217 protein-coding genes, 1 tRNA gene, 1 other RNA gene and 1 pseudogene (2 of these 220 running past the window's edge) are annotated in these 226,339 nt (G+C 63.6%); 82 read left to right on the top strand and 138 right to left on the bottom strand.

What is annotated here, in order from left to right; genetic code table 11:
• From BXA07_RS09480 to BXA07_RS09315, 34 genes are all read right to left on the bottom strand, one after another.
• A protein-coding gene (locus BXA07_RS09480; RefSeq protein ID WP_076567558.1) for a glycosyltransferase family 4 protein crosses the window boundary here: on the bottom strand, positions 1–355 show its 5' portion. The gene continues 698 nt to the left of window position 1, outside the view; 355 of the gene's 1,053 nt are visible here — the first part of the coding sequence; it begins with the start codon at positions 353–355; its stop codon lies beyond the left edge, outside the window.
• A 507-nt stretch (positions 356–862) separates the two neighbouring features.
• Positions 863–3,109: a heparinase II/III domain-containing protein gene (locus BXA07_RS09475; RefSeq protein WP_139335505.1), complete on the bottom strand. Its 2,247-nt coding sequence runs from the start codon at positions 3,107–3,109 to the stop codon at positions 863–865.
• A 179-nt stretch (positions 3,110–3,288) separates the two neighbouring features.
• A complete protein-coding gene (locus BXA07_RS09470; RefSeq protein ID WP_076567557.1) occupies positions 3,289–4,629 on the bottom strand; it encodes a phenylacetate--CoA ligase family protein in 1,341 nt (446 codons plus the stop codon).
• Positions 4,630–4,652: 23 nt separating this feature from the next.
• A complete protein-coding gene (locus BXA07_RS09465; RefSeq protein WP_076567555.1) occupies positions 4,653–5,669 on the bottom strand; it encodes a glycosyltransferase family 2 protein in 1,017 nt (338 codons plus the stop codon).
• A gap of 116 nt (positions 5,670–5,785) precedes the next feature.
• Entirely contained in the window at positions 5,786–7,285 is a 1,500-nt protein-coding gene (locus tag BXA07_RS09460) for an O-antigen ligase family protein (protein ID WP_076567553.1), read from the bottom strand.
• 44 nt (positions 7,286–7,329) lie between these two features.
• Positions 7,330–8,790: an oligosaccharide flippase family protein gene (locus tag BXA07_RS09455; RefSeq protein ID WP_083708125.1), complete on the bottom strand. Its 1,461-nt coding sequence runs from the start codon at positions 8,788–8,790 to the stop codon at positions 7,330–7,332.
• Between the two features lie 49 nt (positions 8,791–8,839).
• A complete protein-coding gene (gene epsI, locus BXA07_RS09450) occupies positions 8,840–9,526 on the bottom strand; it encodes an exosortase-associated protein EpsI, B-type (RefSeq protein ID WP_076567550.1) in 687 nt (228 codons plus the stop codon).
• The gene (gene xrtB, locus BXA07_RS09445) at positions 9,523–10,422 is read right to left on the bottom strand and encodes an exosortase B (protein ID WP_076567549.1); all 900 of its coding nucleotides are present in this window, start codon (positions 10,420–10,422) and stop codon (positions 9,523–9,525) included. Before xrtB ends, epsI begins: the two co-directional genes overlap by 4 nt.
• A 1-nt stretch (position 10,423) precedes the next feature.
• Positions 10,424–11,299: a chain length determinant protein tyrosine kinase EpsG gene (gene epsG, locus BXA07_RS09440; RefSeq protein ID WP_076567711.1), complete on the bottom strand. Its 876-nt coding sequence runs from the start codon at positions 11,297–11,299 to the stop codon at positions 10,424–10,426.
• 15 nt (positions 11,300–11,314) lie between these two features.
• Positions 11,315–12,724: a chain length determinant protein EpsF gene (epsF, locus tag BXA07_RS09435; RefSeq protein WP_076567547.1), complete on the bottom strand. Its 1,410-nt coding sequence runs from the start codon at positions 12,722–12,724 to the stop codon at positions 11,315–11,317.
• Positions 12,725–12,778: 54 nt separating this feature from the next.
• On the bottom strand, positions 12,779–13,567 hold the full coding sequence (epsE, locus tag BXA07_RS09430) for a polysaccharide export protein EpsE (protein WP_076567545.1): 789 nt from the start codon (positions 13,565–13,567) through the stop codon (positions 12,779–12,781).
• Between the two features lie 46 nt (positions 13,568–13,613).
• The gene (locus BXA07_RS09425) at positions 13,614–14,579 is read right to left on the bottom strand and encodes an EpsD family peptidyl-prolyl cis-trans isomerase (protein ID WP_076567709.1); all 966 of its coding nucleotides are present in this window, start codon (positions 14,577–14,579) and stop codon (positions 13,614–13,616) included.
• Positions 14,580–15,296: 717 nt separating this feature from the next.
• The gene (locus BXA07_RS09420; RefSeq protein ID WP_076567544.1) at positions 15,297–16,679 is read right to left on the bottom strand and encodes an undecaprenyl-phosphate glucose phosphotransferase; all 1,383 of its coding nucleotides are present in this window, start codon (positions 16,677–16,679) and stop codon (positions 15,297–15,299) included.
• 7 nt (positions 16,680–16,686) lie between these two features.
• The gene (gene epsL, locus BXA07_RS09415; protein ID WP_076567542.1) at positions 16,687–17,955 is read right to left on the bottom strand and encodes an XrtB/PEP-CTERM-associated polysaccharide biosynthesis outer membrane protein EpsL; all 1,269 of its coding nucleotides are present in this window, start codon (positions 17,953–17,955) and stop codon (positions 16,687–16,689) included.
• 40 nt (positions 17,956–17,995) lie between these two features.
• Positions 17,996–18,658 carry a CAAX prenyl protease-related protein gene (locus BXA07_RS09410; RefSeq protein ID WP_076567541.1) on the bottom strand — a complete coding sequence of 221 codons (663 nt, stop codon included), beginning with the start codon at positions 18,656–18,658 and terminating at the stop codon, positions 17,996–17,998.
• 178 nt (positions 18,659–18,836) lie between these two features.
• Positions 18,837–20,729, bottom strand: coding sequence for an ATP-binding cassette domain-containing protein (locus BXA07_RS09405; protein ID WP_076567539.1), 1,893 nt, complete (start codon positions 20,727–20,729; stop codon positions 18,837–18,839).
• A 160-nt stretch (positions 20,730–20,889) separates the two neighbouring features.
• Positions 20,890–20,964: transfer RNA gene (locus BXA07_RS09400), tRNA-Arg, on the bottom strand.
• 65 nt (positions 20,965–21,029) lie between these two features.
• Positions 21,030–21,764, bottom strand: coding sequence for a PEP_CTERM-anchored TLD domain-containing protein (locus BXA07_RS09395; RefSeq protein ID WP_076567538.1), 735 nt, complete (start codon positions 21,762–21,764; stop codon positions 21,030–21,032).
• A gap of 122 nt (positions 21,765–21,886) precedes the next feature.
• Complete coding sequence (locus tag BXA07_RS09390) at positions 21,887–22,279, bottom strand: RidA family protein (RefSeq protein ID WP_076567707.1); 393 nt, start codon at positions 22,277–22,279, stop codon at positions 21,887–21,889.
• Positions 22,280–22,305: 26 nt separating this feature from the next.
• Positions 22,306–23,466, bottom strand: coding sequence for an acyl-CoA dehydrogenase family protein (locus tag BXA07_RS09385; RefSeq protein ID WP_076567536.1), 1,161 nt, complete (start codon positions 23,464–23,466; stop codon positions 22,306–22,308).
• 1 nt (position 23,467) lies between these two features.
• Entirely contained in the window at positions 23,468–24,322 is an 855-nt protein-coding gene (locus BXA07_RS09380; protein WP_076567535.1) for an enoyl-CoA hydratase family protein, read from the bottom strand.
• 2 nt (positions 24,323–24,324) lie between these two features.
• Entirely contained in the window at positions 24,325–24,837 is a 513-nt protein-coding gene (locus BXA07_RS09375; RefSeq protein ID WP_083708135.1) for a MarR family winged helix-turn-helix transcriptional regulator, read from the bottom strand.
• A 13-nt stretch (positions 24,838–24,850) separates the two neighbouring features.
• On the bottom strand, positions 24,851–25,651 hold the full coding sequence (locus tag BXA07_RS09370; protein WP_076567532.1) for an SDR family NAD(P)-dependent oxidoreductase: 801 nt from the start codon (positions 25,649–25,651) through the stop codon (positions 24,851–24,853).
• 1 nt (position 25,652) lies between these two features.
• A complete protein-coding gene (locus BXA07_RS09365; RefSeq protein ID WP_076567530.1) occupies positions 25,653–28,028 on the bottom strand; it encodes a bifunctional salicylyl-CoA 5-hydroxylase/oxidoreductase in 2,376 nt (791 codons plus the stop codon).
• Positions 28,025–29,644 carry an AMP-binding protein gene (locus BXA07_RS09360; RefSeq protein WP_076567529.1) on the bottom strand — a complete coding sequence of 540 codons (1,620 nt, stop codon included), beginning with the start codon at positions 29,642–29,644 and terminating at the stop codon, positions 28,025–28,027. The genes BXA07_RS09365 and BXA07_RS09360 overlap by 4 nt, the downstream gene beginning before the upstream one ends.
• A gap of 99 nt (positions 29,645–29,743) precedes the next feature.
• Entirely contained in the window at positions 29,744–30,454 is a 711-nt protein-coding gene (locus BXA07_RS09355; RefSeq protein WP_076567527.1) for a response regulator, read from the bottom strand.
• 87 nt (positions 30,455–30,541) lie between these two features.
• Complete coding sequence (locus BXA07_RS09350) at positions 30,542–34,789, bottom strand: hybrid sensor histidine kinase/response regulator (protein WP_244556232.1); 4,248 nt, start codon at positions 34,787–34,789, stop codon at positions 30,542–30,544.
• 54 nt (positions 34,790–34,843) lie between these two features.
• On the bottom strand, positions 34,844–36,013 hold the full coding sequence (locus BXA07_RS09345) for a patatin-like phospholipase family protein (protein ID WP_076567526.1): 1,170 nt from the start codon (positions 36,011–36,013) through the stop codon (positions 34,844–34,846).
• A gap of 238 nt (positions 36,014–36,251) precedes the next feature.
• Complete coding sequence (ggt, locus tag BXA07_RS09340) at positions 36,252–38,027, bottom strand: gamma-glutamyltransferase (RefSeq protein ID WP_076567524.1); 1,776 nt, start codon at positions 38,025–38,027, stop codon at positions 36,252–36,254.
• 210 nt (positions 38,028–38,237) lie between these two features.
• Positions 38,238–38,996 carry a 3-hydroxyacyl-CoA dehydrogenase gene (locus tag BXA07_RS09335; protein WP_076567523.1) on the bottom strand — a complete coding sequence of 253 codons (759 nt, stop codon included), beginning with the start codon at positions 38,994–38,996 and terminating at the stop codon, positions 38,238–38,240.
• Between the two features lie 160 nt (positions 38,997–39,156).
• Positions 39,157–39,507 (bottom strand): SMR family transporter, encoded by a 351-nt coding sequence (locus tag BXA07_RS09330; RefSeq protein WP_083708121.1) that lies wholly within the window; start codon positions 39,505–39,507, stop codon positions 39,157–39,159.
• A 31-nt stretch (positions 39,508–39,538) separates the two neighbouring features.
• Positions 39,539–40,972, bottom strand: a complete 1,434-nt coding sequence (locus BXA07_RS09325; RefSeq protein WP_083708120.1) for a UbiA family prenyltransferase — start codon at positions 40,970–40,972, stop codon at positions 39,539–39,541.
• A complete protein-coding gene (locus BXA07_RS09320; protein ID WP_139335503.1) occupies positions 40,965–42,221 on the bottom strand; it encodes a hypothetical protein in 1,257 nt (418 codons plus the stop codon). The genes BXA07_RS09325 and BXA07_RS09320 overlap by 8 nt, the downstream gene beginning before the upstream one ends.
• A 192-nt stretch (positions 42,222–42,413) precedes the next feature.
• Positions 42,414–42,821: a hypothetical protein gene (locus BXA07_RS09315; RefSeq protein ID WP_076567517.1), complete on the bottom strand. Its 408-nt coding sequence runs from the start codon at positions 42,819–42,821 to the stop codon at positions 42,414–42,416.
• A 323-nt stretch (positions 42,822–43,144) separates the two neighbouring features.
• On the opposite strand from BXA07_RS09315, the gene BXA07_RS09310 reads away from it, so the two are divergent.
• Positions 43,145–45,211, top strand: a complete 2,067-nt coding sequence (locus BXA07_RS09310; protein WP_083708119.1) for a TonB-dependent receptor domain-containing protein — start codon at positions 43,145–43,147, stop codon at positions 45,209–45,211.
• A 4-nt stretch (positions 45,212–45,215) separates the two neighbouring features.
• On the opposite strand, the gene BXA07_RS09305 is transcribed toward BXA07_RS09310, so the two are convergent.
• The 9 genes from BXA07_RS09305 to BXA07_RS09265 form a co-directional block, all read right to left on the bottom strand.
• Positions 45,216–45,716 carry a glycine zipper family protein gene (locus BXA07_RS09305; RefSeq protein WP_076567515.1) on the bottom strand — a complete coding sequence of 167 codons (501 nt, stop codon included), beginning with the start codon at positions 45,714–45,716 and terminating at the stop codon, positions 45,216–45,218.
• A 13-nt stretch (positions 45,717–45,729) separates the two neighbouring features.
• On the bottom strand, positions 45,730–46,116 hold the full coding sequence (locus tag BXA07_RS09300; protein ID WP_076567514.1) for a hypothetical protein: 387 nt from the start codon (positions 46,114–46,116) through the stop codon (positions 45,730–45,732).
• Between the two features lie 200 nt (positions 46,117–46,316).
• Positions 46,317–48,440, bottom strand: coding sequence for a sodium-translocating pyrophosphatase (locus BXA07_RS09295; protein WP_076567512.1), 2,124 nt, complete (start codon positions 48,438–48,440; stop codon positions 46,317–46,319).
• A gap of 194 nt (positions 48,441–48,634) precedes the next feature.
• Entirely contained in the window at positions 48,635–49,291 is a 657-nt protein-coding gene (gene adk, locus BXA07_RS09290) for an adenylate kinase (RefSeq protein ID WP_076567510.1), read from the bottom strand.
• 274 nt (positions 49,292–49,565) lie between these two features.
• Positions 49,566–50,324 carry a 3-deoxy-manno-octulosonate cytidylyltransferase gene (gene kdsB / locus BXA07_RS09285; protein ID WP_076567508.1) on the bottom strand — a complete coding sequence of 253 codons (759 nt, stop codon included), beginning with the start codon at positions 50,322–50,324 and terminating at the stop codon, positions 49,566–49,568.
• Between the two features lie 2 nt (positions 50,325–50,326).
• A complete protein-coding gene (locus tag BXA07_RS09280; protein ID WP_010395789.1) occupies positions 50,327–50,503 on the bottom strand; it encodes a Trm112 family protein in 177 nt (58 codons plus the stop codon).
• Entirely contained in the window at positions 50,484–51,539 is a 1,056-nt protein-coding gene (lpxK, locus tag BXA07_RS09275) for a tetraacyldisaccharide 4'-kinase (protein ID WP_076567507.1), read from the bottom strand. Before lpxK ends, BXA07_RS09280 begins: the two co-directional genes overlap by 20 nt.
• A gap of 113 nt (positions 51,540–51,652) precedes the next feature.
• Positions 51,653–52,096 (bottom strand): ExbD/TolR family protein, encoded by a 444-nt coding sequence (locus BXA07_RS09270; protein WP_076567505.1) that lies wholly within the window; start codon positions 52,094–52,096, stop codon positions 51,653–51,655.
• Positions 52,093–52,698, bottom strand: coding sequence for a MotA/TolQ/ExbB proton channel family protein (locus tag BXA07_RS09265; RefSeq protein WP_076567504.1), 606 nt, complete (start codon positions 52,696–52,698; stop codon positions 52,093–52,095). Before BXA07_RS09265 ends, BXA07_RS09270 begins: the two co-directional genes overlap by 4 nt.
• A gap of 890 nt (positions 52,699–53,588) precedes the next feature.
• Between BXA07_RS09265 and BXA07_RS31595 the strand changes: the two genes are divergently transcribed.
• From BXA07_RS31595 to BXA07_RS09255, 3 genes are all read left to right on the top strand, one after another.
• A complete protein-coding gene (locus tag BXA07_RS31595) occupies positions 53,589–53,720 on the top strand; it encodes a hypothetical protein (protein ID WP_280175048.1) in 132 nt (43 codons plus the stop codon).
• Positions 53,721–54,035: 315 nt separating this feature from the next.
• Complete coding sequence (gene xseA, locus BXA07_RS09260) at positions 54,036–55,397, top strand: exodeoxyribonuclease VII large subunit (protein ID WP_076567502.1); 1,362 nt, start codon at positions 54,036–54,038, stop codon at positions 55,395–55,397.
• Between the two features lie 156 nt (positions 55,398–55,553).
• A complete protein-coding gene (locus BXA07_RS09255) occupies positions 55,554–56,132 on the top strand; it encodes a superoxide dismutase (protein WP_076567501.1) in 579 nt (192 codons plus the stop codon).
• 39 nt (positions 56,133–56,171) lie between these two features.
• On the opposite strand, the gene BXA07_RS30765 is transcribed toward BXA07_RS09255, so the two are convergent.
• A complete protein-coding gene (locus BXA07_RS30765) occupies positions 56,172–56,375 on the bottom strand; it encodes a hypothetical protein (RefSeq protein WP_170909626.1) in 204 nt (67 codons plus the stop codon).
• Between BXA07_RS30765 and BXA07_RS09250 the strand changes: the two genes are divergently transcribed.
• Both BXA07_RS09250 and BXA07_RS09245 read left to right on the top strand, forming a co-directional pair.
• Complete coding sequence (locus BXA07_RS09250) at positions 56,374–56,733, top strand: lysozyme inhibitor LprI family protein (protein ID WP_244556231.1); 360 nt, start codon at positions 56,374–56,376, stop codon at positions 56,731–56,733. The two genes, BXA07_RS30765 and BXA07_RS09250, sit on opposite strands and share 2 nt — an antisense overlap.
• Before the next feature lie 80 nt (positions 56,734–56,813).
• Positions 56,814–57,692 (top strand): Kdo hydroxylase KdoO, encoded by an 879-nt coding sequence (locus BXA07_RS09245; protein WP_083708118.1) that lies wholly within the window; start codon positions 56,814–56,816, stop codon positions 57,690–57,692.
• Between the two features lie 18 nt (positions 57,693–57,710).
• Here the strand turns inward: BXA07_RS09245 and BXA07_RS09240 are convergent, their stop codons facing one another.
• Positions 57,711–59,273, bottom strand: coding sequence for a CYTH and CHAD domain-containing protein (locus BXA07_RS09240; RefSeq protein ID WP_076567496.1), 1,563 nt, complete (start codon positions 59,271–59,273; stop codon positions 57,711–57,713).
• A gap of 120 nt (positions 59,274–59,393) precedes the next feature.
• Between BXA07_RS09240 and mgrA the strand changes: the two genes are divergently transcribed.
• Both mgrA and BXA07_RS09230 read left to right on the top strand, forming a co-directional pair.
• Entirely contained in the window at positions 59,394–60,434 is a 1,041-nt protein-coding gene (gene mgrA, locus BXA07_RS09235) for an L-glyceraldehyde 3-phosphate reductase (RefSeq protein ID WP_076567494.1), read from the top strand.
• Between the two features lie 73 nt (positions 60,435–60,507).
• Positions 60,508–60,993: a hypothetical protein gene (locus tag BXA07_RS09230; RefSeq protein WP_139335502.1), complete on the top strand. Its 486-nt coding sequence runs from the start codon at positions 60,508–60,510 to the stop codon at positions 60,991–60,993.
• A gap of 13 nt (positions 60,994–61,006) precedes the next feature.
• On the opposite strand, the gene BXA07_RS09225 is transcribed toward BXA07_RS09230, so the two are convergent.
• The 3 genes from BXA07_RS09225 to BXA07_RS09215 form a co-directional block, all read right to left on the bottom strand.
• Entirely contained in the window at positions 61,007–61,471 is a 465-nt protein-coding gene (locus BXA07_RS09225; protein WP_076567491.1) for a DUF2244 domain-containing protein, read from the bottom strand.
• 86 nt (positions 61,472–61,557) lie between these two features.
• Complete coding sequence (locus BXA07_RS09220; RefSeq protein WP_244556230.1) at positions 61,558–61,863, bottom strand: hypothetical protein; 306 nt, start codon at positions 61,861–61,863, stop codon at positions 61,558–61,560.
• Between the two features lie 125 nt (positions 61,864–61,988).
• Positions 61,989–62,318 carry a hypothetical protein gene (locus BXA07_RS09215; protein ID WP_076567488.1) on the bottom strand — a complete coding sequence of 110 codons (330 nt, stop codon included), beginning with the start codon at positions 62,316–62,318 and terminating at the stop codon, positions 61,989–61,991.
• 284 nt (positions 62,319–62,602) lie between these two features.
• Between BXA07_RS09215 and BXA07_RS09210 the strand changes: the two genes are divergently transcribed.
• From BXA07_RS09210 to BXA07_RS09180, 7 genes are all read left to right on the top strand, one after another.
• Positions 62,603–62,920, top strand: a complete 318-nt coding sequence (locus BXA07_RS09210; protein ID WP_076567486.1) for a DUF4148 domain-containing protein — start codon at positions 62,603–62,605, stop codon at positions 62,918–62,920.
• A 131-nt stretch (positions 62,921–63,051) separates the two neighbouring features.
• On the top strand, positions 63,052–64,464 hold the full coding sequence (locus tag BXA07_RS09205; protein ID WP_076567484.1) for an efflux transporter outer membrane subunit: 1,413 nt from the start codon (positions 63,052–63,054) through the stop codon (positions 64,462–64,464).
• 63 nt (positions 64,465–64,527) lie between these two features.
• Positions 64,528–65,034 carry a MarR family winged helix-turn-helix transcriptional regulator gene (locus BXA07_RS09200; protein WP_076567483.1) on the top strand — a complete coding sequence of 169 codons (507 nt, stop codon included), beginning with the start codon at positions 64,528–64,530 and terminating at the stop codon, positions 65,032–65,034.
• A 10-nt stretch (positions 65,035–65,044) separates the two neighbouring features.
• The gene (locus BXA07_RS09195) at positions 65,045–67,186 is read left to right on the top strand and encodes an FUSC family protein (RefSeq protein ID WP_076567481.1); all 2,142 of its coding nucleotides are present in this window, start codon (positions 65,045–65,047) and stop codon (positions 67,184–67,186) included.
• Complete coding sequence (locus BXA07_RS09190; protein ID WP_071324889.1) at positions 67,176–67,376, top strand: DUF1656 domain-containing protein; 201 nt, start codon at positions 67,176–67,178, stop codon at positions 67,374–67,376. The genes BXA07_RS09195 and BXA07_RS09190 overlap by 11 nt, the downstream gene beginning before the upstream one ends.
• Positions 67,377–67,414: 38 nt before the next feature.
• Positions 67,415–68,311 carry an efflux RND transporter periplasmic adaptor subunit gene (locus tag BXA07_RS09185; protein WP_076567480.1) on the top strand — a complete coding sequence of 299 codons (897 nt, stop codon included), beginning with the start codon at positions 67,415–67,417 and terminating at the stop codon, positions 68,309–68,311.
• Positions 68,308–69,219 carry a LysR family transcriptional regulator gene (locus tag BXA07_RS09180; RefSeq protein WP_244556229.1) on the top strand — a complete coding sequence of 304 codons (912 nt, stop codon included), beginning with the start codon at positions 68,308–68,310 and terminating at the stop codon, positions 69,217–69,219. Before BXA07_RS09185 ends, BXA07_RS09180 begins: the two co-directional genes overlap by 4 nt.
• 9 nt (positions 69,220–69,228) lie before the next feature.
• Here the strand turns inward: BXA07_RS09180 and BXA07_RS09175 are convergent, their stop codons facing one another.
• The 6 genes from BXA07_RS09175 to BXA07_RS09150 form a co-directional block, all read right to left on the bottom strand.
• The gene (locus BXA07_RS09175) at positions 69,229–69,765 is read right to left on the bottom strand and encodes an ester cyclase (RefSeq protein WP_244556228.1); all 537 of its coding nucleotides are present in this window, start codon (positions 69,763–69,765) and stop codon (positions 69,229–69,231) included.
• A 125-nt stretch (positions 69,766–69,890) separates the two neighbouring features.
• Positions 69,891–70,637: an SDR family oxidoreductase gene (locus BXA07_RS09170; RefSeq protein ID WP_076567477.1), complete on the bottom strand. Its 747-nt coding sequence runs from the start codon at positions 70,635–70,637 to the stop codon at positions 69,891–69,893.
• A gap of 172 nt (positions 70,638–70,809) precedes the next feature.
• Complete coding sequence (locus BXA07_RS09165; RefSeq protein ID WP_076567475.1) at positions 70,810–71,034, bottom strand: hypothetical protein; 225 nt, start codon at positions 71,032–71,034, stop codon at positions 70,810–70,812.
• Between the two features lie 14 nt (positions 71,035–71,048).
• The gene (locus BXA07_RS09160) at positions 71,049–71,720 is read right to left on the bottom strand and encodes a thiol:disulfide interchange protein DsbA/DsbL (protein WP_076567474.1); all 672 of its coding nucleotides are present in this window, start codon (positions 71,718–71,720) and stop codon (positions 71,049–71,051) included.
• Between the two features lie 146 nt (positions 71,721–71,866).
• Positions 71,867–73,417: a TonB-dependent receptor gene (locus BXA07_RS09155; protein ID WP_076567472.1), complete on the bottom strand. Its 1,551-nt coding sequence runs from the start codon at positions 73,415–73,417 to the stop codon at positions 71,867–71,869.
• A 98-nt stretch (positions 73,418–73,515) separates the two neighbouring features.
• Positions 73,516–74,406 carry a LysR family transcriptional regulator gene (locus tag BXA07_RS09150; protein WP_076567699.1) on the bottom strand — a complete coding sequence of 297 codons (891 nt, stop codon included), beginning with the start codon at positions 74,404–74,406 and terminating at the stop codon, positions 73,516–73,518.
• A 114-nt stretch (positions 74,407–74,520) separates the two neighbouring features.
• Between BXA07_RS09150 and BXA07_RS09145 the strand changes: the two genes are divergently transcribed.
• Complete coding sequence (locus BXA07_RS09145) at positions 74,521–75,324, top strand: DODA-type extradiol aromatic ring-opening family dioxygenase (RefSeq protein WP_076567471.1); 804 nt, start codon at positions 74,521–74,523, stop codon at positions 75,322–75,324.
• A gap of 69 nt (positions 75,325–75,393) precedes the next feature.
• On the opposite strand, the gene ylqF is transcribed toward BXA07_RS09145, so the two are convergent.
• Complete coding sequence (ylqF, locus tag BXA07_RS09140) at positions 75,394–76,341, bottom strand: ribosome biogenesis GTPase YlqF (protein ID WP_076567469.1); 948 nt, start codon at positions 76,339–76,341, stop codon at positions 75,394–75,396.
• A gap of 203 nt (positions 76,342–76,544) precedes the next feature.
• Here ylqF and BXA07_RS09135 point away from each other — a divergent pair, with 203 nt between their 5' ends.
• Positions 76,545–77,339: a hypothetical protein gene (locus BXA07_RS09135; RefSeq protein ID WP_076567468.1), complete on the top strand. Its 795-nt coding sequence runs from the start codon at positions 76,545–76,547 to the stop codon at positions 77,337–77,339.
• Between the two features lie 153 nt (positions 77,340–77,492).
• The gene (locus tag BXA07_RS09130) at positions 77,493–77,903 is read left to right on the top strand and encodes a hypothetical protein (RefSeq protein ID WP_076567466.1); all 411 of its coding nucleotides are present in this window, start codon (positions 77,493–77,495) and stop codon (positions 77,901–77,903) included.
• Here the strand turns inward: BXA07_RS09130 and BXA07_RS09125 are convergent, their stop codons facing one another.
• Positions 77,904–78,830, bottom strand: coding sequence for a histone deacetylase family protein (locus BXA07_RS09125; RefSeq protein ID WP_076567465.1), 927 nt, complete (start codon positions 78,828–78,830; stop codon positions 77,904–77,906).
• A 244-nt stretch (positions 78,831–79,074) separates the two neighbouring features.
• Here BXA07_RS09125 and BXA07_RS09120 point away from each other — a divergent pair, with 244 nt between their 5' ends.
• From BXA07_RS09120 to BXA07_RS09100, 5 genes are all read left to right on the top strand, one after another.
• Entirely contained in the window at positions 79,075–79,983 is a 909-nt protein-coding gene (locus BXA07_RS09120; protein ID WP_076567463.1) for an AAA family ATPase, read from the top strand.
• A 5-nt stretch (positions 79,984–79,988) separates the two neighbouring features.
• Positions 79,989–80,963 (top strand): DUF58 domain-containing protein, encoded by a 975-nt coding sequence (locus BXA07_RS09115; RefSeq protein ID WP_076567462.1) that lies wholly within the window; start codon positions 79,989–79,991, stop codon positions 80,961–80,963.
• Positions 80,960–82,975: a transglutaminase TgpA family protein gene (locus BXA07_RS09110; protein ID WP_076567460.1), complete on the top strand. Its 2,016-nt coding sequence runs from the start codon at positions 80,960–80,962 to the stop codon at positions 82,973–82,975. The genes BXA07_RS09115 and BXA07_RS09110 overlap by 4 nt, the downstream gene beginning before the upstream one ends.
• A gap of 8 nt (positions 82,976–82,983) precedes the next feature.
• Positions 82,984–84,123: a lytic murein transglycosylase B gene (gene mltB / locus BXA07_RS09105; protein ID WP_083708117.1), complete on the top strand. Its 1,140-nt coding sequence runs from the start codon at positions 82,984–82,986 to the stop codon at positions 84,121–84,123.
• A gap of 439 nt (positions 84,124–84,562) precedes the next feature.
• Positions 84,563–84,895, top strand: coding sequence for a hypothetical protein (locus BXA07_RS09100; RefSeq protein WP_034751784.1), 333 nt, complete (start codon positions 84,563–84,565; stop codon positions 84,893–84,895).
• A gap of 101 nt (positions 84,896–84,996) precedes the next feature.
• Here the strand turns inward: BXA07_RS09100 and cysM are convergent, their stop codons facing one another.
• On the bottom strand, positions 84,997–85,899 hold the full coding sequence (gene cysM, locus BXA07_RS09095; RefSeq protein WP_076567457.1) for a cysteine synthase CysM: 903 nt from the start codon (positions 85,897–85,899) through the stop codon (positions 84,997–84,999).
• A gap of 248 nt (positions 85,900–86,147) precedes the next feature.
• Here cysM and BXA07_RS09090 point away from each other — a divergent pair, with 248 nt between their 5' ends.
• Positions 86,148–87,917 carry an FAD-dependent oxidoreductase gene (locus BXA07_RS09090; protein WP_076567456.1) on the top strand — a complete coding sequence of 590 codons (1,770 nt, stop codon included), beginning with the start codon at positions 86,148–86,150 and terminating at the stop codon, positions 87,915–87,917.
• Here the strand turns inward: BXA07_RS09090 and BXA07_RS09085 are convergent.
• Entirely contained in the window at positions 87,914–89,266 is a 1,353-nt protein-coding gene (locus BXA07_RS09085) for a M28 family peptidase (protein ID WP_076567454.1), read from the bottom strand. The two genes, BXA07_RS09090 and BXA07_RS09085, sit on opposite strands and share 4 nt — an antisense overlap.
• Before the next feature lie 203 nt (positions 89,267–89,469).
• Between BXA07_RS09085 and BXA07_RS09080 the strand changes: the two genes are divergently transcribed.
• On the top strand, positions 89,470–91,035 hold the full coding sequence (locus BXA07_RS09080; protein ID WP_076567453.1) for a phospholipase D family protein: 1,566 nt from the start codon (positions 89,470–89,472) through the stop codon (positions 91,033–91,035).
• A gap of 51 nt (positions 91,036–91,086) precedes the next feature.
• Here BXA07_RS09080 and BXA07_RS09075 read toward each other — a convergent pair whose 3' ends face one another.
• From BXA07_RS09075 to gyrA, 16 genes are all read right to left on the bottom strand, one after another.
• Positions 91,087–92,055, bottom strand: coding sequence for an IS1595 family transposase (locus BXA07_RS09075; protein WP_076567451.1), 969 nt, complete (start codon positions 92,053–92,055; stop codon positions 91,087–91,089).
• 177 nt (positions 92,056–92,232) lie between these two features.
• The gene (locus BXA07_RS09070; protein ID WP_076567447.1) at positions 92,233–92,892 is read right to left on the bottom strand and encodes a ComEA family DNA-binding protein; all 660 of its coding nucleotides are present in this window, start codon (positions 92,890–92,892) and stop codon (positions 92,233–92,235) included.
• A 165-nt stretch (positions 92,893–93,057) separates the two neighbouring features.
• Positions 93,058–94,002 (bottom strand): D-glycero-beta-D-manno-heptose-7-phosphate kinase, encoded by a 945-nt coding sequence (gene rfaE1, locus BXA07_RS09065; RefSeq protein ID WP_076567446.1) that lies wholly within the window; start codon positions 94,000–94,002, stop codon positions 93,058–93,060.
• Positions 93,999–95,366 (bottom strand): UDP-glucose dehydrogenase family protein, encoded by a 1,368-nt coding sequence (locus BXA07_RS09060; RefSeq protein WP_076567444.1) that lies wholly within the window; start codon positions 95,364–95,366, stop codon positions 93,999–94,001. The genes rfaE1 and BXA07_RS09060 overlap by 4 nt, the downstream gene beginning before the upstream one ends.
• Before the next feature lie 79 nt (positions 95,367–95,445).
• On the bottom strand, positions 95,446–96,621 hold the full coding sequence (gene lapB, locus BXA07_RS09055; protein ID WP_076567443.1) for a lipopolysaccharide assembly protein LapB: 1,176 nt from the start codon (positions 96,619–96,621) through the stop codon (positions 95,446–95,448).
• Positions 96,622–96,667: 46 nt separating this feature from the next.
• A complete protein-coding gene (locus tag BXA07_RS09050) occupies positions 96,668–96,970 on the bottom strand; it encodes a LapA family protein (RefSeq protein ID WP_076567441.1) in 303 nt (100 codons plus the stop codon).
• A 242-nt stretch (positions 96,971–97,212) separates the two neighbouring features.
• The gene (locus BXA07_RS09045; protein ID WP_008446215.1) at positions 97,213–97,518 is read right to left on the bottom strand and encodes an integration host factor subunit beta; all 306 of its coding nucleotides are present in this window, start codon (positions 97,516–97,518) and stop codon (positions 97,213–97,215) included.
• Positions 97,519–97,538: 20 nt separating this feature from the next.
• Positions 97,539–99,251, bottom strand: a complete 1,713-nt coding sequence (rpsA, locus tag BXA07_RS09040) for a 30S ribosomal protein S1 (protein ID WP_071650172.1) — start codon at positions 99,249–99,251, stop codon at positions 97,539–97,541.
• Positions 99,252–99,369: 118 nt separating this feature from the next.
• On the bottom strand, positions 99,370–100,038 hold the full coding sequence (gene cmk / locus BXA07_RS09035) for a (d)CMP kinase (protein ID WP_076567439.1): 669 nt from the start codon (positions 100,036–100,038) through the stop codon (positions 99,370–99,372).
• 16 nt (positions 100,039–100,054) lie between these two features.
• Entirely contained in the window at positions 100,055–101,410 is a 1,356-nt protein-coding gene (gene aroA / locus BXA07_RS09030; RefSeq protein WP_076567438.1) for a 3-phosphoshikimate 1-carboxyvinyltransferase, read from the bottom strand.
• A 14-nt stretch (positions 101,411–101,424) separates the two neighbouring features.
• On the bottom strand, positions 101,425–102,330 hold the full coding sequence (locus BXA07_RS09025) for a prephenate dehydrogenase (protein ID WP_170909631.1): 906 nt from the start codon (positions 102,328–102,330) through the stop codon (positions 101,425–101,427).
• 4 nt (positions 102,331–102,334) lie between these two features.
• A complete protein-coding gene (gene hisC / locus BXA07_RS09020) occupies positions 102,335–103,441 on the bottom strand; it encodes a histidinol-phosphate transaminase (protein ID WP_076567436.1) in 1,107 nt (368 codons plus the stop codon).
• Between the two features lie 44 nt (positions 103,442–103,485).
• Positions 103,486–104,556: a prephenate dehydratase gene (gene pheA, locus BXA07_RS09015; RefSeq protein ID WP_076567435.1), complete on the bottom strand. Its 1,071-nt coding sequence runs from the start codon at positions 104,554–104,556 to the stop codon at positions 103,486–103,488.
• Positions 104,557–104,736: 180 nt separating this feature from the next.
• A complete protein-coding gene (gene serC, locus BXA07_RS09010) occupies positions 104,737–105,828 on the bottom strand; it encodes a 3-phosphoserine/phosphohydroxythreonine transaminase (protein ID WP_076567432.1) in 1,092 nt (363 codons plus the stop codon).
• A 26-nt stretch (positions 105,829–105,854) separates the two neighbouring features.
• Complete coding sequence (locus tag BXA07_RS09005; RefSeq protein ID WP_076567695.1) at positions 105,855–106,439, bottom strand: DUF2059 domain-containing protein; 585 nt, start codon at positions 106,437–106,439, stop codon at positions 105,855–105,857.
• A 154-nt stretch (positions 106,440–106,593) separates the two neighbouring features.
• Positions 106,594–109,269: a DNA gyrase subunit A gene (gene gyrA / locus BXA07_RS09000; RefSeq protein WP_076567430.1), complete on the bottom strand. Its 2,676-nt coding sequence runs from the start codon at positions 109,267–109,269 to the stop codon at positions 106,594–106,596.
• Positions 109,270–109,880: 611 nt separating this feature from the next.
• On the opposite strand from gyrA, the gene ompA reads away from it, so the two are divergent.
• The 5 genes from ompA to BXA07_RS08975 all read left to right on the top strand — a co-directional run bounded on the left by ompA (position 109,881) and on the right by BXA07_RS08975 (position 114,135).
• Positions 109,881–110,591: an outer membrane protein OmpA gene (gene ompA / locus BXA07_RS08995; RefSeq protein ID WP_076567428.1), complete on the top strand. Its 711-nt coding sequence runs from the start codon at positions 109,881–109,883 to the stop codon at positions 110,589–110,591.
• Between the two features lie 127 nt (positions 110,592–110,718).
• Positions 110,719–111,414 (top strand): bifunctional 2-polyprenyl-6-hydroxyphenol methylase/3-demethylubiquinol 3-O-methyltransferase UbiG, encoded by a 696-nt coding sequence (gene ubiG, locus BXA07_RS08990; protein ID WP_076567426.1) that lies wholly within the window; start codon positions 110,719–110,721, stop codon positions 111,412–111,414.
• 66 nt (positions 111,415–111,480) lie between these two features.
• A complete protein-coding gene (locus BXA07_RS08985) occupies positions 111,481–112,185 on the top strand; it encodes an HAD family hydrolase (protein ID WP_076567424.1) in 705 nt (234 codons plus the stop codon).
• Positions 112,186–112,276: 91 nt separating this feature from the next.
• Positions 112,277–112,637, top strand: a transfer-messenger RNA (tmRNA) gene (gene ssrA, locus BXA07_RS08980).
• A 295-nt stretch (positions 112,638–112,932) separates the two neighbouring features.
• On the top strand, positions 112,933–114,135 hold the full coding sequence (locus BXA07_RS08975; RefSeq protein ID WP_076567422.1) for a tyrosine-type recombinase/integrase: 1,203 nt from the start codon (positions 112,933–112,935) through the stop codon (positions 114,133–114,135).
• 17 nt (positions 114,136–114,152) lie between these two features.
• Here the strand turns inward: BXA07_RS08975 and BXA07_RS08970 are convergent, their stop codons facing one another.
• Entirely contained in the window at positions 114,153–115,196 is a 1,044-nt protein-coding gene (locus BXA07_RS08970) for a nucleotidyl transferase AbiEii/AbiGii toxin family protein (protein WP_170909630.1), read from the bottom strand.
• Positions 115,197–115,198: 2 nt separating this feature from the next.
• On the bottom strand, positions 115,199–115,924 hold the full coding sequence (locus BXA07_RS08965; RefSeq protein ID WP_212592281.1) for a DUF6088 family protein: 726 nt from the start codon (positions 115,922–115,924) through the stop codon (positions 115,199–115,201).
• Between the two features lie 666 nt (positions 115,925–116,590).
• Between BXA07_RS08965 and BXA07_RS08960 the strand changes: the two genes are divergently transcribed.
• On the top strand, positions 116,591–116,893 hold the full coding sequence (locus BXA07_RS08960) for an HNH endonuclease (RefSeq protein WP_076567420.1): 303 nt from the start codon (positions 116,591–116,593) through the stop codon (positions 116,891–116,893).
• A 391-nt stretch (positions 116,894–117,284) separates the two neighbouring features.
• Here BXA07_RS08960 and BXA07_RS08955 read toward each other — a convergent pair whose 3' ends face one another.
• Complete coding sequence (locus tag BXA07_RS08955) at positions 117,285–118,886, bottom strand: sensor domain-containing diguanylate cyclase (protein WP_076567418.1); 1,602 nt, start codon at positions 118,884–118,886, stop codon at positions 117,285–117,287.
• 238 nt (positions 118,887–119,124) lie between these two features.
• Here BXA07_RS08955 and BXA07_RS08950 point away from each other — a divergent pair, with 238 nt between their 5' ends.
• Complete coding sequence (locus BXA07_RS08950) at positions 119,125–119,589, top strand: hypothetical protein (protein WP_139335500.1); 465 nt, start codon at positions 119,125–119,127, stop codon at positions 119,587–119,589.
• 1 nt (position 119,590) lies between these two features.
• Positions 119,591–119,959 carry a hypothetical protein gene (locus BXA07_RS08945; protein ID WP_076567415.1) on the top strand — a complete coding sequence of 123 codons (369 nt, stop codon included), beginning with the start codon at positions 119,591–119,593 and terminating at the stop codon, positions 119,957–119,959.
• Positions 119,960–120,005: 46 nt separating this feature from the next.
• Here the strand turns inward: BXA07_RS08945 and BXA07_RS08940 are convergent, their stop codons facing one another.
• The gene (locus tag BXA07_RS08940; RefSeq protein WP_076567414.1) at positions 120,006–120,248 is read right to left on the bottom strand and encodes a hypothetical protein; all 243 of its coding nucleotides are present in this window, start codon (positions 120,246–120,248) and stop codon (positions 120,006–120,008) included.
• Between the two features lie 250 nt (positions 120,249–120,498).
• On the opposite strand from BXA07_RS08940, the gene BXA07_RS08935 reads away from it, so the two are divergent.
• The 3 genes from BXA07_RS08935 (at position 120,499) to BXA07_RS08925 (ending at position 122,570) form a co-directional block, all read left to right on the top strand.
• A complete protein-coding gene (locus BXA07_RS08935; RefSeq protein WP_076567412.1) occupies positions 120,499–121,257 on the top strand; it encodes a hypothetical protein in 759 nt (252 codons plus the stop codon).
• The gene (locus tag BXA07_RS08930) at positions 121,254–121,496 is read left to right on the top strand and encodes an Imm32 family immunity protein (protein WP_076567411.1); all 243 of its coding nucleotides are present in this window, start codon (positions 121,254–121,256) and stop codon (positions 121,494–121,496) included. Before BXA07_RS08935 ends, BXA07_RS08930 begins: the two co-directional genes overlap by 4 nt.
• Before the next feature lie 63 nt (positions 121,497–121,559).
• Positions 121,560–122,570, top strand: a complete 1,011-nt coding sequence (locus BXA07_RS08925) for an SMP-30/gluconolactonase/LRE family protein (protein WP_244556227.1) — start codon at positions 121,560–121,562, stop codon at positions 122,568–122,570.
• Here the strand turns inward: BXA07_RS08925 and BXA07_RS08920 are convergent.
• Entirely contained in the window at positions 122,557–123,624 is a 1,068-nt protein-coding gene (locus BXA07_RS08920) for an SDR family oxidoreductase (protein ID WP_076567409.1), read from the bottom strand. The genes BXA07_RS08925 and BXA07_RS08920 overlap by 14 nt on opposite strands.
• A 97-nt stretch (positions 123,625–123,721) precedes the next feature.
• On the opposite strand from BXA07_RS08920, the gene BXA07_RS08915 reads away from it, so the two are divergent.
• The 3 genes from BXA07_RS08915 to BXA07_RS08905 all read left to right on the top strand — a co-directional run bounded on the left by BXA07_RS08915 (position 123,722) and on the right by BXA07_RS08905 (position 126,886).
• A complete protein-coding gene (locus BXA07_RS08915) occupies positions 123,722–124,636 on the top strand; it encodes a LysR family transcriptional regulator (protein WP_076567408.1) in 915 nt (304 codons plus the stop codon).
• Between the two features lie 69 nt (positions 124,637–124,705).
• Positions 124,706–125,737, top strand: coding sequence for a MerR family transcriptional regulator (locus BXA07_RS08910; RefSeq protein ID WP_076567406.1), 1,032 nt, complete (start codon positions 124,706–124,708; stop codon positions 125,735–125,737).
• 69 nt (positions 125,738–125,806) lie between these two features.
• A complete protein-coding gene (locus BXA07_RS08905; protein ID WP_076567405.1) occupies positions 125,807–126,886 on the top strand; it encodes a hypothetical protein in 1,080 nt (359 codons plus the stop codon).
• Here BXA07_RS08905 and BXA07_RS08900 read toward each other — a convergent pair.
• Both BXA07_RS08900 and BXA07_RS08895 read right to left on the bottom strand, forming a co-directional pair.
• A complete protein-coding gene (locus BXA07_RS08900; protein WP_076567403.1) occupies positions 126,861–128,081 on the bottom strand; it encodes a D-amino acid dehydrogenase in 1,221 nt (406 codons plus the stop codon). The two genes, BXA07_RS08905 and BXA07_RS08900, sit on opposite strands and share 26 nt — an antisense overlap.
• A complete protein-coding gene (locus BXA07_RS08895) occupies positions 128,078–128,533 on the bottom strand; it encodes a winged helix-turn-helix transcriptional regulator (RefSeq protein ID WP_076567402.1) in 456 nt (151 codons plus the stop codon). Before BXA07_RS08895 ends, BXA07_RS08900 begins: the two co-directional genes overlap by 4 nt.
• Before the next feature lie 91 nt (positions 128,534–128,624).
• On the opposite strand from BXA07_RS08895, the gene BXA07_RS08890 reads away from it, so the two are divergent.
• Positions 128,625–129,824, top strand: a complete 1,200-nt coding sequence (locus tag BXA07_RS08890) for an MFS transporter (RefSeq protein ID WP_076567400.1) — start codon at positions 128,625–128,627, stop codon at positions 129,822–129,824.
• Here the strand turns inward: BXA07_RS08890 and BXA07_RS08885 are convergent.
• The 4 genes from BXA07_RS08885 to BXA07_RS08870 all read right to left on the bottom strand — a co-directional run bounded on the left by BXA07_RS08885 (position 129,821) and on the right by BXA07_RS08870 (position 133,248).
• A complete protein-coding gene (locus BXA07_RS08885) occupies positions 129,821–130,516 on the bottom strand; it encodes a Crp/Fnr family transcriptional regulator (RefSeq protein ID WP_070221800.1) in 696 nt (231 codons plus the stop codon). The genes BXA07_RS08890 and BXA07_RS08885 overlap by 4 nt on opposite strands.
• Positions 130,517–130,682: 166 nt before the next feature.
• Positions 130,683–131,330 (bottom strand): response regulator, encoded by a 648-nt coding sequence (locus BXA07_RS08880; protein WP_170909629.1) that lies wholly within the window; start codon positions 131,328–131,330, stop codon positions 130,683–130,685.
• Between the two features lie 39 nt (positions 131,331–131,369).
• Positions 131,370–132,602, bottom strand: coding sequence for a GAF domain-containing sensor histidine kinase (locus BXA07_RS08875; protein ID WP_076567397.1), 1,233 nt, complete (start codon positions 132,600–132,602; stop codon positions 131,370–131,372).
• A gap of 64 nt (positions 132,603–132,666) precedes the next feature.
• On the bottom strand, positions 132,667–133,248 hold the full coding sequence (locus tag BXA07_RS08870) for a DJ-1/PfpI family protein (RefSeq protein WP_076567395.1): 582 nt from the start codon (positions 133,246–133,248) through the stop codon (positions 132,667–132,669).
• A 195-nt stretch (positions 133,249–133,443) separates the two neighbouring features.
• Between BXA07_RS08870 and BXA07_RS08865 the strand changes: the two genes are divergently transcribed.
• Entirely contained in the window at positions 133,444–133,785 is a 342-nt protein-coding gene (locus BXA07_RS08865; RefSeq protein ID WP_076567394.1) for a hypothetical protein, read from the top strand.
• A 66-nt stretch (positions 133,786–133,851) separates the two neighbouring features.
• Positions 133,852–134,151 (top strand): antibiotic biosynthesis monooxygenase family protein, encoded by a 300-nt coding sequence (locus BXA07_RS08860; RefSeq protein WP_076567392.1) that lies wholly within the window; start codon positions 133,852–133,854, stop codon positions 134,149–134,151.
• Between the two features lie 25 nt (positions 134,152–134,176).
• Here BXA07_RS08860 and pncB read toward each other — a convergent pair whose 3' ends face one another.
• Positions 134,177–135,367: a nicotinate phosphoribosyltransferase gene (gene pncB, locus BXA07_RS08855; protein WP_076567391.1), complete on the bottom strand. Its 1,191-nt coding sequence runs from the start codon at positions 135,365–135,367 to the stop codon at positions 134,177–134,179.
• A 77-nt stretch (positions 135,368–135,444) separates the two neighbouring features.
• Positions 135,445–136,320, bottom strand: coding sequence for a cysteine hydrolase family protein (locus tag BXA07_RS08850; RefSeq protein ID WP_076567389.1), 876 nt, complete (start codon positions 136,318–136,320; stop codon positions 135,445–135,447).
• Between the two features lie 71 nt (positions 136,321–136,391).
• Between BXA07_RS08850 and BXA07_RS08845 the strand changes: the two genes are divergently transcribed.
• Positions 136,392–136,631, top strand: a complete 240-nt coding sequence (locus BXA07_RS08845) for a TIGR02450 family Trp-rich protein (RefSeq protein WP_076567388.1) — start codon at positions 136,392–136,394, stop codon at positions 136,629–136,631.
• Here the strand turns inward: BXA07_RS08845 and BXA07_RS08840 are convergent.
• The 3 genes from BXA07_RS08840 to BXA07_RS08830 form a co-directional block, all read right to left on the bottom strand.
• Positions 136,613–136,867 carry a hypothetical protein gene (locus BXA07_RS08840; RefSeq protein ID WP_076567689.1) on the bottom strand — a complete coding sequence of 85 codons (255 nt, stop codon included), beginning with the start codon at positions 136,865–136,867 and terminating at the stop codon, positions 136,613–136,615. The genes BXA07_RS08845 and BXA07_RS08840 overlap by 19 nt on opposite strands.
• A 313-nt stretch (positions 136,868–137,180) precedes the next feature.
• Positions 137,181–137,735 carry a nuclear transport factor 2 family protein gene (locus BXA07_RS08835; protein WP_076567386.1) on the bottom strand — a complete coding sequence of 185 codons (555 nt, stop codon included), beginning with the start codon at positions 137,733–137,735 and terminating at the stop codon, positions 137,181–137,183.
• 114 nt (positions 137,736–137,849) lie between these two features.
• Positions 137,850–138,455, bottom strand: a complete 606-nt coding sequence (locus BXA07_RS08830) for an FMN-dependent NADH-azoreductase (protein ID WP_076567385.1) — start codon at positions 138,453–138,455, stop codon at positions 137,850–137,852.
• Between the two features lie 134 nt (positions 138,456–138,589).
• Here BXA07_RS08830 and BXA07_RS08825 point away from each other — a divergent pair, with 134 nt between their 5' ends.
• Together BXA07_RS08825 and BXA07_RS08820 are read left to right on the top strand one after the other, a co-directional pair.
• The gene (locus tag BXA07_RS08825) at positions 138,590–139,504 is read left to right on the top strand and encodes a LysR family transcriptional regulator (RefSeq protein ID WP_076567383.1); all 915 of its coding nucleotides are present in this window, start codon (positions 138,590–138,592) and stop codon (positions 139,502–139,504) included.
• Between the two features lie 59 nt (positions 139,505–139,563).
• Complete coding sequence (locus tag BXA07_RS08820; protein WP_076567381.1) at positions 139,564–139,791, top strand: hypothetical protein; 228 nt, start codon at positions 139,564–139,566, stop codon at positions 139,789–139,791.
• 3 nt (positions 139,792–139,794) lie between these two features.
• On the opposite strand, the gene BXA07_RS08815 is transcribed toward BXA07_RS08820, so the two are convergent.
• The 5 genes from BXA07_RS08815 to BXA07_RS08795 all read right to left on the bottom strand — a co-directional run bounded on the left by BXA07_RS08815 (position 139,795) and on the right by BXA07_RS08795 (position 143,870).
• On the bottom strand, positions 139,795–140,106 hold the full coding sequence (locus BXA07_RS08815) for a MerR family transcriptional regulator (RefSeq protein WP_076567380.1): 312 nt from the start codon (positions 140,104–140,106) through the stop codon (positions 139,795–139,797).
• A gap of 3 nt (positions 140,107–140,109) precedes the next feature.
• On the bottom strand, positions 140,110–141,036 hold the full coding sequence (locus tag BXA07_RS08810) for a DnaJ C-terminal domain-containing protein (protein ID WP_076567378.1): 927 nt from the start codon (positions 141,034–141,036) through the stop codon (positions 140,110–140,112).
• A 96-nt stretch (positions 141,037–141,132) separates the two neighbouring features.
• The gene (locus BXA07_RS08805; protein WP_076567376.1) at positions 141,133–141,798 is read right to left on the bottom strand and encodes a beta/gamma crystallin-related protein; all 666 of its coding nucleotides are present in this window, start codon (positions 141,796–141,798) and stop codon (positions 141,133–141,135) included.
• A gap of 157 nt (positions 141,799–141,955) precedes the next feature.
• On the bottom strand, positions 141,956–142,945 hold the full coding sequence (locus BXA07_RS08800) for a beta/gamma crystallin family protein (protein WP_076567375.1): 990 nt from the start codon (positions 142,943–142,945) through the stop codon (positions 141,956–141,958).
• Positions 142,946–143,192: 247 nt separating this feature from the next.
• The gene (locus tag BXA07_RS08795; RefSeq protein ID WP_083708113.1) at positions 143,193–143,870 is read right to left on the bottom strand and encodes a beta/gamma-crystallin; all 678 of its coding nucleotides are present in this window, start codon (positions 143,868–143,870) and stop codon (positions 143,193–143,195) included.
• Between the two features lie 190 nt (positions 143,871–144,060).
• Between BXA07_RS08795 and BXA07_RS08790 the strand changes: the two genes are divergently transcribed.
• The 3 genes from BXA07_RS08790 (at position 144,061) to BXA07_RS08780 (ending at position 148,708) form a co-directional block, all read left to right on the top strand.
• Positions 144,061–145,452, top strand: coding sequence for an MATE family efflux transporter (locus BXA07_RS08790; protein ID WP_076567684.1), 1,392 nt, complete (start codon positions 144,061–144,063; stop codon positions 145,450–145,452).
• Between the two features lie 15 nt (positions 145,453–145,467).
• Positions 145,468–146,307 (top strand): PhzF family phenazine biosynthesis protein, encoded by an 840-nt coding sequence (locus tag BXA07_RS08785; RefSeq protein WP_076567373.1) that lies wholly within the window; start codon positions 145,468–145,470, stop codon positions 146,305–146,307.
• A 190-nt stretch (positions 146,308–146,497) separates the two neighbouring features.
• On the top strand, positions 146,498–148,708 hold the full coding sequence (locus tag BXA07_RS08780; RefSeq protein ID WP_076567372.1) for a S9 family peptidase: 2,211 nt from the start codon (positions 146,498–146,500) through the stop codon (positions 148,706–148,708).
• A gap of 74 nt (positions 148,709–148,782) precedes the next feature.
• Here BXA07_RS08780 and BXA07_RS08775 read toward each other — a convergent pair whose 3' ends face one another.
• The 3 genes from BXA07_RS08775 to BXA07_RS08765 all read right to left on the bottom strand — a co-directional run bounded on the left by BXA07_RS08775 (position 148,783) and on the right by BXA07_RS08765 (position 151,899).
• Positions 148,783–148,968: a CsbD family protein gene (locus tag BXA07_RS08775; protein ID WP_034759763.1), complete on the bottom strand. Its 186-nt coding sequence runs from the start codon at positions 148,966–148,968 to the stop codon at positions 148,783–148,785.
• A gap of 154 nt (positions 148,969–149,122) precedes the next feature.
• Positions 149,123–149,761, bottom strand: coding sequence for a class I SAM-dependent methyltransferase (locus tag BXA07_RS08770; protein WP_076567681.1), 639 nt, complete (start codon positions 149,759–149,761; stop codon positions 149,123–149,125).
• A 68-nt stretch (positions 149,762–149,829) separates the two neighbouring features.
• The gene (locus tag BXA07_RS08765; protein ID WP_076567370.1) at positions 149,830–151,899 is read right to left on the bottom strand and encodes a M13 family metallopeptidase; all 2,070 of its coding nucleotides are present in this window, start codon (positions 151,897–151,899) and stop codon (positions 149,830–149,832) included.
• 158 nt (positions 151,900–152,057) lie between these two features.
• On the opposite strand from BXA07_RS08765, the gene BXA07_RS08760 reads away from it, so the two are divergent.
• Together BXA07_RS08760 and BXA07_RS08755 are read left to right on the top strand one after the other, a co-directional pair.
• On the top strand, positions 152,058–152,885 hold the full coding sequence (locus tag BXA07_RS08760) for an HDOD domain-containing protein (protein WP_076567369.1): 828 nt from the start codon (positions 152,058–152,060) through the stop codon (positions 152,883–152,885).
• 237 nt (positions 152,886–153,122) lie between these two features.
• A complete protein-coding gene (locus tag BXA07_RS08755) occupies positions 153,123–153,374 on the top strand; it encodes a flagellar protein FliT (RefSeq protein WP_348532956.1) in 252 nt (83 codons plus the stop codon).
• Positions 153,375–153,808: 434 nt separating this feature from the next.
• Here BXA07_RS08755 and BXA07_RS08750 read toward each other — a convergent pair whose 3' ends face one another.
• Entirely contained in the window at positions 153,809–154,939 is a 1,131-nt protein-coding gene (locus BXA07_RS08750) for a type IV pilus assembly protein FimV (RefSeq protein ID WP_076567365.1), read from the bottom strand.
• A gap of 172 nt (positions 154,940–155,111) precedes the next feature.
• On the opposite strand from BXA07_RS08750, the gene fumC reads away from it, so the two are divergent.
• From fumC to BXA07_RS08735, 3 genes are all read left to right on the top strand, one after another.
• Entirely contained in the window at positions 155,112–156,506 is a 1,395-nt protein-coding gene (gene fumC, locus BXA07_RS08745) for a class II fumarate hydratase (RefSeq protein WP_076567363.1), read from the top strand.
• A 95-nt stretch (positions 156,507–156,601) separates the two neighbouring features.
• Positions 156,602–156,823 (top strand): RNA-binding S4 domain-containing protein, encoded by a 222-nt coding sequence (locus BXA07_RS08740; protein WP_076567361.1) that lies wholly within the window; start codon positions 156,602–156,604, stop codon positions 156,821–156,823.
• Positions 156,824–156,946: 123 nt separating this feature from the next.
• Entirely contained in the window at positions 156,947–157,231 is a 285-nt protein-coding gene (locus BXA07_RS08735) for a DUF883 family protein (RefSeq protein WP_076567359.1), read from the top strand.
• Here the strand turns inward: BXA07_RS08735 and BXA07_RS08730 are convergent.
• The 8 genes from BXA07_RS08730 to BXA07_RS08695 all read right to left on the bottom strand — a co-directional run bounded on the left by BXA07_RS08730 (position 157,228) and on the right by BXA07_RS08695 (position 164,973).
• The gene (locus BXA07_RS08730) at positions 157,228–158,880 is read right to left on the bottom strand and encodes an MNIO family bufferin maturase (RefSeq protein ID WP_244556226.1); all 1,653 of its coding nucleotides are present in this window, start codon (positions 158,878–158,880) and stop codon (positions 157,228–157,230) included. The genes BXA07_RS08735 and BXA07_RS08730 overlap by 4 nt on opposite strands.
• A 20-nt stretch (positions 158,881–158,900) precedes the next feature.
• The gene (locus tag BXA07_RS08725; RefSeq protein WP_076567357.1) at positions 158,901–159,203 is read right to left on the bottom strand and encodes a BufA1 family periplasmic bufferin-type metallophore; all 303 of its coding nucleotides are present in this window, start codon (positions 159,201–159,203) and stop codon (positions 158,901–158,903) included.
• A gap of 256 nt (positions 159,204–159,459) precedes the next feature.
• Positions 159,460–159,660 carry a YjfB family protein gene (locus BXA07_RS08720; protein WP_076567355.1) on the bottom strand — a complete coding sequence of 67 codons (201 nt, stop codon included), beginning with the start codon at positions 159,658–159,660 and terminating at the stop codon, positions 159,460–159,462.
• Between the two features lie 58 nt (positions 159,661–159,718).
• Positions 159,719–160,243, bottom strand: a complete 525-nt coding sequence (gene mobB / locus BXA07_RS08715; RefSeq protein ID WP_076567353.1) for a molybdopterin-guanine dinucleotide biosynthesis protein B — start codon at positions 160,241–160,243, stop codon at positions 159,719–159,721.
• A gap of 134 nt (positions 160,244–160,377) precedes the next feature.
• Positions 160,378–161,922, bottom strand: a complete 1,545-nt coding sequence (locus BXA07_RS08710) for an alkaline phosphatase family protein (RefSeq protein ID WP_083708111.1) — start codon at positions 161,920–161,922, stop codon at positions 160,378–160,380.
• A 113-nt stretch (positions 161,923–162,035) separates the two neighbouring features.
• Positions 162,036–162,758, bottom strand: coding sequence for a general secretion pathway protein GspB (locus BXA07_RS08705; protein ID WP_076567349.1), 723 nt, complete (start codon positions 162,756–162,758; stop codon positions 162,036–162,038).
• 1 nt (position 162,759) lies between these two features.
• Positions 162,760–164,397, bottom strand: coding sequence for an ExeA family protein (locus BXA07_RS08700; RefSeq protein ID WP_076567347.1), 1,638 nt, complete (start codon positions 164,395–164,397; stop codon positions 162,760–162,762).
• Positions 164,398–164,448: 51 nt separating this feature from the next.
• On the bottom strand, positions 164,449–164,973 hold the full coding sequence (locus BXA07_RS08695; protein ID WP_076567345.1) for a hypothetical protein: 525 nt from the start codon (positions 164,971–164,973) through the stop codon (positions 164,449–164,451).
• A 414-nt stretch (positions 164,974–165,387) separates the two neighbouring features.
• Between BXA07_RS08695 and BXA07_RS08690 the strand changes: the two genes are divergently transcribed.
• Positions 165,388–165,669 carry a hypothetical protein gene (locus tag BXA07_RS08690; RefSeq protein ID WP_139335499.1) on the top strand — a complete coding sequence of 94 codons (282 nt, stop codon included), beginning with the start codon at positions 165,388–165,390 and terminating at the stop codon, positions 165,667–165,669.
• Between the two features lie 51 nt (positions 165,670–165,720).
• Here the strand turns inward: BXA07_RS08690 and BXA07_RS08685 are convergent, their stop codons facing one another.
• On the bottom strand, positions 165,721–166,008 hold the full coding sequence (locus tag BXA07_RS08685) for a hypothetical protein (RefSeq protein WP_076567341.1): 288 nt from the start codon (positions 166,006–166,008) through the stop codon (positions 165,721–165,723).
• A gap of 347 nt (positions 166,009–166,355) precedes the next feature.
• Here BXA07_RS08685 and BXA07_RS08680 point away from each other — a divergent pair, with 347 nt between their 5' ends.
• From BXA07_RS08680 to BXA07_RS08630, 11 genes are all read left to right on the top strand, one after another.
• Positions 166,356–167,228: a glucosamine kinase nucleotide-binding domain-containing protein gene (locus BXA07_RS08680; protein ID WP_076567340.1), complete on the top strand. Its 873-nt coding sequence runs from the start codon at positions 166,356–166,358 to the stop codon at positions 167,226–167,228.
• 2 nt (positions 167,229–167,230) lie between these two features.
• Positions 167,231–167,965, top strand: a complete 735-nt coding sequence (locus BXA07_RS08675; protein ID WP_076567677.1) for a GntR family transcriptional regulator — start codon at positions 167,231–167,233, stop codon at positions 167,963–167,965.
• Positions 167,962–169,074, top strand: coding sequence for an N-acetylglucosamine-6-phosphate deacetylase (nagA, locus tag BXA07_RS08670; protein WP_076567339.1), 1,113 nt, complete (start codon positions 167,962–167,964; stop codon positions 169,072–169,074). The genes BXA07_RS08675 and nagA overlap by 4 nt, the downstream gene beginning before the upstream one ends.
• Positions 169,064–170,077, top strand: coding sequence for an SIS domain-containing protein (locus BXA07_RS08665; RefSeq protein WP_076567337.1), 1,014 nt, complete (start codon positions 169,064–169,066; stop codon positions 170,075–170,077). Before nagA ends, BXA07_RS08665 begins: the two co-directional genes overlap by 11 nt.
• Positions 170,078–170,220: 143 nt before the next feature.
• Complete coding sequence (locus BXA07_RS08660; RefSeq protein ID WP_076567335.1) at positions 170,221–171,480, top strand: ABC transporter substrate-binding protein; 1,260 nt, start codon at positions 170,221–170,223, stop codon at positions 171,478–171,480.
• Positions 171,481–171,487: 7 nt separating this feature from the next.
• A complete protein-coding gene (locus tag BXA07_RS08655; protein ID WP_076567334.1) occupies positions 171,488–172,357 on the top strand; it encodes a carbohydrate ABC transporter permease in 870 nt (289 codons plus the stop codon).
• Positions 172,358–172,370: 13 nt separating this feature from the next.
• Positions 172,371–173,207: a carbohydrate ABC transporter permease gene (locus tag BXA07_RS08650; protein ID WP_076567332.1), complete on the top strand. Its 837-nt coding sequence runs from the start codon at positions 172,371–172,373 to the stop codon at positions 173,205–173,207.
• 26 nt (positions 173,208–173,233) lie between these two features.
• Positions 173,234–174,556: an MFS transporter gene (locus tag BXA07_RS08645; protein ID WP_076567331.1), complete on the top strand. Its 1,323-nt coding sequence runs from the start codon at positions 173,234–173,236 to the stop codon at positions 174,554–174,556.
• A gap of 14 nt (positions 174,557–174,570) precedes the next feature.
• Complete coding sequence (gene ugpC / locus BXA07_RS08640) at positions 174,571–175,716, top strand: ABC transporter ATP-binding protein (RefSeq protein ID WP_076567329.1); 1,146 nt, start codon at positions 174,571–174,573, stop codon at positions 175,714–175,716.
• A gap of 161 nt (positions 175,717–175,877) precedes the next feature.
• Positions 175,878–177,194: a tetratricopeptide repeat protein gene (locus tag BXA07_RS08635; RefSeq protein ID WP_076567328.1), complete on the top strand. Its 1,317-nt coding sequence runs from the start codon at positions 175,878–175,880 to the stop codon at positions 177,192–177,194.
• A gap of 81 nt (positions 177,195–177,275) precedes the next feature.
• Positions 177,276–178,472, top strand: a complete 1,197-nt coding sequence (locus BXA07_RS08630; protein ID WP_083708110.1) for a DUF5009 domain-containing protein — start codon at positions 177,276–177,278, stop codon at positions 178,470–178,472.
• Here BXA07_RS08630 and BXA07_RS08625 read toward each other — a convergent pair.
• The 3 genes from BXA07_RS08625 to BXA07_RS08615 form a co-directional block, all read right to left on the bottom strand.
• Positions 178,469–179,590 (bottom strand): acyltransferase family protein, encoded by a 1,122-nt coding sequence (locus tag BXA07_RS08625; RefSeq protein ID WP_076567325.1) that lies wholly within the window; start codon positions 179,588–179,590, stop codon positions 178,469–178,471. The two genes, BXA07_RS08630 and BXA07_RS08625, sit on opposite strands and share 4 nt — an antisense overlap.
• 111 nt (positions 179,591–179,701) lie before the next feature.
• Positions 179,702–182,401, bottom strand: a complete 2,700-nt coding sequence (locus BXA07_RS08620; RefSeq protein ID WP_076567323.1) for a TonB-dependent receptor — start codon at positions 182,399–182,401, stop codon at positions 179,702–179,704.
• Between the two features lie 204 nt (positions 182,402–182,605).
• Positions 182,606–185,287 (bottom strand): TonB-dependent receptor, encoded by a 2,682-nt coding sequence (locus BXA07_RS08615; RefSeq protein ID WP_076567322.1) that lies wholly within the window; start codon positions 185,285–185,287, stop codon positions 182,606–182,608.
• Between the two features lie 388 nt (positions 185,288–185,675).
• Here BXA07_RS08615 and BXA07_RS08610 point away from each other — a divergent pair, with 388 nt between their 5' ends.
• Positions 185,676–186,416 (top strand): GntR family transcriptional regulator, encoded by a 741-nt coding sequence (locus tag BXA07_RS08610; protein ID WP_034759852.1) that lies wholly within the window; start codon positions 185,676–185,678, stop codon positions 186,414–186,416.
• A gap of 194 nt (positions 186,417–186,610) precedes the next feature.
• Here the strand turns inward: BXA07_RS08610 and BXA07_RS08605 are convergent, their stop codons facing one another.
• From BXA07_RS08605 to rpsP, 10 genes are all read right to left on the bottom strand, one after another.
• Positions 186,611–188,080: a nitrilase-related carbon-nitrogen hydrolase gene (locus tag BXA07_RS08605; protein WP_076567320.1), complete on the bottom strand. Its 1,470-nt coding sequence runs from the start codon at positions 188,078–188,080 to the stop codon at positions 186,611–186,613.
• A gap of 2 nt (positions 188,081–188,082) precedes the next feature.
• Positions 188,083–188,901: an AraC family transcriptional regulator gene (locus BXA07_RS08600; protein ID WP_076567318.1), complete on the bottom strand. Its 819-nt coding sequence runs from the start codon at positions 188,899–188,901 to the stop codon at positions 188,083–188,085.
• A 96-nt stretch (positions 188,902–188,997) separates the two neighbouring features.
• The gene (locus BXA07_RS08595) at positions 188,998–189,447 is read right to left on the bottom strand and encodes a CBS domain-containing protein (protein ID WP_076567317.1); all 450 of its coding nucleotides are present in this window, start codon (positions 189,445–189,447) and stop codon (positions 188,998–189,000) included.
• Positions 189,448–189,531: 84 nt separating this feature from the next.
• Complete coding sequence (locus BXA07_RS08590) at positions 189,532–189,867, bottom strand: DUF3579 domain-containing protein (protein ID WP_029496213.1); 336 nt, start codon at positions 189,865–189,867, stop codon at positions 189,532–189,534.
• 237 nt (positions 189,868–190,104) lie between these two features.
• A complete protein-coding gene (locus tag BXA07_RS08585; protein ID WP_076567315.1) occupies positions 190,105–191,064 on the bottom strand; it encodes a CobD/CbiB family protein in 960 nt (319 codons plus the stop codon).
• 97 nt (positions 191,065–191,161) lie between these two features.
• A complete protein-coding gene (locus BXA07_RS08580; protein WP_076567313.1) occupies positions 191,162–191,821 on the bottom strand; it encodes a CoA pyrophosphatase in 660 nt (219 codons plus the stop codon).
• Between the two features lie 77 nt (positions 191,822–191,898).
• Positions 191,899–192,282, bottom strand: coding sequence for a 50S ribosomal protein L19 (rplS, locus tag BXA07_RS08575; RefSeq protein ID WP_010395528.1), 384 nt, complete (start codon positions 192,280–192,282; stop codon positions 191,899–191,901).
• Positions 192,283–192,412: 130 nt separating this feature from the next.
• Complete coding sequence (gene trmD / locus BXA07_RS08570; protein WP_076567311.1) at positions 192,413–193,159, bottom strand: tRNA (guanosine(37)-N1)-methyltransferase TrmD; 747 nt, start codon at positions 193,157–193,159, stop codon at positions 192,413–192,415.
• 50 nt (positions 193,160–193,209) lie between these two features.
• Entirely contained in the window at positions 193,210–193,767 is a 558-nt protein-coding gene (rimM, locus tag BXA07_RS08565; protein WP_076567309.1) for a ribosome maturation factor RimM, read from the bottom strand.
• Positions 193,768–193,780: 13 nt separating this feature from the next.
• Complete coding sequence (gene rpsP / locus BXA07_RS08560) at positions 193,781–194,032, bottom strand: 30S ribosomal protein S16 (RefSeq protein WP_076567307.1); 252 nt, start codon at positions 194,030–194,032, stop codon at positions 193,781–193,783.
• A gap of 275 nt (positions 194,033–194,307) precedes the next feature.
• Between rpsP and BXA07_RS08555 the strand changes: the two genes are divergently transcribed.
• Together BXA07_RS08555 and BXA07_RS08550 are read left to right on the top strand one after the other, a co-directional pair.
• Positions 194,308–194,742: an NINE protein gene (locus BXA07_RS08555; protein ID WP_076567305.1), complete on the top strand. Its 435-nt coding sequence runs from the start codon at positions 194,308–194,310 to the stop codon at positions 194,740–194,742.
• A 136-nt stretch (positions 194,743–194,878) separates the two neighbouring features.
• Positions 194,879–195,505, top strand: coding sequence for a glycine zipper 2TM domain-containing protein (locus tag BXA07_RS08550; protein WP_076567303.1), 627 nt, complete (start codon positions 194,879–194,881; stop codon positions 195,503–195,505).
• A 191-nt stretch (positions 195,506–195,696) separates the two neighbouring features.
• On the opposite strand, the gene BXA07_RS08545 is transcribed toward BXA07_RS08550, so the two are convergent.
• The 6 genes from BXA07_RS08545 to BXA07_RS08520 all read right to left on the bottom strand — a co-directional run bounded on the left by BXA07_RS08545 (position 195,697) and on the right by BXA07_RS08520 (position 203,194).
• Positions 195,697–197,487 carry an acyl-CoA dehydrogenase gene (locus tag BXA07_RS08545; RefSeq protein ID WP_076567301.1) on the bottom strand — a complete coding sequence of 597 codons (1,791 nt, stop codon included), beginning with the start codon at positions 197,485–197,487 and terminating at the stop codon, positions 195,697–195,699.
• Between the two features lie 90 nt (positions 197,488–197,577).
• Complete coding sequence (locus BXA07_RS08540; RefSeq protein WP_076567300.1) at positions 197,578–198,510, bottom strand: electron transfer flavoprotein subunit alpha/FixB family protein; 933 nt, start codon at positions 198,508–198,510, stop codon at positions 197,578–197,580.
• A 40-nt stretch (positions 198,511–198,550) separates the two neighbouring features.
• Entirely contained in the window at positions 198,551–199,300 is a 750-nt protein-coding gene (locus BXA07_RS08535) for an electron transfer flavoprotein subunit beta/FixA family protein (RefSeq protein ID WP_076567298.1), read from the bottom strand.
• A gap of 252 nt (positions 199,301–199,552) precedes the next feature.
• Positions 199,553–199,780, bottom strand: a complete 228-nt coding sequence (locus BXA07_RS08530) for a sulfurtransferase TusA family protein (RefSeq protein WP_010395510.1) — start codon at positions 199,778–199,780, stop codon at positions 199,553–199,555.
• Positions 199,781–200,015: 235 nt separating this feature from the next.
• Positions 200,016–202,628, bottom strand: coding sequence for an alanine--tRNA ligase (gene alaS / locus BXA07_RS08525; RefSeq protein WP_076567296.1), 2,613 nt, complete (start codon positions 202,626–202,628; stop codon positions 200,016–200,018).
• A gap of 119 nt (positions 202,629–202,747) precedes the next feature.
• Entirely contained in the window at positions 202,748–203,194 is a 447-nt protein-coding gene (locus BXA07_RS08520) for a Fur family transcriptional regulator (RefSeq protein WP_076567294.1), read from the bottom strand.
• Positions 203,195–203,353: 159 nt separating this feature from the next.
• On the opposite strand from BXA07_RS08520, the gene BXA07_RS08515 reads away from it, so the two are divergent.
• Complete coding sequence (locus BXA07_RS08515; protein WP_076567292.1) at positions 203,354–205,417, top strand: TonB-dependent receptor domain-containing protein; 2,064 nt, start codon at positions 203,354–203,356, stop codon at positions 205,415–205,417.
• A 3-nt stretch (positions 205,418–205,420) separates the two neighbouring features.
• Here BXA07_RS08515 and ugpQ read toward each other — a convergent pair whose 3' ends face one another.
• On the bottom strand, positions 205,421–206,161 hold the full coding sequence (ugpQ, locus tag BXA07_RS08510; protein WP_076567290.1) for a glycerophosphodiester phosphodiesterase: 741 nt from the start codon (positions 206,159–206,161) through the stop codon (positions 205,421–205,423).
• Positions 206,162–206,344: 183 nt separating this feature from the next.
• Between ugpQ and BXA07_RS08505 the strand changes: the two genes are divergently transcribed.
• The gene (locus BXA07_RS08505; protein ID WP_139335498.1) at positions 206,345–207,463 is read left to right on the top strand and encodes a sensor histidine kinase; all 1,119 of its coding nucleotides are present in this window, start codon (positions 206,345–206,347) and stop codon (positions 207,461–207,463) included.
• A complete protein-coding gene (locus tag BXA07_RS08500; protein WP_076567288.1) occupies positions 207,460–208,314 on the top strand; it encodes a LytR/AlgR family response regulator transcription factor in 855 nt (284 codons plus the stop codon). The genes BXA07_RS08505 and BXA07_RS08500 overlap by 4 nt, the downstream gene beginning before the upstream one ends.
• Here BXA07_RS08500 and BXA07_RS08495 read toward each other — a convergent pair whose 3' ends face one another.
• Positions 208,315–208,641: a hypothetical protein gene (locus BXA07_RS08495; RefSeq protein ID WP_076567286.1), complete on the bottom strand. Its 327-nt coding sequence runs from the start codon at positions 208,639–208,641 to the stop codon at positions 208,315–208,317.
• Positions 208,642–208,805: 164 nt separating this feature from the next.
• On the opposite strand from BXA07_RS08495, the gene BXA07_RS08490 reads away from it, so the two are divergent.
• Positions 208,806–209,453, top strand: coding sequence for a hypothetical protein (locus BXA07_RS08490; RefSeq protein ID WP_076567284.1), 648 nt, complete (start codon positions 208,806–208,808; stop codon positions 209,451–209,453).
• Positions 209,454–209,458: 5 nt separating this feature from the next.
• On the opposite strand, the gene BXA07_RS08485 is transcribed toward BXA07_RS08490, so the two are convergent.
• Complete coding sequence (locus BXA07_RS08485; RefSeq protein ID WP_076567282.1) at positions 209,459–210,733, bottom strand: MFS transporter; 1,275 nt, start codon at positions 210,731–210,733, stop codon at positions 209,459–209,461.
• A gap of 103 nt (positions 210,734–210,836) precedes the next feature.
• Here BXA07_RS08485 and BXA07_RS08480 point away from each other — a divergent pair, with 103 nt between their 5' ends.
• Positions 210,837–211,739, top strand: coding sequence for a LysR family transcriptional regulator (locus BXA07_RS08480; protein ID WP_076567280.1), 903 nt, complete (start codon positions 210,837–210,839; stop codon positions 211,737–211,739).
• Between the two features lie 30 nt (positions 211,740–211,769).
• Here the strand turns inward: BXA07_RS08480 and BXA07_RS08475 are convergent, their stop codons facing one another.
• From BXA07_RS08475 to BXA07_RS08460, 4 genes are all read right to left on the bottom strand, one after another.
• Complete coding sequence (locus BXA07_RS08475; RefSeq protein WP_076567278.1) at positions 211,770–212,642, bottom strand: hypothetical protein; 873 nt, start codon at positions 212,640–212,642, stop codon at positions 211,770–211,772.
• A 19-nt stretch (positions 212,643–212,661) separates the two neighbouring features.
• On the bottom strand, positions 212,662–213,447 hold the full coding sequence (locus BXA07_RS08470) for a hypothetical protein (protein WP_076567276.1): 786 nt from the start codon (positions 213,445–213,447) through the stop codon (positions 212,662–212,664).
• Complete coding sequence (locus BXA07_RS08465; RefSeq protein WP_076567275.1) at positions 213,437–213,949, bottom strand: hypothetical protein; 513 nt, start codon at positions 213,947–213,949, stop codon at positions 213,437–213,439. Before BXA07_RS08465 ends, BXA07_RS08470 begins: the two co-directional genes overlap by 11 nt.
• A gap of 99 nt (positions 213,950–214,048) precedes the next feature.
• A complete protein-coding gene (locus tag BXA07_RS08460) occupies positions 214,049–214,342 on the bottom strand; it encodes a DnaJ domain-containing protein (RefSeq protein WP_010395442.1) in 294 nt (97 codons plus the stop codon).
• A gap of 162 nt (positions 214,343–214,504) precedes the next feature.
• On the opposite strand from BXA07_RS08460, the gene BXA07_RS08455 reads away from it, so the two are divergent.
• The 4 genes and pseudogenes from BXA07_RS08455 to BXA07_RS08445 all read left to right on the top strand — a co-directional run bounded on the left by BXA07_RS08455 (position 214,505) and on the right by BXA07_RS08445 (position 219,520).
• Positions 214,505–216,271, top strand: a complete 1,767-nt coding sequence (locus tag BXA07_RS08455; RefSeq protein ID WP_076567273.1) for a glutamine--tRNA ligase/YqeY domain fusion protein — start codon at positions 214,505–214,507, stop codon at positions 216,269–216,271.
• A 153-nt stretch (positions 216,272–216,424) separates the two neighbouring features.
• Positions 216,425–216,568 (top strand): annotated as a pseudogene (locus tag BXA07_RS30070) (IS1595 family transposase); the annotation flags it as partial.
• Positions 216,569–216,763: 195 nt separating this feature from the next.
• Positions 216,764–218,605 (top strand): sensor histidine kinase, encoded by a 1,842-nt coding sequence (locus tag BXA07_RS08450; RefSeq protein WP_244556225.1) that lies wholly within the window; start codon positions 216,764–216,766, stop codon positions 218,603–218,605.
• A gap of 198 nt (positions 218,606–218,803) precedes the next feature.
• The gene (locus BXA07_RS08445) at positions 218,804–219,520 is read left to right on the top strand and encodes a glycine-rich domain-containing protein (protein ID WP_076567272.1); all 717 of its coding nucleotides are present in this window, start codon (positions 218,804–218,806) and stop codon (positions 219,518–219,520) included.
• A gap of 88 nt (positions 219,521–219,608) precedes the next feature.
• On the opposite strand, the gene BXA07_RS08440 is transcribed toward BXA07_RS08445, so the two are convergent.
• The 4 genes from BXA07_RS08440 to BXA07_RS08425 all read right to left on the bottom strand — a co-directional run bounded on the left by BXA07_RS08440 (position 219,609) and on the right by BXA07_RS08425 (position 221,813).
• Positions 219,609–219,848, bottom strand: coding sequence for a hypothetical protein (locus BXA07_RS08440; protein ID WP_029496207.1), 240 nt, complete (start codon positions 219,846–219,848; stop codon positions 219,609–219,611).
• A gap of 242 nt (positions 219,849–220,090) precedes the next feature.
• Entirely contained in the window at positions 220,091–220,360 is a 270-nt protein-coding gene (locus tag BXA07_RS08435) for a hypothetical protein (RefSeq protein ID WP_076567671.1), read from the bottom strand.
• A gap of 190 nt (positions 220,361–220,550) precedes the next feature.
• The gene (locus BXA07_RS08430; RefSeq protein WP_076567270.1) at positions 220,551–220,811 is read right to left on the bottom strand and encodes a hypothetical protein; all 261 of its coding nucleotides are present in this window, start codon (positions 220,809–220,811) and stop codon (positions 220,551–220,553) included.
• Positions 220,812–220,895: 84 nt separating this feature from the next.
• A complete protein-coding gene (locus BXA07_RS08425; protein WP_076567269.1) occupies positions 220,896–221,813 on the bottom strand; it encodes an NAD-dependent epimerase/dehydratase family protein in 918 nt (305 codons plus the stop codon).
• 12 nt (positions 221,814–221,825) lie between these two features.
• On the opposite strand from BXA07_RS08425, the gene BXA07_RS08420 reads away from it, so the two are divergent.
• The 5 genes from BXA07_RS08420 to BXA07_RS08400 form a co-directional block, all read left to right on the top strand.
• Positions 221,826–222,851, top strand: coding sequence for a CDP-6-deoxy-delta-3,4-glucoseen reductase (locus tag BXA07_RS08420; RefSeq protein ID WP_076567267.1), 1,026 nt, complete (start codon positions 221,826–221,828; stop codon positions 222,849–222,851).
• 84 nt (positions 222,852–222,935) lie between these two features.
• Positions 222,936–224,207, top strand: a complete 1,272-nt coding sequence (locus BXA07_RS08415; RefSeq protein WP_076567266.1) for an MFS transporter — start codon at positions 222,936–222,938, stop codon at positions 224,205–224,207.
• A 38-nt stretch (positions 224,208–224,245) separates the two neighbouring features.
• The gene (locus tag BXA07_RS08410; RefSeq protein WP_076567264.1) at positions 224,246–224,911 is read left to right on the top strand and encodes a DUF1345 domain-containing protein; all 666 of its coding nucleotides are present in this window, start codon (positions 224,246–224,248) and stop codon (positions 224,909–224,911) included.
• Between the two features lie 201 nt (positions 224,912–225,112).
• Positions 225,113–225,490, top strand: coding sequence for an HPF/RaiA family ribosome-associated protein (locus BXA07_RS08405; RefSeq protein WP_076567263.1), 378 nt, complete (start codon positions 225,113–225,115; stop codon positions 225,488–225,490).
• Between the two features lie 270 nt (positions 225,491–225,760).
• A protein-coding gene (locus tag BXA07_RS08400; RefSeq protein ID WP_076567261.1) for a GGDEF domain-containing protein crosses the window boundary here: on the top strand, positions 225,761–226,339 show its 5' portion. The gene runs 387 nt beyond the window's last position; the window shows 579 of its 966 coding nt (coding positions 1–579); its start codon is at positions 225,761–225,763; its stop codon lies off the right edge, out of view.

The raw sequence follows: 226,339 nt of genomic DNA, 5'->3' as shown, positions 1-226,339 counted from the left end.
TCCACCAGCGGCCGACAGGGCCCACCTCATCCATGGTGAACTGGCGGAACTCGCCGCCGTGCAAATGGAAGATGGTTTTGCATCCCATGGCGCGGGCCAGCGCCAGCAGGACCGACTTGCGGTAGAAACTGGCGCGCGACGAGCAATGCGCATGCACGAGCGGTTTCACCCCGGTCAGGCGCACCGCGAGCAACTGGCGCAAGGCATTGAAGGCAAGGGCGAGCTTGCCCATGGCCTGCACCTCAGCATGCGTGACGACATAGCGCACCGCATGCCTGTCGAGAAAACCCTCGCGCCGCAGGACGCAAACGACGGCCGCCACGCCGCCCTTGCCTTCCGGTGAGGTGCCCAGCATCAATGCCTGCGGCCTTTCCTCACTCACGCCGCCGTCCCAGGCCGACCCACCATGGCCAGTAACTCACCCATTTACCATCTCCCAGATCAAATTCATGCCAGACATACACGCGACTTGCAAAAAAATACTTTATTCGCGTGTAATAACGCTAATAAAAAAATAATGTTAAAACAACACAATCATTGCATTCATTATCACAATTGTCAACCGCAACACGGTGCTTTTCTTGTCTGCACGCCTCTTAAAATCCTGCACTCAGGATAAATCATGACGCATGGAAATTTGTCGTTTTCTCTCCACATTGGTTTGCCGGCAGGCAGGCACTGCCCGGCCGCAAAAAAAAACCTCTCCGCCAGCAATGGACGGAGAGGTTGATACATCTCAGGAGAGCGTCAGGGGATCGGCAAAAAAACGCGCCCATAACTTGCTCAACCACTGTGTGCAGCTTCTAAACCAATCCCACACCGAACTTTCTGATGCGAGCTGATCCGGCTGTCGGGCAGGCAGTCATTTCGGTATCGTTACCGTCTGCGCCCCCACCTTGAGCGTGCGCGCAACGGGATCGAATACGGGCGCAGGATTGCTGCAGCCGACATCGAGCACGACCACGAATTCGGCCTTGAGTTGCAGAACCGTATTCACAAACGCGCCATGGTCTTCCACGGTGCCCGCTTTCGGTGGAGGACCAGTGCGCTTCTCGAAGGCGATCGGCATTCCCGTCGACACGGGGATCAGGCACACCGATTGTCCATCTTTGGTCACGATCACCTTGCCATTCTCGCCTGTCTGCATCGGCACGTAGGAATGGAAGTTCCATTCAAACTTGCGCGGCGTGGCCGACGCCAGGGCGTCGACAACCACCGCAGCATTGACGCCGCGCAAATACCAGACCTTGCGCACCGCCTGCGTCAGGGCGCCGCCGTACGCCGGCGTGGCATCGCCTTCCACATAATCGAGTTGTGGCGTGGTCGAGAAGGCCGTGATCTTGCCACCATAGGCCTTGGTCTTGGTGTAGCCCTGCGGCGTATAGCCATCGATGGCCTGGCCCACGCCGCCGTCAAAGGTGATGGCATTGTGCGCCCGCGTCTGGCGATACCATGTACTGGACAGCGGTGAACCATAATAGTCGGAATAACCGGACTGTCCCAGCAGCGCGACGCCGTTGCGTACCAGGACAATGCTGTTCTGTTCGCCATGGCTGTGGTTATACGAGCCATACGGGCTCGATTTGAAATACAGCGAGGTGCGTCCGTTGTCAGCCATGCTGCTGTGCATGGCAGCCCAGCCTATGCTCGGGTACAAGCGGGCATTTTCTGGCGGCAGCGGCGTGCTGACCGACGAGACGGGCAGCGGGTACGGTGCCTGCAGCAAGGTCAGCGCGTCCATTTCCACGGGCAGCGCACGGAAATACCATGCCGCCTCGGGAGTCGCATAATGCGACACGAAGGCTTTCAGCACCGCAAAGGTGGGCACCACTTCCGATTCATCGCCAAACAGGTGGCGCGGCGTACCGGGCGGCACGAAGTGCATGAAATAGCGCACGAAACCGGACGACCAAGGCTTGCTGAACATATCTATACCGGAAGCGCTGGCCAGCGGCTGCCATACCTGCAGGGCCAGATCAGCCGTGTACTGCGCATACGCCGTACCATTGGCAAAGCCGCCTTCCGGGCCGCTCCAGGCACTGAAGGCGGCCGCGTAGGCGCGGAAAGAAAAATCAAACCAGGCATCGGCTTCCTTGATTTCACCGAGCGACAAGGTGGCAATAAGGGCAAGGAAACCAAGATTCGTGCCGCCATGGGAGTCGAACGGGTACTGATCCATGCGGCCATTGCTGCCCGCCAGATCGGCGTAGATATCGTTGGTGCGCAAGCGCACGACGTTGAGCCAGGTGGCGCGGCGCGTACCCTCGACAGCGCTGCCCAGCGTATCGAGGGCCTTGATCAGCGTCAACGCGATGACGCGCGTCCCCTGGTCCTGGTTGACATAGCTCGTCGGGCCATATGGATCGAGCGCGGCCAGCATGTCGCCCCGGTACAGCGCTTCGGTCAGATACTTCTGCTCGCCCGTCAAACGGTACAGCAGGGAGGCGCCTTCCAGCTGGCGTCCATTTGCCGACACCAGCGCACGGATATCGGCAGTTTGCGCAACGTTGGCGGCCGTCAGCACGGAACCCGTCTGCAGCGTCCAGTTTGAATCCTGCACCCCAGCACCAGGCTTGACGGTCACCCAGTCGACTTCGGAGCGCATCTTGAGCATGGCGGCGTTGCGCTCGGCCTTGAGCGGCGCGCTCCAGGCGCTATACAAAGGCAGGCCCTGCAAACTGCGCGGCCGCGCAGTTTTAGCGATGCGCGCGCGCAACTCCGCATTTTCCGGCACCACGAACGGCGCCGAGGCGGTCGTGATCGTGAAGTTGCGGTAATCGGACCATTCCACGGTCGGCGTGGGGCGCACGCGCCAGGAATAGCTACCGAGCGGCAACATCTGGCTAGGCAGCAACCAGTTACGGGTCGACGTGTACGTGCTGACCGCGCCGCTGGCCGATTTGATTTCGACCGTATACGATGCCGGCGCCGAAATATGGCGCGACCACGTAAACGTGGGGGGATTTTGCGCTTGAATCTGCAGGTTTGTCGGTGCAGGCGCGACCACGACAGGATCGAGGGACTGCACCCAGTCGGCATGCGCCGGCCCGGCGACCGACAACACACCAGATGCCAGCAATATTGGCAGCATCACGGGAAAGAGTTTCATAATTTAGCCTCCGAGGCAACGGCAATAAGATCGGAACCGATCTTGAAAAAGTAGGTGTGATAAGGCTGGCAAGATAAACTAAATTGCAGCGTAAAATATTTGTGATGCAACGCAAGATTTAAGAGACCTGGACAGGCCTCAATTTGGAGTTGACGCCCGGAATTTTATTATACGCATTTTCACCTGTTTTTTTCATGCTCATTAACTACCCAGCGGAACTTAAGAGAAGATGTGTTGGCGATATCCGACGTTAATACAATTTCGACCATGATATCCTTATCTACCAACTGTCGGATATTATCAATGAGCGCTTGTTCCTGCAATTTTGAAAAGGCGGGCGCGGGCACGATGCGGATCTGCCAACGGTCCTGCGCCACCTGCGCCACCTGGGATTTGAGGATATGTTCGACGCCCTTGAAGGCAAAGGTCAGCACGGACGGGCTGACGGGCTGGCCATCCCCACCAAAGATCGCATCCTCGTACTTGCCGCTGATTTCTTCCAGCACAGGGAAGGGCCGCCCGCACGCGCAGCTTCCCGCCTTCCAGCGCGCACGATCCGACAAACGGTAGCGCACCAGCGGCATGACGTGGTTATGCAGCGTCGTGCCGACTACAAAGCCGAAATCCGTCGTCGGCTGCCCATCCTCATCGACAATTTCAACATACGCGTAATCGGCATTCACATGCATGGCGCCGAACTGGCAGGCGCTGGCAAACGCCACCCGCTCGGCCATGCCGTACATATCGCTGACGTGTGCGCCCAAGCGCTCCTCGATCAGCGCCCGCTGATGCGGATACAGAGGTTCGGAACTGGTAAATACCAGGGGAATGGACAGGAAACGCTGCTGGCGCTGCAGGTAGCTCGCCAGCGTGTAGGCCGTCGATGGATACGCTTGCAGCATGGCCGGGGCATACGCGTCGAGCTGATCGCATATCGCGGCCATATAGCTCTCCTTCAGATGGCGCGAGGAGATCAGCAACTGTTTGTCATAGCGGTTGTAAAACCAGAATGGCGGCACTTCGCGCGACTGCGGCACGACGACGTCGCCGCGCAGTACGGCACTACGTGCGCCGCGGCGAAAACCGTTCCATTCCCAGTGCCGCCATACAAAGGCCATCTCGTACAGCACGGATAGCGGGCTGCGGAAGATCGTCAACGGCGTACCCGTGGTGCCGCTGGTTTTGCCGACGCTGTACCAGCGCCTGGCCCTGCCGCCGTTCGGATACAAGTTTGCCCGGTTGGCGAGCAAGGTACCCTTGTCGATGATGGGAAAGTCGCGCTGCAGCACCTGCAAGGCATCGCCGACGGAAAAAGCCCTGTCGATATGCCCATAATAAGGCAACTTGTCGATCGCACATTGCAAAGTCGCGTGCAACAATTTCAATTGCAAACGATCCATGCCAGCCTGATCCAGTTGCGCATTGCGGCGCAGCCGCGCCAGCAGATGCCGGCTTAAAAAGTTATCGCGCAGCAGCGAACGAAGGCCATAAAACAGCTCTTTTTTTATATTTTGCTTCATTCAGTGTCTTTTTTATCACTGCATCAAAGGGAGCCGGCATTGCCCCCTGTATTTTCAGACAGCACCTGGCTCGGAATACGTTCGCACGGCGGCTGTAGCCTGGCGGTGACAAAACCACGCATCAGGCCGGCTGCGGATACATGCCACAATAAAATAGACAGGGCGGCATCTTTGATGCTGCGCTTCTTGATGCACAGCGCCAATGCAGCCAATGCGCCCCCCCCCAGGCATGCCAAGGCCACACGCCAGTCAGGGGCCAGCAGCACGCTACCAAGGAGCAGCGCCCAGAAGGCCAGGACGGCAAGCGGATGCAAACACATGCGCAATACGCGCCCACACCAGGGCTGCCCCAAGGACGACCTGAGCAACACGCCGCCCGCATCCATGCGTCTGCTCCGCCACTGTCGCAAAACCAACGCACTAGTCGACTCGGCATGGCCTGAATGATACACGGCCACCGTATCGAGCCGCAACATGCGCCAGCCGCGACTCCCCAGGCGCAAGCCCAGCTCCGCTTCCTCATAGGCTTTCAGGTTGCGGTTTCCGGCATATCCGCCTGCCTCGTCCAGCGCCGCACGGCGATACAGCCCGCCGCCAGCCAGCCACTCGACGTCACCGGCGCGCGCGGAAGGCTTGTTTTTCAGGCGATACCGGTCAAACCAATTGTTGATATGCCGGTCGCGCAGTACGCCGGCAATGCCGCCCAGCGTAGGATCGTTTTCAATGAGTGCCAGCGCCTGCAGCAAGAAATCGCGCTGAAGCTCCATGTCGCCATCGAGAAAATATACAAATTGCGCGCGCGTATGCTGATAGCCAAGCTGGACTCCAGCACCACAGCCGCGATCGGCAGGCAGTGTCAACTGGACGATTTTCACGGGATATTCCTGCGCCAGCGCAACGGTGGCATCGGTCGACAGCGAATCGGCGACGATCACTTCCACCCCTCCAGGGATGCCGGAAACGGCCTCAAACACGGCATTGAGACAACGTTCGATATTATGCGCTTCGTTATATGTCTTGATTAAGATCGCTAACTTCATTCTTCACCTGTGTGTAACTGCCCAGTCCATGCATCGTTTAACGTCCGTCAGCCTGCTGGGCATCGTGGTCCGAGGTGATCGTTCCGCAAACTACAGACAAGGAATAAAGACCGCGCTCATGTCTGCTCCCTGAACCTGCCGTTGGCAAAGATTACCGGCCGCTTTTTCTCGATGGACGCCGACTGGGGTAGCGGCCGCGCCCCACGGTCGATAATGTAGAAAATATACGCCATGGTGGCGAAAAACTCGGCCCCAAGAATGCCGTTCGGCGCAATCGGCACTTCCGTCATCGAGCGCACCAGCAGCACGGCCAGCATCACCAGACTGGCGCCATTGGTCGCCTTCGAGGCGCGCATCGCATAGCGGATCAGGAAAAACAGGAAGGCAAGCAACGATGCCAGTCCGATCAGGCCCGAACGGCTGAATACCTGCAGGTACAAATTATGCGCGGAGACTGCGCCATTGAGGCCCATGCGCAGGCGGTTTTCCAGGTTCCAGAACGATGCTCCCTGGCCAAACAGGGGATTTTCCATCCCACCCTTGATGGCTGCGGACCAGATCCACAGCCTGCCCGTGCCCGTGCTGAGGTCGCCCACCGCGCGCGAATCGAGCTTGCTCTCGATCACCGTCAACAAATTCACGTCCGAAAACATGATCCAGATGCCCAGCATGGTGACCGCGAAACAAAAACCCATCAGCAGCACGGCCAGGAAGGTCGAACTGTTGCGGTTATAGCCGCGGGTTTGCGCCACCAGGTAATTCCATATCTGCATGCCGGTGATCATCGTGCCACCCATGAAGGCGGCAAGGATCGACGTCTTGGACTGCGACATGATCATCGTCACCCCCGCCACAAAAAGAATGCCGAGATGTATCCAGCGCTTCTTTTCCGGCTCAGCCATTTCCATCAGGAAAAATGCGCAGGCGACGGCGCCCAGCGCATTCGCGTGCGCCGTCACCCCCCACAAGCGCAGGTTGAAGCCAGGGATCAGGCCATTGTAGCCAGGCTGGAATGCGGCGTTGGGTGTGACGACGGCCGCGGCCAGACTGCCGAACACCAATGCCCCCAGGCAATACTTAGAGATACGCACAGGATCGATATCCGACACCTGCAAATACAGGAACATGGCCAGGTAGATGAAGAAGGGATAGATCAGCGACACGTGGAAGTAATAGCGCTGGCCCATAAAGATGGGCACGATGCTGAACGCCACGAAAAAAACCATGAAGGCGATCACGATATCGTTGGGCGCGCACAAGCCGCGGCGTGTGAAGCGCGAATGCTGGCGCAGCTTCTTGTTGAAATCGAACAGCCACGCCAGGCACAGGGCCAGGGAAATGCCGATTACCGCCATCAGGATCAGTTTCGATACCAGGCCCGAGGCGCCGTCGCCGTCGCTCATGTTCATCAGCCCCTGCTCGCTCATGGTCAGCTTGCGGAACGACAGGACGATGCTGCTGATGCTGGCCGCCACCGTCAGGAGGAAAACGGTCGCGAATGCCCAGCCGCGCCAGCGGACGGCAATGCCGGCCACGAAAACGGCGCCGCCGATTGCCAGCAGGGCAAACAGCAAGGCGCCCAAAGGCAGCAGAAAATAGATGATTAGCTCTTCCATGAATGCCCCTTAACTCACTTTCAACTTATTTTTACTTGTCATTTTCATAGGCCCAAGCCGCCCGCCAAACGGCGACCTGGGGCAAAACGCTGCAATATATACAACAATGCGGGACAGACGAAGAATCGAGGAAACAGCTTGCACGCAAGCAGGCTCAAAACCAGCTTGCCTGCCAGCTCCAGCAGTTCGCCGAACATGGCGGGGTACCCGGGCGCCAGCCACGACGCCAGCGGTACGCACCAGAGCAAGCCCAACATCAGCGGACCGCGCAACACGACGCCGAAGTCGGCTGCGGCCAGCTCGGTGCTGGCGGCGATAGTACGCATCTGCAACAACAGCCGCACCGTGTAAGCGATGCTGATCACGATGCCCACATACACCAGTTCCATGCGCACGGCGAAGTACAGTCCGGCCAGCATGAGGACCAGGCAATAAGCCTGCGAGCGCAGCACCGTGCCTTGTCCTCCCGTCGCCGTCAGGACCGCGCCGGACAGGGTACTCATGGCAAGCGCCACCATCCCTGTCGTCATGGCGGCGAACAGGGAGCCGGCCTGCAGCCACTTCTCGCCAAACACCAGATGCATGAGGAAATCGGCATGCGTGAGCGCATATGCATACGACGGCACCACCAGAATGGCAATCGCCGCGAGCGCGCTCAGATACAGCTGGCGTATGCGTGCCACGTCGCCGGCCAGCGCCGACGCGGTGGAAAACAGCACGGTTTGCATGGTCTGCGCCAACTGCATTGCCGGCGTACGCGAAAGCATCGATGCCGCATTGAAATTGCCCAGGGCCTGCGAGCCCAGCGCACCGGCAAAGACGCCGCTGGCATTATCCACCGCCCAATTCAACACGTTGATGCCTGCCACCTGGCGGCCCAGCGCCCCGGCCTTGCAGGAGTGGAAAGGGTTGCCGAATACCAAGGGATGCGGACTAAAGTAAAAGCTGAGGGCAAACTGCAGTATCGCCTGCGCATACCAGGCAGCCAGCAGTGCCCAGACACCGGCGCCGGCCAGGGCCAGGCCGACACCAACGACGGGATAGGCAATCAGGTAGGCGCCGGTGGTGGCATACTGGATTTCACGAAAACGCAGTTCGGCGCGCAAGCGGGCCTGCGAAATGCCATACACGGCGATGACCAGATACGAGGGCGCCGAGTAGCGGAACAGCGTGCCCGCCAGTGGATTGTCCAGCCAGATGGCAAGCGGGTAGGACATGCCAAAGACGAACAGCATGCCGAGTACAGAGCCCAGCATTAACCGGGACAATACCACGCGCAGTTCCTCTTCCGAAAAATCGCCCTGCATCAATGCCCAGCCAAAACCCTGGTCGATCACCAGCGCCAGCGCGCCGAACACCAGCAGTGCATAGCCGAACGTGCCCACCAGTTCCGGTCCCAGTTCGCGCATGATGACGACTTGTGCGCCGAATTGGGCCAGCACGCGGATCAGCGTGCCTGCGTAGTTACTTTTCACCGCGCCGAGTGTCTTTGCTGCGAGAGTCATGTTTTTCTAGGTAAGTGAAACAGCACAGGGCGCGGCGCGCACCCTGTGTCTAGCCGTGTATGCCCATCAGGCGCAGCTTGCTGGCCGGGTCGAGCGCCGCCTGCATAGCCTTGACGAAGTCGTCCTGCAGGCGGAATGCGGCAGCCGTGTCGCGGTCAATCGATGAAACACGGAACAGCAGACCGTCGGGAATCTCTCCCTTGAAGCCGTAGCGCATTTCCACCAGCTTCTTGTCCGAGCGGTTCGTCACCACCACGTCGCCCACCGTCGTCCAGTACGTCACGGGCTCGTAGCGCTGGTTTTCCATGCTCGTTTCCAGGCGTTTCAGGGGAATATCACCCTGGCTCGTCGACAGAATTTCTTCCCGTGTCGAAACGATCTGGAAGCCCTGGGCCGGATAGCAGATTTCCGGATAGTGCACCTGCGTGGTATCGCTCTGGTCCTTGCCGTAAGCAATCGACAGCATGATGCGTTCGCCCCGGTCATTAACGTAGGTACGCGACAGTATCTGTGTGTAAATACGCTTGAGTTCGGACTGGATTTGCGGATCGATCACCGAGCCGACAGTCGCCTTTTCCTCATGCCATGCCCCAAACTGGCTGGGAATGATCTTCTCGAGCTCGGGCATCGGCCTGGTCTCGGCCAGGCGGATGCTCGGCTTGGCATAGGCGGCCGCGAGCGAGGCGAGCACCATCATGCCGCTCAGGACCAGCATGGATAATCGCGATGGTTTCATACTGCCCCCTTGTGACGGCGCTGGCGCATATTCACGAACCATTGCAACAGCGAATCAATGGAAATGATCAGAATCAAGGCGCTGATGAACAGCACCATGCCTGCAAAGCCGTGCAAAAAGCCCTGGCCGGCGGCATCGCCAAAATAATAGGTAATCAAGGTCAGCACAATGACGCGCACCACGTTGGCGGTAAACGAAATCGGCACGATCAGGATGGCCAGCATGACATTGCGGAATGCCGACGTATGGCGCACCACATTCATGTAGAACAGGCCCAGCGACTCCAGGGTCAGCAACGTCTGCAATCCGGCGCAGGCATCGGCCACCAGCAACTGGTACTGGCCTATCTGCAGGATGACACCGCTGCGCGCGATCGGATAGCCGGCCCAGAACAGCAGGTGTTCGGTGACATACGATACGGCCATTTTCATCGGCATCGTCAGTGCACTGACGATAGCGCCTGGCAAGGGAATCATGAACAACATGAAAAAGAACGGGAACCACTGCACTTTCAAGGCGCGCACGCCAAAAAACAGCAGCAGCAGGGCCGCCAGCATCATGATGAACGATGCCAGCTCCATGCTCTGGATACTCTGCGAACGGCCCATTATGTAACACAGCAATGCCAACACGGCCAGCGGCCAGCCGGCGACCGAGCCACGCGCGCCGTCTGCAGCCGCCAGCATGGCCGGCCATTGCCGTCCCAGCAGCCACAAGGCGAGCAGCAGGATGATCGGACCATGCGCGTAGCTCTCCGTGGACCACAGGCCGAAGGCCAGGTCACGGAAGGTGGGCACATACATGGCCAACAAGCCCAGCAGCATAGGCCACCAGTGCAGTAAAAACTGTTTCCAGTCCAGCGAGGCGGCTGGTCGCGACTGTGCGAGCGAGGCCATATCAGTAATCGACCAGTACCGAACCAACCACTTCCGCACCGCTGCGCTGCAGCTGCTCGCGCATGGCGTCGATATCGGCCAGACGCGTCTTGTTCTTGCGGACGACCAGCAATACGCCGCCGACGCGGGCGCCCATCACGAACGCATCGGATCCCGACGATACGGATGCCACGTCGTACAGCACCACATCGTAGCGCTCTTCCAGCTGCGTATTGAGTGCGCCAAAGGCAGTACGGCTCAGCAGCTCCTGCGGATTCGGCGGCAAGGTGCCCGCTCCCAGCACGGACAGATCGACGAAAGAATCGATGACGGAAATGGCGTCCTGCTGGGCGCGCCCCGCCAGGACATCGGAGAGACCCTGGCGTTCTTCCAGCGCGAAAATTTCGTGCTGGCGCGGCTTGCGCAGATTCGCATCGACCAGCAGGGTGCGTTCCCCGAGCTGCGAAAACACCACCGCCAGATTGGCGGCGAACAGGCTGGCGCCATCGCCGCTGTCGACGCTGGCCACGACCAGCGCCTTGCGGCCCAGCGAAAACCAGCGCAGCATCAACTGGCTGCGTACGGCGCGCAAGATTTCCATTTGCGGGCTGAAAGGCTGATACGCAGCCACCAGCTCGCTGGAAAACTTGCCCTCGCCTTCCTGCAGATACGGATAATCGAACTGCCGCGCCAGCACTTGCTGGATATCGGCTTCGCTGATCAAGCCGAGACGCAAGGCCGCTTCGCCAAAACGGATGCCGAGTTCCTTCTGCATGCGCAGCACGCGTTCGGCATTTTCCGGGGTGATTTTGCCCGAGGCCAGCAACAGGGCGCCGATGCTGGAGTCGCCGCCCCGCAGGGGTGACGGTTTCGAAACAGGATGCGCGGGAAAGTTCATATTCAATTCCATCAATTAATTGGCACTCAGGCGGCGAGCCGGCAGAAGACGATGCAAGCCCTTGCGACGACGCGGTGCGGCTTTCCAGTCGACCATGCCCAGTACTGGCACTTGCAGCAAGTCAGCCAGGTCATGGTCGGAACGTACGCGGCGGTCCAGCATTTCAATCAGCAGGGCCAGGCCAATACCGAGGAACGTTCCCAGGACGATGGACAGCAAGGTATTCAACAGCACGCGCGGGCTGGACGGTTCAATCGGTGGCACCGCCGGGTTCAGGACGGCAATGTCGGACTGGTCGGACTGGCCTTCGATCTTGGTTTGAGAGAAACGTTGCGACGTCACGTCAAAGGCGCGCTGGGCGCTTTCCACGTCCTTTTGCAGCACGCCCATCTCATCGCGGGTACGGTTCAGTTCCAGCACTTTTGCCTTTTGCACCGCCAGCGCCGCGCGCACGGCTGCCTCGCGCTGCTGCTGGATCTGCGCCGCATTGCCTACGCTGTTCGAGGTAATGCGCAACTGTTCGCGCAGATCGGCTCGCAGCTTCTCCGCCTCGGCCTTGGCGCTCTGGTACTGCGGATGATTCTTGTCTAGACGCTGCCCCAGTTCTGCCAGCTTGGCCTCAGCATTACCAAGCCCCATCTTCAGGCTTTGGATCAGGGGATTCGACGCGACGTCCGGCGATTCGACGCCATTGCCGCCAGCGGCCATGCGCTGACGCGAATTTGCCTCCATCAACTGGCCCTGTGCCATCACCAGCTGTGCGGACAGGTCATTCAAGCGATTCGATTCCACGTCGAGACGGTTGTCGACACTGACGATACCGTTTTCCTGCTGATACTTGGAGAGGCGGTTCTGCGCCTTTTCCACGTTATCGCGCAGCAACTTGGTTTGCTCATCGAAATAACTGGCCGCCTTCTTCATCGGCTCCACTTTCAGCTGGATGCTGACTTTCTGGTATTCGTCGGAAAAGGCATTGGCGACGGCCGCCACAAATTGCGGATCGGAACCCTTGAAGCTGATGTCGACCACGCTGCTTTCGCGCGAAGGCACGATTTCCAGCTTTTTCAGCAAGAGATTGGCCAGCCAGTCACGCACCGTCCCCTTGCCTTCCGTCGCCGCATTGAACTGCTCGATGACGGCAGGACTGTTGGCCAGACCCAGGTGATCGACCACGCGCAATGCCACGTTCTTGCTGCTGATGATATCGATCTGCGTGGCCATGTATCCGGGCAACAACTGTCCTGGCATGGCCAAGCCAGTGACAGGATCGACACCCTTGTAATTCATGACCAGCGAACTGGTGGCTTTGTAGCTCTTCGGCAATAGCAGGCTGACCGACAGCGTGGCGAGCACGGTGATGATCAAGGTCAAGAAAATAATCTTCTTGCGCGCTTGCAAAATCAGCAAAAATTGAGAGAAATTCATGTTGGAACCTTCAATACTGAATGATAAGAACGAGGCACGCGGCCCCGTTCAAGACTAGAACAAGCTCTCTTTGACATACACGACATCATCGACCTGAAGCAAATCGTCATGCTTGGCCTCAAGGACCTGCAGCTTGCCTTCCGCATCGCGGCGCTTGATGCGGATGCCGCGCTCCGTGCCGCGCTGCGTCAGGCCGCCCCCTGCGGACAAGCCCTGCAACACGGTCATCGAACGCTCCAGGCGGAATGGACCCGGACGCTGGACTTCGCCGTAGATATAAAAGCGTGGCGCACGTTCGACAAAAATCACGTCATTGCCAGCCACATCGAGATCGCGGTTCAAATCGGCGCTGCGCACCATTTCCACGATATCGATCACTTCCCGGCTGGTCTTGCCGTCGCGCTTGCGGATCAGGTTGATCGAATCGCCTCCATCGGCGCTGACGCCGCCGGCCATGGCCAGCATATCCATCACGCTGCGGCGGCCTTCGATCGGATAGCGCCCCGGACGGTTCACCTGCCCCAGCACCGACACCTGCTGGCTTTGCAGCGAAGTCACGATGATGTTGACCTGTGCCTTGCGCAGGAAGCCGCCGCTTTCAAGCAAGCCGCCCAGCTTCTTTTCTGCCGCGGAAACTGACAAGCCACCGAGCGCCACATTGCCAACCAGCGGAAAAGTGATCTGACCGGCTTCGCTGATGCGCGTCTCCAGTCCCAGGTCAGGATTGCCATAGACGGAAATTTTCAGTACGTCGCCGGCCCCCAACTGTACGTCGGCGGCACTGGCAATGCCCGTACCAATGGCCAGCAACAGGGTCAGGCACCACATGACAAGTCGTTTCATGATTCGTTCAATCCATAATGAGTTACTTAAATTACAATGCTGCGGCTTACTTCAAGCCAGCAACGCCACGATCATTCGATTCCGAAGAACTCGACGCCGGTGCCGCCGGTGCCGCCGGCACACTCGGTGCTGGCGCGGCAGGCGTCGCAACGGCTGGCGCCGCAGCAGGGGCACTGGCCGTCGCCGATGCCGCGGCACTACCTTTGTTCAGGTACTCGATCTTGGCGGCGGCACGCAAACGTTTCAGCTCGGCATCGGCCGCATCCTTGTTTTTCTTGTTGAACAAAAACTGCTCAATTTGCGGTGCCGCCTGGGCCAGGGTCGCGGGATTGTCGCGGATATCGGCCAGGGAAATGAGCAGCGTGCGATCGCCCTCGCGGATGATGAACAGCTGCCCCTTCGGCATGGACAGCAATTTCGCGCTCAACTCCGGCGCCAGGTCGGCGCTGGTGCGCGACAGCTGGGTACGGGCAAACTTGACCTTGTTGGTATCGAGCCAGGCCGCCACGTCGTCGAGTGTCTTGGCGCTGTCCATGGCCGCTTTCAACTGATCGGTCATGTCAGCGCTGGCGATAATCAGTTCGCGCATGTCAAACTGCTTGCGCTCGCTGAAGAATTGCGGATTCTTGTGGAAATACTCTTCCACTTCCTGCTTGGTCGGGCGGGCTATCGTCCCGATACGCTTCTGCATGTAGGCTTGCGCGACAATCAGCGCCTTGGCGCGCTCGATCGCCTGCACCACCTTGGGATCGCGGTCCGTCTTGTCCTTGGCCGCTTCATTCTGCAGCAACTGGCGGTCGATCAGCGATTCAAGCAACTGCTTGCTGGCCGCTTCCTGTTGCGCCGCTTGCACGTTGGCACGTTGCATTTCTTCATTGAGCTGCAGGACGGTAATTTCCTCGCCATTCACGCTCGCCAACGCCTGGCCAGACTTTTTTTCTTTATTGCCACAGGCCGACAGTCCTGCGACGGCCAGCAACACCATGGCAGTACACAGCAGGCGCACGGGCATGGCAGGCTTGCGGGAGGACAAACGGGCGATTTGCGGTTGGTTCAAAATGACTCCTTCAGTTCAGGTAAGGAAATCCGCTGATAGATTTGTGAACGTGATGATAACTCACTTAACAACAAAACATTGTCAAAATAACAGATTTCGAATGAAATTATGGGCTTGCGGCCACATCATTGTCAATATTATAAATATGATACACAGCGTACTGGGTCGCTAGGAAACTATTTGCTTAAAAAGCCATTAAAAGATCTTAAAAACAACTGTTTCATCAGAAACACTGAGATTGAAATGAATGTACATGAATAAATAGTTCTTTATGGAAACTTTTCGACGTGACGCTGTACACTGCCGTCACGACGCACAACATTGGGTAGCAGATTTCTCCGGCGGAGCGGCGGGGATAGGGCCGATCCTCGTGGGATGACAATATCTGAAAAGCAAGGGTTTTCATGTCGTCCAGCCCAGGCGCCAGCACACCTGTCGCGCACGCAAGACTGCCCCGCCGTCAGGCCGGCGGGCCGTCTCGCTGTCATACCATGTTGCCTGGCTTGCCTCATAGGGTCGTATGGCTCGTCGAATCACTGTTCGGCCGACTCCAGGAGTCGGACATTCGATACCTTATTCGATACCTTACATGCTTGCGTCATTTTAACGCGTATTAATTCCTTGCAAAAAATATTCAATCCCTGTGTTGCATCTCCTGCCACCGGTCCGCACTCAATGCGCGTTCTCGCGCTTCAACACGACCTTGACCGTGCGCAAAATGATCCACAAGTCCAGCCACAGCGACCAGTTGCGCAGGTAGTCGAGGTCAAAATGGATGCGCGCTTCCATCTTGTCGAGCGTGTCCGTCTCGCCGCGCAAGCCGTTCACCTGTGCCCAGCCGGTAATGCCCGGCTTGACCTTGTGGCGCAGCATGTAGCCCTTGATCAGCTTGCGGTACTGCTCGTTGTGCGCCACCGCATGCGGACGGGGCCCGACGATGCTCATCCGCCCCTGCAAGACGTTGATGAACTGCGGCAACTCATCAAGGGAACTGCGGCGCAGGAAGCCGCCCACGCGCGTCACGCGCTGGTCATTTTTGGTGGCCTGCACCACCTTGTCGCCATCCTCGCTGACCGTCATCGAGCGGAACTTATAGACGATGATTTCTTCGCCATACAGGCCGTAGCGGCGCTGACGGAAGATCACGGGCCCCTTCGACGTCGCCTTGACGGCGATGGCGATGATGAGCATCACGGGCAGCAGCATGATCTGGATCAACAGGCCCAGCACAATATCACTGCCCCGCTTGACCATGCTGTTAAAACCGGTAAACGGCGACTCGCGGATGGCGATCACCGGCATGCCGCCCACATTGTCGAAGCGGGCCTGCATCAGGTCAAAGATGTAGATATCGGGCAAGAAGTACACGGATGCCGTCGTATCCTGCAGTTCATCAAGCATCTTGCGGATGCGTGGCTGGGCCGAAATGGGCTGACTGATAAATATCATCTTGATATTGTGTTCGCGCACATAAGCGGCGATATCGGCCATCTTGCCCAGCATGGGCTCGCGCATCGTCTCTGGCCAGCGGTCATCGGTACGGTCGTCAAAAAAGCCGTGCACGCTCATGAACAGGTTCGGATTGCGCTCCACGGTAGCGGCAAATTTCAGGCTGGCGTCGTTGGCGCCAATGATGACGACGGAGCGCACTTCACTGTCGCGTCCGGTATCGGCCACCATGCGCCGTGCAGCCAGATGACTGAGCAGTAACACAAATGGCGTCAACACGAACCAGGCCAGCACCAGATCGCGATCATAATGAAACGCCAGTCCCGTTGCCGAGCCCAGAAATACCAGGATCAGCGCCGTGATGCCCCAACTGACGAAGACATCGCGGGCGTAGGCCAGCATGCGGCCGCTGCGCCAGGTGCGGTAGGGGTCAACATACTGAAATACCGACGAGGAAATAAAGAACGCCAGTATCATCAGCACCAGCGAATAGCCGGTAAACGGCGAACCGGACAGAACTGCCAGCAAGTACAGCGTCCCCATGATGATCAAGGGATCAAGGATACGCTGGAAGAACGAAATCAGGGGTATATCATTAACCGTCATATGACTCTCAGAACTGGACACTGGCGCTAAAGGAAACGCCTTTGGCGCGGTAGCTGCCTGTATTAATAATCGGGGCGCCCTTGCGGGTATCATGGAAGGCATTCAAACTCAGCTGGATATTCGGTTGCGGCGCATAGGTCAGCCCCAGCGACTCCGTACGCGTGGAATCCGTGACATCGACGGGAAAGACCAGGCCGCTGGTAGCGGAGAAGTCGCGTTTCTGGCGCCGCACTTCAGCATCCATGCGCACTTTCGATGAAATATCCCATACTGCGGCCACACTGGCGCCATTATTCAAGCTGCTCGATACCAGCGCACTTTCCACGGCGCCGAATTCATGCCATACATTCCCCGTAAAGCGCACTTTTCCCAACGGCGCCCAATTGACGATCAGGCGACCATTTACGCCTTTCGAATCGCGTCCCGAGAACGATGCATAGCCGCGGCGGACCCAGCCAGCGAGCAACTGCACCTGCGTCGCCTGGCTGTAGCGCCAGTAGATATTTGCCTTCACCTCGTCCTGGGTATAGCCATCGACCAGGCTAAATTGCGAGCCCGCCGGGCGGTTCGGATAATCACCCTTCAGGTGACGCAGCTGCACACCGATCTTGCTGCCGCTCGATGCGAGGTAATCGAGCCCCAGCTCGCCCGCATCCTCGACGCGATTCGCATAGCTGAGCCGCGTCAGGTCATAGTAGTAGCGCTCACGGCTCAGTCCGCCGCGCAGGCGCCAGCTCGGATGGAACAACCAGCCGCCATCGAGATAATTCCGGTGCCGCGTGCGCATATTGCGGTTCGTGCCCGTGGATTGAAAGTCACTGAACGGTGTGAGGGTTTCCGAATACGTGACACCGGCATGACCGTCAAGATGATTACCGATATGCCATTCCAGGTCTGCCAGCAAATCCTTGCCGTTATAGTTCAGGCTGTCGAAATGCTGGAACGATACCCGCGACCACTTGGCTTGCCCGCTCAGTACCTGGCGTCCGATCGGCCGGTTGAACAGAAAGCCGGCCTGAATCTGGCGTGAGGTATCGGAACGAGGTCCCGTGTAACCTGGCGTGCTGTCGTCAAGACGCAAAAGGTTGTCATCGTAGGAATATGACGTGGCGAGAAAGGGGAAAATCGTGTCGCTCCATGAAGCAATGGCAGCCGGGCTGACCATGCTGCCAAGCAGTAACAAACAACCGGCGCGCAATGCCGATACCGTCGGGAAACGGCGTGCTGCGGCAGCAGGGCCGCCATCGGCATGTTTTTCTTGCGGGGAATTCAACATAGGTATTCTCTTTACTAGAGCAAACAGTTGATTGGCAATATTACCAGTAAGTCCAGTGTCCACCGGAAATAATCCAGAGGCCCAGCACGCCATTGGTCACGCCATGGGCGAGAATGGGCGCCCACAGCGACTGGCTGCGCATGTACAGCAAGGTGTAGGCAGCGCCAGCAACGATACCGGCCAGCCACAAATTGTGTTCGAAGCCAAACAGTGTCACACTGACAACAAAAGCCTTGACGCTTGCCAGACGCGGGCTGAACTTCAGAAAGTCCGGGGCATCGATCCAGCGCAGCAGGAAAGAGCGCCAGAACAGCTCTTCCATCACGGGCACGACCAGCGCCGCGCCCGCGATGCGCAACACCACCAGTACCCATTCGATGCGGCCATCATTGCGGGGATCGAAGCCGTCGGCGCTGCCGATCACCATCCAGTCCGCATTCAAATTAATCCACAGCAAAAAAACAACAGATCCGGTGACGACGGCGACGGCAATGGCGCGCGCACCGAGTCCTGTCCAGGCCAGTTCCGTATAGCTGCGGCGCCAGTACAGCAGCATGCCCAGCACGGCGCCGATCTTGACCGCATACAGCCAGCGCAAATCCTGCGCGGCAAAGCCGAGCCGGCCCAGCATGTCGGCGATAAAAATGAAGGAGAGGTAGACCAGGAATGGCGCTACCCGAGGCAAGGCGGCGCGGTCAAACATATTGACGCGTATCGGGGACAGGCCCGCACGCCAGACGCCCTGGTCCGGCTTGCGTGTTTTTCATGACAAACATGCATCCCCCGATGTAAAAAATATAATTATATAATTATATCAAGCTGAACCGTTGCCGTGGCAAGTAATCCTAACTTAAATTACAACAGGGAATGCGAGAAACCAATCAGGCGTTGCTGCGCGCCTCGATCTGTTCCCATTTTTCCAACGCTTCGAGCAACTCGTTTTCGATTTCCGCCACGCGCGCGTTCAGGCGCTTGCCTTCGGCCGGCGTCTTCTTGTAGAAATCCGGATGCGACAGTTCAGCCGCCAGCACCGACTGCTCGTCTTCCAGCTTGGCGATCAGTTTCGGCAGCTCTTCCAGTTCGCGCTGCTCCTTGTAGCTGAGCTTTTTCTGCTTGGCAACAGGGGCAGCCGCTTCGACCTTGACGGCAGGCTTGCTGGCCGGCGCCGTGGCGATCGGCAAGGTGCGCACGCGCTCCCAGTCCGTGTAGCCGCCGACGAATTCGCGCCACTTGCCCTCGCCTTCGGCGACGATCACCTGCGTGACGACGTTGTCGAGGAAGGTACGGTCATGGCTGACGAGGAAAACGGTGCCGGTGTATTCTTCCAGCAACTCTTCCAGCAACTCCAGAGTATCGATATCCAAGTCATTGGTCGGTTCATCGAGCACCAGCACGTTGGCTGGCTTGGCAAACAGGCGCGCCAGCAGCAAACGGTTGCGCTCGCCACCGGACAGCGACTTGACGGGCGAACGGGCACGTTCCGGCGCGAACAGAAAATCGTTCAGGTACGTCATCACGTGGCGGCGCTGGCCATTGATCTCGACCCAGTCGCTGCCGGGCGCGATGGTTTCCATCAGGTTCGCCTCTTCATTCAGCTGCGTGCGCATCTGGTCAAAGTACGCCACCTGCAGCTTGGTGCCCAGGCGGATGGTGCCCGTGTCCGACTGCTCTTCGCCCAGAATCATTTTCAGCAAGGTGGTCTTGCCCGCGCCGTTGGCGCCGATCAGGCCAACCTTGTCGCCGCGCAAGATGGTGGCGCTGAAATCCTTGACAATGACCTTGTCGCCATAAATTTTCGAGACGTTTTCCAGGTCCGCCACGATCTTGCCCGAGCGTTCGCCGGCCGACACGTCCAGTTTCACCTGCCCCTGCTGTTCGCGGCGCGCATTGCGCGTCAGGCGCAGCGCTTCCAGGCGGCGCACGCGGCCTTCGTCGCGCACGCGGCGGGCCTTGACGCCCTTGCGTATCCACACTTCTTCCTGCGCCAGGAACTTGTCGAATTTGGCGTTTTCCACCTCTTCGATTTCCAGTTGCTCCGCCTTGCGCACTTGATACGCCGTGAAGTTGCCTGGATACGACAGCAAACGGCCGCGGTCGAGCTCGATAATGCGCGTGGCGACGTTGTCGAGGAAGGAGCGGTCATGGGTAATGAACAACACGCTGCCCTTGAAATCGCGCAACAAACCTTCCAGCCACAGGATGGAGCTGAAATCGAGATGGTTGGTCGGCTCATCGAGCAGCAGCACGTCGGGCGCCGACACCAGCGCGCGCGCCAGCGCGACGCGCTTCTGCATCCCGCCGGACAGGGTTTTCATGGCCATGTCACCCGTCAGGTTCAACCGGTCAAGCACGGTTTCCACCTTGTTCGGCAAGCTCCACGCATCGGCCGCGTCGAGTTTCACCTGGATGTCGTGCATGCGTTCCATCAATTCGTCGTCGTTGCCCTGGCCAAACTGGCCCGTCAGCGCGTCGTATTCCTTCAGCCACGCCTGCGACTCGCCCATGCCGGAAGCGACGGCGTCGAACACGGACATGTCCGGGTCGAATTGCGGCTCCTGCTCCACATAGGCGATCTTGATGCCTTGCTGCATGACCAACAAACCGTCATCGAGCTTGAACTTGCCCGAAATGACTTTCAGCAAAGAGGATTTTCCCGTGCCGTTGCGGCCGATCAAGCCGACCCGTTCCGAGGTTTCCAGTGAAAATTCCGCGTGATCGAGCAGCGCGACGTGACCGAACGCAAGTTGCGCCGATGAAAGAGAAATGACAGCCATAATGAGTAAAGGTGTACGGGCGCCGCCTCGCGCGCACCGCGTGGTGCGCCAAACAGCTGCCGATTGGATGAATGAAGCACGCATTGTACCGACAACTCGGCACCACCAGTGCATTGCGGCCAGCATGAACTCAGGCCACCGGCGCGCGTTGCGTGGAGTGTGGTGTCGCCAGCAGGAATCGAACCTGCATTTAAGTCTTAGGAGGACCTTGTACTATCCATTGTACGATGGCGACACGCGCAGCGGCATTATACAGGCAAGCGCCTGCCATGGACAGTCTGGCAGGTGGGCGCTACCACGTCAGGCAGCGCGCGCCTTCGCCCTGCAGCGCTGGCGTGCCAGCAATACAAGCAATCCTGTCAGCAGAAGGCCATACGTGGCCGGCTCCGGCACGGCGCTGATGGCAAATACCTGGATGGCGCCGAAGGTCACATCATTGCCATGCCAAATGGAGCCATCGAGCAAGCTGACGCCAGTCGACGGCTGCCCGCGATAGTTATAGGTATACAGGAAAGAACTACCGCCATTCGTCAGATTCTGCGGCACATACAAATCGTGCCCGAAACCGAACGTGGGGCCGTAGTCGGCCCGATTGAAGGTCTGGTCCTGGCCTATACCATCACCGTTGAAATACTGCTTCAGTTGCGGCAGCATGAAGCCCGCCGTCAGATTGAACAAGAAAGCCGTGCGCTGGCTGTCGTCCATGGTGACATGCATGCCATCGGTGGAGCTCCAGCTTTGCGGATTGTAGCCCCCCACCAGCCACGTCTTGCCCGATGAATTCGTGGCCTCCATGACGGAAAAGGTGCGCCCCTTGCCATCGGATGCCTTGTGAAAGTCGAGCGAAGTGTCGCCCGCTGCCTTGCTGTAAATATTCGTCAGCGCCAGGCGCCCTTCACCGAGCCAGGTCTCCAGTTGCGCCTGATAGCCGGGGGAGAGAAGCGAGATGCCGGAATCGGCATGCGCCCCCATGCAAAAAGCCATGCCGGCCACCGCCAGCGCCACGCTGCTTGCTGTTCTGAAATTGTTATGCATCCTCTACCTCAACTGTCAGCATTTAAAACCGGCGTATTTTCCGATTGCCAAATATAACACGACAGATAATGTTTTTATATTTATTATTTAGATGCCAATACGCAATATTTCATAGCAGAAATTCAGCCAGGCAGCACCGCCGTCACTTCGATCTCCACCTTCGCTCTGTCCTCAATCAGCCCCGCCACCTGCACGGCCGTCATGGCCGGGAAGTGCTTGCCGATGATTTCCCTGTAGGCAACGCCGATTTGTGGATATGCCGCTACATATTCCTTCTTGTCCAGCACATACCAGTTCATGCGCACGATGTGTTCAGGCAAGGCGCCCGCTTCGGCCAGCACGGCGACGATGTTCTGCAGGGCCTGGCGTACCTGCCCTGCAAAGTCATCCGTATGGAACTGGCCCTGCGCATCCCAGCCTATCATGCCGCTGACGTACACCGTGCGCCCGCTGGCGGCGATGCCATTCGCGTAGCCGCGTGGTCTGGCCCAGGCGGGCGGTTGTAAAACTTGCATTTGGTTTTCCTCGTTGTTCATGCGCTTCATGCCGTTCCTGCGCTGGCCGCCTCGCGCAGCAGTTCACGCGCGATGATCAGTTGCTGCACCTCGCTGGCGCCCTCGTAGATGCGCAAGGCGCGGATTTCGCGGTACAGGCATTCGACCGGGTGTCCGCTGACCACGCCCATGCCGCCGAACAGCTGCACGGCCGCGTCGATCACCTGCTGCGCCGTCTCGGTGGCCGTCAGCTTGGCCATGGCCGCTTCCTTCGTCACCTTGCGGCCCTGGTCGCGCTGCCAGGCGGCGCGGTAGGTCAGCAGCGCGGCCGCGTCGATGCCGGTGGCCATCTGCGCCAATTTCGCCTGCGTCAGCTGGAAGTCCGCCAGCGTCTGGCCGAACATCTGGCGCGCGGTGGCGTGGCGCAGCGCTTCATCGAAGGCGCGCCGCGCAAAGCCCAGCGCGGCGGCGGCCACCGAGGTGCGGAACACATCGAGCGTCGCCATCGCCACCTTGAAGCCCTGCCCCGCCGCGCCCAGGCGCTGCGACACGGGCACGCGGCACTGATTGAAACGCAGGCGCGCCAGCGGATGCGGCGCGATGACGGCAATGCGCTCGGCAATTTCCAGCCCGGGATTGTCGGCGTCGACGATGAAGGCGCTGATGCCGCGCGCACCGGGCGCCTCGCCCGTGCGCGCGAACACCACGTAAAAGTCGGCGATGCCGCCGTTCGAGATCCACGTCTTTTCGCCGTCGAGCACATAGTCGTCGCCGTCGCGGCGCGCGGCGCAGGCCATGGCCGCCACGTCCGACCCCGCCTGCGGCTCGGACAGGGCAAAGGCGGCGATGCGCTTGCCGCTGGCCACGTCCGGCAAATAGCGCGCCTTGTTCTCCAAGGTGCCGAACAGGCCGATGGCGCCCGAACCGAGTCCCTGCATGGCGAAGGCGAAATCGGCCAGCCCATTGTGGCGCGCCAGGGTTTCGCGGATCAGGCAAATGGCGCGCGTGTCGATCTTGCCGTCGGCGCCGGTGGCATGCGCCAGCCAGCCGCCCTGTCCCAGTTGCGCCACCAGCGCGCGGCACGCCGCGTCGACGTCGGCGCCGTGCGCATCGGCCAGGTGCGCATCGGCCCAGGCATCGAGTTCGCGCTCAAGTTCCGCATGGCGCGCCTCAAAAAACGGCCACTCCAGATAGCTGGTGTCGCGCATCTCAATTACCCTCAAAGGTTGGTTGTTCCTTCGCCACGAAGGCGTGATAGGCGCGGTGGAAATCGTTGGTGGCCATGCAAATGGCCTGCGCCTGCGCTTCCGCCTCGATGGCTTCGTCGACGCCCATATTCCACTCCTGCTGCAGCATTTTCTTCGTCATGCCGTGCGCGAACGTGGGGCCGCTGGCCAGGCCGGCGGCGAACAGCTGCGCCGCCTCGGCCAGCTCTTCCGGCTCGACCAGACGGTTAAGCCAGCCCCAACGCTCGCCCTCGGCTCCGGCCAGGGAGCGCCCCGTGTACAGCAGTTCGGCGGCGCGGCCCTGGCCGATCACGCGCGGCAGCAAGGCGCAGGCGCCCATGTCGCAGCCGGCCAGGCCCACGCGCGTAAACAGGAAAGCCGTCTTGCTGCGCGCCGTGCCGATGCGGATGTCGGACGCCAGCGCCAGCATGGCGCCGGCGCCCGCGCAAATGCCGTCGATGGCGGCGATGATGGGCTGCGGGCAGGCGCGCATGGCTTTCACCACGTCGCCCGTCATGCGGGTAAAGGCCAGCAGGCCGGGCATGTCGAGCTGGGTCAATGGGCCGATGATGTCGTGCACGTCGCCGCCCGAACAGAAATTGCCGCCGCTGCCCGTGATGACCACGGCCTTGACGTCGTCCGCATGGGCCAGCGCGCGGAACAACTCGCGCAGCTCGGCATACGAATCGAAGGTGAGCGGATTCTTGCGCTCGGGCCGGTGCAGGGTCAGGGTGGCGACGCCCGCGTCGACGGAAAACAGAAAATGCTGCGCGGCGTAGCCGGCCAGGCTGGCGCGGTTGCCAGGCAGGTCCTGCGGCTGGCCGGGTAGGTGGCGCATGGTCAATCCTTCAGGGAAGTGTTATTCAGTTGCTGCTTCATGTGCGACAGCAGCTCGATCAGGCGGGTCTTGTCGTCCGGCGTCACGCCATGCAGCAATTCGGCGATCCAGCCTTCATGCACCTTGGCCATCTCGTCAAAGGCGCGCCGGCCGGCTGGCGTCAGCTTGACGCTGTACGAGCGGCGGTCTTTCGGGTCGACCACGCGCGCCACCAGTTTTTCCTGCTCCAGCTGGTCGGTGATGCCCGTAATATTGCCGCCCGTTACCATCATGCGCTTGGACAGTTCACCCATGCGCAAACCTTCAGGGAAGCGTTCGAGCTGCGCCATCAGGTCGAAACGGGGCAAAGTGATGCCGAAAGTGGCGCGCAAGCGCGTGCGCACCTCGTTTTCGATGTTTACCGTGCACGACAACATGCGCAGCCACAGCTTGAGCGACTGGTGGTGGTCCTGCGTCAGCCGGCTGGCCAGGTCCAGCACGGGTTCGTCCTGCACATTGTCGGTTTCTTTATCCATGATCTTCATTCGGTTACATGACTTCGCCGCCGGCGACGGCGATCGATTGTCCATTCATGGCGGACGAGGCGGGCAGGCAGAGCCAGGCCACCGCATCGGCCACTTCCTGCGGCCGGACCAGGCGCTGCTGCGGATTGGCTGCCGCCAGTTCCGCGCGCGCCGCCTCTTCGCCACGGCCCGTCTTGCGCACGATATTCTGCACGGCCTGTGCCACCATTTCCGTTTCCGTGTAGCCGGGACAGACGGCGTTGACGGTCACGCCGCGCGGCGCCACTTCCAGCGCCAGCGCGCGCGTCAGGCCGATCACGCCATGCTTGGCGGCGACATAGGCGCTGACATAGCGATAGCCCTTCAGGCCCGCCGTCGACGCCACGTTGACGATGCGTCCCCAGCCCGCCTCCAGCATGGCCGGCATGGCCGCCTGGCAGCAGTAAAACACGCCCGTCAGGTTCACCGCCAGCATCTGCTGCCAGATGGCGGCGTCCGTCTTGCAGAACGGCGCCGCGTGCGCCTGCCCTGCGTTATTGACCAGGATATCGATGCGGCCGAAGTGCGCCCCCGCCTGCGCAAAACCGGCCTGCACGGACGCTTCCACGGTCACGTCCAGCACGCACAGGGCCACCCGGCCCGCGTGGCCGCCCTCTTCCAGCTGCTGGCGCGCGCGCGCCAGCCGCGCGCCGTCGCGCCCGGCCAGCGTCACCCTGGCGCCCGCGTCGAGCAGGGCGCGCGCGCAGGCCAGGCCGATGCCGCTGCCGGCCCCCGTCACGAGCGCATGCTTTCCCGACAATACACCTGTCAATGTTTCCTTGCTCATATCACCCTTCCAGCAGCCGCGCGGCCACCTGTTGCGGGGTGAGTCCCGTGCTGGCGGCGGCCAGCTGGCGTTCGCGCTGCAGATTGCGTTCCAGCTGCTGCTGGCCCGGCCGGTACTGTTTCGGCCATCCTGCCCCGGCGCCGCTGTAGCCGATGCGCGCCGCTTCCGTCAGGGTCCAGGCCGGATTGGCCAGGTGCGGGCGGCCCACGGCGCACAGGTCGGCGCGCCCGGCGGCGATGATGCTGTTGGCGTGGTCGGCTTCGAAGATGGAGCCGACGGCCATGCTGGCGATGCCCGCCTCGTTGCGCACGCGGTCGGCGAACGGCGCCTGGAACATGCGCCCGTACACGGGCCGTTCGAGCTTGCTGACCTGGCCCGAGGAACAGTCGATCAGGTCCGCGCCCTCAGCCTTGAACAGGCGCGCGATGACGACGGCATCGTCGGGCGTGATGCCGCCGTCGACCCAGTCGTGAGCCGAAATGCGCACGCTCATCGGTTTGTCCTGCGGCCAGGCCGTGCGCATGGCGCGAAACACGCGCAAGGGATAGCGGCAGCGGTTTTCCAGGCTGCCGCCATAGTCGTCCGTGCGGCGATTGGTCAGCGGCGAGATAAAGCTCGACAGCAGATAGCCGTGCGCGCAATGCAGTTCCAGCCAGTCGAAGCCGGCGACGGCAGCGGCCAGGGTGGCGCGCACGAAGTCCTGCTCGACGCGCGCCAGGTCGTCTGCATCGGCGGCGCGTGCCAGCTGCGACACGCCGGCCAGGTACTGCTGTTCGGAAGCGGAGATCAGCGGCCAGTTGCCTTCCTGGAGTGGCAGGTCGATGCCGTCCCACATGGGCCGCGTCGAGCCTTTCGCGCCCGCGTGGCCCAGCTGCAGGGCGATCTTCGCGTCGCTGTTCGCGTGCACGAAATCGACGATGCGCCGCCACCCCTGCGTATGCGCTTCGCTGTACATGCCGGGGCAGGCGGGCGTGATGCGCGCATCGGCCGAGACGCACGTCATCTCGGCAAACACGAGGCCGGCGCCGCCCATGGCGCGCGCGCCCAGGTGCATCAGGTGGTAGTCGCCGGCCACGCCGTCGACGGCGCTGTACTGCGCCATCGGCGAGACGGCAATGCGGTTCTTCAGCAGCACGCCGCGCAGCTTGAACGGCGTGAGCATGGGTGGCACGGCCTGATCCGGCAGGTCCAGGCCGGCCTGCTCGCCCGCGCGCCGCGCCAGCCAGCGTTCGTAGTCGGCCACGTAGGCGGGATCGCGCAGGCGCAGGTTTTCATGCGAGATGCGCTGGCTGCGCGTGAGCATGGAATAGGCGAATTGCGGCGCTTCCATGGCGCTGTAGCGCTCGACGTTTTCAAACCACTCCATGGAATTGCGCGCCGCGCTCTGGATTTTCAGCACCTCGATGGCACGCAGCTGCTGGTAGGCGGCCAGGGCGGCGGTGCTATCGCCGTGCTGGCCAAAGCAGCGCGCCAGCTCGATGGCGTCTTCCAGCGCCAGCTTGGTGCCCGAACCGATGGAATAATGCGCCGTGTGGGCCGCGTCGCCCATCAGCACGACGGGCACGCCATCCTGCCGATGCACCCATTGCCGGCAGACGATGCGGGGGAAGGTGATCCACTGCGCCGAACCGCGCAAATGCGGCGAATTGCTCAGCAACGCATGCCCATCGAGTTCCCCGGCGAACAGCGCTTCGCAAAAGGCGATGCCCTCTTCCTGGCTCATGGCATCGAGTCCCGCCGCGCGCCACACGTGTTCGGGCGTTTCGACGATGAAGGTCGATGTGTCGCCGTCATACTGGTAGATATGCGCCTGGAACCAGCCGTATTCCGTCTGGCGGAAGGCAAACGTGAACGCCTCGAATTTCTTGCGCGTGCCCAGCCAGACGAAGCGGCAATGGCGCTGGTCGATCTCGGGCTGGAAGCTGGCTGCATAGCGCGTGCGGATGCGGCTGTTCAAGCCGTCGCTGGCGATCACCAGGTCGGCGCCGTACTGCTTCGCGATGGCCTGGTCGTCCCGCACTTCCGTCTCGAACACCAACTGCACGCCGAGTTCCTCGCAGCGGGCCTGCAGGATATTGAGCAGGCGCTTGCGGCCGATGCCGCAAAAGCCATGGCCGCCCGAACGCACGGTCTGGCCCTTGAAATGGATCTCGATGTCGTCCCAGTGGTTGAACGCCTGCAGGATGGCGCGCGCCGTCGGCTCGTCCGCGCCGGCCAGGTTGCCCAGGGTCTGGTCGGAAAACACCACGCCCCAGCCAAACGTGTCGTACGGGCGGTTGCGCTCGATGACCGTAATGCGGTGATCCGGGTTCTGCTTTTTCATGAGCAGGCTGAAATACAGGCCGGCGGGACCGCCGCCGATGCAGACAATATTCATGGAGCGTCCGTGCGAAGTTTGAAACGCTGCAGCTTGCCCGTTTCCGTGCGCGGCAAGGCGGCAAGAAAACGGATGGCGCGCGGGTATTTATACGGAGCGATCTGCTGGCGGCAGAATTGCTGCAATTCGGCCGCCAGCGCCTCGCCGGGCTGACAGCCATCCTTGAGCACGATGTGCGCCTCGACGATCTGACCCCGCTCGGCATCGGCGCGCCCGACCACGCCGCATTCGGCCACGGCCGGGTGGCGCAGCAGCGCCTCTTCCACTTCCGGGCCGGCGATGTTGTAGCCGGCCGAGACGATCATGTCGTCGCTGCGCGAGCGGTAATAAAAGTAACCGTCGCCATCCATCTCGAAGGTGTCGCCCGTCAGGTTCCAGCCATTCTGCACGTATTCGCGCTGGCGCGGATCGGCCAGGTAGCGGCAGCCGGTAGGTCCCTTCACGGCCAGGCGGCCCGTGGCGCCTGGCGGCTGCGGCGCGCCGGCGTCGTCGACGATGCACGCCTGGTAGCCGGGGATGGCCTTGCCGATGGCGCCGCGGCGTATGCCCTCACCCGTGGCGGATATGAAAATGTGCAGCATTTCGGTGGCGCCGATACCGTCCGTCATGGCCAGTCCCGTCGCCGCCTGCCAGGCGTCGCGCGTGGCCAGCGGCAGTGCCTCGCCGGCCGACACGGACAAGCGCAGGCTGCGCAAGTCGTGCTGCGCGGCCAGCGGCGCCATCTGGCGGTAAAACGTGGGCGCCGTGAAGCAGATCGTGGCCCCGTAGGCACCGATGGCGCGCAGCAGGGTCTCGGGCGTGAGCTTTTCCAGCAGGACGGCGCACGCGCCGAAGCGCAGGGGAAACAGCAGCAGGCCGCCCAGGCCGAAGGTAAACGCCAGCGGCGGCGTGCCGATGAAGATGTCGTCGGGGCGCACCTGCAGCATGGAGCGGGGAAAGCAGTCGCAAATGGCCAGCAGATCGCGATGCATGTGCATGGTGCCCTTGGGGATGCCCGTCGTGCCCGAGGTAAAGCTGATCAGGCAAACGTCGTCGGCCGCCGTATCGCATGCGCCAAAGGGGGCTGTGTGGGCCGCCATGTGCCGTTCCAGTTCGGCGTCGGCGGCGCCAAAGCACAGCATGGCCGGCAAGCCGGGCAAGCCGTCGAGTTCCCCGCGCAAGCCCTGCGCGCACAGCACGGCGTTGACCTCGGCCTTGGCGAGAATGGTCGACAGCTCGCGCGCGCGCAGCAGCGGCATGGTGGGCACGGCGATGCAGCCGGCCTTCAGCACGGCCAGCAGGCAGGCGGCCATCATGGGCGTATTCGCGCCGCGCAGCAGCACGCGGTTGCCGGGGATCAGGCCCAGGTCGGCGCACAGCACGTGGGCGATGCGGTCGACGTGCCGCGCCAGCTGGGCGTAGCTCCAGCGCTGGCCATCGGCAAGGATGGCGATGCGCTCGCCGCCGCCATTGGCCACGGCCGCATCGAGCAAGGCGGCGACGCAGTTGAGACGCGGCGGATAATCCAGCTCGGGCAGGTCAAAGCACAGCTGTGGCCAGAGCGCGCGCGGCGGCAGGTGCGCGCGCGCAAAGTCGTCATGGGAAGAGGCGGTGGAACCCGATAGATCGCTGTTCATGCTGATCCTGACTGGTGGCGGGCATGGGAACATGCTCCGGAAGCAGATACTTTAAACCTAAAGTATTTTTCCGGCAAGCAGAAAACCCGCCATCCGTGCTCAGTCTTCGTCGCCGAGCTGGCGCAGCAGGCGCGCCTGCTGCGCTGCGCTGCGCGCCAGCGCGCCCAGCACCGCCTGTATCTGGCCGTCGTCGAGCACCGCCGCCTGCAGCAGGGCCGCCATTTCGGCGCCCGCGCCATGCAGGCCCAGGGTACGGCAGCCCAGGTGCAGCTTTTCCAGCAACTGGCGCGCCTGGGCCGGTTCGCCGCGCGCCAGCAAGGCATCGACCTGCTCGCCGGCGGCGCCGATCTGGCCCTGGAATCCCGTCAGGTAGGCCAGCAGGCGCTCGTCATCGATGCCCAGGCGCTGCGCCGTTGCCAGCGGCGCCTCGGCCGGCAGGCACGCCACGTCGAAGCAGGCGTCGATATGCTGGCGCACCTGCTCCGGCTGGAAGGGCTTGACGATGTAGCCGGCGGCGCCGGCCTGCACGGCGTCGCGCACCGTGTCGTGGTCATTGGCCGACGACACGAGCACCAGCGGCATGGCGTCGAGCGCGCTGTCCGAGCGGATTTTCTGCAGCAGCTCCATGCCCGACAGGCGCGGCATGCGCAGGTCGCAGAAGCACAGAGACGGGCGCAAGCCGCCCGCGAGCTGCTCCCAGGCGGCTGCGCCATCTTCGGCCTCCACGATATCGTGCACGCCGCAACTGTCAATCAGGTGCATCAACACCATGCGCGAAACGACGTCATCGTCGACCACCAGTACTTTCATTACATTCTCCATAGCCGGCTGTATCGGGGCGTCTTTCGCGTATTTTACCCAGTTTCCCGCCGTGTCCGGTTGACGAACTTGCATATTTCACATTTTCTCGTCCAAATCGGCGATTTGCGCCAGCAATGTCCGCAAGCGCGGCAAATGCTGCGCTACCTGCTGCCAGCGCCCGCCGTCCGCCGCTTCCTCCAGTTCCGTGCACAGCATGTGCAGTTCCGTCTCGTCGAGATAGGCGGCGCTGCCCTTCAAGCCATGCAGCAAGCGCCCGGCGCCGTCCTTGTCCCGCGCGGCCAGGGCGGTATCGAGTTCATGCAGGCGGCTTTCCAGGTCGGCCACGAAGGCGGCGCGGATGCGGCGCTGCAGCTCGCCGCCGCGGCTGGACGGGGCCGCCGACGGCGCAGGCGCGACGCCGAACAGCGCATCGAGTTCGGCCTGGCCGCGCGCCACACTGCGCGGCTCGCCGGAGGGCATGCGCGGCAACAGGAAGCCACGCTGCAGCTGGCGCTCGATGGCGCGCGCCAGCAAGCCGTGCAGCACCGCCTCGTCGACAGGTTTGCTGAGGAAATCGTCCATGCCCACGCCCAGGTAGCGGCTGCGGTCTTCGTCGCTGGCATTCGCCGTCAAGGCCACGATCATCAATTCCTGGTCGCGCACGGGCTGGTCCGGCCAGCCGCCCAGGCGGATCAAGCGCGTCGCCGTGGCGCCGTCCATCTCCGGCATGCGCCCATCCATCAGTATCAGGTCATAGCGCGTTTGCACGCACGCCGCCACCGCCAGCGCGCCGTTGGCGACCACATCGACCCGGTGGCCCAGCTCTTCCAGCATGACGCGGATGATGATCTGGTTGGTGGGGAAGTCCTCCGCGCACAGCACGCGCAGCTGGTGGCTGTGCGGCGCGAGCGCCACCTGCGGTACCAGCGGCGGCGCCACGCCGTCGGCCAGCGGCAAGGTGAACGTGAAGACGCTGCCCTGCCCCGGCGTGCTGGCCACCTCGATTTCGCCATCCATCAGCTCGACCAGCTGGCGGCAGATGGCCAGGCCCAGGCCCGTGCCGCCGTAGCGCCGCGTGGTGCTGGCGTCGGCTTGTTCGAATTTCTGGAACAGCCGCGCCATGGCCTCCGCATCGATGCCGATGCCGCTGTCGCTGACGGTAAAGCGGATCAGGTTGACCTGGCGCCCAGCAGCTCCCGCCGACTGGGCCACGCCGGCCCGTTCCACGCTGACGCTCACGCCGCCGCGCTGGGTGAACTTGAAGGCATTGCCGACCAGGTTGACCAGCACCTGGCGCAGGCGCGTCGGATCGCCCACCACGAACGGCGGCAGGTCGGGGGCGAAATCGATGGCGAAGCCGATGCTGCGCGCGGCCGCCTGCTCCTCGAACAGGCTGACGACATTCTCGATCGCCGCACCGAGCGCGAAGTCGATGTTTTCGATACTCAGCTTGCCCGCTTCGATCTTGGAAAAATCGAGCAGGTCGTTGATGATCACCAGCAGCGACTGCGCATTGGCCTGGCCGCGCAGGATCTGCTCGCGCGTGGCGTCCTGCAGCTGCCCGTCGCGCAAGGCGAAGCCCAGCATGCCGATCACGCCAGCCAGCGGCGTGCGCATCTCGTGGCTCATGTTGGCCAGGAATTCGGACTTCTGGCGCGTCGCATCCTCGGCCTTGCGCTTGGCCTGGCGCAAGCTTTCTTCGTTTTTCTTCAGACTGCTGTTGGCGCGCGCCAGCTCGTCCGACTGCGCCAGCACTTCGATTTCCTTGATCTGCAGCTGGGCGTTCTTTTGCCGCACCTCGGCCGTGCGCTCGCTGACCTGTTTTTCCAGCTCGTTCTGCTGGCGCCGCAGCGCGCGCACGCGCTGCCGGTAGGCGCCATACACGGCGCCCAGCAACAGCGCCGCCATCAGGGTGCGGAACCACCAGGTTTTCCAGAACGGCGGCAGGATCGTGATGGCCAGGGTGGCGCCGCTCTCGTTCCACACGCCGTCCTTGTTGGCCGCCTTCACGCGGAACACGTAGTTGCCCGGATCGAGATTGGTGTAGGTGGCAAAGCGCCGCCCCGCATCCGTCATGACCCAGTCCTGGTCGAAGCCTTCGAGCCGGTAAGCGAACATGTTGCGCTGCGGCGCGGCGAAATGCAGGGCCGCGAACTCCAGCGAAAACACGCTTTCGCGGCTCGTCAGCACGAGCTGGCGCGTATGGTCGATCGCCGCCTTGAGCACCTGGGCGAATTCGCCGCGGCCAACGGCCACCGGCTTGTTGAAAATCTGCAGTTCCGTGATGGCCACCAGCGGAGGCACGCGGTTATCGTGGATATCCTGCGGCGCGAACGCCGTCATGCCGTTGAAGCCGCCGAAATACATGGTGCCGTCGGAGGCGCGCAAGGCCGCGCCATCGAAGTACGAGCCTTCCACCGTGCCGTCGGCGCTGTCGTAATTGCGGAACAGGCCGCTGCGCATGTCGAGGCGCGTGATGCCGCTGTTCGTGCTCAGCCAAAGCTGCTCGTTGTCGTCGCCGAGGATACTGGCGATGGCGTCGTCGGCCATGCCATCCTTGCGCAGGAAGCGGCGGAAGCGGATCTCGCCCTTGGCGTCGACGTCCATGCGGTTCAGGCCATTGGCCGTGCCCACCCACAGCACGCCGCGCTTGTCCTCATGCAGAAAGTGCACCTCATCGTGGCTGAGGCTATGCGGGTCTTGCGGGTCGTGGCGGAAATGGCGGAAATGGCCACTGGCGCGGTCCAGCAGGTCCAGGCCATGAAACGAGCCTATCCACAGCTGCCCCTTGCCATCCTCCAGCACGGGCCGCACCATGTTGTCGGACAGGCTGTTCGGATCGGCCGGGTCATGGCGGTAGGTGGTAAAGCGGCGGCTGGCGGGGTCGAAACGGTGCACGCCGCCGCGCGTCGAGACCCACAGCATGCCGCTGCGGTCGCTCACGATATTGCGAATGGTGTCGCTGTTCGGGTCCCCCGCGGCGAAGCGCATGGTGAAAAAGCGCCCCAGCTTCGGATCGAAGCGGTGCAAGCCCGTCGAGCCGCCCACCCACAGGGTACCGTCCGGCGCCTTGTACAGGGTAGTGACCTGCTCGTCGCGCGACATGCCGGGCGCATTGCGCAAATCAAACAGCTGCGAAGAGCCATCGCGGGTGTCATACAGTTTCAGGCCGCCCTTGGTGGCGAGCCACAGCTTGCCGCCGCCCGCGTCGGCCAGGGCGCGCACTTTCTTGTCCGCCAGCGTCCCCGCGTCGCCGGGAGCGCGCACCATGCGCGAAAAGCCGCCGCTGCCCAGGTCGACCCGGCTCACGCCGTTGTACCAGGAGCCGACCCAGAAGGTACCGGCGCGGTCGCGGAACAGCGACGACAGCTGGTTATCGGCAACGCTGAACTTGTCGCCCGCCTGGTGGCGGTACTGCAGAAAGGTATCGCTGTCGGGCAGCCAGCGGAACAGGCCATCGGCATTGCTGCCCAACCAGACGGTGGCGTCGATGTCCTGGTACAGGCTGGCCACGCGGATGGCGGAAAAGCCCTGTTTTTCGCTCAGGCGCTGGCGTGCCTGCGGTGCCTCGCCGGCGCTCCCCAGGCGCCAGCGCTCGGCGCCGGCCATGGTGCCGATCCACAGGTTCTGCTGGCGGTCGACCAGCAGCGACTGGATCACATTGTATTTCGAGCCGGGCGTCGCATCGACGGCGAAATGCTCGAAGCGTTCGCTGCCCGGTGCCAGCATGTCCAGGCCCGTCACGGTGCCGATCCACAGTCGATTGTGCGCGTCCAGCGCCAGCGCCTTGATTTCATTGTCGCCCAGGCTGTGCGGGTTGCCTTCTTCATAGTGCCAGGTGCGGAAGGCGCCGGTGGCGGGATCGAAATGCTGCAAGCCGTCCGAGGTGGCGATCCAGAAGCCGCGCGCGCCATCGTCGAGGATGGCATGGATATGCCGGTTGCCGTTGCCGCGCTTGCTCTTTTCCTGCGGGACGTAATGCGTAAAGGTCTGGCTGGCCGCATCGAAGCGGTCCAGGCCATTGTCCGTGCCGACCCACAGATTCCCCTGGCTGTCGACATGCAGTTCACCCACCCAGTTGTCGGCCAGGCTGGTCTTGTCGCCCTCGATATTCTTGTAGACGACCATGCGGTAGCCGTCGAAACGACTGAGGCCGGACTGGCTGCCGAACCACATATAGCCTTGCCGGTCCTGGGCGATGGCCAGCACCGATTCCTGCGCCAGGCCCTGCTCGACGCTGAGCTGGTCGAAACGCAGGGTGGGCGCCGGCGCCGCCACGGCCAGGCCGCCCACCAGCAGAATTAACAGTAATACAACACCGCAAACACGTCGAAATACCAGCACAATCGTCCTGTCAAAAAAAACGCGAAAACTCCGGCAACGGGCCCGGGGGCCGTCTCAAGAACCAAAAAACGCCAGTACATCGTCCTTGCGGGCCTGCGTATCGCGCTGTCCAAGACGGATCAGCTCGTTAGTATACGTCGATTCGAACAACAAATACGAGGCCAGCGCCGCGCCGCGCGCTTCGGCCGCGCCGATGCCCGACAACATGGTGCGTATCGGGCGGGGCAAGCTGCCGATATGCCGGCTGGCGATGGCGTCGAGCCGTTCCGAGGGCGCGATGACCAGCAGCTCCACCGGTTTCAGCGCCGTCTTTCCCAGCAATTCCGGCGGCAGCATCGACAGGGTCAGGTTGATGCGGTTCAGGCGCTCGATGTCCACGGCCAGGCCGTCGAGGAAGATCGACGACAGCGCATGGCCGGCGATCTGCGCCAGGCTCGGGTAGCGCGCCGCGTCGCCCGGTCCGGGCGCCGGCTCCGTCATGCGCCCCGCGCCCACCACCAGCACCTTGTTCGCGCCCAGGTGGATCGCCGGCGAGATAGGCGCCAGCTGGCGCATCGAGCCGTCACCGCAATACTCGCGCTGGCCGCCCACGTACAGGGGCACGGCGGGGAAGATGAAGGGAATGGCGGCCGAAGCGAGCAGGTGCTCCACGCCGATCTGGTCCTGCAGGGCCAGGCGCTGCGTCCGCACCCAGGGCGCGATCTCGGCCCCCGTCTGGTAAAACGTCATGTGGCGGCTGCCCGAATACGACGATGCCGTCACGGCCAGCGCATGCAGCAGGCCGTCGGCCAGTGCGGCATCGAGGCGCGGCAGGTCGAGCATGCGGTGCAGCAGGCTGACCAGCGGGGTATTGTCGAGCAGGGAATTGGGCGGCGACGCATGCCATTGGCGCAGCAGCCAGCCGAACGACAGCAAGGATAGCCAGCGCGCGCCCGAGCGGATCACGCCCAGCGAATCGGCGCGGTACACTTGCTCGACCTGGATGTGCTGCCACACGTCGAGCAGCTTTTGCACGCCTTCGCCGAAGTTATCGGCCCGGCAAGCCAGCGCCGTGGCATTGATGGCGCCGGCCGAAGTGCCGCAGATGATGTCGAAGGGGTTACGCGCCGGCGCCCAGCCCGCTTCCCACAGAATCGCCGAAATCGCCTGCAGCACGCCCACCTGGTAGGCGGCACGGGCGCCTCCTCCCGTGAGTATCAAGCCTGTTTTATTTTGCATTCCCATGCCGGCAGATTAGCAGGGTCTTGATACTTTGTGGAAAAGTTTGGAAGTTACTGAGTGCACCGGAAAAGGATGATACAAAGTGTGCAGAACAACATCCAGACAGACTGCCCACGTCACGGCGCCGGACAAAACCGTAGCGAGCGGAAGGGAGAGGTGGCCGAGAAGCGCAACCGTACTCTAGTACGGTGAGCATCGCAGGCCACCTATACCGACGCGCAGTAGGTTTGGTCCGGTGCCCCTAATCGCCTCGGACCATGCCTTCGCGCCGTGGATCGGCACCGCCAAACCAGAAATCCTTGCCGTGCGCGGACAGGCGCATGATGCCCTGCAGGCCCGAATTCTGTTCGATCACGCGCACCTCATGGCCCATCGCCTGCAGCGCCTCGACCTGGGCGGCCGGCGCGCGGCCCTTTTCCAGCTCCGTCGGGCCGTTGCGGCTGCCGAAGTTCGGCAGGCTGATCGCTTGCTGCACGTTCAGGCCCCAGTCCATGGTGCCGACCAACACCTTGGCGACATAATTGATGATGGACGAGCCGCCGGGCGAACCCGTCGCCAGCACGAGTTTTTGCGTGCCCTTCTCGAACACGAGGGTGGGCGACATGGCGCTGCGCGGACGCTTGCCCGCCTCGACCCGGTTGGCGACGGGGCCATCGGCATCGCGCGAATCGAACGAGAAGTCCGTCAGCTGGTTGTTCAGCAAAAAGCCGTCGACCATCTGGCGCGAGCCGAAGGCGTCTTCCACGCTGGTGGTCATCGACAGGCCGCCCCCAAAAGCATCGACGGCCACCAGGTGCGAGGTCGACGGACGCTGCAGGGCGTTGTCCATGCCCCACGCCACCTGCATGCCGGGCGGCGTGCCGGGCAAGGCCTTGCCCATGGATTTGTCGCCGATCAAGGCGGCGCGCTGCGCCAGATAGGTTTTGTCGAGCATGGAGGCGATGCCCTTGCCGGGCAGCGGCACGAAATCCGTGTCGGCCACGTAGCGGTTGCGGTCCGCATAGGCCAGGCGCCCCGCTTCCGAGAACAGGTGAATCGCCTGCGCATCGGGCACGCCGTCGACGGGCGCATACGGGCGGATGTCCTTGACTTCCAATATGCCCAGCATCTGCGCGATGGCGATGCCGCCCGACGATGGCGGCGGCATGCCGCACACGGTCCACGCCTTGTAGTCGCTGCACACGGGTTCGCGCACCTTGGCGCGGTAGCCGGCGATGTCTGCCGCCGTCAGCTTGCCCGGATTGGTCGGATGCGACGCCACCTTGGCGGCGATGTCGCGCGCGATGCGGCCGTTGTAAAAGGCGTCGGCGCCGCCGCGGGCGATCTCGCGCAGGGTGCGCGCCAGCTGCGGGTTTTTCAGCACGTGGCCGACGGGCCAGGCCTTGCCCTCGCCGTCATAGAAATACGCGGCGGCGACAGGGTCGCGCTTCAGGGCCTGGTCCCAGGTCAACAGGCCGTTGAGGCGCTGGCTGACGGGAAAGCCGCCGTGCGCCAGCTTGATGGCTGGGCCGAACAGCGTCGCCCACGGCAGCTTGCCATGCTCCTTGTGCGCCAGTTCCAGCATGCGCAGCACGCCCGGCGCGCCCACGGAACGCCCGCCCACGACGCCCGTGGCGCGCGAGACGGGGCTGCCGTCGGCATTCTGGAACAGGTGTTCGTCCGCCGCGGCCGGCGCCGTTTCGCGCCCGTCGAAGGCCTGCACGCCCTTGGCCGTGGAATACAGCAGGAAAGCGCCGCCGCCGATGCCCGACGATTGCGGCTCGACCAGCGTGAGCACCAGCTGCGTGGCGATGGCCGCGTCGATGGCGCTGCCGCCCTGTTTCAGCATCTGGTAGCCGGCATCGGCGGCCAGCGGATTGGCGGCGGCGACCATGAATTTCTGCGCCGTCCAGCCCGACTTTTCCGCATACGCGGTGGCGATTTCCGGCGCCTTTTGCGGCACTTCGGCAAATACGGGACTGGCAGCGAGGGCTCCCAGCAAGGTCAGGCTCAGCGCCAGCGGCTTCAATGCGATCATGGATTCTCCGATAAAAAAAGGGCGCACAGCCAGGCAAGGCTGTACGCCCCATACGGGGGTATCCTACATCAAATGCTCATTAGGGCACTGCCTTCGTAAGAGTGCCTGGCGATGTCCAGGGCTAGGCGCGTGGCCGAAGACAGTACGAATAGTACAAAGCCTGACAAGCCCGGGCCATGCAACAACGCTCTTGGCATTGTCCAGGTGCTCTTACTTTGGCTGCATGCGGATGGCGCCGTCCAGGCGGATCGTCTCGCCATTGAGCATGACGTTTTCCACGATGGCTTTCACCAGCTGCGCGTATTCGCCGGGCTTGCCCAGGCGCGATGGGAACGGCACCATCTTGCCCAGCGCATCCTGCACTTCGGCCGGCATGCCCAGCAGCATGGGTGTTTCGAAAATGCCGGGCGCCACCGTCATCACGCGGATGCCGTTGCGCGACAGGTCGCGCGCCATCGGCAGGGTCAGTCCCACCACGGCCGCCTTCGACGAGGCATAGGCCGCCTGGCCGATCTGGCCATCGTAAGCCGCCACGGAAGCCGTGTTGATGATGATGCCGCGCTCGCCTTCCGCCGTCGCCTCCTGTTTCGCCATGGCGTCGGCCGCCAGGCGGCACATATTGAAGGTGCCCACCAGGTTGATGTTGACGACCTTCTGGAACAGGGCCAGTGGATGCGGGCCATCCTTGCCCACGGTTTTCACGGCCGGCGCCACGCCGGCGCAGTTGACCAGGCCGCGCAAGGTGCCCAGCTGGGTCGCCGCCGCCACCACGGCCATGCCGTCTTCTTCCGACGTCACGTCGCACTGCACGAACACGCCGTTCAGTTCCGCAGCCAGCGCCTGGCCCGCCTCGGTCTGCACATCAGCCAGCACGACCTTGCCGCCGGCCGACGTCAGCATGCGCGCCGTGGCCGCGCCCAGGCCCGATGCGCCGCCCGTGATGATGAATACATTGTCCTGAATCTGCATGAAGTCTCCTGATTGGTAATGGCCGTGTACCCGGCCAGAATGGATAGATTGAATGTCGCATGATGCCACAGTTACGTTTACGTAAACGTAACGTTGGCGACAATTGTAGCCACTTTTGCCAGGCATGGCGAAAAGTGGACAAGGCGAGGCTTCAGGTAATTCAGGCGGGGCGCGCGAGGACGAAGGCGCCGGCCGTGATCAGCACGACGCCGGCCACTCTGGACAAGGTCAGAGTTTCCTGCAAGGCAATGTTACCAAGCAGCATAACCAGCAACATCGTGACGGCAGTCATCACGGGATATGCCAGGCTCATTTGCAGCTTCTCGAGCGCTATGGCATAACAGACGAAACCCAGTGCATAGGCGCCGCCGGCGCTCCCCAGCCAGAGCAGGCGCACCAGGCTAAGGCCGCTACCATTCAAGCTGGACATTTTAATCAAGAAAGTGGCGGCAGTGCTGGCGACAGCGGCCAGTGCGCACCACAGGTAGCCGGTATAGACTGGATTCATCATCTGTAGCAATTCATATCAAGGGAACATCAGTCTACATGCTGGCGCCGACCGCCAGCAGCATGCAGGCGGCAATAATACATAAACTGATGGGATCTCTGCTCACATATAGCACAGGATCTTCATTGACTTCGCCACGGAAGGATAAGGTCCATAACCGCCCCAGCCAGAAGACCAGCAAGGGCACGATACCGAGCAGAAAGTGGGGATGCGTGTACAGCACCAGGACGTTTTCCGAATTGAAGTACAACATGAACACCAACAGGGAGATAAAGCCGCTGTTCACGCCCATGATGCCGATTGGCGCTTTGTCCATTGTCGTATAGCTACGTCCGTTTGTCTTTTCCTTTCCCTGTCGCTCCAGATTGAACAATTCGCTATATCGTTTGAGCAGGGCAAGGCTGAGGAAGATAAAGAAAGAAAACGCCAGCAACCAGAACGAAGGTTCGATGTGCGTGACCGCACTGCCCCCCAGAATACGCAAGGTATACAGGATGGCCAGGGTCACGATGTCGACCATCAGCAGGCGCTTCAGATGTATAGAATAAGCCAGGGTTGTAATAAAATAGACCACTACAACCAGTAGCAACAGCGGATCAAACACGGCGCAAATGCCCAGTGCCACAATAGCCAGCAGCGGGCTTGCCAGCAGAGCAACGGGCAGCGGCAGGCTGCCCGCGGCGATCGGCCGGTGGCATTTGACGGGATGGCGCCGGTCGTCAACTGCGTCGAGTGCATCATTGAGCAGGTAGGCACTTGAGGCACATAATGAAAAAGCGACGAACGCCACGAGCGCCTGCAAGAATACCGGCATGTTCAACGCGTGGCCGGCCAACATGGGAACGAAAACCAGCAGGTTCTTCAGCCATTGACGCGGCCGCATCGCCTTGATCAGGGGCCGGCCCCATCCGGCGCGAGACGTGCCAGCCAACTGCGTCTTACTGCCGCCAGCCAGGAGGAACGGCTTGCGCGTGACGGAAAACGCATCATTGCAGGCATTCCATACGGCAATATCGACAGTGGCGTTGCCGATGTAATCAAACCCCTTCGCGCCGAAAGCGGCGGATAGCTGTCGCGCCTTGCTGTGCGCAGTGAGGTTGACACCGCCCTCGCTAGCAAACACGCGCTCAAACAGGCCCAGGTGGGCTGCGATCACGTCGGCGTAACGGCGCTGCGATCCAGTGGCCAAAACGAGCAAACGGCCCTGGGACCGCTGGCGTGCCAGGTCGGCCAGCAAAATCTGGTCATAGGGCAAGGCCGAGGGGTCAATCTCGATCATGGACGCCAGTTTGTCCTTGAAACCGGCCTTCCCCTGCAAGAGCCAGAATGGCAGGCGCCACAACTGCAGGAAACGCGTTTTGATGAAGATCAGAATCGCTTCCCATAGCAGGTCTGAATGAATCAGCGTGCCGTCGAGATCAACCACCAAGGGCAAGGCGACCGGCTCGCGCTTCATAAGTTCAGCCATGTTGAGGTCTTTCGGCACGCAATTTCAGGAACCCTGTCGAAGTCCAGACACTATCTCCGGCAGGAGACGGCTTGGCTGGCACATCCAGGCGGGCGCTCAGCGAGCACAGCATCAATGCCATGGCAACGGGAATGAAGGCATCGAACTGGCGTGCCTCATTGAATTGCCCCACCAGCGCCGTCATGGCAATCAGGCAAGGCAGGATAATCGTGCAACGGCGCAGGGAGAGCGGCGCATGGCGCCAGCCTGTGGCGGCCAGCAAGTACCACAGCAGCAATGGTGCCAGGCCGTAGACCAGTCCACGCGTATCGTTCAGCAAGAGGTTGAGGTTGAAACCCAACTTCCCACCCTCCCACGCCTGATGGGCGGGCAACAGATAGAACATCAGCAGGCGCACCAGGAAATACAATATCAGTTGCAGCGCAAGGAAGGCTGCAAGCGAACGCCAGCGCATGTGACCAAGAAAAACGAAGCCGCTGGTAACGATCAGAAACAAGGTAATTTCATGATTGAAGGTGCCCGCTACCAGCATTGCCACATAGGGCAGCAGCTCTCTGCGCAAGAGATGGTAGAGGCAGAAGGAATACACGAAAATGATGCCTATGTCGTAAAAAGTGTAGTAATGCAGTGTCGGTGCCCAGATGCACAAGATGAGGAACTGTCCGATGAAAGCGAGGTCGCTGCGAATGAACAAGGTGGCAAAGCGCCGGACAGACCACAGCATCAGGACCACGGCCAGCACTTGCGACCAGAGAAAGCTTTGAAGGGCACCCAACTGCGGCACGGCATACTGCAAAACCTGCGCAGGGAACACAAACATCACGCGGTGCTGGAACGGTGGCGCCCCCTCATAGGCCATGATCTTGTCAATCACATACCAGCTGCGCTGCACGCCGAAATACAGCAGGATGTAGCCGAACGCCGCCGTATAGACAACAAACATCACATGGTCCAGCCAGTCCTTGCCAGAAAGGGCAGGACGCCGCAGCCGGTGCAGGGTCAGCGCGGCCGTCAAGGTAAAAACACACCACAGCAACAGGCACAGATTGAGCACTCCGTACATCTTACTGATGTAAAAGTCCAGCGGATGCCTGCCTGCGTGCGCAAGCAATTTATTCAGTAATGGCAGGGAACGCCCCTGGTACGCCTCCGTCACCAAGGTACTGCCTGCCAGGAAACACAAGGCAAACAATGCCAGCGCACAGAGGGAAAACAGCGACAACAGCAAGCGTAGACGGGCAAGATTCATTTTGAGGTAACAGGTAATATCCCTGGCCAAAAGGGAGTTGCAAAATTAACACTCATATTATCACATGATGTATATAAATTGATAATCAATAACAACAACTCAGTCTGTCCGGCGAAATAGCAAAGCCGAGCAAGCAAATTCGGCAGATGAAACAGGCGGAAACGACCAGGGAACAGCGCTGTGCTAGCGGGGTCAGAAACACTGCATGAAGGCGCCGTTGCGATGGCAGATGCGGCCGTTGGCGTCGAGCGTGGCATTGCCGGCGCCGTTGTAGCGCGCGCCGGACGCATCGCGGCAACCGCCCGTATCGCAAGAGCCGATGGGTTGCGGCGCGCCTGGCATGGGGACAACCACGCCGGGCGGCATGGGTGCCGCAGGGACGACGGGCGGCGCCGTGCCCTGCACCGGCATGCGGCCTATCGCCTGCACCACCGAGCGGCGGGGCTGCACGGGTGGCGCCGTGCGGCACGGCTCGACGGCCAGTTTCGTGCTGTCGTGCGGATCGAGCCGGCAAATGGGCAGCGTTTCCGGCGCCGCCGCAGACGCCGCTCCAGCTTGGCCGCAGGCCAGTCCCACGACGACGCCAGCGAATGCCAGCATGGCGCCGTACCGAAGGTGTGCTGCTGTCGCGGTATGCATGCTGCCTCCCGAAAAACGATCCCTGCTGCATTATTGGCACACGCAGCCCCGAAGCGCAAAGTGCGTAACAATTTTTCACGGCTGACGGCGGCGCAGACATGACAGCGCCAAGCGATAACGGTGTTTTATTTCCGGCTAGCACTTTCCTTCTTGCCAGGATGGCATTACAATAAGAACGATTCTTATTCTCATTAGCGGAATTCGAGCGCAGTTTATTCTCTCTTCATTCATACCCGAGCCACCCGGAAGGCAGCCAGGAAATAACAACATCCGGAAAGTTCACCATGACACAGCGTAGTCCCGCCATCGTAGCCCCCGTCGTCACTCCCGCCCGTGCCGCCCTGCTCCTGCCCTGCCTGCTGTCGCTGGCCGTCAGCAGCGCCTGGGCCGAAGGCAACGTGGCCGCCGATCCCACCATGAACACGGTGGTCGTCACCGCTTCCGGCACGGCCATCGACATCAAGGATGCACCGGCCAGCATCAGCGTCATCACGCGCGAGGAAATCGAGCGCCAGCCCGTGTATGACCTCAACACCCTGCTGCGCCGCATCCCCGGCGTGACGGGCGGCACCAGCCCGGTGGGCGAGGAATCGAAGATCAAGCTGCGTGGCCTGCCCGACAAATACACGCTGATCCTGGTGGACGGCAAGCGCATGGGCAGTTCGGCCGACACGGCCTACCGTCCCGACCTGGGCCGCCAGGACTTGAACTGGATCTCGCCCGAGATGATCGAGCGCATCGAAGTGGTGCGCGGCCCCATGTCCTCGCTGTACGGCTCGGACGCCATGGGCGGCGTGATCAACATCATCACGCGCAAGGTGCCGGGCAAATGGAACGGCTCGGCCACGGCCAACTACACGCAGCCGCAGGACAGCGACCGCGGCACGGCGCACCAGCTGGGCGTGAACCTGGCCGGCCCCCTGTCGGAGTCGGTGGGCATGCGCATCGGCGTGGCGCAATCGAAGCAAAATCCCGATGAGCGCAGCAGCGGCAAGGCAGGCGGCATCGGTGGCGAGCGCAACCAGACCGTTACCGGCCAGCTGAACTGGGCACTGAACAACAAGCACAGCCTGTCGCTGGACGCCAGCTACGGCCGCCAGGAAGCAAGCGATTCGCCCACCGTCAATGCAAATGGCAGGCCACTGTTCGAAGCCTGGGGCGCGAGCAAGCTGATACGCAAGAGTGCCAGCCTCGGCTACGAAGGCCGCTGGGACTTCGGCAAGACCACGGTCAACCTGTATCACAACGATTACGACAACCAGTTCATCGGCACGGTGGCGAAATCCAAGGACAGCACGCTCGACGCCAGCCTGGAAAAACGGGTCGGCTGGGGCGGCATCGAGCAGATGCTGGTGATGGGCGGCCAATGGAAGCACCAGGAACTGACGAATACGGACACCATCGGCACCGTGCCCACCGATTACCTGGGCAATCCCGTGAGCGGCGCGACCTTGTCCGGCACCACCTCGGCCCTGTTTGCGGAAGATCAACTGTTCCTGCGCGACGACTTGACGGCCACGGCCGGGCTACGCCTCGACCACCACAGCAAGTTCGGCAACCACTACAGCCCCCGCCTGTACCTGGTGTACCACCCAATACCGGCCTGGACCGTCAAGGGCGGCGTGTCGCAGGGCTTCCGTGCCCCCAGCCTGAAGGAAAACGCACCGGGCGCCGCCACCCAATCGGGCGGCAACGGCTGCAACGGCCTGCGTCCCATGGGTTACATCACGGGCGGCTGCTACATGGCCGGCAACGCGGACTTGAAGCCCGAAACGAGCACGGCGGCCGAAATCGGCGTGGCGTATGAGCACAACGGCTGGGATGCTGGCTTGACGTATTTCCGCACGGATTTCAAGAACAAGATCGACTACACGCCGCTGGGCTTCTTCCAGGGACAATGGTGGACCAAAATGACGAATATCCAGAAGGCGCGCACCAGCGGGCTGGAAGGCACTTTGACCATCCCGCTGACGAAGAATGTGAACTGGCGCAACAACCTGACCTATATGGCGGAAGCGAAAAACCTGACGACAGGCGTCAACCTGCTGTCGACCCCGAAAGTATCGCTGTATTCGGCCCTGGGCTGGCAAGCCAATGAGCAACTGTATGGCGAAGTGTCGGCCCAGTACACGGGCAAGGAACTGGACGCCGAATCGCGCTCCTCCATGCGCCGCAAGCCCAACAAGGCTTACACCATCGTCGATGCCGTCGTGTCGTACAAGGTCACGCCACACTGGACCCTGCGCGGCGGCGTGGAAAACCTGTTCAAGAAGGGACCGACGAACGACGGCCTGGTCAGCTACTACGTGCCGGGACGGCGCATGTTTGCGGGCCTGACATCGCGCTTCTAAGCGGCTAGTAGCGGGGCGGCGGCGTGTCGGGCGGCGGCGTGGCCGCATTCGCCGGCACGCTGCTCAGCATCTGCCCGGCGACGGGCACCTTGTGGCCGCTCGCATACATGCATTGCTGATAAGCATTGTCGTAGCGGCGCTGCATGCCGTACGAGGAACTGTCCGCCGCGCCCGTGCCGGCCAGGGCGCCAAAGACGAGGCCCGTGCCGGCGCCCACGCCAGCGCCATGGCCGCCATCGATGGCGGCGCCGGCCGCCGCGCCGAGCAGCGTGCCCAGCGCCGCGCTGCGCACGCCGCTGTCGACGCCGGCCTGCTGCGCCGAAGCACCGCCCAGCTGGCCTTGCGCATAGCCGCGGCACTGCAGCTCATCGCTGCGGAACTGCTCAAGACTCTTGCCCGTGCCAGGCAAGACCATGACCGACGGCCCCTCCGGCAGCGCCGCGCAGGCGGCCAGCAGCAGGGGCGCCAGCACGCCGGCACGTCCCTTCAACGCTTTCGTGTTCATGTTCGTCTCCCCGTCAGCGCACGCTGGTCGGCAGCACGGCACGCCATGCAGTACTGCAATTTTTCACGTAGGGATAATAGCCTTGCGGATTGCGGCAGTAATACCACATCTGCGCCGTCGGCTCGCCGCCCTGCTCGATGTACACGGGCGGCGGCTGCACGATCACCGTGCGCCCATACGGATAAGGGTAGCCATACCACGGGTCGCCATACCATCCCGGCCCGTAGCCATACCACAAGGGCGCCCCCACCCAGAAGCCCACATGCGAATGGCCATGGAAGTGGCCGTGATGACCGTGGAAGCCGCCGTGCCGGCCCGGCTGCGCCTGGGCAAACCCGGCAACACCGCCCAATATAAGCAGCGCCAGCAGCGCGCCGCCCTTCCTCTTGCTGCTGTCCATGACATCCTCCTGCCATCCATGCCAGACTGTAAAGCTCACTCCTGGATTCCATTATTGGCAGGCGGTCGGCACAAGCAAAGGCGCTGTAACAATTGCTCACCTTTGATACGCCGGGGATATGGACGGGCGGCAAGTTTCAGCAGCGCAAAACGCAGACAGCCCCGCGGCACTGGCCACGGGGCTGCAGGAAAGCCGCCGCCTTACTGCGCGGGCACGCTTTGCACGGGCGTCGCCGGTGCCATGGCGGGCGGCGCGGGCGCATGGACGGGCGCCGGCGCGGCCACGGCCAGCCAGCCCGTGGCGGGCAGCAGCGGCACCAGCAGCAGGGCCACGATATTGATAATCTTGATCAAGGGATTGACGGCCGGTCCCGCCGTATCCTTGTACGGGTCGCCCACGGTGTCGCCCGTGACGGCCGCCTTGTGGGCGTCGGAACCCTTGCCGCCGAAATGGCCATCCTCGATGTATTTCTTGGCATTGTCCCAGGCGCCGCCGCCCGTGGTCATGGAAATGGCCACGAACAGGCCCGTGACGATGGTCCCCATCAACAGGCCACCGAGCGCCGCCGGCCCCAGCAGCATGCCGACGACGATGGGCACGACCACGGGCAGCAAGGAGGGCACGATCATTTCGCGGATGGCCGACGCCGTCAGCATGTCGACGGCCTTGTCGTACTCGGGCCGCGCCGTGCCTTCCATGATGCCCTTGATGTCGCGGAACTGGCGCCGCACTTCCACCACCACGGCGCCGGCTGCGCGGCCCACGGCTTCCATCGCCATGGCGCCGAACAGGTACGGAATCAGGCCGCCGATGAACAGGCCGACGATGACCATGGGGTTCGACAGGTCAAAGGTGATGTGCTGGCCCACGGATTCGAGCGCATGCGTGTAGTCGGCAAACAGCACCAGCGCGGCCAGGCCCGCCGAGCCGATGGCGTAGCCCTTGGTGACGGCCTTGGTGGTGTTGCCGACGGCGTCGAGCGGATCGGTGATGGCGCGCACGGAGTCGGGCAGGCCCGACATCTCCGCGATGCCGCCCGCGTTATCCGTGATGGGACCGTACGCGTCGAGGGCGACGATGATGCCGGCCATCGACAGCATCGAGGTGGCGGCGATGGCGATACCGTACAGGCCCGCCAGCTGGTACGACACGAGGATGGCGACGCAGACGGCCAGCACCGGATACGCGGTGGACTTCATCGACACGCCCAGGCCGGCGATGATATTCGTGCCGTGGCCCGTCGTCGACGCTTCGGCGATATGGCGCACGGGCTTGAAGTCCGTGCCCGTGTAGTACTCGGTGATGTAGACCATCAGGCCCGTGAGCACGATGCCGACGACGGTCGCGCCCAGCATCTTGTAGCGCATGGCGTCGTCGGGCCACAGCAGCCACGTTACCACGGCAAAGCCCACCAGCGACAGGCCGGCGGCCCACCACAGGCCCGTGTACAGGGCCGACATGATTTTCTTGCCGGGCGCCGTCTTGACCATCGAGCAGCCGACGATGGAGGCGAGGATGGAGACGGCGCCCAGCAGCAGCGGGTAGATGATGGCCGCGTTGCTGGCCTCGGCCATCAGCAGGGCGCCCAGCAGCATGGTGGCGATCAGCGTCACGACATAGGTTTCGAACAGGTCGGCCGCCATGCCGGCGCAGTCGCCCACGTTATCGCCCACGTTGTCGGCGATGACGGCCGGGTTGCGCGGGTCGTCCTCGGGGATGCCCGCCTCGACCTTGCCCACCAGGTCCGCGCCCACGTCGGCCCCCTTGGTGAAAATGCCGCCGCCGAGCCGCGCAAAGATGGAAATGAGCGAGGCGCCGAAGGCCAGGCCGATCAGGGGCTTGATCAGGTCATGCTGCGTGAGGCCGGGTGCGCCCGTCGTCACCAGCAGCCAGTAGAACAGGGTCACGCCCAGCAAGCCCAGGCCGACGACCAGCATGCCCGTGATCGCGCCGCCCTTGAAGGCCACGTTCAAAGCCTGGTTGATGCCCAGGGTGGCCGCCTGCGCCGTGCGCACATTGGCCCGCACCGAGACATTCATGCCGATGAAGCCGCAGGCGCCCGACAGCACGGCGCCGATCAGGAAGCCCAGCGCCGTGTGCAGGCCAAGCAGCACATAGATGGCGATCAGCAGCGCCACGCCGACGATGGCGATGGTGCGGTACTGGCGCGCCAGGTAGGCGGCCGCGCCCTGCTGGATGGCCAGGGCGATTTCCTGCATGCGCGCGTTGCCGGGATCCTGGCGCAGGATCCAGCTGCGCGACACCAAACCATATACCACTGCGACCACGCCGCAGGCTACCGCAAACCAAAGACTGGCTGCCATATCGTCCCCTTCTGTTTTTATCCGACGTCATTGCCGACAGCTGCAGACCGCACCGGGTAGGCGCGCGCAGCCAGGAAAACACGACCTGCAAAAAACTTCAACTACGAAAACGTAAGGCATACGGCCATGCTTGCAGTCTGCCTGAAAAGCGGGCGAAAAAAAAGCGGACACCGAGGTCCGCTTTTCAATACTGCTTAGTCCGCCAGGGCGGCAAAGGCGCTGTCGCGGATTTGCTCGACCGGACCGACGCCGGCGATGCGGCGGTATTTCGGTGCGCCCGGCAGGCCGGACTTGGCCCAGTCGTTGTAGTAGCCGAGCAAGACCTTGGTCTGGTTGTGGTACACGTCCAGGCGCTTCTTGACGGTTTCAGCCTTGTCGTCGTCGCGCTGGATCAGCGGCTCGCCCGTGATGTCGTCGATGCCGTCGACCTTGGGCGGATTGAATTTGACGTGGTAGACGCGGCCCGAACCCGGGTGGCTGCGGCGGCCATCCATGCGCTCGATGATGGACTCATCCGGCACGTCGATTTCCAGCACGTAGTCGACATTGATGCCGGCATCTTTCATGGCGTCCGCTTGCGCGATGGTGCGCGGGAAGCCGTCGAACAGGTAGCCATTGGCGCAATCGGCTTCCTGCAGGCGGTTCTTGACCAGGCCGATCATGATGTCGTCCGACACGAGGCCGCCCGCATCCATGACTTTCTTCGCTGCCAGGCCCAGTTCCGTGCCTTCCTTGATCGCCGCGCGCAGCATGTCGCCCGTGGAAATTTGTGGAATATTGTATTTTTCTTTGATGAAGTTAGCTTGGGTGCCCTTGCCGGCACCGGGTGCTCCTAAAAGTATCAGACGCATTGAAAGTTCCTAAAAAACAGATTTTGGATGGTGGTATGTGTAATTTTTTTTAGATGGTGTTGCAATGACTATCTTTCCCTACGAAACTTACCACAAAAAATCCCCGCAACGCCAGTTTGCTGTCGAATTGCTATGCCCTGATTGATCAAAGCCAGCAAATATCGCTGCAGACGTTTCAAAATGTGGTTTTTTGTGGCAGGCCCCGCATAAAGTTTTTCTCGCGCACGCACGGCGCCTGAAAAACGTTCAGGGCAAGGCAGCCATGGACGTTTTCTCAGGTGGCGTGGCGGTAGTGCGCCTGCACGCGTTCCAGATCTTCCGGCGTGTCCACGCCGGCGGCCGGGGCCGAGTCCGTGACGTGCACGGCGATGGCATAGCCGTGCCACAGCACGCGCAGCTGCTCCAGCGCCTCGATCGCTTCGAGCGGCGACGCGGACAGTTGTGGATATTCTTGCAGGAAAGCGTTGCTGTACGCATACAGGCCGATATGGCGCAGCGGCACGTAGCCCTGCGGCAAGTTTTCACGGGACTGGGCGAAGCCGTCACGGTGCCACGGAATCGTTGCACGTGAGAAATACAAGGCACGGTTTGCCTTGTCCAGCACCACTTTGACAACATTCGGATTGAAGGCCTCAAGCACGTCGTGCAGCCGATGGGCGCACGTGGCCATGAGCACGGCGGCGCTGATCTGCGCCGCGCAGGCGGCCAGCAGGGCCGGATCGATCAGCGGTTCGTCGCCCTGCAGGTTGACGACGACGGCGTCCGGCGGCAAGGCGAGCGTGCGCGCCACTTCGGCGATGCGGTCCGTGCCCGACGGATGGTCGGCGCGCGTCATGCACACTTCCACGCCATGCGCGGCGCAGGCGTCGCGGATGATGTCGTGGTCGGTGGCGACGATGACGCGCGCGGCGCCAGAGAGCGCCGCCTGCTCGGCCACGCGCACCACCATGGGCTTGCCGCCCAGGTCGGCCAGCGGCTTGTTCGGCAGGCGCGTCGAGGCCAGGCGGGCCGGGATGATGACGATGAACGCCATCGTTATTCCACTGCGTCTTGCAGGGTGCGCGCTTCGTCCGCCCACATGATGGGGATGCCATCGCGGATAGGATAGGCGAGGCGGTCGGCGCGGCAAATCAGTTCCTGCGCCTTCTTATCGTGTTCAAGCGGGCCCTTGCAAACAGGGCAGACCAGGATATCAAGCAGTCGAGCGTCCACGACATTTCTCCACAATTTGTTGGGCCAGCGCGCTATCGATGCGCGCACTGACCGGGACGACCCACAGTCTCGGGTCATCTTTGAGATGTTCAATTTGCGCACATTTTACTGCATCCTTCTCGGTGATCAAGATCACATCCGTGTCGAGGGCAGCAAATGGCTGGTCGAGGAAATCGTGATGGTCGGGCAAGGGCAGCTCGGCAAAGTGCAATCCGGCCCCGCGCAGCATGGCGAAGAAACGCCGGGGGTTGCCGATGCCGGCCGCCGCCACGATGCGCTGGCCGCCGGCCGCCAGGGTTTCAAGCGGCATGCACTCGCTGCGGTCCGTCAAGCGCTCGGCCACCCCGCCATCGAGCCGCATCTGCACCACCAGGGAGCCCTTGGGCGCGACCTGGTCCACCAGCGCCGGCGCCAGCGCGGGCGCATTGATCACCGTCACGTCGCGCCGGCGGCGCGGCGATTCGCGCAAGGGTCCGGCCGGCAGCAGCCAGCCATTGCCCGCGCCGCGGCCGTCGAACAGCACGATTTCCACGTCGCGCCGCAAGGCGTAATGCTGCAAGCCGTCGTCCGTCACCAGCACGTCGACCTCGGGGTGCGCGGCCAGCAGCGCCCTGCCCGCTTGCGCGCGGTCGCGCCCCACCATCACGGGGCAGCCGCCGCGCTGGAAGATCAGCAGCGGCTCGTCGCCCACCTGCTGCGGCGTGGAAGCAGCGGTGACGGCGCGCGGCGAGCGGTCGGCGCTGCCGTGACCACGCGAAATGACGCCCGGGCGCATGCCCGCGTCGCGCAAGGCTTGCACCAGCCAGATCGTCAGCGGCGTCTTGCCCGTGCCGCCGATAAAGATATTGCCGACGACGACGACCGGCACGGGCAGGCGCGCCGATGTCAGGATGTTGGCGCGGTACAAAACGCGCCGCACGGCGCTCAGGGCGCCGAACAGCAGGGACACGGGCCACAGGGCGCACGCCAGCGGGCCGCGCGTCAGCCAGGCGCGGGTCAATGTGGTTTCAAGCTTGGCAGGGGAAGATGTGGGCATGAGGGAAGACGTAAGAGTGGTGTAGGTCGGATTAGCCGCGCCGCCAGGCGCAGCGTAATCCGACATGCTCGGCTGCGGCTTGTGTCGGCTTACGCCGTTCCGGCTAAGCCGACCTACTTGCTGCCGCCCGCCTGCGCCGCGAACGTCAGCTTTTCATAGCCGGCCAGGCGCGCCGCTTCCATCACGTGGATGACCATCTGGTGCATGGCGAACTGGTCGGCGTTGACCACCACCACGGGCGTCTGCGCGGGTGCCTTGCCGCCATTGGCCGCCTTCGCCGCCGCCTGCAGGGCATCGGCCAGGCCGGCCACGTCGCGGAACGAGACGGGTTCGCGGTTGACCGTGTAATTGCCCTTGGCATCGATCGTGACGTCGATCTGCTGCGGCTTGTCCTTGGCCTGCTCGGCGTCGGCCGTCGGCAAGGTGATCTGCAGCTCCGTAAACTTGCTGTAGGTGGTGCTGACCATGAGGAAGATCAGGATCACCAGCAGCACGTCGATGAACGGGATCAGGTTGATTTCGGGGTCTTCACGCCCCTTGCCTTTACGGAAGTTCATTTGCGGCCACTGTGGACGATGTCGACGAACTTGACGGCTTGCTGCTCCATGTCAATGACGAAGCTGTCGACGAGGGCGCGGAAATGGCGATAGAAGACCAGGGTCGGCATGGCGATGGCCAGGCCGAAGCCCGTGTTATACAGGGCCACCGAGATGCCGTGCGCCAGTTGGGCGGGATTCGAGCCGCTGGCGTTTTGCGAACCGAAGATCTCGATCATGCCCACCACCGTGCCGAACAGACCCATCAGCGGCGCCAGGGTGGCGATCGTGCCCAGGGTCGTCAGGAACCGCTCCAGCGTGTGGGCCACGCCGCTGCCCGCCTCTTCGATCGATTCCTTCATCACCTCGCGCGGCGCATCGACGTTGCGCAGGGCGGCGGCCAGCACCACGCCCAGCGGCGAATTGTCTTCCAGCTTCGCCACCGTATCCGGCGTGATCTTACCGCTGCGATACACCTGCACCACTTCATCGAACAGCTTGCGGGGCAAGATCTTGCCTCGGCGCAAGTACAGCAGGCGCTCGACGATCAGGGCCAGGGCGACGATGGAAGCGATCAACAACAGCCAGATGGGCCAGCCGGCGGCTTGAAATATAGCGAGCAAAAGAAACTCCTGGTAAATCCTGGTAAAGGGAAGGCGGTGAATCGCCGGACAGCCTGTATTGTACCGAGCGCCGAAGACCGATTGTACGTCTGCGCAGGAATGGCGCAATGTAGCGCGTTGCCGCGCCGGCGGCAAGTGGCGCCTGCATGGCACTTGTCCACACGGCGCGGCGGGCGCGCGTTGCCAGCGCTCAGTTTTGCACACTTTGTGTGGATAAGATTGTGAGCAAGCATGAAGTACAACATGCAAGCCATTGATTTACATGAATATTATCATGCTGCGCAAAATACAGGCATAGCAGCTTATCGGCAGTAGTCAATATCAATAAATTAATACTTGCAGAGTTCTGCACATTTACTGTGGACAAGATTGTGCGCAAAGCCGTGGAATTCATCTAAGTCATTGATTTTAAACAAAATTAAATCAATGAGTAAAAAAGTGGCAGCCAGCGCACAATCGGCGGCAGATGGAGCATCAAAGTTTTGCACACAATCTGTGGACAAGATTGTGCGCAAGCGCAAAGATAAGCGTTAAGTACCTTGATTTATATCGTTTTTATTGCCTTGTATAAAAATATGGCAAGGACCGGAAAGCCGGGTTTTTAGCGTCACATTTCACCGCAAAAACACAGTTTTCCACCGCGAAGCCAGTTTCACACATAAAGTGTGGATAAGATTGTGAGCAAGCCGATTGACTCCATGCAAGAGCATTGATTTTAAAGGAGTTTTTTTCGATGCTGAAAAATAAGGCAGCGCAAGCGCCTGCTCGCGCGGTGGAAAACCCGGAGAAAAAACGAAATGATTTAGCCGGTTTTGCACATATTCTGTGGATAAGATTGTGAGCAAGGCGCACGACTAAACGCTAGACCCTTGATCTATATGGGGATTTTGATGCTGCGCAAAATTCAGGCAAGCCATGCCATGGGCCTTCCGGTGGATAAATCCGGTGCCGCGCCAGAGTTCTGCACATTTTTTGTGGATAAGATTGTGCGCAAGGCCATGCATGGCATACTAAGTACTTGATTTCCATGCACTTTATTTCCGTGCGCAAAAATGTAGCACGGCATTTTTGCTCATCCAAAGTAGCCAGCCCGGCAACGTTTGTCCAAGGCAAAAAGTTCCGCACACTTTCTGTGGATAACTTTGTGCGTAAGTGGCAGGGGCTACACTGATGTGCTTGATATTAAAGGATTTTTTCCCTGTGCACGCAAATCAGGCATGCAGGAATTCTGCATGAAATCAAATACTTAGAAATAGAACTTGTTGTTTTGCACGATATATGACATAAGCATGACCTCGCCGATAATATGTGGACAGTTCCCTCCCCCATAGCACCAGATGATGACCGATACTCCAACTGACAGCGGCTTTGCCGCCCCGCCCGTGCTGACCGTCAGCGCCCTGAACCAGGCCGTCGCGCGCCTGCTCGAGCGCTCGTTTCCCCTGACCTGGATCGCCGGCGAGATTTCCAACTTCACGCGCGCCGCCTCCGGCCACTGGTATTTCACCCTGAAGGACGATGGCGCCCAGGTGCGCGCCGTGATGTTCCGCGGCCGCGCCCAGTTTGCCGGCTTCACGCCGCGCGAAGGCGACAAGGTCGAAGTGCGCGCCCTCGTCACCCTGTACGGCGCGCGCGGCGATTACCAGATCAACGTGGAAGCCATCCGACGCGCCGGCGTGGGCGCCCTGTACGAAGCGTTCCAGCGCCTGAAGGAAAAGCTGGCCGCGCAGGGCCTGTTCGACCAGGAACGCAAGCGCGCCATCCCCATGTTCGCGCGCAGCATCGGCATCGTCACCAGCCCGCAGGCGGCCGCCCTGCGCGACGTGCTGATCGCGCTCAAACGCCGCGCGCCGCACGTGGCCATCATTCTGTATCCGACGCCCGTGCAGGGCCAGCAGGCGCCGGAAAAGATCGCGCACGCCATCCGCACGGCATCAGCCAGGGCCGAGTGCGACGTGCTGCTGGTGTGCCGTGGCGGCGGCAGCATCGAGGATTTATGGTCGTTCAACGATGAAGCCGTGGCGCACGCGATCGCCGATTGTTCCATGCCCGTGATCAGCGGCGTGGGCCACGAGACGGATTTCACTATCGCCGACTTCGCGGCCGACCTGCGCGCGGCCACGCCGACGGCGGCGGCCGAACTGGCGGCCACGCCGCGCGCGGACTGGATGGCGTCCCTGCGCGCCGATGCGGCCGACCTGCGCCGCGCCATGCGCCGCAGCCTCGACGACGCGGCGCAGACCCTGGACCGCCACAGCCGCCGCCTGCTCAATCCGACAGCGCAACTGCGGCAGCAGCGCCTGCAGCTGCTGGCCCTGTCGACGGCCATGACGCATGCGGCGCGCGCGCCCGTGAACCAGTCGCAGTACGCACTGGAACGCCTGCGCAGCCGCTGGGCCGCCGTGCGGCCCGACGTCACGGCGCCGCGCGCCCGCCTGGCCGAAGCGCAGCGGCGCGGCGGCGCGGCCATGGCGCAGCTGCTCAGCCAGCGGCGCCACCGCCTCGACGGGCTGGCGGCGCAACTGGAGTTGTTGAATCCGCAGCGCACGCTGGAACGCGGCTACGCGATATTGCGCGACGAAAAGGGAAACATCGTCCGCTCGCCGGCCCAGCTGCAGGCGCGCCAGAACGTCAACGTGCGCCTGGCCGAAGGCAGCGCGCAGATCGGCATCGCCAGCGTGCAGGCAATGCTGGAATAGCCCGCAGGCGCGCGCCCCATGGGCAAATCTGCAGCAATGGCGCATCCGCTTTACAATAGTGGCTCGTTCAGCAAGAATGCTTGATTCAAGCACGCATGGCTCAACCTTCCGGCCCAGGCCGGATGACTCCGAACACTCACCACAAAGGGACATCACATGGAACATACTCTGCCACCACTGCCATATGAAATGGACGCTCTGGCGCCGCATATTTCGAAAGAAACCCTGGAATACCACTATGCCAAGCATCATCAGGCGTATGTCACCAACTTGAACAACCTGATCAAGGGTACCGAGTTCGAGAACCTGTCGCTGGAAGACATCATCAAGAAATCGTCGGGCGGCATCTTCAACAATGCGGCGCAAGTGTGGAACCACACCTTCTACTGGAACGGCATGAAGCCGGCCGGCGGCGGCGCGCCTACCGGTGCCGTGGCTGACGCGATCAACGCCAAATGGTCGTCGTTCGACAAGTTCAAGGAAGAATTCACCAAGTCGTGCGTGGGCAACTTCGGTTCGGGCTGGACCTGGCTGGTACAAAAAGCCGACGGTTCCGTCGACATCGTCAACACCTCGAACGCCGGCTGCCCGCTGACCACCGGCGACAAGCCACTGCTGACCTGCGACGTGTGGGAACACGCCTACTACATCGACTACCGCAACCTGCGCGCCAAGTACGTGGAAACGTTCTGGGGCCTGGTGAACTGGGACTTCGTTGCCAAGAACTTCGCGTAAGCGCGTTCCTGACAACGGAAACCGGACGCGCCCGCGGCATTAACCGCCGCGGCGCATCAAAGGGAAGCCTGAGCCACGCGCCAGGCTTCTTTTTTTTGTCCTTGCAGAAAGTGCACGCGGGCCGGGCGCCGGTTCAAACGGACCAAGGCCGCGCGCCAGTTGGTATAAGATGCAAAAAAAACAGCCTTCATCCCGCGCCCTGCCCTGTTCTACTTGCTGAAAGACAACAATGAAAAAAATCATGCTTGCCTTGCTGCTCTGCGCCTCCGGTTCCGCCTTCGCCAATTCCGCCTGCGACACGCCACGCAACGACTTTGACGGCCTGTATTGCCTGAACAAGGTGTACCAGGAAGCGGACAAGGAACTGAACGCCAACTACAAGACCCTCGCTGCCAAGCTCGATGCCGGCGGCAAGCAAAGCCTGAAATCGGGCCAGCTGGCATGGATCGAAAAACGCAACAAGACGTGTTCGAAGCGCGAACCGTCGGGCTTCTACGTCAACCTCGATTGCGCCACCCAGACCACCATCGAACGGGCGCAATTCCTGCAGGACCGCGTGCGCGAATGCGTGAGCGCCGGCTGCCAGAACAGCAAACTGTGACGTAACACTGCGCCAGCGCAAACGGGGCCACGGACAAGGGTCTACACTGGCGGCTCCGATTCCTTTTTCGCGCCATGTCCATGAGCAAGCTTGTCGACATTTCACTCAGCCACTGGGATGCCCGTGCCAGCCCGGCACAGCAGGAGACGGCCTTGCAGGCGCTCGAAGACGGCCGCGTGATCGTGCTGCCGGACCTCGCATTTCCCTTGCAGAAGGAAGAATACCCGCTGCTCAACGGCACGGCCGGCAGCGCCAAGAACATCAGCTGGGACCCGGCGCGCGGCGTGCGGGGCCAGGGCGATGCCCACGATGCGGCCCTGCTGGCCGCACTGATGCAGCGCTATGCGCATCACACGCGCAGCCTGCTGGCCAGCCTGCTGCCCCGCTACCTGCCCCACTTGCAACAAGGCAAGGGCAGCTTCCGTCCCGTGGAAGTCGCCGGCCGCGTCACCTCCTGGCGCAAGGATGACACGCGCCTGCACATCGACAGCTTTCCCTCCTCGCCCACGCAGGGCCGACGCATCTTGCGCGTCTTCACCAACATCCATCCGCGCGACGCGCCCCGCGTGTGGAAACTGGGCGCGCCGTTCGAACAGGTGGCGCAGCATTTTTTACCCCTTGCAAAGCGTCCGCAGCCCGTGCTGGCGGCGCTGCTGCATCGGCTGCACGTCACCAAGTCGCGGCGCACGCCCTACGACCACTACATGCTGCAACTGCACGACGCCATGAAGGCCGATCTCGCTTACCAGGCGCAGGTGGAACAGCAGACGCACGCATTCGCGCCGGGCCAGACGTGGATCGTCTTCAGCGACGCCGTATCGCACGCTGCCCTGCGGGGACAACATGCGCTGGAGCAAACCTGGCTGCTGCCCGTGGGCGCCATGGCCGCGCCCGACAAGTCGCCGCTGGCCATCCTCGAGCGCCAGTTGCGACGCCCGCTGGCCTGGCGCAGCGGCTAGCACCGCGGCCATGCGGACTCAGACGGGCAGGCGCACGGCCTTGAAACGGCGCCAGGCCTTGTGCATGCGCCCATCGGCGCCCTGCGACTGGGCGCGCGCCGCCAGGTAGCCGCGCACGAAGGCCGCGTGCAGCCGCAGCTCGGCGTGGCCAGCCTGGCCATCGGGCAACTGCTGCAACAGCCGGTCCGCCACCTGCACATCGTTGAGCCAGCCCAGTTCATCCTGCAGGGCCGACAGGCGCCCCACATACGGTTTCACGGCGCGGCCCGCCAACAGCGAGGCGAAAAACTCCGTCGCATAGCGCGTCTTCTTGGCGGCAATGCGCACCTTGTGGCGCTGCTGCGGCGTGGCATGCAGCAGGCGCCGGCCCCGCTTCATCAGGCGGCGCTGGTCTGCGCGCAGGGTCTTGCGCGCAAAGCCCAGCACGCCCGCATCGAGCCGCTGCAGCTGGCGCGGCGTACGGCTGGCGCGCCACTCGCCCGCCTGCAACCAGCGCTGCACGCCCAGCATCCAGGCCGTATAGCGCGACGAAGCGACGGCCTGGGCGGCCTGCGCGTGCGCCGCCCGCGCCTGCGCGTGCGCCGCCTGCGCCAGCGCCGCCGCATCGGCAGCCGCCTCGCCGTCGAGCCGCGCCAGCGTCTGGCCGGCCAGCACGTCCCAGTCGCGCGCCTCGCCCAGCGCGCCGCCCAGCCAATCGAGCTCCTGCTGCAGCCCCTCCGGCAGCGCCAGCAGCGCCTTGAACATGCCCAGCGCCGAGCGCAGGCGGCGCAAGCCCACGCGCATCTGGTGCAGGCTTTCCACGTCCTCGCCACCCGCCACGCCATCCTGGTTGCCGCTGACCTGTTCCAGGCAATTGCCGGCGATGGCCTGGAATACCTGCTCGACCGTCATCGCCGCGTCCAGCGCCAGCGGCTGCGCCTTGACGGCTTGCAATGGTTGCGATGCGGCAAGCCGATAGCCGCGTTCCGCCTTGCTCATGTGGCCCAGCGTCAGGGGCACGTCGCGCAGCAGGGACAGCGCCACGTCGAACAGGCTGGACGCCTGGCCCCGCTTCAATTCCAGTTCGATTTCGCTGACGGGCACGCTGCGCGCGGTGCCGTCCGCGTCGCTGCCGCCGCTCTCGATCACGCCCTGGTCGAGCACGCACTCGATTTCGTCGCCCTGCGGCGTGCGCAGCTGCCAGACGGTGCGCTCCATGCGCGTGGTAAACACGGCTTGCAAGCCGTCGCGCACGGCTTGCTGGCGCAGCAGCGCGCCAACGGGCTGCTTGCGGCCGATGGCCGAATCGAGCGCGTCGAGGTCGGGCGCCGGCCCCGGCACGTCACCCTCCCACTCGTGGCGGCTGTGCAAGCCGCCGCTGACGGTGCCGCCCGCCTTCAGGGTCTGCATCCAGCGTCCGTCCACCTGGCGCACGCGCAAGCCCGCCTGGTGGCGGCACAGCTGCAAATCGGGCGTGTCGACATAGATATCGTGCATCTGCAGCAACTGCGGCTGGCCTGACGCATACTGCGCCAGCAGCGGGTGGGTGCGCAGCCGGGGCGCATCTTCCGGCGCCAGCAGCAATTTCAATTCGATTTCCATGACCGCTCCTTGCGAGAATCCCGATCACCTATTGTACGGCGCGCCCGGTGGCGTGCAAGGCGCACGCACGCACGCCTTGATTTTGCGCCAAAATAGGCGATTCATTTACAAGGAGATGCCATGACCTACCACGCCGCCGAGAACCGCTATGACAGCATGCAATACCGCACGTGCGGGCGCAGCGGACTGAAACTGCCGCTGCTGTCGCTGGGACTGTGGCACAACTTTGGCGACAGCAACAATCTGGCCTCGCAGCGCGACATGCTGCGCACGGCCTTCGACCTGGGCATCACGCATTTCGACCTGGCCAACAACTACGGCCCGCCGTATGGCAGCGCGGAAAGCAATTTCGGCAAGCTGCTGCGCGACGATTTCCTGCCCTACCGCGATGAGCTGATCATTTCCACCAAGGCGGGCTGGGACATGTGGCCCGGCCCGTACGGCCAGGGCGGCGGCTCGCGCAAGTACGTGCTGGCCAGCCTGGACCAGAGCCTGCAGCGGCTGGGCCTCGATTACGTCGACATCTTTTATTCGCACCGCTACGACGCCGACACGCCGCTGGAAGAAACCATGGGCGCGCTGGCCACCGCCGTGCAGCAGGGCAAGGCACTGTATGTGGGCCTGTCCTCGTATTCGCCGCAAAAGACGGCCGAGGCGGCCGCCCTGCTGAGGGAGTGGAAAGTGCCGTGTTTGATCCACCAGCCGGCCTACAACATGCTCAACCGCTGGATCGAGGAAGACAGCTTGCTCGATACCTTGCAGCAAGAAGGCATGGGTTGCATCACGTTCACGGCGCTGGCGCAGGGCTTGCTCAGCGACAAATATCTCGATGGCGTGCCGCAGGATGCGCGCGTCAACCGCCCCGGCGGCGGCTCGCTGCTGCAACAGCACCTGAGCGCGGAAAACCTGGCCCGCGTGCGCGCGCTGAACCAGATCGCCGCGCAGCGGGGGCAAACCCTGGCGCAGATGGCCCTGGCCTGGGTGCTGCGCGATCCGCGCGTCACCTCGACCCTGATCGGCGCGAGCAGCAGCGCGCAAATCCGCGAAAACGTGGCCGCATTGCAGCAACTGACGTTTACGGCCGCAGAACTGGCCGCCATCGACGTGCAGGCGCGCGAAGGCCATGTCAACCTGTGGGAAGGCCCGTCGCGGGCCAGGTGAGGGTCGCCCCGCGCTTGTGGCGGCGGCAGCCAGCAGGTAGACTAGCGCCGCCCAACATCCACCCCAAGGTCCCATGCAAGCCATCCCCGTCCTCACCCTTTGTTTGCTGCTATCCTGCGCCGCCAACGTCCACGCGGGCAATTATTGCGACTCGCCCCGCTGGTCGATCGTGCATAACAAGAGCTACGACGAGGTCATGCAGATCGCCGGCAAGCGCGACAAGATCCGCGACGCCGAATGCAGTTTTACCGACGTGATCCTCAGAATCCAGAACGAGGAGGCGGGCATCGGGCGTTATCCGGGCATCCTGCTGATCGCCGACGCGCAGGACGAACGCTTCGTCGCCACCAGCCGCGTCGGCGCCTACACCATCTTCAGCTACCGCTACAACGACAAGCACCTGCTGCAGTTCGCCATGAAAGACCTCAGCTGGGAGGAAGGCGAGCCATTCCAGGCCGGCGCCTACAAGATTATCGGCGTCAGGGAGTTCAAGAGCATGACCGGCTTTCCGACGACCCTGCTGGTGGCGCAAACGTTTCAGTTTTACGGTCCCAAATAGGGCCGGAGCACCGTCACGGCGGCGGATCGGGCAGCAGCGCACACAACTCGCGGGCCACCTGCTGGCGCCGCTCGGGCGTGGCGAAGACGCCCACGTCGACCTGGGCGGCGCCGTCACCGATGCGTATCAGCTGGCGGCTGCCCTGCGGCACCACGATGCGCGTATGCCAAGGGGAAAAACTGCTGCGCCGGCAATGCCCGGCGCTCACTTGCTCGACAATCAGCATGCCGTCGCGCAAGGCAATGTGCTCGTAATCGTGCGCGTGGCGCCGGTAGTACAGCAGGGCCACGGCCACCAGGCTCAGTTCGGCAAATGAAAAACAGGGGATATACCAGAGACCGCGCAGCGCAAAGGCGACGGCGATTGCCATGGAGAACAGGCACAGCAAACCATAGGCGCGCAGCAACTGGCGCGTCGTCAATGCCCTGTGGCGCGTAAACAGCCATTGCGGCTGTTCACGCGAACTATCGCGTGGCATGGCGCCTCCCGCAATATCGCATCGGCCCTTTCGGGCGAAACACCCGGCACGTCCAGCCGCCTGCCGGCGCTTCCTTCAGGCCAGGCTCAGGCGCCCAGATGCACGAGCGCGTGGCCCACGTGCTGCCACCAATGGTCGCGCGACTTGACCTGCTTCAAACAAGATGTATCGATTTCCGCCGGGAATACGCGATCCTGGCATGCCTGGGTCTCCAAGGCGTAGCGCTGGTTTTCCGCGGCCGACAGGGCCACGCCCAGCCAGAACAGCAGCGCCAGCAAGATCACCAGCAAGCTCCACGCCAGGTGATTGGTGCTGCTTTTTTCACCGAAAAACTCGCGCGGCCGCGTCTCGCGGTACATCGACATCAAGTTCTTTTCTTTGTCTTCCGACATCTGCGTTTGCATCCTCTTGCATCCTATCCTGTGCGGGCCGGCTGGCCATGGCGGGACATGTGCCGCCCTGCCCTCATTTTACGCCGATGGCGGCAAAACGGCGGCAATTCGCGCAGCGACGTGGATCAAGGGCGCGGCGCCGGCGCGCCCGCGAGGCGCTCCCCGTCTTCACGGCCGTCCGCCGGCTGCACGGGCGCCAGATTTTCCACATGATCGACATCGATGTCGCCGCCATCGGGCGCCGTATTGCGCGGCTCGACGCCGGCCCGGTCGCCCGTGCCGGCCGCATCGCTGTCGTTGTCGAGCTCTTCCGGGTCCTGGCCCGGCACGCCCTGCATGTCGCTGCCGCTGTCGGAACTGTCGCTGGGCCCCAGTGCGCCCTTGCCATGGCCGCTGCCCAGGACGCGGTCGGGGGTGAGGGGCAAGTTGTCCGGATCGAGTGTGCTGCTGCTCATGGCTGACTCCCGTTGACAAAGAACCAGCTTACTCTCCTGGCCCGGCCGGTGGCGCACGCCAGCACGGCCTTTTCCGAGGGAAAAATGCGGCACCGCACAATTATTTTTAAAAATTACTTCACAAATGTACTATTCATTGCTATAGTTAATTCAAGTAAGCATCTTCTCATCCAGAAACTGCTTCGTCGGCAGTGCCGCGCCACCCGCGCGGCGCGGCCGGACCGACCGGTACGTGGCGAGCCGGCCCATTCACCCAGCCATCATGCACATATTGGAGTCTTATCATGCAAGCCAAATCACTGATCGCAGCATTGTTTGCCATCACCACCGCCACCTCGGCTTTCGCCCAGAGCGCCGCACCTGCCGCCACGGGCCAGCAATTGACCCGTGAGCAAGTTACGGCCGAATACATCCGTGCCCGCAACGCCGGCGAAATCGCCACGAGCGAAGTCGACTATCCGAAAACGCCGGCCACCGCCGCCAGCAAGGTGACGCGCGAGCAAGTCATGGCCGAGTTCTACGCCGCCCGCAAGGCTGGCCTGATCCCGCAAACGGAAGCGGACTTTGATGTCGCGCAAACGGCCAAGCACGTCGTGCAATAAGAAACCAGTCAGCCGGTTTCAGTCAGTAACAACTCAGTTGCGGCGCAGCACTCGGGCCACTCCCGAAGCTCACCGCGGCGAGCTGTGATTTCCCCGCACTCCCCCCGACATATCTCTCCCGGAGTTCCTGCATGTCCCTGCACCGCCGTCTGCTTGCCGCCAGCCTGATCCTTGCCTTGAGCGCTTGCGCCGACATGGGCCATATCGCGCCGCAATCGGCCATGCTCGACGCCAATACCCTGCAGGGCAGCCAGGCCATGGATGCGGCCGCCAGCACCGCCATACAATGGCCGCGCGCGCAATGGTGGCAAGACTTGCATGACCCCCAATTGAACCGTTTGATGGAGCAGGCGCTGGCCGACAGCCCCACCCTGCGCGGCGCCCAGGCGCGCGTGCGCCAGGCCGAGGCGCTGGCCGGCGCGGCGGAAGACAGGACCCGCCCGCAGGCGGACGCGAACGTCTCCATCAACCGCGAACTGTATTCGCAGCACGGCAGCACGCCCGCGCCGCTGGCCGGCAACTACGCGTGGCGCAACCAGGCCACCGTCACGGCCTCGTACGACCTGGACCTGTGGGGCCGCAACCGCGCCGCCCTGTCCGCCGCGCTGGGCGACGTGCAGATGGCGTCGGCCGAATCGCAGATGGCCCGCCTGGCCCTGGAAACGGCGCTGGTGCGCACCTACATCCAGCTGTCGTATGAATTCCAGCTGCAGGACGTGATCGAGCGCAGCCTGGCGCAGCGCGCGCGCATCCTCGACATCACGCGCCAGCGCAAGCAAGCCGGCATCGGCACGGACATAGACGTGGCGCAGATCGAAACCACCCTGCCCGCGGGACGCCGCCAGCTGGAGCAGTCGGCCGAATCGCTGGCCCTGCTGCGCAACCAGCTGGCGGCCCTGGCCGGCAAGGGGCCGGGCGCCGGCGCGGCGCTCACGCGCCCCGTGCTGCGCCTGGACCAGCCGCTGGCCATTCCCGCCGCCCTGCCGGCCGACCTGATCGGCCGCCGTCCCGACATCGCCGCCCAGCGCTGGAGAGTGGAAGCGGCGGCGCAGCGCATCGACGCCGCCAAGGCCGAGTTCTACCCGAACGTCAACCTGGTGGCCTTTGCCGGCTTCCAGGCCTTCGGCTTCAGCCATTTTCTTGACGCCAACTCGGATATCCGCGGCGTCTCTCCCGCGCTGAGCCTGCCCATCTTCGCCGGCGCCCGTTTGCGCGCCCAGCTGGGCAGCCAGACGGCCATCTACGACGGCGCCGTGGAGCAGTACAACGCCACCGTCATCAACGCCATGTCGGACGTGGCCAACGCCGTTGCCAAGGCACAATCGCTGGCCAAGCAGCACCAGCTGACCGTGCAGGCGCTGGCCACGGCCCAGCGCGCGCGCGACCTGGCGGAAAAGGCCTACAAGGCCGGCATGAGCGACGCCATCAACATGCTCAACACGCAAGTGGCGCTGCTGGCGGAAGAACAGCAGCAGGCGCAGAATGGGGCGCGCGAGCTCGATCTGTACGTTTCCTTGATGAATGCGTTGGGAGGCGGCATCTAGGCTCGCGTTGCCATAGCCCAACAAGATACAATCGGAGCTTTATTCACACATGAAGGAAATGACATGACCGCTTTTGACGCCACCTCCAAGCGGCTGCAAAACATCCGCACGCGCATGCCAGGCTTCCCCATGGAACTGATGCGCCTGCTGCGCATGACGTACCACATTCAAAAAGGCATGAAGGACTTGACCAATGCCGCGCTGAAGAAGCACGACCTGGTCGACGCCAGCTACATGGTGCTGGCCGTGCTGTACGGCACGGACGACGAAACCTCGAACGCCTGCACCCTGGGCATGGCCTGTCACGAAAAGCCGGCCAACCTGACGCGCGTGTGCAACGACCTGGAAACGCGTGGCCTGATCCACCGCGGCACGCGCCCCGGCGACCGCCGCTCCGTGATGATCTCGCTGACCGACAAGGGCCGCGCCCTGATCGAAACGGCGCTGCCCGACGTGTACGAGGAAACCTCGGCCCTGTACGAAGGCTTCACGGAAGAAGAGCTGCAAGTGCTCGACAAGCTGTACATGCGCCAGTTGCGCAACCTCAACAATCTCAACAACCAGAACTGATAGCCTATCGATGACGCCAGCCACAACACCTACATATGGTCCCCTGACCAGGGCGGCCCACTGGCTGGCGCTGGCGCTGCAGGACTGGCGCCAGACGGAAGGCGAACGCTGGATCTACGTCGGCAAGACCCTCATCGCGTCGTTCTGCGCCCTGTGGCTGGCCTACCGCCTGGGCCTCGATTCACCGAGCACGGCGATGACCACCACCATCATCCTGGCCCTGCCCAGCAGCGGCATGGTGCTGGAAAAAAGCTTTTACCGCCTGTGCGGCACCCTGCTCGGCTGCACGGCCGCGCTGGCCCTGATCGGTCTGTTCCCGCAGCAGCCGGTGCTGCTGTTCGCCGGCCTGGCCCTGTGGGTGGGCCTGTGCACGAGCGGCTCGGCCCTGCACCGCAACGCCCAGTCCTACGTGTACGTGCTGGCCGGCTACACGGCCTGCATGATCGTCTTACCCGCCATCGAGCAGCCGACGCAGGTGTTTTCGCTGGCCGTCACGCGCGTGGCCGAAGTGGGCCTGGGCATCATCTGCTCGGCGGCCGTGTCCAGCGTGCTGCTGCCGCGCCACCAGGGCACGCAGGTGATGCGCACGGTACAGGCCCGCTACGGCAAGTTCCTCGCCTTTTGCCAGGACGTGCTGCAGCAAAAGCTCACGCCGGCGCAAGTGGAACTGACGCATCTGCAATTCGCCGCCGACGTGGCGGCGCTGGAACTGGGCCGCTCGGCCGCGCTGTTCGAAGTGACCAGCAAGGTGAGCCACGTGCGCGCGCAAAACCGCAAGCTGCACGCCTTCAACGCCACCTTCATGGCGGCGCTGACCACCTTCTATACCTTCCACCGCCTGTTCGACCGCCTGCAGCGCGATGGCGAGACCCAGGTCATGCAGGCGTGCGCGCCCCTGTACGCCATCGTCGCCGAGGCGCTGCAGGCGACGCCTTCGCAAGATTCGCTTGACACCATGCAGCGGCATTTGCAGACGGCGCTGGCGCAGGCGCGCGCCGACATTGATGTGGCGCAAATCAAGCACGCGCAGCAGATCGACTTCGACACCGTCTGCGAGCTGCTCGAACGCTTCGCGCGCGACATGAGCCGCTTTCACGAAGTGTATTTCAGCCTGGCGCACGACACGCCGCTGGAAGTGAGCACGCCGCAGGCATATGCGCCCAAGACGCCGCCCGCGCTGGTGCTGGCCAGCGGCGCGCGCGCCGGCATCAGCCTGGCCCTGCTGGCCCTGGGCGCCTACTTCCTCGCCTGGTCCTACGCCGGCACGGCCATGCTGATGGCGGCCGTGTTCTGCGCGCTGGCCTCGTCCTCGCCGCGTCCCATCATGATGATCCGGCAAGTGCTGACGGGCTTTCTGATCGCCATGCCCCTGTCGCTCGTCTGCGTGTATTTCGTGCTGCTGCACGGCGACGGCTTCCCCATGCTGGTGCTCAGTTTTGCACCGTTCCTCGCCGTCGGCCTGTACCTGATGACCAATCCCGCCAAGCTGGGTGTCGGGCTGGGCGTGTCCACCTTCATCACGCAGATGGCGCCGCTGAACGTCATGCGCGTCGACGGCGCCGGCTTTCTCAACACGGGCATGGCGCTGATCGTCGGCCTGATGCTGGCCGCCCTCGTGTTTGCCGTGCTGCTGCCCGAGCACACCATGGGCCACAAGGACCATATCGGCCGGGCCCTGTGGCGCGAAGCGCTGCATGCATGCACGGCCCCCGCGCGGCGCGTCAAGCACCGTTTCGACAACCGCGTGCGCGACCTGCTCAGCCAGCTCAATGCGGCGGCCGGCCCGGCGCCTGGCGAGGCCACGCGCGCCGTCGTGCGCCAGGCCCTGACGCTGCTGGAAATCGGCCATTCCGTGATCGAGCTGCGCGAATTGATCGCCAGCGCCACCGGCAACAGTCCCGCGCGCACCGCCCTGCAGCACTGCGTCGACAGCATTGCGGCCTGGCTGCGCACGCGCGGCGATGCGCAGCTGCAGGCGGCGCTGGCGGCCACCTTGCAGGCGGGCGCCGTGGTACGCGCCGCCCAGGCAGCCAGCGATACGGCGCCGGAACGGAGCCTGCGCCTGCAGACGGCGCTGGTCGACCTGCACTCGATCTACACCTCATTGCTCGACCACATGGCGCCTGGCGCCGGAGACCATCATGCCGCGTGAATTCGCCCTGTTCGGAATACTGATTCCCACCCTGCTGCCGCTGTTCCTGCTCAGCATCGGCCTGCAAACCCTGCTCGACCGCGTGCTGGGCTGGCTGGGCGTGTACCGCATGGTGTGGCACCCGTCGCTGGCGCGGCTGTGCATCTTCATCGCCATCTTCGGTGCGCTGGCCCTGTCGCTTTACAAATAAAAAAAACTGTTCAACCCGATCAAGGAAAGGCTGCCGACATGGTAAGCAAACTGACACGCTATGCAATCACCCTGCTGCTACTGGCCGCAGCCCTGTGGATAGGCAAGACCGTCTGGGACCGCTACATGGAGTCTCCATGGACGCGCGACGGGCGCATCAAGGCCGACATCGTCAACATCAGCGCCGACGTGGCCGGCACCGTCACGGACGTGCTGGTGCGCGACAACCAGGTGGTGCAGAAGGGCGACGTGCTGTTCGTCGTCGACAGGGAGCGCTACGTCAGCGCGCTGGCCCAGGCCGACGCCGTGCTGGCCGCGCAAAAGACGGAGCTGGGCCGCCGCGGCAAGGAAGCGCAGCGCCGCGCCAATCTGGACGCCAGCATCATTTCCACGGAAAGCCGCGAAAGCGCCGCCTTTGCCGCCACCTCGGCCTCGTCGCAAGTGCAGGCCGCCGTGGCCGCCCGCGCGCTGGCGCAACTGAACCTGGAACGCACCACCGTGCGCGCCCCCGTCAGCGGCTATGTCACCAACCTGAACGTGCACAAGGGCGATTTTGCCGCCGTCGGCGCGGCCAAGCTGGCCGTCATCGACAGCGCCTCGTACTACGTCGTCGGCTACTTCGAAGAGACCAAGCTGGGCATGCTGGCGCAGGACGACAAAGCGGAAATGAATCTGATGAGCGGCGGCACCCTGCATGGCCACATCGAAAGCATCGCGCGCGGCATCACCGACCGCGACGCCGCCACGGGCCGAGAACTGCTGGCCGACGTCAATCCCACCTTCAACTGGGTGCGCCTGGCCCAGCGCGTGCCCGTGCGCATCCACATCGACGAACAGCCGCAGGACCAGATCCTGGTGGCCGGCACCACCTGCACCGTGGTCATCACGCCCCATTCCGCGCCCGCGCCCAAGCCGGCCGCCGCGCACCCCGCATGATGCGCGGCGGCGCCGGGCGCCTGGCGGAAATCGCGCTGTTCCTCGACGCCGCGGCGCTGGGCAGCTTTTCCGCGGCCGGCCGCAAGCACGGCCTGTCGCCGGCCGCCGCCAGCGCCGCCATCGCGCGCCTGGAAGCGGCGCTGGGCGCCACCCTGTTCGAGCGCACCACGCGCCAGCTGCGCCTGACGGAAGAAGGTTTGCACTACCGCCAGTACAGCGAGCAGGCGCTGGACTTGCTGGCGCAGGCCGAAGACGGCTTGCACGGGGGCGGCGGCGCCGTGCGCGGCCTGGTGCGCATCTCGGCGCCGTCCGACATCGGCCGCCAGCTGCTGCTGCCCATGCTCGACCGCTTTGCCGCGCTGCACCCGCAGCTGCGCCATGCGCTGACCCTGACGGACATGACGGCCAATCTGGTGCAGGACGATATCGACCTGGCCATCCGCTACGGCGAGCTGCCCGACAGCGAGATGGTGGCGCGCCTGCTGCACACGGGCCGGCGCGTCGTGTGCGTGGCGCCCGCGCTGGCCGCCAGAGTGGGCCTGCCGGCCGCGCCGCGCGACCTGGCGCTGCTGCCCACGCTCGTGCTGACGGCCGGCGACGGCGCGCCGCAGGACTGGCGCTACCGCGAGGACGGCAAGCGCCACAGCCTGCGCCCGCAAGGCGCCTGGCACAGCAACGACGGCGAAATCATCCGCCGCTGGGCCGTGGCCGGCCATGGCTATGCCTATAAATCCCTGCTCGACATCGGCGACGACCTGCGCGCGGGGCGTTTGCAGACGGTACTCGACGATTACTTTGCCGACAGCGTCCCCTTGCACCTGCTGTACCGGCGCAGCCGCTTCCCGCCGCCGCGCGTCGCCCTGCTGGCCGACTTCCTCGTGCGGCAGTTCGCCGGCCTGCAAGCCTGACGGCCGCCCTTACTGCGCCAGCACGCCCAGCTGGCGCAGGAGCGTCAAATTATCTTCCAGGTGCCAGTTGTCGCTGATGCGCCCCTGCGCATCGACCTGATACAAATCAAACGCATGAAAATCGATGGCTTGCCCCTGCCCGCGCAGTTCGCCCTGCGGCGTGGGGAACACGCCCGTGAAGCGGCCCGTGAAATGCAGGCGCAGGGTGACCCGGTCGCCTGCCACCAGCATCTCCTCAATGGCCACCTGCAAGTCCGGCACGGCAGCGTGGAACACCTGCGAAGCCTGCAGCGGGCCGGCCAGTCCCTGCGGGCGGCCGGCAGGCAGGGTGCGGTCCGTAAAAGCGTCGGCCAGGGCCAGGCGCGCCAGGGCCGGATCGCCGCTCTGCCAGAACGCGGCATAGCGGCGCGCGGCCAGCACCACCGCGGCGTCGGCTTTGGCGCCGGACAGGCGGGCGGGCATGGGCAGCTCGGTGGCGGCGTGGGCCGGCGCGGCGGCCAGCAGGGACAGGGCCAGGATGGCGGGAGCAAAAACGGAAACGGGCATGGTCATTCCAGGTGAGTTGATCGGCGTGCAGATGGCACCCCGTCATTCTGGACTCGCTTGTTCTGTTTGATAATTGGCCCCGCGCTTGAATCATCTGCTTGTCAGGGTTGTAAATGCACTGGAAATCAGCGCCCGCCCGCCACGTCGAGGATGCTGCCCGTCACATAGGTCGCGCCTGGCCCCAGCAGGTAGAGGATGGCGTCGGCGATTTCTTCCGACTGGCCGCCCCGCTGCATGGGCACGCCCGAGGCCAGGCGCGCCACCCTGCCCGGTTCGCCGCCCGAAGCGTGGATGTCCGTGTAGATGATGCCGGGGCGCACGCCGTTGACGCGGATGCCTTCGGCCGCCACTTCCTTCGCCAGGCCCAGGGTGAGCGTATCGACGGCGCCTTTCGAGGCCGCGTAATCGATGTATTCTTCCGGGGAGCCGATACGCGCAGCCACCGACGACACGTTCACGATGCGCCCGCCCTGCCCGCCGTTCGCCGTCGACATGCGCCGCACGGCCTGCTGGCAGCACAAAAAATAGCTGATCACGTTGGTGCGCAGCACGCGTTCGAGGCGCTGCACGGACATGTCGGCCAGCCGGCATTTCCGCTCCAGCACGCCCACGTTGTTGACCAGTGCCGTCAAGGTCCCCAGGCGCGCATCGAGTTCATCGAACAGGCGCGCCACGTCCGCTTCCTCGCTGACGTCGGCCTGCACGGCGATGGCCTCGCCCCCTTCGGCCACGATACGCGCGCGCAGCGCTTCGGCCGCCTGCGCATCGCGCACATAGTTGACGCAGACGGCATAGCCCTGGCGCGCCGCCAGCAAGGCCGTCGCCGCCCCGATGCCGCGGCTGCTGCCCGTAATCAGGATCACTTCCTTCATTGCCCCTCCAGGATGGTTGTGGTCTCATGATACCCGCAAGCTGCAGACGTAAAAAAGCCCGCACGAAGCGGGCAGTTTGCCGATCCATCCCTCATCGTCACGACGCCGGAGAAAATCGTAGCGAGCGGCAGTGATTTGTGGCCGAGAATCGCAGTAGATTTTATCCGGCGTTCTATGACCTGAAATGCGTCATGGCGTAAGTCAGGTGCTGCCACCAGTGCTCGCGCGTGTGCACGGACGCCAGGCATTTTGCGTCGACCTCGTTCTTGAATGCGGGGTCCACGCAGGCCTTGGTAACGAGCGCATTGCGCTGGTTTTCCACGTTGACGATGGCAATCGCCAGCCACGCCGCGAGGGCGACGGCCAGCACGCATAAAGTCCAGGGCAGCTGTTTCATGGTGCTCTCCGGTGTTACTTCTTCGCTGGCGCGGGGGCGCGCTCTTTCAGCACGCGCGCCACCAGTTCATCCATCACGCGCAGGGTTGCGGCCTGGGTCTGCGGCTCGGACTGGCCCGGACGCGACAGCTGCGCCGGCGACGTCACGAAGCGGCCGTCGATGACGATGGTCGGCGCGCTGTCGATCTTGCTGGCGGTGATCAGCTGTTCGTTGCGTTTCAGCTTGGTCTGCACGCCGAACGAATTGAACATGTCCAGGTATTTCGCCTTGTCGATGCCGTTCTTGACCAGCAGGTCGAGGATGGCGTCATCGCGGTTCAGGCGGTTGCGCTCGACGTGGATGGCGCGGAAGATCTTGTCGTGGAACTGGTCCAGCTGGCCCATCGCTTCCAGCGTGGCATAGGCGTGCGCCTGCGGATCTTTTGGTCCGGAGAAGGCCAGGTGGATGCGGCGGAAGGCGATCTTGTCGCCCTGTTTCTTGACCCAGTCGTGCATCAGCGGATCGAGCGCGTAGCAATGCGGGCACGAATACATGAAGTATTCCACCACTTCCACCTTCTTGCCCGTGTCCGTGCGCACTGGGGTCGGAAGCGTGGTAAAGCCGGTATCGGCCGCCATGGCGCCGCCGGTGGCCGCCACCAGGGTGACGGCGGCGAGCAGGGGACGCAAGAAACGCAGAAAACGCATAATAATCCTTCATCAAAAGTGGTCGTGAACGGGGCGAGATTACCACTTTTTGCGCCGGGCGATGAAGGTCGGGCGCAAAAAAGCCCTGTTTATCGCACCGCCTTGCGCCCGCTTAAGCCGCATTTAAGCCCCGCCGCGCCGCCGTCTCAGAAATGGTAGCGCGCCGACACGCGCAGCTGGCGCGCATCGTTGAGGTAAATGCTGGAGCGGCAGCCGGGCGCATCGCCGTAATGGCGGCGGTTGGCCAGGTTGCTGCCGGCCAGTTCCAGCTCCCAGGCGCCCAGCTTGCGCACGTAGCGCCCGTCCACGGTGGCAAACGCGGGCACCTGCGCCAGGCAGCTATGGGCGAAATCCGGTCCATAGCGCAGGGCGCGCAGCCATTGCACGCCCACGTCGGCACTGGCGCCGCCCCGCCCCGTCCAGTACAGGCGCAGGCTGGCCAGGGTTTTCGGCACGAGGGCGATGTCCGGCCCGTCGTAGCTGTAGTCGTCATAGCGCGCATGCACCTGCCGCAGCTGCGCGTCGAGGCGCCAGTCGCGCGCCAGCGCCATGCTCGCTTCGATGGCCACGCCATCGCGGCGCGACGGGTCCAGATTGCCGGCAAAACCCAGCTGGCCCAGGCTCTGGTCGAAGACGATCTGGTTGCTCAGGCGTTCGCTGAACAGGCGCACGGAGGCGCTGCGCGCCGCGTCGCCGTAGGTGGCGCCCACTTCCGTTTCGCGCCGCAGCTGGCCCGCCAGGGGGCGGTAGCCGGCGCTCGTGTAGCCATCGTCGTCGATGCGGTAGCTGCGCGCGGCCTTGGCGTACACGTTCAGTTGCGGGCGCAGCTGCAGGCTGCCCTGCAGGTCCCAGGCATTCTGGTTTTCCCAGTCGCTGCCGCCGGCGGGCATGTCGGCCGGATCGAGCTGGAACTGTTCATGCCGCAAGCCCAGCAGCAGGCGCGGCGCATACGGGCCGCCGAAGGCCAGTTCTTCGCGCAGCAGCAGCGCGCGCGAATACTGGCGTCGCTGCGCACTGCCGTCGCGGCCCAACGCGGCACGGTCCGACTGCCGCTGCCACTGCATCAGGTCCAGCCCCAGCTCCGTATCCGTCCCCACGCCGCCCACCTTGCCGTAATGGCGCAGGCGGGGCGCCAGCTGCCGGCGGCGGCTGCTGTAGGTCGATACGCTGCTGCCGTCCTCGCCCGCATACTGGGCCGTGGCGCGCTTTTCCCGCTGCGACAGTTCCACTCCCAGCTCGAAATTGCCCACGTAGCGCTGCACGAAGGCGCTGGCGCGCCGCACCTCGTAGCGGTACAGGTCTTCCGGACGGGCCGCCAGCAAGGCCAGGAATGGCGCTTCGGGCGCGGGATAGCGCGTGTCCTGGTTCAGCTGATCGACGCTGAAGCCGGAACGGCCCTGCCGCGCCTTCCACTCCGCCCCGCCGCTGAAGCCCCGCTGGTGGAAAACGCTGCCGTCGCGGTAATTGCCGTTGCGCTGCCCGTCGAGGGCCGCATCGAGCGACATGCCGCCCTGCTCGCGCGACAGGGCGGCGCGCACGCTGTGCTGGCCGCCCTGCGCCAGTTCGGCGGACAAGTCGCCGTGCGTGACGCCGGCCGCGCCGGCGGCCACGCCGTCCTGCGCGCGCGCCGGCATGGCCAGCGCGCACAGCAGAGCGGCACATGTGGCGATGGTCAGGGCGGGAAGGACAGGCATCATGGCGGCAAGCTGGGTGCGCTACCGGGGCACGCACGGTAGTGAAACGGGAAGATGGCAAAAGCGAATCATTATACGCATGGCGCGCGGCGCTGGGGCCGTCAGCTGCCCAGGCGCCCTTCATCGGCGAGGAAGTCGATGAAGGTGCGCACCTTCGACGACAGGTAGCGGCGGCTCGTGTAGACGGCGTACACCTTGCCGCCCGCCAGCTGGTAAGCGTCGAACAGGCGCACCAGCCGCCCCGCCGCCAGGTCGTCATCCGTCTGCCAAGACGGCAGCAGGGCAATGCCCATGCCGTCGAGCGCGGCCGCGTGCAGCAGGCTTTCGTTATTGCATTGCAACACGGGCGAAAACTTCACCGTCTCGCTCCCGTGCGGGCCGTCGAAGGCCAGTTCATTGCCGTTCGCCAACAAGGAATAGCTGATCATGGCGTGCTGGGCCAGGTCTTGCGGCACTTCCGGCTGGCCCGCGCGCGCCAGGTAGGCGGGCGCGGCCACGAGGTGAAAGGCGATGCTGCCGATGGGCCGCGCGATCAGGGCCGGCGACGGCGCCTGGCTCACGCGCAGGGCCAGGTCGAAGCCCTCTTCCACCAGGTTGACGACTCTTCCGCTCAAATCGATGTCGAACGTGACTTCCGGGAAGCGCTCGCGGTAAGCGACCAGGGTGCGCGTGAAGATGGCGTTGGCGAACCAGACGGGCGCGCTCAGGCGCAGCATGCCGCGCGGCACTACTGTCGTGCGGCCCACCGTCGCTTCCACTTCGTCGAGGTTGTCGAGCATGTCGCGGCACTGTTCGAAATACACCTTGCCGATTTCCGTCAGGCTCAGGTGGCGGCTGCTGCGGTTCAGCAGGCGCGCGCCCAGATGGCGCTCCAGGTGCATCACATGCTTGCTGACCATGGCCGGCGACAGGTCCAGGCGCTCGCTGGCGCGCACGAAGCTGTCCAGTTCCACCACGGCGCGAAACACGCGCATGCTGCGCAAGGTATCCATGCTCATCCGATCATCAACAAAATGGAAATGATATATCAATAATAGCGATCTTGATCAACTGACCGCGCATGACTATCATCATCCCATCATCAGCCATTCCCACCAGGAGCCGCCATGCAAGAGCACACCTTCCCCACCTATTTCCTGTCGCACGGCGGCGGCCCGTGGCCGTTCATGAAAGACCAGTTCGGCGGCCGCTACGACGTGCTCGAAGCGTCGCTGCAGGATATCCCGCGCCAGATCGGCGCGCGTCCGAAAGCCGTGCTGGTCGTCACGGCGCACTGGGAAGGGCCGCAATTCCTCGTCTCGGCCAGCCCCAAGCCGGGCATGATCTACGATTACTCGGGCTTTCCGCCGCACACGTATCAAATCCAGTACCCGGCGCCGGGCGCGCCGGCACTGGCGGCGCAGGTCAAGCAGTTGCTGGACGCGGCCGGCCACCCGGCGCGCCTGGACCACGAGCGCGGTTTCGACCATGGCACCTTCAGCGCCCTGTTCCCCATCTACCCCCAAGCGGACATGCCGCTGGTGCAACTGTCGCTGAAACACGGCTACGACCCGCTCACGCACGTCGAAGTGGGCCGCGCGCTGGCCGGCCTGCGCCGCCAGGGCGTGCTGATACTGGGCAGTGGCCTCAGTTATCATAACCTGCGCCAGTTCGGCCAGGCGGGCGCCGTCGCCTCGCACCAGTTCGACGCGTGGCTGCGCCAGGCCATGGCCCTGCCGCCGGCGCAGCGGCTGGAACAGTTGCTGGCCTGGGACCGGGCGCCGGGCGCGCGCCAGGCCCATCCGCAGGAAGACCATCTGCTGCCCCTGATGGTGGCGCTCGGCGCGGCCGAGCAGGAAGCGGCCCACGTCGTCTACCACGAAGAGGATTTCTTTGGGGCGCTGGCCGTGACCAGTTTCAAATTCGGATAATCCGCCACCGCATAAGAAAAGCGCCGCGACATTGCTGTCGCGGCGCTTTTTGCATGGTGAAGCGGTAACTTACGTGCCGCGCTTGCCCCGCGCCGCATTCTTCGCCTTTTCGGCCGCGATCTCCGCTGCCTTGGCCGCCTTTTCCGCCATCTCGGCCGCATGCTGGGCCAGCAGGGCCGCGCGCGTGTCCGGCGTTTCCAGCGAGATACGGCCCAGGATGCCGCTGCGGTAGTCGAGCAGCAGGGTGTGCGACGCTTTCTCGAAATCGTAGTCGCCGCCCTTGATGCGGAAACCGCGCTTGGCGGCAATCCCCTCGACCACGCCGATGGCGTCGACTTCGCCGACCTTGGTGCCGTAGCGGGCCGCCAGCAGGTCCGGGTAGCGCTTGAGCAATTCCTCGGCCAGGAACACGGCCACCTCCTCTTCGATCAGCGCATTCGAGCCGATCGCGTGGCTGGCCGCCAGCATCAGGCCGTCGCTGGGGATGGCGATCTTCGGCCACAGCATGCCGGGCGTGTCGACCAGAATCGTGTTCTTGTCCAGATACAGCTTTTGCTGCATTTTCGTCACGGCCGGCTCGTCGCCCACCTTGGCCACGCGCTTTTTCAGCAGCGCGTTCATCAGGGTCGACTTGCCCACGTTGGGAATGCCCATGATCATGATGCGCAGCGGTTTCGTCGGCACGCCGCGGTGCGGCGCCAGCGACTTGGCCAGTTCCGGGATGCGCGCCACGTCGCCAGGCTTCTTGGTCGTCATCGCATACGCGGTCACGCCTTCCTGGGCATTGAAATAGGCCACCCAGGCGGCGGTGGCGGCAGGATCGGCCAGGTCGGTCTTGTTGAGGATTTTCAGGCAGGGGCGCTGGCGGAACAGGCGCAGCTCGTCCACCATGGGATTGCAGCTGGCCGCCGGCAGGCGCGCGTCCACCACTTCAATCACCAGATCGGTGTTCTCCATGGTCTCGGCCGCTTTCTTGCGGGCCGCGTTCATGTGTCCTGGGTACCATTGTATCGCCATGCTCTTGCTTTCAAAATCGTTCAATCAATCCGCTATTTTACGTGCTTGGCGCCGCGACGTCGCATTTTCCGGCGCCGGCGCCAGCCGTGCGACGCGAACGAGACAATTGGTGATAATTTCGCAGTTACCTGAATGATAAGATCCGCACTCCGTCGCCACAGGACGGACTTTTCCCATTGCAAGCTTAACCGGCCACGCTTTCCATGCACATTTCCCGCTTTTCCCTCTTCGTCACCTTCGCCGCCTGCCTGCTGCCCGCCATGGCCCAGGAACAACCGGCAGCGCCGGGCGACGCGGCGCCCCAGGAAATGCAGCAAATCGTCGACGTGCAAGGCACGCGCGACCCCGACCTGCGGCCCTACCGCACCATGGTCAAGGGACTCGACGCGTATGCCGACCACCAGCGCCTGGCGCCCGACGCCCCGCTGCGTTTCATGCTCGTTCCCGCCACGCCGAAGGGCAAGCTCGATGGCGCGACCTTGCACCTGTCGGCCGAGAACCTGTCGATTCCCATCCCGCTGGCGCCGGACGGCGGCTTCACCCTGGCGCGCAACAAGATAGCCTACGATGCCAATGCCGACCTCGTCAGCAACAAGAAGCGCGATACCCTGCGCTGGCGTGCCGACATCCATACGCCGGGACTGCCCGCGAACGTGCGCCGCCTGGGCGACCTGCGCCTGGAATGCGAAATCCGCTGGGCCGTCGAGCAGGACCAGCTGTCCTTCGTCCGGCGCAACCTGTTCCGCATGGCGGGCGGGCCCTGCCACTCCTCGCTGATCCACGTGCTGTATCCGGTGCCGCGCAGTGTCGCCGGGGTGCAGGCGCGCTCGGGCGAGCGCACGCTGGACATCCGCGTCACGGACGACCGCCAGCGCTACGTGCCGCCGCTGCACGACCAGAGCTGGGATGACGACACCTTGCTGACCATCACTTACGCCGACGACGGGACAGTGGCGGCAGCCCCCGTGACGCCCCCGCAGGCGGCACTGCGCCAGTGATGGCGGCGTTAACAGAAAGATAAAATATTTCTCAGTGGATTTTAATATTTACTGCAAGCAACAAAAAAGTATGCTCTAATATCGCCTCTTAAATGAAAAGCAATTATTTTCCATGCTGCCTCCCGCCAGGCGCGGGGAGATGACAGAGGGGAGATGGGCGATATGACGATGGAAGACACGGGCGCCGCGCCTGGAACGCGCGCGGAAGACGAGCGCGCCGGCGGGCACCCGCGCCAGGCCAAGGGGACGGTGTCCCGGCGCGTGCCGCGCAATGGCAGCGTGCAGCATCTGAAGAAACAGTGCCGCCAGTTGCAACTGCAGGTGGCGCAGCTGGAAGAGCGCCTGAAACGCCAGAGCGCCGACAGCTATGGCCTGCAAACGCTGTACGACCAGCTGGTCAATGAAATCAAGCACCACCGCGACATGCTGCAGCTCGACAGCTTCGACGCGGACAAATCGTCGCTCGTCTACACGCAAGCCTGGCGCCGCTTCATGGCCGGCGATGCGCTCGATTACCAGACCCACCGCCACACGAACTCGCGCAGCCGCCCCACGCTGCTGTAGTCAGAGTTCCGCCAGCGCCTTCACGTGCGCGGCCACGCTGCGCCCCAGCGACGACAGGTTGTAGCCGCCTTCGAGGCAGCTGACGATGCGGCCCTTGCCATACTGATTCGCGACGGCCATCATCTGCTGCGTCATCCACGTGTAGTCGGCCTCCACCAGGCCCATGCCGCCCACGTCGTCTTCGCGGTGGGCGTCGAAACCGGCGGAAATGAAGATCATCTGCGGCCGGTGGCGGTGCAGTGCCGGCAGCCAGTGGTCGAGCACCAGCTGGCGCACGGCGTCGCCTTTCGAATGGGCCGGCACGGGCACGTTCACGCGCGTATCCGTGTAGGACTCGACGTCGCTGTACGGATAGAACGGGTGCTGGAAGAAGCTCACCATCAGGATGCGCGGGTCGTTTGCCACGGATTCGGCCGTGCCATTGCCATGATGCACATCAAAGTCGACGATGGCGACCCGTTCGAGCCCGCGCACGTCGAGCGCATGCTTGGCGGCGATGGCCACGTTATTGAACAGGCAAAAGCCCATGGGCTCGCTGGGCCGCGCATGGTGGCCGGGCGGGCGGATGGCGCAGAAGGCATTGCTGATCTCGCCATCGATGACGGCGTCCGTGGCGGCCACGGCCGAACCGGCCGCCGCCAGCGCCGCCTCGTAGCTGTGCGCATTGAGCAGGGTGTCGCCGTCGAGCGGATAGTAGTCTCCCACAGGCGGCACATTGTCGCGCACGAGGCCGATGGCCGTGGCGCTGTGGTTGCGCTCGATATCGGACATGTGCGCGCGCACGCCGTCACGGTGCTCGACCAGGTCGCTGATGTGCGCGAGGATCAGTTGATCGTTGATGGCCTGCAAGCGGGCCGGCGATTCGGGATGCCAGTCGCCCATTTCGTGGCGCTGGCAATCGGGGTGGGTATAAATGGCTGTGCTCATGCGCTGTACTGGTTACCTCTGTCTCTGCTCTCTGTCCATACCGGGAACGCGCGCCGCCTGCACTGCAGGGCATTCCTGCCCGCCTGGCGCGTTCTCGCATAAAATCACTGGCTGGTCTGTGCCGCCCTCGCTATCCTTGCCGCCTCTCTAATCTACCACGAGCCAGACGCGGGCGGGCGGCGCGCTTTGACCTGGCCAAAGCGATTGTAAATTAAATAATCCATCGTACTGTGATAGAAATAGCATGTTTTCGAAAATACATCAGGCCGCGCGCCAGATCGGCGAAGTTCTCGTCGGCAAAGATTTACAGATCCGCCAGACGCTGGCCTGCGTGCTGGCGGGCGGCCACCTGCTGATCGACGACGTGCCCGGCGTGGGCAAGACCACGCTGGCCCATGCGCTGGCCATCTCGCTGGGCCTGCAGTGGAAGCGCCAGCAATTCACCAGCGACCTGCTGCCGGCCGACGTAGCCGGCATGAGCGTGTACGACCGCGGCAGCGCCAGCTTCATCTTCCACGCCGGCCCCCTGTTTACCCAGGTGCTGCTGGCCGACGAGATCAACCGCGCCACGCCGAAAACGCAGTCGGGCCTGCTCGAAGCGATGGAAGAGCGGCAAGTGACGCTCGACGGCGTCACGCGCGCCCTGCCGCAGCCGTTTTTCGTCATCGCCACGCAGAACTGCGCGCACCAGCTGGGCACCTTCCCCCTGCCCGAATCGCAGCTCGACCGTTTCCTCATGTGCGTCACCCTCGGCTATCCGGACCCGGCCGCCGAGCGGGCGCTGCTGCTGGGCGCCGACCGCCGCGCCATGCTGCACACCTTGCCTGCCGTCATGAATGCGGAAGAATTGCTGCAGGCCCAAGCGGGCCTGCGCGCCATCCACGCTTCCGCCGCCGTGGTCGATTATGTGCTGGCCCTCGTGCACGCCACGCGCGCGCCGGGCATGTTTGCCGACGGCCTCAGCCCTCGCGCCGCGCTGGCCCTGCTGCAGGCGGCGCGCGCCTGGGCCGCCCTGGCGGGACGCGACCACGTCACGCCCGACGACGTGCAAGCCGTGCTGCTGCCCGTCTGCGCGCACCGCCTGCATGCGGCGCAGGGAGCGAGCGATAGCCGCATCCTGCTGCAGCAATTGCTCTTGAACACCCCCGTCTGACCGGCATGCGCTGGCGCAATGTTTCCTGGTTGCCGGCGCGCCCCTGGCTGGGCGCGCAGCGCGTGCACATCCGTCCCTCGGGTGCGGGCCTGGCGTTTGCCGCCCTGCTGCTGGCGCTGTGGATCGCCGCCGTCAATTACCGCCTGGGCCTGGGCTATGCGCTCACGTATTTCGCGGCCGCCTGCGCCATCGCCGACATGCTGTTTGCCAGCCGCAACCTGGCGGGCCTGGCCCTGACGGCCACGCCGGGCAGTCCCGCGTTTGCCGGCAGCCCGGCCACATTCACCTTGCGCCTGATCAACCGCAGCACGCGTGCGCGCCATGCGATCCACCTGGCCGTCAGCGATGCGCCGGCAGCCCCGCAACTGGCCGACATCGCCGCCCACGGCGAAACGGCCGTCAGCATCGTCGTGGCGGCGCGGCAACGCGGATGGGTTACCGCTCCTGCCGTGCGCCTGTCCGGCAGTTTTCCGCTGGGCCTCTTTGTTGCCTGGTGTCATTGGCAACCCGAGGCCCGCGTGCTCGTGTATCCGCAGCCCGAGCAGGGCGCGCCGCCGCTGCCATTGCCGTCCGACAACGCGCGCCCAGCAACACGGCAGGCTTACGGCGGCGCTCAGGAGCTGGCCGGCGTGCGCGCCTACCAGCCCGGCGATCCCTTGCACCGCCTGGCCTGGCGCCAGATCGCCCGCCATGACGGCGAGCATCTGTTCAGCAAGCAATTCCAGCCCGCCGCCGACGCACCCACGGGCAGCCCGCGCGGCAGCATCATGCTTGAACATGCGTCCCTGCACGCGCTGGCGACGGAAGCGCGCCTGTCGCGCCTGGCCGCCTGGGTGCTGCAGGCGGAAAGCACGGGCTTGCCGTACGGCTTGCGCCTGGGCGCACTGACCGTGGCGCCGGGCCTGGGCGCCAGCCAGCGCGACGCCTGCCTGCGCGCGCTGGCCCTGCATGGCCTGCCACCAGACCGGGCGGCGCCATGATGACCTGGCTCAGCCGCTTGCCGCGCGACAAGGCCGACATGGTGCTGCTGTTGCTGGCCGCGGCCATGGTGCTGGCGCCGCATGCGCTGCACCTGCCCCCGTGGCTGTCGGCCGCTGCCGCCGCGCTGCTGCTGTGGCGCGCCGTCATTACCGTGCGGGGCTGGCGCCAGCCGCCGCTGGCCCTGCTCGCGCCGCTGGCCCTGCTGGGCATCGCCGGCATCTACGCCAGCTACGGCAGCTTGCTGGGACGCGATCCCGGCGTGGCCATGCTGGCCCTGCTGCTGGCCCTGAAGTCGCTGGAAATGCATGGCCGGCGCGATATCTTCGTCTTCGTCTTCCTCAGTTTCTTTTTGCTGCTGGCCAACTTTTTCCATGCGCAGGACATCCTCAGCGCCGCCTGGATGCTGGCCACCGTGCTCGTGCTGCTGGCCGGCCTGCTGTCGGCCCAGTACGGCGCCGTGCAGCCGCGCTTGCCGCAACGGCTGCGCCTGCTGGGCCGCATGCTGGCGCTGGCCGCCCCCCTGGCGGCGCTGCTGTTTTTTGTTGTGCCGCGCCCCGACGGCCCCCTATGGGGCGCGCCGCACGACGGTACGCAGGCGCGCTCGGGCCTGTCCGACAGCATGCAGCCGGGCGCCATTGCCACGCTGGCCCTGTCCGGCGAACCCGTCTTCACGGCCCGCTTTTCCACGCCGATACCGCCGCAAGAGCAGCTGTACTGGCGCGGCGTCGTGCTGGGCGACTTCGACGGCGCCACCTGGACGCGCCGGGGCGCAAAGGGACGCGCGCCCGCCGGCGACAGCCGCATCGACATCGCGCTGGCGGGCCAGCCCAGCCAATACGAAGTGACCTTGCTGGCGAGCGGCCAGCGGCGCATCTTCGCGCTCGACGTGCCGCGCAGCATGGAACGCCTGCCCGGCAACCCCTACGTGGTCTCGTCCGCGCTGGAAGTGCTGACCGCGCAGCCCCTGACGTCGACCGTGCGCTACCGCGCCAGTTCCCAGACGCACTACCGGCTGCAGGCGGCCCTGTCGCCGGCACAGCGGCAGCCCTGGCTGGCCTTGCCTGCCGGCAGCAACCCGCGCAGCGTGGCCTGGGCACGCCAGCTGCGCGGCAGCGGCGCGCAGATGTTGGCGCCTGCCGACGCCATCGCCGCCGTGCTTGAATACTTCCGTCGCGCGCCCTTCCGCTACACCCTGCAGCCGCCGCTGCTGGGCAAGCATGGCGTCGACGACTTCCTGTTCCGCACCCAGGCGGGCTTTTGCGAACATTACGCGGGCAGCTTCGTCGTGCTGATGCGCGCCATGGGCATCCCCGCGCGCGTCGTCACCGGTTACCAGGGCGGCCTGCGCAATGCTACCGACAACAGCCTGAGCGTGCGCCAGTCCGACGCCCATGCCTGGAGCGAAGTGTGGCTGGCGGGCCGGGGCTGGGTGCGCGTCGATCCCACCAGCGCCGTCGCCCCGCTGCGCACGGAGCGCAACCTGGACGCGGCCCTGCCGAGCGCTCCCGCGCCAGCCTGGCGCACATTGGCGGGCCTGGACGGGGGCGCCGGCGGCGCGCTCGCCGCGTGGCGCCAGCAATGGCAGCAGGTCGGGCACGCGTGGAACCGCTGGGTGCTCGACACCACGCCGCAGCGCCCGCGTGCCATGCTCGACGGCTTGAAAAACTTATCGGCGAAGCAACTTGCACTGGCCTGCGCCATGCTGGCCCTGCTGTCCGCCGTGGCCGGTGCACTGGTCTGGTGGCGGCAGGCGCGGCAAGACGATCCGCTCGACCGCCTGTACGCGCAGTTTTGCCGCCAGCAGGCGCGGCGCGGCTGCAGCCGTGCGCCGCACGAAGGCCCGCACGGTTATGCTGCGCGCCTGGCCGCCGGCCAGGCCACACAAGAGGCGCACGCCGCCATCGCACAGTTTCTGGCAATCTATGCCGCGATGAAGTATGGTAATGCCAACCCAGACGAACACACCCGCGCGCGGCGCAGCTTGCGCCGCCTGTTAACCCAATGCCGATGAGACGCTCCTTGTTACCGATCAAAACCTCCGCCCTGCTCCTGTCCCTGTCCCTGTGCCTGCCTGGCGTACATGCCGGCGAAAACAGCAATATTTCCGCCGCCGACCGGGCCCGTGCCGTGCGCGCCGCCAAGTCGCCGCCGGCCAGGCCGGCAGCCAAAAAGGCGCCGGCGAAATTCGACTTTGAAGGCGAATTTGTCGACTATGCCAACTGGAAGGAAGTCCGCGCCTTCCTCGACGACATGTCCGCCAGACACGGGTTTGACCGTGCCGAGCTCGACACGCTGATCGGCAAGGTGCGCTATGTGGACGCGACGGTGCAGCTGATGAAGCCGGCGCCGCCGGGCAAGCCGAAGAACTGGCAAGCCTACAGCGCCCGCTTCATCGAACCGGTGCGCATCAATGCAGGCGTGAAATTCTGGGACGAGAACGCGGAAGCGCTGGCCCGCGCCGAGCGCGAATATGGCGTGCCGGCCGAAATCATCGTCGGCATCATCGGCGTGGAAACCGTGTACGGACGCAACACGGGCCGCTTCCGCGTGCTCGATGCGCTGACCACCCTGGCGTTTTCCTATCCGGAAAGCCCGACGCGGGCCGCGCGCATGGAATTTTTCAAGGGCGAACTGGAAAACGCCCTGCTGTACGCGCGCAAGGACGGCATCGATCCATTGACCCTGCTCGGCTCGTATGCGGGCGCCATCGGCCTGCCCCAGTTCATGCCCAGCAGCATCATGAAGTACGCGGTCGATTTCGATGGCGACGGCCACATCGACTTGCGCAACTCAACGGCCGACGCCATCGGCAGCGTCGCGCATTTTCTCGTCGAGCACGGCTGGCGCCGCGACGATCCGGCCATCAGCGTGTACCGGGTCACCGTGTCGGCCAACCACGCGTGGGAAAAATTCATCGGCCAGGGCTTGCAAGCGAACTACCGGCTGGAAGAATTGCAGGCGGCCGGCGTCAGCGCCGTTGCAGCCCCGCCACCGAATATGCTGTTCGGCCTGATCGATTTACAAAATGGTTCAGAAGCAACTGAGTATCACTTGGCAACCAATAACTTCTTTGCTATAACTCAGTACAACAGAAGTTATTTTTATGCCATGTCAGTAATCGACCTGGGCAAGGCCATCAGCCAAGTGCGCGCACGCTAACCGAAAGTCAGTGTAAAGTTATAATATTACTTGTAAGAAAGCGTAAGCGATGTTGAAGCGACCGGCAAACACGTCTATGGTGGAGTCGATAACATCGTGCCAGCCTCGCTCGCCAGCCTGTTGTGCGGCACGGGATACAGAGTGGTTTTATACTTAACTTTTGTCAAAGTACAATTTTTGTTCTATCATAGAGCATAATAAAGAATAAATAGGTGTTGCAACTAGACAACACTTTTTCTGTACAAAGCAAGATTACAGAGCTTTCCAGCCTGAAATTGAATCCTGCTGTACAATTGTGTATATATTATGAAAAACTGTATCCCGGATCGTACCATGTGTGAATTCGTTCCTTTTAGTAAAGAATGAACATGAACGCAGCAAGAGCGAGCTCCGAGTGTTTTTTACTTTGCAGTGCAACTACAGAAGGAACAATAACATCATGACAAACCAAGTCGGCATTGATATGAACAGCGATTCGGACTCCGACGATCTGCTTCAGTACAACCCAAACAGACTGCTCGATACCCTGATCGAAAACCTGCGCCTGAAAAATGACGCAGCCCTGTCGCGCGCCCTGGAAGTGGCGCCACCAGTCATCAGCAAAATCCGCCACCACCGCCTGCCGGTCGGCGCATCGCTGTTGATCCGCATGCACGAAGTCAGCGATCTGAGCATCCGTGACCTGCGTTACCTGATGGGTGACCGTCGCAACAAATTCCGCATCAGCGACAAGCAATTCAAGCCAAAAGAAGGCGAAACGCCACAAGGCTGATCCTGCCAGTCATGCAGGTTTTCCCTCCCCGCCATGGGGAGGGGGTATTTCAGCAGTTCTCAGGCCGTCCTGGCCAATATCACTACACTATGCTTTAGCCCTTACGCAGGGAAAACACCGGTGGACAGATACCTGTCGCCGCGGTCACAGACGACAAACACGATGGTCGCGTTTTCCACCGTCTGCGAGATGCGCAGCGCGATTTCGCACGCACCGGCCGCCGAGATGCCGCAGAACAAGCCCTCTTCCGCCGCCAGGCTGCGCGCCATGCGCTCGGCCACGCCCTGGCTCACGTATTCCACCTGGTCGACGCGCGACTTGTCGTAGATTTTCGGCAGATAGGCTTCCGGCCACTTGCGGATGCCGGGAATCTGCGAGCCTTCCTCGGGCTGGGCGCCGATGATCTGGATGGCGGGATTCTGTTCTTTCAGGTAGCGCGACACGCCCATGATGGTGCCCGTGGTGCCCATGGCACTGACGAAGTGCGTGACCTGGCCATTCGTATCGCGCCAGATTTCCGGCCCCGTCGTTTCGTAGTGGGCGCGCGAATTGTCTTCGTTGGCGAACTGGTCGAGGATCACGCCGCGGCCATCCTTCTGCATCTGCTCGGCCAGGTCGCGCGCATATTCCATGCCGCCCGTCTTCGGCGTCAATAAGATGTCGGCGCCGTAGGCGGCCATGCTCTGGCGGCGCTCCACGCTGAGGTTGTCGGGCATCAAGAGCAGCATCTTGTAGCCGCGCAAGGCGGCGGCCATGGCCAGCGCGATGCCCGTGTTGCCGCTGGTCGCTTCGATCAGGGTATCGCCCGGTTTGATGACGCCGCGCTCTTCCGCGCGCTTGAGCATGGACATGGCGGCGCGGTCCTTCACGGAGCCGGCCGGGTTGTTGCCTTCCAGCTTGCCGAGGATGACGTTGTTGCGCGCAAGCGCGTCGGCGCCCGGCAAGCGCGTCAGCTGCACCAGCGGGGTATTGCCTATCGTATCTTCCAGTGTCTTGTAAGCCATCGTGTCGGTTTGAGTAATTTCAACAAAGACCCATTCTAATATGAGATGCTGGACGGCGTATGGCTAAAAACCCATGCCCGGCCGGACGGTACAGACCCCGGCCGCTAGAGCGCCAGGCCGCACGGCGCCTGGCTTGGCGCCCGGCCGGGGCCTGCGCGCGCGGCGTGCCAGCGCCCCGCGCGCGCATGCGCTAGACTCGTGGCGGTTAGTTATTTTAGTAATTTGCTTATTCACTCAATGGATCAGTCATGGCCAGCACCGTTCCCGAATTCATCCCAGAAACCACGCAGGACGATCCCGTCCAGGCCAGCAGCCTCGATATCCAGGGCCGCATGCACCAGATTTCCCCCGTCTTCACCGAGGCGGAACTGCGCCGCCTGCAGCGCTATGGCAAGGTCTGCCACTATGCGGGCGGCGCCACCCTGTTCGAGGCGGGCAGCAGCAGCTTCGGCATGCTCGTCGTCCTGTCGGGCCACGTGGCCGTCACGCGCCACGAAGGCCTGGGCCGCACGTCGCTGATGCGCGAAATCGGCCCCGGCCACTTCATCGCCGAAGTGGCGCAGCTGTCTGGCCGCCCCGCCCTCGTCAACGGCCATGCCGTGGGCGACGTGGACGTGCTCGTGATCAGCTCGGAATCGCTGCGCGCGCTGATCGTGGCGGAAGCGGAAATGGGCGAGCGCATCGTGCGCGCCCTGATCCTGCGCCGCGTGGCCTTGATCGAAATCAATTCGGGCGGGCCTGTCCTGGTAGGGCCGCGCGGCAATGGCAATCTGTTCCATCTGCAAAGCTTTTTATCGAGCAATGGCCACCCGCACACGGTGCTGGACCCGGCCACGGATGCGGCCGCCGCCGCGCTGGCCCAGCGCTACCAGCCCGCGCCGCAGGAATGGCCGCTGGTGGTGTGTCCCGACGGCAAGATCATGAAGAATCCCGGCAATGCGGAACTGGGGCGCTGCCTGGGCATGCTGCCCGATTTATCCGGCGACAAGATTTTCGACGTGCTGGTGGTGGGCGCGGGGCCGGCCGGGCTGGCCACGGCCGTGTATGCGGCGTCCGAGGGCCTGTCCGTGCTGGCCCTGGAGCAGCGCGCGTATGGCGGCCAGGCGGGCGCCAGCGCGCGCATCGAGAATTACCTGGGCTTTCCCACCGGCATTTCCGGCCGCGCCCTGGCGGGCCGCGCCTACGTGCAGGCGCAAAAGTTCGGCGTCGAGATTGCCACCCCGGCCAGCGCCGCCAGCCTGCTGTGCGACAGCTGGCCGCTGCGCGTCACCCTGTGCGACGGCACGCAGGTGCGCGCCCGCACGGTGGTGCTGTCGTGCGGCGCGCGCTACCGCCGCCCCTCGCTGGCGAATCTGAAAACCTATGAGGGACGGGGCGTGTATTACTGGGCGTCGCCCATCGAGGCCAAGCTGTGCCGGCAGGAAGAGATCATTTTGGTCGGCGGCGGCAATTCGGCCGGCCAGGCAGCCGTGTTTCTCTCCGGCCATGCCGCCAAGGTCCACATGGTGATCCGCGGCGAGGGGCTGGCGGCCAGCATGTCGAGCTATTTGATCGAGCGCATCGCCGCCACGCCGAATATCACCCTGCACACGCACACGGAAATCATCGCCCTCGAAGGCGACGACGATGGCTTGACGGAGGTGCGCTGGCGCAACAACCAGACGGGCGAAGAGTGCGACTGCGCCGTGCGCCGCGTCTTCCTGTTTGTGGGCGCCGATCCGAACACGGACTGGCTGCACGACTGCGCCGTGGCCGTCGATGAACAGGGGTTCATCCGCACCGGTTTCGACGTCACGCGCGCCGAATGCCGCGCCCAGGGCCACGCCGCGCTGTTGGCCACCCCGCCGCCCGACTTGCCGGAGCGGGCCGCGCTGGAAACAAGCGTGCCGGGCGTATTCGCCATCGGCGACGTGCGCGCCGGCTCGACCAAGCGCGTCGCCGCCGCCGTGGGCGAAGGCGCGGCCGTCGTGTCGCAGATCCACGGCTTCCTGGCGCGCCTGCCCGTCAACCATGCCTAGCGCAAGGGTGTCGGGTAAGTTGCCACGCTGACATTGCCATCGTTGTCGACGGCCTGGACGCCGAAGAAGTAGTTATCTTTCGACAATTTCAACCGCGCTTGCGTGACATTGCCCACGTCCTGCGCGCCCTGCCACTGGTCAGCCGTCGTGGCGCGCCAGACGATGCGGTAGCCGGCCAGGTCCGGTTCCGTATTCGGCTGCCATTGCAAGGTGGTGGCGTTTTCCAGCTGGGCCGTGCGCACCTGGACGCCGGCGGGCGCGGCGGGCGCCAGGGCCAGCGAAGCGAGCGCCGCCGCATTCACGCGCGCCACTTGCGCCACGTAGTCGTAATCGACGAATTGCGGCAGGTCGCCATACTGCACGCCGTTTTCCACGCGCACATCCTGATGCTGGTGGGCAAAATCCTCGTTCGGTTCCGTGAAGCGCAGGGCCGCGTAGCCTTGCGCCAGAAACGGCATATGGTCGCCGCCGCGCAAGTAGCGGTCGGCGCGCTGGATGACGTTGACCTTGAAACCGGGCACGTAGCGCTCGCCCACCTGTTTCACATGGCGCGCCAGCTGGCGCGAGAGGGAATCATTTTCGCCGCCCGTGGCCACGAGGCTGCGCACGCCGTCGCTCATTTCCTTGACGGCGGGAATGCCCTCGGCAAACAGGCGCACCTGGCCGCCATCGACGCTGCCGTCGTCGGCGCGCGAACTGCCGATGATGTCGTTATTGAGCATGCCGGCGATGTTGAGTTTGTTCAACTTCGCCTGCTGCGCCCAGTGGCCGGAACCGAGCAAGCCCTGCTCTTCGGCCGCCACGGCCATGAAGACCAGGGTGGCGTCGAACCGGTAGCGCGCCATCACGCAGGCCATTTCGATCACGGCCGCCGTGCCGGACGCGTCATCGTTGGCGCCGGGCGCGTTGCCCTGCGCATCCATCACGTCGGTGGCGCGCGAGTCATAATGGCCGCTGACGACATAGATGCGCCCGGCCGACTGCGGCTGGCTGCCGGGCAGGGTCGCCACCACGTTGACGATTTCCGTCGGCCGCGCAATACGCTTCGAGACGGGCGCGATGTGGCTGTCGAACGCCACCTGCAAGCGCCCGCCCGCCTGCGCGCCGCAGCGCTCCAGCTCGGCCTTGATCCAGCGCCGCGCCGCGCCGATACCCTGGGTGTCGGACACGGTATCGGACATCGTATGGCGCGTCTGGAAGCCGACCAGCTTGCGCACGTGCGCCTCGATGCGCTGCGGCGAGATCTCCGCCACCACGCGCTCGATCTGTGGCTGCGCCCCGTTCGATGGCGCCGCGAACACGCCCGCCGACAGCAGGGCTGCCGTCACCCCCGTCAAAATCCGTACCATGCCGCCGCCTCCTGAGAATAAGTAGACGGGCATTCTCGCATTTTTGACGGCAGGCAAGGATGTTCCACGATGAAAATCGTGCATTGTAGAAACTGCTACAATCGGCCACTTCCCGTTCCGCTCATGAAAGACACGCGCATGCGCCAGACCATCCTCCATCCCGCACGCCGCAGCATGCGCGCGGTCCGCTGACGGTGCGCCGCATGCTCGTCAAACTGCTGCTATGCGCGGCCATCTTCGCCGTACTCAGCATTGCCGCCCTGTACAGCTACGGGCGTTTCGCCGAACGCTCGCTGGGCGCAGCTGGCACGGCCCTGCCCGTGTCTATGGATGCCACCCTGCTCGACCGCGTGCTGGCGCCCCAGCTGGCGCAACGCCCGGGCGACAGCGGCACGGCCCTGATCGACGACAACCTGGAAGCGTTTGCCCTGCGCGCCCTGAGCGCGCGCGAAGCGGGCCGCAGCATCGATCTGCAATATTACATCTGGCAAAACGACGTCACGGGACGGCTGCTGGTGCGCGAACTGCTGCGCGCGGCCGACCGCGGCGTGCGCGTGCGGGTGTTGCTCGACGACATCAATGCGCGGGGCCAGGACGCCGCCATCCTCGCGCTCGACAGCCACCCGCTGATCGATGTGCGCATCTTCAATCCTAGCCGCAACCGCGACGGCATCTGGTGGCGCGCCGTGGAAATGGCCTTGCGCGCCGTCAGCCTGAACCGGCGCATGCACAACAAGGCCTGGATCGTCGACGGCAGGGTGGCCCTCGTCGGCGGGCGCAATATCGGCGATGAATATTTTGATGCCGCCGAACAAGTCAACTTCCAGGATGCGGATCTGCTGCTGGTCGGGCCCGCCGTGCAGCAGACGAGCGACATCTTTGACCGCTTCTGGAACAGCCGCGCCGTCATCCCCATCACCGCCTTGCACGCAGGCAAGAATGCGGGCGCGCCGGAATTGCAGGCGGTGCGCGACCGCCTCGATGCGCTCACGGGCGAAGTGGGCGCTTCGCCCTACCTCCAGCAACTGACCGATGCGGGCCAGTTGCAAGCCCACCTGGACGGCCGGCTGCGCCTGCACTGGAGCGGACAGGTGCAAGTGGTATCAGACCCGCCGGAAAAAGCCGCTCCCGTGGCCGATCTGCAGCGTAGCGAGCACTGGCTCATGCACAGCTTGCTGCCCCTGCTGACGGAAGCGCGCGAGGAAGCACTGCTGACCTCGCCATACTTCGTGCCCGGCACGGCGCTGAGCGCGCTGCTGGGCGACAAGGTTGCGGCCGGCGTCAAGGTCAAGGTGCTGACCAACTCGCTGGCGGCCACCGACGTGGCCCTCGTGCATGCAGGTTATGCGCGCTACCGCCAGCTGCTGCTGGGCGGCGGCGTCGACCTGTATGAATTGAAGACGCAGCACCGCAAACGCATCAGCCTGATGGGCTCGAGCCGCGCCAGCCTGCACACCAAGGCCATGGTGGTTGACGGCGAGCGGGGCTTTGTCGGCTCCTTCAACCTCGATCCACGCTCGGCCCAGCTGAATACGGAAATGGGCGTGCTGTTCACCGATGCGGCGCTGGCGGCCGACATGCGCGCCCTGTTCCAGCACTCGACCTCGCGCGACACCAGCTACCGCCTGTTCCTCGACGATGGCGCGCTGCGCTGGTCGGACGCCACCGAAGAACCCGCCAAGGTGTGGACGCGGGACCCGGAGACGGGCTTCTGGCGCCGCGCGCTGGTGTCCGTGATGCGCTGGCTGCCGATCGAATCGCAACTGTAGGCGCTCCGGCCAGCGGCGGGCCAAACAAGGCGGCGCGCGCATAAAAAAAGGCTATGCCACCGTCAAGTGTGGGAACTCTCCCAGTGTTGCCTTCAATAATGTTTCTGGGGAGCGGATGCGCCCGGCGTCCAGTATCCAGCGCCACCCCAGGTAATTCGGCAGATAACGGCTGGCCACGCCATGGAAGATGCGCAGCCAGCCGCGCAAGCGGCTGTGATACGCGTTGACGTTCTGCACGTGGGCGGCGCCCTGCTCGTGGATGCCGGCACGCAGGTTGACGGCCCGGTGGCTGATGCCCGCTTCCGCAGCGAAAGCCCGGTAGGCGGCATGGCCGTCGGTGACCAGCAAGACGTCCTTGTCGATCACGGGTGGCAGGCAGGCATGCAGCTGCGCCTTGGTCAGCGCCCCTTTTCCCGTGACGAAATCGAGGGTTTGTCCCGTGCGGTCGCGCGCCACCACGATGCAAACCTGTTCACTGGAAATGCCGCGCTGGCGGGCGTGGCCGCCCCGGCGGCGCGCCGGACGCGTCAGATGCCTGGATCCCTTTTCCGATTCCAGCACATACAGCTCGTCCGCTTCGGCGATGCCATGCAGGCAATGGGGCCGGTCCGTCCTGGCGAGCGTCAAAAACCGGTGGCGCCAGCGGAAGGCGGTGTTGCGGTGCACGTTCAGCTGTCGCGCTGCCTGGCGCACGGAAGCCGATGCCAGCAGGCAATCGGCATAGGCTAGCCACAAGGTCTTGTGGCGCAGGCGCGCCAGCGGCGTGCCGGTGAGCGCATTGAAGGTGCGCCCGCACGGCACACAGCGGTAGCGCTGCAGTCCGTGCGCATGGCCGTGCCGGTGCGCATGGCTGCTGTGGCAGGCGGGACAGTGTAGCCGCTGCCGGGCCACGCTTTCGACCAGTGCCACGGCGGCGTTCTGCGATCCTGCCCCGCGCAGCAGAGCAACGCTGGCCAGACGCTGGCGACGGCTCAGTGCGGCGAACTGGGCGATGAAGGTTTTCCATTCGGCTGGCGGCATGGCAGGCTCCCGTTTGTCCGATATGTACAGTCAGACAGCCGGGGCTGAGGAAAATTCCTGGCGTTCCCCTACTTACCGGGGACAGAGCCTAAAAAAAACCCCGCGCGGCCGGTACCACGCGGGGTTTCTTCTCTTGCTGCGCGGCACCACCACGCAGCAAGTTCTACAGCAAAACGCTTATTTTTTCTCGGCTTCCGCTTTCTTCGCCTCGGCCGCAGCCAGTTTCGCTTCTTTCTTCGCGGCAGCGGCGGCAGCCTTCGCTTCTTTCTTGGCAGCGGCAGCTTCCTTCTTCGCTTCGGCGGCCGTCTTCACGGGCGCGGCGCCATCGGCGGCGGCAGCGGCAGGCGCGGCGGCGGCTTCTTTCTTGGCCGCAGCGGCGGCGGCCTTGGCTTCTTTCTTCGCGGCAGCAGCTTCTTTTTTCGTTTCAGCGGCTGTCTTGGCTGGCGCTGCAGCGGTGTCGGTCGCAGCAGCTGGCTTCGCTGCGGCTTCTTTCGCTGCAACTTCCTTCACAGCAGTTTCCTTTTTTGCCGGGGCAGCTTTCGCCACGGGGGCCGCCGGCGCGCCGGACTTGGCCTGGCCATTCACCTGCAAGCCCGCTTCCGACAGTTTCACGGAGCTTTTCGGACCGATGCCCTTCACGCGGCTTTCGAAATCGGCCCAATCCTTGAAGGCGCCGCCCTTGGCGCGCTCGTCGATGATGGCTTTCGACGTGACGGGGCCGATGCCCTTGACGCTGTCGAGTGCCGCCTGGTCCGCCTTGTTGACATCGACCTGGGCAAAGGCAAAGCCCATCGTCGCGATCAGGGTGGCGATGGCCAGCAGTATTTTTTTGAACATGGGTATCTCTCCGTGATGTGGTTTCAAGATGACTCGAACGCAAGGGAGAAGCAGCGCCTTAACGGCTTTAACGGCCATGGCGTGATACGGTTGACAAGAAACGATGGGGGAACGGCGGGAAAGCCTGCGCCAGATCAAACGGCCCGGCGCAGGCAGTGCAAGAAATTACTGCGGGAACAGCTCTTCGCGGGTGACGGTCGCCGTGCCCAGCTTGCCGACGACGATGCCGCCAGCCCGGTTGGCCGTGCGCACGGCGTCGCCCAGGCTCATGCCGGCGCCCAGCATGGCCGCCATGGTGGCGATCACGGTGTCGCCGGCGCCCGAGACGTCGAACACTTCGCGCGCATCGGTGGGCATGTGCAGCACGTCATCGGCCGTGTACAAGCTCATGCCTTCTTCCGAACGGGTCAGCAGCAAGGCATCCAGGCCCAGTTGCGCGCGCATCTGCTGCGCGCGCTCCGTGAGCTGCTCTTCCGTGCTCCAGTTGCCAATCACGCGGCGCAGTTCCGCCTTGTTCGGAGTGAGCACTGACGCTCCGGCATAGCGGCTGAAATCGTCGCCTTTTGGGTCGACCATGACGATCTTGCCGGCGGCGCGCGCGGCCTTGATCATCTCGGCCACGTTCACCAGGCTGCCCTTGGCGTAGTCCGACAGGATCACCACGTCGTACTGCGGCAAGAGGGCGTTAAACTGCGCCAGCTTGTCGCGCAGCACCGTATCGCTGGGCGCATCCTCGAAATCGATGCGCAGCATCTGCTGCTGGCGGCCGATCACGCGCAGCTTGATGATGGTGGAAATGGCCGCATCGCGCTGCAGATAGCTGTGGATGCCGCCGCCTTCGAGCAGGCGCTCGACCTGGCTGCCGGCCTCGTCGTCGCCCACCACGCCCAGCAAGCTGGTCTTCGCACCCAGCGCGGCCGCGTTGCGCGCCACGTTGGCCGCCCCGCCCAGGCGCTCTTCGCGCTTTTCGATGCGCACGATGGGCACCGGTGCTTCCGGCGAAATGCGGCTGACATCGCCGAACCAGTAGCGGTCCAGCATCACGTCGCCCACCACGAGCAGACGCACCTCGGCCAGGGCGGCCAGCGCCGTCATGTCACGGGCGCTCATGCGCGCGTCAGGATCGAGCGACCGATCCCGTGGTATTCGATGCCCGCCTCGGCCATGACGGCCGGCTCGAACAGGTTGCGGCCGTCAAAGATCACGGCCTGCTTCAGGCGCGCCTTGACCTGCTCGAAGTCGGGGCTGCGGAAGGCTTTCCATTCGGTCACGATGACCAGCGCGTCGGCGTCCTGCAGCGCATCCTTCGGACTGTCGGCAAAGCGCACCTTGGCCAGTTGCTCCGGCGTCAAGTCCAGCTGCAGCACGCGGCGCGCCTCGGCCATGGCGACGGGGTCGTACACGGCCACCGTGGCGCCGCGTCCCAGCAAGTCGGCCAGCAGCACGCGGGCCGACGCTTCGCGCATGTCGTCCGTATTCGGCTTGAAGGCCAGTCCCCACACGGCGAAATGGCGGCCCGTCAGGTCTGCGCCGAAGCGAGTGACCACTTTGCCGCCGAGAATATGTTTCTGCTTGTCGTTGACGGCTTCCACGGCGCGCAGGATCAGCAATTCCTGGCCGTGGCCGCGCGCCGTGCGCTCGAGCGCCTGCACGTCTTTCGGGAAGCAGGATCCGCCATAGCCGCAACCGGCGTACAGGAAGCTGTGGCCGATGCGCGGGTCCGAGCCGATGCCGTGGCGCACGGCCTCGATGTCGACGCCCACCTTGTCGGCCAGGTTCGCCAGTTCATTCATGAAGGAAATACGCGTGGCCAGCATGGCATTCGCCGCGTACTTGGTGAACTCGGCCGAGCGCACGTCCATCCAGTGGGTGCGCTCGTGGTTGCGGTTGAACGGGGCGTACAGGCTTTTCAGCAATTCGCGTGCGCGCTCGCCTTCCGGCGTGGCGTCGACGCCGATGACGATGCGGTCCGGGCGCATGAAGTCTTCGACGGCCGCGCCTTCCTTGAGAAACTCCGGGTTCGACGCCACCGAGAACGTGGCGGCCACGCCGCGCGCGTCGAGTTCGCCCTGGATGGCGGCGCGCACTTTTTCAGCCGTGCCGACAGGCACGGTGGACTTGTCGACGATGACCTTGAAGTCCGTCATGTACTTGCCGATACCGCGCGCGGCGGCCAGCACGTATTGCAGGTCGGCCGAGCCGTCTTCATCGGGCGGCGTACCGACGGCGATGAATTGCATCGCGCCGTGGGCGGCTGCCGCTTCGACATCGGTGGAAAACGTCATGCGCCCGGCGGCGCGGTTGCGCGCCACGACCTCTTCCAGGCCCGGTTCATGGATGGGAATGCCGCCGCTGTTGAGCAGGGCTACCTTCTGTGCGTCCAGGTCGAGGCAAAAGACGTCGTTGCCCAGCTCCGCCAGGCAGGCGCCGGTCACGAGGCCTACATAGCCCGTGCCGATAATGGTGATTTTCATGGTTGTGCCGTATGGATAAAAAGCAGGTCTTACATAGAAGTACACGCCACATTGCTCAGGGCAAGGTGACGTGTACGAATCAGTTCATTACATTGAGTTCTTCGGTGCGCCGCGGTGGATAGGTTTCCCACTTGTTGCAGCCAGGGCAATGCCAGTAGAACTGGCGCGCCTTGAAGCCGCAGTGGCTGCACTGGTAGCGGGCCAGCTTCTGCGTGTAGCCGTGCACGAGGTTTTTCACCATCGACAGCTCGGACCAGATGGCGGCCGGGGCATCCATCATGCGCGCTTCCAGCAGCTTGTCGAGACCCAGCAGGGTCGGCGTGCGGCGCAACTCGGTGCTCACCAGCTGTTTCGCCGCTTCCACGCCGTCGAGTTCGATAACGGCCTTGAAGACGACTTCGATCAGGTCGATCGACGACGCCTCTTCCAGGTAGGAACGCAGCAGGTTGACGCCTTCCTGCGCGCGGCCCAGCTTGGTGTAGCCGTCCATCAGGCGCTGCGCCACCAGGGCCACGTGCGGCACGCTTTGCTGCTCCACGCGGCGCCAGGTGGTCAGCGCGCCTTCCACGTCGCCGCGCGCCAGCAGCACGTCGCCCGTCAGGATGGTGGCGCGCACGCTCTTGCGGTCCGTCTGCAGGGCTTTTTCCAGCAGCGGCATGGCTTCGTCCGGTTTCATGTGCACGAGGGCGTCATGCGCCAGTTCGCAATAGAACTGGGCGATTTCCTTCTGGCGCGCACCGGCGCCCGATTCCTGCAAGCCCACGGCCGCTTCGATGGCGCGTGGCCATTCCTTTTCGCGCTGGTAGATTTCCAGCAGCGCGCGGCGCGCCTGGGCCGCATATTGCGTGTCGATCAGGCTGTTGAAGGTTTCTTCGGCACGGTCCAGCAAGCCCGCCTTCAGGTAATCCATGCCCAGCTCGTAGGCCGCGTGCCCCTGCTGTTCCAGCGGCAAGTCCGGGCGCGCCAGCAAGTTCTGGTGCACGCGGATGGCGCGCTCCGTTTCGCCGCGGCGACGGAACAGGTTGCCCAGCGCAAAGTGCATATCGGCCGATTCCGGGTCCAGCTTGACGACTTCGATGAAGGCGTCGATGGCCTTGTCGTGCTGTTCGTTGAGCAGGAAATTCAAGCCCTTGAAGTAATTGCGCGGCAGGCTGCGCGATTCGGACACCAGTTGATGTATGTCAACACGCGCGGCGATCCAGCCCAGCGCGAAAAACACCGGGATACCCAAGAGCCACCAGAGTTCAAAATCCATGCGATTGTTTTTATTCGAGTAAGAGAGATAGGAGCGACGGCGGCGCTTACTGCGCGCTCACGCTGTCCGGTTGCGGCTGTACATTGCTCGGTACGCCAACGGTCTGCAGCGCGGCAATGGTGGTTTTTTGCTTGCTCGCTTCGCGGCGGTGACGGAACACGGTCGGCGTCAGGGCCAGCACGCCCAGGCTGGCGCCGGCAACAAAAAAGCCGAGCAGCATCAGGACCAGGGGGCCGCGAATTTCATAATTGAGGAAAACATGCAGGTCGACAACCTGCGCATTCTTCAGCGCAAAACTGAAGAACAGGACGAAAAGAACACAGCCAACGATGGTGGAGATGATTTTCATCGATAGGTCCAGAAAGAACAAAAAAATGCCCGTGCCACATGGCACAAACGTAGAGTGATGATCAAACCGTAGCGAGCGGCAGTGAGTTGTGGCCAAGAAGCGCAACCGTACTGAAGTACGGTGAGCATCGCAGGCCGCAAAGCGCGACGCGCAGTAGGTTTGAGCAGTGCTCTACGGCATATTAACAAAAAAAAGCGGCATCCAAGGACGCCGCTCTTTATTTTCCGCCTTCCAGCAGACGATTAATCCTCGATAATCGGTTGCCCGACCATCGCGTCCACCCGCTCGCGCAACTGTTTGCCCGGTTTGAAGTGGGGTACCCGTTTTTCAGGCACCATCACCTTATCGCCGGATTTCGGGTTGCGGCCAATGCGCGGGGGCCTGCTGTTCAGGGCAAAACTGCCAAAACCGCGGATCTCGATACGCTGACCGGTCGCCAGGGCGTTGGTCATCGCATCGAGAATGGTCTTGACGGCATACTCCGCATCTTTCGCCACCAGCTGAGAATAACGCTCAGCGAGGCGGTTGATCAGCTCGGACTTTGTCATCTGCCAGTATCCGCGAAGTCTTAGTTCTTGTTATCGAACTTAGCTTTCAACAAGGCGCCCAGGCTGGTGGTGCCCGAAGCTGCGTTGTTGTCGGTAGCTGCCATCTTTTGCATGGCTTCCTGGGTTTCCACGTTGTCTTTCGCTTTGATCGACAGTTGGATACCACGGGCTTTGCGGTCGATGTTCAACACCATTGCTTCGACGGTGTCGCCGACTTTCAGGTGCGTACCAGCATCTTCAACGCGGTCGCGCGAGATTTCGGAAGCGCGCAGGTAGCCTTCAACTTCTTCGGACAGTTGGATCACGGCGCCTTTAGGCTCAACCGATTTCACGGTGCCGGTTACCAGCGAGCCCTTGTCGTTCATGGCTGCGAAGTTGTTGAATGGGTCACCTTCCAGTTGCTTGACGCCCAGGGAAACGCGCTCGCGCTCAACGTCGATGGCCAGAACGATGGCTTCCAGTTCGTCACCTTTCTTGAAGCGACGCACGGCTTCTTCGCCGGTTTCGGTCCAGGACAGGTCGGACAGGTGCACCAGACCGTCGATGTTGCCGGCCAGGCCGATGAACACGCCGAAGTCGGTGATCGATTTGATCGCGCCGCGGACTTTGTCACCTTTCTTATGGGTAACACCGAAGTCGTCCCATGGATTGGCTTTGCACTGTTTCATGCCCAGCGAGATACGACGACGCTCTTCGTCGATTTCCAGAACCATCACTTCTACTTCGTCGCCCAGTTGGACAACTTTGTTAGGAGCAACGTTTTTGTTCGTCCAGTCCATTTCGGAAACGTGTACCAGACCTTCGATACCCTGTTCCACTTCAACGAACGCGCCGTAGTCGGTCAGGTTCGTTACTTTACCGAACAGACGGGTGCTTTGTGGGTAACGACGGGACAGACCGGTCCAAGGATCGTCGCCCAGTTGTTTCACGCCCAGCGAAACACGGTTTTTCTCTTGATCGTACTTCAGGACCTTGGCGGTGATTTCCTGGCCAACCGTCAACACTTCCGACGGGTGACGTACACGGCGCCATGCCAGGTCGGTGATGTGCAGCAGGCCATCGATACCGCCCAGATCCACGAACGCGCCGTAGTCGGTGATATTTTTGACGACGCCGGTCACGACCGTGCCTTCTTTCAGCGTTTCCATCAGTTTCTGACGCTCTTCGCCCATCGAAGCTTCGATGACGGCGCGGCGGGACAGAACCACGTTGTTACGCTTGCGATCCAGCTTGATCACTTTGAATTCGAGGGTTTTGCCTTCGAATGGGGTGGTGTCTTTGACAGGACGGGTATCAACCAGCGAGCCCGGCAGGAATGCGCGGATGCCGTTGGTCAACACGGTCAGACCGCCTTTGACTTTACCATTGACGGTACCGACGACGATTTCGCCCGATTCCATCGCTTTTTCCAGAGCCAGCCACGAAGCCAGACGCTTGGCTTTATCGCGCGACAGGATGGTATCGCCGAAACCGTTTTCCAGCGATTCGATCGCCACGGAAACGAAGTCACCAACTTTGACTTCCAGTTCGCCGTGGTCGTTCTTGAATTCTTCGACAGGGATGAATGCTTCGGATTTGAGGCCAGCGTTCACGATCACGAAATTGTGGTCGAGGCGCACGACTTCAGCGGAAATAACTTCGCCGGAGCGCATATCTTGACGCGACAACGATTCCTCGAAGAGCGCAGCAAAACTTTCCATACCGGTAGATTCGTTAGTTGTAACAGTAGACATAGGGTTCACACAGGTTATCCAGCAGAGATCGCACGATGCGACTTAAACTGGGTTAGGTTTTTGACACACCCGGACAGGCCAGGAGCCGTCAACGGGCACCACATAGCACAACAACACGCTATTTTGCTGCAGCTGCATACCATTTCAACACGGTTTCAACGGCATCATCTGCCGTCATTTCCGACGTATCGAGGACATGCGCCCCTTCCGCGGGGACCAGCGGCGCAATCGCACGGTGAGTATCACGTTCGTCCCGCGCCTGCAAATCCATCAGAAGGTCTTCCATATTAGCAGAAAAACCCTTGTCTATCAATTGCTTGTAGCGCCGTTGCGCGCGCGCCTCGACGCTGGCCGTGAGGAACACCTTCAATTGGGCATGCGGGAAGATCACCGTGCCCATGTCGCGCCCGTCGGCCACCAGGCCCGGCGTCTTGCGAAAGCCCAGCTGCAAACCGACGAGGGCATGGCGAACAGTTGGCAATACAGCAATTTTCGATGCCGTATTGCCCACTTCTTCCGCGCGGATCTGCTCGGTGACGTTTTCGTTGGCCAGCAGGATTTCGCCGCCCGCGAAATGGCAGGGCAAGTGCTCGGCCAGCTTGGCCAGCGCGTGCTCGTCGCGCAAGTCCGTGCCGCGGCGCAGCGCGCTCAAGGCCGTCAGGCGGTACAGCGCGCCCGAGTCCAGGTAATGAAAGCCCAGCTTGTCGGCCACGCGGTGCGCCACCGTGCCCTTGCCGGAAGCGGTGGGGCCGTCGATGGCGATGACTGGAATATTGGAGGTCGACATAGTATTAAACAATCAATTAAATCAAGGTATCTTTGGCAATCCCCGCAAACGCGGCGAAATACTCGGGGAAGGTCTTGGCCACGCATTTCGGGTCGTTGATGCGCATTTCGTTGCCGCGCCGCGCGGCGCCATCGAGCGAGGCGAGCGAGAAGCACATGGCCATGCGGTGGTCGTCATAGGTATCGATGGTGGCGGCGGCGATGTGCGCCGGCGGCGTCACGCGCAGGTAGTCCGCGCCCTCTTCCACTTCCGCGCCCAGTTTGCGCAATTCCGTCGCCATGGCCGCCAGGCGGTCCGTTTCCTTCACGCGCCAGCTGGCGATATTGCGCAAGGTGCTCGTGCCGTCCGCGTACAGGGCGGCCACGGCGATCGTCATGGCCGCGTCGGGAATATGGTTAAAGTCCATGTCGACGGCCTTCAGCACGCCGTTCGAGCGGGCCTCGATCCAGTTCTCGCCCATGGTGATGGTCGCGCCCATCTGCTGCAAGGCTTCGACGAAGCGCACGTCGCCCTGGATGCTGTCGCGCCCCACGCCTTCCACGCGCACGGGACCGCCGCCGATGGCGCCGGCCGCCAGGAAATACGAGGCCGACGAAGCGTCGCCTTCCACGTGGATGGTGCCCGGGCTTTGATAGTGCTGGCCCGGCTGCACGGTGAACGACTGCCAGCCGTCATGCTCGACCGTCACGCCGAAACGGCGCATCAGGTTCAGGGTAATCTCGATGTACGGCTTCGAAATCAGCTCGCCCGTGACGTCGATGGTCACAGCATGGTCGCGCGCCATCAGCGGCGCCACCATTAGCAAGGCCGTCAGGAACTGGCTCGACACGTTGCCGCGCACGGCGATGCGCTGCGCGTGGATGTGGCCGCGGCGGATGCGCAGCGGCGGGAAGCCCTGCTCGCCCGTGTATTCGATCTGCGTGCCGACGGCGTTGAGCGCGTCGACCAGGTCGCCGATGGGGCGCTCGTGCATGCGCGACACGCCATGCAGCGTGTAGTCGCCGCCGATCACGGCCAGCGCCGCCGTCAGCGGGCGGATGGCCGTGCCGGCATTGCCCATGAACAGGTCCGCCGCGTGGTGCGGGAACACGCCGCCGCAGCCTTCCACGTGGTGCACCTGGTGCGCCGTGGCCGGATCGCCCGTCAATTCATCCTGCGTCCATTTGACGCCCAGCGACGTCAGGGCCGTCAGCATGACGAAGGTGTCGTCGGAGGCGAGCAGGTCGATGATTTTCGTCGTGCCCCTGGCCAGCGCGGCCAGCAGCAGCACGCGGTTGGAAATGCTTTTCGAGCCGGGCAGACGCACCGTGCCTTCGACGTGCATCACCGGCTTCAAATCGATATGGTGGGGGTAGTGCTTGGTCTGGGTCATGCTGGAATCCTTAATTATTGTGTGGGCGCGGGCGCTTCCGCCGTTTCGATCGCCTCTATCCATTGCTGCCGCGCGTGCTGGGCGTTCGCATACACGCCTTCGATGGCGGCGCCGTCGTGCGCGGCCAGGTGGGCGCGCAAGGTCGTCAACTGCGCCAGGTAGGCGTCCAGTTCATGCAGCAGCGCCGGCTGGTTGGCCAGGCTGATGTCGCGCCACATTTCCGGCGATGAGCCGGCGATGCGCGTAAAGTCGCGAAAGCCGCTGGCCGCGTATTGAAACAGCAGGCCCGCGTGCGGTTTGTTGGCGATGTCGTCAACCAGCGCAAAGGCCAGCAGATGCGGCAGATGGCTGACGGCGGCAAACACCTTGTCATGTTCTTCGGGGCTCAAGGTGTGCAGGATGGCGCCGCAGGCGCGCCAGGCGGCGGCCACCCGTTCCACGTCGGGGGCGGCGTTTTCCGCCAGCGGCGTGAGCACCACCTTCTTGCCTTGATATAAATCAATGATGGCCGCATCGGGGCCATTCGTCTCGCGTCCCGCAATCGGGTGGCCGGGCACGAATTGCGCCAACTTGCCTTTGAGCGCTGCGCGCGCGGCCGCCACCACGTCGCTTTTCGTGCTGCCCGCGTCGGTGACGACGGTGCCCGGCTGCAGGTGCGGCGCGATGGACGCCAGGATGGCGCCCGTCTGCGCCACGGGCGCGGCGACCAGCACCAGGTCGGCGCCCGCCATGGCTTGCGCCATGTCGCCGCCGATTTCGTCGATGATGCCCAGTTCGAGCGCGCGCGCCATCGAGGCCGGCGAGCGGCCCATGCCGACCACCGTGGCGACCGCGCCCGCGTGCTTCAGGGCGCGCGCGAACGAGCCGCCGATCAGGCCTACGCCGAAGATGACGATTTTTTTCAGTGCAGGCGTCGTCATATCGTCAGGCCAGCGCTTTCGTCAGCGCGGCGATGAAGATGGCGTTTTCCTGCGGCAGGCCGATGGAAATGCGCAGCCATTGCGGCAAGCCGTAGCTGCCCACCGGGCGCACGATCACGCCCTGCTTGAGCAGCGCCAGGTTGACACGCGCGCCCGCTTCATCGTCGTCGCCCACCTTCACCAGCACGAAATTGCCGTGCGACGGCACGTATTCCAGGCCCAGGGCGTCGAACGCCTCCGTGAACTGCTGGTAGCCGGCCGCGTTGTTGCGCGCGCTCTGCTCGAGGAAGTCCTTGTCGTTCAGGGCGGCAATCGCCGCGGCCTGCGCCAGCGAATTGACGTTGAACGGCTGGCGGATGCGGTTCATCAGGTCCGTCAGCACCGGCTGGGCGATGGCGAAGCCGATGCGCAGGCCGGCCAGGCCATACGCCTTCGACAAGGTGCGCGACACCACCAGGTTCGGATACTGGCGCACCCACGCCGTCGACTCGTACTGGTCTTCGGCCGACAGGAATTCGTTGTAGGCCTCGTCGAGCACGACGACGACATGCGCCGGCACTTTTTGCAGGAAGGCTTCGAGCTGCGCCGCCGTCAGGAAGGTGCCGGTCGGATTGTTCGGGTTGGCGATGAAGACCAGGCGCGTGTCATCGGCAATCGCCGCCGCCATGGCGTCGAGGTCATGGCCATAGGCTTGCGCCGGCACGACGATGTGGCGCGCGCCCAGGCCTTGCGTGGCCAGCGCGTACACGGCGAACGAGTACTGCGAATACACCACGGACTGGCCGTGCTCGACAAACGCGTGTGCGGCGATTTCCAGGATGTCGTTGCTGCCGTTGCCCAGGGTGATCCAGTCGGCCGGCACGTCATAGCGCTTCGACAGCACGGCCTTCAGGTCAAAGCCGTTGGCGTCCGGGTAGCGTCCCAGGTCATCGATGGCGGCGATCATCGCCTGCTTGGCCGATTCCGGCATGCCGTACGGATTTTCATTCGACGCCAGCTTGACGATGGCTGCCTCGTCGAGGCCGAATTCGCGCGCGACTTCCGCGATCGGTTTGCCGCTCTGGTAAGGGGCGATGGCGCGGACGTATTCTGGACCGATATTTTTAGACATGGTGCTCTTTAAAAAAGTGGGTAATTGTTAGAATAACTACAACTTCACAGGCTGACCGGATACGACCCCAGCACCTTGAAAAACGCCGCGTTGCCCTGCAGTTCGGCCAGCGCCTGGGCGACGGCCGCGTCGTGCACGTGGCCTTCCACATCGACATAGAAATAATACTCCCAGCTGCCCATGCGCGCCGGGCGCGACTCGAAGCGCGTCATCGACACGCCGTGCTTGGCCAGGGGCGCCAGCAGCTGGTACACGGCGCCCGCCTTGTTCGGCACGGCCAGCACCAGCGAGGTCTGGTCCTTGCCCGACGGCGCCGTCTGCAAGGTGCCGACGACGGCAAAGCGCGTGCGGTTGTGCGGGTCGTCCTGGATATGGCCCTTGACCACGCCCAGCTTGTACTGCGCGCCCGCCAGTTCGCTGGCGATCGCCGCCACCGTGCCGTCTTCGCCGGCCAGGCGCGCCGCCTCGGCGTTCGAGGCCACGGCGCGGCGCTCGATGTGCGGATAATTCTGGTTCAGCCAGACCTGGCACTGCGCCAGCGCCTGTGAATGCGCGCAAATGGCCGTGACGCCATCCATGTTGCCGCTCTTCGTCATCAGGCTGTGGTGCACGGCAATCGCCACCTCGCCGCTGATGATGAGGCTGGTCTGCAGCATCATGTCCAGCGTGCGGTTGACGGCGCCTTCCGAGGAATTCTCGATGGGCACCACGCCGAAATCCGCCGTTCCCGCCTCGGCGGAGCGGAACACTTCGTCGATGGACGCGCACGGCAAGCCTTCGACGGCGCTGCCGAACTGCTGGTAGACGGCCTGTTCGCTGAACGTGCCGGCCGGGCCAAGATAGGCCACGGTGACGCGTTTTTCCAGCGAGCGGCAGGACGACATGATTTCGCGGAAGATGGTCTGCACTTCGCGGTCGCCCATGGGGCCGGGATTGCGCTCGGCCACGCCGCGCAGCACCTGCGCTTCGCGCTCGGGGCGGAATACGGGCGCCTGCGTTTCGGCCTTCACGTGGCCCACCTGCTGGGCGATCTGCGCGCGCCGGTTCAGCAAGTCGAGGATTTGCGCGTCGATGGCATCGATCTGTTCGCGCAGCGGTTTCAATTTATCGGTCATGGTAGGTTTGTTTCGTCAGCTGTACTTCAATCATGGCCGCGCGGCCTGCGCCGGCGGCGGGCCGGCGCGCTTATTCATGAGAATGCCGGACAAAATGATCAGGGCTAGGCGCGTTGCCGCTGACAGTACGAATGTACGACAAGGCAATGCAACAACGCCCTGGACCTTTTGACTGGCATTCTAGCGTCCGGCAAACTCGTTCAGATAATCGACCAGGGCTTGCACGCCCTCGATCGGCATCGCGTTATAGATCGATGCACGCATGCCGCCGACGGACTTGTGGCCCTTCAGTTGCAGCAGGCCGCGCTGCTTGGCGCCGGCCAGGAATGCGTCGTTCAAGCTTTCGTCGCGCAGATAGAACGGGATGGTCATGCGCGAGCGGTATTCCGGGGCGACCCGGTTCTGGTAAAAGTCGTCCGCATCGAGCGCCGCGTACAGCAGCGCCGCTTTCTCAATATTACGCTGTTCCATGGCTGCCACGCCACCCTGGCGCTTGAGCCACTGGAAAACCAGGCCGGCGATATAGATGCCGTAGGTGGGCGGCGTGTTGTACATCGATTCATGTTCGGCCACGATGCTCCAGTCGAAAGCGGACGGGCAGATCGGCAGCGCCTTGCCCAGCAAGTCTTCGCGCACGATGACCAGGGTCAGGCCGGCCGGGCCGATATTCTTTTGCGCGCCGCCGAAAATGACGCCGTATTGCGATACATCAATAACGCGCGACAAAATATGCGAAGACATGTCGGCCACGATGGTGGTCCCTGCCGGCACGTTCGGCGCCTGCTGGAATTCCACGCCGTCGATGGTTTCATTGGTGCAGATGTGCAGGTAGGCGGCGCCCGGCGTCAGCTGCCATTCGGCGACGGGCGGCACGCCCGTGAACCCGGCCGCCTTGGACGAAGCGGCCACATTGACGTTGGCATACTTGGCCGCTTCCTGGATCGACTTGCCCGACCACGAGCCCGTGTGCACGAAGTCGATGGTGGCCGGCTGCTGTGCGGCCAGGCCCACCAGGTTCATGGGGATGATGGCGTTCTCGCCCAGGCCACCGCCCTGCAGGAACAGGATTTTATAGTTCTCGGGCACGGCCAGCAGCTCGCGCAGGTCGGCCACGGCCTGCTTGTAGATGGAAATGAATTCGGGACCTCGGTGGCTCATTTCCATCACCGACATGCCGCTGCCATGCCAGTCCTGCATTTCAAAGGCCGCTTGCGCCAGCACTTCCTTGGGCAGGACGGCGGGGCCGGCTGAAAAATTGTAGATATGGGTCACGATACGGTCCTTGGCGAAAATGAGAGTTATTGGGGCGGCTGCGTGGCCGCCCGCATGACCTGGTCAAGCACGGCGTTCACGCGCGGAATCAGCACGCGCTGGCTGATGGCCATCGATTCGGCCGACAGTTGCGGCATGGTGGCCAGCATCTTGCGGCCCAGCGGCGTCTTGTAGAAGGCCGTCAGCTGCTCGACTTCCTGCACCGTGTAAAAGCGCGCGTACAGGGGCACCATTTCGGCGCCCAGGTCGTCGATCAGGGTCGGGTCGGCCAGCACCTGCGTCAGGGTGGCGATGGCGACGGGGATTTCTTCCTCGGCGCTGGCCAGCGCGCGCGCCTTGCGCTGCTCGTCCAGGTTCGGGTTGCTGCTGATTTGCTGCTGCGCCGACTGGCGTATCATGGCCGGCACCGATTGCAGCATCTGGTCGAAGATGCTGCGCGTGAGCTGCGGGAATTGCATCGCGTCGAGCATGCGCCGCACGGCCACTTTCATGGCGGGGCTGGGCGCCGCCTGGCGGGCGGGCGTCGCCTGCGCGGACTGCGCCAGGGCCGGCAGGGTGGCAAGAAAGGCCAGCGAAAACGCGGCGAAGAAGGTGGCGACGATTTTTCTCATGGCTTGCGGGATGTTGAATGAATGGTAAAAGGGCACTGCCGGATGCATGTCGGCTTACGCCCGACGGGCTAAGCCGACCTACGGAATTCTGCTGGCGGCACCACGAAAAGGCACGCCAATAGCAATTGGGGCTCCCGAAAGAGCCCCAATCATCTTACTCCGGCTGGGCCGGGTCTGCCGGATCGGCAGCCGCCGGCGCGGCTGCGGCTTCCGTGCCCGCCTCCGTCGTCAGCTCGACTTCGTCGATATCCGTTTCCACCACGCGCTGCAGGCCGGACAGCTTGGTGCCGTCTTCCACGGCGATCAGGGTCACGCCCTGCGTCGCGCGGCCCATCTCGCGGATTTCCGACACGCGGGTGCGGATCAAGACGCCACCGGTGGTGATCAGCATGATTTCATCGCTGGCATCGACCAGGGTCGCGGCAACCACTTTACCGTTGCGCTCGCTGGTCTGGATGGCGATCATGCCTTTCGTGCCACGGCCATGGCGCGTGTATTCAAGAATCGGCGTGCGCTTGCCGTAGCCGTTTTCCGTGGCTGTCAGCACCGACTGCTGCTCGTTCTCGGCCACCAGCAGGGCGATCACGTGCTGGCCCTCTTCCAGGTTCATGCCGCGCACGCCGCGCGCCGTGCGGCCCATCGGACGCACGTCGTTTTCGTCGAAGCGCACCGCCTTGCCCGAATCGGAGAACAGCATCACGTCGTGCTGGCCGTCCGTCAGCGCCGCGCCGATCAGGAAGTCGCCGTCGTCCAGGTCGACCGCGATGATGCCGGCCTTGCGTGGATTGCTGAAGTCCTTCAGCGGCGTCTTTTTCACGGTACCGAGGCTGGTCGACATGAACACGTAATGGTCTTCCGGGAACGTGCGGTTCTCGCCCGACAGCGGCAGGATCACGGTGATCTTTTCGTTGTCCTGCAGCGGGAACATGTTGACGATCGGCTTGCCGCGCGAATTGCGCGAGCCTTGCGGCACTTCCCACACCTTCAGCCAGTACATGCGGCCACGATCCGAGAAGCACAGGATGTAGTCGTGCGTATTGGCGATGAACAGCTGGTCGATCCAGTCTTCCTCTTTGGTCGCCATGGCCTGCTTGCCGCGGCCGCCGCGCTTCTGCGCGCGGTATTCGGAAATCGGCTGCGCCTTCATGTAGCCGGTGTGCGACAGGGTCACGACCATGTCCTGCGGCGTGATCAGGTCTTCCGTTTCCAGGTCGGTGGCGTTGAGTTCGATCTGCGAGCGGCGCACGTCCTTGTTGCCAGCGCCGTATTCGTTCTTTGCCACGTTCATTTCATCGGTAATGATGATGGTGACGCGCTCCGGCTTGGCCAGGATGTCGAGCAAGTCGGCGATGTGCGCCATGACTTCCTTGTACTCGTTGACGATCTTGTCCTGCTCCAGGCCGGTCAGGCGCTGCAGACGCATCTGCAGGATCTCTTGCGCCTGGTCGTCCGACAGCTTGTACAGGCCGTCGGCCTGCATGCCGTAGTGCTTCGGCAGGTTTTCCGGACGGTAGGCGTCCACGCCGCCCGGCGTCGTGCCGTCGCCCGTGCGGGCCAGCATTTCGCGCACGACGGACGAATCCCATGGACGGGCCATCAGCTCGACCTTGGCGATCGGCGGCGTCGGCGCTGCCTTGATGATGGCGATGAAGTCATCGATGTTGGCCAGGGCGACTGCCAGGCCTTCGAGCACGTGGCCCCGTTCGCGCGCCTTGCGCAGTTCGAACACGGTACGGCGCGTGACCACTTCGCGGCGGTGCGACAGGAAGCACTGCAGCATCTGCTTGAGGTTCAGCAGCTTCGGCTGGCCATCGACCAGCGCCACCATGTTCATGCCGAAGGTGTCTTGCAACTGGGTCTGCTTGTACAGGTTGTTGAGCACCACTTCCGGCACTTCGCCCCGTTTCAGCTCGATCACCACGCGCATGCCCGACTTGTCGGACTCGTCGCGGATGTCGGAAATGCCGTCGAGCTTCTTGTCGCGCACGTTTTCGGCAATGCGTTCCAGCAAGGATTTCTTGTTCACCTGGAATGGCAGCTCGTCGACGATGATGGCGATGCGGCCGCCGTCCTTGCCGTATTCCTCGAAGTGCGTCTTGGCGCGCATGACGACGCGGCCGCGCCCCGTGCGGTAGCCGTCGCGCACGCCGGACACGCCATAGATGATGCCGGCGGTCGGGAAATCGGGGGCGGGGATGATCTCGATCAATTCATCGATCGTGCAGTCCGGGTTGCGCAGCACGTGCAGGGCGCCGTCGATCACTTCCGTGATGTTGTGTGGCGGAATGTTCGTCGCCATGCCCACCGCGATACCGGACGAGCCGTTGATCAGCAGGTTCGGGATACGCGTCGGCAAGACCGTCGGTTCCTTTTCCTTGCCGTCGTAGTTGGGCTGGAAGTCGACGGTGTCCTTGTCGATATCGGCCAGCAGCTCGCTGGCGATCTTGTCCAGGCGGCACTCGGTGTAACGCATGGCTGCGGCGCCGTCGCCGTCGACGGAACCGAAGTTACCCTGGCCATCGACGAGCATGTAGCGCAACGAGAAATCCTGCGCCATGCGCACCAAGGTGTCGTAGATCGAGGCGTCGCCGTGGGGATGGTACTTACCCATGGTTTCGCCGACCACGCGGGCGCACTTGACGTAAGGGCGGTTCCACACGTTGTTCATTTCATGCATCGCGAACAAGACGCGGCGGTGCACTGGCTTCAAGCCATCGCGCGCATCCGGCAAGGCGCGCCCGACGATCACGCTCATGGCGTAATCGAGGTAGCTCTTGCGCATCTCTTCTTCGAGGGAAATAGGAATTGTTTCTTTTGCGAATTGATCCATTGGCGGTTCGACTGATCTCAGGCTGTGGTTAACTTATCTGTTACGCAATGTATGACGCAATACTGCATATCCTGGGTGGCTGTCGTCGTGGATGCCGCACCGCGCGCAGCTGGCGCGGCCCGGCGTCCATGTCGCAGAGTGCCTGACAAACCGTACCGGGCGGTAACGCCGCCGCGGGCATTTGCTTCACACTCTTGACAGTCAAGCGCACGATTTTAGCATGCGCGCCCTGCTACCTGTACAAATTGGCCAGACCAGCAAGATTGCCACTTTGCACCAGACGCTGTGGACCAGCATGTCGTTAATGCACAATGGCAATACCAGTTCAAGTCACCTGCCCTTAAAAGTGGCAAAAAAAGCGATCAATTGTTACAGACGCGTTACAAATGAGCATTTGCGTTGCGCAAAAACAACGTGCGGTCTAAAATCGGGCAAGCTTTGATTTAACCACGGTCGTGCGCCCCTGATGCGTGTGGCAAAATGACTGAGAAGTTAATTGCTAGTTTCGCAATCTGAAACGAGCGCATATGGTCTACATGATAAAATCTTGGCACGTAGCACCAGTAGCGCAGTGTTGTTCTGCGGATATCACCCCCCGAAAGGAAAAAAGAATGAATAAATTTGTAACGCTGTTTTTCGCTGCATCCGCAGTGATTGCTGGCTCGGCTTCGGCCCAAACCCCAACCTCCCCACCGTTCGCGCCAGTTACCACTGACATCAAAGCACCAAGCCCAAAAAGCGCTTACGTGCAAGATGCCCGCGGCGTCATCGTGCGTGATCCATTCGGCCTGTGCTGGCGTACCGGCTACTGGACACCAGCTGACGCGGTGCCAGGTTGCGACGTTCCCCTGTGCGTAGAGCCAGAAACTCTGCAAGACGGCAAATGCGTGGCCCCACCTCCGCCAGCAGTGCCAGCACCGGCACCAGTCGTCGTCGTACCAGTACCAGTCGTCGTTGCTCCTACCTCGGAAAAAGTCAGCTTCGCCGCTGATGCCTTCTTCGATTTCGACAAAGCTACGCTGAAGCCAGAAGGCAAAGCCAAGCTGGACGAGCTGACCGCACAACTGGGCGGCATCAACCTGGAAGTCATCATCGCTGTGGGTCACACCGACTCCGTCGGCACCGATGCTTACAACCAAAAACTGTCGGTACGTCGTGCTGATGCTGTCAAAGCCTACCTGGTTTCCAAAGGCGTTGAAAGCAACCGCGTGTACACCGAAGGCAAGGGCGAGAAGCAGCCTGTTGCTGACAACAAAACTGCCGAAGGCCGTGCGAAAAACCGTCGCGTGGAAATCGAAGTTGTCGGTACCCGCAACAAGTAATAGCTGAGCCCCTGGACTTGCCGCAAGACATCGCGCAAGTCAAGGACAGCATGAAAAACCCCGCCACGGCGGGGTTTTTTTTCGTCCGTGGCTGCCCAATTGTAAAATTGCCGCTATTATTCGACCTATGAACGCCGACCCTCTCGAAATCCAAAAATTCAGTGAGCTGGCCCACCGCTGGTGGGACCCCACTTCCGAGTTTCGTCCCCTGCACGAAATTAACCCCCTGCGCCTGGAATGGATCAACGCGAAAGTGCCGCTGGCCGGCAAACGCGTGATCGACATCGGCTGCGGCGGCGGCATCCTGGCCGAATCGATGGCCCGCAAAGGCGCCGACGTGACGGGCATCGACCTGTCCGACAAGGCCTTGAAAGTTGCCGACCTGCACAGCCTGGAATCGGGCGCCAAGGTGCGCTACAAGCTGATCGCCGCCGAAGCCATGGCCGAGGAAGAGCCGGGCCTGTACGACGTCGTCACATGCATGGAAATGCTCGAACACGTGCCGGACCCCGCCGCCATCGTCAGGGCTTGCGCGACGCTGGTGAAACCGGGCGGCCACGTCTTCCTGTCGACCCTGAACCGCAACCCGAAAGCCTATCTGTTCGCCATCCTGGGCGCCGAATACGTGCTGCGCCTACTGCCCAAAGGCACGCACGACTACGACAAATTCATCACCCCGGCCGAGTTGTCGCAATACATACGCAGCGCCGGCCTCGATGTCAATAGCATGCGCGGCATGGGCTACAATCCATTGACCAAAATTTACTCACTTAACAGCGATACCAGCGTCAATTATCTGGTGGCCTGCACCCGGCCCCTGTAATCCGTGCGCGTAGCAAAAGGCGGCTGCGGCCGCCATTTTTCATGCCATTTCACCACCTCAGCCATCATGACCACTGACCACCTGCCAGCGCCGCGCGCCATCCTGTTCGACCTCGACGGCACCCTGGCCGACACCGCGCCCGACCTGGCGGCGGCCATCAACCTGCTGCGCGCGCGCGCCGGCCTGGCGCCGACTCCCTACGAAGTGCTGCGCCCCACGGCCTCGGCCGGCGCGCGCGGCATGATAGGCGCGTCGTATGGCGTCCAACCGGGCGAAAGCGGCTATGAAGCCCTGAAGGACGGCTTCCTGAACAATTACGAAGCGGCGCTGGCCGTGGAGAGCCGTCTGTTCGACGGCATCCCCCTGCTACTCGACGGCTTGAGCCGCCTGGGCCTGGCCTGGGGCGTGGTCACCAACAAGGCCGCCCGCTTCACCGACCCGCTGGTGAGCCAGATCGGCCTGGGCGCGGCCGGCTGCGTGATCTCGGGCGACACCATGGCGCACCCGAAACCGCACCCCGCCCCCCTGCTGGAAGCGGCGCGCCGCCTGGACCTGGCGCCGGAAGACTGCTGGTACGTGGGCGACGACCTGCGCGACATCCAGGCCGGCCGCGCCGCCGGCATGCGCACGGTCGCCTGCGCCTGGGGCTACTGCGGCCCCGTCGAGCCGCAGCACTGGAACGCCGACCACCTGCTGGACACGCCGCAAGCGCTGCTTGAGCTGGTGAGCACTGTGGTGAAGGCGGCGCAGGCGCGGCAGCTGGCCGCGTGATGGCTTGAAGCTGCGTCTGCCTGACCTTCCATCCATTACTGCGAAAGCATCATGCAAGAGTGGGCAGATTGCGCTACAATGAAGGTTCTGTGGGGACGACCTGGTTTCGACGTGGGTTGCAAAGCAGCGCAGGGCATACCGAGGGCTGGCTACCTCGTAAATACAACCAGAAAAAACTTAACTGCAAACGATAACTCGTACGCACTGGCAGCTTAATCGCTGTTAGCTCTAGAACACCTCGTCCCTGGGGTGGGCCGTCAAAAGCTCTAGAGTCATTTACAGGGACTCGTCTGATGCTGGGTTACTTAGCGTCCGACTAAATAATAGGTAACTCGCTTGTACACAGCGTGCACGTCCGCGTTGTACCGGTTAAATTAAATGGCAGTGCTAAGTATGTAGAACTGTCTGTGGAGTGCTTGCGGACGCGGGTTCGATTCCCGCCGTCTCCACCACTTATTCGCTTTAAGCAGCCTCAAGTAGTACAAAAACCCGCCTCCGAGCGGGTTTTTTACTATGGGGAGTGTCCGTCATCGTTGCAGGACTTCCGCTGGCATCCGGCGGCAACATGGGGTAGTGGCTCGGGGTAATAGCGAACAGCAGCATGGCCTTACCCCACATTATCTCATCCGTCGCTTACCGCGGACTCCTTACCTGGGAAAGCGAACTCTACCGGCTTGAGACGGATCAATCTTTCATGGGAACTATTAATCGAGTGGGTTACTCCAACGCGTCAGACGGAGATACCCCATGCCTCTTACCGATGTGAAGATCAAGTCCTCCAAGCCCGGCGCAAAACCATACAAGCTGTACGATGAACGCGGGCTTTTCCTGATTGTCACCCCAATGGGGGGCAAATGGTGGCGCTTTAAATACCGATTTGACAATAAAGAAAAATTGCTTTCCCTGGGGATTTATCCCGAGATCGGATTGAGGGACGCCAGGGACAGGCGGGATGAGGCACGCAAGCTTCTGGCGCACTCAATTGATCCTGGACTGCATCGCAAAGCGCAAAAAATGCTGAAACAGGCGCAGGCCGCTAACAGTTTCGAGGCCGTGGCCCGCGAATGGCATGCGAAGTTCGCGCCCACTTGGGCAGAGCATCACGGCGATCGTATTCTCCGCAGACTTGAGCGTGACATTTTCCCCTGGATCGGCAACAGGGCCATCGCTGAGATATCGGCTCCCGAGGTGCTTGCGTCCGCCCGTCGAATCGAGCGCCGTGGAGCGCTTGAAACAGCCCATAGGGCGCTCGCAAATTGTGGCCAGGTATTCCGCTATGCGGTGGCCACCGGCCGCGCCCTGCGTGATCCCACAGGGGATCTGCGAGGAGCGCTGCCTCCGGTCCGGGTTGCGCATTTCCCCGCAGTGACCGAACCCGGCAAAGTGGCCGCTTTGCTACGCGCATTGGATCAGTATGAAGGATCGTTGGTCGTCTCCTGCGCCTTGCGTCTGGCGCCCCTCGTTTTCGTTCGGCCAGGGGAACTGCGCACGGCTAAATGGCGCGATGTCGATCTGCATACGGCGGAATGGCGATTTCATGTTTCCAAGACTGATACGCAGCATATTGTTCCACTGTCTTCGCAAGCACTGGGTGTCCTGCAGGAGGTAAATGCATTGACGGGTAGCGGAGAGTACGTTTTCCCCAGTGCCCGCACCAACGAGCGCCCGATGAGCGACAACGCGATTCTGGCGGCGATGCGCAGGATGGGCATCGAGAAAGACGAGATGAGCGGCCACGGTTTCCGGGCGATGGCGCGCACGATCCTTGACGAAGTGCTTGGCGTGCGTCCGGACCTGATCGAGCACCAACTGGCCCATGCGGTGCGAGATCCGAACGGCAGGGCATATAACCGTACTGCGCATCTGTCCGAACGGAAAAAGATGATGCAGCAATGGTCAGATTATCTGGACCGTTTAAGAACACGAGAGTCGTCAGCGGGTCCGACTTAATCGTCTGAACACGGCGATTACCCACGGTTACTGCCTTTCGTGCGATATCGCATCGCCTCTTCGAATTGACCGACAAAGTCGAGCACGGCATCAAAATCCGGCGGTGCCTCCGTAAACATTTCCACTTGCATCGCGAGGTAGTCCTGCCGCCAGCTTTGCTCTTGATCTGACAAGGGTAACAAACGTAAAGTTTCTGGTGCCATCGCCCGGTAGTCGATCCAGCTCTGGGCAAAGAAGACACTGCGATGCGCCAATACATTGTTGAACAGATCGCGGTCCTCTAGGGCCTTGGCCGCGATACCGCTCTGTATCAGTCGGTACAGGTCATAGTAATGCCTTGCCATTCTCGGCCGTCGTTGCTTGTCCGCTGGCCTGTACGTTTCCTCATGCAGCAGCATGGCCTTTTCCCAGAACGTCCTCTCTGGGGCCAAAGCATGGACGATCGTTTTTAGCTGGGTGAACAACTGCGGGAACACTTCGGCAATGACAGGATGTACTGAACGCTCATGCGCAGGCCAGGGATCAGACCGTGCGCCGAACTCGATCTTGACGATGGGACGTACGTAACGCGCCGCTTCTCCACCGAAGTGAGTAGGGTAAAAGAAGAGCAGCGTCTGGCCGTCGGGGTCCTCCGCGTCCAGGGTAAGTTGCCACCCCGTGGCGCCGAGGCGAGTAATCAAGTGACCGTTCAACGTCGGCATCAAGGTATGCCTGACAAACGTCCCGCATGCTTCACGTAGCGCCTTGAGCCGTTTCGCTTGCTGCTTGGCGCTTGGTGCCCGCTCAGGGCTATTCTCGCCGCCAAAACCAAGGGCATCGCGCCCGATAGTCAAATCGATATCCTCGGAGAATCTGTCGATCAGGCCCCATACCTTCGACAGCGACGTCCCCCCCTTGAAGGTCAAATGGCCCTTGAGCTCTGGCAGCGCAAACAACCGTTCCAAAGTCCAGCACACCCAGAAGTCCTTTTCCACACTGGAGGCCACCCAGCCATTGCGGGCTCCTGTCTGCTCGATGGCCAGCTTCTGGTCTTCCCTGGGCAATGCCAAAAACGCTTGCATGCTCAATCCTTGTCTTGCGCTATCCGTCGCATGACATCTGCAATCCATACCGGCGCCAGCGATGCATCGGCCAGCAGCGCGGCCTTGTCCTCGGCTTTCAACTTGGCCCTGAGCGTAGCGACTACCTGGCCGTCGATATGCGCTCGCTTGAAATGCCGCAATGCCTGGATCACCAGACCGCTGATACGACCAGCCGTCGCCATATTGCGAGGCGTGGTGTGCTTCAGCAGAATGCTCTGCTTGCCGACATGGACAGTACGCGAGACGCCATCGGTCAGGAAGGCCAGTTTCATCGGCACTTGCTCTGTCAAGCCCAAGAGATTGGCGGCGTAGGCGCCCGATGGCTGAAGGCGCAGGCGGCCCTTGCCCGCAATCGCTTGCGCGATATCGTCGGCCGACGGCAATAGCGGTCCCAGAATCGCGTGCGTGCGCGGGACGTCGTACAGTCCTCGCGCTACTCGTCGCAGCGCCCCCGTCGCCGTGAGACGCGATAGCACCTTATCAACGGCCGCTCGGCTGCCCAGGTGGAGAAAATCAACCGGACTGAAGACCTTCCCCGCTTCGCTCGCGGCCAACTCGGCGCGGATAGCCGCGTCCACACTGCCTTTTGCAGGCGGCGTGGGCTGAACGGATCGGCTTCTGCCGGAGGAGATGGAATTGGTGCGCATGTCAGAAAATATAGCACGTTTTTCTGACAAAGCAAGCGCGGAGGAGGTTTGGCCCAGCATGGCGGGTTGGCGTTGGGCGAGCGCAGCGAGATCGGCCCCGCAGGGCAAGCCACGTTTGAGCGAAGCGAAAACATGGCTTGCTCCTCACCTGCGAGCGCACCGTCCGCCCCGGCCGCAGGGTGTATGCATTGGCCAGCGCCGCCGAGTCGCCCGGCACGCCACGCCGATCAGACGGCATTGCGTGAGCTGGACCATGCATCGCCGACGCTCCACGGCACAGGCTGCGTAGTGGGTACGTTTTAGGGGTAACTGGGCTGGCCAATGACACCAAATTTTGCTCTTTCCCCTATGACGCGCCTGTGCGATTCAATTGACGCCGTCTCCACCACTGAATAAATAAAAGGGCTTCCCCGTCTTGGCGGGGAGGCCCTTTTCATTTATTCCATGCATGCGAACGCGGGCAGCGCATCCGCGTCCGGTACGGGCGCGGGGGTTTTGCGGGACTTCGGCGGGCGCAGCCCGGCGCCGCAAAACCGGGTTGCGCTTGCAAGCGCAACCCTCTCCGATTCGTCCGGCCAGCTCTTGCGCCGCCGTAGCCTTATCTAATGACAACATTGGTTGTTCAGGCTGCATACGAATGACAGCCCGAAGCCTCGCTTCGTCATGCAACATCCGGGGCCAATGATATAGTGGCGGAAATATAGATAGTCACTGAAGGAAACTACCATGAAAAACGACGCAAGCGCTCGCCCGCGAGCAAGCCAGACACCGGCCAGACTCAGCAAAGGGGACTTCGTCACCGCACTGCGCAAGCTGCTGCAAGAAGAAGCAAAGGCCGGCAAGTCCAGCGTGGATGTACGCGCCGCAACCCTGCACACCGACGTTGGCGTCTATCCCGCGCGCGGCCACTCGATGCCAACCTGTTGCACCGTCATGCATGAAGAGATGCAGCCGGGCGACGAGGTACTGCTGACGCCACCCGGCGGCAAAGGACCTGCGCTGCTGGTCCGGTATAAATTGCCGCGCTGAAAATCGCGGCCTTGAGCTACCGGCGGCGATTCAGCTGGCGGGTTTGCCTGTGACCTCGCCAGTGGCACACCCGGGCATCGCTCATCCTTGCAGCATGAATCCGATTGATGGGCGTGGCACGGGCAGCAGCCGCCGCAAGCAGGCGCGCTGCACACAAAAAATGGGCGCGACGTCCACGCATGGCGGACCTGCCGCCGCCCCGCTCTCCCCGCCACCGCTCCCCCAATGCTCGGCCCTGTGGACACATCACAAGCGTAACCACAGCGGCCCCCCTCCCTGGGACGATGCCGGAACGGCAATCCGTCACGCTGGCGTCGAACACGTCTTTTGCGGCGGCTCCCGTCAAGCGAAACGCGACCGTGGTATCGCCCGCAGCCAGGGGCAAGCATGGCTAGCGAAATGCAAGAAGGCTCGCTATCCGTCCGGCACTGTCGCGCGACGATGCATGGCGAACCTGGTTTCTCCCGGAGGACTTGGCCTCATACAAAGCCTGGTCAGCGAGTTCGATCAGCTCGACCGGCTGGTTTTCCAGGTGTGCCGGTACAAACGCCGCCACGCCGACACTGGCCGTCACCACGCCAGGGGGATTGCCCCGATGGTCGATGCCCAGCGATTGCACGGCCTGGCGCACGCTTTCCGCCACTGCCAGGGCGCCAACCAGATCCGTTCCGGGCAACAAAATGACCATTTCCTCGCCACCGTAGCGCGCCGCAAGGTCGCCCGGCCTGCGCATGCTGTAGGCCACCACCTTGCCGATCTTTCTCAGGCACTCGTCGCCAGCCACATGGCCATACAGGTCGTTGTATTGCTTGAAGCAATCGACATCGAGCAACACCAGCCCTAGCGGGCTGCCTTCGCGCTGGGCGCGGCTGAATTCGGCGAGCAGCGACTGGTCGAAGTGGCGCCGGTTCGCCAGCCCCGTCAGCCCATCCTGGTTGGCAAGCCGGGCCAGGGTTTCATTCATCAATTCCAGTTCGTTGCGCGCCTCGACCAGTCCCGCCTCGCTGTTTACCCGCAACTCGATCTGCCGCACCATGCGGTAACCGATGAATGCAATCAGCAGCACCAGCACCCCGCCCACGGCATGTTGCATCACCGTGTCGAGGCGCCACGCAGCGAGCACCTCATCCTGCGACAGTGCGGCGGAGACCACCAGCGGATATCCGCTGATTCGTCGATAACTGTTGATGCGTGTCACGCCATCGACGCGCGACCTGAACACGGCGGTGCCAACGGGACCTTTTGGCAAATAATCATGAAATAAGGGAAACTGCGAGAGATCGCGCCCCAGCATGCTTTCATCGAACGGCCGTCTCAACAAAAGAATGCCATTACCATTCGCAATGAAGATGGCGCCCTTTTCGCCTATCGAAAACCGTTCGTAAAACTGCCTGAAATAATTCATGTCGATGGTCGCCAGCGCCACGCCGCCAAAGCTGCCATCAGGCAGATTGATACGGCGTGATACCGTGACTACCCAGTCCCCCGTCGATTTGCTGCGCACGGGCGGGCCGACATAAGGCCCGCGATCGCCATGCGTTCGATGGTAGTTGAAATACTCGCGATCAGAATTGTTCAGATGGCTCAATAGCGTCTTCTGGGAGTTCACCAGCCAGCTGCCATCGCTGGCATAGACGAAGATGCCGTGCAACTGCGGCAGCTCGGCGACGCGGGTGACCAGCAATTTATGGATACGCTCCAGTTCCGTGCCGGAGGCGACGTCCGCTTCCATCCGCTCCACCAGGCCGACCAGTACCGTATCGGCTTCCTTGATGGTGTCATAGGCATGCTGGGCGACAGCTTGCGCCAGGTTGGCGCTTTCGCGGCCCGCTTCCGCCAGTTGCACTTCCCGCGCACGCAAGGTCATCCATAACTGCAGCGCCAGCAGCGACAGGCACACCAGCAAGACGAATGAGATAGCCAGCGGCAACAAGGAGAAACCCCGGAAGCGAGTGCCCAGCAATCGTGGCGGCAGACTATGCGACCTGGTCATGGCGACACTCCCATTTTGATATTTAGCAAAGTGTGCATGAATTAGGCAGCAATATACTCACACATCGTCACGAAAAATGTGAAAAATTCATCATGTGACTTGCCGCGCAATATGTCCTTTGCGCCATGGCGGTGGCGAACCCTGTTCCAGTTCGCAACTGTTTGCGGTAGCGCAATCACAGATGGAATGGACTGCGAAACAATGCCAGTTCCCCAGCGTTGCGTATAACGGAGTTGAGATGCTTGAAGTACAGCCCAGGGACAAGCGTGGATTTTTCATACTGCCTCAGGCACCGGAAGGTGCCGGATACTACGTCTATGGCACCCCTGGCAGGGGCGCGGGTCAATATGCGCATCCGAATATGATGATGGCGCTCCTGTATGTGGAGCGCGAATGGCAAGCGGTCGATGACCGGCAATTTGGCATTGGCAATATCAGCCTGGCTAACGGAACCGCCTATGGCCAGCACTCAACCCACAAATCCGGCCTGGAGGTGGACATTCGCCCGCTGCGCAAGGACGGCCTTCAACTCCCTGTTTATTGGTATGACAGAGACTACGATCAAGCCGCGACGGCAAAGCTCATCGCACTTTTCCGTACCCATGCCAGTGTGCGCAGGGTGCTGTTTAACGATACCAACATTCCATTCGTGACGCCGTTCAAAAATCACGACCATCATTTCCATCTGGAACTGAGAGCCTAATATGAAAACACCGTGGCCCATGGCGCTAAGCGCCCTCACCCTGTTTTCACTGGCCTATGCAGGTGGCAACAGCGACTGGGGCGAATACAAACAGTTCAAGGGTACTTATCTGCTCTATTCGAATACCTTGGGCGAGCAACAGCCGCCCACTCCGCATGACCGCAAGATTTCTTTCCTGGTCACGGGGACCGTTGCCAAGGACATGTTCGACTCCATGGCTCCCGATGCGAAAGATCGCTGCAGCCTGGAGAAAGGCTATCGCGAGCGCAACAAGGAAAATATCTCCTGCACACTGGACCACGACGGTTATGCCTGCCACTTCGGTTTTAACCTGCGCAGCGGCAAAAGCATTGCGGGAGCGATCTGCTAGCCCCCTCGCAGCCTGGCAGCCATTAAACAGCCAGGCTCGGGGGCTCCTACCTTCGGCTCAACGGTACATATTCTCCCGGCAAGTGCGCCGCCTCCAGCGCATCGGCGAACGCCAATAAGAACTTTGCCGGGCCATGTTCGGACACCAGCAAGGATGCGCCCTTGTGGCGCAGCAGTTTCAGCACTTCCTGCTGGTGCGCCTGGTATTCCTGCGAATGGCCGTAGAACGTTTGATACATCTCAAGCGTTTCCATGGCCTTGGCGGCCAGGATGAATTCGGGTTTGTCCATGATGTCTCCTCGTTGTTACTGCTGCCAAAACCACGAAAAAAACCTGCAAGACGTGCTGACCCGTGCCGGTCGCACTGCCTTGGGGCAACCACATCCGTATTTCCATCATACGCCTCAAGCCGGCCGTTGCGTCGTCCTGCCGTGCATCTTTTTCTATCGCTCCCATCCGGCGCCATCGCTGCGGTGCGCGCGCTGGCGCCAGGTGCCCGCGCATGGCATCATGCGCGCTGCCCATCCCTCATAACGACATATGGACCAATATCACTTCCTCGTCGGCGAATTCAAGAAGAATAGCCCCTTCATTGCCGCCACGGCCAGCGCGCAGCTGTTCGCCTGGTTCGCGCGCATCGGCGAACCCGTCGAGCGCTACGGCAACAAGCGCGGCAAGATCGTCAAGTTCTCACAGCGAAATTACGAGAAGATGCTGTTCGCGCCGGAGACCAACAGCATCGGCCTGCTTTCGCCGCGCATCGTGCCGCCCGACGAAGCTGACGAGGCCGTCAACTGCGACGCGCAGGCCATGTATTCATCGGGCTCGGAGCTGGTTCTGTCCATCCGCGCCAGCAAGCTTGCGCTGGCGCCGCTGTTCGACGGTGCGCGGGCCATACCCGGCCTGCTTGAGCATTGCGAATATGTATATTGCTACGCTGAAACGCAGGGCTATGGCACCGGCTACGCACTCGGCTACCGGCAGGTCGACGAGGCCCATCCGATGACCTTTGGCACGCCTTGCCCCGCAAATAACTGGGCCGCCATCCAGCGGCGCGGGTTGCAAGATGCGCACCTGCGCGATGTCTATCCCATCAACGGTTTCACGCCAGCCAGGCTGGATGCGCTGCCGCCCGGGCGCCGGCAAGCGCTGCGCGCGGCGATGCAAGCCCATGGCCGCTGCGAAGACCATGCCGGCTGGATCTTCTGGTACCTGCAGCCTGGGGAACTGGAAGCGGCCCGCGCCGCACTGAACGCACACGCCATGCTGGGCGCCTACATCAGCCACCGAAGCTCATGAGCCCACATTTATCGCTGCACTGCTATCTGCAGGACGCCGCCGCCGAGCGGCCCCTCCCCTGTTCCGACGTGACCATCCAGGCCGACCCGGCCACCTTGCGCGCCATTGCCCATTTTCTGCTGGCCAGCGCGGACGCGTTTGATCTGGCGCAAGACCGGGCCGGCATGCACGCCCATCTGCAAGACGAGTGGGACGGCTGGCAGGACGACTTCCCCGACTTCGTCGTCGTGGCGGCATAGACTGGCGCCCCGCCTGGCGCGCGTCGGGTAACATACGCCACCGTTGCCATACTGAGAACCTTGATGCCTCATTCCCGAACCGCCCTGGCGTCGCTGCGCGCCGCCGTGCTGGCCGCCGCGCTGGCCAGCCTGTCCGCCTGCGCCAGCCCGCCCGCGCACGAAACGCTGTTCCTCGCCACCACCCTGACGGCCCCGCATTCCTTCACCAAGGGCATCGAAGGGCCCGCCGTCGATGCGGATGGCAATATCTACGCCGTCAACTTTGCGCGCCAGCAAACCATCGGCAAGGTCAGCCCCGGCGGCGCGGGCGAGGTCTACCTGACCCTGCCCGGCGCCAGCATCGCCAACGGCATCCGCTTCGGCAGCCGTGGCCAGATGTATCTGGCCGACTACATGGAGCACACGATCTACCTGGTCGACCCGGCCACGCGGGCGCTGTCCATCCACGCGCGCGAGCCGCGCATGACGCAGCCGAACGACATCGCCATCACGGCCGACGACGTGCTGTATGCGAGCGACCCGAACTGGAAGGAAAACACGGGCCGCGTGTGGCGCATCGCGCAGGATGGCACGGTGACCCTGGCGCTCGACACCATGGGCACGGCCAACGGCATCGAAGTCAGTCCCGATGGCAAGATTCTGTACGTGAATGAAAGCGTGCAGCGCAATATCTGGATGTACGACATCGCCGCGGACGGCAGCCTGGGCGGCAAGCGTCTGCTGATCAAATTCGACGATTTCGGCATGGATGGCATGCGCGTGGACGTCGACGGCAACCTGTACGTGACGCGCTACGGCAAGGGCAGCGTCGTCAAACTGTCGCCGCAGGGGCGCATCTTGCGCGAGATCAGCGTGCCCGGCGCCAAGCCCAGTAACATCACCTTCGGCGGCCCCGATGGCCGCACTGCCTACGTGACGGAAGTGGTGCAGGGGCGCCTGCTGCAGTTCCGCGTCGACCGCCCGGGGCTGGAATGGCAGCGGGCGCAGCAGCATAAGGTAAATGCGGCCAATGCGGCGGCAGCGGCGGCGGCAGCCCCGCCACCGGCTGCCGCGGAGTCCGTCAGCGCGGAATGACGCGCTCCGCCTTCAACTTCTCGAACAGGTTGAAGAAGGCGTCTTGCGTATCCTGGTAACCGAGAAAACCCGCCTTGCGGCTCTTGCCCATGTCCGTCATCACTTCCATCGGCCGTCCCAGGTCGGCGTCCGTATGCCACCATGAGGCGAGGCGGCCGACATCCAGCTCGACCAGATCATGCTGCTGCGCAATGGCGCGCCACCGGGCGGGCGCGTCGTGCATGCGGCCGGCCAGCGGCGCCATCGTCTCCGGCAAATCCGCCGCTTCGATGCCGAAGTAGGCGGCCAGGCGCGGCCATAGCCACTTCCAGCGGAACACGTCGCCATTGACGATATTAAAATCTTCGTTGCGCGCGCAAGGGCTGTCCGCCGCCCACGCCAGGTGGCGCGCGATCTGGCCCGCATCCGTCATGTCGGACAAACCGTGCCACTGCGCGGGCGAACCGGGGAAGACGAAGGGCTGGCCGCCGGCCTTGCACAAATGCGCGTACACGGCCAGGGTCAGGCCCATGTTCATGGCATTGCCCAGCGCATAGCCGATGATGGTGTGCGGGCGGTGCACGCTCCACGTGAAGCCATACAGCGCGGCTGCTTCAAACAACCGGTCTTCCTGTTCATAGTAGAAATTTTCGACGGGCTGGCGGCCCTGCTCTTCGCGGAACGGCGTGACGGGCACGCTGCCCTGGCCGTAGGCATCGAACGGTCCCAGGTAGTGCTTGAGGCCCGTCACCAGGGAAGCGTGACGCAGGTGGCCGTTCGGCCCCAGCGCGGCCAGCACATTGGCCACCATGGCGCCGTTGACGCGGATGTTTTCCTGTTCATTTTCCTGGCGCGCCCAGGCTGTAAAGAAGACGTGGCTGGCGTCGACACCCGCCAGCGCGGCGGCGACGGCGGCGCCGTCCGTCGCGTCCAATTGCAGGGCGGTGCAGCCGGCGGGAACTGGCGTGCGGCCACGCGAAACGCCCGTCACCTGCCAGCCTTCGCCGAGCAGATGCGTGGCCAGCTTGCTGCCGATGACGCCGCTGGCGCCGATGATGAGGGCGTGTTTGTGCATGAGAGAGTAGCTCCGAAAGAAAAATCCATCATATCCGCGACACAAATTCTTATCCGCGATACTATTTCACCTTATTCATGAATAATATTCGCGGATCATGTTTTCATCGGAACATCTGAAGGGCCTCACGCCCTTTCTCGCCACGGCCGACGCGGGCAGTTTTACCAGGGCGGCCGAGCGCCTGCACCTGAGCAGCTCGGCCGTCAGCAAGAGCGTGGCGCGGCTGGAGGAGCGGCTGGGCGTGCTGCTGTTCCAGCGCAGCACGCGCCGCCTGAAACTGAGCGATGCCGGCCGCGCCTACTACGCCACCTGCAAGCGCGTGCTGCAGGAACTGGCGGACGCGGAAGACGTGCTGGCCGACCATGCGGCGGAACTGGCGGGCCAGGTGCGCATCGGCGTGCCCGCCGCGTATGGCCGCCTGCGCGTGATGCCGGCGCTGATCGATCTGTGCGAAAAATATCCGCGCCTGCAGCCGGCCATCGCCTTCAGCGACCGCTTCGTCGACCTGTTCGAGGAGCGCATCGATATCGCCGTGCGCATCGGCGCGCCCTCGCACTGGCCCGCCGCGCTGGGACAGATGCACCTGGGCGACGAACAGCTGATCCTGTGCGCGGCGCCCGCCTACCTGGCGCGGCGCGGCACGCCGGCGTCCATTGCGGACCTCGACGGCCACGACTGCATCGCCTACGGACGCGGCGACGGCTCGCCCATGCCGTGGCTGTTCCCGGACGGGAACAAGGGCGGCCAGCTGGAATACCGCCTGGCGTCACCGCGCATGACGGTGGGCGACGCGGAAGCGCGCACGGCCGCCGTGCTGGCCGGCCTGGGCGTGGCCCAGCTGGCCACCTGGCTGGTGCAGGAACACCTGGCCACGGGCGCCATCGTGGCCGTGCTGCCGCAGCTGGCCACGCCAGGCCTGCCCCTGTACCTGGCGTGGCCGCTGGCGCGCCAGCTGACGCCGAAAACAGGCACCCTGCTGCAGGAATTGCGGCAGCGGCTGACCATCCACTGAAAATACGGCTTGACCCTGACGCAGCGTCAGGGTCGATGCTGTCCGTACGCACCTGGAAAGGAGTGACCCATGCTGTTGAAGATCGGTGAACTGGCCAAGATGACAGGCTTGAGCATCCGCACCCTGCACCACTACGACAGCATCGGCCTGCTCTCGCCTTCGGCGCGCACGCAAGCTGGCTACCGCCTGTACCAGCACGGCGACATGGACCGGCTGCACCGGATCATGGCGCTGCGCAAGTTCGGGCTGTCGCTGGCCGATATCGCCAACGCACTCGCCGGCCCGGACCTGCCCTTGAGCGCCATCGTGGCGCAGCAGATCGCCATGCTGGAACGCCAGATCGCGCAGGCTTCCACCCTGCGCGAGCGCCTGCGCACCCTGCAGGCGCAACTGGCGCAGGGGCAGGCACCGGAACTGGCCGAGTGGCTCACCACGATGGAGTTGATGACCATGTACGACAAATATTTTACGCAGGAAGAACTGCAACGGATGCCGCTGCTGACAGACAGCGCCGTGGAACAGGAATGGAAGGCCCTGGTAACGCGCGTGCGCGCCGCCAGGGACGCGGGCGCCAGCCCGGACGATGCACAGGCGCAGGCGCTGGCCACGGAATGGATGGTCAAGCTGGTGCGCGACACGGGCGCCCACCCGGGCCTGTTCGCGCGCCTGAACGACATGCATGAGCAGGAGCCGTCCATGCAGGCCACCACCAGCATCGATGGGGAACTGATGCAATTCATCCTCGCCGCCTTCAACGCCTCGCGCATCGCGCTGTACCGGCCTTTCCTCGACGAGCAGGAATACGCGCATTTACTCGCCAACTACGGCAAGCGCTCGGGCGAGTGGCCGGCCCTGATCGCCGCCGTGCGCGCCGCCATCGATGCGCGCACGCCGCCCACGGACCCGGCCGTGCTGCAGCTGGCGCGGCAGTGGCTGGACCTGTTCCGCTCGTATGCGGGCACGAACCCGGCCACGCAGCTGAAATTCCGCCAGGCCCACCAGCAGGAACCGCGCCTGATGGAAGGCAGCTTCGTCGACGCCGCCATGGTGCACTACCTGGGCGCGGCAATGGCTATCGTGGCGCAGGAAAGACAAGCGTAAAAGTTGGCGTGCGGCATTTCCAGGCGGTGGCCATGTAGAATCGGCCATCGCCAATCACAGGAAAATCCGATGCGCCGCTTTTTGTTGATATGTCTGACCCTGCCCGCCTGCCATATCACCATGGCTGGCGATGCGCCCGTGCAAGGCGTGTGGCAGGGTACTTTGGGCAAGGCGAATATCGTCGCCTGCTTCAACCAGCCCAGCCCCACGCAAGGGTCTGACCGCAGCGGCAATTACTACTACACGCGCTACAAGACGCCCATCATGCTGTCCATGGCGAACGGCAAGAGCGAGTGGAGCGAGTCCGACGCCAAGGGCGACACGACGGGCACATGGCGCCTCGACGCGCCGCAGGGCGGCAAGCTCACCGGCACCTGGACGGAGCCGAAAAGCGGCAAGACCCTGCCGCTGGCCTTGACCCTGCTGGAAGCGGCGGGCGACCGCGAACACCCATCCTGCGCCAGCGACGCCTACAACCTGGCGCTGGAAGACTTTCCCGGCACCAAGGTCAGCAAACCCCTTACCTTCGAAGGCAAGCAATACCGCAACCTGCAAGTGGGCGACACCATCACCGTGGAACTGATGGCGCCCGGCGACGGCATTGCAAAAATCAATGCGCAGCTGCGCGCCGTGCTGGCAAAGAACAAGAAGGACCTGGCCGACTTCTATGCCACGCGCCGCGAATACCTGGGCCGCAACGGTTTCACGACGGAAGACGAAGTGTATGCGGAACCGACTTACTGGTCGCCGCGCTGGGTGACGGTCAAATTCTACCGCTGGCCGGCCGGATATGGCGCCAGCGGCATTTCCATCCGCTTCCGCACCTGGGACGTCAAGACGGGCCAGGAAACGGATGTGTGGAACTGGTTTGGCGCCAGCGCCAGCGACGGCGACGACAAGGCCGAGCTGCCGGACCGCCTGCGCCAGGCCCTGTTCAAGGAGGTGACAATCGACGCCGAATGCAGGGGCACGGATTACGACGGCCGCGGCCGCTTCCACCTGTCCTTGAAGCCAGAAGGCGTGGCGTTCTGGGAAGACGCGAACGGCAGCGGCTGCGAAAACGATTTTTTACTGCCGTACAGCAAGGTTGGCCCCTTCCTCACCGTCAAGGGCCGTGCCGCGCTCAGCGATCTGCTGCCGAAGAACTAGGCGCGACTACCTCGGCCACCATCTCCGCCGTCGCGGCCGCCAGGGTCCAGCCCAGGTGGCCGTGGCCCGTGTTGTAGTAGACGCCGGGCGCCTTGCCCGGCCCCACTTTCGGCAGCATGGCCGGCAGCATGGGGCGCAGGCCCGCCCACGGGATCACCTTGCGCGTATTAACGCCAGGAAAGCACTGCTCGACCCACTGCAGCAGCGGGCGGATGCGGTCGGCGCGGATGTCGTGATTGACGCCATTGAATTCCGCCGTGCCCGCCACCCTGAGCCGGTCCTCGCCCAGGCGGCTGCTGACCAGCTTGGTCGCGTCGTCGAGCAGGCTGACGGACGGCGCCGCTGTCCGGCTGGCTGCATCGTCCAGTTGCACGGTAATCGAATAACCTTTCACGGGATACACATTCACGTGGTCGCCCAGCATGGCCGCCATGGCGCGGCTGGCCGTGCCCGCGCAGATGACGACGGCGTCGAACACGGCGCTGTCCTCGCCCATCGAGACACGCACCTTGCCGTGTTCGCTTGCCAGCGCCCTGACTTCCTGTCCATAGCGGCAGGCCACGCCCAGGCGCACGCAGGCGTCGGCCAGGCCGCTGGTGAATTTGTGGATGTCGCCCGTGGAATCGCTGTCCGTGTAATAGCCGCCGTAAAAGTCGCCGTGCAGGGCCGGTTCGATGGCGCGCATTTCTTGCGGCGTGACGGCGCGCCGTTCCAATCCTGCCTGCGCCAGCAGGCGCGACACGCCGGCCGCCCGCTCGAAGCCGCGCCGGTCGCGGTATACGTGCAGGATGCCGGCGCGGCGGTGATCAAAATCAATGTTTTCCTGCTCGGCCCACGCAAACAAATGTGCGCGCGCGGCAATCGCCATGCGCGCCGTGGCGATGGTGTTGCGCTCGTAATCCGGCATGGCGGCGAGAAACTCGGCAAACCAGCTCAGCTTGTGCCAGCCGGGTTTGGGATTGAGCAGCAAGGGCGCATCGCGCCTGGCCATCCATTTCACGGCGTTCCAGAGCGTTGCCTTGTGGTTCCACACTTCCGCATGGCAGGCCGACAATTGCCCGCCATTCGCATACGACGTTTCCATGGCGGCATAGCGGTGGCGCTCGATCAGGGTGACATCGACGCCGCGTTTCGCCAGCGCATACGCCGTGGTGACGCCCGTGATGCCGCCGCCGATGACGGCCACGCGCTTCATGTCCTGGACTCCACCTTGTGCACCACCGTATCGCCCGCCTGCAGGACGCGGCCATCCTCGGCCAGCACGTCCATGCGGCGCACGGGCAAGCCTGACCCGCGCTGCAGCAGGGTGGAATGGGCCTCGCCTGGTTCAAACAATTGCGCCTCGCTCCACTGGCGCAAGCCGACGACGACGGGAAACAGCGCCAGCCCCTTGGCCGTCAGCACGTATTCCTGGTAGGCCGTGCCGTCCGAGGCGGGCGCAATCGTAAAAATGCCCTCTTCCACCAGCGTGTGCAGGCGGTCGGCCAGGATGTTCTTCGCCACGCCCAGGCTTTTCTGGAATTCCCCGAACCGGCGCATGCCGTCGAAGGCGTCGCGCACGATCAGCAGCGACCAGCGCTCGCCGATCGCGTCGAGCGCGCGCGCCACGGGACAGGGGTCGGTTTTCAGGCTCTTGCGCTTGGCCATCGGCATGCTCCAGGATTGAGTGGTTGCATTTTAAAACTAATCACCGTAGACTCCAACTGGTTTTAATTTGAAACCACTTGATGCCAACCTTATGCGCGATACGAACCCTCCCCTCACGACCACACTTTCCCCCTCCCTCGTCTGGCTGTTTGCGGGCGCGGCCGGCCTCAGCGTGGCCAATGTGTATTACGCCCAGCCCTTGCTCGCCACCCTGGCGCACGAGTTCGGCATGACGGAGGCCGCCAGCGGCATGGTCATCACGGCCACGCAGCTCGGCTGCGCGCTGGCCCTGTTGCTGCTGGTTCCCTTGGGCGACATGCTGAACCGGCGCCGCCTGACCCTGTTCCAGCTGGGCTTGCTTGCCGTCTCGCTGGCGGCGCTGGGCTGCGCCCGTTCCACGGCCGCCTTGCTGGGCGGCATGCTGCTGGTGGGCTTGCTGGGCACGGCCATGACGCAGGGCTTGATCGCCTATGCGGCCAGCGCGGCGGCCAGCCATGAGCGGGGCAGGGTCGTCGGCATGGCGCAGGGCGGCGTGGTGATCGGCTTGCTGCTGGCGCGTACCCTGTCCGGCGTGGTGGCGGACCTGGCCGACTGGCGCGCCGTGTATTTTGTCTCGGCCGCCATCGCCTGTACCCTGTTGCTGCTGCTGTGGCGCAAGCTGCCGCCGGCGCAACCAGGCAAGCAACGGCTGGCTTACGGCGCCCTGCTCGCTTCCATGGCAGACATGTTGATGCACAACAAGGTGCTGCGCGTGCGCGGCATGCTGGCCCTGCTGATGTTTGCCGTGTTCAATATCTTCTGGAGCGCCCTCGTGCTGCCCCTGACGGCGCAGGGCTACAGCCATGCGGCCATCGGCGCCTTCGGCTTAGTGGGCGTGATCGGCGCGCTGGGCGCGGCGCGGGCCGGAGCATTGGCCGACAAGGGCCGCGCCCAGTGGACGACGGGCGCCGCCCTGCTGTTGCTGCTGGCCGCGTGGCTGCCGCTCAGCTTTGCGGGCGCGTCCCTGTGGCCCCTGGTCGTCGGCATCATCGCGCTGGACCTGGCGGGCCAGGCCATCCACGTGACGAACCAGAGCCTGATCTTCAAGGACGACAGCGAAGCGCACAGCCGCCTGGTGGCGTGCTACATGCTGTTTTATGCGGTGGGAAGCGGAGTGGGGGCGATTGCCGCCACCAGCGTGTATGCGCTGGCGGGCTGGCATGGGGTATGCGCGCTGGGCGCGGCGGTCAGCTTGCTCGCCCTGCTGTTCTGGCGGCTGACCTTGCCTGCTGAAAAAGCTGCGAGCGCCTAGTTCAGCATGGCCGCGGCGGAACCGTGGCGATAGGTTTTCAGTGCATCGGGCTGGATCTGGATCAGCGAACCGCTGACTTTAATCAAATGCAAGTCCGTCAGCTGGTGCAGCACGCGCGACAGGGTGGCGGGCGCCAGGTTCAGGAACGATGCCAACAGACTTTTCTTCAGGTCCAGCTTGACCTCGTTGGAACGCTGCTGGTCCGATGCCTGCAGCAGATACTCGACGACGCGCTGGGTGGCGTTCTGCACGGAGCAGCGCTCCACGTTGCGGATGAAACCCATCAGGTGGTGCGACAGGCTGTTCATCATCTGGCGCGCGATGCGGGGCGACTGGTCCAGCAGGCGCAGCAGCGCGTGCGGCGGGATGCGCAGCAGCAGGCAGTGTTCGAGCGCTTCGGCGCAGAACGGATACGGTTCATCGAGGAAGATCATGGCTTCGCCGAAGCTCTGGCCCGGACGGATCAGTTCCAGGACCTTGTCGGTCCCTTCCATGGAAAACACGCTCAGCTTGACGAGGCCGAAGACCACCACATAGGCGCCTTCCGCCACTTCGCCCTTGCGGAACAGCACTTTGCCCTTCTCCACTTCGACGCGCACGACATCCTGGCGCAATTGCTCTAATTGCGAAGGGGAAATATGGCGGAACAGAGCCTGGCTCGACAGCAAGCCATCGACGTTGACCTTATGCATGACACTCTCTTATTAGATTAGCGAATGACTAAGAGTGTAATGCGCAGGCACCGTCAAGGCCATACGTCAAAGGAACTAGGGTTGTCTAGGCCGTAACGCCATGCAGATCAAACAATCGCGCATTCCTTGTGGCTTTTTGGCACTGTATTTACGCTTTGCTTGATCTTTATTTACCGAGTTCGCGCTCGACCGCATACACGGCGATCTGCACGCGGCTGCTCAGCTTGAGCTTTTTGAGGATATTCTGCACGTGGATCTTCACCGTGCTTTCGGCCACGTCCAGCTGGCGCGCGATTTCCTTGTTGCTCAGCCCTTGCGCCAGGCAAGCCATGGCTTCGCGTTCACGCGGCGTCAATTTGTCGTAATCGGCCTGGGGCGCGTTCTGGCCCGCGCGGAACTGCGACACCAGCTTGGCCGTCATGGCGTCGGCAATCACCGATTCGCCGGCGGCGGCGCGGCAGATGGCCTGGCCCAGCTGCTCGGCCTCGATGTTTTTGAGCAAATAACCGCGCGCGCCCGCGCGCAGGGCCGCGCCCAGGTCGGCCGCGTTTTCCGACACGGTCAGCATCAGCACGACCATCTGCGGCATGTCCTGCAAGATCAGCTGCAGCGCTTCCACGCCGGACACGCCGGGCATGTTCAAGTCCATCAGCACCACGTCGGGCCGCAGCTCGGCCGTCAAGCGCACGCCGTCCAGCCCGTTTGATGCCTCGCCCACCACCTGGAATAGAGGATTGCGCTGCAACAGCAGCTTGACGCCGCTGCGCAGCAAGGTGTGGTCGTCGACCAGCAGGATTTTGATTGGAGCGTTCACTATGTTTGTATCTTTTACCTGGTAAGAATGAATCTTCTGTTACGCGGCCTGGCGCCGCGCTGCCGGCAGGGCCAGCGAAATCGTCGTGCCGCCGCCGGGCGTGCTGTCGATGGCAAATTGCGCGCCGAGACGCTCGGCCCGTTCCTGCATGATACGCAAGCCGATCTGCAATTCCGTTTTCTTGTCGCGCAGATGGGCGGCGAAGCCTTCGCCGTCGTCGCGCACCTGCAGCGCGAAATCGCGCCCGTTTTCCACGCGCAGCGCCACATTGCTGGCCTGCGCATGCTTGCGGATATTCGACAGCGCTTCCTGCACGATGAACAGGATCTGCAGCTGCTGCTCGGGCGCCAGCGGCGCGCCGTTGCCGCTCATGTCAAGGGTGCCGGCGACGCCCGTCTGCAGCTCGAACTTGGCCAGCACTTCCAGCAGCTTGCTTTCGAGGTCGCTGCCATGCCAGCGCGTGCGGAAATTGACGAGCAATTCGCGCACGTCCTGGTAGCTCTGCTCAACGCCCATGCGCATCAGCGGCAGCACTTCGGCCGCTTCATCGAGCTGGCCCCGGCGCACGGAATCGTCGAGCATCTGCACTTGCAGGCTGATGAAATTGAGGCTTTGCGCGATGCTGTCGTGCAAGCCTTCGGCCAGCAGGCTGCGTTCGCGCGCCACGGCGAATTCCTTTTCGCGCGCGATCAGGCGCTGGTTTTCGATGGCGATGCCCAGGCTCTGGCCCAGGGTTTCCAGCCAGCCCTGCTGCTGCGCATGGGCCGCTTGCGGCCGCGCAAAGTGCAGCGAAAAACTGCCCACCACCTGCTCGCGCGCGAGGATGGGAAAGACGGCGATGGCGATAAACCCTTCGTCCTGGCAGCGGTAGCGCTGCAAGGCGTCGACCTGGCGGAAATCGCGGATCTGGATCACGCCCTGCGCCACGGCGGCGCCGCACAGGCAATCGTTATTTCGGATGCAATGTTCCTCTTCCACCATGGCGTCCGAAATACCCTCGTGCACGATGATGTGCACCGTATCGTTTTGCGGGTCGAGGATGCGCACGGTGCCGCCTTCGGCCTGCGCGAACTGCATCACGTGGCGCAAAAAGCCACGGCACAGGGCATCGATGGCGTGCTGGCCCGCCAGCAGGGTGGAGATGTCGTGCAGGGTGGCCAGCTGGCGTTCCTGCGCGGCACTCAGGCCCGATGCCGCCTGCGCCTGGCGGCGCTGGCGCCAGCGCGAAGCGGGAAGTTGTTTGCGGGATGGTTGACTGCGCGGCGCATGCATGTGGAACTCGAATCTGAAAAGTGGTGCGCCCGGCAAACGCTGCGGCCTGCCGGGCTGGTAAAGGTTACAAACGGATCTCGGTACCGAGCAGCTTGACGAACTGCGCCAGCCACGCCGGATGGGCGGGCCAGGCAGGCGCCGTGACGAACTGGCCATCGGTGACGGCGTCCGTGACGGCGATGTCGGCATACGTGCCGCCCGCCAGTTTCACTTCGGGCGCGCAGGCGGGATAGGCGGAAATGCGCTTGCCACGGATGACGTCGGCGGCGGCCAGCAATTGCGCGCCGTGGCAGACGGCCGCGACAGGCTTGCCCGCCCCGGCGAAATGGCGCACGGCGGCGATCACCTTCTCGTTCAGGCGCAGGTATTCGGGCGCGCGGCCGCCGGCGATCATCACGGCGTCATAGTGGGCCGGGTCGATCTCGTCGAAGCTGGCGTTCAGGGTGAACAAATGGCCCGGCTTTTCCGTGTAGGTCTGGTCGCCCTCGAAATCGTGGATGGCCGTCTTGATCGTCTCGCCGGCCTTCTTGCCGGGACAGACGGCGTGCACGGTATGGCCCAGCATCAGCAGGGCCTGGAAGGGCACCATCGTTTCATAATCTTCTGCAAAATCGCCGGTCAAAAACAGAATTTTCTTCGCTGCCATTTAGTTCTCCTATGAAAGATTGATCCCGCATCTGCCCCTGCAGCATGCACCGCAAGGCGTATCTTAGCGCGACTTGGCAGCCATACTGGATATTTGTCAAACTTTTGCCATTCAATGCAGGCATTTGGAGGCTGAGGCAGAATTATTTCAAGGCTCGCGGGTCAAATCCAGACAACCCTCTCAGAAAGCCTGGCCATGAACGCCTCCACCAGTCCCCTTGCCAACCCTGCGCCTGCCCTGATCCGTATCTTCGATCATCTTGCCGATGCCCAGCAGGCCCGCAGCGCCCTGCTGGACGATGGCTTTCCCGCGCACGCCGTACAGCTCGACACGGTCGACGACGAGGCCGTCCCCGTGCAGGGCAAGGCGGCGTGGCGCGGCATGTTCCGCCTCATCGTCGCCGTCAGCGATGCGCAGGAGCAGGAACGGGCGCACGCCATCGTGCAGGCGTGCAATGGCTGCGACATCGAACAGCGCACGGCCAGCCACGCGGGCAGCCGGCGCGCTGGCGCGGTCACACCTGCGCTGGCGGGCTGAGGCCCTCCCCCGCGCGGCGAAATTATGGCAAGATCAAGCTTCCTTCATTCCACAGTGGAACTTGCCATGATTTATGAAATTGCCCACATCCAGATCAAATCGGCCACGCACGCAGCCTTCGAGGCGGCCGTGACGCAAGCCGTGCCCCTGTTCCAGCGCGCGCGCGGCTGCGAGTCGATGCGCCTGGAGCGCTCGATCGAAAACGGCGACGCCTACCGCCTCGTCGTGGGCTGGAGCACCCTGGAAGACCATACCGTGCATTTCCGCGGCAGCGAGGACTTCCAGGCCTGGCGCGGCCTCGTCGGCGAGTTCTTCGCCGCTCCGCCGCAGGTCGAGCACATGAACACCGTGCTGACGGGTTTTTAAGCGGGCAGCGCCTGCCCTGCCGCCTTCATGCCGCAGGGTGATGGAACACCTGCCGCAAATACGCGAGGAAGGTTTCATCCTTGCACAGGGTCTTGCCCGGCGAATCCGACAGTTTCGCCACGGACTGGCCATTGCAGCGCACCAGTTTCATGACGATGTTGAGCGGCGTCAACCCGACGTCGTTGGTGAGATTGGTGCCGATGCCGAAACCCGTCATGATGCGGTCGGCGAAGTGCTGGTACAGGGCAAACGCCTTGTCCAGGTCCAGGCCGTCCGAAAACACGAGACGCTTGGTATTGGCGTCGATGCGCAGGGCCGCATAATGGGCCAGCGCCTTCTCGCCCCATTCGACGGGGTCGCCCGAATCGTGGCGCAAACCGTCGAACAGCTTGGCGAAATACAGGTCGAAGTCGGCCAGGAAGGCGTCCATGCCGACCACGTCCGTCAGGGCGATGCCCAGGTCACCCCGGTATTCCTGCACCCAGTCTTCCAGTGCCGCCTTCTGGAAGTCGCGCAGGCGCACGCCGAAGGACTGGAATGACTGCATGTATTCATGCGCCATGGTGCCGATCGGCACGATGCCGAGCTTTTTCGCCAGATAGACATTCGACGTGCCCTTGAAATACTCGGGCACTTCGCGCGCCAGCCGCTGCACCACCTCGTCGTGCCAGGCACCGGAAAAACGCCGGCGCACGCCGAAGTCGGAAAATTCAAATGGATGCTTGCGCCTCGGCAGCTTGCCGAATTCCTTCACGGCCGCCACTTTCAAGCCCAGGCGGTGGCGCCCTTCGCGCATGGCCGCATCGAGGTCGAAACGGCGGAAATACAGTTCGTTGATGATGTACAGCACGAAAATCTCGAAGCCCATCACGTGCACCTGCGGCCCGGCCGCATGCACGAGCAGGGTGTCGCCATCCGTGCTGACGTCGATGAATTTGCGCTGGAAGCGGAACACCGTCAAAAAGTCGACGAAATCGCTCTTCATGAAACGCAGCGTGCGCAGATAGGCCAGCTCGTCGTCGGCGAACGACATCGAGCACAGGTGGTCGAGCTGTTCTTCCAGCTCGCCCTTCAGTTCGGCCAGGGGAAAGGCGGTGGTGTTGCGGCAGACAAATTCGTATTCGGTATGGGTATTCGGGTGACCGTGCAGCAAAGCTTGCCACATTGTAAATTTATACAGATCGGTTTCCAGCAAACTGCGCACTATCGGGGTCATATGTGTTTTCTCCAACTTCCTGAAGCCAGAATAGTACGCCACCACAAGCATTTCAGCAGGGCATGATCAACAGCGGCTCAGGCAGCCCCGTCGGCCGGCGCGTTGGCCTGCAATTCGGGCACGATGCCGGCGGACGTGGCCAGCCGCACGCCGCGCTCTTGCATACCGGCAATAAAGTCGCGCTGCTGCCGTTCAAAACCCGTGACGGGACTCATGCAGTCCGTCAGCAGCACCAGGCGCGACAGGGCCGGCTTTCCCTGCTGGGCTTCCAGGTAATCGGCAATGTGCTCGGTACTGGCTTTGACGCAATGGCTGCCCGCCTCGCCGCAGATATAGATGTGCTGCGCCGGCAGCAGGGTGTCGAGGAAGGCGCGGTTGAGCTGGGTGGCCGCATCCTGCGCATCGGGCACTTCGGCCATGACGGCCGAGTAATGCTCGGTCCACGGATTGGAACCTTTGCTCAGCTTGGCCACCACGTGCAGGTTGGCCACTTCCCAGGCGTTGTAGGCGGCGCGCACGGCCGCGTGCACATTCTGGCCCCAGCTGCCGATCTCGCAGTGCACGGGCCACACCATCAGCCGGTAGCGCCCGGCCTGCTCCAGGGCATCGAGGTAGGCCAGTGCGCGCGGCAAGGCGCCGCCGGCGGCGGGCCGAAACAGGCCGTCGCGCACCTGCCGGGCGCCGATCTGCGTGAACGGCGCCACGGCGCCGCCGTCTCCCGCGCGCCAGAACGCGGGGTGGGCGATGTCGTAGCGGTGGTGGGCGTCGAGCGTGATGCTGATCTGCGTCAAACCCGCTCCCCCTTCGCGGATCAGCTGCGCCACGCGCAGCATGTCGGCGTGGGCGCCGGGCACGGCCAGGGCCGGCGCCGCATCGGGCGGCAGCCAGGTGGCGGGCAAGTCGCAAAAATCGTTTTGCGGGTCGATGACAAGCAGGTGCAGCTGGCGTTTCATGGCGATCCTCGTGCGTGGCGGGTAATGCATGATAATGGCAACATCGCCATCACGCCAATCCGGGAGCCGCTATGCACCTAGCCAATCGCAATAATTTGCGCCCGAACAAGTTACTCAACAGCAAATGGACGGCCGTCACGCCCGCCAACAAGGAAAAACACTTCCTCGTCATCGGGCTATGCGCAACGGCCACGCCCGATGAGCCCGTCACGCACGTGAAGCTGGAAGCCGTGCATTCGGGCCGCGTGCACATCCTGCCCTGGCGCGCGCTGCAGGATGCGGCGCAGTGGCATCAGGGATGGAAGACGTAGCGCCGCCGGCGCCGCTCGACGAGCTTGACGGCCGCCTCGCCCGCCTCGGCGACGGCGTCCGCTTCCGTCGTAAACTGATGGTCGGCCGACACCCTGCGCTTCTTCACCAGGTTCACCCGGTGCATGGGGTTGGCCGTAGGGGCATAGATGGCGACGTAGGCGCCCCATAACTTGCAGCCCCGCAATGGTTCCGCCGTGTAATTTACCTCATAAAAATCAACATACTTTATCGGCACGATGTACGCTCCAAAAATGACATGGCCGGACAGCTTGTCTCTACGGACTGACACGGTAACAGGGTAAGAATCATGTGCGCGCTTGCTTGGGATGCTTGATACGGCTCTCTACTTATTATTGCGCGGCACAGCAGAAAAGGAATGAACGATTACACCATCTTCATGCACGTCGACACCGGCACAGCGGCGCATATCGCCGCCGGCGCGTCCAAGCTGAAAGTATAGACGATGCGAAAAAATTATTGCTGGGCAACACTGTACTGAACGCAGGGGCATGGTCAAAGTGCGCGCACGGGCGCGGCGAGGCTGGCGCCTATTTTGCCGCCTCGGCTGCGGCATGCATGGACCAGACGACGCTGAGGATTTTCCAGTTGCCGTCGCGCTTGACCATTTGCCACGCTTCCACGCCATAGTTCGACAATTTGTCGCCGACGAGGAATTCGTAGTCGAAATTGACCCACGCCACATGGCGGTCCTGGGTGATCTTGACGTTGTAGAACTTTTCTTCCGTGCGCTGCGGTTCGTGCTTGATGAAGTTGGCGAACGCGACATAGCCGCCCGCTCCGACGCCGTCGAAGTGGACGTCCGTCGTGTCGCGCATTTTCTTGACGTAAGCGTCGTCGGCCGGCGAGGCAAACAGGATGTTGGTGTGCAGCATCAGCGACGACAGCAGCCTGACGTCCTTGGCGATCAGGGCCGCCTGGAAGTCGGCGACGACTTGCTCGATGGCGCGAAGATCCTCGGGCGTGGCGGCGTGGCGGCCCACGTGGGCCGGCGCAGGCGGTGCAACGGGCGCAGACTGCGCCAGCGCCATGCCTGCCGAAAACAGGGAACTGCCGAACAGTACTGCGCTTGCCAACTTGTGCATGGGGGACTTTCATGGCGAACGGCTCGCCGGCCTGGCACGGGGCGTGCCGCCGGCAAGCTTATGTCAACCATGGCAGATTGGCAATCCCCCTTTGGAACTAGAACGGGGCCAGACTCAGGCAGCGAGGGCCTCGATCGAGGCGCGGCCCCTGGCAATCGCGCTGGCGACGGCGTCCTCGCCCATGGCCACGCCTTCGGCTTGCACGAATTCGATGTCGGTGATGCCGATGAAGCCCAGCGCCGTGCGCAGATAGGTACTCAGGTAGTCATACGCGGCGCCCGGGCCTTCGCTGTAGACGCCGCCGCTGGCCGTGAAAATATAAGCCTTCTTGCCCGTCGCCAGGCCGACCGGACCTGTCGCCGTGTACTGGAAGGTGCGGCCCGCGCGCGCCACGTGGTCGATCCACGCCTTCAGGGTCGACGGCACGGAAAAGTTGTACATGGGCGCGGCCAGCACGAGCACGTCGGCGGCCAGCAATTCATCGACCAGGGTATCGGACAATTGCACGGCCGCTGCCGCCTGCGCGCTGCGCTGCTCGGGCGGCGTGAAGAACGCGCCCATCACCTCTTGCGTCAGGTGCGGCACGGGCTGCGCCGCCAGGTCGCGCTCGACGACGCTGGCGCCTTGCGCGGCCAGTTTGGCGACGAATTCGCCGGACAACTGGCGCGACAGTGAACCGTTGCTGCGCACGCTGCTATTGATGTATAAAACCTTGCTCATGAAGTGCTCCTGTGAAAACGGGTGACGGGAATGGCCGCATCGCAGCCCTTGCACACAGCATAGTTCGGGTCTACCATCGATGAAACCATATAAATATCAATGGTTAGCATCGAATTTCTAGATAGGGAGTTTCCATGAGAGAACCGGGCCAGCCTTCGCTCGACCAGTTGCGCGTGTTCGTCGCCGTCATCGACGCGGGCGGCTTCGCCCACGCGGCGCGCCAGCTGCACCGCACGCAGTCGGTGATCAGCTACACCATCGCCAACCTGGAAGAACAGCTCAACGTGGTGCTGCTCGACCGCGGCAAGCGCAAGCCCACCCTGACGGATGCGGGCCGCGCCCTGCTGGCCGATGCGCGCGCCGTGGCCCTGAAGGTGGACGGCATGCGGGCACGCGCCAAGGCGCTGGCCGGCGGGCTGGAGGCGGAAGTGTCGGTGGTGGTCGACGTGATGTTCCCCACCTGCGTGCTGGTGCGCGTGCTCGAGGCGTTCCAGGCGCAGTTCCCCACCGTCGCCCTGCGCCTGCGCATCGAAGCCATGGGCGCCGTGGCGCAGCTGGTGATGGATGGCAGCTGCCACATCGTCCTGGGCGGCTGGATGACGGCCACGGCCAGCGTCTTCGAGCGCCTGGCCGTCGGTCACGTGCGCCTGATTCCCGTGGCCGCGCCCAGCCATGCGCTGGCGCAGCTGGCCGGGCCGATTCCTTCGACCCTGGCGCGCGAACACGTGCAGCTGGTGCTCAGCGACCGCAGCGCCCTGACGGAAGGGCAGGATTTCGGCGTGCTGGGCTTGCGCAACTGGCGCCTGGGCGACCTCGGTTCCAAGCACGCGCTGCTGCGCGCTGGCCTGGGCTGGGGCAACATGCCCGAAGCGATGGTGCGCGACGACCTGCAGGCGGGCCGCCTGGCGCACCTGCCGCTGGCCGTCGACAATGGCGAGAATTATCCGATCTACCTGATCCAGCGGGCCGACACGCCGCCCGGCCAGGCGGGCAAGTGGCTGACCGAGCGCTTTGCGGAGCAGCTGCCGCTGCTGGTGCAGGGCTTCTAGAAGAACGCGCGGACGGGTATCATGCGCGCATACATTGATCAGTATCAAAAGGAAACACCATGGCCGGCATCGACGACTTCGTCAACAAGCAAAAACCAGGCGCGCGCTTCGTCATCACGGCGCAGATGCTGCGCATGACGCCGCAGCAGTTCGACTCGCTGGCGCAGGAATGGATGGAAGACGGCGGCCCAGGCTTCGACGTGGCCGGCATCCCGCACCGGGTGGTCGTCGACGGGCAGTTTTATATTGCGCGGCTCACCGTGGCACGCCACGGCGAGCCTGGCTAAAGGCTACTCGACGCCCAGCACGCGCAGGCGGCGGCGCAGGCGCGCCACCTCTTCCGACAGGTCGACCACCAGGCCGGCCAGTTCCGCGTTGGCGTCGAACACGGATTCGATTTCGTGCAGGCGGCGCGCGCGCACCAGGTCCAGGCTGGTGAAGCGCCAGGCCGTCAGCTGCCCCGCCGGCGGGCCATCCTGCAGCAGCACGCCCGTCTGCACGTGCTGCACCACCCAGTCCGGCTCCACGGCGCAGGCGCGCGCCAGTTCTTCCAGGCTCAGGGCCCGGTCTTCGAGCAGTTCGCCAATTACCTTGTTTGCCATGATTTACCCTCCCAGCTTCTGGCGCGGATTGAAAGCCATCTCGCGCGCCATGGTTGCATACAGTTCGCGCGCCTTGTCGTCGTTCGCCGGCGGCAGCACCACTTCCAGCAGCAGATACAGGTCGCCCGGCTGGGCGGCGGGAATGCCTCTCCCCTTCAGGCGCAGCTTGCGCCCCGTCTGCGAATTGGGCGGCACGGTGACGGCCACCGTGCCGGACGGCGTGGGCACGGCGATTTCGCCGCCCAGCGCCGCTTCCCATGGCGTCACGGGCACCGTCTCGAAGACGTCGCGCCCTTCCACCTTGTAGCGCGCGTCGGGCTGGAAGCGGATTTCCAGATACAGGTCGCCGGCGGGCGCGCCGCCGCTGCCCGGATGGCCCTGCCCCTTCATGCGCAGCTGCTGGCCTTCCGTGACGCCTTTCGGTATCGTCACTTCCAGCGTGCGCTCGCGCGTGACCACATGGCCCTGGGCGTCCGCTTCGGGCACGCGCATGACGATGTGGCGCTTGGCGCCCTGGTAGCTGTCCTGCAAATCGATATTGATGGCGGCGTGGCTGTCCTCGCCCTGCATCTGGAAGCTGCCGCCGGCGCGGCGGCGCCCGCCCACGTGGGCAAACAGGTCGGCAAAGAAGTCGCTGTCGTCGGCGCCCGACGATTCGTAGCCCGAACCCCAGTCCGGCGGCGGACGGAATGGCTCTCCCCTGGCATGGGCCTGCGCGCTGCGGCCCAGTTCATCGTAGGCGGCGCGCTTTTCCGCGTCGCCCAGCACGCCGTAAGCCTCGTTGAGGGCCTTGGTGCGCTTGTCGGCGTCCGGCTCCTTGCTGACATCGGGATGGTATTTGCGCACCAGCTTGCGGTACGCCTTCTTGATCTCGGCCTCGGTCGCCGTCTTCTCGACGCCAAGCTCCTTGTAGTAGTCCTTGTATTCCACCGTGCTTGCTCCCCATGGTTGAACTGCCTATGGGAAGAGTACACGAATTGGGCCGTGGGCAGCGTGTGCACGATACAACAGCGCCCGCCCGGGCGTTCAGCGCACGCGGCGCAGCGAGGAAATGCGGCGGTCCAGGCCACCGTGCAGGCGGCCGTAGCTGCCCGGCCCCATCACCACGCAGCGGCCGCGGAAGTTGGCGTCGACGCAGAATTCCCAGCGGCCGTAGTTGACGACGATCGATTCGGCGCGGTCATTGAAGCCATAGCGGCTCAAATCGCGCACTTCGCGGTCCAGGCGCACGGGCCGGCCGCGCATGCCCGCATCGGGGAACAGCAGCACGGCGCCATTCATGTCGGGACGGTGGCCGCCGCCGTGGCCGGGATAGCCGGGGTGAGGACGCTCGGGGCGCGGCGGGTAGGGCCGGTGGTCGCCGCCGCCATGGCCCGGGCGGCCCACTTCGCGCACGGAGGAAACGGCGTCGTTCATGCCCGGCATGCTGTCGTAGCGGCCCGGTCCCAGGGTACGGCAGTTGCCCCGGTAATTGGCGTCCTTGCATACTTCCCAGGTGCCCGAGCGCACGATGATGCTGGAGGTCTTGTCGTTAAAGCCCATGCGCGACAGATCGCCCGTGTCGGAACGCAGGGTCACGGGACGGCCGCGGAAGCCGGCATCCTGGAACAGGGTGATTTCGCCCGCGAAGGCGGCCAGGGGGGCGAGGAAGGTGGCGGCGCACAACAGCGCAGGGCGGAAAGATCGAACCATGACAACTCCAATACTGAGACATTGTCGCCAGTGTAGACCAGGCGACCGGCGGCGAGTGTAACAAAGGGCAAGCAAATGTCAGCACACGGCCGGGAATGTAAAAGCCGCCTGGCGGGAGCAACCCGGCAGGCGGCCTGTCAGCACGGCGGCGAGCGTATCAGCGCACGCGGCGCAGCGAGGAAATCTGGTTTTCCATGCTGTTCAGGCGTCCATATTCGCCCGGCCCGATCACTTCGCAGCGGCCATGGAAGTTCGAATCGCTGCACACTTCCCACTGCCCCTCGTTGACGATGATGGACGAGGCACGGTCATTGAAGTTGTAGCGCACCAGGTCTTCCGCATTGCGGTCCAGCGCCAGCGGCTCGCCGCGCATGCCCGCTTCGGGGAACAGCAGGACGGCGCCGCGCTGCTGGTACTGCGGCTGCTGGTATTGCGGATACTGCGGCTGCTCGTACTGCGGCCGCTGGTACTGATTATCGTACTGCTGCTGGCGGCGCGCTTCGCGCTCGTCGACCATGCGCGCCGACGAAACGCGCCCATCGAGGCCGCGTCCCAGGTCGTCGTGGCGGCCAGGGCCAAAGATGCGGCACACGCCGTTGTAATTCGAGTCGCTGCACAGCTGCCAGTAGCCGTTATAGACGACGATGCTGGTGGTGCGGTCGTTGAAGCCGATGCTGACGAAATCGTCCGTGTCGCGGTTCAGGCGCGCCGAGCCGCCATTCTGGCCCGCGCCCGAATACACTTCCAGGGTGCCGCCACGGCCATAGCCGCCATGGCCCCGGTCGGGATCGCGTCCCGGCCGTCCCGGATTGTAGCCGTCGCCGCGGCCCGCTTCGCGCACCGAGGAAATGGCGTCGTTCATGCCCGGCATCGAACGGTATTCGCCCGGCCCCAAGGTGCGGCAATTGCCGCGAAAACCGGCATCGGTACACACATCCCAGGTGCCAGATCGCACGAGGATGCTCGACACCTTGTCATTGAAGCCGAAACGCGACAAGTCGTCCGTCGTCTCGCGCAGGTTCACTGCCCGGCCACGGAAATCGACGTCTTCGAACAAGGTGATTTCGCCGGCATGGGCCGCATGCGCCCCCAGCGAAAGCAGCAAGGTCGCCGCGCAAGCCAGCGCGTGTTTGAGAGGGCTCGTCATGATTCACTCCATTCTTCATTCTTTGGTGATGATTTGCCTGGCCAAAACGCCAGGGTGCCATTGTAGCAAGCGCCAGCCCCCGCCACGCATGGGCAAGTGATCGACCTGACAACTGATGTCAGTGTAGCCACCCGCAGCAAAAACGGTGTAACAAAGTATGCGAAGAACACAAGAAATTGTTACCAAAAGCAATAACAGGCCCCCGCGGGAGCCTGCCACTGCCATTGGCCTTGCCAGGCGACCCGCGTCAGCGCACTTCGCGCACCGACGAGATGCGGTTGCTCATGCGCTCCAGGCTTGCATACTCGCCCGGTTCGAGGGTGCGGCAGCGGCCGCGGAAGCCCACGTCTTCGCACACTTCCCAGTAGCCCGAACGCACGCGCACGCTCTGCACCGTGTCGTTGAAGTCGCGCTCGCGCAAATCGGCCGAACTGTTGCGCACGGTCAAGCTGCGGCCGGCGAAATCGTCGCGCGTATAGAAGGTCAGCTCGCCGCCCAGCGCGCGTCCCGGCAGGCGGCCGCGCTCGTGGTCATGCCCGCGGCGGCCTTCCCAGTCGTGGTCGCGGTCGCGGTCGCGCTCCCAGTCGCGGTCACGCCCCCGGTCCCAGCCGCCGCGCACTTCGCGCAGCGACGTGATCTTGTTGGCGCGCCCGTCGAGCGAGGGATACTCGCCCGCTTCAAGCAGGAAGCAGGCGCCGCGGAAATCGGCTTCCTCGCACGCTTCCCAGCGGCCCGAGCGCACGCGGATGCTTTGCGTCGTGTCGTTGAAGCGCAGGGTTTCCAGGTCGGCGACGGCGTCGCGCACGGTCTGCGAGCGGCCCAGATAATCATCGCGCGAGTACAGGGTCAGTTCGCCGGCGCCGGCCAGTTCGGCCGTCATGGCGGCGCCCAGCAACAGGGCGCACCTCAGGGTGTGTTTCAGCATGGTCTTGCTCCATAGTCAGGGTATTGCGGTTGACTATTTGGTCATTTTGCCAAATAGAGCGCGCAGTCTATCCGCGACTTGCATTCTTAGCTGTAACAAATGATTACCGTGCCGGGCTGGCCCCTGGGCGCCGCGCGGACAAGCACGGCGAATGCCGGTAGAATCTTGTCTTTAGTCAAGCTTGCCGCCCATGCCACACACGACCTCGTTCACCCTGCCCGCCGTCCGCAATGAAGTTTCCTCGCTCTGGAAGCTGGCCTGGCCCATCCTGATCGGCCAGCTGGCCACCGTCGGCATGGGTGCGGCCGACGTGGCCATGACGGGGCACACGAATCCCGAGGAGCTGGCGGCCGTGTCGCTGGGCGCGGCCATCTGGTCCATCGTGCTCGTCACCGTGAGCGGCATCATGATGGCGATCAATACCCTGGTGGCGCATGAAATCGGCGCCGCGCGCCACGACCGGGTGCCGCACATCGTGCGTCAGGCCCTGTGGAAGGCGCTGCTCGTCGGCCTGGTCGCTTGCCTGCTGACGAACATGGCGGCGCTGGTGTTCGACCACCTGATGCTCGAACCGGCGGTGGCCGCCAAGGCCAAGCTGTTCGTGCACATCATCAGCTGCGCGCTGCCGCCGTTCGCCGCCTACCGCGCCCTGTACGGCTACAGCACCAGCATCAACCAGACCAAGCCCGTGATGGTCATCGCCCTGGCCGCGCTGGCGCTGAATATTTTCGTCAACTACCTGCTGATCTACGGCCACTGGGGCATGCCGAAACTGGGCGGCGTCGGCTGCGCCGTGGCCACCACCTGCTGCGTGTGGATGATGCTGCTGGCCATGCTGGCGTGGATCAGGATCGCGCCCGCCTACCACGCCACCTATCCGTTCACGCACTGGGAGTGGCCGCAGACGGCGTCCATCGGCCCCATGCTGCGCCTGGGCCTGCCCATCGGCGTGACGTATTTTGCCGAAGTGAGCGCCTTTGGCGTCATCAGCCTGCTGGTGGCGCGCTTCGGCGTGATCCAGGTGTCGGCGCACCAGATCGCCCTCAACTTCTCGTCCGTCGTCTTCATGGTGCCGCTCACCTTCGGCATCGCGCTCGTCACGCGCGTGGGCCATGCCGTGGGCGAAGCCAATCTGCGCAAGGCCCGCTTCATTTCGTGGGTGGGCGTGGCCATGTCGCTGACGGCGGCCATCGTCTCGGCAACGCTGATCACCGTCTTCCGCCACCAGATCGCGCAAGCCTACACGTCCGACCCGCAGGTGCAGGAACTGTGCGCCCAGCTGCTGCTGTTCGCCGCCCTGTTCCAGCTGTCCGACGCCACGCAGGTGGCCACGTCCTGCGCCATCCGCGGCTACAAGGTGACGCGCCAGCCGATGCTGATCCAGCTGCTGGCCTTCTGGGGCTTCTCGCTGCCCATCGGCTATGTGCTGGGCCTCGCGCCGCAAGGCTTCATCTGGTCGCCGGCCGAACCGATGGCCGCCGCCGGCTTCTGGATCGGCCTGGTGACGGGGCTGACGGTGGCCGCTGTGCTGCTGACCTGGTACTTGAACCGATTGTCGCTGCAGCGCCTGCGCGCAGCCTGAGACAAGGAGCTCCCCATGCCGCAACCACGCCCCTTCAGGCAAGTCGACGTCTTCAGCACGGTGCCCTTCTCGGGCAATCCGCTGGCCGTGGTGCTCGATGCGAATGGCCTCGACGACGCGCAGATGCAGGCCATCGCGCGCTGGACGGGCCTGTCGGAAACCACCTTCGTGCTGGCGCCGCGCGACCCGGCCGCCGATTACCGCGTGCGGATCTTTTCGCCCGAGACGGAATTCCCGTTCGCCGGCCACCCGACCCTGGGCACAGCGCACGCCCTGCTCGACGCGGGCCTGCAGCCGAAAGGCGCGCGCATCGTGCAGGAATGCGGCGTCGGCCTGGTGCCGATAGAACGGGGCGCTGGCGGCGTACTGGCGTTCCAGGCGCCGCCCTGCGCCACGCGCGCGCTCGATCCCGCGCTGCTGCCGCTGCTGCAGGCGGCGCTGGGCGGAGAACTGGCCGCCGGCGGCACCGTCGCCGACATGGGCATCCGCTGGCTGTGCGTGCCGCTGACCAGCGCCGCCGCCTGCCTGGCCGTGCGCGCCGACATCGCCGCGCTGACGCCCTTGCTGGCCGCCGCCGGCGCCGACGGCCTGGCGCTGTACGGCACGCACGGCGCCGGCGGGCCGGCCGACTACGAAGTGCGCGCGCTGCTCAGCGAGCACGGCGCGCTGGTGGAAGACCCCGTCACGGGCAGCGCCAACGCCTGCATCGCGCACCTGCTGGCAGGCGCCGACTACACGGTGCGCCAGGGCACCTGCCTGCAGCGCGACGGCCGCGTGTCCGTGACTTTTCGCGACGGCCAGGCCTGGATAGGCGGCGCCTGCCTGACCGTGATCGCAGGCACGATATTGGCATGAACGGGGTAAAGCGCCATGGAATGGGCGGCGCTTGGATATTTTCGTCGAAGGAAATACGGCCAGCAACGGTTTATTCCGTGGCCAGGGCTATCGCATAATCAGGCACGCTCTGGTATCGTCTTACGCTTAGGCAACGCTCAAGCTCGCCTGTACATGCAGTGCCCTTCTTCTTCCAACTACCGAGACATCCATGCGTTTTATTCTTTGTTTTCTGGCCGCGATGGCCAGCGTTCCCGCATCGGCTGAAAAGCTGACCCTGGAACGCATCCACGCCGATCCGGCGCTGGCCGGCCCCGGCGTGCGCAACCTGAAGGTCTCGCCCGACGGCGAGCGCGTCACCTTCCTGCGCGGCCGCGCCGACAACCAGTTCCAGCTCGACCTGTGGGAATTCAAGCTCAAGGACAAGAGCACGCACCGCCTGGTCGACTCCAAGGCGCTGGTGCCGAATGAAACGATTTCGCCCGAAGAGCAGGCGCGCCGCGAACGCGAGCGCACGGCCAGCCTGAACGGCATCCTCAGCTACAGCTGGTCGCCGGACGGCAAGCAGCTGCTGGTGCCGCTGGCCGGCAATCTGTACCTGGTCGACGCGGCCCGCCCGGACCAGGCGCGCCTGGTCGCCAAGGGCAATGTGCTCGATCCGAAAATCTCGCCAAAGGGCCGCTACGTGTCGTTTGTGCGCGATCAAAACATCTATGTGATCGACCTCAAGACGGACAAGGAACGCCAGCTGACGACCGACGGCAAGGGCACGATACGCAACGGCGAAGCCGAATTCGTGGCGCAGGAAGAAATGGGACAGCGCACCGGCTACTACTGGGCGCCCGACGATTCGGCCATCGCCTACAAACGCTATGACGAGGCGCCCGTGCCCGTCGTGCGCCGCTTTGAAATCTTCGCCGACCGCACCGACGTCGTCGAGCAGCGCTACCCGGCCGCCGGCGACCCGAACGTGCTGGTGCAGCTGCTGATCGTCTCGCCGGAAACGGGCGCGCAGCGCCAGGTGGACCTGGGCACGAACCCCGACATCTACCTGGTGCGCGCCGACTGGAGCGCGGACAGCAAGTCGCTCGTCTACCAGCGCCAGTCGCGCGACCAGAAGACGCTGGACCTGGTCGCCGTCGACGCCGGTTCCTTGGCGCAGCGCACCTTGCTGACGGAAACGTCGGCAACCTGGGTCAGCATCCATGACGACCTGCGCTTCCTGTCCAACGGCACCTTCCTGTGGTCGTCCGAGCGCACGGGCCGCAACCATCTGTACCTCTACGACATGGGCGGCAAGCTGCTGCACCCGGTCACTTCCGGCGCGTGGGGCATCGACAGCGTGCTGGCCGTGAACCAGAAGTCGGGCAAGGTGTTCGTGTCGTCGAACCGCGACGCCGTCATCGACAAACAGACCTACGCCCTGGCCCTCGATGGCAGCACGGCCGACAAGCCGCAGCGCGTGACGAAAGCGGACGGCTGGCACGACACGACGTTCTCGCGCAACGGCGAAGTCTTCGTCGACACCTATTCCGACCCGGCCACGCCGCCGCAGGTGAGCATTCGCCGCCCGGACGGCGCCATGGTGGGCTGGCTGGAAGAAAACGCGCTCAACGCCAGCCACCCGTACTTCAAGTACAAGGCCGACCACCTGCCGACCGAGTACGGCACCCTGAAGGCCAACGATGGCCAGACCCTGCACTATTCGATCGTCAAGCCGTCGAACTTCGACGCGGCCAAGCGCTACCCCGTCTACCTGTCGACGTATGGCGGCCCGCACTCGCAGCACGTGGCTCGCCGCTGGGGCAACAACTTCGACCAGTACATGGCGCAGCAGGGCTTTGTCGTCTTCCGCCTCGATAACCGCGGCTCGTCGCGCCGCGAGCGCGCGTTCACGGACGCCATCTATCACAAGCTGGGCGCCGCCGAAGTGGCGGACCAGCTGGTGGGCATCGACTGGCTGGCCAAGCAAAGCTTCGTCGATGCGAAACGCATCGGCGTGTTCGGCTGGAGCTATGGCGGCTTCATGACCCTGCGTTTGCTGTCGGCCGCATCCGACAAGATCGCCATGGGCGTGTCGGTGGCGCCCGTGACCGACTGGTCGCTGTACGACACCCATTACACGGAACAATTCCTCGGCATGCCGAAGGAAAACGTGGATGGCTACAAGGCCAGCACCGTGTTCGCCCACCTCGACGGCCTGAAGTCGCCGCTGCTGCTGGTGCACGGCATGGCCGACGACAACGTCTTGTTCAGCAACAGCACGCGACTGATCGACGCACTGGTCAACCGCGGCGTGCAGTTCGACCTGATGACGTATCCTGGCGCCAAGCACGGCATCTCGTCGCGCGCGGGCCAGCGCCACGTGTACAGGAAAATCGAGCTGTTCTTCAAGCAGAACCTGATGAAGCCAGCACAGTAAGCTTGCGCTGCATCAAATAAAAAACCGCCGCCTGTCTTGCGACAGGCGGCGGTTTTTTTATGCTGGAGCAGAAATTATGGCTTGCGGGTCACAGTTTCGACTGCATCCTTGACGTCGCCAACCTTCTTCTGCACTTTGCCCTCGACCTGGTTGGCCAGGCCCTTGGCTTGCTGTTCTTCGCTGCCGACGACTTTGCCAGCGGCTTCCTGGATTTTACCGCCGACTTCCTTCAGTTTACCTTCGACTTGATCTTTGTTCATGATGGATCCTCACTGTAGTTGGTACATCTGCTGTCCAGCCCCTAAGGACCGGTACTGCGGCTCACACGCTGCTTGTTGCGTGTCGATGTATCCATAGTACGCAGCGGGGATCAAAGGCTCTGTACGGTTCCTAACACAGTGCCTACATCGTCGATCAGGCCGCCAAATCCTTGCGCCAGACGGTGGCCAGCCATGGCTGCTGCTCGCGCGGCAGGCCCGGCGGCCGGTAGTACTGCTCGACCAGGGTAAAGCCGGCCGCCCGCACGTAGGCGGCCCAGCTCGCTTCGTCATGGTAGCTGCCGTAGCGCGCGCCGTTCCAGCCTTCCTCGTTCTGCCCGCGCGGGTTCGAGCTGAACAGCACGCCGCCCGGTTTCAGGCACGCGTACAAAGCGCGCAATACGCCGGGCAAGGCGGCGCTGGGCACGTGGAACAGCACGGCATTGGCGAACACGCCGTCGAAGTGCGCGGCCGGCAAATCGAGGTCGACGAAATCCTGCTGCCACACGGTGCAGCCGCTGTAGGCGCGCGCCATCTCGACGAAGCGGGGGCAGCCATCGACACCCGTCGCGTGATGGCCCAGGGCCGTGAACGCCTTCAGGTCGCGGCCGGGGCCGCAACCGAGGTCGAGGATGTCCAGCGGCGCGGGCCTGCCGATGGCGTTCAGCAGCGCGGCGATGTTCTGGCTGACGTCATGGTCGCGCGTGCCTTCGAAAAACTGCTCGGCGCTGGCGTCGTAATGGGCCAGGGTGCGGCCCGTGATGGCGTGGATGGGGTCTTGCTGGGTCGGTTTCATGGTGGTCCTGTCGATATGTTCCGCCATTTTACGGTGCCGGCACGTCGGGCGTCCGGCACCGCTTATCACTACCAGACGCGCACGCGCTGTTCCGGCGCCAGGTACAGCTGCTGGCCCGGCTGGACGTCGAAGGCCGGATACCAGGCGTCGAGGTTGCGCACGGTGGCGGCGCGGTATTGCGCCGGCGCATGGCCATCCGTGAGGATTTGCTGGCGCGCCGCCGCTTCGCGCGCCTTGCTGCGCCAGCTGACGCCGTAGCCGATGAAGAACGCGCGCTGCGCTTCCGGCTGCGCCGGCTTGCCTTCTTGCGATAGCGCAAACGCGTCGTACGCGGCCGCCACGCCCGCCAGGTCGGCCAGGTTTTCGCTCAGGGTCAGCTGGCCATTCACGGCCAGGTCGGGGAACGGCTGATAGGCGGCGAACTGCGCCACCAATTGCCTGGAAGCGGCCTGGAAATGCGCCAGGTCGGCGGGCGTCCACCAGTCGCGCAGCTTGCCCTGGGCGTCGAATTGCGCGCCCTGGTCGTCGAAGCTGTGGCTGATCTCGTGGCCGATGGTGGCGCCGATGCCGCCATAGTTGGCCGCATCGGAGGCCTTCGCATCGAAGAACGGCGGCTGCAGGATGGCGGCCGGGAAATTGAGCGCATTTTGCAGCGGCAGGTTGACGGCGTTGACCAGCTGTGCCGGCATGGCCCAGGCCTTGCGGTCGGGCGGCGTTCCCAGCTTGGCCAGTTCCTGCCGGTAATGAAACTGCTCGGCGCGCTGCGCATTGCCCAGGGCGTCGCCGCGCACCACGCGCAAGCCCGCATAGCTTTCCCAGCGCTCGGGATAGCCCACGCCGACATATAAGGTCTTGAGTTTTTCCTGCGCCTGCGCCCTGGTGGCCGGCGCCATCCAGTCGAGCTTGTCGATGCGGCGCGAGAAGGCGGCGACGATATTCGTCACCATCTCCTGCACGCGGGCTTTCGATTCCGGCGGGAAATAGCGTTCCACGTACAGCTTGCCGACGGCGTCGCTCAGGGCCGCATTCGTCGCGGCCAGCGCCCGCTTGCTGCGCGGCGACTGCTGCGGCGTGCCGTTCAGCGTGCTGCCATAGAAGGCGAAGCGCTGCCCGGCGGCCGCCTTGGGCAGGATGGTGCTGTAGTGATTGATCGTGTGAAAGGCGAGGAAATCCTTCCAGGTGGCCAGCGGCACGCTCGCCACGAGCGCCGCGCTGCCCGTCATCGCCGTCGGATGCCAGACGATGAAGTCCGTCTGCCCGCCCAGGCCGGCCGCCTGGAAGAAGGCTTGCCAGTCGAGTCCCGGCGCCTTGCTGGCGAAATCCCCGGCGCGCCACACATTATTGCCCTTGGCGACATCGGCCGAATCCTCGCGGCTGGCATGACTGGCGGCAATCTGCTGTTCCAGCGCAAACACGCGCGCGGCCCGGCCTGCCGCATCGCCGTAACCGGCCAGCGTGAACATGGCGGCGATGTGCGCCTGGTAGCTGCCGCGCAAGCCCTGCATGCGCGCACTGTCCGTCGCATAATAGGCGCGGTCCGGCATGCCCAGGCCGCCCTGCAGCAGGTAGGCGACGTTGCGCGTGGTGTCGTTCAAGTCTTGCGCCACCCACAGGCCGAACAGGTTTTCCGTATAAAAATTGGTGGCGTTGAGGGGATCGACATCGGCGCGCAGGCTTTCGCCCAGCGCCCGCGCCAGCCCGGCCTGGTCGCGGATGGCATTGATCTTTGTCAACATGGGCTTGATCGGCGCCCAGCCTTTCGCTTCGATAGCCGCTTCGTCCATCCAGCTGCGGTAAAAATCGCCGACCTGGCGCGCTTCGCTGCCCTGCCCCGCGCCAGCCGGCAAGGCTTCGATCAGGGCCGTGATGCGCCGGTTGGTTTCCTCGGCCAGCATGGCAAACGAACCCCAGCTGCTACGGTCGGCGGGAATGGCCGTGCCGCGCATCCAGTCGCCATTCACGTGGGCATAGAAATCATCGCCGGGCAACACCGGCGCGGCGCTGGCGGCAGCCGGGGCCGAAGCGGCGTCCTGGCCGTGCGCAAGGGCCGGCAGGGCGGACAGCGCGGCGCCGGCCAGGGTCAGGGCGATGGCAGCCTGGACTGGCGTCTTGCGCCAGGAAAAACGAAAACCGTGCATGGGCGATCCTTTCATTAAATGGCTGGAATGGGTGGCTAAAATCATAGCCTGTTTCGGGCCCAAAAACCGTCGCCGAACTTTTTTGCATGCGCATAAAAAATCGGCATATAGTTTCACGAGCCCCGACACCGTGCCGCGCGACTGCCAAGGAGATTGCCATGCAAATTGAAGCGCTGTTCCAGCAACCCCATGCCCTGCCCACCGCCCCGAAGGTCGTCGACGAACTGGTCCGCAGCTTCGACAATCCCGCCATTTCCACCGAAGACATCGCCCGCCAGCTGGGCGCGGACCCGGCGCTGAGCGCCAAGCTGCTGCGCCTGGCCAACTCGGCCTATTACCACGTCTCGCACAGCATCGGCACGGTGGAAGACGCCGTGCTGATGCTGGGCTTCGTGACCGTGCGCACGCTCGTCATCAGTTCGGGCCTGGTCAACGGCTACAAGGCCGTGCCCGGCCTGAACCTGCCGCAATTCTGGCGCTACAGCCTGCACAGCGCCGTATCGGCCCGCTGGATCGCCAGGCAGACGGGCGACAACCAGGACCTGGCATTCACCATCGGCATGATGCATGCGATCGGTCAACTGGTGATCCATGCCGCCATGCCCGAGCAAGCCATGCAGCTCGACAAGATCGCCCCGCCGCTCGATGCGCGCCGGCTGGACGCGGAGCGGGTCTCGCTGGGCTACAACTATGCGGACGTGGGCGCGGAGCTGGCGCGCCGCTGGAAATTCCCGCCCACGTTTGCCGCCACCATCGCCGCCTTTCCCGATCCGCTCATCAAGGCGCCCCTGAACCGCCTGGCCGCCATCGTGCACCTGGGCGCCTGGCGCGCGCGCGTCGATGAAAACGCCCTGAGCAATGAAGAAATCATCGCCTGCTACCCGAGCGACGTGGCTGAATCGCTGGGCCTGCCACCCTCCGTGCTGGTGGACAAGATGCCGCCGCCGGCCGAACTGAGCGCGGGGCTGGAAGAATTGGTGAAATAAGCGCACCGCCGCCGAAACCCGCCAAGCCCCGCAGCCATGGGGCCTGGCGGCCTGTTTCAGCACGTTGTCCCGCGCGCGGGCGGGTGCGCTTGCACTTATTTGCATTTATTTTCAAAAAAGTCCTCAAGTTCCCGCCCTGGCCGCCGTTAATCTAGACAAGCAGTAATCCATTCACTAGTTACGGGTGTGCTCATGACCTCCAACGACGTTCTTTCGATGTACGAAAATATTGCAGGAATGACCAATAAAATGGTCGTGGCCGCACGTTCGAGCGACTGGGATGGCTTGAATACGCTGGAAAACCAGTGCGCCAGCGCGGCCAGCGCAACCATGACGGGCGGCATGCCCGCCCAGGCCGGCGCCTCGCGCCTGCGCAAGATCGACTTGCTCAAGCAAATCCTGGCGAATGACCGCGAAATCCGCGCCATCACGGAACCGTGGATGACGCAGCTGTCGAACGTGATGCCAGGATCACGCGCCCGCATGTAAGCAAAGAATCAACCAGGCAAGTCACCACGCCAGTAACGACAAAAGCACCCGAGGGTGCTTTTTTTTACGTCTGCCGCCCTGGCAGCGAGCGCGCCATCCGCGGCGCCCGGCAGGCAAGCAGGGGAATTGGGAAGGCGAGCCCCAGGTATCTCCTGGCGTCGCCTCGCTGCCGGTTGCATCCGGCGTTCGCGAGCACATCGTCGGCATCGCAAACCGCTTCCAGACCCAGGCGTTTATGCAACACTACACCTGCTAGCCGCGCCACACTATCGTTGGTGACTGCGCCAGGCTGGGACTGTTTTGTCGTGGAGCAAGTCCACTGAATTAATCATATCACCATCTTTGCGAAACAGGCAACGCAACGGGCAAGCATTTTCCTGTCTTTTTTCAATATCTTTTTTTATATCAAATGCGAGCGCAGCCTTGCCACATCATTAACGCGAGAACGGCTCCGCTTCCGGCTCGGCCGCGACCTCCTCCACCGTCTCCGTCAGCACGGGCGCCTCCTTCTTCCTGCGGCTGAACGGCTTGCGCAGCAAAACCCAGTATTTCGACGGTGCGCCCGGCCCCGCCGCTTGCCGGCGCTTGCGCACGGCGTACGCGACAAGCGCCGTCACCAGCAGGAAGAGCGACGTGCCGACACCAAGCCACATCAGGCCGTTGCCACCCGATTTCCTTTCCTTGTCGGCGGCAGGCGCCGCGTGCAGCGGCTTGGGCTTGGCATGGGGCGCTTGCGCCACGGCTGGCGCGGCGGCAGGTGGCACGGCGGCCGAGGCGGCGACGGCAGGCAGGGCCAGCGCCTGTTGCAGGGCGCCGATCTTGCCTTCCAGTTCGCCGAGCTTTGCATTCAAGGCCGCGTTTTTCTCGTCCAGCGCCACGCACGCTGCCGCCTGCCCCGCATCCGCTTGCGGCGCGCAGGCGGCCACGGGCGCCGTGGCGCGGCGCAAGGGCGGCTGACGCGGCGCGGGGGGCGCCAGCACGGGCGCGGCGGCAGGCGGTACAAACACGCGGGGCGGACGCAGCAGGCCCTCGGCGCGCGCGCGGGCCGCCAGGGCTGCGGCGTCGGGCGGCGGCACGCCAGGCACGGCGCGCGGCGGCGACACGGGCGCGAGTACCGGCGCGGGCGCCGCAATGGCGGGCCTGACCGGGACAGCGGCGGCGGGCGGCGCCGGCGTCAGCCACACGGTCGCCAGGCGCACGACGGCGCCGCTGCCGTTACCCAGCAACAAATACAAATGCACATGACCGGCCTGGATCGCTTGCCGCGTGCTCACGCGCACAGACTGCCGCCCGCCACGCTCAAACGGGCTGATCGCCAGGGTTTGCAAGGCCGGGTCCATGGCGATGCCGCCGCCCCGGTACACATCGGGCGAAGCCAGGCGCACGGTCACGCCATTGGCTTCCTCGGGCGCCAGGGCCGTCAGTTCGATCTCGGCCAGCAGGGGCTGGCCCACGTGCGACAGCACGGCCATGTCGCCCAGTTCGGCCGCCATGGCAGGCGGCGCGAGCAGGCTGGCGGTGGCGCACGCGATCAGGGACCAACGGGGAAAGAGGCTGCTCTGCATGGACTGATCGCTTTGATAACAGGATAAATAAACGGGACTCGCCCCACTTTAACGGCAGGAAATCAGGGAAATGTAGAGGTACACAGGCAAAAATGATGCAATACAGCATCATCCTGTGCCTTTTTGGCGTCTGGAGTACACTCGAATGACCTCCATTGATGAAAGGGATGCCATGAGCAGCAGAATCGAACGTGACAGTTTCGGCCCGATCGACGTACCCGCCGACCGGCTGTGGGGAGCGCAGACGCAGCGCTCGCTTGAGCACTTCCATATCTCCACGGAAAAGATGCCGCCCGAACTGATCGCCGCCCTGGCCACCGTCAAGCGCGCGGCCGCCCACGTCAACCTGGACTTGGGATTACTGGATGGCAAGAAAGCCATCGCCATCACGCAGGCGGCCGATGAAGTGCTGGCCGGCAAGCATGACGCGGAATTCCCGCTGGCCGTCTGGCAGACGGGGTCCGGCACGCAGAGCAATATGAACATGAATGAAGTGCTGGCCAACCGCGGTTCCGAGCTGATCGGCGGCTTGCGCGGCGCCGAGCGCCTGCTGCACCCGAACGACGACGTCAACCTGGGCCAGTCCTCGAACGACATCTTTCCCACCGCCATCCATGTGGCGGCCGCGCTGGCCGTCGCCAACACGGTCTTGCCGCCGCTGCGCCAGCTGCGCGCGACCCTGGACGCGAAAGCCGCGGAATTTGCCGACATCGTCAAGATCGGGCGTACCCATCTGCAAGATGCGACACCGCTGACCCTGGGCCAGGAATTTTCCGGCTACGTGGCGCAGCTGGACTTTGCCGAACACATCATCACGGCGGCACTGCCGCCGCTGCTGCAGCTGGCCGCCGGCGGCACGGCCGTCGGCACGGGCTTGAATGCCCACGTGGAATTTGCGGACCGCATCGCTGCCGAGCTGGCGCGCCTGACGGGCCAGCCGTTTGCCAGCGCCAGCAACAAGTTCGCCGCCCTGGCCGCCCACGATGCCCTGGTGGCCGCCCATGGTGCCTTGAAAACCCTGGCCACGGCCCTGATGAAGATCGCCAACGACGTGCGCTGGATGGCGTCCGGCCCCCGCTCCGGCCTCGGCGAAATCACGATCCCCGAAAACGAGCCGGGCAGCTCCATCATGCCGGGCAAGGTCAATCCCACCCAGTGCGAAGCGCTGACCATGCTGTGCTGCCAGGTGTTCGGCAACGACGTGGCCATCACCGTGGGCGGCGCCTCTGGCAATTTCGAGCTGAACGTCTTCAAGCCCTTGATTGCACACAATTTCCTGCAAAGCGCCCGCCTGCTCGGTGACGGCATGCGCAGCTTTGACGAGCATTGCGCCCACGGCATCGCGCCGAACCGTGATCGCATCGCCGAACTGATGGAACGCTCCTTGATGCTGGTCACGGCCCTGGCGCCGCACATCGGCTACGACAAGGCGGCGCAGATCGCCAAGCAGGCCCAGCACGAAGGCACGACCCTGAAGGAAGCGGCGCTGGCCTTGGGCTTTGTGACGGAAGAGCAATTTGGTGCATGGATCGTCCCGCTGGACATGACGCGGCCCAACAAAAGCTGACTTCCGCCCTGCATTGCCGGCCGCTTCGGGTAAACTAGGGATTAGTTGAGGTCGTCATCAAGTGTTGAAAACACATCATTGCAATAAGGGATACAATGCAAAAAGTAAGCTTTGATTTAACATCCGAGTTCGTCGAGCTGAACCAGCTGCTCAAGCTGGTCGGCTTGTGCGACAGCGGTGGCGCAGGCAAGGTCATGGTCGATAGCGGCGTGGTGAAGGTCGATGGCAAGAAGGAATTGCGCAAGACCGCCAAGATCCGCAGCGGCCAGGTCGTCAGCGTGGGCGATGTCCGCATCACGGTCGTCGGCCCGGTTTGATCCCGGCATGGGGCGCGCAAGCGGCCCCATGCGCCTGGCCAGCACCCCGCCCATTCGGCTGCCCACATCAAGCTACAACTATTCGCTATTGTCATCTTTTATCGATTGCGGAGGGGAAGCGCCATGGACCATCCCGAACAAGGTACGCGCAGCCAGGAGCGCCTGATCGGCGACTTGCGCCAGGTCATAGAGAATGCGGAAGAGTTGCTCCGCAACACCAGCAAATACACGAGCAGCCTGTACCAGAATGCCCGCGCCAGGCTGGAAACGGCCCTCGTCGCGGCCACGGCAGAGCTTGCCAAATTTGAAGAGGAACAAGTCACGCGCATGATGGACGCCACGCTTGCGGCGAACGCCCGGTACCGCGACCAGACGGGCGAAGCGCGCGTGCTGCGCGCCTTCGATTAGTCCGGCAACATGTCCGCCAGCACGGCATGCGCCAGCCACTGACGCAGGTGGCCGCCCAGGTCGAAGGCCTCGTCCCGTTCGAAGGCCGCGTCGAGCGCGGCGCCGAACGTCTGTCCCTGCTGCAACGCCAGCAGGGCCGCATGGGCAGCCTCGTCCAGCGCCAGCGCCTGCGCCTTCCAGCGGGGGCGGCACACGAGCGCATGGCTGGCCACCTGCAATTGCTGCGGAAACACGCCCTGCCCCTCGCCCTCCTGATGCGCCTGCCACAGGGCGTGCACTTGCCAGCCTGACGCCAGCAGGGCGCAGGCCGGATGCAGGGCAAAGCGGCGCGCCTCCAGCTGCTCCGGACTCAGGGCCGCCAGCGCCTCGGGCGGCACGCCCTGCGCATCGGGCGCGTAATGGGCCAGGTGCAAGGCCCATTCGAGGCGCGCCATGTCCGGCAAATACGGCAACGCATCCACCGGCGGGAATGCAGCGAGAAAATCGCCGAAACGGGCGCCAAACTGGTTCAAGTCCGCGCTATCGGACCGATATTGCCGCCCATACGCGCGCGCCAGGCCAGCAAAGAAATCCTCGCCCACCAGCGCCAGCACGACGGGATAGGCGTGCGCCAGCGTGCGGCGCCAGGTGGCGGCCAGATTGCCGCGGTACAGGGAAAAGCGCTCCAGCGCCGCCTCGCCGGCGAACGATGGGGGCGGCGCCGCGCCTTGCCCGGCATCGAGCAGGGCCGCGGCAAACGCTTGCTGGCCCGCCGCCAGCGCATCCGGCGATGCGGGCGCGGAGCATGACGGCAGCGCCCGCATCGCGCGCCACGGCGCCTGTTGCGCGTGGCGCGCCAGCATGACCTGCGCCTTGTCCGCTTCGCCCAGCAGTACATCCAGTCCAGGAAGCTCCGTATCCCATTCGACCAGCGTGGGCACGGCGCCGAAACGCCGCAGGGCCACCCCGTACAGGGTCCAGACGGCTTCGGCCACGGGCGCGCCATGGTGGTCGATGACGGCCTGCGGCGTGACCCGATGGCCGGCCAGATGCAGCTCGCCCACGCTGCCCGGCGCGATGGCAAGCAAGGCGGCCAGCGCATCTTCGCCATGGTTGCACTGGTTCACATACAGGTTATTAATATCGAGCAACAAGCCGCAGCCGCTGCGGCGGGCCAGTTCGGCGAGAAACTGCGCTTCGCTCATGGCATCGTCGGCAAAGCGCACGTAAGTGGAGACATTTTCCAGCAAGATCGGCCTTTGCAGCGCATCCTGCACTCTCGCCACCCTGGCGCACAGCAAGTCCAGCGCGGCCTCGTTCAAGGCCAGTGGCAACAAATCATTGAGTTGCTGTCCGGCCACGGCGCCCCAGCACAGGTGTTCGGACACGAGGACCGGCTCGACGCGCGCCACCAGTGCCTGCACGCGCTGCAGATGCTGCTCGGAAAAACCGCGTGCCGAGCCCAGCCCGAGTCCTACGCCATGCAGGCTGACGGCGTAATCCTGGCGCAAGGTCTGCAGCACGTGCCAGTCCCAGCCCGATGGCTGCAGATAATTTTCGGTATGCACTTCCAGCCAGCCCACGCGGGGCCGGCGCTCGAGAAAGTCGCGATAGTGCGCGGCGCGCAAGCCGACGCCCACGCCGGCAAGCGCATGGTCCGGCGGCCGCACGGCAGTGCTGCCCGGAACGCTTATGACTGCGTGGCAGGCGCGGCCGGCTTGGCAGCCTTGATGGGCTTCATCGAGCCGCCCGCCTGTTCGCACGTGCCCTTGGCAACATAGGTCCATTCCGTGGGCAGGTTGTCCGCTTCCGCCTGGCCCGCGCACGAGTGCGCGCCGTCCGACGAGGCGCAATCGTTTTGCCCGGCCTTGGCCACGCCGTAGCATTTTTCCTTGCCGCCGGGAGCGGGACCATCGTGTGCGGCCGCGCTGCCGGTGGCGGCGGCGCAGATGCCGGCCAGGGCGGCGGCGACGAGAGCTTGACGTTTGTTCATGGGTAATCCTCTTGCGTGGTCGTGGGAATCGGGGGAACTTGGCACCGCCGGGGCTGCGCGGCGGCCAGCCAGGAAGCAATCACCGCATTTTACTGAATCGGCCGCGCCATGGCGAACAATTGCAGCGACAAGCGGGGAAGCGGTGCCGGGCAAGGGCAAAGGATGGCCAATCTCAAAAAAACAAAAGCCCACTCGCCACCGTTGGCAACGGTGGTGTGGGCATGACAGGCGCCGCGAAGGCGCCGCGCGACGACGCTCAGGCCGTCGTGTTGATGGTGTTGCCGAGGTGAGCCGGCAGGTTCGGCGCCGACTGTACCGGAGGCAGGGCTTGCAGCAAGGCAGTGGCGGTCGAACTTTGAATATCCTGGGCTTTTTTCAGGACAGTCAAACCGACGGCTTGCCGCGTACCTGTCTCCGCCATCGTGGTTGACAGTTGAGCAATGCTTGCGACGTCCATACGTTTCTCCAATGAGGTTCTACCTGTATTAACGGATGGCGGCGGCAAACCTTTAGGCTTATTTTTCCAGCCTGTGCAGCAGCCATGCGAGCACCCGTTCGCGGTCGTTCAGGTCCAGCCACTGCACGCCGGCGCGCAGGTCGGCCGGCGCCGGGCTGTCGGACGCCACGGCGATCACGTGCGGGTCATGCGGATACAGGGGCGCCTGCCCCACTTCCGGCCGGAATACTTCCAGCTTCGGGATGGGGTCCGTCTTGAAGCCTTCGACCAGGGTCAGGTCGGCCGGCCCCATGCGGGCCAATTGCTGCGCCAGGCTTGGTTCGGGCGCGCCGCGCAGCTCATGCACGATGGCATAGCGGTACGGCGACGCCACCAGCACCTCGGCCGCGCCAGCCAGGCGCAGGCGGGCGCTGTCCTTTTGCGGCGGTTCCAGCGCCAGGTCGTGATGACTGTGCTTGACCAGGTTGACGCGCAAGCCGCGCGCCGCCATTTCCTTCACCACAAATTCCAGCAGGGTCGTCTTGCCGCTGCCGGAACGGCCGATCACGCCGAGTACGGGGTGGGCGGGCATCGCATCGTGCATGCTTACTCCTTGATTGAGAAGGAGTAATTATACGCAGCCCCACCCGCGCCACCGCGCGGCGCCCGCGCCGGACATCGCCCAGGTCAATCGCAGCGGCAATTTATGCAGGCCATCATGCCTGCACTCCACATGGCTCAGCCGCCGCCATCCATCGTGCCCTTCGCCCTGCCGCCATTCGCAGGCGCCGTTTTGCCGCGCTGCCCTGCCGCCTTGCCGCCCTCCGGCGCGCCGGCATCGCCCGCCTGCCGCCGGCGCCTGCCGCCCCCATGGGGCGCCGTCTTGCCATTGGCCGCCAGCGCGTTGCGGGCCGTGCGCGCCAGTTGCCGATGCGCGGCGATGGCGCCGGCCTCCGCATCGGACAGGGCCGGGACGGCCGCGCCAGGAGCCGCGGGCGCAGCCATCAGACCATGCGCGGCGGGCGCGGCGGCCTGCGCCGGCCGGGCAAAATCCTGCGCCCGCACATCCGCCTCCCATGCGGCCCGCTGCTGCAGTACGGCGGACGGCACGGCGGGCGCGGCGCGGGCCTGCTGCAGCGTCAGCACCTCGCCCAAGCCGCTGGCGGCCGCCACGCGCGCGCCCATGTCGGGCAGGCTGCCGTCGGCGGCGCGGCAAAAGCGCTGCAGGATGGTCTTGATGATGGACGTATGGTCGTACACCCGGTGGCTGACACTGCCCGCCGCGATCAGCGGCGACACGAGCAGCATGGGCACGCGCACGCCGTACTGGCGGAACGCGGGATCGTCGTCGATGGCGGCGGGCGGCGGCACATGGTCGAAAAAGCCGCCGTGCTCGTCATAGCTAATGACGAGCAGGGTGCGCGCCCAGGCGGGGCCGCGCGACAGGGCCTGGTAGACCTGGGCCACCAGCGCCTGGCCGGCGCGGATGTCGGCCGGCGGATGGTCGTCGTTTTCAAAGAAATGCGGATCGATCCAGCTGACCGGCGGCAGGGCACCGGCCAGCGCATCGCCGATGAAGCCGTAGCGGCGGGCGCTGGAACCGAAGGGTTCGTAGCACTCGGACGAGCGGTAATGGTCGTCCGTCAGGGCCAGGCTCCAGGGTTTCCAGGCGGAATAAAACTTCCAGCCGACCTGGGCGCGGTCCAGGTGGCGCACGAAGGATTTGTTCGCATACAGGGGCACGCGCTTGCTGTCGCGGCTGCCGGCCGCCTTGCCGCTGATCGCATACAGGCGGTTCGGCCAGGTCGCGCCCGGCACGGAGCTGTAGCAGCGGTCGCAGACGCAAAACTGCTGCGCCAGGAAATCGTACATGGGCAGGTCGGCCCCGTTGTAATAGCCCATCACGAGATCGATGTCGGGGTCGCCCGGATGCGTTTGCGCATAGTCGTCGACGAAGCCGCCATTGTTGTTTTGCAATTGCTGCGCCACCGACGCGCCCGTATGCGAAGGGTCCTGGTCCGCACCGAAGGCCGTGCGCCGCAGGTGGTGCACGGGATAGGCCACGCCCGCATGCACGTTGGCAAAAGACGCTTGCAAGCCGTCGATGTCGGGACGCCCGCCTTCGAGGCTCAGGTAGCCGAGCATGTGGTCGAACGAGCGGTTTTCCATCATCAGCACGACGATATGGTCGACCTGCGCCAGATTAGCCAGGGCACGGGCGTCGGCACCGGCGGCGGCAGTAGTGGAGGCAGCAGTAGCGGAGGCAGCAGTGGCGGCAGGCATGGATACTCCCCGGCCGCGCGCACGGGCGCGGCGACTCTGGTTCGACCGCCCCCTACAGGCAGAGTTCACCCAAGGGTAGCGGCCCTTGATCTACCGCAAGGATCACCTTGCCATCAATACGGGACGCGATAGCGGTAGCCCTTGAAACTGAAAATGGCCGCCTTCGGCAGCAATTTCTCCAGCACGAGGCCGGGCGCCAGTTCCTCGCCCTCGTGGCGCAAGACCTTGTCGATCAGCAATAAACGGTCGGCCGGATTCTTCGAATAGATGTAGCCGCCGATGGCGATGGGCGGAATCTGCCGCTGTATCGGCTCGGGCAGGTCGCGCATGCCGGGCACGGCCTCCTCGGCCGCCGGCGCTGGCGGCGCGACCGGGACCGGGACCGGAGCGGGAACGGCCTGGCCTGGCGTCTCCGCCTGCGGTTCCGCCACGGGCCTGGCGTGGTGCACGGGTGCGGCGGTGGCGGCCGGCGGCACGGACGGGGCCGGCATAGGCGGCGCCGGGACGGCGACCGGCAAGGGTGCGGGGGCGGGCATCGCGGCGGCGGCCGGCGCGGGCACCGCGTCAGACGGGGGCCGCGGCGCCGGCACGGCCTGGGCCAGCATGGCGGGAGCGGCCGCAGGCGCAGCCGCGCCCGCCTGCCACGGCTGCCACAGCAGCAGCGCGGCCGCCACGGCGGCGCCCACGCCGCCCAGCGCCAGCCAGACGGGTCCGCGCCGCGCGCCATGGGCCGCCGCGCCAGCCTGCAGCTGTACCTGCGGTGCGTGGATCGAGGGCAATTCGCCGAGCTGGCGCTCGGCCTGCGATTTTTTCAGTGCTTCCAGTATGTAGGACATCTTATTTCCCCGCCACCATCGCCGTCGCTGCAGGCGCAGCCACGGCAGGAGCTGCACCGGACAGGCGCGGCTCCGTATTGTCGCCCAGTTGCATCAGGCGCATGAACGTTTTCGGTCCCGCCAGGCCGTCGGCCTTCAGGTTCTGGCTCTGCTGGAAAGTGCGCAGCAAGCGTTGCATTTCGGCATCGAGCGGCAGATTCGCCTGCGGCGCGGGCACGCCGTGCAACTGCGCCAGGCGCTGCGCCAGCCAGTCCACGTCCGGGCCGCGGGCGCCCAACGGCACTTCGTCGCGCCAGTTGCGCGGCGCGCGCCAGTAGGTGGTGAAACTGCCGTCGCTGCGCTGCGCCAGTTGCGCCAGCGGCAGGCGCTGCACCTGGCCATCGATGGCCAGCGTGGCCGTGTCGCCCTGCACCTGCGTCAGCAAGGCCAGCTGTTGCGCCCCCTGCGCATCACGCAAGGCCAGCATGGCGGGCCGGTCCAGCACGCGCAATTCGGCCACGCCGCCCCGGCTGTGCAGGCAGCGCAGGCCTTCCCTGGCGGCCAGCTGGCAGGCGTCGCCATCGGCCAGGCGTTCGCCCCACAGGGCGGCCAGCTGGCGCAGCATGGCATTGCGGTCCGGCGCGGCGGCCGCGGCAGGAGCAGCGGCGGCAGCGACGGCAGGAGCAGCGGCGGCAGCGGGCGCGGCGGCAGGCGCCTGCGCCACGGGCGCCACGGCGGGCGCAGGCGGCCTGAAATGCCAGGCCAGCGCGGCCGTGACCAGGGCGCCGGCCAGCACGCCGCCGGCCACGTGCGGCCAGCGCAAGCCGGGCGCGCGCGCCCTGCCCCCCTCCTCGGCAAAGACTTCGTCGGCCGCGCGGCGCAGGATCGGGCGCGTCACCTGCGGCTGGTTTTCCACGTAGGCGCCCAGCAAGGCGCGGTCGCACAGCAGGTTGATGCGGCGCGGCACGCCGTGGCTCAGCGCATGGATCTGCGCCATCAGGCGCGCAGGGAACGGCGTTTGCGCCGTGCTGCCGGCCACGGCCAGGCGGTGGTGGATGTAGCTGGCCGTCTCGTCGGCCGTCAGCGACCCCAGGTGATAGCGGGCGATCACGCGCTGCGCCAGCTGCTCCAGTTCGGGCCGGGCCAGCATGGCGCGCAATTCCGGCTGGCCGATGAGGATGATCTGCAGCAGCTTGCGCTCGCTCGTTTCCAGGTTGGTCAGCAGGCGCAGCTGTTCCAGCACGGCGGCGGACAGGTTTTGCGCTTCATCAATGATCAGCACATTGTTCTTGCCCTGCGCATGGCTGGCCAGCAGGTGCGCATTGATGGCGTCGACATAGCCTTTCACGCTGGCAACATCTGGCGCCACGGCGATGCGGAACTCCTCGCAGATCGACAGCAGCAATTCCTCGACGGACAGTTTCGGATTGAAAATGTAGGCAAGCTGGCAATTGTCCGGGATCTGCTCCATGAAGCAGCGGCACACGGTGGTCTTGCCGGCGCCGATTTCCCCCGTCAGCAGCACGAAACCGCCGCCGCTGCCCACGCCGTACAGCAAATGCGCGAGCGCCTCACGGTGGCGCTCGCTCATGAACAGGTAGCGGGGATCGGGAGCGATCGAAAACGGTGATTGCTTGAGCTGGAAATAATGCGTGTACATGGAAACCCTGCGGATGAAGCGATCAAAATGCGCGGCGGCAGGCCGCTGCCCTCACCGGGTGCGGGCGGGCGGCAACGGCTTGTATTTGGCGCAATACACTTTTGCCTTGCTGCGGAAGTACACGATTTTACTGCCAGGTTCGGAAGCACGGACGGGAAATGCGGAATTGTCGAGCTTATTGAAACGCAAACCCGAGGCGCTACGGATGGCCGGCTCCAGCTTTTCCGGCGTCGAGTCCGCCACCACGCCCATGAAGACGAGAGCACTGGTGTCGTCGCTGACGATCACGTCGGTAATGGGCGCGCCCCACAGGGTCGCTTCCGTGCGGAACCAGTAGGCGCCGCCCTCATGCTTGTAGGCCGGACCGAAAGCCGTCAGCAGGTAGGCATAGAAGGCCTTGTTGTCGATATGGTCGAGGCACAGCACGGCATTGCCCACCACTTGCCCGAACGTGCTCGGCGCGGGCTTGGCCTGCGCCAGCACGCCGGACACGGGCGTACCGAAGGCCAGCACGGCGCACGCCGCCAGCACGGCCGGCGCACCCCACGGGCGCGTCCATGAACGTCGCACGCGCATGATCAGCGCTTGCGCTCTTCTTTCTTGACCTTCTTGGCTTCCTTCTTTTCCTTCATGGTCTTGGCCGGTTCTTTCTTGGCTTCTTTCTTGCTGTCCTGTGCCTTGCTCATCATCTACTCCATGCCTGGGCGAAAGTGCCTGGGCCATTATGACACCGCCCCATGAAAATGCCACGTCATTTCCCCCATGCAATAGAGTGCGCCGGCCAGCACCATCAGCGCATGCGCTTATGCGCAAAAAGACATTTGCATTTTCACTTTATTATGTTTTAATACACGAACTTTATAAAAAGATATTATTTCCGTGCAGTATGACCGCACCGGAAGCAAGCATACACACTGGGGACAGGACATGGACCGGCATACGGCGTAACCATGTGCAATCGACTTACTAGCCTCGGCGGAAATAGACTATATGATGAGAAAGATGATCTTGCTGGGCGCGGCCCTATCGTTATGGGCCGCTGGCAACACGCATGCGGCAGCCGCGCCGCCGCCGATTCAGCTGGCCGCCTACCAGGCGGCGCCGGCCACCGTGGCCATGCGCCAGGCCGGTTTCCAGCCGCCCGACGCCGCTCCGCGCGCGCGCGCGCCGTATGAACCGAGCGCGCAGTCGCTGCTGCTGGTCGCCATCGTGCTGCTGGGCCTGCGCATGCGCGCCAGCGCTACTACCAGCAGCGAAAAATTCAGTACCTGACGTGAAAACGGCCGCGCAATGCGGCCGCTCCAGTCACACATCAGCGCCCGCTCAGTGCAGGCACAGGCGGCGGCGCGTCTTCTCGATCAGCGCCGTATCGTAGGGATACAGGTTCTCGATGAAGAACAATTCCGTTTCCGCCTCGTCTTCCAGGCACATCTCGATCATGACCGGTCCATCGCTTTCGCGTCCCAGGAAATCCTTAGGCCAGCGGTTCTTGCGGTGCGTGCGCATCATTTCCATGCCCAGCGCGGCCAGCGGCGCCGACACACCGGCGGCCAGCGCCTCTTGCTGCCAGTCGTCCCAGTACGCGCTCTTTGCTGCCTTGTCGTTCATCATGCTCTTCCAACTCAGGTGTAAAAGGCGGACTTTACTCTTCATGGCGTCCCTTGCCAAGCATGTATGCAAGCAATACCGCGCGGCCAGCAACAGACCAGTTGGAAAAAATTGGCATTGAACAAGGCCAATTTCAATACCATTCACCATCAACAAAAACTCCTTTATTAACAACAACTTGCGATATCCACCTCGGGCATGGCGCGACACCGCGCAACGCATTTGTTAATACCACTTAAATACCTGTTGACAAGCCATCGAGGCGACAATATAGTGCCTTCAGCTTTTTCGCCGCCCGACAAATAAAAAACCGAGACAGGCGCATCCAACCATAAGCGGGACTGCACAACATGATCGAATACATAATCGGCGTCGACGGCGGGGGCAGCGGCACCCGCGTACGCCTGGCGCGCCTCGATGGCGAGGAACTGGGGCAGGGACAAAGCGGCCCTTCCGGCCTGGGACTGGGCATCGAGCGGGCCTGGACGTCCGTCGCCCATGCCGTCACCCTGGCTTTCCGCACGGCCGGCCTGGAACAGCCGCCCCTGCAACGCATGGCCATCGGCCTGGGCCTGGCCGGCGTGCACAACAAGCAGTGGGCCGCCAGCTTCACCGAACATAATCCCGGCTATGCCTGCGTGGCGCTCGAATCCGATGCCCTGACCACCCTGCTCGGCGCGCACGCGGGCCAGCCGGGCGTCATCGTTGCCATCGGCACGGGCAGCGTGGGCGAAGTGCTGCACGCGGACGGCAGCCGCCACGAAGTGGGCGGCTGGGGCTTTCCCTCCGGCGACGAAGCGGGCGGCGCCTGGATCGGCATGCGCGCCATCAACCACGCGCAGCAGGTGGCCGATGGCCGCGTGCCCGGCAGCGCCTTCGCCACGGCCGTCATCGACGCCTGCGGCGGCCAGCGCGACGCCATGCAGGTGTGGCTGGCGGCAGCCAGCCAGACGACGTTCGCGCAACTGGCGCGGCTGGTGCTCGAACATGCGGCCACCAACGCCGTGGCGCGCGCCATCCTGACCGACGCGGGCCAGCAGATCGCCCTCATCGCCAGGGCGCTGGACCCGGCCGGCACCCTGCCCGTGGCCCTATGCGGCGGGCTGGCGGCGCCCTTGTCGAGCTACCTGCCGGCCGCACTGCTGCAACTGGTCGTGCCGGCACAGGGCGACTCGGCCGCAGGCGGCCTGCGCCTGATCAGCAAGCACTTGCGGGAGCAATGACCATGCTGACCAAACTGTCTGCCTTCAAACCGAATCCCGCCAGCGACACGCCGCTCTACATGCAGCTGGCAAACATGCTGTCGGACGGCATCGCCAGCGGCGACTGGCGCGCCAACCAGGCCTTGCCCTCGGAGCGCGTGCTGTCCGACATCCTGGAAATCTCGCGCGTGACGGCGCGCAAGGCCATCGACATGCTGTGCGACCGGGGCATGCTGACGCGCAAGCGCGGCTCGGGCACCTATATCACGCCCAAGCTGGAACAGCCGCTGTCGCGCCTGACGAGCTTTTCCGAGGAACTGCGCCAGCGGGGCTTCACGGCCGGCTCGCGCTGGCTGCAGCGCGACATCGGCTCGGCCGCGCCGCTGGAACTGCTGTCGCTGGGATTGTCGCCGCACATGCCGGTGGCGCGCCTGCGCCGCCTGCGCACGGCCGACGAAGTGGTGATGGCGATCGAGACGACCACCATCCCCGCGCTGTACATGCCGGACCCGCAGCAGGTCACCGATTCGCTGTACGGCTACCTGGAGTCGCGCGGCACCATCCCGATGCGCGCGCTGCAGCATATCCGCGCCGTCAACGCCACGGCGGAACAGGCCAAGCTGGCCAATATCAAGACGGGTGAAGCCATGCTGCATATCACCCGTGTCAGTTATCTCGACAACGGCGCAGCGGTGGAACTGACCCACTCGTATTGCCGCAGTGATTATTATGAATTCGTAGCGGAGTCGCGCAGATGAGCAGCACTATCAAAGGCAATATTCTTACCCCGGGCGGCTGGATCCACGGCGCCATCGCCTTCGGCGAGCGCGTCGACAGCATCACGGGCGATTCCCTCCACCCGTCGAACAACAGCGACGACTATATCTTGCCCGGCTTCATCGACCTGCACGTGCATGGCGGCGCCGGCAAGGACATCATGGAAGGCGGCGAAGCCGTCTACACCATCGCGGCCATCCACGCGCGCCACGGCACCACCAGCCTCTTGGCCACCACCATGACGGCGCCGCCGGAAGACATCGACATGGCCTTGACGGCCATCGGCATCGCCGCCAACAACCGCCGCCCGAACACGGCGCGCGTGCTGGGCGCCCACCTGGAAGGCCCGTACATCAATTCCGGCAAGCTCGGCGCGCAGCCGAACTACGCACGCGCCGCCACGCTGGCTGAAATCGAGCGCCTGCAAACGCTGGCCAAGCTGCGCGTCATCACCGTGGCGCCGGAAATCGCCGGCCACCTGGACCTGGTGCGCGCGCTGGCCGACGCCGGCGTGCGCGTGCAGATCGGCCACACGCTGGGCTCCTATGAGGACGGCGTGGCCGCGCTGGAACACGGCGCCATGGGCTTCACGCACCTGTTCAACGCCATGAGCGGCCTGCATCACCGCGAGCCGGGCATGGTCGGCGCCGCGCTGGCGCACGCCGAATACGCCGAACTGATTCCCGACCTGCTGCACGTGCATCCGGGCGCCATCAAGGTGGCCCTGCGCGCCATCCCGCGCCTGTACTGCGTCACCGATTCGACGGCCGCCACCGGCATGCCGGACGGCGAATACATGCTGGGCCGCCACGCCGTGCAGAAATGCATGGGCGGCGTGCGCCTGCCCGACGGCACGCTGGCGGGCAGCACCCTGACCCTGGACCAGGCGCTGCGCAACCTGGTGGGACTGGGACTGGACCTGGCCGACGCGTCCAAGCGCGTGTCGACCAACGCCGCCGATTACCTGGGCCTGGAAGAACGCGGCCGGCTGGCCCCCGGCACTTACGCCGATCTGGTGGTACTCGATCGCGATCTCAAACTCAAAGCTGTGTATATAGAAGGAGAAATCTGTGACCTCAATGATGCTTAAAGAAGCCGTTTCCGCCGCTGAATGCGTCGCCCTGCAACTGGCCAGCGACACGGAACGCTACGCGGAACTGGGCCGCAAATTGAGGAGCACCTCGTTCTCCACGGCGCTGACCATCGCGCGCGGCAGCTCCGACCACGCCTGCAACTACGTCGCCTACCTGATCATGGCGCGCCTGGGCCGCGTCGTGGCATCCTTGCCGATGTCGCTGGTGACCCTGAACAAGTCGCCGCTGGTGACGCGCGACACGCTGGCCATCTCGATTTCGCAATCGGGCCAGAGCCCGGACGTGGTCGAGCCGATCCGCTACTTCCGCGACGGCGGCGCCACCACCGTGGCCCTCGTCAACGACATCGAATCGCCGCTGGCGCACGCCGCCGAGTGGGCCATGCCCCTGCGCGCAGGCAAGGAGCAAAGCGTCGCCGCCACGAAAAGCTTCATCACCAGCCTGGTCGCCGGCGCGCGCATGGTGGCCCAGTGGCAGAACGATCCCGAGCTGCTGGGAGGCCTGGAAGCGCTGCCCGAGGCGCTGCTCGAAGCGACCCGCGTCGACTGGTCGCCCGCCATCGACGTGCTGGCGCCGGCGCGCAACATCATGGTCGTGGGACGCGGCATCAGCTTCCCCGTGGCGCTGGAGTCGGCCCTGAAATTCAAGGAAACCTCGGCTTTGCAGGCGGAAGCCTTCAGCGGCGCCGAAATCAAGCACGGCCCCATGGCCCTGATCGAAGACGGCTACCCGCTGCTGATTTTCGCCACGCGCGGCCCGACCCAGGCCGGCCTGCTGCAACTGGCAACCGAGATGCGCGGGCGCGGCGCCAAGGTCTTGCTGGCGGCCCCCGCCGACGTGGCCGAGCGCGACCTGACCCTGCCCGTGGCGGCCACGCCGGACCTCGATCCGATCGTTGCCATCCAGTCCTTCTACGTGATGGCGGCCAAACTGTCGGCCGCGCGCGGCATGGACCCGGATGCGCCGCGCCACCTGAGCAAGGTCACCAAGACCAACTAAGCAGTATTTAAGCAGTAGACGGCAGCGGCGCCCCCGGCACGGAGCGCGGCTGCCGCCGGCAATACCCGACTATAAGCGACGGCAAGGGCATGTACCCGCGCCGCGGACTCATGGACATTGGAGCCTTGCGCTCCAGGATAAAAATGACGATCAAGAGACTGTTGGCAGTGTTTGCCTGCGCGGGCCTGCTCGCGCCGCAGGCATGGGCTGTCGAGAAAATCGAATTCTGGACCTTCAGCATGAAGCCCAAGTTCACGCCGTATTTCAATGCGGTGGTGGCGCGCTATGAGGCGCAGAATCCCGACGTCAAAATCGAATGGATCGACTTCCCGTGGGACGTCATCCAGACCAAGCTGGTCACGCGCATCGTGGCCGGCACGCCGCCCGCCCTGGTCAGCCTGAACGTGCCTTGGGCCGATGAATATGCGCGCGACGGCTTGCTCACGCCCGTCGACAGCCTGCTGGGCGAGGCGCGCGCCAGCTACCTGCCCAGCGCCCTGGACGACCTGCGCTTCAAGGGCCGCACCTACGGTTTTCCCATGTACAGCAATGTCGCGGTAATCGCCTTCAATACCGACATCTTCAAACAGGCGGGCCTCGCGCGCGGCCCCGCCAGCCTCGATGAACAGCTGGCGTTCGCGCGCCAGATCGCGCAACGCACTGGCAAGGCCGGCATCGCCCCGGCCCTGTCGAAAATCGATGGCCTGTTCATGCAGCAGGGCCTGGCCGTCATCACGGACAACCGCGCCGTCTTCAATTCGCCGCGGCACGTGGCGCTGGTACAAAAGCTGGCCGACACCTACAAGGCGGGCGGCCTGTTGAAGGAAAGCCTGTTCGCCGAGGATAATTTCCCGGCCGTCATCGACGCCTACAAGGGCGGGCGCCTGGGCATGCTGCTCGCGCCGCCCACGGCCATGCAGCGCATCCGCAGCGATGCGAAGGATATCTACGCCATCACCGACGTGGCGCCGGCGCCATTGGGCCCGACGGGCATCGCCGACGGCGGCTGGCTCGTGCACTTCGCCATTCCGAAAGGCGTGCCGGCGCAGCTGCTGCCATCGGTGGGCAAGTTCGCGCGCTACCTGACGAACGACGCCAACCAGCTGGACTTCGCGCGCCAGGCCAGCGTCTTCCCCACCACCGTGAAGGCGGCCGCCGATCCATTCTTCCTGGCCACGCCGAAGAACGCGGGCGCGGCTGAAAAAGCGGTGGCTGCCGGCGCCCTGTCGATGGGCCACTCGCGCACCCTGTACGTGGCCGGCATCGACGACTACGACGAATTGCGCCGCTCGCTGGTGAAAGCCGTCGAGGCGGGCGTGACGGGCAAGCAGGACGTGAAGCAGGCGCTGGACCAGGCCGTCGCCATCTGGAACCGCAAGCTGGCCACCCTGCCGCGCCACTGAGGACACCATGAAACTCGCCCACCGCCACACCGTGCAAGCCTGGCTGTTCCTCGCCCCCGCCCTGCTGCTGCTGGCCGCCTTTTCGTTCTGGCCCGTCGGCTACGGCTCCGTGCTGGCCTTCACCGACTACAGCCTGATACGCGAGACGCGCTTCGTCGGCCTCGACAACTTCCGCTACATCTTCAATAACGAGATGTTCGTCTCGGGCCTGAAGAATTCGCTGATGTTTTTGCTGATGGTGCCCTTCGTGCAGGTGGGCGCCATCACCCTCGCCGTGCTGGTGAACAACCGCCTGCCCGGCATCCGTTTGTTCCGCGCCGCCTTCTACGTGCCCGTGGTGACCACCGTGTCCGTCGTCGGCATCATGTGGGGCTTCATGTTCCACGAACAGGGCGCGCTGAACTACGTGATGATGACGTTAAAGCTCGTGAACGCGCCCGTGGGCTGGCTGTCGGACGACAGCCTGGCCCTGTTCGCCGTCATGTTCGTCACCCTGTGGCGCGGCCTGGGCTGGTACATGGTGATGTACCTGGCGGCGCTGCAATCGATTCCGTCGGACATGCAGGAAGCGGCCATGCTCGACGGCGCCAGCCGCTGGCAGCGCTTCTGGAAGATCACCGTGCCCATGCTGCGCCCGACCATCATGCTGTGCTCCATCCTGTCCGTGCTGGCGGCCCTGAAGGCGTACCAGGAAGTCGACGTGCTGACCCAGGGCGGCCCCATGAATTCCACCTTCACGGCGCTGTACTACGCCTACGACCAGGGCTTGAAACACCTGAAGCTGCCGCGCGCGCTGGCGGCCAGCTTCGTCGTGTCCCTATTCTGCATCGGTATCGCCCTGCTGTGCCTGCGCTACCTCAAACCCAAGCACCGCTGAGCGGGACAAGACCATGCAAAAACGTTCCCGCCCCCTGAAAACCCGCCTGCACATACTGGGCCACTATGCCGTGCTGTGCGCGATCGCCGTCGTCTGCGTCTTCCCGTTCTGGTGGACGCTGGTGACGGCCGTCTCCACGGAAGGCAATATCTTCGCCTTCCCGCCCACCTTCTGGCCCAAGGCGCCGTCGTTCGACAACTTCATCGAAGTGTTCAATGCGATTCCCATCTGGTCGTTCTTCAAGAACTCGGTGCTGATCGCCGTGTTCACCGTCTTCTGGAAACTGCTGCTGTGCTCACTGGCCGCGTATCCGCTGGCGCGCCTGAAATTCCGCGGCCGCAAGCTCGTGTTCGGCCTGATCCTGGCCACCCTGGTGCTGCCGTCGGAAGTCAATTTCCTCGTCAACTTCATCACCATCACGCAAATGAGCCTGGTCGACACCTACACGGGCGTGATCCTGCCCAACGTGGTGACGGCCGTGGCCATCTTGCTGCTCAAGCAGGCGTTCGAGGAAGTGCCGCAAGACCTGATCGACGCGGCGCGGGTCGATGGCGCGTCCGAGTGGATCATCTTCAGCCGCATCATGCTGCCGCTGATTACGCCATGGCTGGCCACCGTCGGCATCCTGACGGCCGTCGAATCGTGGAATGAATACATCTGGCCGTCCATCGTCATGAGCAAGCCCGATGAATTCCCGCTGTCGGTGGGCGTGCTGTATTTGCGCGGCACCTTCGGCAGCAGCACGCGCGTGATCGCCGCCGGCACATTGATCACCATCGTGCCGACCCTGCTCGCCTTCCTGTTTACCCAACGCTTCTTCATGCGCGGCATGGATGGTGCAGTCAAATGAAAACGTCTCTCGATAAGGAAGCCTCCATGCACGACAAGCGCAGCAACATCAGCAAACGCAGCCCGATCACCTGGGTGCCCACCCTGTACTTCGCCCAGGGCTTGCCGTTCTACGCCGTGGCCCTGGTGGCCGGCCTGATGTTCAAGAGCATGGGCGTGCCGAACGACCAGATCGCCCGCTGGACGGGACTGATCGGCTTTGCCTGGGTCTTCAAGTCGCTGTGGAGCCCCTTCCTGGAACTGGCGTCGAGCAAGAAGACCATGGTGGTGCTGTTCCAGTTCGCCGGCGGCCTGAGCCTGGGCCTGATCGCGCTGGCCCTGCAGACGCCGCTGTGGTTCGCCGCCTGCATCGCCGTGCTGTTCGTCGCCGCGCTGGCCTCGTCCACGCACGACATCGTCTGCGACGGCCTGTATATCGCCAGCCTGTCGGACAAGCAGCAGGCCGCCTACGCGGGCTGGCAAGGCGCCTTCTTCAACGCGGGCAAGTTCATCTCGCTGGGCGGCCTGGTGATCTTGGCCGGCTACCTGGAGAAAAAAATCGGCATCCAGCCCGCCTGGTCGGTGATCTTCCTGATCATCGGCGCCATGATGCTGTCGCTGGCCGCCTACCACCTGTGGGCGCTGCCGCAGGTGCGCAACGCGGCCGTGGCCGACAAGAGCGTGGCCGGCATCAGCCGCACCCTGTGGGACGTGCTGGTGGACTTCCTGAAAAAGCCCGGCATCTGGGGCATGATCGCCTTCATCATCCTGTTCCGCGCGGGCGAGGCGCAGGTGCAGACCATCGGCCCGCTGTTCCTGCGCGAAGCGCGCGAACTGGGCGGCCTGGGCCTGTCGACGACGGAAGTGGGCGCCGTGTACGGCACGGCCGGCACCGTCGCCTTCCTGCTGGGCAGCGTAGGCGGCGGCTACTTCACGTCGTGGCTGGGCCTGAAACGCGCCATGGTCTTCCTGATCCTGGCCATGAACTTGCCGAACCTGGTGTTCTACTACCTGAGCCACAGCATGCCCACCGACCTGACCCTGATCACGGCCGCGCTCAGCGTGGAGATGTTCGGCTATGGCTTCGGCTTCGTCGGCCTGATCCTGTTCATGATGCAGGTGGTCTCCGTGGGCAAGTACCAGACGGCCCACTATGCGTTCGCCACCGGCGTGATGCAGCTGGGATTCGTGCTGTTCAAGATGATCAGCGGCGACATCCAGACGGCGCTCGGCTACAAGACCTTTTTCCTGTGGGTGCTGGTGTCGGCCCTGCCCGTGCTGATCCTGTCGCGCTTCATGCGCATCGGCCCGAAGGACGCATCCGACCCATCTGACGCCGGCGCCGCCTCCACGCCGGCCAGCGCAAGCTAGGAATCACACAGTCCATGGCACATATCGTTTTAAAGAATATCGTCAAGCTGTACGACGACAAGCACCCGGTCATCCACGGCATCGACCTCGATATCCGCGACGGCGAATTCGTCGTCTTCGTGGGACCGTCCGGTTGCGGTAAATCAACCCTGCTGCGCATGATCGCCGGCCTGGAAGACATCACGGGCGGCGAGCTGCATATCGGCGGCAAGCTGGCCAACGACATCGCCCCGGCCGAACGGGGCCTGGCCATGGTGTTCCAGAGCTACGCCCTGTATCCGCACATGACGGTGTTTGAAAACATGGCTTTTGCCCTGACCCTGGCCGGGCATAAGAAAGCCGAGGTGCGCGCCGCCGTCGAGCGCGCGGCCGACATCCTGCAGATCGCGCCTTTGCTCCAGCGCAAACCCAAGGACCTGTCGGGCGGCCAGCGCCAGCGCGTGGCCATCGGCCGCGCCATCGTGCGCAAGCCCCAGGTCTTCCTGTTCGACGAGCCGCTGTCGAACCTGGACGCCTCGCTGCGCGTGCAGATGCGCGTGGAAATCTCGCGCCTGCACCAGGAACTCAAGACCACCATGATCTACGTCACGCACGACCAGGTCGAGGCCATGACCCTGGGCGAGCGCATCGTCGTCTTCAACGGCGGGCGCATCGAGCAGGTGGGCAGCCCCCACGAGCTGTACAACCATCCCGGCAACCTGTTCGTGGCCGGCTTCCTCGGTGCGCCGAAGATGAACTTCATCGCTTGCGACGCCGTCGCCTGCGGCCCCGGCACGGTGGCCGTGCGCCTGCCCGGCGGCGCCGTGATCGAGGTCGAGGCCGGCGGCGAGCGCGTGGCGCCCGGCGACCGCCTGACCCTGGGCGTGCGCGCCGAGCATGTCGGCCTGCACGAGGGCGGCAATACGGGCGGCCAGGCGGGGGACAACGTCGTCGATGCGGCCGTCAGCCACGTCGAATACCTGGGCGACGTGGCCATCGTCTACGCCAGCATGCCGGGCGTGGCCGAGATGCTGGCCGTCAAGCTGCCGGCCCAGGAAGCCTTGCGCCAGCCGGGCGCGCCCATGCGCCTGTACCTGCCGCCGCGGCACTGCCTGCTGTTCGATGTGTCGGGGCAAGCCCTGCCGCGCACCGTTGCCGCACCGGCCCAGCCGTTTATGTGACAATAGCCGCTATTTACCATGCTGCCTCTCTTTGACTTATGCAGGCAGAATGGCAGAATGTGTGTTTTTTTTGAGCTTCCTTGCCCTCTGGCAACGCTGCGGCACGACGCTGCGGCAGCCATTGCCGGTGTGTATTTTTGTTATTGATTGAAGGATTGACAATGTCCCAATTCCGCCTTGCCCGTCTTAGCCTGCTGCTGGCAGCCATCGGCCTGAACGTCCTGCCAGCCCTGTCGCACGCACAGGATGCCAAGCCGGCCGCCGCTGCCGGCGCGCCTGCTCCCGCACCAGCCGATACGGTGCGCCCTGAAGTGTTCAAGCTGGTCGATCCGGATGCCGTGAAGGCCTCGATGGATGCGAAAAACTACGCCGACGTGCAAAGCCGCATCGACCAGGCTGCCGCCATCCCCGCCCTGACGCCCTACGAACTGTTCGTGCTGAACCGCCTGCGCGTGGCGCTGGCGTCGACCACCAACAATGCGCCGATGGCCATGACGGCGCTCGAAGCGGTGATCGAGTCGGGCAAACTGGACAAGAAAGCGCAAGGCGATTTCATCCAGGCGCTGGCCAACTACCACTACAACGCCAAGGACTATCCGGGCGCCATCAAGTGGTTCACCCGCTACCAGACGGAAACAGGCGATGTCACCGGCGTGCGCCAGTACATCATCCGTGCCTACTACTTCAGCAATGATTTTGCGCGCGCGAAACAGGAACTGATGTCCGACCTGGCGGCCAAGCAGCAGGCAGGCAAGACGCCAACGATCGAAGAACTGCAATTGCTGGCCAATACAGGCGCGAAGAGCAAGGATCCGGCCACCTACCTGATCGCCATGGAAAACCTGGTGCGCTACTACCCGTCGGATGACTACTGGACCGACTTGCTGAGCCGCGCGCAAGGCAAGGCCGGCTATTCCGACCGCTTCGCGCTCGACGTGCTGCGCCTGCAATTCAAGGCCGTCGACACCATGCCGCCACAGGACTACAGCGACATGGCCGAAATCGCACTGCAGAATGCTTTCCCGACGGAAGCGAAAAAAGTGCTCGACGCCGGCTTTGCCAAGGGCGCGCTGGGTACGGGCGCCAATGCCGCCAAGCACAAGAAACTGCGCGACCAGGCCAACAAGGCTGCCGCCGACGACGTGAAAAACATCGCCAGCGGTGAAGCGTCGGCCATGAAGAGCAAGGACGGCACGGGCTTGATCAACCTCGGCTACGCCTTCGTGACGATGGACCAGTTCGACAAAGGTATCGACCTGATCCAGAAAGGCATCGCCAAGGGCGGCCTGAAGCGTCCTGAAGATGCCAAGCTGCGCCTCGGCTATTCCTATGCCATGGCTGGCAAGAAAGATGAAGCCATCAAGGTGCTGGAAACCGTCAAGGGCGGCGACGGCGTGGGCGACCTGGCCCGCTACTGGATCTTCTGGCTGAACCGTCCTGCCACGGCAGCGGCGGCGCCGGCGGCAGCGGCCAAGTAATACTTGCCAGCAAGCATCCTTGCCAGAGCGGTTCCCGGTGTATGCCGGGGCCGCTTTTTTTTCGACCTGTCTATTCCCGCCATGCCGCCAGCCACCGCAGCCGCCGCTCCTGAACGATTGACCAGCCTGGACGCCTTTCGCGGCTGCGTGATCATCGCCATGATCTGGGTCAACTACCTGGCCGGCATGCCCGGCATCGCCTGGTGGCTCGAACATGCGGGGCCCCGCGCCGACGGCGTCACCGTGCCCGACCTCGTCTTTCCCGGTTTCCTGTTCATGGTCGGCATGGCCATTCCGCTGGCCATGCAGCGCCATTGCGGCCACGTCACGCCGGCCCTGCTGGGACGCCTGCTGTGGCGCTCCGCCAGCCTGATGCTGGCCGGCGTCGTGCTGGCGAATGCCTACCGCTACGATGCGCAGGCGGCGCTGCTGCCGCGCGCCCCGTATTTCCTGCTGTTTTACGTGGCCATGCTCCTGCTGTGGCGCCAGGATGCAGGCCAGCGGGAACGGGCCCTGGGCGGCGCACTGATGCTGTTCCTGCTGGCAACTTTTCGTGGGGAAGTGAACGGCGAGTTTTCCAGCACCTGGCTGCAGCCGTCGTGGTGGGGCATCCTTGGCATGATAGGCTGGGCCTACCTGCTGTGCAGCCTGCTCTACCTGGTGTGCCGGGGGAGCGGCATGGCCCTGATGGGCGTGTTTTCCCTGCTGATTGCGCTGTACATGGGCGGCACGGCGGGCAGCCTGGATTTTTTACCGGACAGCATCCACCGTTTCGTGAACGTGCCGCAGGTGCTCGGTTCCACGGCCGCGAATGTGCTGGCCGGCACCCTGGTGGGCCAGCTGTTCCTGCGTAGCGCCGCCCTGAGCCATGGGCAGCGCATCCGTTTCATGGCCTGGTTCGCACTGGGCCTGCTGGCGGCCGGCCTGCTGCTGCGGCCGTATCACCACATTAACAAGATCGCGGCGACGGAATCGTACACGCTCGTGTGCAGCGCCCTCATCCTGGCGCTGTTCCTCGTGTTCTACGTCGTCATCGACGTGTGGCGCTGGCGCGCCTGGGCCGTGGTGCTGTTGCCTGCCGGCACCAATGCCCTGTTCGCCTACATCGTGCCCGACCTGTGGCAGCAGCTGGCGGCCGTGCTGCACCTGCCGCCCTTCTGGTGGCCGTATCTGGCAACGGGCGGCGCGGCCGGCCTGTGGAATGCCGCCGCCGTCACCGCCCTGATGCTGTTCTTCACTGCCCTGGCCACGCGGCATGGGCTGAAATTGAAATTTTAGACCTTGATGTAGATCTTGCGCCTGTCCATGGCGTAGGCGATCAGCCAGCACAGCAGCATGAAGCTGACGGCAAACAGCAGCGAACCCACGCGCGCCGGCGCCCAGCCCGTAAACCCCTGCTGGTACAGCCACTGGTACAGGTTGACGCCGCCGATGCGCACGGTAAACGCGATGATCACCAGTACTTCCGACACCAGGTAGATGAACAGGGTATTCTTGCCGAAGACTTCAAAGAAGTAGGTCCAGCCCGTCATTTGACGCACGTCAATGACGAACATCAGCAGCGCCAGCAGCAGCAAATCGAGGCCGATGCCCAGCATCACGTAGGAACTGGTCCACAACTTCTTGTTGATCGGAAACACCTCGTTCCAGCACAGGGCCACGGCCACGCAGATGACGCCCGCTACTGCCAGCTGATACAGCGCGGAACGCAGCCGCGCCGGCGCTGCCTGGCGCACAAAGCTGCCCGCCAGGTAGCCGGCAATCACATTGACGATGGACGGCAAGGTGCCGAGCACGCCCTCCGGGTCGAAGGCGATGCCTTCGCCATGGTACAAATGGCTGTCGCCCAGCAGGAACAGGTCGAGCTTGGCCGGCGCATTGCCATGCAGGCTGTAGTCGCCGAAGCATGCCAGGATGGCCCAATAGCCGAGCAAGGCGCAGGCGCTGAAGACGAGGGCGCCGCGCGTCTTCCCGTAATGGAGGATCAGGGCGGCAGCCAGGTAGCACACGGCGATGCGCTGCAGCACGCCGGGGATGCGCGTGTGCGACAGCGGCGACCAGGCGAACTGGCCCGCGTCGTCGATCTTGAAGAAGGGGAACCAGTACAGCAAAAAGCCCAGCAGAAAGATCAGGGCGCTGCGCCGGCACAGCCTGGCCAGCACGGCGCCATGGCCCAGGTGTTCATACTTGCCCAGCGCAAAGGCCAGCGCATTGCCGACGACAAACAGAAAGCTGGGAAACACCAGGTCCGTGACGGTAAATCCATGCCATTCGGCATGCAGGAAAGGCGCATACACGCTGCCCCAGTCGCCCGGGGTATTGACGACGATCATCAGGGCGACGGTCAGGCCGCGCAGGACGTCGAGGGCGAGGTAGCGTTGAGGTGCAATAGTCATGGTCAAACAATTCCAAATAAAAAAGCAGGCCCGCCGCTTGTGGCGGAAAGCCTGAAAAATGACGACGCCTGACAAAACCATCGTGCAGCAGGTGTGGTCAGGCCTTATCCACTACAGTTTGGCGCGCAGGCCAAAGTAAAATTGTCGGCCATTCGAATACAGGGCCGTGGGCTGGTCCTGGTTGGCGCCGTAATACTTGAGCACGGGATTATTCAGGTTCAGCACGTCGAAAGTCAGCGAATAGCGCTCGTCGATCTTGTAGTTGAGCGAGGCTGCCAGGTTGCCCACGCCATGCACATACTGGGGCGAGCTGCTGAACAGGCCGGCCAGGAAGCTGGAGCGGTAGGTGTACGCCAGGCGCGCGCTCAGGCGCTCGTCCTCGTAATAGCCTTCCAGGTTGTAGGTGCCGCGCGAGCTGCCCACCACGGCCGCGCCATCGTCGGCCTTGCCATTCGTATAGGTGTAATTGCCCACCACGCCGAAACCGCCCCACAAGCCCTGCTGGTAGCTCAGTTCCACGCCCTTGTTCGTCGCGCCGATATTCGTCGGCGACTGGATCACATAGGTGTTGAATTTCTTGAAGGTATTATTGTAATAGGTCACGGGCGCCGTACCAAAGGTCACGTACGATTTCATGTCCATGAAAAACGCCCCCACGGACAGCATGGCTTTCGGTGCGAAATACCATTCCAGGGTGGCGTCGTAGTTGGTCGAGCGTATCGGTTTCAGGTCCGGATTGCCGCCCGTACCGGTCAGCAGCTGGTCGTTCAGGTTGACGGCGCCCACCAGCGCGCTGTAGTCGGCGCGCGCCATGGTCTTCGCCACAGCCGCGCGGGCCACCAGGTCCTTGCTCAGGTCAAACTTGATATTCGCGCTGGGCAGCACGTCCGTGTAGCTGTGCTTGACGACGGTGGGCGTATAGGTGCCGAAGATGTTTTCCTGGCCGATCGGATTTTCGCCGCCCGGCACGTTCGTCACCGTCGTCTGCTGCGTGCGCACGACGCGCACGCCCACGTTGCCGCGCCACTTGTTGCCCGACAGATTGGCCATGAGGTAGGCGGCGCTGTCCTTTTCCTTCACGTCCAGCTCGGCCGGCCAGTTGCGCGAGTTCGGCCCGCCCGAATTGTCGTATTTATTCGCCCACGCCACCAGGTCGGCCGGATCGAGCTGCCAGTAGCGGCCCTGCGCATTGCCGCCCAGCCCCTTGCCGTAGTCGCCCGGATAGGTGCCGCCATTCCACTTCGGCAAGGGCGCATTCGTCGTGCCGTCGCACACGGCGCAGCTGCGGTTTTCCGGCCACGACACATTGCGGTGGTGTTCCGCATAGCGGGCGCCGAACTTCAGCGATTCCAGCACGCCATAATCCATGCTCAGTTCACCATCGGCCTGGCCGTATTTTTCCGTGTCCAGGGTTTCCACGTGGGAACCCCAGGCCGATGCCGTCACCACGTTGGTAAATTTGGAAATATCGAGGCCCGGGAAATTCAGCCTGGCCGGCGACAGGCCGTTCAGCTGGTAGGACACGCCCACACCGGTCAAGCCCGCCTCATAGCCGAGGTCGACGGGTGTTTCGCCGATGCCGCGCGTGTAGCCGAGGCTGCCCGTGATGCGCAGGCGCTCGCTGGCGCGGTAGCTGCCGTTGACATCGACATACGCGGTCGACGAGTTCGAGCCGGGGCGGTAGATCTGGTCCACCAGGGCCGGATACAGCTGGCCGTTATAGGGCGTGGTGGCATTGGCGGCAGGAAACTGCGACGCGGGAAAATCGGCCGCCACCAGGGTATTGTTCTTGACGGTAAACGCGCTGGGAATCACGCCCACATGCTTGCCGTCATTGTCGACGGCATTCAGGTTGGCGCCGGGCTGGTTATAAAAGCTGCGGTTGTAATTGGCCGCGTCCAGTTTCGAATAAAAACCGTTGACATCCAGCATCAAATCAGGGGTCGGCTTGAATTGCAGGTCGAGGCTGCCGCCCTGGCGCTTGCGCACCTGTTCGAACAAGGCCGAGTTGATGCCCAGCGGCGCCAGCACGCCGGCCAGTTGCGGATGCTTTTGCGCGGCCGGGCTGTTGGCGTCGATGGCGCCATAGCCGAAGAATTCCTGGCCGTCGCGGCGTTCGTGGCGTTTTTCCGAAAACACCTGGAACAGCACGCCCATGGTCTTCGCCTCGTTCTTCCAGTTGAACAGGGCATTCATTTGCGGGTCCGTCTTGCCCGGCAAGTCCGCATAGATGGCCTGCACGGCCAGCTCGGCCGTGAACGGCTGCTTGAAACTGAGCGGTTTGCGCGTCTCGATATTGATGGAGCCGGCCACGCCGCCTTCCACCAGGTCGGCCTGTGCGCTTTTTTGCACGGTGACGCGGCTGACGATTTCCGACGGCAGCAAGGCAAAGCTGACGCTGCGCCCCACTGTGCCGACCTGGTCCGTGACGAACCAGTCGCCCGTGCCGACAGCGTGGCCGTTGATCAGCGTTTGCGTCAGGCTGGGGCTGGTGCCGCGGATGCTGACCCGGTCATTTTCCGAAAAGCCGCCCTCGCCGCCGGCCGACGAGGAAATGTTGACGCCAGGCACGCGCTGCACGGCATCGGCCACGTTCTTGTCGGGCAGCTTGCCGATGTCTTCCGCGCTGACGACGTCGATCACGGAATCGCTGTTGCGCTTCTGGCTCAGCGACTGTTCCAGCGAGGCGCGGATGCCGGTGACGACGACTTCCTGCATGGGAGCCTGCTGCGCCTGGGCCGCCATATTGATGGACAACAAGGCGACAGCGGCGGCGATGGGGTGTAATACGGGATGCAAACGACTGTTCATAGACTCCTCGTTATGGATGCCCGCCGCGGTGGCGGGACGGTTTTATGGATGAGTACAGACGGCAAACGGCGGGGTGCAGCAGAAAGGGACAAAGACCGGCGGGAGCGCCGAAAAAAAAGGCAAGCCCCCTGGAACAGGAACTTGCCTTGAAAAGACCGAGGAAGACCCGGCCAGACGCGTGCGCATCAGGCCGGATCGTCTTGCTTACAGTTTGGCGCGCAGGCCGAGGTAGAAGGTACGGCCATTGCTATAGAACGCGCGCGGCTGATCGCGGTTTTCAGCGTACATCTTGATGGTGGTGTTCGTCAGGTTAAGCGCATCGAACGTGACCGTGAAGTGTTCGTTGATCTTGTAGTTGAGCGAACCGGCCAGGCCGCCCGCGCCTTCGACGTGCTGGCTGGCGCCACGGTCCACGCCCGCCTTGTACGACGAACGGTAGTTGTAGGCCAGGCGTGCACTGAGGGCGTTGGCTTCGTAGAAGGCCGTCAGGTTGTACGTGCTGCGCGATGCGTTGACCAGCTCGTCACCGTTGTCCAGCTTGCCATCAGCATAGGTGTAGTTGGCCAAAATGCCGAAGTCGCCGAACAGCGGTTGCTGATAGCTGAACTCAGCGCCCTTGTTCTTGCCGCTGGTATTGAATGGCGACGTGATCTGGTACACGGCGTTGGCATTGCGCTTGCTGTTGAAGTAGGTAGCGTTGACGGTACCGTTCGACACGACCGATTTCAGGTCCATGTAGAACAAGCCCACCGAGAAGGCCGACTTCGGCGCGAAATACCATTCGGCGCTGACTTCGGCGTTATCCGACTTCACCGGGTTCAGGTTGACGTTGCCGCCGCTGCCGCTCAATGCATCGTCGTTCAGCGATACCGAACCACCAAGCGCGCTGTAGTCGGGACGGGCGATGGTGCGGGCCACGGCGGCGCGCACGACCAGGTCGTTGCGCACATCGAACTTGATGTTGGCGCTAGGCAAGAAATCGTTGTAGCTGCGCTCATACAGATGCTGCGAGTATGGCCCCCAGTCGGAACCGGTGATCGGACCGCCGGCCTGGTTGACGAGGGTCGACTGCTTGGTGTGCACGGCGCGCAGGCCGAAGTTGCCGCTCCAGTTGTCGCCCGTCAGGTTGGCCATGGCGTAGACAGCCGAGGTTTTTTCCTGCAGCTTGAATTCGTCGGTCCAGTTGTGGCGACGCACGTAGTCGAACAGGCGGTTGCCGGGAGCCGCGCCCCAGGCGCCCAGTGCCGAACCGTCGTACTTGAAGTAGTTGCTCGACAGGTTGCCGCCCAGGTTGCTGGCGAAGTCGCTCGGGTACATCGTGCCGTTCCACACGGGACCGGGATTCGAGAAGCCCAGCGCGCCCGGACGGGTTTCAAACGGATGCTCGGCATCGCGCTTGTGGTCGGTCATGCGGGCGCCGAACTTCACGGAGTCCCATACGCCGGACGACAGGCGCAGCTCGGCATCGATCTGGGCATATTTTTCCTGGTCGACGGAACGCGATTCGCCGCCGCCGGCCCATGCCGTCGAGCCTGGCTTGGTGGTGGTGCCGCCCGGATAGGAAACACTGGCCGGGCTCATGCCGTTCAATTGATACACCATGCCGCCATCGACGTTGTTCTGGTAGTACACATCGTCGCGGTCGTAGCCGACGCCATGGGTCTTGCCCAGCTTGCCGGTCAGGGTCAGGTCCTTGGTGGCGCGGTATTTGAAGTTGAAATCGAGGTAGTACGATTCGCCGCCAGCATCAGGACGGTAGATATTGTCCACTTCGCCAGAGTTTTTTGCGAAGGTGGCGCCTGTCAGCGTGCCATTCTTGACCGTGTAGTTGGTCGGCACCTGACCGGTCGAGACACCTTTATCGTTGGTACTGTTCACCGAGTTGGCCGGTGCAGCCAGCCAGTTGGTGTTTTGATGCGGTGCCTTCAGTTGCGAATAGAAGCCATTCACGTCCAGGGTCAGGTCCTTGCTGGGCTTGAATTCGATGTCGAATGCGCCGCCTTCGCGGGTTTTCTTTTGCTCGAACAGGCTGGCGCCGATAAAGGTCGGCACTTTTACGCCTGCCAGTTCAGGATGGGCCAAGGCCGCATTGCTGGTAGCGGAGATCGGCGTGTAGCCGAGGATTTCCTGGCCATCGCGGCGCACGGTCGATTTCTGCGAGAAACCCTGCACCATGATACCGAGGGTATTCGTGTCATTCTTCCAGTTCACCAGGCCGGAGAACTGCGGGTCCGTCTTGCCGGCCAGGTCATTATGGAAAGCCTGGATCGAGCCTTCGGCCGTGATCTGGTTCTTGAATTCCAGCGGACGGCGGGTGATCACGTCGATCACGCCCGAGACACCGCCTTCAGGCAGGTCCGCCGTGGCGCTCTTGTGCACGACCACGGAGCTCACCAACTCCGATGGCAGCAGGGAGAAGCTGCTGCTGCGGCCGACGTTGCCGCCAAATTGATTCAAGACAAACCAGTCGCCCGTGCTGATGGCATGGCCGTTGAACAGGGTTTGCTGGAAGCTGGGGCTGGTGCCGCGCAGGCTGACGCGGTCGTTTTCGCCGAAGCCGCCTTCGCCACCGGCCGACGATTGGGTATTCACACCTGGCAGGCGCTGGATCGCGTCAGCCACGTTACGGTCAGGCATCTTGCCGATATCTTCAGCGGTCACCACTTCCACCACGGAATCCGCATTACGTTTTTGCTTCAGCGATTTTTCCAGCGATGCACGCACGCCCGTCACCGTGACGGTGGCCACATCTTCGGCGGGTGCTTCTTGCGCCTGCGCCGAAAAGGCCAGGCCGGCGACCATCACGGCAACGGCCGCAGCGATCGGCGTGCGGCTACGCGAACCGGATTTCACGACGGCAGCTGCAGGTGTCAAATTGCGTTTCATGTACTCCCCCTTGATTTAGGCTCCAGGATTGGAACCTTTTCATTTTTAACGTAGATCTTCTTTCCAGCCCGCCCACTGTCGCCGGCATGCTGCAGACCCTTCGGCACAACCACTTACAAAACCAATTCAACGCCAATATACTACTATCCAATACCAGAACACTACCAGTTGCAACTTTTTTTTTATAACGTTGTTTGAATCACACAGACCACTTTATCCAAATCAATCTGTAGCCCGTGTAGACGGACTAAATACCGGCGAAGGCAGGCATAAATTGTTGACCTGATAATTCAAACTGGTTTTATAACGGCCTTTTTTGGTATTATCCAGCGACACAAAACAGATACAGAGCGCGTCTGCAACGCGCCGTAACGGAGACCCTCAGCGTATGACCACCCTGGCTCACATCATGCAAGGCCTGGGGCAGACGAGCAGCCTGCCCCTGTACCAGCAACTGCAGCGCGCGCTGCGCGAAGCGATCGACAAGCGCATCCTCGGCCCCGACGAAGCCCTGCCGGCCGAGCGCCAGCTGGCCAGCGACCTGGCCGTCTCGCGCATCACCGTGCGCAAGGCCATCGATGGCCTCGTCAACGAGGGCTTGCTGGTGCGGCGCCCCGGCTCGGGCAATTTCATCAATACGCGCATCGAGAAAAACTTCGCCAAGCTGACCTCGTTTTCAGAGGACATGCGGGCGCGCGGACGCACGCCGCGCAGCGTGTGGCTCAAGCGCGCAGAGGGCACCGTCACCCCGGAAGAAGCCTTGCGCCTGCGGCTGTCGCCGGGCGCGCCCGTGTACCGCTTCCACCGCATCCGCTATGCGGACGAGGTGCCGATGTGCCTGGAATACGCCACCATCGTGGCCAGCTGCCTGCCGGCGCTCGACGCCGTCGACGTGTCCATGTACGACGCGCTGGAACAGGCGGGCAACCGCCCCGTGCGCGCCTTGCAGCGCCTCAGCGCGCTGTTATTGACGGGGGAACAGGCCAGCCTGCTGCAGGCGGAGGAAGGCGATGCCGGTTTATCGGTGGAAAGGCTGGGCTTTTTGCGCGATGGCCGGGCCGTGGAATTTTGCCGCTCCTACTTCCGCGGCGATATGTACGACTTCGTGGCCGAATTAAGTACCAATTAATACCAGTTTCACGCTTTTCTCAATACCAGAGAAAAACCACTTATTGCAGTGCAATATATATCCGGCATGGCGCCTGTATATAGGCGGCAGCCGTGCAATTACCATTGGCGATTATGTGGCTGCTTTGCGGATAATATGAAAATGCACGCACCGGCTGTGTTTTTGCGCATTGCAGCAAAATGAAGTATTTCCCGTCATGAAGCGGGGGCGGCGCGGCGCCCCACGCCCAGGAAAAGCAGCGCCAGCGCCACGCAGAGCCAGCCGCACAGCGGTCCCAGCCAACCGGCACAGGTCGCCACAGGCCGCGCCGCCGGCAAGGCCGCCAGCAGGGTACTGCCCGGCATGGCGCTGCTGGCCTGCTCCGCCAGTACCCGTCCATACGCGTCGCTGACCGTCAGCCGGCCTTCACGCGCGGCGCGCAGCACCGCATAAGCGTTTTCCACGCCGCGCACGACGGTCATGCGCGCGCCCATCCAGCCATCGAGCTGGAAATCCCAGGCCGGCACCAGCATCGCCTGCGCCCCGGCCGCGCCATACGCCTGTCCCAGCGGCGCGAAATGCATGTCCTTGCAGATGGCCAGGCCCATGTCCTGCCCCGCCACGGGCTGCACGGCATACGCGCCACCGGCAAGAAACTCGCGCTCGGGCGGCGCCAGATGGTGCTTCTGGTAGCTGACGGGCGCGGCGCCATCGGGAGCAAACAGCCAGGCCAGGTTGCGCCGCCCGGCCGCCTCTTGCACGCCGATGCCGAGAATGATCCACACGCCCGCTTGCCGCGCCAGCGCCTGGAAGCGCTGCCGCACGGCGTCGGCCTGCGCTGGCGCCAGCACGGCGATCTTTTCCGGCAGCAGCACCAGCCGGGCGCCCTGCCCGGCCAGCTGCGCCACGTGGCGCGCGTACTGGTCCCAGACGGCTTGCGCGCGCGCCGGCGGCGTGGCCGGGCCGATGAAATCGTCGATAGCCGCCAGTCCCGCCAGCGGCCCGCCTGGTCCTGCTCCGGGTCCGGGTGCGCCGTGCACGCGCCAGGCGCCGCCGGCGAAGGCGGCCGCCAGCAGCAGCGCGGCCGCGCCCGCCGCCGGCGCGTATGCGCGGCCGCCCGCCAGCAGCAGGGCCAGCGCGGACGGCGCCAGGCACAGCACGAACAGCAGGCCGGGCACGCCGGCCAGCGCGGCCACCTGCAGCACAGCAAGATGATCGGCTTGCGAATACGCCAGGCTGCCCCAGTTACCATCGAGCAAGAAGGCCGCCATCACGGTATCGATGGCCACCCACAGCACGGGATAGGCCAGCACCGTCCAGCCTGCCCGGTAGCGCAGCACGAGGCGCCGCGTGGCCAGCACCACCAGCAGCCACAGCAATGCCTTGACGGCGATCGCGGCCAGCACGGCCGGCAAGGGCATCAGCAGGCGAAAATAGCTGAAATTCGACGACAGGCCCAGCACGGCAGCCAGCAAGGTCATCCAGGCCGCATCGCGGCGCGACGAGCGCAGGGCCAGCCACAGCACGGGCAGCGGCGCCAGCCAGGCCAGCCAGCCGACGGGCTGCGGTCCCAGCACCCAGTACAGGGGCAGGCCTGCCGCCAGCGCGGCAGCCAGTTGTAACAGGCGCGCACGCAGCACGCCACTGCCGGCAAACAAGGGGGGCGCAGACAGGATATTGAGCATGCTCAACCTTTCAAGGGCAGCCAGATTTCCACCCCGCCCACGCCGCTGGCCGGATCGAAATGCTGGTCGTAGCGTTCAAAATCAGGCGCGTCGGCCACTTCCAGGCCGGAGCGGGGCAACCACTCGTTCCACACCGTATGCCAGGTGGCGCGGATGGTGGAAATGTGGCCGCGGTGATGAAACACGGCATAGCGCCGCGGGGCGATGCGCAGCCGCGTCCAGCCGTCGGGGGCCTGGGAAAAGTCGTTCACCGGCATGGAGCACAGGTAATCGAAATTACCCGCATCGTCATTGTTGCAGCACACGCCATACGCGAGCTGGCCGGGCGCCGCATGGGCCAGGAAACGCTGCCACAGGGCGGGAATGCCGGCAGCCGTTTCTGCGCGATAACGTTCGACGAGGCCCGCCAGCAGCAAGGCGGGGCCCTGCTCGAAACGGGGTGCTTCCAGGGCCACGCCAGGCGCCACATCCAGTTTGATGGCCTCCACCAGCGCGAGGTTGGCGACGTGGCGCTGGGCCCGCACCATTTCCGGCGTAACCTTGAATTGCTCGCGGAAGGCGCGCGTAAACGCTTCGTGGGAAGCGTAGCCAGCTGCGAGCGCGACGGCAAGGATGTCCTGCGCCCCCTGCGCCAGCACGCGCGCCGCCTCGCTCAGCCGGCGCGCCCGTACATAGCGCATGACGGAGTAGCCTGTCGCCAGGCCGAAGGCGCGCGTCAGGTGGCAGGGCGAAGCGCCGCCCACGCGGGCAATGTCGTCGAGCGACAGATAGTCCGCAGAATGCGATTCGATATACCAGAGTGCCTTGGCCAGATAGTGCATATGCGCTTCCCGTGGAACGAGCAGCGACTGTAGCATTTCCGGGTGCGGAGGATTTGACTGGAATTGCGCAATACCGGACGGGCGGTACAGGTATGCCTATTTGCGCGCGCGCTTTTCATGCGCCAGCTGGCCGCCGCTGATGCGCGCCAGCTCCGCCATTTCCGCCGCCATGAAGGCCAGCAGGTCGTCGATGCTGACGATGCCGAAAAGGCCGCCCAGGCTGTTGACGACGGGCAAGCGGCGAATGCCGTTGACGCGCATGCGTTCGATGATGTCGTAGACGTCCTCGTCTTCGCTGGCCGTGAGCAGCTGCGCGCTCATGATGTCGCCCACCAGCAGGCTGGCAGGGTCGAGGCCCAGGGCGATGACGGAGACGACGATGTCGCGGTCGGTCAGGATGCCGACGGGGACGTGCTCGCCATTGGGCTGCTCGGCCACGACCAGGTCGCCCACGTGGTGCTGGCGCATCATCAGCGCCGCCTGCTCCACGCTGGTGTCACGCTGGCAATGGATGGTTTGCCGGGTGCAGATATCGCCGATACGCATGTCGCCACTCCCTCACGTGCAGAAGTGTCAACGCTACGCCTGCCCGCAGGCACGGGCTTTGCGCCAGATCAATTGAAGCTGGCTTTACTTTTCTTCCGGCGGTGGCAGGAAGCAGGCTTCGACGATCTGCAGGTCGTTGTCCTTGGCAAACTCGCGCACGAAGTGAAACGCCATCGGCTCGATTTCGCGCAGCTTGGTGTTGACGACCACGGATTTGACGCCGTTGACGACGGTCGGGCGCACGTAGGGCGAATACTGGAGGTGCGCGTTGCGCCCGCCGCCTTCGGGATTGAAACAGGACATCACTCCGCAAAGGCGCTCGGCCCAATCGCTGGGTCGGAATTGCTTGCCATTGCTGGTGAGACCAAGGATGAAGAACTCGTCTGAGAGTTCCCCTGTTTTTTGAGATAACTCGGCCATGTGGCTTGTCGGGACTGGATTGCGTGAATGGCCCCGGCGGGTAAACCGGGCTGGTAGTTCAGTTTGTCACTGCACTGCGTGTACTGCGGTAAGCCAGTATTATATCTTATAGAAGACTTGGGTTCTACCTCGATCTGCCCTGACGATGCAAACAGGGGCCGGCACGCCTTGCGCGCCAGCCCCTATTTTAACCTTCTTCCACGCGCCAGGCGCATGGATGGCGCGTATGCGCCCGCATCAGCCGAGGAAAACGGCGCCCGACATCAACAGCAGCAACAGCATCCACAGCAGCAAGGCGCGCCAGACGAGGCCCACCGTGCTCTGCAAGGCGCGCGCCCCCGGCTCTTCGCCGGGCAGGATATCGCTTTCGCTGTCGCTATCGTCGACGGCCATGTCGGGCGTGACGAGCACGCGCGCGGCCGTTTCCGCCGGCGTGCCCAGGCGTACGCCCATGGCGCCGCCGCCAGCCGTCAGGATGATGCCGATGGACTCGTCCTGCCAGCGCTGGGCGAAATTGCGCCAGGCGTAGATGGCGTCCTCGAAATTGCCGACCACGGCAAACGCCACGGCCGTCAGGCGCACGGGGATCCAGTCGATCCAGTAAAAGGCGCGCGCGGCGAACTGGCCGAACGCTTCATTGCGCATGTGCTCGGGCTCGTTCCAGGCGCGCGCCAGGTATTCGGCCACGCGGTACATCACGGCGCAGGCTGGACCCAGCGGCATCAGGAACCAGAAAAATACGCCAAACACATTGCGGTGCGTGGTGATCAGGGCTTTTTCCACGGCGATGCGGGCGATTTCACCCGCTTCCATGCCCACGGTGTCGAGCTTGGTCCAATCGGCCAGCAAGGTGCGGGCCGTCGCTTCGTCGCCGGCGCTCAGGGCCAGCTGGATCGAGGTGAAGTAATGGCTGTAATGGCGAAAGCCCAGGGTCAGGTAGACGATGAGGACATTCCAGGCAAAGGCCAGCAGGGTCAGCTGGTAGTGGAGCAAGATCCAGTACACGCCCGCCGTCGGCACCATCAGCGCACCGATCATGAGGAACCAGCCCATGCGGCCATGGCTGGCGTGGCCGGCATTGAACCAGGTCTCCATGCGCATCGCCAGGCTCTTGATCTCGGCGTAGATGGGATTATCCGCGCGCAAAGGTTTGAGCTGCTCGATCAGCAATGCGCAAAGTATGGAGAGAAATGTCATCAAACGTCCTTTTTGTCTTTTTCAGCAATACCGCAATGCCCGCTACGATAGCGCAGTGCAGTGCCGGAATCAAACTTATTACGTGCGGGGCGCCATTTTACGCGCGCAAGAGGTGAAACAGATTGCGCAGCATGCCGGCCGTCGCGCCCCAGATATAGAAGCGTTCGTAGGGCATGGCGTAGAACGAACGCCGTCCGCCCGGCAATTCCACCGACAGGCGCTGGTGGTTGAGGCCATCCATGAGGAAGGCCAGCGGCACTTCGAAGATTTCCGCCACTTCGGACGGGTCGGCGCGCAGTTCAAACGGCGGCGTCACCAGGCCCACCACGGGCGTGACCTGGTAGCCGGTGCCCGTCAGGTAGTCGGGCAGGCAGCCGAGCACTTCGACGTGCTGGCGCGCCAGCCCCACTTCTTCTTCCGTCTCGCGCAGGGCCGTGGCTACGGGCGAGCCGTCGAACGGTTCGCTGCGCCCGCCGGGAAAGCTGACCTGGCCCGCATGGCTGCTCAGGTGGTCCGTGCGCATGGTCAGCAGGATGGTCAGGCCATCCGGCCGCCGCACGAGGGGAATGAGCACGGCGGCGCGCACGGGCACGGCGCGGGCGGAGAGGAAATCCTGGGTAATCTCGGGCTGCCAGTCCGGCGGTTCGGCCAGGCGCTGGCGCAGCCAGTCCGGCGTCATGCGCGCGGCATCCAGCGCCGCCTCGCCGGCGATCGAATCGATGGCGAGTTGTTTTGGATCAAATGCGATGGTGGCCATGCAGCTTGTCCCATAGACAATTCAGAATAAAAAAGGGGCGCCGAGAGGCACCCCTTTTCCCAACGCAGACGCTGATATTACGCGCTTGCTTTCGCCACAACGCGGCGGTTTGGCAATTTTTCTTTGATACGCGCCGATTTACCCGAACGCTCACGCAGATAGTACAGCTTGGCGCGGCGAACGTCACCACGGCGTTTCACTTCGATCGAAGCGATCAGCGGCGAGTACAGTTGGAACGTACGCTCGACGCCTTCGCCGGACGAGATCTTGCGAACGATGAAGTTCGAGTTCAGGCCACGGTTACGACGGGAGATAACGACGCCTTCGTATGCCTGGGCGCGCTTGCGCGTACCTTCGACGACGTTGACGCTGACGATAACGGTATCGCCTGGTGCGAATTCAGGAATGGTTTTACCCAGACGAGCAATTTCTTCCTGCTCTAATTGTTGAATCAAGTCCATTTTATAACTCCGAAAACCATCATGCCGGCGCACTGTGGATAGCAAGTATCCGCCCGGTAGAGGATGGGTAATACAATATGGGCAACATGCCCGGCACTACTGTCCACCCTGCCGGCCGTCCGGGGACGGCTTACAGGCTGGCCAGGAATTTTTCGTCGGCCTTGCTGAGCAAGCCGGCGGCGCGCGCACTGACCAGCAGGTCAGGACGCTTGGTCGCGGTCGCTTCCAGCATGCGCTGGCGGCGCCACTTGACGATCTCGGCATGATTGCCACCCATTAAGACGGGCGGCACGGCCATGCCTTCATACGTTTCCGGCCGCGTATAGTGCGGCGAATCAAGCAATCCATTGACGAAGCTGTCCTCGATGGCCGATGCTTCCGTGTTCAGGACACCGGGCAACAGGCGGATCACCGCATCCATCAGCGTCATGGCGGGCAATTCACCGCCCGACAGGACAAAATCGCCCATGCTGATCTCTTCATCGACGCAACGGTCCAGCAAACGCTGGTCCACGGCTTCATAGCGGCCGCACAGGATGACGAGACCAGGCTCGGCTTTCAACTGCGTGACACGCTCATGCGTGAGCGGACGGCCTTGCGGCGACATGAACACCACGCGCGGCGCGGCCAGTCCCAGTTCCGTCTGGCGTTGCTTGGCGGCATTAATTGTCGCCTCGAGCGGTCGGGCCATCATCACCATGCCGGGGCCGCCGCCATACGGGCGGTCATCCACGGTGCGGTGATTGTCGGTCGTGAAATCGCGGGGATTCCACAGCGACAAGCCACATTTACCCTGCTCGAAGGCACGCCGGGTCACACCCGACTGCGTCAGCGCGGCAAACATTTCCGGGAACAGGGTCACGACATCAAATTGCATCGCTCGCCATCCTGAAAACATTGCCCGGCGCAAAGTTATGCGCAGGCGGTTTAATAATCGAGGCCCCAGTCGACCGTGATCTTGCCGGCAGCCTTGTCAACGTGAATGACAAACTGGCCAACAAACGGGATCAGGCGCTCAGGCGCCTTTTCAACGGTCTCATCGGCAGTGGCGACGGGCGTAACGCGCAAGATCGACTGCGGACCATTGCTCATCATGTCGTGCACTGTGCCGAGGCACTCGCCTTGCAAATTCTCGACTGTCAGTCCGATCAGATCGGACCAGTAAAATTCATCGGCCGACAGCGTCGGGAAATGGCTACGCGGAATTTGCACAGACACGCCTTTCAGCGCTTCTGCGGCATCCCGCCCGACCACACCCACCAGCTGGGCCACGACGTCGCCGCCGTGTAACTTCGCTTGCCTGACTTGAACATCATGCAAGGTCGGTTTATCAAACCACCAGGTCTTGACGCTTAATAATGCATCCGCGTCGTCGGAGAAAGGAGTGATCCTGACCCCGCCAGCAATGCCATAGGCACCGGAGACATAGCCTACCTGTACCAGGTCATCGGGGACTTTCACCCCGGATGCAGTCTTGACCGTCAAACCAGTGATCTAATTAAGCTGCTGCTTTGCCGTTGCTGGCAACCAGACGGGCAACGGTTGGCGACAATTGTGCGCCAACGCCTTGCCAGTAGGCCAGACGGTCTGCGGTGATACGCAGTGGAACTTCGCCACCTTGCGCCATCGGGTTGTAAAAACCGATACGCTCAATGAAGCGACCATCGCGGCGATTGCGCGAATCAGTAGCGACGATGTTGAAGAACGGGCGCTTCTTGGCGCCTCCACGAGCTAAACGAATAACGACCATAATATTTCCAAAAAGTGTGCTGAGGCGGAAAAAGCCGCAAATTATAGCGCGCTTTACCGCCAGGCAGCAAGCGTTATGATGACGGGCGTGTAATTTGGGCTAATCAAACATTATGACCAGACATCGCCGAAGACGCAATAGGCGCGTGCGCCTATCGTGCCGGCGATGCACGGAATCAGGCAATATCATCGCACAATGTCCGATAAAAATGCTATCGCTGCGGGCGACAATGAGCAATACTGACTATCTTTACCGATGAGCAACTCTGGAGTCCCATGAACACCACGACTGTTTTGCAACACTCGCACAAGAACAAGGCGTTCACGTCGCTGCTGGCTTTCCTGCTGGGCGCCGTGGGCGCGCACCGCTTCTACCTGCATGGCGCCAGGGACCGCTGGGGCTGGCTGCATCTGGCCGCCCTGCCCGCCTGCCTGGTCCTGCGCCAGGCCTTTCCCGAGGCCGACTGGTTTTATCAGATACTGCCGCTGACCCTGTCCGCACTGGGCGGCTTCCTCGAAGCGCTGGTACTGGGCTTGATGCCGGACGACAAGTGGGATGCCCGCTACAACGCCGCATCAAGCCGCCTGTCGGATACGGGCTGGCCGCTGGCCGTCGTGCTGGTGGCCACCCTGATGCTGGGCGCAGGCGTGCTGATCGCTACCATGGCCCGGCTGTTCGACCTGCTGTACACGGGCGGCGCCTACGGTTAATTTCCGTACAGAAATGACATCACGCCGGCCGCCCCGCACGCACATGTAAGTGTTGGTAAGCAATCATGATTTTCCTCTATACTGCATTCACAATGCCAACATTACCGGCACATTCAACACACCCCAGGAGAAGATCATGATTCGTCGCCCATACCTCATCGCAGTGGCCGTCACCGCCCTGTTCAGCACATCCGCCTTCGCGCAAAACCTGTCGCCGAAGGCGCAATACGCCTACGACACGAAGCAAGCCAATACGCGCTATGCGGACGACAAGAAATTGTGCGCAGAAGAAAGCAGCTCCAAAGCCCGCATGCAATGCCTGCGCGACGCCAAGGGCGAATACGACCAGGCCATCATCAACGCCAAGGCCGCGCAAAAAGCGGGCAATTCCTACGCCAGCCAGCCTTCCAAGCAGCCGCAGCACCAGATCTGCGCCGAGTGCGGCAAGGTGCTGGCCGTCAACGTCACTGAAAAAGCGGGCGAAGGCGGCGCGCTGGGCATGATAGGCGGCGGCGTGGCCGGCGCCCTGCTGGGCCGCCAGGTAGGCGGCGGACGCGGCAAGGACCTGGCCACCCTGGCCGGTGCCGCCGGCGGCGCGTATGCCGGCAAGCAAGTCGAAGGCCACATGAAGAACGCCAAGACCTGGACCGTGACCGTGCAATACGAAACGGGCGCCAAGGCCGACTTCGCGTTTGACCAGGACCCAGGACTGGCTGCTGGCGACTTGGTACGCAATTCGGGCAACGGCATCGCCCGCCGTTAAGAACGCAGGGAAAGCATCCATGGCGGCGTTGCCCCGGTCTGGCCGACATTGCCGTACTAGCGGCGGACGGCGACAAGGCGCCTTGCCCTGAACGCGTTCCCAAGCATTCTTGACAGAAATAAAAAAGCGCTGGAGATCACTCTCCAGCGCTTTTTTTGCATTCAGCCGGCTCTCGCCGGCCCCGCGTCAACTTAAAACTGCTCTTCCGACAGCGCCATCACGCCCGCGCTGCCGTCGATGATGGTGGCGCGCAAGCCCGGTGCCTGCGACAGGATGTGGTCGGCAAAGAAGCGGGCCGTGGCGATCTTCGCCTTGTAGAACGCCGCGTCGCCGCTGCCCTCGCCCAGCTTTTGCTGCGCCGCCACGGCCGCGCGCGCCATTTGCCAGCCGCCCAGCACGATGCCAGCCAGTTTCAGGTAGGGCACGCTGCCCGCGAAGACGGCCTTGATATCCGTCTTCATGTTCGCCACCACATACTCGACCACGGCTTCCAGCGCGGCGCTGCCTTCGGCCAGGTGGCGCTGCATGGCCTGGAAGTCGGCGCCGGTCAGCTCGCCCAGCTGGGCTTCCGTGGCGCGCACCTGGGCGATGATGGCTTTCGCCACGGCGCCGCCGTCGCGCACCGTCTTGCGGCCCACGAGGTCGTTCGCCTGGATGGCCGTCGTGCCTTCGTAGATCGTCAGGATCTTGGCGTCGCGGTAATGCTGGGCGGCGCCTGTTTCCTCAATGAAACCCATGCCGCCATGCACCTGCACGCCGTCGCGCGTGACGTCCTGCGACATTTCCGTGGACCACCCCTTGATCACGGGCACCAGGTATTCATACGTGGCCAGGCTTTCCGCGCGCACCCCGGCGTCCGGATGGTGGTGCGCCACGTCGCTGATGGCCGCGCCCACGTAGGCCAGCGCGCGCGCCGCCTCCGTCTGCGAGCGCATCGACATCAGCATGCGGCGCACGTCCGGGTGGTGGATGATGGAGACAGGACCGGCGGAACCAGCCAGGTCGCGCGACTGCACGCGGTCCTTGGCGAACGCCACGGCTTGCTGATAGGCGCGCTCGGCCAGGCCGATGCCCTGCAGGCCCACGCCGAAGCGGGCCGCGTTCATCATGATGAACATGTATTCGAGGCCGCGGTTTTCTTCGCCCACCAGGGTGCCGATGGCGCCGCCGTGGTCGCCGAACTGCAGCACAGCCGTCGGGCTGGCCTTGATGCCCAGCTTGTGCTCGATGGAAACGCAATGCGCGTCATTGCGCGCACCGAGGCTGCCATCCGCGTTGACGAGGAATTTCGGCACGATGAACAGCGAAATGCCTTTCACGCCGGCCGGTGCGTCCGGCGTGCGGGCCAGCACCAGGTGGACGATGTTTTCCGCCATGTCGTGTTCGCCATACGTGATGAAAATCTTCGTGCCAAAGACTTTATACGTGCCATCGTCCTGCGGCACGGCGCGCGTGCGCACGGCGGCCAGGTCGGAGCCGGCCTGCGGCTCCGTCAGGTTCATGGTGCCCGTCCACTTGCCCGACACCAGGTTTTCCAGGTACGTCGCCTTTTGCGCGTCGCTGCCGGCCGTCAGCAGCGCTTCGATGGCGCCGTCCGACAGCAAGGCGACCAGGGCGAACGAAATGCTGGCCGAATTGAGCATTTCGATGCACGGCGTGGCCAAGAGCTTGGGCAAGCCCTGGCCGCCGAACTCGGTCGGATGCTGCACGCCCTGCCAGCCCGCTTCGCCGTAGGCCTTGAACGCTTCCTTGAAGCCTTTCGAGGTCGTCACCTGGCCGTCGTGCCAGAAGCTCGGCTCCTTGTCGCTGGGCCAGTTCAGGGGGGCCACCACGCCGCCGCAGAACTTGGCGTTTTCTTCCAGCACGGCTTCGGCCGTATCGGGCGTGGCGTCTTCGCAGCCGGGCAAAGTGTGGATTTCGGCCAGGCCGGCCAGTTCGTTCATCACGAACAACATGTCTTTCAGCGGGGCTTGATAGCTCATCTATTTCTCCAAGAAAAAAGCCACGCGCGGCTCGCCGTGTGGGGCGGGCCGGCGTGGCTTTGTCAATAACAAAACCTGAATGGGTAAGACTTAGCCCAGTTCTTTGACCAGTTGCGGCACGATCTCGAACAGATCGCCCACGATGCCGTAGTCGGCCACGGCAAAGATCGGCGCTTCCGGATCCTTGTTGATGGCGACGATGGTCTTCGAGTCCTTCATGCCGGCCAGATGCTGGATCGCGCCCGAGATGCCGACGGCGATGTACAGCGATGGCGCGACGATCTTGCCCGTCTGGCCCACTTGCCAGTCGTTCGGCACGAAGCCGGCGTCGACGGCGGCGCGCGAAGCACCCATGGCGGCGCCCAGCTTGTCGGCCAGCGGCTCCAGGATGTGGAAGTTCTCGGCCGAACCCATGCCACGGCCGCCCGACACGATGATTTTCGCGGCGGTCAGTTCAGGACGGTCGGACTTGGCCAGTTCGCGGCCCACGAAGGCGGACTTGCCATTGTCGCCAACGGCGGCGACGGTTTCCGTGGCAGCCGAACCGCCGGTGGCGGCAGCGGCGTCGAAACCGGTGGTGCGCACGGTGATGACCTTGACCTTGTCGCCAGATTGCACGGTGGCAATGGCGTTACCGGCGTAGATCGGGCGCTCGAACGTATCTGGCGAGTCGACCTTGGTGATTTCCGAGATTTGCGCTACGTCCAGCTTGGCGGCCACGCGCGGCAGGATGTTCTTGCCGTAGGCGGTGGCTGGCGCCAGGATGTGGCTGTAGTTGCCGGCGATGGCCAGCACTTGCTCGGCCACGTTCTCGGCCAGGCCGTCGGCAAAGTATGGCGCGTCGGCCACGATGACTTTCGTCACGCCGGCGATCTGCGCGGCGGCAGCGGCGGCAGCCGAGGCGTTCGAACCTGCGACCAGTACGTGCACGTCGCCGCCGCACTGGGCAGCCGCGGTCACGGTGTGGTGGGTGCTGCCCTTTACGGTAGCGTTGTCGTGTTCAGCAATAACTAATGCGACCATGATATGTCCTGTAATTGTTCTGGAGTGACGGCAAAGCCGCTTAGATGACTTTGGCTTCGGTACGCAGCTTGGCGACCAGCGTGGCCACGTCTGCTACCTTGATGCCGGCCGAGCGCTTGGCTGGCTCGACGACTTTCAGCGTCTTCAGGCGCGGCGCAACGTCGACGCCCAGGTCTTCCGGCTTGACGGTCTCGAGGGGCTTTTTCTTTGCCTTCATGATGTTCGGCAAGGTCACATAGCGTGGCTCGTTCAAACGCAGGTCGGTGGTGATGATCGCTGGCAAGGTCAATGCCAGGGTTTCCAGGCCGCCATCGACTTCGCGCGTGACGGTGACTTTGCCGTCTTCCAGCACGACTTTCGAAGCGAACGTGGCTTGCGGCCAACCCAGCAGGGCAGCGAGCATCTGGCCCGTCTGGTTGCTGTCGTCGTCGATCGCCTGTTTGCCCAGGATGATCAGTTGCGGCTGTTCTTTCTCGGCCAGGGATTTGACCAGCTTGGCCACGGCCAGCGGTTCCAGTTCGGTCGTCGTTTCCACCAGGATGCCGCGGTCGGCGCCGATGGCCATGGCGGTGCGCAGGGTTTCCTGGCACTGTGTCACGCCGCAGGAGATGGCGACCACTTCAGTGACCTTGCCGGCCTCTTTCAGGCGCATCGCTTCTTCCAGCGCGATCTCATCGAAAGGGTTCATCGACATTTTGACGTTGGCGGTATCGACGCCAGTGCCGTCACTCTTGACGCGGACTTTGACGTTATAGTCGACCACGCGTTTGACGGGTACCAAGACTTTCATAGCTATGCCTTTGGGAAATTATAAAAATGACGGATCAAGTGCTGATTGTGCGTTCGATTATAAGAGAAATTTGAATCCTGAACCGAATTTAAGCACGATCGTGCGATTTTTTGTTAGAGCAATCCATCTAAACTGTGCAACTACGGGGATTTCGGGGGAGTCTGCCGTTACGCTGCAGGGCAGCAAAAGGGCGTGGAAATGGCCCAGCAAGAAGAAAGCCAGGCCGCGCCACGGCGGCCCCGGCCGGCAGGATTATTTGCGTTGCATCAGGAAGACGAATTCGGTGCCCGTCTGCACGTGCGACAGCAGGGCATTGCCCGTTTGCTTGGCGAAAGCCTGGAAGTCGCGCACGGAACCGGGATCGGTTGCCATGATGCGCAGCACTTCCCCGCTCTGCAGCTCTGACAAAGCCTTTTTCGCCTTCAGAATCGGCAACGGGCAATTCAAGCCCCGCGCGTCGAGTTCTTTGTGAAATTCCATAATCTCGGTATCAAGTAGTGTGTCGCTCATCATCAATATCCCACCATTTTTGTTGTACTGATTTTCGACATACTACTCTAAATCAGGGGCATTGACGCGCTGCACCAAAATAGTTCATCGGCTGTTGTGGGGTCACAACGGGATTCCAAAAGAAATAACGGCCCGCAAACACCGTCTGCGGGCCGTTTTCAAGAGGCAGTGGGGTGGGAAACCCGCATGCCTGCTAGCTTACGCCTTATTTCACGCGCTCGCCCACCCAGGCCGGCACGCCGGCCAGGGCGTTCGCCAGGCCGCTAGCATCGGTGCCGCCGGCCTGCGCCATATCGGGGCGTCCGCCGCCTTTTCCGCCCACTTGCTGTGCAACGAAGTTCACCAGCTCGCCCGCTTTGACCTTGCCAGTCGCATCCGCCGTCACGCCGGCGATCAGGCTGACCTTGCCGTCAGCCACGCTGGCCAGCACGATGGCGGCCGTCTTCAGCTTGTCCTTCAGCTTGTCCATGGTTTCGCGCAGGCGGGCCACGTCGGCGCCGTCCAGCACGGCCGCCAGCACCTTGACGCCGTTGACATCGACGGCTTGCGTGACCAGCTCATCGCCCTGGCCCGACGCCAGTTTCGATTTCAGCGCGGCCAGTTCCTTCTCCAGCGCCTTCACGTGGTCTTGCACCTGAGCAATGCGGGCCGTCAGTTCTTCCGGCTGCGCCTTCAGGGCGCTGGCTGCTTCGACGAGGCGGCGGTTGATGGTCTGCACCAGCGCCAGCGCGCCCTCGCCCGTCACCGCTTCCACGCGGCGGATGCCGGCGGCCACGCCGCTTTCGCCGATGATCTTGAACAGGCCGATATCGCCCGTGCGCTGCACGTGGACGCCGCCGCACAGCTCTTTCGAGCTGCCGATGTCGAGCACGCGCACTTCGTCGCCGTATTTTTCGCCGAACAGGGCCATCGCACCGTGTTTGACGGCGTCGTCAAACGACATCAAATGGGCTTGCGTGGCGCGGTTTTCCAGGATTTCCTTGTTGACGATCGTTTCCACGGCGGCGATCTGCTCGGCCGTCATCGGCGCATTGTGGCTGAAGTCGAAACGGGTCTTGTCCGGGTCGACCAGCGAGCCCTTTTGCGCCACGTGGCTGCCCAGCACTTCGCGCAAGGCCTTGTGCATCAGGTGCGTGGCCGAGTGGTTGCGGATGGTGCGCGCGCGCTTGGCCGTGTCGACTTCCGCCGAGACGGCGTCGCCCACGCTCAAGGTGCCCGATTCGAGCACGCCGTGGTGGCCGAACACCTCGGCCTGGATTTTCAGGGTATCGCTGACGGCAAAGCTGCCCGCGCCCGAGGCGATCACGCCCTGGTCGCCCACCTGGCCGCCCGATTCCGCGTAGAACGGCGTGGTGTCGAGCACGACGATGCCCGTGTCACCGGCCTTGAGTTCCTGCACGGGCGTGCCGGCCGCGTACAGCGCGACGACCTTGCTGCTGAACGTCAGCTGGTCGTAGCCGACGAAGGTGTTTTTCTCGCCCGTGTACTCGACCTTGCTGTCCTTGTGCGTCTTGCCGCCCTTGCGCGACAGTTCCTGGCTTTCCTTCAGGGCCGCGTCGTAGCCCGCCTGGTCGAATGTGATGTCGCGTTCGCGGCAGATGTCGGCCGTCAGGTCCGGCGGGAAACCATAGGTTTCGTACAAGGTGAAAGCGGTGGCGCCGTCGATGCCCGTGGCATCCTTGGCCAGCTGCGCTTCCAGCACTTTCATGCCCGTTTCCAGGGTCTCGCCAAAACGCTCTTCCTCGGCTTTCAGCATGTTGGCGACGTTGTCCTTCGCTTCTTCCAGCTCGGGATAGGCGCCGCCCATCTCGATGGCCAGGTCGGCCACCAGCTTGTAGAAGAACGGTTTCGTCTGGCCCAGCTTGTGGCCATGGCGCAGGGCGCGGCGGATGATGCGGCGCAACACATACGCGCGGCCTTCGCTGCCCGGAATGATGCCGTCGACGATCATGAAGGCGGCGGAGCGGATGTGGTCGGCGATCACGCGCAGCGACTTGTTTTCCAGGTCCGTGGCGCCCGTTTCGCGCGCGGCAGCCTTGATCAGGTGCTGGAACAGGTCGATTTCATAGTTCGAATGCACGTGCTGCAGCACGGCGGCCAGGCGCTCCATGCCCATGCCCGTGTCCACGCAAGGCTTGGGCAGCTTGTGCATGACGCCCGCTTCGTCGCGGTTGAACTGCATGAACACGAGGTTCCAGATTTCAATGAAGCGGTCGCCGTCTTCGTCAGGCGAGCCCGGCGGGCCGCCAGGAATGTCGGCGCCGTGGTCGTAGAAGATTTCCGTGCATGGACCGCATGGGCCCGTGTCCGCCATCTGCCAGAAATTGTCCGAAGCGTAGCGCGACCCCTTGTTGTCGCCGATGCGGATGATGCGCTCGACAGGCACGCCGATTTCCTTGGCCCAGATGTCGTACGCTTCATCATCTTCGATGTAGACGGTGACGGTCAGCTTGTCGGCCGGCAAGCCGTACACCTTGGTCAGCAGTTCCCAGGCGAAGTGGATCGCGTCGCGCTTGAAATAGTCGCCGAAGCTGAAGTTGCCCAGCATTTCAAAGAAGGTATGGTGGCGCGCCGTGTAGCCGACGTTTTCCAGGTCGTTGTGCTTGCCGCCGGCGCGCACGCAGCGCTGCACGGAGGTGGCGCGCGTGTACGGACGGCTGTCCATGCCCGTAAACACGTCCTTGAATTGCACCATGCCGCTGTTCGTCAACAGCAAGGTCGGATCGTTGCCTGGCACCAGGGAGCTGGAACGGACGATGGAATGGCCCTTGGATTCGAAAAATTTGAGGAACTTGTCGCGGATTTCAGATGATTTCATGTTTTTTTGACAAAGAGTGGCGGCAGCTTTAAAGGGAAGATTATACGTGATATGGGGTGCGGCAATGGCGGGTAGCCAGGGCATTGTTGCGCCCGTGCCAACATCGACAGCCTGCCGACTCAGGCCGGGTCGTGGTGGCTGGCGCAGGCGTGCGGTGTGGCTACGGCCGCGGGCGCCGTGGCGCCGGCGGCCGCATTGCAGTCGGCGCAGCGGCCGTACAGGGTCAGTTCGTGGCGCTCGACAACAAAGCCTTGCGGCGCCATGCGCTTCAAGTCGCCCGGGCAATCATGCACGTCGAACACGCGCTGGCACGTGGTGCACTGGAAATGGTGGTGGTGGTGATTGGCGGCCGTGTTCGACTCATAGCGCGGGTTTTCGCCCGGCAAGGTCACCACGTGCACCTTTTCTTCCAGCACCAGCGATTTCAGGTTGCGGTAAACGGTGGCGATGCCCAGCTGCCTCACCTGCAAGCTGGCCTGTTCGAGGATTTCCTGCGCCGACAGGGGGCGCTGGGCCGACTCGATGGCGGCTTGAATAGCGGTTTTTTGACGTGTTGTGCGTTCCATAGCCAACAGAATACACCATCCGCCTGCATCTACCGCCCGGAAAAACTGTCACACAGTAATGATAATGGGTTATCATTATCATCTTCTGGCAGCCAACCCATCCGGCAATGGTCTGCCCCAACCCCGCCAACACCGATAGCGAATAAGGAATTCTTGCCCATGTCCGTACGTCCTCAACAACCGACTCCCCTCGCCCTGGCCATCATGCTGGCCTTTGCCGCGCCCGCCAGCGCCCTGGCGCAGCAGGCAGCCACCTTGCCTGCCGTTACCGTCTCGGCCAGCGCCCTGGCCCTGGGCAGCGACGACATGAGCACGCCCGTGAGCGTACTGGAAGGCGAGGAACTGGTGCGCGCCCGCGAAGCGACCCTGGGCGAAACCCTGGCCGGCCAGCCCGGCATCACCTCCAGCCATTTCGGCGCCGGCGCCAGCCGCCCCATCATCCGCGGCATGGATGGTCCGCGCGTGAAGATCCTGTCCGATGGCGCCGAAGTGCAGGATGCCTCGACCATCAGCCCCGACCATGCCGTCGCGGCCGAACCGATGCTGTCGGAACAGATTGAAGTCTTGCGCGGCCCGTCCGCGCTGGCCTACGGCGGCGGTGCCGTCGGCGGCGTCGTCAATGTGATCGACAAGAAAATCCCCACGCGCGTGCCGGCCAAGGGCTTCGAAGGCAGCGCGGAAGTGCGCGCCAACTCGGCAGCGCGCGACAAGGCGGGCGCCTTTGAAGTGACTGGCGGCTCCGGCAACATCGCCTTCCACGCGGAAGGCGTCAAGCGCGACGCGAAGGAATACAAGGTCGGCAGCGGCTGGGAAGGCGGCTCCAAAGTAGCCGGCAGCTACAACAAGACGGACACGGGCAGCGTGGGCGTGTCGTGGGTGGGTCAGCGCGGCTTCCTGGGCCTGGCTTTCACGAGCCAGCACGCGGAATACGGCTTGCCTGGCCACAACCACGAATTCGAAAGCTGCCACCCGCACGGCACGCACCTGCATTGCGGCGGCCACGACGGCCACGACCATGGCGACGAAGACGAGCATGACCACGAGCACGGCAGCGTGCCCTACGTGAAGCTCAAGAGCGAACGCTGGGACGTGCGCGGCGAATTGCGCGATCCCGTGCCCGGCTTCGCCAAGCTGCGCCTGCGCGCTTCGTTCACCGATTACAAGCACGATGAAATCGAAGGCACGCAAATCGCCACCACGTTCAAGAACAAGGGTCACGATGCGCGCCTGGAAATGGAACACCATCCCGTCTTCGGCTGGCGCGGCGTGGTCGGCCTGCAAACATCGAAGCGCGATTTCTCCGCCCTGGGCGAGGAAGCCTACGTGGCGCCGACGGTGACCAAAAAACACGCGGCCTTCCTGGTGGAAGAATACAAGCTCGACCAATGGCGCTTCGAAGCGGGCTTGCGCCACGAGTGGCAAGACATCGCGGTCGACAGCGCCACCCTGCAAGACCGCAGCGCCAGGGGCACGTCGGTCTCGCTGGGCGCCGTGTGGAAATTCGCGCCGCAGTACTCGCTCGGCTCGACCATTTCGCGCACCCACCGTTTGCCCAGCGCCGAGGAACTGTATGCGCACGGCGTGCACATGGCCACGGCCACGTATGAACTGGGCAATCAAAACCTGGGCAAGGAAACGTCGAACAATATCGACTTGACCTTGCGCAAATATGCGGGCGCCACGACCTTCTCGGCCAGCGCCTACCGCAACAAGGTGGACAACTACATCTTCGGCAGCACGCTGGACAGCCACGAAGGCTTCCAGCTGATCCAGTATGCCCAGCGCGACGCCACGTTTACGGGCGTGGAAGGGCAAGTGCGCCAGCAATTGAACCCCATGTTCGGCGCCAGCGTGTTCGGCGACTACGTGCGGGCCAAGCTGGCCGACGGTGGCGCAGGAAACAATAACAACCTGCCGCGCATCCCCGCCCAGCGTTTTGGCGTGAAATTCGATGCCAACTGGCAGGCGTGGAGCGGCGTGGCCGAGTTCTACCGCGTGGGCAAGCAAGACAAGGTGGCCGCGTTTGAAACGGCCACCCCGGGCTACAACATGCTCAACCTGTCCGCCAACTACGACACGCGCATCGGCACGACGCCGGCCCAGTTCTACATCAAGGCGAACAACCTGACGAATGAACTGGCGTACAGCCATACTTCCTTCATCAAGAATGCGGCGCCTTTGACGGGGCGCAACTTGACTGTGGGAATGCGCGTCACGTTTTAGGCCTCAGGACGGCTTGATCAGGTCGATCCGGTCCGTGCAGAAGCCGTCCACGCCCCAGGCCAGCAGCTCGCTGGCCCGTTCGGGCGTGTTGACGGTGTAGCAGAACAGCCCGTATCCCGCCTCCTTGACCTCTCGCGCCAATTCCGGCGTCAGTTGCTGGTGGTCGCAATGGAGCGCCACCACGCCCAGTTCCTCCGCCGTGCGCGCCCATCCAGCGGGAATGGCTTCGACCAGCCAGCCGCGCGCCAGTTCCGGCGCCGCCTGGCGCGCCGCTTCCAGCGCGGCGATGCTGAACGACGAGAGCAAGGGCAATAACTCCCCTGCAGCAATTTCCTTCGAAAAATAATCGCGCGTGGCCCGCGCCACCGCCTCGCCCGTGGCGACGTCGCAGCCGGGCGCCGGCTTGATCTCGATATTCATCCAGATGCGCTGCGCCTTGCAGTACGCCACCACGGCCCCGAACGCGGGCACGCCCTCGCCCGCGAATGCGGGGCCGAACCAGGCGCCCGCCTCCATGGCCCCCAGCTGCGCGGCCGTGTAGTCGCTGACCTGGCCCCTGCCGGCCACCGTGCGGCCCAGTTCCGGGTCGTGCACGACGACGGGTACGCCGTCGGACGCCAGCATGACGTCGAATTCCACGGCGCGGTAGCCGTAGGCCAGGCCGCAGCGCAGGGCGGCCAGGGTGTTTTCAGGCGCCAGGGTGCCGCCGCCGCGGTGCGCCAGGATGCGTGGATAGGGCCACATGAGGATTCCTTATGCAAAGACTGTCTTGCTATACTATCCCGCGCCCCTCCTGAAAAGTAAAGCGGCCCCGTTTGGCGACGCGCCGCCGCGAATGGCGGCGTGCGAGCGCCGTTTCGTCGCAGTCCTGTTGCGCCCGTGCCTGCACTGGCACACAATGCCTCATCGTTATCAGCAGACAACTATATGAAACCCGACGCCCGCTCCGCCGACGCGCCAGCTGCCAAGCGCCGCTCGCCCTACTACCGCATGCTGCGCGATGCGCGCTATGCGCTGGCGCTGAACGTGATCTGCGCGCTGGTCATTACCTTCATCCTCAATCCGGGCAGCCATTTCGGACAGAACCTCGTCGCCTCGATGTGCATCGGCATGATCGCCTTCCTGCTGATCGACGGCATCCGCCTGACCCTGTGGGGCGCAGACCAGCGGCCCAGATTCCTGCCCTTCACGCTCATCATCCTGATTTCCGTGCCCGTGGCGCAAATGCTGGGCCTGGTCCTGTTCGGCTGGCTGACGGGCGTGGACGTGGGCGGCTTCGACAAGCTGTTGCCCACACAGATGATGGGTACGCTCGTGTTCACCCTGCTGGCCACGGGCGGCGCCGTGCTGTTTTTCTCCAGCCGCGAAAAGATTGCCCGCCTGCAAATGATAGCCGCCGAGGAAAAGGCCCGCGCCGAATCCGTGGCGCGCCAGGCCATGCAAGCGCAGCTGCAGCTGCTGCAGGCGCAGATCGAGCCGCACATGCTGTTCAACACCCTGGCCAACCTGCAGGGCCTGATCAGCTTTGATCCGGACCGCGCCCAGCTGCTGCTCGATCAATTGATCCAGTACCTGCGCGCCACCCTCAGCTCTTCGCGGGCCGGCGCGACGACCCTGGGCCAGGAATTTTCCCTGATGCAAGCCTACCTGGGCCTGATGTCGATACGCATGGGTGAGCGCCTGGGCTACACGCTGGACTTGCCCGAGGCTTTGCGCGATATCAAGGTGCCGCCCATGCTGCTGCAGCCGCTGGTGGAAAACGCCATCCAGCACGGCCTGGAACCGAAGATCGAAGGCGGCCACGTCCACGTGCAGGCCTCCACCGATGGCGGCATGCTGATCCTGACGGTGGCCGACGATGGCCTGGGCCTCGACCATCCGGGCCAGAGCAAGGGCACGCAGCTGGGCATGGCGAACATCCGCGAACGCCTGCGCGGCATGCATGGCGATAGCGCCAGCCTGTCGCTGACCGCCAACACACCGGCAGGCGTCGTCGCCCGCCTGCAATTACCGATACACTCCACCACCACGAGCCCCACGCCATGACCAGTTCCCCCCCGCGCGCCCTGATCGCCGAAGACGAACCCATACTTGCCGCCGCCCTCGCGCACGCCTTGCGCCGGCTCTGGCCGGAACTCGACATCGTTGCCGCCTGCGCCAATGGCGTGGAAGCCTTGCAGCAAGGCTTGGCGCTGTTGCCCGACATACTCTTTCTTGACATCAAAATGCCGGGCAAGACGGGCCTGGAAGCGGCCGAAGAGCTGGCCGAACAGTGGCCCGACGGCACGCCCTTCCCCAGCATCGTCTTTGTCACCGCCTACGACGAATACGCGCTGGCCGCCTTCGAGCACGCGGCCGCCGACTACGTGCTTAAACCCGTCAACGATGCACGCCTGGGCAAGACGGTGGAACGGCTGCGGCAGCGCCTGTGCGCCAGCGGCGGAAGCGGGAGCGGGAGCGCGAGCGCAACGCCAGCGCCGGCCACCACGGCGGCGCCCGTCACCGTGTCCGCCAGCGACGACAACCTGGCCCGCCTGCTGGCCCAGTTGCAGGCGATGACGGCGCCCGCGCCGCGCCTGCAGATGATACGGGCGGCCGTCGGCAACAGCGTGCGCATGATCGCGCTGGCCGACGTCGTGTATTTCGAGGCGCTGGACAAATACATCAACGTCGTGTGCCAGGACAGCGAAGCGCTGATACGCACGAGCCTGAAGGAACTCTTACCCCAGCTGGACCCGCAGCAGTTCTGGCAAATCCACCGGGGCACCATCGTCAATGCCAGCGCCATCGCCACGGCCGTGCGCGACGAGGCCGGCAAGCTGTCGCTGACCCTGCGCCAGCATCCGGCGCAACTGCGCGTCAGTCCCTTATATGCCCATCTGTTCCGCCAGATGTAGCTAGTGCAGCTGGTGCTTCAGGTCCGACAGTTCATCGTGGACTTTCTGCACGGCGCTCTTCATTTCCGGCGTCACGCTGGTCGCCGTGCCGCACGCCCGCTTGGCGCGGTCGCCCAGCGATTCCATCTGGTCGACGGCTTGCCGGATGCGCGCATCGTCCTGCGTGTCGATGGCTTGCCGCACGGCGCTCTTTTGCTGGTCCAGCTGGTTGATGCAATCCTTCAAGTCCATCGGCATGCCCTGCTGCTTGCCGCACAGCTGGGCCGCCTGGCCGATCGCGTGTTCGATGGCGCCGAAGCGCCGGGCCACTTCCTTTACCTGCATCATGATGTGTCCTCCCATGGTATCTGGAGTTGGATCGCCAGGCCGGCCCAGGGTTCCCCGCCAGCGGCCAGGGCATTGAAATTTCCATGAGGCACTTTTTTGTAAGCGCTTGTGACATTCTAGATAATTATCAAATCCTTCAGATACATTGGCGTACCTGAACCACCATGCCCTCCATGACCTCGCTGCCACCCCTGCCCCGCCGCGCTCCCGGCCTGCTGCTGATCGTCCTGCTGCACGCGGGGCTGGCCTATGTCGTGCTGCAGTCGCGCCCCCGCCTTGCCGCTGACGAGCACTTGCCACAGGGCCCGGCCATCGCCTGGCTGCGCTACACCGCCCCTGCGCCGCCCAGGCCGGTAGCCTTGCCCAGCGCAAAACCGGCCGCTGAACGTGTGCCGCGCCGAACCATACCGGCGCCCGTCAGCCGCCCCCTGCCCCCGCCCGCCGCCGAGCCGGCGCCAGCACCGGCAACGCCGGAAGCGATCACGGCGCCCCCAGCGCTCAGCGCCGCCGACATCCTGGCGCAAGCCAAACGCGACGTGGGCAAGATCGACAGGGATTTGCGCAAGGAATTCCCGCAGCGGGGCGGGGAGAAATTCGACGACACGGGATTCAAGCGCATGCAGCAAGGCTTTGCCGAGGCCTACGCGGCCGTGCCGCCGAAATGGTACGAGGCATCGAAAATCGAGGAAGTGGGCGCGAATGAGGCCAGGGGCAGCCGCACGTATAAAATCACCAGCGCGCTGGGCACCCTATGCGTGACCACGCGCGCGGGCAAGCAGGGGGAAACGATGATAGGCATGTGCCCCAAATAACCGCCTCACCCCACCGCTTCGCGCGCGCCCAGCGGCTGCAAGTGGCGCAGGCGCAGGGCGATCAGCACGCCGCCGCCCAGGCACAGGCCCAGCATGATGATGACGCCCGTCCAGCCGTCGAAGCCCCACATCATGCCCGAGGCGGAACCGATCAGGCTGGAACCGAGATAATAGAACAGCAGGTAGAAGGCCGAGGCCAGCGCCTGCGGCGCGCGGGCGCGGCGGCTGACCCAGCTGCTGGCGATCGAGTGCGAGGCAAAGAAACCGAAGGTGGCCAGCGCCATGCCGATGACGATCAGCGGCAGCGAGTCGAACAGGGTCAATACAATGCCACTGAGCATCACCGACAGCATGATCCACAGCACGCCCCGCCGCCCCAGCCGGTCCACCAGGCGGCCCGCCCACACGGAGCTGAAGATGCCGATCAGGTACAGAAAGGCCAGCAAGCCGACCGTGCTCTGGCGCAAGCTGAACGGCGCGGCCAGCAGGCGGTAGCCGATGTAGTTATACAGGCTGACGAAACAGCCCATCAGCACGAACGCCAGGCAGAACAGCCACGGCAAGCCCCGGTCGGAAAAATGTTGCTTGATCGCGTGCGGCAATGCATTCCAGCCTTTGGTGCTGGGCACGAAGTTCTTCGACGCGGGCAGGCTGCGCCAGAATTCCGCCGCCGCCAGCACGCCGGCCACGCCCAGCACGCCCAGGGCCCAGCGCCATGACAGGAAATCGCTGAGCATGGAAGCGATCAGCCTCCCCGACATGCCGCCGAAGGCGCTGCCGGCAATATACAAGCCCATCGACAGTCCCAGCGACGGCCCCTCGATTTCCTCGCCCAGGTAAGCCATGGCCACGGCCGGCATGCCGCCCAGGGCCACGCCCAGCGCGGCGCGGATGGCCAGCAGTTGCGCATAATCCTGGGCGAAGGCGGACAGGATCGTCAATATCGCGGCGGAAAACATCGACGCCACCATCAGCGGCTTGCGCCCCACCCGGTCCGACACTGCACTGAGCAGCACCAGCGAGATGGCCAGCAAGCCGCTGGAGACGGACAGCGACCAGCTGCTTTGCGCGGGCGTCAGATGAAACTGGTGCGACAGCAGCGGGAACAGCGGTTGTATGCAGTACAGCAAGCTGAAGGTGGAAAAGCCGCCGAAGAACAGGGCGCGGTTGCTGCGCTTGAATTCGATGGAACCCTTGGCGATGGCTTTGCGGGCAGCGGGCGCGGAAACCGGAAGGGCGGAAGGTGCGGCGGGGGCAAAGGCAAGCGATGAATCAGACATGGCCGTGTTTCGGAAAGGAAGCGAGTCTTCATCTTAGGATTGCCAACTCATATCGTCCAATATATATTCAAGGCCCAACTCATACTTTAAAACGATTACTGACATGGAACTGCGCCACCTGCGTTACTTCGTCGCCGTCGCCGAAGAGCTGCACTTCACGCGCGCGGCCGAGCGCCTGCACATCGGCCAGCCGCCGCTGAGCCAGCAGATCCAGGCGCTGGAGGGGGAACTCGGTGCGCAGTTGTTCGAGCGCAACAAGCGCTCGGTGCGCCTGACGCAGGCCGGCCGCCTCTTCCTCGACGATGCGCGGCGCATCCTGGCCCTGTCGGAACAGGCGGCCGTCACGGCGCGCCGGGCCCAGCGGGGCGAAGCGGGCGAATTGCGCATCGGTTTTACGTTTTCCACGCCGTTTACGCCCTACTTCGCCACCGTCATCAACCGCTACCGCCAGCAGTTTCCCCACGTCACCTTGACCCTGCACGAGATGGCGACATTGCATCAGCTCGTAGCGATCTCGGGCCGGACCATGGACCTGGGCTTCGTGCGCCCGCCGGAAACGACGTATCCGGACGACATCCGCCTGACCGAATTGCGCCAGGACCCGCTGTTCCTCGTGCTGCCCGTCGCCCACGCGCTGGCGGCCAAGGACAGCATCGCCATTGCCGACATGGCGGGCGAAGGCTTTGTCATGTATCCCAGGGATGCGGGCACGGGGATTTACCCGCAGATCTTCCGCCTGTGCAAGGCGGCCGGCTTCGTGCCCCAGGTGGCGCAGGAAGCGGGCGAAGCGTCGACCATCATCGGCCTGGTGGCGGCCGGCTGCGGCATTTCCGTGCTGCCCGCCTCGTTCGACCGCATCCGCATGGATGGCGTGTGCTACCGCCCCATCGCCGACCCGCAGGCGACCACCAGTTTATTACTTGCACAAAGGGAAGAAGAGACGTCGCCGCTGGTGGCGGCTTTTGTACAACTGGCCGAGGAAGCGGCGCTGGAAGGGGGAGCGTAGGCCGGCAGGCGCCGGCCCACGCGAACGGCTTTACGAGTAGTCGGCGTCCAGCTCGGAACCGGCGTAATTCTCCAGGTCCTCGAACAGGCTCTTCATGCTGGCCCGCGTGAGGATTTTCTGCACCACGGTGCAGCTGCGACGGTAGGACGCGATGCGGTCGAGCAGCACCGGGTGATGCTGCACGGGCACCTTGGCCACCAGGGCGGCCCAGCCTTCCTCGAAGTCGGGCTTGTTCTTGCGCACGGAGCGCACGAAACGTTCAAACTCCTTTTGCCCCGTGCGCGCGACGATGCGCCCGCCCCCTTCGATGGCGAAGATGATGGCCAGGGCGATGACGCCCTCGGCATTCAGGTCGCTGTCGCTGACGGGGCCGTTGTCGTGGTGGCGGCGCAGCCAGCCGGCCAGGCGCACGACGGCTTGCACTTCCTTGCGCTGTTGCAACTGCAACGCATACTTTTCATAGCCGGCCCAGTTCTGGTTCGGGTCGGCCTGGCAAATATCGATGAACAGTTCGCGCAGGCGCCGCTGCAGGTAGACGGGGTCCTGGTCGTATTCGCCGACGAGGGCGTCTTCGGGCAGCTGCGACAGTTCCTTGATCAGGCGGAAACCCACCTGGAAGGCGTGCTCGGCGCCGTGCTCGACGAGGAAATCGAGGGCGGCCTGGTCGCCTTCATGCGTGACGGCCTGCTCCAGGCCCAGCGACACGCCGCCCACCGTCAGGTACAGCGCCTTCTGGATGCCGTCGGCAGTGCGCTCATTCGTGAACTTCTCGGCCACCATGGCCGTGATGCCCGTCAATTCATCGGCCAGGTTCAGCGCCGCGTCTTCGCGCGGGTCGTTCGGCAACAGCTTGATGGCGCGCACGAGGCGCGGAAGATTCTCTACAACAATTGCTGGCAGCATTAGACGTTCCCTGCTTTCATTACGAGAAAATGCCCGTGCCCAGGCTGCGGCGCGTGCTGGAACGCGGCGCGCTGCGCGTGCTCGGTACTTGCTTGCGCAGGCGGTACAGCAATTCCTTGGTACTGCGCTGCAACATGGTCGGCTCTTCGTCCGGGTCGTCCGAGTATTCCGCGTCGGCCAGGTCGGCGCTGTGGCGGAAGTCGGGGAACAGCTCGAACAGCGAGCGGTCCCAGCCGTCTTCATTGGCTTGCGCCAGCTCGATGGCCAGCGGCACGACGTCGTTGTCGGACGAGGTCACGCCCGTCACGTACGGTCCCTTGATGACGATCTCGCCCGCCACTTCGAGGATTTCCTTCGGCGCCATCGAGAACAGGATGGCGAACGCCGTGGCGCCCCAGTCGGTGGCGGACGCTTCGAGCAGCAGCTCGCGGCGACGCTCGGCGTCGTCGGTGGAAAACACGACGCCGTGGATGTGCGCGAACAGCGCTTCGGCGATGCGTTCCGGATCATCCTCGATCTGGTCGTCGCTCCAGGTGGCGGCGATGAAGGCCAGGCTGTCGGCCCACGCCTTCGGCGGCACCAGCAGGGTGGCCAGCGACATCTTGCCGCCGTCGAAACCGGCCAGGTGCAGGGCCGTCACTTGCGGCGGGATGGCGCTCAGCACTTCCACCACGGCAAGATCGCCGTACTGGTCGGCAGCGTCGGCGAACGCCTGCTCGGCGTGGCCCAGCGAACCGGACAGCACCAGTTCCGTGACCTGCTTCGTCAGCGCGGGCAGGTTGCTTTTTTGTTCATTATCGGCCATGGTCATCTCCATCCTGGTCAAACATCTGGGCGAAATCGTCGGTGGCTTCGTCTTCGTCATGCTCGTCGTCGCCGTCGTCATTGGCGGCCAGCTGGTCGAGCGACTGGTCGTCGTCGTCCCACAGGCGCGGATTCTTGTGCAGGAAGGCCGTGATGATGGCCTGGCGCGCCAGGTCGGGGAAGCTCTCTTCGATGGCGGCGTACATCTTCGCCGCTTCCGGCGCGGCGCACGTCGCCATGGAAAACACGCGGGACGGGTCGCCGAACTCGTAGTCTTCGCTTTCGGCCAGCAAGCCTTTCGGGTCGCTGAAGGTGATGTGATCGACCAGCGCGAAGGCCAGCATGTTCACGTCTTCGATGCCGCCGCCGCTGGCGTACTCGCCGACCAGCGCGTCGACCATGCTCTTGTAGTTCTTGCGGTTCGGCGGGTCGCCGAGGATGCCGTCGATCTGGCCTTCCAGCTCGCGCGACTGGTACGCGAATTCAGGGTGTACTCTTCTCATGCTGTGCTTTCCAATGTGATGCGCGGCGCTGTTACTTTAAAAGCGCCGTTGTTGTTGTTTTTAAAATCATTCAGGCTGACCGGACGGCCGCCAGCGTGCTTAGTCGGCCGGCAGTACAGTGCCATGCAGGCGGAACACGCCGCACCACAGGGCATAGGCTTCCGCTTCCGGATCGATGATGATGCGGTGGTTGACGCTCTGGTCGTATTCGGCGCGCTTGGCCGGGTCGGCCAGGATTTCATACGCCTTGGTCACGCTCTTGAAGCGCGCCTCGGCGCCGGGGGCCTGGTTGCGGTCGGGGTGGAAGCGCATGGCCAGCGAACGGTAAACTTTCTTGATTTCATCGTCGCTGGCATTGGGCGCGACACCGAGGACGTTATACAAATTTTCCATAAATGGCTCCGGGGTCACGTTTTGTTTGCTAATTAAAGGCGAATTATCCTATAGAACGGCGCCCGCGTCGCTTGCATGCTGGGAAATGGGGGCAAATACGTGCTTATAAAGCGCTTGCGGTACGGTAAAATGCTCTTTACTGTCACTCTTCCGCATTGATCAATGAGCAACGATAAACCGAATACCGCCGCGCCAGCGCTGGCGCCCAATTTCTTGCGTAACATCATCGAAGCCGACCTGGCTGCCGGCACCCACGTGCGTCCCGGCCTGCCCCAGGTGATCACGCGTTTCCCGCCGGAACCGAACGGCTACCTGCACGTGGGCCACGCCAAGTCGATCTGCGTCAACTTCGGCCTGGCGCGCGACTACGCCGGCCAGTGCAACCTGCGCTTCGACGACACCAACCCGGCCAAGGAAGAGCAGGAATACGTCGACACCATCATGGACAGCGTGAAATGGCTGGGCTTTGACTGGGAACCGAAGACGGCCGATGGCCAGAGCCACCTGCACTACGCAAGCGACTATTTCGACCAGCTGTATGCGATGGCCGAGTACCTGATCACGGCCGGCTTTGCCTATGTGGACAGCCAGAGCGCCGAAGACATGGCCGCCAACCGGGGCAATTTCGGCCAGGCCGGCAAGAATTCGCCGTTCCGCGACCGTCCGCGCGACGAATCGCTGGCCCTGTTCCGCGCCATGAAGGCGGGCCAGTTCAAGGATGGCGAGCACATCCTGCGCGCGAAGATCAGCGAAGATGCCATGAGTTCGCCGAACATGAACTTGCGCGATCCGGCCATCTACCGCATCCGCCACGCGCATCACCACCGCACGGGCGACGCCTGGTGCATCTATCCGATGTACGACTACACGCACCCGATCTCGGACGCGCTGGAAAACATCACGCATTCGATCTGCACGCTGGAATTCCAGGACCACCGCCCGTTCTACGACTGGCTGCTGGAAACCCTGGCCGCCGGCGGCTTCTTCCAGCAACCCGTGCCGCACCAGTTCGAATTCTCGCGCCTGAACCTGACCTACATCGTCACCAGCAAGCGCAAGCTGCGCCAGCTGGTGGAAGAGCAGATCGTCGACGGCTGGGACGACCCCCGCATGCCGACCCTGGTGGGCATGCGCCGCCGCGGCTATACGCCGGAAGCGATTCAATTGATGTGCGAACGCACGGGCGTGACGAAATCGGACGGCTGGATCGACTACAGCGTGCTCGAAGGCTGCTTGCGCGAAGACCTGGACCCGAAGGCGCCCCGCACGGTGGCCGTGCTGCGTCCGTTGAAGTTGATTATCGACAACTTCCCCGAAAACGAGAGCGTCGAGTGCACGGCGCCCGTGCATCCGCACTTCCCGGAACGGGGCTTGCGCACCTTCCCCATCTCGCGCGAGCTGTGGATCGAGGAAGACGACTTCATGGAAGTGCCGAACAAGGGCTATTTCCGCCTGTATCCGCCCATCGACGACAAGCCGGGCAGCAAGGTCCGCCTGCGCTACGGCTACGTGATCGAGTGCACGGGCTTTGACAAGGATGAAAACGGTAAAGTCATCGCCGTGCATTGCACCTACTTCCCTGACAGCAAGTCGGGCACGGAAGGCAGCGCCAACTACAAGGTCAAGGGCAATATGCACTGGATCAGCGCGCCGACGGCGATTGCCGCCGAAGTACGCCTGTACGACCGCCTGTTTACGGACCCGCAGCCGGACGCGGGCGGCAAGGACTTCAAGCTGGCCCTGAATCCGCTGGCCAAGGAAGTGGTGCAGGCATGGCTGGAACCGGGCGCGGAACTGGCCCAGCCGGAACAGCGCTTCCAGTTCGAGCGCCACGGCTACTTCGCGGCCGACCGGGTCGACAGCCAGCCGGGCAAGCCCGTCTTCAACCGCATCGTCACGCTGAAAGACAGCTGGCAGCCCGCGAAATAAGGGCTGGACGGCACACGAAAAAACCGCTGCGGCGGTTTTTTTTTGGCTCTGTCACCGTTAAGTAGGGGATTTCCAGGAATCTTGCTCTGCCCCGGCTGCCTGACGGTGCATAGCAGGCCAACCGTAGCCATCCATGCAGCCAGCCGAATGGGCCAGGCCGTCAACTTGCGCGCCGGCATCCGTGTGCGGGGCGCCACCCATGTACGGAACGTCAACATCTATTCCAGGCGCATCCGCTCACCGCAAGCGTTATTGAAAGCAACGCTGGGAGCATTCCCACACCTGACGGTGACATAGCTTTTTTTCGCCGCGCCAGAATGGCTCCCCGCCGGATGTGTCCCTATGAAAAGTATTGCCTGTTGACTATATTTGCGATAATTTTGTATATTAGGCAGCTATTGAGCAATTTGCAATGTCGATAGTGCTTGTACAACGCAGTCCAGCCCCTGCCGCCCAGGCGGCACCCGATTCCTTCTCCTGATGCGGATGGCGATGTCCTCTACTGCTGGTGAACAACAGTTATCGCTGGAAAAAAGGCCGTTGTGGCTGCTCGGCTTCGCACTGTCACTGATGGTCGGCTTGCTGTTCTACATGGCCGCCTCGCTGTCGATCGAAAGCGATGCCAGCGAACTGTTCAACAATCTGGCGCGCACTACCCGGCAAAACATCGAATCGCGCGTCAAGTCCTATGCCAACCTGCTGCGCGGCGCGGCCAGCCTGTTCCGCGCCAACGAACACGTGAGCCGCGAGCAATTCCACCGCTATGTGGCGAACATGGGCTTGCAGCAAAACTATCCGGGCGTAATGAATCTCAATTACAGCCAGGAACTGGACGAGGCCCAGCGCCCCGCCTTTGAAGCGGCCATGCGGCGCGACTATCCGCCCGGGCGCGACGGCTATCCCGCGTTTGCCATCCATCCCTCGCCGCCCCGCGAACACTATTCCGTGCTGGTCTACATCGAACCGATCGCCAGCGCCGCGGACAAATACGGCCACGACATCGCCGCGCGCCCCCTGATCGCCGAAGCGCTGGCGCAGTCGCGCGATTCCGGCCGCATCAGCAATTCCGGCGTGCCCGTGCCCATGGATGGCCGGCCCCAGCTGACGGGCATGGCCATGCGCATGCCCGTCTACCGGCTCGGCATGCCGACCGACACCGTGGCGCAGCGGCGCGCGGCCCACCTCGGCTCCGTCGGCATCGGCTACGACCTGGTGACGATGGTGCGCAGCGCACTGGCCGACATGCCGGTACGCAATGTCCGCCTGACCCTGTTCGACGTCGGGCCGCAAGCGACGCAAGCGCTGGACCTGCCGCACGACATGCGCCCCATCTTCGACAGCACGACGGCGGGACTGCACGCGCCGTGGTGGCAGCCAGGCAACTCGGGGCGCTACCTGAGCAGCACAATGTTGATTGAATACAATGGCCGCGTATGGCAAGCGCTGTTCAGCGTGCGCAAGAGCGACCTGTATACGCGCTTCGACGCCTTCCTGCCGTGGCTGGCCCTGCTGACGGGCTTCGCCAGCGCCATGTTGCTGTACATTCTGTTCCATACGCTGGCGTCGTCGCGCCGGCGCGCCATCCAGATGGCGAACGGCATGACGGAAGAATTGCGGGCCAGCCAGATCCGCCTGCAACTGTCGCACCAGAAACTGCGCCGCCTGGCGGCCCACGCCGACCAGATCAAGGAAGAGGAGCGCAAGCGCATCGCGCGCGAAATCCATGACGACCTGGGGCAGAACCTGCTGGTGCTGCGCATCGACGCCGACATGCTGGCCTCGCGCACGCAGCGGCGCCACCCGCGCCTGAACGCCCGCGCCCGTTCGACCCTGGCGCAGATCGACGCCACCATCAAGAGCGTGCGGCAGATCATCAACGACTTGCGTCCTACCGTGCTCGACCTGGGGGTGAACGCGGCCGTCGAATGGCAGGTGGCGCAGTTCCGCCAGCGCACGGGCATCGCCTGCGAAGTGAGCGAAAGCCATGACGATATCTGCCTGAGCGACCAGTGCGCGACGGCCCTGTTCCGCATCCTGCAAGAATCACTGAGCAACATTTCCCAGCATGCCAATGCCAGCCGCGTGCAAGTCAAGCTGGAGAAGTGCCGCGATACCGTTTCGCTGAGCGTGAGCGACAACGGCGTGGGTGCGGCCATCGACGGACGCAACAAGCTGGGCTCGTTCGGCCTGGTTGGCATCGAAGAGCGGATAAAATTGCTTGGCGGCACGTTCTACATCGTCAGCAGTCCCGGCGCCGGCATGAGCGTGCACGTCAGCGTGCCGCTGGGCGCCGATGCGACCCGTTTCCCCTACCAGGACGAGGCCAGTGCCTGAGGGCGCGGCGCCCGGCCTGGAAGCGGACCGGGCTTGCGTATTTTGTGTTTAGGTGCAATATTGATGTAGAACAACTCTCATTGCCTGCCGCTTACTGCCCAGGCGCCCTTCCACCTGCCAAGGAGTCCACGCCACCAGCCAGCACCTTCCTTTTCCCCGCCGTTTCCCCCACCCTGCTCTTTACATACAAGGATACTCATGGATACGAACGACAGTTTCAAGGCTATAGCGGATTTGAATTTGGACGCGATCAAGGTCAAGCTGATGCACCGGGAATCGGGCGAAGGATGGAGCCTGGAGAAGGCCAATGCGGTGGAATTCGAGTACCGGCGCTTCCTCATCCTGATGAAGCAGTTTCCCCAGGAAGAGACGGCGCCGCTGATGGATGTCGACACGTTCTGGCATTACCACATCCTCGACACCCTGAAATATGCGGCCGATTGCGAACAGATATTCGGCTATTTCCTCCACCACTTCCCCTACATCGGCCTGCGCGGCGAAGACGACGAAGCGGCGCACCACCGCGTGGGCGAGCGCATGAAACAATTGTACGAGCAGACGTTCGGTGAAGATTACCTACGCGCAGAGACAGCGTATTCGGGGCGCGCCGTACAGGCGGCGTATTCGGGCCGGGCCGTCAAGACGGCGTTTTCCAGCGCAGCCGTGCAGGCGACCGCGTATTCGGGCCGTGCCGTGCAGCAGACAGCGTATTCGGGAAGGGCGGTACAGGCCGCGTTTTCCAGTGCAGCGGTGCAAGCGACGGCGTATTCGGGCCGCGCCACCGGTGCTGCCATGACCGCATTTTCCAGCGCACCGGGCGCATCGGCCGCAGGGCTCGCCGAGTCGTCCGCGACCGGCCTGGAAATGGGGCGATTCTATACTGATCGCCCGGCGCTGAGTCCGGACGCGCAATAGAAGACAGGAAAGACAGATTTGGCTGCCGCACGCGGCAAGCCTGACTTGCGCAGACGGCACCTCTCAGTTTGCCGTCTGTCGGGCGCTCTTAGGCAGCCATCAACTCGCGCAGTTCACGAATGCTGAAATCGCTGATTTCATGCATGCGGATAAGGATCGTGGCGCCAATCGGCAAGGTGTTGTGACGAATCTTGCTGATGACAGGCGGCGCCACTTCCAGCGCGCGCGACAGGGCGGCATCATTTTTCAGCTGCAGCTTGTCGATGATCGCATCGAGGACGCGATTCGGGTTGTAGGTAGGCAAAGAGGTAATTTGTTTGAGAGACATGATCGAAAATCCGTACTTGTTGTATTAGTGCCAAAAGAAACCGAATGTCTCTTCTGCAATAATTCAGGGTAAACACACTAAAAAGCGCCATCACTTATGCGGTATTAATCCCGCAAACAATATAATACACGCTATTGTTGATTTTTGCTTAACTTAAAGCAAAATTGTGATAATTGAAGAGAATTGACGCACTTGGAATGTGCTAGAGGATAACTCAAAATGGAAAAATTTGCTGCAAGTCATCAATTATTACAATGAGAAATGCCGCTATGCATGAGCCAGACAATGGTCATCAAGGTGCCCAGGCGGGCCATATCGGCTGACAAGCGCCAGCCTTGCGCGGCCAGGCCGGCCGCCGTGGCCGTCCCCGCGGCGTCCAGGCCGGCCCTGGCGCGGCACCAGGCCAGCTGGCGGCGGATTTCATCGGGCGGCGGCGGCGGCTGCAGTGCATGTTCGCGGCGCCGCATGTAGGCGCGCACCTGCTCCTTGCTGGGATGGCTCATGACAGGCATGGCATGCTCCTGCGGACCGGGCATGTCGTCGCGCAAACTCCACTATTGCCCGGCCCGCCATAGATCGGCGACATGCGTGACGACATTGCTCACCATATCGCCACTGCGCCATGGCGCGTTTGCGCTGCATCAATGGCAACGCCTTGCGCCCACGCCCGCCTGCGGCGCCCTGGCGTCCGGCGGCGCGTCCCTACTTCTTTTGCTGGCGCACGCGCTGCTGCTGCTTTTCCTGCGTCTGCTGGCGGTTCTGCTTGCGCTCGAACAGGGTCACGGCATCTTTCTTGGCGTTCTCTGCGGTGCGCATGGCCTCGTGCGCGTCGTGCGGCACGAAAAACTCGGCGTCCTGTGCCGCCACGACCAGCTTGATGGCGGCGTCGTCGTCGAGGTCATACAATTCCGTCAGGACGGTAGTAACCTCGTCCAGGTATTGTTCGTAAGTGAGGGTGGTCATGCTGGCTTCCTTAAATGAATGGCGCGCGGCAGGAATGGCGCGCGGCGCGCCGGTTCCTGAAAAGTGCGGAGATAACCGGCCATTTTACCCGATGCCGGCCCCGCTGGCTGCCATCGCCCGCAAGGCGTCGGCCACGCGCCGGTAGCGCAGGCGCACGCCGAGCTCGCGCCTGATGCGCGTATTGTCCATGCGGCGCGACTCGGACATGAACGACAGCAGCATCGGCGTGACCACTTGCTGCAGCTGCGCGCGCGGCAGGCGCGGCGGACGCGGCAAGGCAAACGCGTCGGCCACGGCATCGAAATAGTCCGCCATTTTCAGTTCGCTGTTGTCGCTGGCGTGATACACGCGGCCCGGCTTGCCCCGCCACAGGGCCCGCTCGATGATGCGCGCCAGGTCATCCGCATGGATGTGATTGGTGTACACATCGTCGCCGGCCGCCAGCGCCGGCGTGCCCTCGTGCAAACGCTTCAGGGGCAGCCGGTCTTGCGCGTAGATGCCGGGCACGCGCAGGATGGCCAGGCGCCCCTGGCGGCGCGCATTCCAGCCCCGCAAGACCTGTTCGGCATCCACGCGCCGCTTCGCCCGCGCATTGGCTGGCGCCACGGGCCGGGTTTCCGCCACCGTGGCGCCGCCGCAATCGCCATACACGCCGCTGGTGCTCACGTACACCAGGCGCGCGCGCTCGGGTAAAATGGCGGCCAGATTGCGCGTGCGCCGGTCCAGCAAGCCCGCCGACTGGGGCGGCGCCAGGTGCACCACGTACGGCGCCAGTCCGGCCAGCCGCCGCAGGCTGGCGCGGTCGTCGAGATTGGCCACGATGGGCACGGCGCCGGCCGCGCGCAGCTGCGCGCAGCGGGCCGGCTGGCTGGTGACGGCAAAGACGCGAAAACGCGCGCGCAGCAGGGGCAGCAGCCGCATGCCGACATCGCCGCAACCGAGGATCAGCAGACGCGGCAGGCCCACCGGCTTGCGCAAAGAGTGCATTAACATATTTTTCATCTCAAGGATTGTATGACTTTTCAAGTTACTGTTCAGCCCAGCGGCCACCAATTCAGCTGCGAGGCGGACGAAACCGTGCTGGCCGCGGCCATCCGCGCCGGCGTGGGCTTGCCCTACGGTTGCAAAAATGGCGCCTGCGGCTCGTGCAAGGGCAAGGTCGTTTCCGGCACCGTCCAGCACAAGGCGCACCAGCAGCGCGCGCTGACGCCGGAAGAGGAAGCGGCCGGCTTTTCCCTGTTCTGCTGCGCCACAGCAAACGCCGACCTCGTCATCGAGGCGCGCGAAGTGGCCGGCAGCAGCGACTATCCGATCAAGAAAATGCCGTCGCGCGTGACGACGATAGAAAAAGTCGCCCCCGATGTCGTCGTGCTGACCCTGCAGCTGCCCGCCAGCGAGCGCCTGAACTACCGTGCCGGACAGTATATCGAATTCATGTTGCGTGATGGCAAGCGCCGCTCGTACAGCATGGCCAATGCGCCCGCGGACGGCGGCCCCGTGACGCTGCACATCCGCCACCTGCCCGGCGGCCTGTTCACCGACCAGGTATTTGGCACGCTGAAGGAGCGCGACATCCTGCGCTTCGAAGGCCCGATGGGCACCTTCTTCCTGCGCGAGGACTCCGACAAGCCCGTCGTGCTGCTGGCTTCGGGCACGGGTTTTGCCCCCTTGAAAGCCATCGTCGAGCACATGATCAGCGAGCGCTCCCCGCGCCCGATCACCCTGTACTGGGGCGGCCGCCGCCCGCAAGACCTGTACATGGACGCGCTGTGCCGCCAGTGGGCCGCCGACTTGCCGCAGTTCACCTATGTGCCCGTCGTTTCGGACGCCCTGCCGGAAGACGCGTGGAGCGGCCGCACGGGCTTCGTGCACCAGGCCGTCATGGCCGACCTGCCCGACCTGTCCGGCCACCAGGTATATGCCTGCGGCGCGCCCGTGATGGTCGATTCGGCCAGGCATGACTTCGTGCAGCAATGCGGCTTGCCGGAAGACGAGTTCTACGCCGACGCCTTCACCACCGAAGCCGACCTGGCCAGGTAAGCGCCCCATCCAGACAGCGGGCGCTGCTGTGGCGGCCTCCGCTTTGTTCGCCGCCCTGCCACCCCGCTGTTTCCTGGAAATGTCATGTCTCTCGCCTCCGCCGGCAACGGCTTCCATATTCTGCGCCACCGCAACTTCGCCTGCTACCTGTCCGCCCGCGTGCTGGGCACGGTGGCCGTGCAGATGCAAAGCGTGGCCATCGGCTGGCAGGTGTACCAGATCACGGGCAGCCTGTTCGACCTGGGCCTGATCGGCTTGGCCCAGTTCGCCCCCTTCCTCGTGCTCATCTTGCCCGCCGGCCACGTAGCCGACCGCCACAACCGCCGCAACATCATCGCCTGGTGCCTGACGGCCCAGCTGGCCTGCGCGCTGGCCCTGCTGGCATTTACATTAAGCAATCTTTCCATCGTCTGGCCCGTGTTTGCCGTGCTGGTGCTGTTCGGCAGCGCGCGTGCCTTCATGATGCCGGCAACGCAAGCCGTGCTGGTCAACATGGTGCCGACGCAGCACTTCAGCCGCGCCCTCGCGCTCAGTTCGTCGACCTCGCACGTGGCCATCATCCTGGGCCCCACCCTGGGCGGCTTGCTGTATTACTTCGGCCCCAAGGTCGTGTATCTGATCTCGTCGGCGCTGCTGGTGCTGTCCGTGCTGCTGATGCGCGCCACCACGCCGGCGCCGCAAGTGGTCAACCGCGCACCCGCCAGCTGGCACACCCTGCTCGAAGGCTTGCGTTTCGTCTGGTCGAAACCCATCGTGCTGGGCGCCATTTCGCTCGACCTGTTTGCCGTGCTGTTCGGCGGCGCCACGGCCCTGCTGCCGGCGCTCGCGCATGACGTGCTGCACATCGGCCCCGGCGGACTGGGCCTGCTGCGCACGGCCCCGGGCGCGGGCGCGGCCCTGTGCTCGATCGCGCTGGCCTTCTTCCCCATCACGCGCCGCGTGGGCGCCTGGATGTTCGGCGGCGTGGCCGTCTTCGGCCTGGGCACGCTGGTGCTGGGCAGCACCAGCTATTTCCCGCTGGCCCTGGCGGCCCTGCTCCTGATGGGCGCCGGCGACATGGTCAGCGTCTACATCCGCCACCTGCTGGTGCAGTTCGAGACGCCCGACGAAATCCGCGGCAGGGTCAGCGCCGTCAATGCCGTCTTCATCGGCGCCTCGAACGAGCTGGGCGAATTCGAATCGGGCCTGACGGCCGGCTGGTTCGGCCTCGTGCGCGCCGTGCTCTTCGGCGGCGCCGCCACCCTGGCCGTGACGGGCGTGTGGGCCGTGCTGTTTCCCGTGCTGTCGCGCATGGACCGCTTCCCCCACCATGAGAAGGAAGCGGCCTCACGGACGGCCACCGCGGCAAGCCCATAGGGACTAAGATGCGCTATTGCCACTGACTAGACCGCACCATGAAAATCACGTTTCCGTTTCACAGCTTCATCCGCAGCCGCCCCCACCTGAGCCTGGCCACGGCCATCGGCGTGGCGGCCGGCCTGCTGCTGCCCCCGTCGTGGCAACAGCTGACGCGTTTGCTGACCGCATGGAACGTGGCCGTCTGGTTTTACCTGGCCAGCATGGCCTGGATGATGATGCGCGCCAACCACCACCGGGTGAAAGTGATGGCGGCGCGCCAGGATGAGCGGGCCGCCACGGTGCTGTCGGCCCTGTCCGTCGCGTCCGTGATGAGCCTGGTAGCCATCGTCTCGCAGCTGTCCTCGATGAAAGACATGGCGCCGGACGAACGCGCGCTGCATTACGGCCTGACCATCCTCACCCTGGTCGGCTCCTGGTTCCTCGTCGGCACCCTGTTCTGCTTTCACTATGCCCACCTGTATTACCAGGCGGACGCCGGCCAGCGCCCCCTGAAGTTTCCCGACGACGAGCAAAACCCCGATTACTGGGATTTCCTGTATTTCGCCTTCACCATCGCCGTGGCCGTGCAAACGTCGGACGTGTCCGTGCAGACGCGGCTGATGCGGCAGATCGTGCTGGGACAATCCGTGCTGAGCTTTTTCTTCAACCTGGTCGTGCTGGGACTGTCGATCAATATCGCGGCCGGCCTCATCAATGGATAAAGCTGGCAGCGGCTTGAAAAGATTCTGCGGGGAAACTTGACCTGGGTGTAGGGTTAAGCTCATCTTAATCGTGCGCCCCCTCTTGAAATACTGGAAACAGGAGTAAGATAAGTTCCATGCACAGAGGTCATGTGCATGAGGCAGCAACCAGGCCGCAGCACGCCTGAGATGGGTTTTTTTTGAATTGACAGGAGTAAGCATATGCAAATCAATATTCATACCGACAGCACCATCGCCAACACCGCTGGACTGAACGAACATGTGCAATCCGTACTGGAAGCCGCACTGAACCGCTTCCGCGACAACCTGACCCGCATCGAAGTCCACATCAGCGACACGAACGGCCCGAAAGGCGGCGCCGACGATATCCGCTGCGTCATGGAAGCTCGCGTTGCCGGCTATCAACCAATCGCCGTCACCGAACAGAACGCCACCGTGCACCAATCCATTGCCGGCGCCACCGACAAACTGAAACGCGCCATCGATAGCGCCCTGGGCCGCCTGCAAGACAGCAAGCGCCACGCGACCGGCAAGAATGCCGTGATCGATACGGCCGAAGCGGAAGAAACCGCCGAGTAATTCCTCCACCCGCAGGATTTCCAGAGACTGAGGCAGCCGTTCAAGGCTGCCTTTGCACATCTGGCCCCGATATCGACCTTCCCTGCGCGACAACATCCATAGCAGAACAGCAAGCGTTCCAGCGTATTCAGGCGACAAAGAAATAATTGTCGTATTTCTCATAGTAAGTGACATCAAGCAAGCCTTTGCCGTTACGGTCAAGGCCGCTTTACGCTATCATGAAGATACCGGCCCCCTGCTCGCGCGCGCCGGCTTTTTGAAAGTGTGATTGTGGAACAGATCGGCAACTTCGGCGCTTCAGGCTGCAACATCGGCGATTTACAGCTATTTCGCGATGGGGCGGATAGCCAGACGGCCGCCATCCTGGCGCCCTGTCCCGTCGTGCGCCTGGAAGCGGGCGACGCCATCAGCGACACGCACGGCGCCAGGCTGTACATCGTCCTGCGCGGCTCGCTGGCCGTGGCCGCCGACACCCATACGGGCATGGACGACGGCACCGTCAGCAAGGTCTTGCCCGGCGAAAGCGTGGGCGAACAGTCGGTGCTGGACGAAGCGAGCAACCTGGCCGCCATTTCCGCCTTGGAAGAAACAGATCTGCTGGTGATCGACGCGGCCACCGTCTGGGAATTGATCGAGCAGTCGAACGGCCTGGCGCGCAATCTGCTGCGCTTGCTGTCCTTCCGCATCCGCGCCGCCAACGCCATGCTGCGCCGCCGGCAGAAACTGGGCGAATTCTACCGCCAGCTGTCGATGGTCGACAGCCTGACGGGCCTGTACAACCGCGCCTGGCTCACTGATTTACTGCCGAACATGATCGTCACGGCCCACGGCAGCGGCTCGCCCCTGTCG

Source organism: Janthinobacterium sp. TND4EL3, from assembly GCF_900156175.1.
GTDB lineage: Bacteria > Pseudomonadota > Gammaproteobacteria > Burkholderiales > Burkholderiaceae_D > Janthinobacterium.
The sequence above is the reverse complement of the archived record's forward strand: the minus strand, read 5'-3'. Positions and strand labels throughout refer to the sequence as shown.

Excerpts from the sequence above, each read along its gene's own strand:
- xseA (WP_076567502.1), top strand. The coding sequence starts at position 54,036 with ATGATGACCGATACTCCAACTGACAGCGGCTTTGCCGCCCCGCCCGTG.
- BXA07_RS08625 (WP_076567325.1), bottom strand. The coding sequence starts at position 179,590 with ATGACTATTGCACCTCAACGCTACCTCGCCCTCGACGTCCTGCGCGGC.
- BXA07_RS08495 (WP_076567286.1), bottom strand. The coding sequence starts at position 208,641 with ATGATGCAGGTAAAGGAAGTGGCCCGGCGCTTCGGCGCCATCGAACAC.
- BXA07_RS08985 (WP_076567424.1), top strand. The coding sequence starts at position 111,481 with ATGACCACTGACCACCTGCCAGCGCCGCGCGCCATCCTGTTCGACCTC.
- BXA07_RS08965 (WP_212592281.1), bottom strand. The coding sequence starts at position 115,924 with ATGCTGGGCCAAACCTCCTCCGCGCTTGCTTTGTCAGAAAAACGTGCT.
- gyrA (WP_076567430.1), bottom strand. The coding sequence starts at position 109,269 with ATGGATCAATTCGCAAAAGAAACAATTCCTATTTCCCTCGAAGAAGAG.
- BXA07_RS08955 (WP_076567418.1), bottom strand. The coding sequence starts at position 118,886 with ATGACCAGGTCGCATAGTCTGCCGCCACGATTGCTGGGCACTCGCTTC.
- BXA07_RS09080 (WP_076567453.1), top strand. The coding sequence starts at position 89,470 with ATGCTCGTCAAACTGCTGCTATGCGCGGCCATCTTCGCCGTACTCAGC.
- BXA07_RS08815 (WP_076567380.1), bottom strand. The coding sequence starts at position 140,106 with ATGGCAAACAAGGTAATTGGCGAACTGCTCGAAGACCGGGCCCTGAGC.
- BXA07_RS08480 (WP_076567280.1), top strand. The coding sequence starts at position 210,837 with ATGGAACTGCGCCACCTGCGTTACTTCGTCGCCGTCGCCGAAGAGCTG.
- hisC (WP_076567436.1), bottom strand. The coding sequence starts at position 103,441 with ATGTCTAAAAATATCGGTCCAGAATACGTCCGCGCCATCGCCCCTTAC.
- BXA07_RS08520 (WP_076567294.1), bottom strand. The coding sequence starts at position 203,194 with ATGGAACGCACAACACGTCAAAAAACCGCTATTCAAGCCGCCATCGAG.
- BXA07_RS08825 (WP_076567383.1), top strand. The coding sequence starts at position 138,590 with ATGAGAGAACCGGGCCAGCCTTCGCTCGACCAGTTGCGCGTGTTCGTC.
- BXA07_RS08650 (WP_076567332.1), top strand. The coding sequence starts at position 172,371 with ATGCAAAAACGTTCCCGCCCCCTGAAAACCCGCCTGCACATACTGGGC.
- BXA07_RS08465 (WP_076567275.1), bottom strand. The coding sequence starts at position 213,949 with ATGAGAAGAGTACACCCTGAATTCGCGTACCAGTCGCGCGAGCTGGAA.
- BXA07_RS08430 (WP_076567270.1), bottom strand. The coding sequence starts at position 220,811 with ATGACCACCCTCACTTACGAACAATACCTGGACGAGGTTACTACCGTC.
- BXA07_RS09360 (WP_076567529.1), bottom strand. The coding sequence starts at position 29,644 with ATGAACAGCGATCTATCGGGTTCCACCGCCTCTTCCCATGACGACTTT.
- nagA (WP_076567339.1), top strand. The coding sequence starts at position 167,962 with ATGAGCAGCACTATCAAAGGCAATATTCTTACCCCGGGCGGCTGGATC.
- BXA07_RS08665 (WP_076567337.1), top strand. The coding sequence starts at position 169,064 with ATGATGCTTAAAGAAGCCGTTTCCGCCGCTGAATGCGTCGCCCTGCAA.
- BXA07_RS08690 (WP_139335499.1), top strand. The coding sequence starts at position 165,388 with ATGATGAGAAAGATGATCTTGCTGGGCGCGGCCCTATCGTTATGGGCC.
- BXA07_RS08435 (WP_076567671.1), bottom strand. The coding sequence starts at position 220,360 with ATGCCTGTCATGAGCCATCCCAGCAAGGAGCAGGTGCGCGCCTACATG.
- BXA07_RS09085 (WP_076567454.1), bottom strand. The coding sequence starts at position 89,266 with ATGGTACGGATTTTGACGGGGGTGACGGCAGCCCTGCTGTCGGCGGGC.
- rpsA (WP_071650172.1), bottom strand. The coding sequence starts at position 99,251 with ATGTCTACTGTTACAACTAACGAATCTACCGGTATGGAAAGTTTTGCT.
- BXA07_RS09455 (WP_083708125.1), bottom strand. The coding sequence starts at position 8,790 with ATGACTCTCGCAGCAAAGACACTCGGCGCGGTGAAAAGTAACTACGCA.
- BXA07_RS08915 (WP_076567408.1), top strand. The coding sequence starts at position 123,722 with ATGTTTTCATCGGAACATCTGAAGGGCCTCACGCCCTTTCTCGCCACG.
- BXA07_RS08895 (WP_076567402.1), bottom strand. The coding sequence starts at position 128,533 with ATGGCCAAGCGCAAGAGCCTGAAAACCGACCCCTGTCCCGTGGCGCGC.
- epsE (WP_076567545.1), bottom strand. The coding sequence starts at position 13,567 with ATGAAACGACTTGTCATGTGGTGCCTGACCCTGTTGCTGGCCATTGGT.
- BXA07_RS08950 (WP_139335500.1), top strand. The coding sequence starts at position 119,125 with ATGCTTGAAGTACAGCCCAGGGACAAGCGTGGATTTTTCATACTGCCT.
- BXA07_RS08970 (WP_170909630.1), bottom strand. The coding sequence starts at position 115,196 with ATGCAAGCGTTTTTGGCATTGCCCAGGGAAGACCAGAAGCTGGCCATC.
- BXA07_RS08725 (WP_076567357.1), bottom strand. The coding sequence starts at position 159,203 with ATGAACAAACGTCAAGCTCTCGTCGCCGCCGCCCTGGCCGGCATCTGC.
- BXA07_RS09250 (WP_244556231.1), top strand. The coding sequence starts at position 56,374 with ATGCTTGCCTTGCTGCTCTGCGCCTCCGGTTCCGCCTTCGCCAATTCC.
- BXA07_RS08960 (WP_076567420.1), top strand. The coding sequence starts at position 116,591 with ATGAAAAACGACGCAAGCGCTCGCCCGCGAGCAAGCCAGACACCGGCC.
- BXA07_RS08420 (WP_076567267.1), top strand. The coding sequence starts at position 221,826 with ATGACTTTTCAAGTTACTGTTCAGCCCAGCGGCCACCAATTCAGCTGC.
- BXA07_RS08440 (WP_029496207.1), bottom strand. The coding sequence starts at position 219,848 with ATGTCTCTCAAACAAATTACCTCTTTGCCTACCTACAACCCGAATCGC.
- BXA07_RS08530 (WP_010395510.1), bottom strand. The coding sequence starts at position 199,780 with ATGGAATTTCACAAAGAACTCGACGCGCGGGGCTTGAATTGCCCGTTG.
- epsI (WP_076567550.1), bottom strand. The coding sequence starts at position 9,526 with ATGAAACCATCGCGATTATCCATGCTGGTCCTGAGCGGCATGATGGTG.
- BXA07_RS08585 (WP_076567315.1), bottom strand. The coding sequence starts at position 191,064 with ATGACATTTCTCTCCATACTTTGCGCATTGCTGATCGAGCAGCTCAAA.
- epsL (WP_076567542.1), bottom strand. The coding sequence starts at position 17,955 with ATGTTGAATTCCCCGCAAGAAAAACATGCCGATGGCGGCCCTGCTGCC.
- BXA07_RS31595 (WP_280175048.1), top strand. The coding sequence starts at position 53,589 with ATGCTGCGCAAAATTCAGGCAAGCCATGCCATGGGCCTTCCGGTGGAT.
- BXA07_RS08930 (WP_076567411.1), top strand. The coding sequence starts at position 121,254 with ATGAGCCCACATTTATCGCTGCACTGCTATCTGCAGGACGCCGCCGCC.
- BXA07_RS08700 (WP_076567347.1), bottom strand. The coding sequence starts at position 164,397 with ATGTACACGCATTATTTCCAGCTCAAGCAATCACCGTTTTCGATCGCT.
- BXA07_RS09465 (WP_076567555.1), bottom strand. The coding sequence starts at position 5,669 with ATGAAGTTAGCGATCTTAATCAAGACATATAACGAAGCGCATAATATC.
- BXA07_RS08705 (WP_076567349.1), bottom strand. The coding sequence starts at position 162,758 with ATGTCCTACATACTGGAAGCACTGAAAAAATCGCAGGCCGAGCGCCAG.
- BXA07_RS09375 (WP_083708135.1), bottom strand. The coding sequence starts at position 24,837 with ATGGATAAAGAAACCGACAATGTGCAGGACGAACCCGTGCTGGACCTG.
- BXA07_RS08805 (WP_076567376.1), bottom strand. The coding sequence starts at position 141,798 with ATGGTTCGATCTTTCCGCCCTGCGCTGTTGTGCGCCGCCACCTTCCTC.
- BXA07_RS08755 (WP_348532956.1), top strand. The coding sequence starts at position 153,123 with ATGACCAATAAAATGGTCGTGGCCGCACGTTCGAGCGACTGGGATGGC.
- ubiG (WP_076567426.1), top strand. The coding sequence starts at position 110,719 with ATGAACGCCGACCCTCTCGAAATCCAAAAATTCAGTGAGCTGGCCCAC.
- epsG (WP_076567711.1), bottom strand. The coding sequence starts at position 11,299 with ATGAACTTTCCCGCGCATCCTGTTTCGAAACCGTCACCCCTGCGGGGC.
- rpsP (WP_076567307.1), bottom strand. The coding sequence starts at position 194,032 with ATGGTCGTTATTCGTTTAGCTCGTGGAGGCGCCAAGAAGCGCCCGTTC.
- BXA07_RS08795 (WP_083708113.1), bottom strand. The coding sequence starts at position 143,870 with ATGCTGAAACACACCCTGAGGTGCGCCCTGTTGCTGGGCGCCGCCATG.
- ylqF (WP_076567469.1), bottom strand. The coding sequence starts at position 76,341 with ATGGCGATACAATGGTACCCAGGACACATGAACGCGGCCCGCAAGAAA.
- BXA07_RS08425 (WP_076567269.1), bottom strand. The coding sequence starts at position 221,813 with ATGAAAAATATGTTAATGCACTCTTTGCGCAAGCCGGTGGGCCTGCCG.
- BXA07_RS08890 (WP_076567400.1), top strand. The coding sequence starts at position 128,625 with ATGCGCGATACGAACCCTCCCCTCACGACCACACTTTCCCCCTCCCTC.
- BXA07_RS09160 (WP_076567474.1), bottom strand. The coding sequence starts at position 71,720 with ATGCGTTTTCTGCGTTTCTTGCGTCCCCTGCTCGCCGCCGTCACCCTG.
- BXA07_RS08410 (WP_076567264.1), top strand. The coding sequence starts at position 224,246 with ATGAAAATCACGTTTCCGTTTCACAGCTTCATCCGCAGCCGCCCCCAC.
- BXA07_RS09090 (WP_076567456.1), top strand. The coding sequence starts at position 86,148 with ATGGCCAGCACCGTTCCCGAATTCATCCCAGAAACCACGCAGGACGAT.
- BXA07_RS08445 (WP_076567272.1), top strand. The coding sequence starts at position 218,804 with ATGGATACGAACGACAGTTTCAAGGCTATAGCGGATTTGAATTTGGAC.
- ugpQ (WP_076567290.1), bottom strand. The coding sequence starts at position 206,161 with ATGTGGCCCTATCCACGCATCCTGGCGCACCGCGGCGGCGGCACCCTG.
- BXA07_RS08845 (WP_076567388.1), top strand. The coding sequence starts at position 136,392 with ATGCACCTAGCCAATCGCAATAATTTGCGCCCGAACAAGTTACTCAAC.
- BXA07_RS08785 (WP_076567373.1), top strand. The coding sequence starts at position 145,468 with ATGCCGCAACCACGCCCCTTCAGGCAAGTCGACGTCTTCAGCACGGTG.
- BXA07_RS09475 (WP_139335505.1), bottom strand. The coding sequence starts at position 3,109 with ATGAAACTCTTTCCCGTGATGCTGCCAATATTGCTGGCATCTGGTGTG.
- BXA07_RS08750 (WP_076567365.1), bottom strand. The coding sequence starts at position 154,939 with ATGCAGAGCAGCCTCTTTCCCCGTTGGTCCCTGATCGCGTGCGCCACC.
- BXA07_RS08775 (WP_034759763.1), bottom strand. The coding sequence starts at position 148,968 with ATGAACAAAGATCAAGTCGAAGGTAAACTGAAGGAAGTCGGCGGTAAA.
- BXA07_RS09190 (WP_071324889.1), top strand. The coding sequence starts at position 67,176 with ATGCCGCGTGAATTCGCCCTGTTCGGAATACTGATTCCCACCCTGCTG.
- BXA07_RS09100 (WP_034751784.1), top strand. The coding sequence starts at position 84,563 with ATGACAAACCAAGTCGGCATTGATATGAACAGCGATTCGGACTCCGAC.
- BXA07_RS09345 (WP_076567526.1), bottom strand. The coding sequence starts at position 36,013 with ATGGGAATGCAAAATAAAACAGGCTTGATACTCACGGGAGGAGGCGCC.
- BXA07_RS08470 (WP_076567276.1), bottom strand. The coding sequence starts at position 213,447 with ATGGCCGATAATGAACAAAAAAGCAACCTGCCCGCGCTGACGAAGCAG.
- BXA07_RS09395 (WP_076567538.1), bottom strand. The coding sequence starts at position 21,764 with ATGCATAACAATTTCAGAACAGCAAGCAGCGTGGCGCTGGCGGTGGCC.
- BXA07_RS08905 (WP_076567405.1), top strand. The coding sequence starts at position 125,807 with ATGCGCCGCTTTTTGTTGATATGTCTGACCCTGCCCGCCTGCCATATC.
- BXA07_RS08540 (WP_076567300.1), bottom strand. The coding sequence starts at position 198,510 with ATGGTCGCATTAGTTATTGCTGAACACGACAACGCTACCGTAAAGGGC.
- fumC (WP_076567363.1), top strand. The coding sequence starts at position 155,112 with ATGAGCAGCAGAATCGAACGTGACAGTTTCGGCCCGATCGACGTACCC.
- BXA07_RS09150 (WP_076567699.1), bottom strand. The coding sequence starts at position 74,406 with ATGGATACCTTGCGCAGCATGCGCGTGTTTCGCGCCGTGGTGGAACTG.
- BXA07_RS09175 (WP_244556228.1), bottom strand. The coding sequence starts at position 69,765 with ATGCCCGTTTCCGTTTTTGCTCCCGCCATCCTGGCCCTGTCCCTGCTG.
- kdsB (WP_076567508.1), bottom strand. The coding sequence starts at position 50,324 with ATGGCGTTCATCGTCATCATCCCGGCCCGCCTGGCCTCGACGCGCCTG.
- BXA07_RS08615 (WP_076567322.1), bottom strand. The coding sequence starts at position 185,287 with ATGAAACGCAATTTGACACCTGCAGCTGCCGTCGTGAAATCCGGTTCG.
- BXA07_RS09045 (WP_008446215.1), bottom strand. The coding sequence starts at position 97,518 with ATGACAAAGTCCGAGCTGATCAACCGCCTCGCTGAGCGTTATTCTCAG.
- BXA07_RS09460 (WP_076567553.1), bottom strand. The coding sequence starts at position 7,285 with ATGGAAGAGCTAATCATCTATTTTCTGCTGCCTTTGGGCGCCTTGCTG.
- BXA07_RS09215 (WP_076567488.1), bottom strand. The coding sequence starts at position 62,318 with ATGAGCAGCAGCACACTCGATCCGGACAACTTGCCCCTCACCCCCGAC.
- BXA07_RS08475 (WP_076567278.1), bottom strand. The coding sequence starts at position 212,642 with ATGCTGCCAGCAATTGTTGTAGAGAATCTTCCGCGCCTCGTGCGCGCC.
- BXA07_RS08535 (WP_076567298.1), bottom strand. The coding sequence starts at position 199,300 with ATGAAAGTCTTGGTACCCGTCAAACGCGTGGTCGACTATAACGTCAAA.
- BXA07_RS08800 (WP_076567375.1), bottom strand. The coding sequence starts at position 142,945 with ATGACGAGCCCTCTCAAACACGCGCTGGCTTGCGCGGCGACCTTGCTG.
- BXA07_RS09255 (WP_076567501.1), top strand. The coding sequence starts at position 55,554 with ATGGAACATACTCTGCCACCACTGCCATATGAAATGGACGCTCTGGCG.
- BXA07_RS08555 (WP_076567305.1), top strand. The coding sequence starts at position 194,308 with ATGAACACCACGACTGTTTTGCAACACTCGCACAAGAACAAGGCGTTC.
- BXA07_RS09305 (WP_076567515.1), bottom strand. The coding sequence starts at position 45,716 with ATGAACACGAAAGCGTTGAAGGGACGTGCCGGCGTGCTGGCGCCCCTG.
- BXA07_RS09205 (WP_076567484.1), top strand. The coding sequence starts at position 63,052 with ATGTCCCTGCACCGCCGTCTGCTTGCCGCCAGCCTGATCCTTGCCTTG.
- BXA07_RS09385 (WP_076567536.1), bottom strand. The coding sequence starts at position 23,466 with ATGCGCGACACCAGCTATCTGGAGTGGCCGTTTTTTGAGGCGCGCCAT.
- ompA (WP_076567428.1), top strand. The coding sequence starts at position 109,881 with ATGAATAAATTTGTAACGCTGTTTTTCGCTGCATCCGCAGTGATTGCT.
- alaS (WP_076567296.1), bottom strand. The coding sequence starts at position 202,628 with ATGAAATCATCTGAAATCCGCGACAAGTTCCTCAAATTTTTCGAATCC.
- BXA07_RS08485 (WP_076567282.1), bottom strand. The coding sequence starts at position 210,733 with ATGTCTGATTCATCGCTTGCCTTTGCCCCCGCCGCACCTTCCGCCCTT.
- BXA07_RS09180 (WP_244556229.1), top strand. The coding sequence starts at position 68,308 with ATGATGCGCGGCGGCGCCGGGCGCCTGGCGGAAATCGCGCTGTTCCTC.
- BXA07_RS08870 (WP_076567395.1), bottom strand. The coding sequence starts at position 133,248 with ATGGCAGCGAAGAAAATTCTGTTTTTGACCGGCGATTTTGCAGAAGAT.
- BXA07_RS09135 (WP_076567468.1), top strand. The coding sequence starts at position 76,545 with ATGCACATTTCCCGCTTTTCCCTCTTCGTCACCTTCGCCGCCTGCCTG.
- BXA07_RS08455 (WP_076567273.1), top strand. The coding sequence starts at position 214,505 with ATGAGCAACGATAAACCGAATACCGCCGCGCCAGCGCTGGCGCCCAAT.
- BXA07_RS09390 (WP_076567707.1), bottom strand. The coding sequence starts at position 22,279 with ATGCAAGTTTTACAACCGCCCGCCTGGGCCAGACCACGCGGCTACGCG.
- BXA07_RS09270 (WP_076567505.1), bottom strand. The coding sequence starts at position 52,096 with ATGAACTTCCGTAAAGGCAAGGGGCGTGAAGACCCCGAAATCAACCTG.
- epsF (WP_076567547.1), bottom strand. The coding sequence starts at position 12,724 with ATGAATTTCTCTCAATTTTTGCTGATTTTGCAAGCGCGCAAGAAGATT.
- BXA07_RS09200 (WP_076567483.1), top strand. The coding sequence starts at position 64,528 with ATGACCGCTTTTGACGCCACCTCCAAGCGGCTGCAAAACATCCGCACG.
- BXA07_RS08770 (WP_076567681.1), bottom strand. The coding sequence starts at position 149,761 with ATGAAACCGACCCAGCAAGACCCCATCCACGCCATCACGGGCCGCACC.
- BXA07_RS08900 (WP_076567403.1), bottom strand. The coding sequence starts at position 128,081 with ATGAAGCGCGTGGCCGTCATCGGCGGCGGCATCACGGGCGTCACCACG.
- BXA07_RS08595 (WP_076567317.1), bottom strand. The coding sequence starts at position 189,447 with ATGCGTATCGGCGATATCTGCACCCGGCAAACCATCCATTGCCAGCGT.
- BXA07_RS09330 (WP_083708121.1), bottom strand. The coding sequence starts at position 39,507 with ATGATGAATCCAGTCTATACCGGCTACCTGTGGTGCGCACTGGCCGCT.
- BXA07_RS08850 (WP_076567389.1), bottom strand. The coding sequence starts at position 136,320 with ATGAAACGCCAGCTGCACCTGCTTGTCATCGACCCGCAAAACGATTTT.
- ugpC (WP_076567329.1), top strand. The coding sequence starts at position 174,571 with ATGGCACATATCGTTTTAAAGAATATCGTCAAGCTGTACGACGACAAG.
- BXA07_RS08610 (WP_034759852.1), top strand. The coding sequence starts at position 185,676 with ATGACCACCCTGGCTCACATCATGCAAGGCCTGGGGCAGACGAGCAGC.
- BXA07_RS08450 (WP_244556225.1), top strand. The coding sequence starts at position 216,764 with ATGTCCTCTACTGCTGGTGAACAACAGTTATCGCTGGAAAAAAGGCCG.
- BXA07_RS09145 (WP_076567471.1), top strand. The coding sequence starts at position 74,521 with ATGCAAGAGCACACCTTCCCCACCTATTTCCTGTCGCACGGCGGCGGC.
- BXA07_RS08925 (WP_244556227.1), top strand. The coding sequence starts at position 121,560 with ATGCCTCATTCCCGAACCGCCCTGGCGTCGCTGCGCGCCGCCGTGCTG.
- BXA07_RS09005 (WP_076567695.1), bottom strand. The coding sequence starts at position 106,439 with ATGAGAAAAATCGTCGCCACCTTCTTCGCCGCGTTTTCGCTGGCCTTT.
- BXA07_RS09025 (WP_170909631.1), bottom strand. The coding sequence starts at position 102,330 with ATGACGACGCCTGCACTGAAAAAAATCGTCATCTTCGGCGTAGGCCTG.
- BXA07_RS08780 (WP_076567372.1), top strand. The coding sequence starts at position 146,498 with ATGCGTTTTATTCTTTGTTTTCTGGCCGCGATGGCCAGCGTTCCCGCA.
- BXA07_RS09165 (WP_076567475.1), bottom strand. The coding sequence starts at position 71,034 with ATGAAACAGCTGCCCTGGACTTTATGCGTGCTGGCCGTCGCCCTCGCG.
- BXA07_RS08675 (WP_076567677.1), top strand. The coding sequence starts at position 167,231 with ATGCTGACCAAACTGTCTGCCTTCAAACCGAATCCCGCCAGCGACACG.
- BXA07_RS08940 (WP_076567414.1), bottom strand. The coding sequence starts at position 120,248 with ATGGACAAACCCGAATTCATCCTGGCCGCCAAGGCCATGGAAACGCTT.
- BXA07_RS09410 (WP_076567541.1), bottom strand. The coding sequence starts at position 18,658 with ATGTTTGACCGCGCCGCCTTGCCTCGGGTAGCGCCATTCCTGGTCTAC.
- BXA07_RS08500 (WP_076567288.1), top strand. The coding sequence starts at position 207,460 with ATGACCAGTTCCCCCCCGCGCGCCCTGATCGCCGAAGACGAACCCATA.
- BXA07_RS08580 (WP_076567313.1), bottom strand. The coding sequence starts at position 191,821 with ATGGCCACCATCGCATTTGATCCAAAACAACTCGCCATCGATTCGATC.
- BXA07_RS08835 (WP_076567386.1), bottom strand. The coding sequence starts at position 137,735 with ATGCACAAGTTGGCAAGCGCAGTACTGTTCGGCAGTTCCCTGTTTTCG.
- BXA07_RS08605 (WP_076567320.1), bottom strand. The coding sequence starts at position 188,080 with ATGCTCAATATCCTGTCTGCGCCCCCCTTGTTTGCCGGCAGTGGCGTG.
- BXA07_RS09300 (WP_076567514.1), bottom strand. The coding sequence starts at position 46,116 with ATGGACAGCAGCAAGAGGAAGGGCGGCGCGCTGCTGGCGCTGCTTATA.
- BXA07_RS09195 (WP_076567481.1), top strand. The coding sequence starts at position 65,045 with ATGACGCCAGCCACAACACCTACATATGGTCCCCTGACCAGGGCGGCC.
- BXA07_RS09370 (WP_076567532.1), bottom strand. The coding sequence starts at position 25,651 with ATGAGCAAGGAAACATTGACAGGTGTATTGTCGGGAAAGCATGCGCTC.
- BXA07_RS08620 (WP_076567323.1), bottom strand. The coding sequence starts at position 182,401 with ATGAACAGTCGTTTGCATCCCGTATTACACCCCATCGCCGCCGCTGTC.
- mobB (WP_076567353.1), bottom strand. The coding sequence starts at position 160,243 with ATGCACGATGCGATGCCCGCCCACCCCGTACTCGGCGTGATCGGCCGT.
- BXA07_RS09240 (WP_076567496.1), bottom strand. The coding sequence starts at position 59,273 with ATGGAAATCGAATTGAAATTGCTGCTGGCGCCGGAAGATGCGCCCCGG.
- BXA07_RS09070 (WP_076567447.1), bottom strand. The coding sequence starts at position 92,892 with ATGTTCAAAAAAATACTGCTGGCCATCGCCACCCTGATCGCGACGATG.
- BXA07_RS08720 (WP_076567355.1), bottom strand. The coding sequence starts at position 159,660 with ATGGACGTCGCAAGCATTGCTCAACTGTCAACCACGATGGCGGAGACA.
- lapB (WP_076567443.1), bottom strand. The coding sequence starts at position 96,621 with ATGGATTTTGAACTCTGGTGGCTCTTGGGTATCCCGGTGTTTTTCGCG.
- BXA07_RS08920 (WP_076567409.1), bottom strand. The coding sequence starts at position 123,624 with ATGCACAAACACGCCCTCATCATCGGCGCCAGCGGCGTCATCGGCAGC.
- BXA07_RS08735 (WP_076567359.1), top strand. The coding sequence starts at position 156,947 with ATGGACCATCCCGAACAAGGTACGCGCAGCCAGGAGCGCCTGATCGGC.
- BXA07_RS09470 (WP_076567557.1), bottom strand. The coding sequence starts at position 4,629 with ATGAAGCAAAATATAAAAAAAGAGCTGTTTTATGGCCTTCGTTCGCTG.
- lpxK (WP_076567507.1), bottom strand. The coding sequence starts at position 51,539 with ATGCCCACATCTTCCCCTGCCAAGCTTGAAACCACATTGACCCGCGCC.
- BXA07_RS08635 (WP_076567328.1), top strand. The coding sequence starts at position 175,878 with ATGTCCCAATTCCGCCTTGCCCGTCTTAGCCTGCTGCTGGCAGCCATC.
- BXA07_RS09075 (WP_076567451.1), bottom strand. The coding sequence starts at position 92,055 with ATGCCGCCAGCCGAATGGAAAACCTTCATCGCCCAGTTCGCCGCACTG.
- BXA07_RS09355 (WP_076567527.1), bottom strand. The coding sequence starts at position 30,454 with ATGAAAGTACTGGTGGTCGACGATGACGTCGTTTCGCGCATGGTGTTG.
- BXA07_RS08590 (WP_029496213.1), bottom strand. The coding sequence starts at position 189,867 with ATGGCCGAGTTATCTCAAAAAACAGGGGAACTCTCAGACGAGTTCTTC.
- BXA07_RS08655 (WP_076567334.1), top strand. The coding sequence starts at position 171,488 with ATGAAACTCGCCCACCGCCACACCGTGCAAGCCTGGCTGTTCCTCGCC.
- BXA07_RS09225 (WP_076567491.1), bottom strand. The coding sequence starts at position 61,471 with ATGCCACGCGATAGTTCGCGTGAACAGCCGCAATGGCTGTTTACGCGC.
- BXA07_RS09315 (WP_076567517.1), bottom strand. The coding sequence starts at position 42,821 with ATGCTGGCATTCGCTGGCGTCGTCGTGGGACTGGCCTGCGGCCAAGCT.
- BXA07_RS08685 (WP_076567341.1), bottom strand. The coding sequence starts at position 166,008 with ATGATGAACGACAAGGCAGCAAAGAGCGCGTACTGGGACGACTGGCAG.
- cmk (WP_076567439.1), bottom strand. The coding sequence starts at position 100,038 with ATGTCGACCTCCAATATTCCAGTCATCGCCATCGACGGCCCCACCGCT.
- BXA07_RS08680 (WP_076567340.1), top strand. The coding sequence starts at position 166,356 with ATGATCGAATACATAATCGGCGTCGACGGCGGGGGCAGCGGCACCCGC.
- BXA07_RS09210 (WP_076567486.1), top strand. The coding sequence starts at position 62,603 with ATGCAAGCCAAATCACTGATCGCAGCATTGTTTGCCATCACCACCGCC.
- cysM (WP_076567457.1), bottom strand. The coding sequence starts at position 85,899 with ATGGCTTACAAGACACTGGAAGATACGATAGGCAATACCCCGCTGGTG.
- pncB (WP_076567391.1), bottom strand. The coding sequence starts at position 135,367 with ATGACCCCGATAGTGCGCAGTTTGCTGGAAACCGATCTGTATAAATTT.
- BXA07_RS08645 (WP_076567331.1), top strand. The coding sequence starts at position 173,234 with ATGCACGACAAGCGCAGCAACATCAGCAAACGCAGCCCGATCACCTGG.
- BXA07_RS08630 (WP_083708110.1), top strand. The coding sequence starts at position 177,276 with ATGCCGCCAGCCACCGCAGCCGCCGCTCCTGAACGATTGACCAGCCTG.
- BXA07_RS09380 (WP_076567535.1), bottom strand. The coding sequence starts at position 24,322 with ATGCGCCACCTACCCGGCCAGCCGCAGGACCTGCCTGGCAACCGCGCC.
- BXA07_RS08945 (WP_076567415.1), top strand. The coding sequence starts at position 119,591 with ATGAAAACACCGTGGCCCATGGCGCTAAGCGCCCTCACCCTGTTTTCA.
- BXA07_RS08660 (WP_076567335.1), top strand. The coding sequence starts at position 170,221 with ATGACGATCAAGAGACTGTTGGCAGTGTTTGCCTGCGCGGGCCTGCTC.
- BXA07_RS09420 (WP_076567544.1), bottom strand. The coding sequence starts at position 16,679 with ATGACGGTTAATGATATACCCCTGATTTCGTTCTTCCAGCGTATCCTT.
- BXA07_RS08875 (WP_076567397.1), bottom strand. The coding sequence starts at position 132,602 with ATGCATGCGCCGCGCAGTCAACCATCCCGCAAACAACTTCCCGCTTCG.
- BXA07_RS08710 (WP_083708111.1), bottom strand. The coding sequence starts at position 161,922 with ATGCCTGCCGCCACTGCTGCCTCCGCTACTGCTGCCTCCACTACTGCC.
- BXA07_RS08790 (WP_076567684.1), top strand. The coding sequence starts at position 144,061 with ATGCCACACACGACCTCGTTCACCCTGCCCGCCGTCCGCAATGAAGTT.
- BXA07_RS09335 (WP_076567523.1), bottom strand. The coding sequence starts at position 38,996 with ATGCAGATTCAGGACAATGTATTCATCATCACGGGCGGCGCATCGGGC.
- BXA07_RS09320 (WP_139335503.1), bottom strand. The coding sequence starts at position 42,221 with ATGAATCTTGCCCGTCTACGCTTGCTGTTGTCGCTGTTTTCCCTCTGT.
- BXA07_RS09230 (WP_139335502.1), top strand. The coding sequence starts at position 60,508 with ATGCAAGCCATCCCCGTCCTCACCCTTTGTTTGCTGCTATCCTGCGCC.
- ggt (WP_076567524.1), bottom strand. The coding sequence starts at position 38,027 with ATGATCGCATTGAAGCCGCTGGCGCTGAGCCTGACCTTGCTGGGAGCC.
- trmD (WP_076567311.1), bottom strand. The coding sequence starts at position 193,159 with ATGCAATTTGATGTCGTGACCCTGTTCCCGGAAATGTTTGCCGCGCTG.
- BXA07_RS09220 (WP_244556230.1), bottom strand. The coding sequence starts at position 61,863 with ATGTCGGAAGACAAAGAAAAGAACTTGATGTCGATGTACCGCGAGACG.
- BXA07_RS08765 (WP_076567370.1), bottom strand. The coding sequence starts at position 151,899 with ATGCACGGTTTTCGTTTTTCCTGGCGCAAGACGCCAGTCCAGGCTGCC.
- BXA07_RS09365 (WP_076567530.1), bottom strand. The coding sequence starts at position 28,028 with ATGAATATTGTCTGCATCGGCGGCGGTCCCGCCGGCCTGTATTTCAGC.
- BXA07_RS08490 (WP_076567284.1), top strand. The coding sequence starts at position 208,806 with ATGCCCTCCATGACCTCGCTGCCACCCCTGCCCCGCCGCGCTCCCGGC.
- BXA07_RS08505 (WP_139335498.1), top strand. The coding sequence starts at position 206,345 with ATGAAACCCGACGCCCGCTCCGCCGACGCGCCAGCTGCCAAGCGCCGC.
- BXA07_RS08820 (WP_076567381.1), top strand. The coding sequence starts at position 139,564 with ATGGCCGGCATCGACGACTTCGTCAACAAGCAAAAACCAGGCGCGCGC.
- BXA07_RS09325 (WP_083708120.1), bottom strand. The coding sequence starts at position 40,972 with ATGGCTGAACTTATGAAGCGCGAGCCGGTCGCCTTGCCCTTGGTGGTT.
- BXA07_RS08600 (WP_076567318.1), bottom strand. The coding sequence starts at position 188,901 with ATGCACTATCTGGCCAAGGCACTCTGGTATATCGAATCGCATTCTGCG.
- BXA07_RS09155 (WP_076567472.1), bottom strand. The coding sequence starts at position 73,417 with ATGATGCCTGTCCTTCCCGCCCTGACCATCGCCACATGTGCCGCTCTG.
- BXA07_RS08405 (WP_076567263.1), top strand. The coding sequence starts at position 225,113 with ATGCAAATCAATATTCATACCGACAGCACCATCGCCAACACCGCTGGA.
- BXA07_RS08860 (WP_076567392.1), top strand. The coding sequence starts at position 133,852 with ATGATTTATGAAATTGCCCACATCCAGATCAAATCGGCCACGCACGCA.
- BXA07_RS09295 (WP_076567512.1), bottom strand. The coding sequence starts at position 48,440 with ATGGCAGCCAGTCTTTGGTTTGCGGTAGCCTGCGGCGTGGTCGCAGTG.
- BXA07_RS09050 (WP_076567441.1), bottom strand. The coding sequence starts at position 96,970 with ATGAAAATCATCTCCACCATCGTTGGCTGTGTTCTTTTCGTCCTGTTC.
- adk (WP_076567510.1), bottom strand. The coding sequence starts at position 49,291 with ATGCGTCTGATACTTTTAGGAGCACCCGGTGCCGGCAAGGGCACCCAA.
- BXA07_RS09130 (WP_076567466.1), top strand. The coding sequence starts at position 77,493 with ATGGGCGATATGACGATGGAAGACACGGGCGCCGCGCCTGGAACGCGC.
- pheA (WP_076567435.1), bottom strand. The coding sequence starts at position 104,556 with ATGACCGATAAATTGAAACCGCTGCGCGAACAGATCGATGCCATCGAC.
- BXA07_RS09110 (WP_076567460.1), top strand. The coding sequence starts at position 80,960 with ATGATGACCTGGCTCAGCCGCTTGCCGCGCGACAAGGCCGACATGGTG.
- BXA07_RS08550 (WP_076567303.1), top strand. The coding sequence starts at position 194,879 with ATGATTCGTCGCCCATACCTCATCGCAGTGGCCGTCACCGCCCTGTTC.
- BXA07_RS08545 (WP_076567301.1), bottom strand. The coding sequence starts at position 197,487 with ATGAGCTATCAAGCCCCGCTGAAAGACATGTTGTTCGTGATGAACGAA.
- BXA07_RS08740 (WP_076567361.1), top strand. The coding sequence starts at position 156,602 with ATGCAAAAAGTAAGCTTTGATTTAACATCCGAGTTCGTCGAGCTGAAC.
- BXA07_RS08885 (WP_070221800.1), bottom strand. The coding sequence starts at position 130,516 with ATGCATAAGGTCAACGTCGATGGCTTGCTGTCGAGCCAGGCTCTGTTC.
- BXA07_RS08975 (WP_076567422.1), top strand. The coding sequence starts at position 112,933 with ATGCCTCTTACCGATGTGAAGATCAAGTCCTCCAAGCCCGGCGCAAAA.
- BXA07_RS08910 (WP_076567406.1), top strand. The coding sequence starts at position 124,706 with ATGCTGTTGAAGATCGGTGAACTGGCCAAGATGACAGGCTTGAGCATC.
- xrtB (WP_076567549.1), bottom strand. The coding sequence starts at position 10,422 with ATGGCCTCGCTCGCACAGTCGCGACCAGCCGCCTCGCTGGACTGGAAA.
- BXA07_RS08865 (WP_076567394.1), top strand. The coding sequence starts at position 133,444 with ATGAACGCCTCCACCAGTCCCCTTGCCAACCCTGCGCCTGCCCTGATC.
- BXA07_RS08830 (WP_076567385.1), bottom strand. The coding sequence starts at position 138,455 with ATGAGCAAGGTTTTATACATCAATAGCAGCGTGCGCAGCAACGGTTCA.
- BXA07_RS08760 (WP_076567369.1), top strand. The coding sequence starts at position 152,058 with ATGCAAATTGAAGCGCTGTTCCAGCAACCCCATGCCCTGCCCACCGCC.
- BXA07_RS09245 (WP_083708118.1), top strand. The coding sequence starts at position 56,814 with ATGAGCAAGCTTGTCGACATTTCACTCAGCCACTGGGATGCCCGTGCC.
- BXA07_RS08415 (WP_076567266.1), top strand. The coding sequence starts at position 222,936 with ATGTCTCTCGCCTCCGCCGGCAACGGCTTCCATATTCTGCGCCACCGC.
- BXA07_RS09120 (WP_076567463.1), top strand. The coding sequence starts at position 79,075 with ATGTTTTCGAAAATACATCAGGCCGCGCGCCAGATCGGCGAAGTTCTC.
- BXA07_RS30765 (WP_170909626.1), bottom strand. The coding sequence starts at position 56,375 with ATGATTTTTTTCATTGTTGTCTTTCAGCAAGTAGAACAGGGCAGGGCG.
- BXA07_RS09310 (WP_083708119.1), top strand. The coding sequence starts at position 43,145 with ATGACACAGCGTAGTCCCGCCATCGTAGCCCCCGTCGTCACTCCCGCC.
- BXA07_RS09405 (WP_076567539.1), bottom strand. The coding sequence starts at position 20,729 with ATGGCTGTCATTTCTCTTTCATCGGCGCAACTTGCGTTCGGTCACGTC.
- BXA07_RS08515 (WP_076567292.1), top strand. The coding sequence starts at position 203,354 with ATGTCCGTACGTCCTCAACAACCGACTCCCCTCGCCCTGGCCATCATG.
- BXA07_RS09170 (WP_076567477.1), bottom strand. The coding sequence starts at position 70,637 with ATGAAGGAAGTGATCCTGATTACGGGCAGCAGCCGCGGCATCGGGGCG.
- BXA07_RS08935 (WP_076567412.1), top strand. The coding sequence starts at position 120,499 with ATGGACCAATATCACTTCCTCGTCGGCGAATTCAAGAAGAATAGCCCC.
- rfaE1 (WP_076567446.1), bottom strand. The coding sequence starts at position 94,002 with ATGAGCGCCCGTGACATGACGGCGCTGGCCGCCCTGGCCGAGGTGCGT.
- BXA07_RS09115 (WP_076567462.1), top strand. The coding sequence starts at position 79,989 with ATGCGCTGGCGCAATGTTTCCTGGTTGCCGGCGCGCCCCTGGCTGGGC.
- BXA07_RS09425 (WP_076567709.1), bottom strand. The coding sequence starts at position 14,579 with ATGCCCGTGCGCCTGCTGTGTACTGCCATGGTGTTGCTGGCCGTCGCA.
- BXA07_RS09060 (WP_076567444.1), bottom strand. The coding sequence starts at position 95,366 with ATGAAAATCACCATTATCGGCACGGGCTATGTAGGCCTCGTGACCGGC.
- aroA (WP_076567438.1), bottom strand. The coding sequence starts at position 101,410 with ATGACCCAGACCAAGCACTACCCCCACCATATCGATTTGAAGCCGGTG.
- BXA07_RS09125 (WP_076567465.1), bottom strand. The coding sequence starts at position 78,830 with ATGAGCACAGCCATTTATACCCACCCCGATTGCCAGCGCCACGAAATG.
- rplS (WP_010395528.1), bottom strand. The coding sequence starts at position 192,282 with ATGGACTTGATTCAACAATTAGAGCAGGAAGAAATTGCTCGTCTGGGT.
- BXA07_RS08695 (WP_076567345.1), bottom strand. The coding sequence starts at position 164,973 with ATGCGCGTGCGACGTTCATGGACGCGCCCGTGGGGTGCGCCGGCCGTG.
- BXA07_RS08460 (WP_010395442.1), bottom strand. The coding sequence starts at position 214,342 with ATGGAAAATTTGTATAACGTCCTCGGTGTCGCGCCCAATGCCAGCGAC.
- mgrA (WP_076567494.1), top strand. The coding sequence starts at position 59,394 with ATGACCTACCACGCCGCCGAGAACCGCTATGACAGCATGCAATACCGC.
- BXA07_RS09185 (WP_076567480.1), top strand. The coding sequence starts at position 67,415 with ATGGTAAGCAAACTGACACGCTATGCAATCACCCTGCTGCTACTGGCC.